The organism is Paenibacillus sp. FSL F4-0236, from assembly GCF_038000135.1.
Lineage (GTDB): Bacteria > Bacillota > Bacilli > Paenibacillales > Paenibacillaceae > Paenibacillus_AQ.
The window spans coordinates 230687-461372 of sequence record NZ_JBBOBK010000001.1 but is presented as its reverse complement, the minus strand read 5'-3'; the positions used below and the strand labels follow the sequence as shown (position 1 = coordinate 461372).

The 230686-nt window shown below is 43.9% G+C and carries 230 protein-coding genes, 1 tRNA gene, 3 pseudogenes, 1 riboswitch and 1 other annotated feature (2 of these 236 cut by a window edge); of the genes and pseudogenes, 54 read left to right on the top strand and 180 right to left on the bottom strand.

The features are described 5' to 3' along the window. On the bottom strand, positions 1-1312 hold the 5' portion of the coding sequence (locus NSQ29_RS02155) for an alpha-glucuronidase family glycosyl hydrolase (RefSeq protein ID WP_341124280.1). 779 nt of this gene lie to the left of the window's left edge; only the first 1312 of its 2091 coding nucleotides appear in the window; it begins with the start codon at positions 1310-1312; the stop codon falls past the left edge of the window. Positions 1313-1437: 125 nt separating this feature from the next. On the opposite strand from NSQ29_RS02155, the gene NSQ29_RS02150 reads away from it, so the two are divergent. The 5 genes from NSQ29_RS02150 (at position 1438) to NSQ29_RS02130 (ending at position 8543) form a co-directional block, all read left to right on the top strand. After that, positions 1438-2322, top strand: coding sequence for an AraC family transcriptional regulator (locus tag NSQ29_RS02150; protein ID WP_341124279.1), 885 nt, complete (start codon positions 1438-1440; stop codon positions 2320-2322). Between the two features lie 262 nt (positions 2323-2584). Further along, the gene (locus NSQ29_RS02145) at positions 2585-3316 is read left to right on the top strand and encodes an ABC transporter ATP-binding protein (RefSeq protein ID WP_042191293.1); all 732 of its coding nucleotides are present in this window, start codon (positions 2585-2587) and stop codon (positions 3314-3316) included. Next, complete coding sequence (locus NSQ29_RS02140) at positions 3313-4368, top strand: ABC transporter permease (RefSeq protein WP_341124278.1); 1056 nt, start codon at positions 3313-3315, stop codon at positions 4366-4368. The genes NSQ29_RS02145 and NSQ29_RS02140 overlap by 4 nt, the downstream gene beginning before the upstream one ends. Before the next feature lie 58 nt (positions 4369-4426). Continuing rightward, positions 4427-5116 carry a TetR/AcrR family transcriptional regulator gene (locus tag NSQ29_RS02135; protein WP_341124277.1) on the top strand — a complete coding sequence of 230 codons (690 nt, stop codon included), beginning with the start codon at positions 4427-4429 and terminating at the stop codon, positions 5114-5116. Between the two features lie 82 nt (positions 5117-5198). Further along, entirely contained in the window at positions 5199-8543 is a 3345-nt protein-coding gene (locus NSQ29_RS02130; RefSeq protein ID WP_341124276.1) for a DEAD/DEAH box helicase, read from the top strand. Positions 8544-8898: 355 nt separating this feature from the next. Here NSQ29_RS02130 and NSQ29_RS02125 read toward each other — a convergent pair. The 3 genes and pseudogenes from NSQ29_RS02125 to NSQ29_RS02115 form a co-directional block, all read right to left on the bottom strand. Further along, positions 8899-9549: pseudogene (locus NSQ29_RS02125) on the bottom strand (exosporium glycoprotein BclB-related protein); the annotation flags it as partial. A 497-nt stretch (positions 9550-10046) separates the two neighbouring features. Beyond that, positions 10047-11735 carry a collagen-like protein gene (locus NSQ29_RS02120; protein ID WP_341124275.1) on the bottom strand — a complete coding sequence of 563 codons (1689 nt, stop codon included), beginning with the start codon at positions 11733-11735 and terminating at the stop codon, positions 10047-10049. Positions 11736-11810: 75 nt separating this feature from the next. Continuing rightward, positions 11811-12182 carry a hypothetical protein gene (locus NSQ29_RS02115; protein ID WP_341124274.1) on the bottom strand — a complete coding sequence of 124 codons (372 nt, stop codon included), beginning with the start codon at positions 12180-12182 and terminating at the stop codon, positions 11811-11813. 564 nt (positions 12183-12746) lie between these two features. Between NSQ29_RS02115 and NSQ29_RS02110 the strand changes: the two genes are divergently transcribed. Further along, the gene (locus NSQ29_RS02110) at positions 12747-14285 is read left to right on the top strand and encodes a class I SAM-dependent methyltransferase (RefSeq protein ID WP_341124273.1); all 1539 of its coding nucleotides are present in this window, start codon (positions 12747-12749) and stop codon (positions 14283-14285) included. A 171-nt stretch (positions 14286-14456) separates the two neighbouring features. On the opposite strand, the gene NSQ29_RS02105 is transcribed toward NSQ29_RS02110, so the two are convergent. From NSQ29_RS02105 to NSQ29_RS02095, 3 genes are read right to left on the bottom strand one after another with little or no spacing between them, the layout of a single operon-like run. After that, complete coding sequence (locus tag NSQ29_RS02105; RefSeq protein WP_341124272.1) at positions 14457-15098, bottom strand: acetyltransferase; 642 nt, start codon at positions 15096-15098, stop codon at positions 14457-14459. Beyond that, positions 15095-16231, bottom strand: a complete 1137-nt coding sequence (locus NSQ29_RS02100; protein ID WP_341124271.1) for a DegT/DnrJ/EryC1/StrS family aminotransferase — start codon at positions 16229-16231, stop codon at positions 15095-15097. The genes NSQ29_RS02105 and NSQ29_RS02100 overlap by 4 nt, the downstream gene beginning before the upstream one ends. Before the next feature lie 48 nt (positions 16232-16279). Then, positions 16280-17140, bottom strand: coding sequence for a glycosyltransferase family 2 protein (locus NSQ29_RS02095; protein ID WP_341124270.1), 861 nt, complete (start codon positions 17138-17140; stop codon positions 16280-16282). 136 nt (positions 17141-17276) lie between these two features. On the opposite strand from NSQ29_RS02095, the gene NSQ29_RS02090 reads away from it, so the two are divergent. Next, entirely contained in the window at positions 17277-18803 is a 1527-nt protein-coding gene (locus NSQ29_RS02090) for a glycosyltransferase (RefSeq protein ID WP_341124269.1), read from the top strand. Positions 18804-19102: 299 nt separating this feature from the next. On the opposite strand, the gene NSQ29_RS02085 is transcribed toward NSQ29_RS02090, so the two are convergent. Together NSQ29_RS02085 and NSQ29_RS02080 are read right to left on the bottom strand one after the other, a co-directional pair. Beyond that, entirely contained in the window at positions 19103-19945 is an 843-nt protein-coding gene (locus NSQ29_RS02085; RefSeq protein ID WP_341124268.1) for a hypothetical protein, read from the bottom strand. A 493-nt stretch (positions 19946-20438) separates the two neighbouring features. Further along, complete coding sequence (locus NSQ29_RS02080; RefSeq protein WP_341124267.1) at positions 20439-20792, bottom strand: hypothetical protein; 354 nt, start codon at positions 20790-20792, stop codon at positions 20439-20441. Between the two features lie 273 nt (positions 20793-21065). After that, positions 21066-21282: a binding site (T-box leader), on the top strand. A gap of 40 nt (positions 21283-21322) precedes the next feature. Here NSQ29_RS02080 and NSQ29_RS02075 point away from each other — a divergent pair. Then, a complete protein-coding gene (locus NSQ29_RS02075; protein ID WP_341124266.1) occupies positions 21323-23188 on the top strand; it encodes an arginine--tRNA ligase in 1866 nt (621 codons plus the stop codon). A gap of 54 nt (positions 23189-23242) precedes the next feature. On the opposite strand, the gene NSQ29_RS02070 is transcribed toward NSQ29_RS02075, so the two are convergent. The 4 genes from NSQ29_RS02070 to NSQ29_RS02055 form a co-directional block, all read right to left on the bottom strand. Then, complete coding sequence (locus tag NSQ29_RS02070; protein ID WP_341124265.1) at positions 23243-26587, bottom strand: GH36-type glycosyl hydrolase domain-containing protein; 3345 nt, start codon at positions 26585-26587, stop codon at positions 23243-23245. A gap of 47 nt (positions 26588-26634) precedes the next feature. Continuing rightward, on the bottom strand, positions 26635-28803 hold the full coding sequence (locus NSQ29_RS02065; RefSeq protein ID WP_341124264.1) for a glycoside hydrolase family 3 N-terminal domain-containing protein: 2169 nt from the start codon (positions 28801-28803) through the stop codon (positions 26635-26637). 44 nt (positions 28804-28847) lie between these two features. Next, positions 28848-29597, bottom strand: a complete 750-nt coding sequence (locus NSQ29_RS02060; protein ID WP_341124263.1) for an alpha/beta hydrolase — start codon at positions 29595-29597, stop codon at positions 28848-28850. Positions 29598-29714: 117 nt separating this feature from the next. Next, positions 29715-30734, bottom strand: a complete 1020-nt coding sequence (locus NSQ29_RS02055) for a LacI family DNA-binding transcriptional regulator (RefSeq protein ID WP_042191311.1) — start codon at positions 30732-30734, stop codon at positions 29715-29717. Positions 30735-31145: 411 nt separating this feature from the next. Here NSQ29_RS02055 and NSQ29_RS02050 point away from each other — a divergent pair, with 411 nt between their 5' ends. After that, positions 31146-32045, top strand: a complete 900-nt coding sequence (locus NSQ29_RS02050; protein ID WP_341124262.1) for a serine hydrolase domain-containing protein — start codon at positions 31146-31148, stop codon at positions 32043-32045. A 626-nt stretch (positions 32046-32671) separates the two neighbouring features. On the opposite strand, the gene NSQ29_RS02045 is transcribed toward NSQ29_RS02050, so the two are convergent. Beyond that, positions 32672-32745, bottom strand: a tRNA-Arg gene (locus tag NSQ29_RS02045). 171 nt (positions 32746-32916) lie between these two features. After that, a complete protein-coding gene (locus NSQ29_RS02040) occupies positions 32917-33273 on the bottom strand; it encodes a hypothetical protein (RefSeq protein WP_341059641.1) in 357 nt (118 codons plus the stop codon). Positions 33274-33418: 145 nt separating this feature from the next. On the opposite strand from NSQ29_RS02040, the gene asnB reads away from it, so the two are divergent. Then, on the top strand, positions 33419-35263 hold the full coding sequence (gene asnB, locus NSQ29_RS02035) for an asparagine synthase (glutamine-hydrolyzing) (protein ID WP_341124261.1): 1845 nt from the start codon (positions 33419-33421) through the stop codon (positions 35261-35263). 63 nt (positions 35264-35326) lie between these two features. On the opposite strand, the gene NSQ29_RS02030 is transcribed toward asnB, so the two are convergent. The 4 genes from NSQ29_RS02030 to NSQ29_RS02015 all read right to left on the bottom strand — a co-directional run bounded on the left by NSQ29_RS02030 (position 35327) and on the right by NSQ29_RS02015 (position 38241). Continuing rightward, positions 35327-36163, bottom strand: a complete 837-nt coding sequence (locus NSQ29_RS02030) for an aldo/keto reductase (protein WP_339243341.1) — start codon at positions 36161-36163, stop codon at positions 35327-35329. A gap of 157 nt (positions 36164-36320) precedes the next feature. Then, positions 36321-36776, bottom strand: coding sequence for a cupin domain-containing protein (locus tag NSQ29_RS02025; RefSeq protein ID WP_341124260.1), 456 nt, complete (start codon positions 36774-36776; stop codon positions 36321-36323). Positions 36777-36877: 101 nt separating this feature from the next. Beyond that, positions 36878-37813: an SPFH domain-containing protein gene (locus tag NSQ29_RS02020; protein WP_042191323.1), complete on the bottom strand. Its 936-nt coding sequence runs from the start codon at positions 37811-37813 to the stop codon at positions 36878-36880. Beyond that, positions 37813-38241, bottom strand: a complete 429-nt coding sequence (locus tag NSQ29_RS02015) for an NfeD family protein (RefSeq protein ID WP_149644740.1) — start codon at positions 38239-38241, stop codon at positions 37813-37815. Before NSQ29_RS02015 ends, NSQ29_RS02020 begins: the two co-directional genes overlap by 1 nt. A 600-nt stretch (positions 38242-38841) precedes the next feature. Between NSQ29_RS02015 and NSQ29_RS02010 the strand changes: the two genes are divergently transcribed. Both NSQ29_RS02010 and NSQ29_RS02005 read left to right on the top strand, forming a co-directional pair. Further along, on the top strand, positions 38842-40776 hold the full coding sequence (locus NSQ29_RS02010; protein WP_341124259.1) for a glycosyl hydrolase family 18 protein: 1935 nt from the start codon (positions 38842-38844) through the stop codon (positions 40774-40776). A 77-nt stretch (positions 40777-40853) separates the two neighbouring features. Then, positions 40854-43046 (top strand): glycosyl hydrolase family 18 protein, encoded by a 2193-nt coding sequence (locus NSQ29_RS02005; protein WP_341124257.1) that lies wholly within the window; start codon positions 40854-40856, stop codon positions 43044-43046. Between the two features lie 118 nt (positions 43047-43164). On the opposite strand, the gene NSQ29_RS02000 is transcribed toward NSQ29_RS02005, so the two are convergent. The 3 genes from NSQ29_RS02000 to NSQ29_RS01990 form a co-directional block, all read right to left on the bottom strand. Further along, positions 43165-43806 (bottom strand): XTP/dITP diphosphatase, encoded by a 642-nt coding sequence (locus tag NSQ29_RS02000; protein WP_076286053.1) that lies wholly within the window; start codon positions 43804-43806, stop codon positions 43165-43167. Position 43807: 1 nt separating this feature from the next. Next, positions 43808-44566, bottom strand: a complete 759-nt coding sequence (gene rph / locus NSQ29_RS01995; RefSeq protein WP_076286052.1) for a ribonuclease PH — start codon at positions 44564-44566, stop codon at positions 43808-43810. A gap of 164 nt (positions 44567-44730) precedes the next feature. After that, a complete protein-coding gene (locus tag NSQ29_RS01990) occupies positions 44731-45855 on the bottom strand; it encodes a GerMN domain-containing protein (RefSeq protein ID WP_339248666.1) in 1125 nt (374 codons plus the stop codon). A gap of 272 nt (positions 45856-46127) precedes the next feature. Between NSQ29_RS01990 and NSQ29_RS01985 the strand changes: the two genes are divergently transcribed. After that, complete coding sequence (locus NSQ29_RS01985; RefSeq protein WP_339798329.1) at positions 46128-46736, top strand: phosphatidylglycerophosphatase A family protein; 609 nt, start codon at positions 46128-46130, stop codon at positions 46734-46736. A gap of 845 nt (positions 46737-47581) precedes the next feature. Here the strand turns inward: NSQ29_RS01985 and NSQ29_RS01980 are convergent. From NSQ29_RS01980 to NSQ29_RS01960, 5 genes are all read right to left on the bottom strand, one after another. After that, positions 47582-48664 carry an MBL fold metallo-hydrolase gene (locus NSQ29_RS01980; protein ID WP_341124256.1) on the bottom strand — a complete coding sequence of 361 codons (1083 nt, stop codon included), beginning with the start codon at positions 48662-48664 and terminating at the stop codon, positions 47582-47584. Positions 48665-48703: 39 nt separating this feature from the next. After that, the gene (locus NSQ29_RS01975; protein WP_341124255.1) at positions 48704-49438 is read right to left on the bottom strand and encodes a class I SAM-dependent methyltransferase; all 735 of its coding nucleotides are present in this window, start codon (positions 49436-49438) and stop codon (positions 48704-48706) included. 154 nt (positions 49439-49592) lie between these two features. Beyond that, positions 49593-51284: a glycoside hydrolase family 13 protein gene (locus NSQ29_RS01970; RefSeq protein WP_042191334.1), complete on the bottom strand. Its 1692-nt coding sequence runs from the start codon at positions 51282-51284 to the stop codon at positions 49593-49595. Between the two features lie 71 nt (positions 51285-51355). Beyond that, the gene (locus NSQ29_RS01965; protein WP_341124254.1) at positions 51356-53005 is read right to left on the bottom strand and encodes a response regulator; all 1650 of its coding nucleotides are present in this window, start codon (positions 53003-53005) and stop codon (positions 51356-51358) included. Continuing rightward, entirely contained in the window at positions 53006-54820 is a 1815-nt protein-coding gene (locus tag NSQ29_RS01960; protein ID WP_076286046.1) for a sensor histidine kinase, read from the bottom strand. It lies immediately after the preceding gene. A 338-nt stretch (positions 54821-55158) separates the two neighbouring features. Here NSQ29_RS01960 and NSQ29_RS01955 point away from each other — a divergent pair, with 338 nt between their 5' ends. The 4 genes from NSQ29_RS01955 to NSQ29_RS01940 all read left to right on the top strand — a co-directional run bounded on the left by NSQ29_RS01955 (position 55159) and on the right by NSQ29_RS01940 (position 59752). Next, a complete protein-coding gene (locus NSQ29_RS01955; protein WP_076286045.1) occupies positions 55159-56523 on the top strand; it encodes an ABC transporter substrate-binding protein in 1365 nt (454 codons plus the stop codon). Between the two features lie 254 nt (positions 56524-56777). Beyond that, positions 56778-57662: a carbohydrate ABC transporter permease gene (locus tag NSQ29_RS01950; protein ID WP_042130723.1), complete on the top strand. Its 885-nt coding sequence runs from the start codon at positions 56778-56780 to the stop codon at positions 57660-57662. A gap of 25 nt (positions 57663-57687) precedes the next feature. Beyond that, the gene (locus tag NSQ29_RS01945; protein WP_081951192.1) at positions 57688-58578 is read left to right on the top strand and encodes a carbohydrate ABC transporter permease; all 891 of its coding nucleotides are present in this window, start codon (positions 57688-57690) and stop codon (positions 58576-58578) included. A gap of 352 nt (positions 58579-58930) precedes the next feature. Then, positions 58931-59752 carry a TerC family protein gene (locus NSQ29_RS01940; protein ID WP_042191342.1) on the top strand — a complete coding sequence of 274 codons (822 nt, stop codon included), beginning with the start codon at positions 58931-58933 and terminating at the stop codon, positions 59750-59752. An 82-nt stretch (positions 59753-59834) separates the two neighbouring features. On the opposite strand, the gene NSQ29_RS01935 is transcribed toward NSQ29_RS01940, so the two are convergent. The 6 genes from NSQ29_RS01935 to NSQ29_RS01910 form a co-directional block, all read right to left on the bottom strand. Next, positions 59835-61496 (bottom strand): response regulator transcription factor, encoded by a 1662-nt coding sequence (locus NSQ29_RS01935; RefSeq protein ID WP_341124253.1) that lies wholly within the window; start codon positions 61494-61496, stop codon positions 59835-59837. Then, complete coding sequence (locus NSQ29_RS01930) at positions 61471-63237, bottom strand: sensor histidine kinase (protein WP_341124252.1); 1767 nt, start codon at positions 63235-63237, stop codon at positions 61471-61473. The genes NSQ29_RS01935 and NSQ29_RS01930 overlap by 26 nt, the downstream gene beginning before the upstream one ends. A gap of 78 nt (positions 63238-63315) precedes the next feature. Further along, positions 63316-64203 (bottom strand): carbohydrate ABC transporter permease, encoded by an 888-nt coding sequence (locus NSQ29_RS01925; RefSeq protein WP_341124251.1) that lies wholly within the window; start codon positions 64201-64203, stop codon positions 63316-63318. A gap of 19 nt (positions 64204-64222) precedes the next feature. After that, positions 64223-65128 carry an ABC transporter permease gene (locus NSQ29_RS01920; RefSeq protein ID WP_341124250.1) on the bottom strand — a complete coding sequence of 302 codons (906 nt, stop codon included), beginning with the start codon at positions 65126-65128 and terminating at the stop codon, positions 64223-64225. Positions 65129-65310: 182 nt separating this feature from the next. Continuing rightward, a complete protein-coding gene (locus NSQ29_RS01915; RefSeq protein WP_341124249.1) occupies positions 65311-66966 on the bottom strand; it encodes an extracellular solute-binding protein in 1656 nt (551 codons plus the stop codon). A gap of 268 nt (positions 66967-67234) precedes the next feature. After that, positions 67235-69604, bottom strand: a complete 2370-nt coding sequence (locus tag NSQ29_RS01910) for a YcdB/YcdC domain-containing protein (protein WP_341124248.1) — start codon at positions 69602-69604, stop codon at positions 67235-67237. Positions 69605-69769: 165 nt separating this feature from the next. Between NSQ29_RS01910 and NSQ29_RS01905 the strand changes: the two genes are divergently transcribed. Beyond that, on the top strand, positions 69770-70723 hold the full coding sequence (locus NSQ29_RS01905; RefSeq protein ID WP_341126717.1) for a serine hydrolase domain-containing protein: 954 nt from the start codon (positions 69770-69772) through the stop codon (positions 70721-70723). A gap of 100 nt (positions 70724-70823) precedes the next feature. Here NSQ29_RS01905 and NSQ29_RS01900 read toward each other — a convergent pair whose 3' ends face one another. From NSQ29_RS01900 to NSQ29_RS01880, 5 genes are all read right to left on the bottom strand, one after another. Further along, complete coding sequence (locus NSQ29_RS01900) at positions 70824-71954, bottom strand: low temperature requirement protein A (protein WP_340972637.1); 1131 nt, start codon at positions 71952-71954, stop codon at positions 70824-70826. A 180-nt stretch (positions 71955-72134) separates the two neighbouring features. Beyond that, positions 72135-72830, bottom strand: a complete 696-nt coding sequence (locus NSQ29_RS01895) for an ABC transporter permease (RefSeq protein WP_231573342.1) — start codon at positions 72828-72830, stop codon at positions 72135-72137. A gap of 50 nt (positions 72831-72880) precedes the next feature. Next, on the bottom strand, positions 72881-73657 hold the full coding sequence (locus tag NSQ29_RS01890) for an ABC transporter ATP-binding protein (protein WP_341124247.1): 777 nt from the start codon (positions 73655-73657) through the stop codon (positions 72881-72883). After that, positions 73638-74630 carry an ABC transporter substrate-binding protein gene (locus NSQ29_RS01885; protein WP_339243355.1) on the bottom strand — a complete coding sequence of 331 codons (993 nt, stop codon included), beginning with the start codon at positions 74628-74630 and terminating at the stop codon, positions 73638-73640. The genes NSQ29_RS01890 and NSQ29_RS01885 overlap by 20 nt, the downstream gene beginning before the upstream one ends. Before the next feature lie 244 nt (positions 74631-74874). Then, positions 74875-76272, bottom strand: coding sequence for an aminotransferase-like domain-containing protein (locus tag NSQ29_RS01880; protein ID WP_339266870.1), 1398 nt, complete (start codon positions 76270-76272; stop codon positions 74875-74877). Between the two features lie 102 nt (positions 76273-76374). On the opposite strand from NSQ29_RS01880, the gene NSQ29_RS01875 reads away from it, so the two are divergent. The 3 genes from NSQ29_RS01875 (at position 76375) to NSQ29_RS01865 (ending at position 77905) form a co-directional block, all read left to right on the top strand. After that, positions 76375-77085 (top strand): AzlC family ABC transporter permease, encoded by a 711-nt coding sequence (locus NSQ29_RS01875; protein ID WP_042191353.1) that lies wholly within the window; start codon positions 76375-76377, stop codon positions 77083-77085. Then, positions 77082-77408, top strand: a complete 327-nt coding sequence (locus NSQ29_RS01870; protein ID WP_042191355.1) for a branched-chain amino acid transporter permease — start codon at positions 77082-77084, stop codon at positions 77406-77408. The genes NSQ29_RS01875 and NSQ29_RS01870 overlap by 4 nt, the downstream gene beginning before the upstream one ends. Before the next feature lie 287 nt (positions 77409-77695). Continuing rightward, complete coding sequence (locus NSQ29_RS01865; protein ID WP_081951193.1) at positions 77696-77905, top strand: hypothetical protein; 210 nt, start codon at positions 77696-77698, stop codon at positions 77903-77905. Between the two features lie 18 nt (positions 77906-77923). Here the strand turns inward: NSQ29_RS01865 and NSQ29_RS01860 are convergent. The 14 genes and pseudogenes from NSQ29_RS01860 to NSQ29_RS01795 form a co-directional block, all read right to left on the bottom strand. Then, positions 77924-78106: pseudogene (locus tag NSQ29_RS01860) on the bottom strand (LuxR C-terminal-related transcriptional regulator); the annotation flags it as partial. Between the two features lie 2 nt (positions 78107-78108). Further along, positions 78109-78822, bottom strand: coding sequence for a GntR family transcriptional regulator (locus NSQ29_RS01855; protein ID WP_341124246.1), 714 nt, complete (start codon positions 78820-78822; stop codon positions 78109-78111). Between the two features lie 8 nt (positions 78823-78830). Further along, a complete protein-coding gene (locus tag NSQ29_RS01850; protein ID WP_341124245.1) occupies positions 78831-79847 on the bottom strand; it encodes a sugar kinase in 1017 nt (338 codons plus the stop codon). Continuing rightward, positions 79840-80592 (bottom strand): 2-dehydro-3-deoxy-phosphogluconate aldolase, encoded by a 753-nt coding sequence (gene dagF / locus NSQ29_RS01845; RefSeq protein WP_339243357.1) that lies wholly within the window; start codon positions 80590-80592, stop codon positions 79840-79842. Before dagF ends, NSQ29_RS01850 begins: the two co-directional genes overlap by 8 nt. A gap of 1 nt (position 80593) precedes the next feature. Continuing rightward, positions 80594-81697 carry a DgaE family pyridoxal phosphate-dependent ammonia lyase gene (locus NSQ29_RS01840; RefSeq protein WP_341124243.1) on the bottom strand — a complete coding sequence of 368 codons (1104 nt, stop codon included), beginning with the start codon at positions 81695-81697 and terminating at the stop codon, positions 80594-80596. Continuing rightward, on the bottom strand, positions 81663-82775 hold the full coding sequence (locus tag NSQ29_RS01835; RefSeq protein ID WP_340972654.1) for an amidohydrolase/deacetylase family metallohydrolase: 1113 nt from the start codon (positions 82773-82775) through the stop codon (positions 81663-81665). Before NSQ29_RS01835 ends, NSQ29_RS01840 begins: the two co-directional genes overlap by 35 nt. A gap of 347 nt (positions 82776-83122) precedes the next feature. Then, positions 83123-83299: a hypothetical protein gene (locus NSQ29_RS01830; protein ID WP_341124242.1), complete on the bottom strand. Its 177-nt coding sequence runs from the start codon at positions 83297-83299 to the stop codon at positions 83123-83125. A gap of 13 nt (positions 83300-83312) precedes the next feature. Beyond that, positions 83313-83786: a YhcH/YjgK/YiaL family protein gene (locus tag NSQ29_RS01825; protein WP_339243360.1), complete on the bottom strand. Its 474-nt coding sequence runs from the start codon at positions 83784-83786 to the stop codon at positions 83313-83315. A gap of 215 nt (positions 83787-84001) precedes the next feature. After that, entirely contained in the window at positions 84002-84856 is an 855-nt protein-coding gene (locus NSQ29_RS01820; protein WP_076300453.1) for a MurR/RpiR family transcriptional regulator, read from the bottom strand. Between the two features lie 23 nt (positions 84857-84879). Then, positions 84880-85752: an ROK family protein gene (locus NSQ29_RS01815; protein WP_076286030.1), complete on the bottom strand. Its 873-nt coding sequence runs from the start codon at positions 85750-85752 to the stop codon at positions 84880-84882. Between the two features lie 23 nt (positions 85753-85775). Beyond that, positions 85776-86465: an N-acetylmannosamine-6-phosphate 2-epimerase gene (locus NSQ29_RS01810; protein WP_042191372.1), complete on the bottom strand. Its 690-nt coding sequence runs from the start codon at positions 86463-86465 to the stop codon at positions 85776-85778. 24 nt (positions 86466-86489) lie between these two features. Further along, positions 86490-87239, bottom strand: a complete 750-nt coding sequence (locus NSQ29_RS01805) for a carbohydrate ABC transporter permease (protein ID WP_341124241.1) — start codon at positions 87237-87239, stop codon at positions 86490-86492. Further along, the gene (locus NSQ29_RS01800) at positions 87220-87624 is read right to left on the bottom strand and encodes a GDSL-type esterase/lipase family protein (protein WP_341124240.1); all 405 of its coding nucleotides are present in this window, start codon (positions 87622-87624) and stop codon (positions 87220-87222) included. Before NSQ29_RS01800 ends, NSQ29_RS01805 begins: the two co-directional genes overlap by 20 nt. A 4-nt stretch (positions 87625-87628) precedes the next feature. Next, on the bottom strand, positions 87629-88408 hold the full coding sequence (locus NSQ29_RS01795) for a dihydrodipicolinate synthase family protein (protein WP_341124239.1): 780 nt from the start codon (positions 88406-88408) through the stop codon (positions 87629-87631). Positions 88409-89062: 654 nt separating this feature from the next. Between NSQ29_RS01795 and NSQ29_RS01790 the strand changes: the two genes are divergently transcribed. Beyond that, a complete protein-coding gene (locus tag NSQ29_RS01790; protein WP_042130754.1) occupies positions 89063-89248 on the top strand; it encodes a hypothetical protein in 186 nt (61 codons plus the stop codon). 180 nt (positions 89249-89428) lie between these two features. Here the strand turns inward: NSQ29_RS01790 and NSQ29_RS01785 are convergent, their stop codons facing one another. The 8 genes from NSQ29_RS01785 to NSQ29_RS01750 form a co-directional block, all read right to left on the bottom strand. Beyond that, the gene (locus NSQ29_RS01785; protein ID WP_341124238.1) at positions 89429-90703 is read right to left on the bottom strand and encodes a Gfo/Idh/MocA family protein; all 1275 of its coding nucleotides are present in this window, start codon (positions 90701-90703) and stop codon (positions 89429-89431) included. Positions 90704-90795: 92 nt separating this feature from the next. Beyond that, positions 90796-92478: a response regulator gene (locus tag NSQ29_RS01780; protein ID WP_341124237.1), complete on the bottom strand. Its 1683-nt coding sequence runs from the start codon at positions 92476-92478 to the stop codon at positions 90796-90798. Positions 92479-92491: 13 nt separating this feature from the next. Then, complete coding sequence (locus tag NSQ29_RS01775; protein WP_341124236.1) at positions 92492-94225, bottom strand: sensor histidine kinase; 1734 nt, start codon at positions 94223-94225, stop codon at positions 92492-92494. Positions 94226-94271: 46 nt separating this feature from the next. After that, a complete protein-coding gene (locus NSQ29_RS01770) occupies positions 94272-95156 on the bottom strand; it encodes a carbohydrate ABC transporter permease (protein WP_042191389.1) in 885 nt (294 codons plus the stop codon). Between the two features lie 34 nt (positions 95157-95190). Beyond that, positions 95191-96096, bottom strand: a complete 906-nt coding sequence (locus NSQ29_RS01765; protein WP_042191391.1) for an ABC transporter permease — start codon at positions 96094-96096, stop codon at positions 95191-95193. An 89-nt stretch (positions 96097-96185) separates the two neighbouring features. Continuing rightward, positions 96186-97850, bottom strand: a complete 1665-nt coding sequence (locus NSQ29_RS01760) for an extracellular solute-binding protein (protein ID WP_042191393.1) — start codon at positions 97848-97850, stop codon at positions 96186-96188. Between the two features lie 294 nt (positions 97851-98144). Further along, positions 98145-99074, bottom strand: a complete 930-nt coding sequence (locus NSQ29_RS01755; protein ID WP_341126716.1) for a phosphotransferase — start codon at positions 99072-99074, stop codon at positions 98145-98147. A gap of 337 nt (positions 99075-99411) precedes the next feature. Beyond that, positions 99412-99921, bottom strand: a complete 510-nt coding sequence (locus NSQ29_RS01750) for a MarR family winged helix-turn-helix transcriptional regulator (protein WP_076300449.1) — start codon at positions 99919-99921, stop codon at positions 99412-99414. 158 nt (positions 99922-100079) lie between these two features. On the opposite strand from NSQ29_RS01750, the gene NSQ29_RS01745 reads away from it, so the two are divergent. After that, on the top strand, positions 100080-102008 hold the full coding sequence (locus NSQ29_RS01745) for an alpha/beta hydrolase family protein (protein ID WP_341124235.1): 1929 nt from the start codon (positions 100080-100082) through the stop codon (positions 102006-102008). 685 nt (positions 102009-102693) lie between these two features. Here the strand turns inward: NSQ29_RS01745 and NSQ29_RS01740 are convergent. Next, positions 102694-102957: a hypothetical protein gene (locus tag NSQ29_RS01740; RefSeq protein WP_179086733.1), complete on the bottom strand. Its 264-nt coding sequence runs from the start codon at positions 102955-102957 to the stop codon at positions 102694-102696. Positions 102958-103151: 194 nt separating this feature from the next. Next, positions 103152-103700, bottom strand: a complete 549-nt coding sequence (locus NSQ29_RS01735; protein ID WP_341124234.1) for a pyridoxamine 5'-phosphate oxidase family protein — start codon at positions 103698-103700, stop codon at positions 103152-103154. 172 nt (positions 103701-103872) lie between these two features. On the opposite strand from NSQ29_RS01735, the gene pdxR reads away from it, so the two are divergent. After that, positions 103873-105303 (top strand): MocR-like pyridoxine biosynthesis transcription factor PdxR, encoded by a 1431-nt coding sequence (gene pdxR / locus NSQ29_RS01730; RefSeq protein ID WP_339266895.1) that lies wholly within the window; start codon positions 103873-103875, stop codon positions 105301-105303. Positions 105304-105490: 187 nt separating this feature from the next. Here pdxR and NSQ29_RS01725 read toward each other — a convergent pair whose 3' ends face one another. The 3 genes and pseudogenes from NSQ29_RS01725 to NSQ29_RS01715 form a co-directional block, all read right to left on the bottom strand. Next, positions 105491-105955, bottom strand: a complete 465-nt coding sequence (locus NSQ29_RS01725) for a hypothetical protein (RefSeq protein WP_042191399.1) — start codon at positions 105953-105955, stop codon at positions 105491-105493. 304 nt (positions 105956-106259) lie between these two features. Beyond that, the gene (locus NSQ29_RS01720; RefSeq protein ID WP_341126715.1) at positions 106260-106568 is read right to left on the bottom strand and encodes an immunity 51 family protein; all 309 of its coding nucleotides are present in this window, start codon (positions 106566-106568) and stop codon (positions 106260-106262) included. A 42-nt stretch (positions 106569-106610) separates the two neighbouring features. Further along, a pseudogene (locus NSQ29_RS01715) lies at positions 106611-107972 on the bottom strand (SMI1/KNR4 family protein); the annotation flags it as partial. Between the two features lie 83 nt (positions 107973-108055). Here NSQ29_RS01715 and NSQ29_RS01710 point away from each other — a divergent pair. Then, positions 108056-108247, top strand: coding sequence for a hypothetical protein (locus NSQ29_RS01710; protein WP_339798372.1), 192 nt, complete (start codon positions 108056-108058; stop codon positions 108245-108247). A 179-nt stretch (positions 108248-108426) separates the two neighbouring features. Here the strand turns inward: NSQ29_RS01710 and NSQ29_RS01705 are convergent, their stop codons facing one another. The 6 genes from NSQ29_RS01705 to NSQ29_RS01680 form a co-directional block, all read right to left on the bottom strand. Then, complete coding sequence (locus tag NSQ29_RS01705) at positions 108427-109821, bottom strand: hypothetical protein (protein ID WP_341124233.1); 1395 nt, start codon at positions 109819-109821, stop codon at positions 108427-108429. Positions 109822-109977: 156 nt separating this feature from the next. Next, positions 109978-110850 carry an AraC family transcriptional regulator gene (locus NSQ29_RS01700; RefSeq protein ID WP_341124232.1) on the bottom strand — a complete coding sequence of 291 codons (873 nt, stop codon included), beginning with the start codon at positions 110848-110850 and terminating at the stop codon, positions 109978-109980. 186 nt (positions 110851-111036) lie between these two features. After that, positions 111037-111417, bottom strand: a complete 381-nt coding sequence (locus NSQ29_RS01695) for a FlxA-like family protein (RefSeq protein WP_076286012.1) — start codon at positions 111415-111417, stop codon at positions 111037-111039. 203 nt (positions 111418-111620) lie between these two features. Further along, on the bottom strand, positions 111621-112331 hold the full coding sequence (locus tag NSQ29_RS01690) for an ABC transporter permease (protein WP_341124231.1): 711 nt from the start codon (positions 112329-112331) through the stop codon (positions 111621-111623). Further along, positions 112328-113173 carry an ABC transporter ATP-binding protein gene (locus NSQ29_RS01685; protein WP_341124230.1) on the bottom strand — a complete coding sequence of 282 codons (846 nt, stop codon included), beginning with the start codon at positions 113171-113173 and terminating at the stop codon, positions 112328-112330. Before NSQ29_RS01685 ends, NSQ29_RS01690 begins: the two co-directional genes overlap by 4 nt. Before the next feature lie 138 nt (positions 113174-113311). Continuing rightward, the gene (locus NSQ29_RS01680) at positions 113312-114247 is read right to left on the bottom strand and encodes a LytTR family transcriptional regulator DNA-binding domain-containing protein (RefSeq protein ID WP_341124229.1); all 936 of its coding nucleotides are present in this window, start codon (positions 114245-114247) and stop codon (positions 113312-113314) included. Between the two features lie 217 nt (positions 114248-114464). Here NSQ29_RS01680 and NSQ29_RS01675 point away from each other — a divergent pair, with 217 nt between their 5' ends. Continuing rightward, positions 114465-115157 (top strand): DUF421 domain-containing protein, encoded by a 693-nt coding sequence (locus tag NSQ29_RS01675; RefSeq protein ID WP_341124228.1) that lies wholly within the window; start codon positions 114465-114467, stop codon positions 115155-115157. 50 nt (positions 115158-115207) lie between these two features. On the opposite strand, the gene NSQ29_RS01670 is transcribed toward NSQ29_RS01675, so the two are convergent. Beyond that, entirely contained in the window at positions 115208-115591 is a 384-nt protein-coding gene (locus tag NSQ29_RS01670) for a collagen-like protein (RefSeq protein ID WP_339266909.1), read from the bottom strand. 237 nt (positions 115592-115828) lie between these two features. Between NSQ29_RS01670 and NSQ29_RS01665 the strand changes: the two genes are divergently transcribed. Next, entirely contained in the window at positions 115829-116551 is a 723-nt protein-coding gene (locus NSQ29_RS01665) for a YheC/YheD family protein (protein ID WP_341124227.1), read from the top strand. A gap of 91 nt (positions 116552-116642) precedes the next feature. On the opposite strand, the gene NSQ29_RS01660 is transcribed toward NSQ29_RS01665, so the two are convergent. The 6 genes from NSQ29_RS01660 to NSQ29_RS01635 form a co-directional block, all read right to left on the bottom strand. Next, complete coding sequence (locus tag NSQ29_RS01660) at positions 116643-116966, bottom strand: hypothetical protein (protein ID WP_076300430.1); 324 nt, start codon at positions 116964-116966, stop codon at positions 116643-116645. Between the two features lie 103 nt (positions 116967-117069). Next, entirely contained in the window at positions 117070-118017 is a 948-nt protein-coding gene (locus NSQ29_RS01655; RefSeq protein ID WP_341124225.1) for a hypothetical protein, read from the bottom strand. Beyond that, the gene (locus tag NSQ29_RS01650) at positions 118014-118571 is read right to left on the bottom strand and encodes an RNA polymerase sigma factor (protein WP_076300428.1); all 558 of its coding nucleotides are present in this window, start codon (positions 118569-118571) and stop codon (positions 118014-118016) included. Before NSQ29_RS01650 ends, NSQ29_RS01655 begins: the two co-directional genes overlap by 4 nt. Positions 118572-118721: 150 nt before the next feature. Beyond that, a complete protein-coding gene (locus NSQ29_RS01645; RefSeq protein ID WP_341124223.1) occupies positions 118722-119366 on the bottom strand; it encodes a hypothetical protein in 645 nt (214 codons plus the stop codon). A gap of 156 nt (positions 119367-119522) precedes the next feature. Next, positions 119523-120521, bottom strand: coding sequence for an NADP-dependent oxidoreductase (locus NSQ29_RS01640; RefSeq protein WP_341124222.1), 999 nt, complete (start codon positions 120519-120521; stop codon positions 119523-119525). Positions 120522-120537: 16 nt separating this feature from the next. Beyond that, complete coding sequence (locus NSQ29_RS01635) at positions 120538-120828, bottom strand: ArsR/SmtB family transcription factor (protein WP_445739183.1); 291 nt, start codon at positions 120826-120828, stop codon at positions 120538-120540. 365 nt (positions 120829-121193) lie between these two features. On the opposite strand from NSQ29_RS01635, the gene NSQ29_RS01630 reads away from it, so the two are divergent. The 3 genes from NSQ29_RS01630 (at position 121194) to NSQ29_RS01620 (ending at position 124209) form a co-directional block, all read left to right on the top strand. After that, on the top strand, positions 121194-122231 hold the full coding sequence (locus NSQ29_RS01630) for a helix-turn-helix domain-containing protein (protein WP_341124221.1): 1038 nt from the start codon (positions 121194-121196) through the stop codon (positions 122229-122231). A gap of 288 nt (positions 122232-122519) precedes the next feature. Then, the gene (locus NSQ29_RS01625) at positions 122520-123053 is read left to right on the top strand and encodes an RNA polymerase sigma factor (protein ID WP_339266920.1); all 534 of its coding nucleotides are present in this window, start codon (positions 122520-122522) and stop codon (positions 123051-123053) included. After that, on the top strand, positions 123040-124209 hold the full coding sequence (locus tag NSQ29_RS01620; RefSeq protein WP_341124220.1) for a DUF4179 domain-containing protein: 1170 nt from the start codon (positions 123040-123042) through the stop codon (positions 124207-124209). The genes NSQ29_RS01625 and NSQ29_RS01620 overlap by 14 nt, the downstream gene beginning before the upstream one ends. Positions 124210-124371: 162 nt before the next feature. Here the strand turns inward: NSQ29_RS01620 and NSQ29_RS01615 are convergent, their stop codons facing one another. The 4 genes from NSQ29_RS01615 to NSQ29_RS01600 form a co-directional block, all read right to left on the bottom strand. After that, positions 124372-126111 carry an ABC transporter ATP-binding protein gene (locus NSQ29_RS01615; protein WP_341124219.1) on the bottom strand — a complete coding sequence of 580 codons (1740 nt, stop codon included), beginning with the start codon at positions 126109-126111 and terminating at the stop codon, positions 124372-124374. Beyond that, positions 126108-127889 (bottom strand): ABC transporter ATP-binding protein, encoded by a 1782-nt coding sequence (locus NSQ29_RS01610; protein ID WP_341126713.1) that lies wholly within the window; start codon positions 127887-127889, stop codon positions 126108-126110. The genes NSQ29_RS01615 and NSQ29_RS01610 overlap by 4 nt, the downstream gene beginning before the upstream one ends. Positions 127890-128060: 171 nt before the next feature. Beyond that, positions 128061-129086, bottom strand: coding sequence for a helix-turn-helix transcriptional regulator (locus NSQ29_RS01605; protein ID WP_341124218.1), 1026 nt, complete (start codon positions 129084-129086; stop codon positions 128061-128063). Positions 129087-129276: 190 nt separating this feature from the next. Then, positions 129277-129660, bottom strand: a complete 384-nt coding sequence (locus NSQ29_RS01600) for a hypothetical protein (RefSeq protein ID WP_341124217.1) — start codon at positions 129658-129660, stop codon at positions 129277-129279. A gap of 234 nt (positions 129661-129894) precedes the next feature. Here NSQ29_RS01600 and NSQ29_RS01595 point away from each other — a divergent pair, with 234 nt between their 5' ends. Continuing rightward, positions 129895-130215, top strand: a complete 321-nt coding sequence (locus NSQ29_RS01595) for a hypothetical protein (RefSeq protein ID WP_042191436.1) — start codon at positions 129895-129897, stop codon at positions 130213-130215. 258 nt (positions 130216-130473) lie between these two features. On the opposite strand, the gene NSQ29_RS01590 is transcribed toward NSQ29_RS01595, so the two are convergent. From NSQ29_RS01590 to NSQ29_RS01555, 8 genes are all read right to left on the bottom strand, one after another. Beyond that, positions 130474-132207: a family 10 glycosylhydrolase gene (locus NSQ29_RS01590; protein WP_341124215.1), complete on the bottom strand. Its 1734-nt coding sequence runs from the start codon at positions 132205-132207 to the stop codon at positions 130474-130476. A gap of 37 nt (positions 132208-132244) precedes the next feature. Beyond that, the gene (locus NSQ29_RS01585) at positions 132245-133891 is read right to left on the bottom strand and encodes an extracellular solute-binding protein (protein WP_339798410.1); all 1647 of its coding nucleotides are present in this window, start codon (positions 133889-133891) and stop codon (positions 132245-132247) included. 34 nt (positions 133892-133925) lie between these two features. Next, on the bottom strand, positions 133926-134816 hold the full coding sequence (locus NSQ29_RS01580) for a carbohydrate ABC transporter permease (RefSeq protein WP_042191442.1): 891 nt from the start codon (positions 134814-134816) through the stop codon (positions 133926-133928). Between the two features lie 95 nt (positions 134817-134911). Then, positions 134912-135838: an ABC transporter permease gene (locus NSQ29_RS01575; RefSeq protein WP_042191444.1), complete on the bottom strand. Its 927-nt coding sequence runs from the start codon at positions 135836-135838 to the stop codon at positions 134912-134914. Between the two features lie 24 nt (positions 135839-135862). Beyond that, positions 135863-137161 (bottom strand): 6-phospho-beta-glucosidase, encoded by a 1299-nt coding sequence (locus NSQ29_RS01570; protein ID WP_341124214.1) that lies wholly within the window; start codon positions 137159-137161, stop codon positions 135863-135865. Further along, positions 137158-138135: an N-acetylglucosamine kinase gene (locus tag NSQ29_RS01565; protein ID WP_341124213.1), complete on the bottom strand. Its 978-nt coding sequence runs from the start codon at positions 138133-138135 to the stop codon at positions 137158-137160. The genes NSQ29_RS01570 and NSQ29_RS01565 overlap by 4 nt, the downstream gene beginning before the upstream one ends. 21 nt (positions 138136-138156) lie before the next feature. Continuing rightward, entirely contained in the window at positions 138157-139146 is a 990-nt protein-coding gene (locus NSQ29_RS01560; RefSeq protein WP_341124212.1) for a LacI family DNA-binding transcriptional regulator, read from the bottom strand. A 317-nt stretch (positions 139147-139463) separates the two neighbouring features. Continuing rightward, a complete protein-coding gene (locus NSQ29_RS01555) occupies positions 139464-139688 on the bottom strand; it encodes a helix-turn-helix domain-containing protein (RefSeq protein WP_019908812.1) in 225 nt (74 codons plus the stop codon). Positions 139689-139948: 260 nt separating this feature from the next. On the opposite strand from NSQ29_RS01555, the gene NSQ29_RS01550 reads away from it, so the two are divergent. Continuing rightward, positions 139949-141250: a hypothetical protein gene (locus tag NSQ29_RS01550; RefSeq protein WP_341124211.1), complete on the top strand. Its 1302-nt coding sequence runs from the start codon at positions 139949-139951 to the stop codon at positions 141248-141250. Between the two features lie 18 nt (positions 141251-141268). Here the strand turns inward: NSQ29_RS01550 and NSQ29_RS01545 are convergent, their stop codons facing one another. The 8 genes from NSQ29_RS01545 to NSQ29_RS01515 all read right to left on the bottom strand — a co-directional run bounded on the left by NSQ29_RS01545 (position 141269) and on the right by NSQ29_RS01515 (position 144445). Then, positions 141269-141493: a helix-turn-helix domain-containing protein gene (locus tag NSQ29_RS01545; protein ID WP_341124210.1), complete on the bottom strand. Its 225-nt coding sequence runs from the start codon at positions 141491-141493 to the stop codon at positions 141269-141271. Between the two features lie 19 nt (positions 141494-141512). Further along, the gene (locus NSQ29_RS01540; RefSeq protein WP_341124209.1) at positions 141513-141998 is read right to left on the bottom strand and encodes an ArpU family phage packaging/lysis transcriptional regulator; all 486 of its coding nucleotides are present in this window, start codon (positions 141996-141998) and stop codon (positions 141513-141515) included. 57 nt (positions 141999-142055) lie between these two features. Further along, entirely contained in the window at positions 142056-142538 is a 483-nt protein-coding gene (locus tag NSQ29_RS01535; RefSeq protein WP_341124208.1) for a hypothetical protein, read from the bottom strand. Between the two features lie 59 nt (positions 142539-142597). After that, the gene (locus NSQ29_RS01530; RefSeq protein WP_341124207.1) at positions 142598-142786 is read right to left on the bottom strand and encodes a hypothetical protein; all 189 of its coding nucleotides are present in this window, start codon (positions 142784-142786) and stop codon (positions 142598-142600) included. A gap of 34 nt (positions 142787-142820) precedes the next feature. Further along, positions 142821-142931 carry a DUF1660 family phage protein gene (locus NSQ29_RS31490; RefSeq protein ID WP_445739151.1) on the bottom strand — a complete coding sequence of 37 codons (111 nt, stop codon included), beginning with the start codon at positions 142929-142931 and terminating at the stop codon, positions 142821-142823. A gap of 103 nt (positions 142932-143034) precedes the next feature. Then, positions 143035-143253: a hypothetical protein gene (locus NSQ29_RS01525; protein WP_341124206.1), complete on the bottom strand. Its 219-nt coding sequence runs from the start codon at positions 143251-143253 to the stop codon at positions 143035-143037. Next, entirely contained in the window at positions 143250-143822 is a 573-nt protein-coding gene (locus tag NSQ29_RS01520; protein ID WP_341124205.1) for a hypothetical protein, read from the bottom strand. Before NSQ29_RS01520 ends, NSQ29_RS01525 begins: the two co-directional genes overlap by 4 nt. Then, positions 143819-144445: a hypothetical protein gene (locus NSQ29_RS01515; protein WP_341124204.1), complete on the bottom strand. Its 627-nt coding sequence runs from the start codon at positions 144443-144445 to the stop codon at positions 143819-143821. The genes NSQ29_RS01520 and NSQ29_RS01515 overlap by 4 nt, the downstream gene beginning before the upstream one ends. A 277-nt stretch (positions 144446-144722) precedes the next feature. Between NSQ29_RS01515 and NSQ29_RS01510 the strand changes: the two genes are divergently transcribed. Next, positions 144723-144890 carry a hypothetical protein gene (locus NSQ29_RS01510; protein WP_341124203.1) on the top strand — a complete coding sequence of 56 codons (168 nt, stop codon included), beginning with the start codon at positions 144723-144725 and terminating at the stop codon, positions 144888-144890. 197 nt (positions 144891-145087) lie between these two features. Here NSQ29_RS01510 and NSQ29_RS01505 read toward each other — a convergent pair whose 3' ends face one another. The 16 genes from NSQ29_RS01505 to NSQ29_RS01430 form a co-directional block, all read right to left on the bottom strand. Further along, entirely contained in the window at positions 145088-145252 is a 165-nt protein-coding gene (locus NSQ29_RS01505; protein WP_341124202.1) for a hypothetical protein, read from the bottom strand. 12 nt (positions 145253-145264) lie between these two features. Continuing rightward, the gene (locus NSQ29_RS01500) at positions 145265-145945 is read right to left on the bottom strand and encodes a hypothetical protein (protein ID WP_341124201.1); all 681 of its coding nucleotides are present in this window, start codon (positions 145943-145945) and stop codon (positions 145265-145267) included. Between the two features lie 4 nt (positions 145946-145949). Next, positions 145950-146141 carry a hypothetical protein gene (locus tag NSQ29_RS01495; RefSeq protein ID WP_341124200.1) on the bottom strand — a complete coding sequence of 64 codons (192 nt, stop codon included), beginning with the start codon at positions 146139-146141 and terminating at the stop codon, positions 145950-145952. 17 nt (positions 146142-146158) lie between these two features. Continuing rightward, a complete protein-coding gene (locus tag NSQ29_RS01490; RefSeq protein WP_341124199.1) occupies positions 146159-146557 on the bottom strand; it encodes a hypothetical protein in 399 nt (132 codons plus the stop codon). After that, complete coding sequence (locus NSQ29_RS01485) at positions 146529-147869, bottom strand: replicative DNA helicase (RefSeq protein WP_341124198.1); 1341 nt, start codon at positions 147867-147869, stop codon at positions 146529-146531. The genes NSQ29_RS01490 and NSQ29_RS01485 overlap by 29 nt, the downstream gene beginning before the upstream one ends. Further along, positions 147859-148227: a replicative helicase loader/inhibitor gene (locus NSQ29_RS01480; protein WP_341124197.1), complete on the bottom strand. Its 369-nt coding sequence runs from the start codon at positions 148225-148227 to the stop codon at positions 147859-147861. Before NSQ29_RS01480 ends, NSQ29_RS01485 begins: the two co-directional genes overlap by 11 nt. Further along, positions 148172-148981, bottom strand: coding sequence for a replication protein (locus NSQ29_RS01475; protein ID WP_341124196.1), 810 nt, complete (start codon positions 148979-148981; stop codon positions 148172-148174). Before NSQ29_RS01475 ends, NSQ29_RS01480 begins: the two co-directional genes overlap by 56 nt. Positions 148982-148995: 14 nt before the next feature. After that, positions 148996-149235: a hypothetical protein gene (locus tag NSQ29_RS01470; protein ID WP_341124195.1), complete on the bottom strand. Its 240-nt coding sequence runs from the start codon at positions 149233-149235 to the stop codon at positions 148996-148998. 1 nt (position 149236) lies between these two features. Then, positions 149237-149989: an MBL fold metallo-hydrolase gene (locus tag NSQ29_RS01465; protein ID WP_341124194.1), complete on the bottom strand. Its 753-nt coding sequence runs from the start codon at positions 149987-149989 to the stop codon at positions 149237-149239. After that, a complete protein-coding gene (locus tag NSQ29_RS01460; RefSeq protein ID WP_341124193.1) occupies positions 149979-150443 on the bottom strand; it encodes a hypothetical protein in 465 nt (154 codons plus the stop codon). Before NSQ29_RS01460 ends, NSQ29_RS01465 begins: the two co-directional genes overlap by 11 nt. Beyond that, complete coding sequence (locus tag NSQ29_RS01455) at positions 150440-150658, bottom strand: hypothetical protein (protein ID WP_341124192.1); 219 nt, start codon at positions 150656-150658, stop codon at positions 150440-150442. Before NSQ29_RS01455 ends, NSQ29_RS01460 begins: the two co-directional genes overlap by 4 nt. Positions 150659-150795: 137 nt before the next feature. Next, entirely contained in the window at positions 150796-151767 is a 972-nt protein-coding gene (locus NSQ29_RS01450) for a recombinase RecT (RefSeq protein WP_341124191.1), read from the bottom strand. Positions 151768-151781: 14 nt separating this feature from the next. Then, positions 151782-153329, bottom strand: a complete 1548-nt coding sequence (locus NSQ29_RS01445; protein ID WP_341124190.1) for an AAA family ATPase — start codon at positions 153327-153329, stop codon at positions 151782-151784. Positions 153330-153713: 384 nt separating this feature from the next. Continuing rightward, a complete protein-coding gene (locus tag NSQ29_RS01440; protein WP_341124189.1) occupies positions 153714-153905 on the bottom strand; it encodes a hypothetical protein in 192 nt (63 codons plus the stop codon). A 15-nt stretch (positions 153906-153920) separates the two neighbouring features. Next, entirely contained in the window at positions 153921-154598 is a 678-nt protein-coding gene (locus NSQ29_RS01435) for an ORF6N domain-containing protein (RefSeq protein ID WP_341124188.1), read from the bottom strand. Positions 154599-154662: 64 nt separating this feature from the next. Further along, on the bottom strand, positions 154663-154893 hold the full coding sequence (locus tag NSQ29_RS01430; protein ID WP_341124187.1) for a helix-turn-helix transcriptional regulator: 231 nt from the start codon (positions 154891-154893) through the stop codon (positions 154663-154665). A 167-nt stretch (positions 154894-155060) separates the two neighbouring features. On the opposite strand from NSQ29_RS01430, the gene NSQ29_RS01425 reads away from it, so the two are divergent. Next, entirely contained in the window at positions 155061-155708 is a 648-nt protein-coding gene (locus tag NSQ29_RS01425; protein ID WP_341124186.1) for a LexA family protein, read from the top strand. 46 nt (positions 155709-155754) lie between these two features. Here NSQ29_RS01425 and NSQ29_RS01420 read toward each other — a convergent pair whose 3' ends face one another. Continuing rightward, positions 155755-156030 (bottom strand): S24 family peptidase, encoded by a 276-nt coding sequence (locus NSQ29_RS01420; RefSeq protein ID WP_341124185.1) that lies wholly within the window; start codon positions 156028-156030, stop codon positions 155755-155757. Between the two features lie 541 nt (positions 156031-156571). Between NSQ29_RS01420 and NSQ29_RS01415 the strand changes: the two genes are divergently transcribed. Beyond that, entirely contained in the window at positions 156572-157627 is a 1056-nt protein-coding gene (locus tag NSQ29_RS01415; RefSeq protein WP_341124184.1) for an MBL fold metallo-hydrolase, read from the top strand. Next, a complete protein-coding gene (locus NSQ29_RS01410) occupies positions 157628-157843 on the top strand; it encodes a DUF3006 domain-containing protein (protein ID WP_341124183.1) in 216 nt (71 codons plus the stop codon). Positions 157844-157972: 129 nt separating this feature from the next. Here the strand turns inward: NSQ29_RS01410 and NSQ29_RS01405 are convergent, their stop codons facing one another. Further along, positions 157973-158218: a YolD-like family protein gene (locus tag NSQ29_RS01405; RefSeq protein WP_341124182.1), complete on the bottom strand. Its 246-nt coding sequence runs from the start codon at positions 158216-158218 to the stop codon at positions 157973-157975. A 10-nt stretch (positions 158219-158228) separates the two neighbouring features. Next, positions 158229-158537 (bottom strand): hypothetical protein, encoded by a 309-nt coding sequence (locus tag NSQ29_RS01400; RefSeq protein WP_341124181.1) that lies wholly within the window; start codon positions 158535-158537, stop codon positions 158229-158231. Between the two features lie 379 nt (positions 158538-158916). On the opposite strand from NSQ29_RS01400, the gene NSQ29_RS01395 reads away from it, so the two are divergent. After that, on the top strand, positions 158917-160233 hold the full coding sequence (locus tag NSQ29_RS01395; RefSeq protein ID WP_341124180.1) for a hypothetical protein: 1317 nt from the start codon (positions 158917-158919) through the stop codon (positions 160231-160233). Positions 160234-160290: 57 nt separating this feature from the next. On the opposite strand, the gene NSQ29_RS01390 is transcribed toward NSQ29_RS01395, so the two are convergent. The 5 genes from NSQ29_RS01390 to NSQ29_RS01370 form a co-directional block, all read right to left on the bottom strand. Next, complete coding sequence (locus NSQ29_RS01390) at positions 160291-160506, bottom strand: hypothetical protein (protein ID WP_341124179.1); 216 nt, start codon at positions 160504-160506, stop codon at positions 160291-160293. Then, a complete protein-coding gene (locus NSQ29_RS01385; protein WP_341124178.1) occupies positions 160503-161336 on the bottom strand; it encodes a hypothetical protein in 834 nt (277 codons plus the stop codon). The genes NSQ29_RS01390 and NSQ29_RS01385 overlap by 4 nt, the downstream gene beginning before the upstream one ends. 142 nt (positions 161337-161478) lie before the next feature. Beyond that, positions 161479-161952, bottom strand: coding sequence for a hypothetical protein (locus NSQ29_RS01380; RefSeq protein ID WP_341124177.1), 474 nt, complete (start codon positions 161950-161952; stop codon positions 161479-161481). A gap of 11 nt (positions 161953-161963) precedes the next feature. Next, positions 161964-162197 carry a hypothetical protein gene (locus tag NSQ29_RS01375; RefSeq protein WP_341124176.1) on the bottom strand — a complete coding sequence of 78 codons (234 nt, stop codon included), beginning with the start codon at positions 162195-162197 and terminating at the stop codon, positions 161964-161966. 58 nt (positions 162198-162255) lie between these two features. Then, positions 162256-162447 carry a hypothetical protein gene (locus tag NSQ29_RS01370; protein ID WP_341126712.1) on the bottom strand — a complete coding sequence of 64 codons (192 nt, stop codon included), beginning with the start codon at positions 162445-162447 and terminating at the stop codon, positions 162256-162258. Between the two features lie 156 nt (positions 162448-162603). On the opposite strand from NSQ29_RS01370, the gene NSQ29_RS01365 reads away from it, so the two are divergent. The 3 genes from NSQ29_RS01365 (at position 162604) to NSQ29_RS01355 (ending at position 165052) form a co-directional block, all read left to right on the top strand. Beyond that, on the top strand, positions 162604-163326 hold the full coding sequence (locus tag NSQ29_RS01365; RefSeq protein ID WP_341124174.1) for a hypothetical protein: 723 nt from the start codon (positions 162604-162606) through the stop codon (positions 163324-163326). 130 nt (positions 163327-163456) lie between these two features. Beyond that, the gene (locus NSQ29_RS01360) at positions 163457-164320 is read left to right on the top strand and encodes an ATP-dependent DNA ligase (RefSeq protein WP_341124173.1); all 864 of its coding nucleotides are present in this window, start codon (positions 163457-163459) and stop codon (positions 164318-164320) included. 402 nt (positions 164321-164722) lie between these two features. Next, complete coding sequence (locus NSQ29_RS01355) at positions 164723-165052, top strand: hypothetical protein (protein WP_341124172.1); 330 nt, start codon at positions 164723-164725, stop codon at positions 165050-165052. Between the two features lie 104 nt (positions 165053-165156). On the opposite strand, the gene NSQ29_RS01350 is transcribed toward NSQ29_RS01355, so the two are convergent. Further along, positions 165157-165375 (bottom strand): hypothetical protein, encoded by a 219-nt coding sequence (locus NSQ29_RS01350; RefSeq protein WP_341124171.1) that lies wholly within the window; start codon positions 165373-165375, stop codon positions 165157-165159. Positions 165376-165381: 6 nt separating this feature from the next. Then, positions 165382-166170 carry a hypothetical protein gene (locus NSQ29_RS01345; RefSeq protein ID WP_341124170.1) on the bottom strand — a complete coding sequence of 263 codons (789 nt, stop codon included), beginning with the start codon at positions 166168-166170 and terminating at the stop codon, positions 165382-165384. A gap of 150 nt (positions 166171-166320) precedes the next feature. Here NSQ29_RS01345 and NSQ29_RS01340 point away from each other — a divergent pair, with 150 nt between their 5' ends. After that, positions 166321-166881 (top strand): DUF2441 domain-containing protein, encoded by a 561-nt coding sequence (locus NSQ29_RS01340; RefSeq protein WP_341124169.1) that lies wholly within the window; start codon positions 166321-166323, stop codon positions 166879-166881. 4 nt (positions 166882-166885) lie between these two features. On the opposite strand, the gene NSQ29_RS01335 is transcribed toward NSQ29_RS01340, so the two are convergent. Next, positions 166886-167065: a hypothetical protein gene (locus NSQ29_RS01335; RefSeq protein ID WP_341124168.1), complete on the bottom strand. Its 180-nt coding sequence runs from the start codon at positions 167063-167065 to the stop codon at positions 166886-166888. A gap of 100 nt (positions 167066-167165) precedes the next feature. Here NSQ29_RS01335 and NSQ29_RS01330 point away from each other — a divergent pair, with 100 nt between their 5' ends. Next, positions 167166-167684 (top strand): stalk domain-containing protein, encoded by a 519-nt coding sequence (locus NSQ29_RS01330; RefSeq protein WP_341124167.1) that lies wholly within the window; start codon positions 167166-167168, stop codon positions 167682-167684. On the opposite strand, the gene NSQ29_RS01325 is transcribed toward NSQ29_RS01330, so the two are convergent. The 28 genes from NSQ29_RS01325 to NSQ29_RS01190 form a co-directional block, all read right to left on the bottom strand. After that, complete coding sequence (locus NSQ29_RS01325; protein ID WP_341124166.1) at positions 167678-168856, bottom strand: hypothetical protein; 1179 nt, start codon at positions 168854-168856, stop codon at positions 167678-167680. The two genes, NSQ29_RS01330 and NSQ29_RS01325, sit on opposite strands and share 7 nt — an antisense overlap. Positions 168857-168868: 12 nt before the next feature. Beyond that, entirely contained in the window at positions 168869-169387 is a 519-nt protein-coding gene (locus NSQ29_RS01320) for a phage distal tail protein (protein ID WP_341124165.1), read from the bottom strand. An 84-nt stretch (positions 169388-169471) separates the two neighbouring features. Next, positions 169472-169750, bottom strand: a complete 279-nt coding sequence (locus NSQ29_RS01315) for a holin (protein WP_341124164.1) — start codon at positions 169748-169750, stop codon at positions 169472-169474. A 3-nt stretch (positions 169751-169753) separates the two neighbouring features. After that, complete coding sequence (locus tag NSQ29_RS01310; RefSeq protein ID WP_341124163.1) at positions 169754-170593, bottom strand: M15 family metallopeptidase; 840 nt, start codon at positions 170591-170593, stop codon at positions 169754-169756. Next, a complete protein-coding gene (locus NSQ29_RS01305; protein WP_341124162.1) occupies positions 170594-170995 on the bottom strand; it encodes a hypothetical protein in 402 nt (133 codons plus the stop codon). A 163-nt stretch (positions 170996-171158) separates the two neighbouring features. Continuing rightward, entirely contained in the window at positions 171159-171668 is a 510-nt protein-coding gene (locus NSQ29_RS01300; RefSeq protein WP_341124161.1) for a hypothetical protein, read from the bottom strand. A gap of 246 nt (positions 171669-171914) precedes the next feature. Further along, positions 171915-172058, bottom strand: coding sequence for a hypothetical protein (locus NSQ29_RS01295; RefSeq protein WP_341124160.1), 144 nt, complete (start codon positions 172056-172058; stop codon positions 171915-171917). A 68-nt stretch (positions 172059-172126) separates the two neighbouring features. Continuing rightward, positions 172127-172702, bottom strand: a complete 576-nt coding sequence (locus tag NSQ29_RS01290; protein ID WP_341124159.1) for a hypothetical protein — start codon at positions 172700-172702, stop codon at positions 172127-172129. Between the two features lie 12 nt (positions 172703-172714). Beyond that, positions 172715-175462, bottom strand: a complete 2748-nt coding sequence (locus NSQ29_RS01285) for a hypothetical protein (RefSeq protein WP_341124158.1) — start codon at positions 175460-175462, stop codon at positions 172715-172717. A 14-nt stretch (positions 175463-175476) separates the two neighbouring features. Further along, positions 175477-175872 carry a phage tail fiber protein gene (locus NSQ29_RS01280; protein ID WP_341124156.1) on the bottom strand — a complete coding sequence of 132 codons (396 nt, stop codon included), beginning with the start codon at positions 175870-175872 and terminating at the stop codon, positions 175477-175479. A gap of 12 nt (positions 175873-175884) precedes the next feature. Beyond that, entirely contained in the window at positions 175885-176478 is a 594-nt protein-coding gene (locus NSQ29_RS01275; protein ID WP_341124155.1) for a phage tail domain-containing protein, read from the bottom strand. After that, positions 176475-180938 carry a phage tail tape measure protein gene (locus tag NSQ29_RS01270; RefSeq protein WP_341124154.1) on the bottom strand — a complete coding sequence of 1488 codons (4464 nt, stop codon included), beginning with the start codon at positions 180936-180938 and terminating at the stop codon, positions 176475-176477. The genes NSQ29_RS01275 and NSQ29_RS01270 overlap by 4 nt, the downstream gene beginning before the upstream one ends. Next, positions 180935-181207, bottom strand: coding sequence for a hypothetical protein (locus NSQ29_RS01265; RefSeq protein ID WP_341124153.1), 273 nt, complete (start codon positions 181205-181207; stop codon positions 180935-180937). The genes NSQ29_RS01270 and NSQ29_RS01265 overlap by 4 nt, the downstream gene beginning before the upstream one ends. Before the next feature lie 23 nt (positions 181208-181230). After that, entirely contained in the window at positions 181231-181578 is a 348-nt protein-coding gene (locus tag NSQ29_RS01260) for a hypothetical protein (protein WP_341124152.1), read from the bottom strand. Between the two features lie 5 nt (positions 181579-181583). Next, complete coding sequence (locus NSQ29_RS01255) at positions 181584-182378, bottom strand: hypothetical protein (protein WP_341124151.1); 795 nt, start codon at positions 182376-182378, stop codon at positions 181584-181586. Positions 182379-182383: 5 nt separating this feature from the next. Continuing rightward, positions 182384-182764 (bottom strand): tail completion protein gp17, encoded by a 381-nt coding sequence (gp17, locus tag NSQ29_RS01250; RefSeq protein WP_341124150.1) that lies wholly within the window; start codon positions 182762-182764, stop codon positions 182384-182386. Beyond that, positions 182764-183189, bottom strand: coding sequence for an HK97-gp10 family putative phage morphogenesis protein (locus NSQ29_RS01245; protein WP_341124149.1), 426 nt, complete (start codon positions 183187-183189; stop codon positions 182764-182766). The genes gp17 and NSQ29_RS01245 overlap by 1 nt, the downstream gene beginning before the upstream one ends. Then, positions 183189-183518: a phage head closure protein gene (locus NSQ29_RS01240; RefSeq protein ID WP_341124148.1), complete on the bottom strand. Its 330-nt coding sequence runs from the start codon at positions 183516-183518 to the stop codon at positions 183189-183191. The genes NSQ29_RS01245 and NSQ29_RS01240 overlap by 1 nt, the downstream gene beginning before the upstream one ends. Next, a complete protein-coding gene (locus NSQ29_RS01235; protein WP_341124147.1) occupies positions 183515-183727 on the bottom strand; it encodes a hypothetical protein in 213 nt (70 codons plus the stop codon). The genes NSQ29_RS01240 and NSQ29_RS01235 overlap by 4 nt, the downstream gene beginning before the upstream one ends. Positions 183728-183733: 6 nt before the next feature. Next, positions 183734-184000, bottom strand: a complete 267-nt coding sequence (locus tag NSQ29_RS01230) for a head-tail connector protein (RefSeq protein WP_341124146.1) — start codon at positions 183998-184000, stop codon at positions 183734-183736. An 18-nt stretch (positions 184001-184018) separates the two neighbouring features. Further along, positions 184019-184243, bottom strand: a complete 225-nt coding sequence (locus tag NSQ29_RS01225; RefSeq protein WP_341124145.1) for a hypothetical protein — start codon at positions 184241-184243, stop codon at positions 184019-184021. Between the two features lie 53 nt (positions 184244-184296). Then, positions 184297-185436, bottom strand: coding sequence for a phage major capsid protein (locus tag NSQ29_RS01220; RefSeq protein ID WP_341124144.1), 1140 nt, complete (start codon positions 185434-185436; stop codon positions 184297-184299). Then, the gene (locus NSQ29_RS01215) at positions 185429-186208 is read right to left on the bottom strand and encodes a head maturation protease, ClpP-related (protein ID WP_341124143.1); all 780 of its coding nucleotides are present in this window, start codon (positions 186206-186208) and stop codon (positions 185429-185431) included. Before NSQ29_RS01215 ends, NSQ29_RS01220 begins: the two co-directional genes overlap by 8 nt. After that, positions 186201-187418, bottom strand: a complete 1218-nt coding sequence (locus NSQ29_RS01210) for a phage portal protein (RefSeq protein WP_341124142.1) — start codon at positions 187416-187418, stop codon at positions 186201-186203. The genes NSQ29_RS01215 and NSQ29_RS01210 overlap by 8 nt, the downstream gene beginning before the upstream one ends. A 9-nt stretch (positions 187419-187427) precedes the next feature. After that, on the bottom strand, positions 187428-189134 hold the full coding sequence (locus NSQ29_RS01205) for a terminase large subunit (RefSeq protein ID WP_445739150.1): 1707 nt from the start codon (positions 189132-189134) through the stop codon (positions 187428-187430). Next, positions 189112-189486, bottom strand: coding sequence for a P27 family phage terminase small subunit (locus NSQ29_RS01200; RefSeq protein ID WP_234529987.1), 375 nt, complete (start codon positions 189484-189486; stop codon positions 189112-189114). The genes NSQ29_RS01205 and NSQ29_RS01200 overlap by 23 nt, the downstream gene beginning before the upstream one ends. A 293-nt stretch (positions 189487-189779) precedes the next feature. Then, positions 189780-190139: an HNH endonuclease gene (locus tag NSQ29_RS01195; RefSeq protein WP_341124141.1), complete on the bottom strand. Its 360-nt coding sequence runs from the start codon at positions 190137-190139 to the stop codon at positions 189780-189782. Between the two features lies 1 nt (position 190140). Further along, positions 190141-190470: a hypothetical protein gene (locus NSQ29_RS01190; protein WP_341124140.1), complete on the bottom strand. Its 330-nt coding sequence runs from the start codon at positions 190468-190470 to the stop codon at positions 190141-190143. Between the two features lie 134 nt (positions 190471-190604). Here NSQ29_RS01190 and NSQ29_RS01185 point away from each other — a divergent pair, with 134 nt between their 5' ends. Beyond that, complete coding sequence (locus tag NSQ29_RS01185; protein WP_341124139.1) at positions 190605-190946, top strand: hypothetical protein; 342 nt, start codon at positions 190605-190607, stop codon at positions 190944-190946. A 50-nt stretch (positions 190947-190996) separates the two neighbouring features. On the opposite strand, the gene NSQ29_RS01180 is transcribed toward NSQ29_RS01185, so the two are convergent. The 5 genes from NSQ29_RS01180 to NSQ29_RS01160 form a co-directional block, all read right to left on the bottom strand. Beyond that, positions 190997-191233: a hypothetical protein gene (locus NSQ29_RS01180; protein ID WP_341124138.1), complete on the bottom strand. Its 237-nt coding sequence runs from the start codon at positions 191231-191233 to the stop codon at positions 190997-190999. Between the two features lie 335 nt (positions 191234-191568). Continuing rightward, positions 191569-191973 (bottom strand): hypothetical protein, encoded by a 405-nt coding sequence (locus tag NSQ29_RS01175; RefSeq protein WP_341124137.1) that lies wholly within the window; start codon positions 191971-191973, stop codon positions 191569-191571. A 155-nt stretch (positions 191974-192128) separates the two neighbouring features. Further along, complete coding sequence (locus NSQ29_RS01170) at positions 192129-192848, bottom strand: hypothetical protein (protein WP_341124136.1); 720 nt, start codon at positions 192846-192848, stop codon at positions 192129-192131. Between the two features lie 347 nt (positions 192849-193195). After that, entirely contained in the window at positions 193196-193420 is a 225-nt protein-coding gene (locus NSQ29_RS01165; protein WP_341124135.1) for a hypothetical protein, read from the bottom strand. A 263-nt stretch (positions 193421-193683) separates the two neighbouring features. Continuing rightward, positions 193684-194817: a site-specific integrase gene (locus NSQ29_RS01160; protein ID WP_341124134.1), complete on the bottom strand. Its 1134-nt coding sequence runs from the start codon at positions 194815-194817 to the stop codon at positions 193684-193686. A gap of 375 nt (positions 194818-195192) precedes the next feature. Between NSQ29_RS01160 and NSQ29_RS01155 the strand changes: the two genes are divergently transcribed. The 8 genes from NSQ29_RS01155 (at position 195193) to nagA (ending at position 204357) form a co-directional block, all read left to right on the top strand. Continuing rightward, the gene (locus NSQ29_RS01155; RefSeq protein WP_179085837.1) at positions 195193-195360 is read left to right on the top strand and encodes a hypothetical protein; all 168 of its coding nucleotides are present in this window, start codon (positions 195193-195195) and stop codon (positions 195358-195360) included. 615 nt (positions 195361-195975) lie between these two features. Further along, positions 195976-196875, top strand: a complete 900-nt coding sequence (efeO, locus tag NSQ29_RS01150; protein WP_341124133.1) for an iron uptake system protein EfeO — start codon at positions 195976-195978, stop codon at positions 196873-196875. A gap of 5 nt (positions 196876-196880) precedes the next feature. After that, positions 196881-198212 (top strand): iron uptake transporter deferrochelatase/peroxidase subunit, encoded by a 1332-nt coding sequence (gene efeB / locus NSQ29_RS01145; RefSeq protein WP_341124132.1) that lies wholly within the window; start codon positions 196881-196883, stop codon positions 198210-198212. A gap of 58 nt (positions 198213-198270) precedes the next feature. Then, a complete protein-coding gene (locus NSQ29_RS01140) occupies positions 198271-200073 on the top strand; it encodes an FTR1 family iron permease (protein WP_341124131.1) in 1803 nt (600 codons plus the stop codon). Positions 200074-200361: 288 nt separating this feature from the next. Next, positions 200362-201339, top strand: a complete 978-nt coding sequence (locus tag NSQ29_RS01135; RefSeq protein WP_341124130.1) for a LacI family DNA-binding transcriptional regulator — start codon at positions 200362-200364, stop codon at positions 201337-201339. Between the two features lie 236 nt (positions 201340-201575). Further along, positions 201576-202454, top strand: a complete 879-nt coding sequence (locus NSQ29_RS01130; protein WP_042191459.1) for a MurR/RpiR family transcriptional regulator — start codon at positions 201576-201578, stop codon at positions 202452-202454. Further along, entirely contained in the window at positions 202454-203182 is a 729-nt protein-coding gene (nagB, locus tag NSQ29_RS01125) for a glucosamine-6-phosphate deaminase (protein WP_042191461.1), read from the top strand. Before NSQ29_RS01130 ends, nagB begins: the two co-directional genes overlap by 1 nt. After that, on the top strand, positions 203170-204357 hold the full coding sequence (nagA, locus tag NSQ29_RS01120) for an N-acetylglucosamine-6-phosphate deacetylase (protein ID WP_341124129.1): 1188 nt from the start codon (positions 203170-203172) through the stop codon (positions 204355-204357). The genes nagB and nagA overlap by 13 nt, the downstream gene beginning before the upstream one ends. Positions 204358-204446: 89 nt before the next feature. Here the strand turns inward: nagA and NSQ29_RS01115 are convergent, their stop codons facing one another. Then, positions 204447-205550, bottom strand: coding sequence for a YhcN/YlaJ family sporulation lipoprotein (locus NSQ29_RS01115; protein WP_341124128.1), 1104 nt, complete (start codon positions 205548-205550; stop codon positions 204447-204449). A gap of 201 nt (positions 205551-205751) precedes the next feature. Here NSQ29_RS01115 and NSQ29_RS01110 point away from each other — a divergent pair, with 201 nt between their 5' ends. Continuing rightward, a complete protein-coding gene (locus NSQ29_RS01110) occupies positions 205752-206822 on the top strand; it encodes a glycosyltransferase family 4 protein (RefSeq protein ID WP_341124127.1) in 1071 nt (356 codons plus the stop codon). A gap of 65 nt (positions 206823-206887) precedes the next feature. On the opposite strand, the gene NSQ29_RS01105 is transcribed toward NSQ29_RS01110, so the two are convergent. The 12 genes from NSQ29_RS01105 to NSQ29_RS01050 form a co-directional block, all read right to left on the bottom strand. After that, positions 206888-207928, bottom strand: coding sequence for a glycosyltransferase family 4 protein (locus tag NSQ29_RS01105; RefSeq protein WP_341124125.1), 1041 nt, complete (start codon positions 207926-207928; stop codon positions 206888-206890). Next, the gene (locus NSQ29_RS01100) at positions 207925-208647 is read right to left on the bottom strand and encodes a glycosyltransferase (protein ID WP_341124123.1); all 723 of its coding nucleotides are present in this window, start codon (positions 208645-208647) and stop codon (positions 207925-207927) included. Before NSQ29_RS01100 ends, NSQ29_RS01105 begins: the two co-directional genes overlap by 4 nt. A gap of 31 nt (positions 208648-208678) precedes the next feature. Beyond that, complete coding sequence (locus NSQ29_RS01095; RefSeq protein ID WP_341124122.1) at positions 208679-209254, bottom strand: class I SAM-dependent methyltransferase; 576 nt, start codon at positions 209252-209254, stop codon at positions 208679-208681. Between the two features lie 7 nt (positions 209255-209261). After that, entirely contained in the window at positions 209262-209978 is a 717-nt protein-coding gene (locus tag NSQ29_RS01090) for a glycosyltransferase (RefSeq protein ID WP_341124121.1), read from the bottom strand. Next, a complete protein-coding gene (locus NSQ29_RS01085; protein WP_341124120.1) occupies positions 209975-210958 on the bottom strand; it encodes an NAD-dependent epimerase/dehydratase family protein in 984 nt (327 codons plus the stop codon). The genes NSQ29_RS01090 and NSQ29_RS01085 overlap by 4 nt, the downstream gene beginning before the upstream one ends. After that, positions 210955-211794 (bottom strand): dTDP-4-dehydrorhamnose reductase family protein, encoded by an 840-nt coding sequence (locus NSQ29_RS01080; RefSeq protein WP_341124119.1) that lies wholly within the window; start codon positions 211792-211794, stop codon positions 210955-210957. Before NSQ29_RS01080 ends, NSQ29_RS01085 begins: the two co-directional genes overlap by 4 nt. Beyond that, positions 211791-212777 (bottom strand): polysaccharide biosynthesis protein, encoded by a 987-nt coding sequence (locus NSQ29_RS01075; protein WP_341124118.1) that lies wholly within the window; start codon positions 212775-212777, stop codon positions 211791-211793. Before NSQ29_RS01075 ends, NSQ29_RS01080 begins: the two co-directional genes overlap by 4 nt. Further along, complete coding sequence (gene wecB, locus NSQ29_RS01070) at positions 212767-213861, bottom strand: non-hydrolyzing UDP-N-acetylglucosamine 2-epimerase (RefSeq protein ID WP_341124117.1); 1095 nt, start codon at positions 213859-213861, stop codon at positions 212767-212769. Before wecB ends, NSQ29_RS01075 begins: the two co-directional genes overlap by 11 nt. 4 nt (positions 213862-213865) lie before the next feature. Next, a complete protein-coding gene (locus tag NSQ29_RS01065; protein ID WP_341124116.1) occupies positions 213866-214165 on the bottom strand; it encodes a hypothetical protein in 300 nt (99 codons plus the stop codon). Then, the gene (locus NSQ29_RS01060) at positions 214143-215606 is read right to left on the bottom strand and encodes a glycosyltransferase family 4 protein (RefSeq protein ID WP_341124115.1); all 1464 of its coding nucleotides are present in this window, start codon (positions 215604-215606) and stop codon (positions 214143-214145) included. The genes NSQ29_RS01065 and NSQ29_RS01060 overlap by 23 nt, the downstream gene beginning before the upstream one ends. Positions 215607-216051: 445 nt before the next feature. After that, on the bottom strand, positions 216052-217167 hold the full coding sequence (locus NSQ29_RS01055; RefSeq protein WP_340974987.1) for a CgeB family protein: 1116 nt from the start codon (positions 217165-217167) through the stop codon (positions 216052-216054). A gap of 51 nt (positions 217168-217218) precedes the next feature. Beyond that, complete coding sequence (locus NSQ29_RS01050) at positions 217219-218235, bottom strand: CgeB family protein (RefSeq protein ID WP_081383023.1); 1017 nt, start codon at positions 218233-218235, stop codon at positions 217219-217221. Between the two features lie 514 nt (positions 218236-218749). Between NSQ29_RS01050 and NSQ29_RS01045 the strand changes: the two genes are divergently transcribed. Next, positions 218750-219511, top strand: coding sequence for an AAA family ATPase (locus NSQ29_RS01045; RefSeq protein WP_076300408.1), 762 nt, complete (start codon positions 218750-218752; stop codon positions 219509-219511). A 147-nt stretch (positions 219512-219658) separates the two neighbouring features. On the opposite strand, the gene wsfD is transcribed toward NSQ29_RS01045, so the two are convergent. The 3 genes from wsfD to NSQ29_RS01030 all read right to left on the bottom strand — a co-directional run bounded on the left by wsfD (position 219659) and on the right by NSQ29_RS01030 (position 224511). Continuing rightward, positions 219659-221074: a glycan biosynthesis hexose transferase WsfD gene (wsfD, locus tag NSQ29_RS01040; protein ID WP_340972708.1), complete on the bottom strand. Its 1416-nt coding sequence runs from the start codon at positions 221072-221074 to the stop codon at positions 219659-219661. 8 nt (positions 221075-221082) lie between these two features. After that, positions 221083-222975 carry an LTA synthase family protein gene (locus NSQ29_RS01035; protein ID WP_341124114.1) on the bottom strand — a complete coding sequence of 631 codons (1893 nt, stop codon included), beginning with the start codon at positions 222973-222975 and terminating at the stop codon, positions 221083-221085. A gap of 198 nt (positions 222976-223173) precedes the next feature. Next, on the bottom strand, positions 223174-224511 hold the full coding sequence (locus tag NSQ29_RS01030; RefSeq protein WP_341124113.1) for a 5'-deoxyadenosine deaminase: 1338 nt from the start codon (positions 224509-224511) through the stop codon (positions 223174-223176). A 67-nt stretch (positions 224512-224578) separates the two neighbouring features. Continuing rightward, a riboswitch (purine riboswitch) is annotated at positions 224579-224677 on the bottom strand. 258 nt (positions 224678-224935) lie between these two features. Between NSQ29_RS01030 and NSQ29_RS01025 the strand changes: the two genes are divergently transcribed. Further along, a complete protein-coding gene (locus NSQ29_RS01025; RefSeq protein ID WP_340972711.1) occupies positions 224936-225415 on the top strand; it encodes a DL-endopeptidase inhibitor IseA family protein in 480 nt (159 codons plus the stop codon). 61 nt (positions 225416-225476) lie between these two features. Here NSQ29_RS01025 and NSQ29_RS01020 read toward each other — a convergent pair whose 3' ends face one another. From NSQ29_RS01020 to NSQ29_RS00995, 6 genes are all read right to left on the bottom strand, one after another. Further along, positions 225477-226004, bottom strand: coding sequence for a GNAT family N-acetyltransferase (locus NSQ29_RS01020; protein ID WP_339243395.1), 528 nt, complete (start codon positions 226002-226004; stop codon positions 225477-225479). Between the two features lie 206 nt (positions 226005-226210). Further along, positions 226211-226627 carry a hypothetical protein gene (locus NSQ29_RS01015; protein WP_339243397.1) on the bottom strand — a complete coding sequence of 139 codons (417 nt, stop codon included), beginning with the start codon at positions 226625-226627 and terminating at the stop codon, positions 226211-226213. A 4-nt stretch (positions 226628-226631) separates the two neighbouring features. Then, a complete protein-coding gene (locus NSQ29_RS01010; RefSeq protein WP_339243398.1) occupies positions 226632-226934 on the bottom strand; it encodes a hypothetical protein in 303 nt (100 codons plus the stop codon). Next, the gene (locus NSQ29_RS01005; protein WP_042191502.1) at positions 226931-227275 is read right to left on the bottom strand and encodes a hypothetical protein; all 345 of its coding nucleotides are present in this window, start codon (positions 227273-227275) and stop codon (positions 226931-226933) included. The genes NSQ29_RS01010 and NSQ29_RS01005 overlap by 4 nt, the downstream gene beginning before the upstream one ends. A 24-nt stretch (positions 227276-227299) precedes the next feature. Beyond that, positions 227300-227587 (bottom strand): hypothetical protein, encoded by a 288-nt coding sequence (locus NSQ29_RS01000; protein WP_042191504.1) that lies wholly within the window; start codon positions 227585-227587, stop codon positions 227300-227302. Positions 227588-227789: 202 nt separating this feature from the next. Next, positions 227790-230686, bottom strand: the 3' portion of a protein-coding gene (locus NSQ29_RS00995) for a glycosyl hydrolase family 8 (RefSeq protein ID WP_340972714.1). Its footprint extends 2263 nt past the window's final position; only the last 2897 of its 5160 coding nucleotides appear in the window; its start codon lies off the right edge, out of view; it ends in the stop codon at positions 227790-227792.

Here is a 230686-nt window from a genome sequence, read left to right as displayed (position 1 = left end):
CCGAATCCGTTGCGTAAGTATTAAAATCAAGAACTTCCTTCCATTGAGGAATGAGGTAGCAGACATGGCGCTGTTGGCCTGTGTATTCCTGTGTAACCTGAAATTCAATCATCATATTCGTATGCTTCATGGCACCGAACAACGGAGACACACCTTCCCGTACTTGAAAATCCATAGGACCATTCTTCACCTGCAAAATAACATTATCCATGAATCGACCATCTAGCGGTTTAAAGTGATCATATGCCGCTCGTGCACGATCGGTGGAGCGATCCCGCCAATCCTGTTTGCAATTGTAAACGAAGCAGCGCCAGATGACGATTCCCCCGAAAGGCAATAAAGCTTCAGCCAGCATGTTCGAACCTTCTGCATGATCACGATCATAAGTGAATGGACCTGGACGATTCTCTGAATCAGCTTTTACGAGGAAACCGCCGAAATCTGGAATCAATTTATAAATTTCTACCGCCTTTGCCTTCCACCATTGGCGTACATCAGAATCTAACGGATCAGCTGTATTCAATCCACCGATTTCGATCGGGCTAGCATAGTTAATACTTAGGAACAGCTTCACCCCGTAGGTACGGAAGATATCGGCAATCCTCGTGATGTCAGGAAGATAGCGCTCCGTAATAAACATCGTTTCAAACCGATGTACATTGACATTGTTTATAGCAATCGCATTGATTCCTATCGAAGCGAGCATTCTCGCATAATCTTGCAATCGATCAAAGTCCTTAGTGATTTCGTTGTCTGAGTAGAATATGGACTTCCCTGCGTAACCACGTTCGATGCTTCCATCGATGTTATCCCATTGATTCATCATGCGGAGCGTATTTACCGGCTGATCCAACATATCCAACGCCTTAATAGATTGACCCGTTCCAAGTAAGCGTAGGAATGCAAATACACCGTACAGTAAACCCACGGGTGTGGAAGCACCAATCGCAATACAGTCCTTCTCCGTGTTTGTTCGAATGGCATATCCTTCTGATCCAATTGCTGTCCTTGTAGCCTCGCTAAAGGTATGCGTAATCAACGGATGATTACTATCAAACGTACCGATTGCAATACAAGCTTGTTTATCTTTTTCCTGAGATTCAGCAATGGTAGCTTCTATATCCAGCATTCCTTGTATGCCACGTGTTAGTTCTTGCACAGCACTTATGATCACTGGATGATCTTGTTTGACTGTCAAAATGTTATAGCACCAAGGAGAATAGCACTCTCTTACTGCACTCGATTGAATATATGGATATTCGAGCCAAGCTTTATACCCTGCGTTATGTAATTCTGTCTTTTGTTCTGCCATAATTCGGTGTCCTCCATTAGTGAGTAAGACTTTTTAATCTAGATGTTGCTAGCTGTGCAATGGTTCTCTTATACTTTTGTAAACGATAGGTTATCCGCATCCCTACTAATAGGAGGAACACGAATGTGACGTACCATGAGCAGCAGGACTTACAACCGTTCCAACTCTATTTTGTATATAAAAGAACAAGTACAAATACAGACGACTATCAAGGTACATTCCATGCTCATCAGGGTGTTGAAATTCTTATTGTTCATGAAGGTAAAGGGACGCTGATTATTGATCAAAATAGCTATGAAATAAAGCCAGGGATGATTTGTATTTTCCAGCCGTATCAACTGCATCATATTCAAATTGAAATTAATGAGGCGGTTCCGTTCGTGCGTTCGATCGTGCATTATGAGCCCAGCATATTTAAAGCTTATTTTGAAAAGTGGCCCATCCTACAAAGCTTTTTCAATCATATTCACAGCGGCAATTCTGCCTCACCTCGATGGTATGAACAGCAGGACCTGCAATCCCTGATAGCTCTTTTGAAGGATCTGGATAAAGCGCTTCCAACTTTGCACAAAAATGATTTCATGGAAGAGGTCTCATTGTTTCTCATCACGTTCCTACGTACTTTAAAGCCGCTTTGGGATACACAGCAGAAGCCGGCCTCCATGGAACAATTGCTTCGTAAACCACATCAGGCAGAACGTATTATGGAATGGCTGCAGTTGCATTACAAGGAACCTTTGCGGCTTGATCAAATGAGCAAGGATCTGCATCTTTCACCCCATCATTTATCCCACTTGTTCAAGGAATGTACAGGCAGCAGTATTTCCGATTATTTAACGGTCAAAAGAATGCAGGAAGCCGTTCATCTTCTGACTTCAAGCAAATACACAGTTGCACACATCGCCGAGGAAGTGGGGATCACAAATTGCTCTCATTTTTGCAAATTGTTCAAAACCCATTTCGGCACAACGCCTAATCAATTTCGGAAGCAATGGCATTTGCATCATTGAGTTGTCGAACATCCCAGCTGGATTCCTTATTAACATCATATCAAGTTGATTCGTGAGCAGGTATTCGCATCTTGTGCAAAAATGCCGCTACTTTGCGATTTAAACCTAATTGTAAGTTAGTTTCAAGTAGCGGAAATCTAGCACTTTACATTTACTGGATTCCGGAGCACAATAATGAGTGAGCGCTCACTCATTATTGTTGTGCAGAGCACTCAGTAACACCAATTTGTATCCCAGACTATTCAGAATCGAGGAGATGAATATGGGTTCGGAAGTTCCAGTCATTTCAGTGAGCCATGTTAGTAAAGCCTTTGGAGACAAACAGGTGCTCGAAGATATTTCACTTCAAGTGGAGCGTGCGGAAACCTTCGGCATATTAGGGCCCTCTGGCTCCGGAAAAACAACGCTAGTAAAGCTGCTTACAGGTATCGATGAGGTGACCTCAGGTGAGGTAAAGGTGCTTGGTGTCACCATGCCTAAGTTATCCATGCTGCAGCAAATTGGATACATGGCTCAATCTGATGCCCTATATACGGAACTCAGCGCAAAAGAAAATCTGGAGTTCTTCGCTGCGCTATATGGACTAAAAGGTGCGGAGCGCGGAAAACGCATCAAAGCTGTTATGGAACTAGTAGATCTTCAGGAGCATCTGCGCAAAAGAGTAGATCAATACTCTGGCGGAATGAAACGCCGCCTATCCCTGGCGATTGCGCTGCTTCATGAGCCTCCGCTACTTCTTCTTGATGAGCCAACAGTTGGTATCGATCCTGTACTCCGACTATCCATCTGGAAAGAACTAAAAGCGCTGAACGAGAAAGGTACCACGATTGTACTCACTACGCATGTCATGGATGAAGCTGAGAAATGTGATCGCCTTGGAATGATCCGTGATGGCAAGCTGCTTGCCGCCGACACACCTGCCGGACTGCTTGAAGCCACTGGCTCAGCTTCTATTGAAGAAGCCTTTCTATATTATGGAGGTGTCCGTTCATGAGAATCCGAGCGATCACCTTACGGATTTTGCGACAATTTATTCATGATAAAAGAACGATGGCCTTAATGTTCATTGCACCGCTTATCGTTCTAAGTTTAATGAGCTTGGTCTTCAACGGGGACGCCTATGAGCCAAAAATCGGAGTATCCGGTGTGCCACTAAATATCTCAGCTGCGTTAAAAGAAGAAAATACCACAATTAAAGAGTATGCCAGCGAAGAGCTAGGGAAAAGTGCTCTAGTAGAAGGAAAGATTGACGCTTTAATCACTTTGGACGGAAACGTTGGGAATTCAGGAGTCATCCCTCAAGTGTTGTTAGAGGGTAGCAATCCTACAGCCAACAAGGCTGTAATTATGACGCTTCAAAAGCTTTCTCAGAAGCTTCTTCCAAGTACAGAGGAACAGCTTCAATTACAGCCCCAGATCAGCTACTTATACGGTTCTGAGAATATGAAGACGATTGACCGCTTCGGTCCGATTATGATTGGTGTATTTGTTTTCTTTTTCGTATTCCTGATTGCCGGTGTTTCTTTCCTGCGAGAGCGGACTACAGGCACCCTTGAACGTTTACTTTCCACTCCTTTAAAAAGATGGGAGATTGTACTCGGGTATGTATGTGGTTTCGGCATTTTCACCGTATTCCAAGCGCTATTGATCTCGTGGTTTTCCATTCAGATTCTTGGCATTATGATGACGGGAAGCTTTGGTTACGTAATGCTGATCACCTTACTCCTGTCAATGACTGCACTGACGCTGGGCACGCTATTATCTGCTTTTGCAGCCAACGAGCTACAGATGATTCAGTTCATCCCGCTTATTATCGTGCCACAAGTTTTCCTCAGCGGACTGTTCCCACTCGACACCCTACCGCTGTGGCTACAGCGCATCGGTTACGCAACCCCAATTTATTATGGATCAGAAGCGCTTATGAACATCATGATCCGTGGCAAAGGATGGAATTCCATCGCTCTGGATGTCTATGTACTGATCGGATTCTCACTAATATTCATGGTGCTGAATGTATTGGCACTGCGCAAACACCGGAAAATGTAGCCTCACTAAGAACTTTCATCGGTTGAACGGAATGAACCAAGTTTGGAGGATAATTGTAATGAAAGAATATGATTCTACGGAACAAAATATAGAAGAGCAGTGGATTGAAGAGCTGCTAAACATAAGTGAAGAGGATAAACTGACACCGAAGCAGATTTCCATTTTGCATGCGGCGATTGAGGTGTTCTCCGAAAAAGGTTACGCTGCTGCTGCGACTAGTGAAATTGCTCAAAAGGCAGGCGTAGCAGAGGGTACGATTTTCCGATATTACAAAACCAAAAAAGATTTACTGCTCTCCATCATTGGTCCCACCATGAGTCGTATGCTCGCTCCTTTTGTACTGCGGAATTTCAACGGCGTACTCGATGTTCCCTATGACAGTTTTGAAGAATTCCTACGATCATTTATCGTCAATCGTCTGGAGTTCGCCCGTAGAAATTTTAAAATGCTAAAGATTCTGATACAGGAGATTCCTTTCCAACCGTTGCTCAGAGAACAGTTCGCAGAAAATATTCTAAGCAAGGTGCTGGAGCGCGTCATCGAAATTGTTGAACACTTCAAGGCAAAAGGTGAAGTCATTGAATTACCCACACCCGCTATTCTACGTTTCACTATTTCATCCATTGGTGGGTATTTGCTTAATCGCCTGCTGCTACAACCGGAGAAGGACTGGAACGATGAGGAAGAGATTAACCTGACGATCCGTTTTATTATGCACGGGATTAGTGGAGTAGCAGCCCCTATTTGATGCGCACGCCCGTTCTGTTATCATAAGGACTATATAATAATCGGACTTTTCAAAGAACAAGTTACGAGAAAGGAATTATGTTATGGGCTTTAGTGTGACAGAACGGGTAATTAAGCTGCTGTGCGGCAAGTCTATTTTTGAAAAAGGATTGGCTTATTACCAGTCTGGAAGCGTAGATATAATAGATATTGAAGAACGTAATGAATCCATCCCAGATCTGCCCCGCTCTCGTTATGAAGCGCTCGTTCAAGGGGGCATTGGCTACGAAGTCATGGTTGTCATCGATATCGACGGTGATGTCACGGCAGAATGTACTTGTCCTGCTTACACGCATGGAGGGCCTTTCTGCAAACATATCGCAGCCGTACTGATCAGCATTGATGCCCTTGAAACTGCTGGAGAACGGCCAGCTCATACTGGAACTTCTAGCCTTTCTACTATTGAAGATACTGGAGTCTTAACACCACGTAATGTTACGGATTCTACGCGAGACATGGGAGGAAGGTCCAGAGACCAGCATCTTGTGAGCAGCCTGCTAGGCATGTTCAGTAACCATAAGCCGCGTCCGAGCGGTACTGGGGCTTTTGTAGATAATAGGATCCCTTTAAATGTCGAGTTCATCTGCAAGCCATTCACTTACAGCTATAGCACTACCATGCTGGGAATAGAAATGAAAATCGGCTCGAAACGACTATATGTCGTTCATAAAATCAGAGGTTTTCTGGAACGTGTACATCGTGGAGAAACCTTCGAATTCTCGAAGCATTTCGTCTATGACCCTGCCATTCACAGCTTTCGGAAGGAAGATAACATCGTTCTTCAGAAGCTAATTGAAATTGTCTTAAATGAAAAAATGTATCTCGATAACGTCACTAACTACTCTCCATATGGTGGCAACCTGGGGGGAGATCGCCAGCTGGCTATCCCTCCTTTTTTCTGGGAGACGCTTCAGCCCGCACTTTCAGAGGTTCCGTCGGTATATCTGCAACAAGAAGAGGTGTTGTACGAAGGCATTCATATGTCTAATGAAGCACCGCCCCTTAGCTTTGCGTTCGAACAAGCCGAAGGCGAAGGCTACCATCTGGATATTCAAGGACTGGAGCAGATCTCAGTTCTGGAAGATTACGGACTCGTGCTGTCTGAAGGTAAGCTGTTGAAGCTAACTGCTCAGGAATGCATGCGCCTATCTGAGATGAAGAAAATACTGGAATTTTCTCGTCGAGATGGCATCGATATTGCCCCCGAACAAATGGAGCCTTTTATGGACAAGGTTATTCCTGGTCTGAAAAAACTGGGAAACGTGCATATCGCCGACTCTATTGCTGATCGAATTGTGCAACACAAGCTTATAGCGAGGCTCTATCTGGACCGTGTGCGAGATCGACTGCTCGCCGGGCTAGAGTTTCAATATGGTGACATTATCATCAATCCTTTGGATGAAAAAGCACATGTTCGCGGTACGGACTTGATTCTTATACGCGACGGTGAAGGAGAGGACCGAATTCTGGAGCTGATGGAGCATGAATCCTTCGCCAAAACCGAAGGCGGGTATATTATGACGGATGAGGACGGTGAGTACGATTTTTTATACCACACGATTTTGTTGCTTGAGCCACTATTAACGGTCTATGCGACCACCGCTGTTAAAGAGAGACTGTTCACGGGAACCACGCCACCCAAGGTAAGCATTAGTTGGAATGAGAAAACCGACTGGCTTGATTTTAAATTCGACATGGGTGGTATTCCAGAATCTGAGATTGTGATGGTCTTAAAATCACTTCAGGATAAACGTAAATACTACCGATTGCCCGAAGGGGCACTGCTACCTCTGGAGAGCGAGGAGCTCCAAGAAATCATCACCTTTATGAACGAGATGGGCATCCGAGAAGGTGAGATTAAAGGTGCGCAATTTTCTTTACCAGTCGTTCGTGGGTTACACTTAACCTCTTCCGATTCTCAAAGTGACTCAGTCAAACTGAGCAGATCCTTTAAAAGATTACTTGCGAATATGCACAATCCTGAGAACCTTGATTTCCCTATACCAGAGAGTCTGGCTCCTGTGCTCCGGGATTATCAGCAGTATGGATTTCAGTGGCTGAAGACGCTAGCCCATTACCGTTTTGGGGGAATTTTAGCGGATGATATGGGGCTTGGCAAAACGCTGCAGAGTATCGCTTTTCTGCTCTCTGAGCTTCCGGATATTCGTCAGAGTGGTCTGCCCGCTCTTATTGTCGCTCCTGCCTCTCTCACCTACAATTGGCATAATGAGCTTAAAAAGTTCACGCCTGAGATTAAGGCTGTTATTGCAGATGGAAGCTTAACGGAACGCAGTCGAATTTTAAAAAATGCAGCGAAGGCGGATGTAATTATCACCTCTTACCCGCTGCTTCGCAGAGATGTTCAGTTGTATGCTAAGAAATCTTTTCACACCCTGATTCTCGATGAAGCGCAAACCATAAAGAACCATACGACGCAGACCGCTCAAGCAGTTATGGCTCTTCAAGCCCGGCATCGTTTTGCACTTACTGGGACTCCTGTGGAGAATGCGCTAGAAGATCTATGGTCCATCTTCGGCACTGTGTTTCCCGGGTTGTTTCCAGGTAAGAAGGCTTTTCACGATTTGCCGAGGGAAACTATCGCTAAACGGGCACGTCCTTTTTTGCTGCGGCGCTTAAAGAGTGATGTGTTAAAAGAATTGCCTGAGAAAATCGAATCACTCCAAGCCTGTGAGCTGTTCCCTGAGCAGAAGAAGTTATATGTCGCTTATCTCGCCCGTTTGAAAAAAGAGGCGCTTAAGCATCTGACCCAGGATAGCTTCGGTAATAATAATCGGATTAAAATCCTTGCTGGTCTCACCCGTCTGCGCCAGCTATGCTGTCACCCGGCTCTATTTGTGGATGGGTATGAAGGAAGCTCTGCCAAGTTCGAGCAGCTGTTTGAAATCATAGAGGAATGCCGCAGTTCGGGTAAACGAATGCTAGTATTCTCCCAGTTCACAGAAATGCTCGGTTTGATTGGACGTGAACTCGGCTATCAAGGTATTCCATATTTTTACCTAGACGGTCAAACGCCTGTGTCTCAGCGCGTAGATTTATGTAATCAATTTAATGAAGGGGAGCGGGATATTTTCCTTATCTCCTTAAAAGCTGGCGGAACCGGACTCAACTTAACAGGAGCAGACACTGTCATTCTATACGATCTATGGTGGAACCCTGCCGTCGAACAGCAAGCTGCAGATCGGGCTCACCGAATCGGACAGAAAAAAGTAGTTCAAGTCATTCGGCTCGTCACCCAAGGTACTGTGGAAGACAAGATGTATGAGCTACAACAGAAGAAAAGGAACTTAATCGATGAAGTGATCCAGCCAGGTCAGGAAGGGTTATCTACCCTTACAGAACAAGACATCCGAGAAATTCTGATGATTTAAATAAACTCCCCAGACTTCTTGAATTTTCACCGCTCTTCGCGTTGGAAATCCGGGGACAACTTCTGCTTCCGATGCGAGCTTTCCTTTATGTGTGGAATAGATGAACACTAAATCCGGGTTTCCTTACGTTTTTTGCTGGTCCTTCTTTTTGCTCATTCGGCGTCATGTCTGTCCAACTCCACCAAATCAACACGATGTTCTCTGTTTTCATCCCAATTGAAGAAAAGCCGAGCATTGAAGAAGGGGAGTCTGTTGGCCTGGATAAACAAGGACAAAAAAATAGGGATATCCTACAGCCTCATGGCTTTCGGAACATCCCTATTTCTATAACTATTTCAATATTAGTTTAATCCGATTATACAATAGTAACTCCAGCACTAGCGTATCCGGCAACGACTGCTGCTACGTCAAGCCCCTCAGTTACAGATGCAGAGAAGACTAACAATAAACGTTGACCAACGGTTACAGGTATACTTAAACCTGTGGTTGAGCCAAAGCTGATAGTTCCTATAGGAGGTAATCCTGTAAGAGAAGGACTCAATGTGACTAAAGCCCCAGGTACTGCTGTAAAGAGATTATTAGGTGCTGATGAACTAAATAGTTGTGCCGTGATTGTTATTGTGCTCCCAATTAAACTAAGCGCGACTGTAGTACTGAAATAGGCTGCCAAAGAGGTAATCGTTCCGGTCCGTGGAACTGAGAATGCAAAGTTCAGCAAGGTTCCAGCCGCACCTGTAAGATCTATCGTACCGCCAGCAACACTAATGTTAGTTGCATTGCTGCCGAATCCTACAATACTTGAAGTATTCAATAGACCTCCCAATACAGTTGTCACAGCTACAGGAAGACCAGACGCATAAGGAATGATTGCACCTGAACCAGTAGCTCCTGTTGCTCCCGTTGCTCCTGCTACTCCGTTTGCTCCGGTGCTTCCTGTTTCTCCGGTTGCTCCTGCTACTCCGTTTGCTCCGGTGCTTCCCGTTTCTCCGGTTGCACCAGTAAATCCTACATATTCACCATATAATTCAGAGTGGACAAGCCGATGAGCAGTTACTAATTGACCTGAGCTGCTTTTTCCCCAAACTGAAACTTCAATAGGATCGTCTATGACAGCAGGTGTTGTGATTAAAAATTCGAATGAATCAAAATTTGCATAATAATCTTTTGTTATCACTCCATTAGATCCAATAGTATGAAGTTCACTAACATATAGCGTTCTTATACCATTCATATAATAGCCTTCAACTAGAATCGACGATATAGGAACATCACTCTGATTCACGAGTTTTAAAGTAACCATCTGAGTTGGTCTCACACCGTCTACCAGATTGTTCTCTATAGGTCCCGTAGATAAATGGCTCATCTTCCCAACTCCTTTATATTAAATGCATAATTCCGGTTAGTCCTCAACAATGTTAGGTTAACAAAACAGAGGACACCGGGGAGCCGCATCGGCAATTGCTGAGTATCCCCTGTTTGTAACTATCAAACCTAGAGAAATAATTAAGTCATTTGATGGACAGACCAAACGATCCCCGCTGTGTTAGCTCCGCCCAAAGTCAGTGGAACAGTCAAGCCATTAGCCACATAGAACAATCCAATAATATCACCTGCTGTTAGTGCAAATTCTCCAGCGAGCGTCACGGTCCCACTTCCCAAGATAGCTCTCAACGTTAATACGAGCGCAACATTCACATCTAGCACAGGAAACAAGCCACTTACCAGATTTGTTGGGTTAGGGGTAGTTCTCTGAACTACAAATGCCGGATTGATCGCACTACCAAGACTTAATGTGATTGTAGCAGTTGTGGAATAGTTGATAGTCGCTTCAATCGAATATCTGCCAGTAGTCGGAATAGTATAACTACCCGTAACTTCGTTAAAAAACGGACTATCATAATAAGGCGGTGTAACAGTCCAGCCTGTTATTTGTGCAGATGTGGAAACTCCCAATGATGATTTAAATGCAGAGAATCCCTCTTGTTCAATATTAGGCCCTGTTGCTCCTGTGGTACCGGTAATACCAGTTACTCCAGTTACTCCAGTCGCTCCAGTCACCCCAGCAACGCCTGTTGCTCCTGTCGCACCTGTTACTCCTGCTCCCGTTACACCCGTTGCACCAGTTGCTCCAGTTGCTCCAGTCACCCCAGCAACGCCCGTTGCTCCTGTCGCACCTGTCACTCCTGTTGCACCAGTCACCCCAGCAACGCCCGTTGCTCCTGTCGCACCTGTTACTCCTGCTCCCGTTACTCCTGTTGCACCAGTCGCTCCAGTCACCCCAGCAACGCCCGTTACTCCTGTTGCACCTGTCACTCCTGCTCCCGTTACACCTGTTGCACCAGTCGCTCCAGTCACCCCAGCAACGCCCGTTACTCCTGTCGCACCTGTCACTCCTGCTCCCGTTGCACCCGTAGCACCAGTCGCTCCAGTCACCCCAGCAACGCCTGTTGCTCCTGTCGCACCTGTCACTCCTGCTCCCGTTCCACCTGTTGCACCTGTTACACCTGTTACACCCGTTGCACCAGTCGCTCCAGTCACCCCAGCAACGCCTGTTGCTCCTGTCGCACCTGTCGCACCTGTTACACCATTTGCACCTGTCGCACCTGTTACACCCGTTGCACCAGTCGCTCCAGTCACCCCAGCAACGCCTGTTGCTCCTGTCGCACCTGTCGCACCTGTTACACCATTTGCACCTGTCGCACCTGTCACTCCTGCTCCTGTTGCTCCAGTCGCTCCATCTCTCCCTGGCGTTCCTTCTGTACCTGTTGCTCCGGTTGGTCCTGTTGACCCGTTTCCTCCTGTTGCACCAGTCGCTCCTGTTGCTCCCGTATATCCAATATATTCTCCATACAATTCTGAGTAGACAAGACGATGAGCAGTCACTAATTGGCCTGTACTACTTTTCCCCCAAACTGAGATTTCAATTGGATCGTCTATCGGATCCGGTGTTATGAATAAGAATTCAAACGAATCAAAATTTGCATAATAATCCCTTGTTATCACTTCTTCAGGTTCTATTAAATGAAGTTCACTAACATAAAGCGTTCTTACACCTTCCATATAGTATCCTTCAATTAGAAGCGACGATATAAGAGTATCACTCTGATTCACAAGTTTAATAGTAACAATCTGAGTTGGTCTTACACCGTCTACCGGATTATTCTCTATAGGTCCCGTAGATAATTGACTCATTTTCGCAACCCCTCATTTTCAACTTTTCTCTTCTATAGGAGAACTGTATAAGATATCAGAAAGTATCGGTTATCGTTAATTAACAGTGGGTATTATCCCTTCCTTCTTCTCCCAAGTTACTATTCGATGAAGATCTACCAATTGCCCAGAAGACTGTTTTCCCCAGACTGAGATTCCTATCTCTGTTTCTATCTCCTCTCCCGTTTCAAACAGAAATTCAAAGGCATTTAAATCAGCAAAAAAAACTCTGGTCAATGCTTGATTAGGCGCAATAACTAGCATTTCATTCACATACATCGTTCTTACAACATCTAATACAAAACCTTGAATTACAAGGTTATAAGGATTGATAGCATCGCGATTTACTATGTTCACTGTTAGGATTTGTGTCTCTCTAACTCCCATAAAAGGACTATTATCTATAGGTCCCGTTTTATATATCGCCATCTTTTTTGTTCCTCCCCTCTATTACAAATTGAAAGTTTAGAACGGCAACATTAGCTCTATGTTTCGAAATGATTAGCTATATACAGCTCTATACAGTAATATTCATAGCTTAAAGCTACGTGTGGACGTTTTTACATAGAATTGTCAGTCTTTTTTATTTAAGAACTCACTACCTATACCCGCAATCTACTAAACTGTTAATTTACATGCTGTGTACATTAGACAAGCAAGCTCAAAATCCACTGTTGTTAGTGTATTGCGATCCTTACAACGTTGCCGGAAGAAAGCAGCGCTGTTAAGTTATACCGACTTTTGCAATCAATTAAAAGATGTGCCTTAAAGCCAACCCAGAACATGTCTTCAGAGTTATTCTTCACTTATATTAATTTTCATGTCACAAAAATCCTCAGACGGAATAGAATAATTAGATAAAATTCTATTGAAGTACATCTTTCCAAAAAACTTCTAAAAAATATGTAGCTCACCTATAAAAAGGTGTACTGCTCAGGTTGGTGAAGCTAAACAGGTTGTTCAACAATTGTCTGGATCATGAGGGGGTAAATAATGATTAATAGGAATAGTTTGTTTCAAAGAATTATGAAAATACAAACTGATTCTTCCTTACATGATTTTGGAGGGGGCAGCCCTCTGAATAAATGTTATGTTATGGCATACTTAATCAAGAAATTCGACCTTAAGAATTATGTGGAGATTGGTGTTTATAAAGGAAGAAGTATCCTTTCTGTATCACAAGCTATTAAAGATAATGCTGGAACTGCTTACGGAATAGACCCTTATGAGCTCAGTGAAGCCATGCAATACGATATTGATGAAAACTTAAGAGATCAAGTAAATAACTTTGTTGAAAAATTGAATTTCGAAGATCTATATATAAATTTCATTTTAAAGCGAGAAGTATTTGGACTTAAAAATGTAATTGAATTAATCAGAAAAACCTCATCCGAAGCTGTTATAGATTTACAACATATCGAAATTGATATGCTCCATATAGATGGCAATCATGAATATAAGCATGTACTTGAGGATCTCACCAATTATGCTCCTCTTATTAAAGACGGGGGATTCATTGTTTTTGATGATATCCATTGGGATTCAGTAAGACAATGCTATGACGATATTAAACAGGATTATATTGTTTTATTCGAAACGATGTACTATGGAATTCTAATGAAAAAAGAAAAAAATCAAAAAAATGTAGACCTTGCAAATTTGACCTCAAAAAAGTTAAAAAATCTTTATACTAAGCTCCGTAATATTGAACAACAAACACAAAAAAAGAAACCTACGGTTAACGTAGGTGTTCTTGCATATAACCATGAAAACTATATTCTACAATGTCTTCAATCTATTGTGACTCAAAAAGGTGACTTTAATTTGAAAATCGTTATCTGTGACGATAAATCGACAGACAAAACAGCCGAGTATATCGAGTCGTTTATTAAAAGCTCTCTGATTCCTAATGGAGTAAGCTTTGTGTTCTTAAAAGGTGAAGAAAATGTGGGAATGGTTAAGAATTTACAACGCCTATTGGAAGCTTGCCGCGGGAGTGACTTTTTAGCATTAATCGATGGTGATGATTATTGGAATGAAGAACATAGGCTGCAAAAGCACATAGACTTATTAGAAAGCCATCCAGAATGTGCACTTTCGTTTGATAGTATTATTTTATATTGGGAAAACCAAGGTGTATTTGGACCTCATCCCTTACAGTACGCAAAAACTAAAGAGATTTATACTACTGCAGATATCATTCAGTCTAATATAATCGGAAACATTTCCTGTTGTTTTTACGATGCGAGCTACCTGAATCAAATTCCAGATGATCTATTTACCTCCTCCTTTGTTGGGGATTGGATATTAAATATAGTCTATTCTCAGTTTGGAGACATCGGTTATATTAATAAACCTATGACGGTTTATAGAAAGCACGATAATGGGATTTGGACTGGAAATAAGACATTTAATCAATTTGAGAAGAAGAAATATCTAATTGAAAGTGTAGATAAATGTAACCAGCTTTTAGATTTTCTTTATGATGAAGAGTTTACTAAAGTGAAAAATCAACTACCAAGATATCTTTAAATATATTAATAAATAGGAGACTCAAACACAACACTTAAAACCAGTGATGAGACCATAGGCATATCTTAAATCTAAGAGATATGCCTATGAAACACATTCGGGTGCACATCACCGGATCGATTGTATCGTGAAGAATTCGTCCGAGAAGATCAAACGCCCCTAAGGTTCAAATTAAGTTGAGTTAAATCTTTTCTTAACGACTGCAGGGACACCAGCAACCAAAGTAAAGTCGGGAACGTCGTCTTTGACAAATGCTCCTCCACCAATCGTAGACCAACAACCAATGCGGCGTTTCTCACGGACCGAAGCTGCGATACCAATATAAGCGCCTTCATCAATGGTTACATTACCGGCTACATTAACACCAGGAGACATAGTTACAAAATCACTAATTATTACATCATGACTGAGACTAACACCTTGGTTAATAATAACATGCTGGCCGATCCTGATATTTCCAGATAAGATAGCCCCTTGAAAGATCATACTTCCTTCTCCGATGATGTTACTTTGAGAGATTCGAACATGGGGATGTATCAAAGCGGATGCAATACGGAATCCTGATTGGATGGTTTCATGAGCGAATCTTTTTTTCAAACTCGTATCGCCCACCCCGGCGCATACTAGCTCTACCTCGTTTTTTAATAGCTCAATATCAACCAAAGTTCCCAGAACGGGAATACCATCGACAATCCGGCCTTTGAACTCAGGTCGTTCGTCTAAAAATCCCATTACCTGAACGTCTAATTGTTCGCATAACCAGTTAATCTCTCTGGCATGACCACCAGATCCCCAAATGACTAGTTTTCTCATCGGTTAGCTTCTCCCAAGCTTCCAAGAAATTTAGTAATTCTTCGAATCGTAACCTCCTCCAGTTCCTCCCACAAGGGTAAGCTGACAATATGTTTCGCGGTATGTTCGGTAACCTTCATGGATGCTCTCGGATAGCCTTGGAATTGCTTATGCTGATGACATGCCGGGGAAAAGTAGGTTCTGGCTTCAATGGAGTTAGAGGCTAACGTTTCGACTACTTCACTGTTACTATGGGACTCCGGACTGAGGATAGAAATAAATTGATGAACAACAGATCCTTGTGATTTATGCATGGACCAGCCTTGTTCAAATAAACCTTCTTTGTCCAGTTCTTGAAGATACATTTTATAAATTGCCTTTCGATTCTCCTGTATGGCGGGGAATTGATCTAGAGTAGCTAAGGCAATAGCTGCGGTGTACTCCGACATCTTACTGTTTAACCCTTGGATAACGGACTCCCTGTTGCTGGAGAAGCCAAAATTCCCTGCTTGACGTATTCGCTTAATAAGATCCTGGTCCATACTGTAGACCAATCCACCTTCTCCAATTCCGAAGGATTTGGTGGCATGAAAGCTGAACACTACTGCTCCTCCGAAGCCTTTGCCAAAATGAGTGGCCTCCTCTAAGGTTTTTGTGCCAAAACTAGAAGCAGCATCAATAACTACTGGAACACCTTGCTGCATTAGCGAATTATATAACGATAAATCTATGGCTGTACCAAATGTGGCATAAGGAATAACAACCGCAACCTCATCTCCAAGCTGTTTGACGGTATGTTCTAATTGCTCCCTATTCATTTGTAAATTGTCCGGTTCAATATCTAGGAAATAAGGTTCAAGTCCACACCATTGTGCGGCAAGGGGGGTGGCAGCAAAAGTGAAGCTTGGCATAATTGCATACTTTCCTTTGGAGCGCTTGGATTGAGAAATTGCTACCATAAGTCCGATCGTAGCATTATGAACGGTCACAGCCGAACCGTTCCCTCCGAACATTTCCGTAATGACACGTTCTTCAAATAGGTTGTTTAAGGGCCCATAATTAGAATAGATTCGGGTTGCCTCAATTTTCTCATAGTAAGTAAGAAATTGTTCTTTTTTTACTAAGTTAGGTCGTAAAAAGGGGATTTCAAACATGCACGGACCCTCCTTCATTTGTAGCAATTAAATCTAAGATAAAAGTTTCTATAACGTTGTTAATATCATTTCAATTCGCTTAATATCACTAGAAAATTGATGATGATCCTTTACACGATTAAGATAAGAATGGAGGGCAGCTTTATATAAATCGTTTGTCTCTAGAAATCCATCATCTCTAGCGGCGATAGTAATATCCAACCATTCAGAGAATACCTTAGGGCCAAGTGTTTGATTATTTTGATTAGGATGTATGCGGAAATAGCTTAGAGCTTCCGGAATATACACTGCTTTTCCTTTGGATAGTAAGTTTAACCAAGAGGCTAAATCATTGAGAAGAGAATACTGTTTTCCTAAATACACTCCAAATGGATCGATAAGATCGGCTTTTTTGAATAATACCGTTGTAGGTTCACCTATTACATTTAAGCAACGACTTAATGCAATATTTGCAAGCTGCTTTCCGTCCATGATCCTTGTTTCTTGATATAACCTATCCGTTGCATAGAGAGGAGGGATAAATACACCTGATTCATTAATCGTTTGTCGGTATGAGGTAACCAGCGTAATGTTCTCAAATTCTCGAAAATAACAGATCATCTTTGCAATTTTTTCTTTATGAAATACATCATCATCCATTAAGTAATTGATATATTCCCCGGATGCCAAGTTATAGCACTTATGCCAATTTTCAAGAAAAAGATTTTTTTCATTTTTGAAATATTTTATTTGAGGAAACGCGTTTAAATAGGGAACTAGCATCTCCTGTACATTATTATTCGAGCTATCATCACAGATGACGATCTCTATATTCGGGTAGGTCTGTTCGAGTACACTATCAATGGCGATTTGAAGCGTATGCGGTCGGTTATAAGCAGGTATTACTACACTCACTAAAGGGTATTTCACTTGAATCCACCTTTCTAATTCGGCAATGTGGATTTTTGTTATTTGCTAACATACACATAAACACTCCCATATATATATTAATGAAGCATCGAAATGATGATAAAAATGTCTTCACAACTAGTAAAGGGGAATGTTCATGTCACTTGATTTCACTCCATTATTGACAGCACATCTTTTTGTAGCTGATACGGTGTTAAAGGATGAACTTGAAAAGTTTGTAGAGAAAATGGAAGAAAGCCATATTACCGTAAATCAGTATGAAGCAGGCCATCCTATACAAGAGACTATTCTCCAAGGACCTCACATCTATATTTCTTTGGGTGAGGATTGGGGCGCGTTTAGTGCTCTTATTGAATTGCCTAAGCATGAAAAAAAACGCTGGTTGCACTTTCATTCACCTAACGAAATTCAGCCTGAACATTTATTTTTCTGCTGGCTCAAAGCTACAAACCCTCTCCCAGAGAATCGGATGATTCCTCCAACTCGTTTTTCATCAGCCACACCCTTAATATCCGTATTTACTGCAGCCTACAGATCCAAAGAGAAAATTGATCGGCCCTATCAATCCTTATTGAAACAGACATATACAAATTGGGAATGGGTAATCGTAGATGATTCCGGTGATGATGATGAAACATATAGACAATATTTACTTCCACTAAATGACTATCGCGTTCGCAGATATCGTCAAGACTCACGTAATGGTTATATCGGGGCAAATAAAAGGTATGCTGCAGGGCTATGCAGAGGAGAAATATTAGTAGAAGTCGATCATGATGATGAGCTGACAGCTGAGTGCCTTGAGAAAATTGTCAGTGCGTTTAAGCAAAATCCAGATTGTGGGTTTGTATATGGGGATTGTGCCGAGGTGTATGCAGGAAGTAACTATGCGCATTGGTACGGTTGGGACTGCGGCTTTGGTTACAGTATTTATTACCGGGTCTGGCTGCATGACATGAACCGATGGCAAAATGCTCAGAAACATACAACTATTAACGGAAAGACCATTTCTCACCTTGTCGGTTTGCCTAATCACCCTCGTGCGTGGACAAGAGATTGCTACCATCTAATCGGAGGACATCGAGATGAATTATTGGTAGCAGATGATTACGACATGCTGGTACGTACGTTTCTTTGTACTAAAATTGTACAGATCCCTGATTTGTTATATATCCAATATCGCAATGAACATGGTAGCAATACCACATTTTTAAGGAATAAACAGATTCAAATTCTGGTTCGGCAATTAATGAGAGCATACTATCAAAGAATTACAATGAGATTAATCGAGCTTGATTTACCGGAAAAAATACCATATAACCGTATATGGGAGACCTCTGTTAATGATCCTGCCCGGAAATCTGCGCATGTGATTCATGAGGATTCTTCCCGTTACTCAATACTGTTTCCAATCCCATACAGTTGTCCTGAAGAGCACACCCAATTAATGAAAACACTCCAAAGGGGTGTTGAAAACAATTTTAGGAACACAGAGATAGTGGTTGTTGGAAGAATTCCGGAGGAAGTTGAAGTCTATGCCTCCAAAGCTCCTACCGGTGCCATTCGATGGTGGCCAATGCAAGAAAAGGATTCACTCGAAACTTGTATACAATATGCCAAATACATTGCTTCGTGTAAGGAAAAGGTGGTTGTATTACCGTAAATCATAAGAATGATGATTAGAATAAATTCAAACCTTTGCGAAGTTTACTGAGTAATTCTCATGGATCTGGCCAAAGGTTTTTTTGTAATTCTATGAAGCAAGCTTACTCAAAGTAATCTAGAGGTCGGGGGGGCTTTCTCTTGCCCACAATCTACTAAAGAAGGCTGCAGTGAACGCAAAAAATGAAGGAGCTAAGCATCTACAAACCGCTTAGCTCCTTCGTCTATTCATATTTCATAAATGTTATGGCACTTAGGTTGTTCCAAAGATGACTTTGGGGACAGCCCCATAAAGTATACCTAACTTGAAGCCCTCAAGAAACTATTATAACACTGTAGGTCCTTACGGTCCTTGATCTCCTTGAGGTCCTTGTACTCCTTGAGGTCCTTGGTCTCCTTGCGGTCCTTGATCTCCTTGATCACCTTGAGGTCCTTGGTCTCCTTGATCTCCTTGATCTCCTTGCGGTCCTTGGTCTCCTTGCGGTCCTTGAACGCCTTGCGGTCCTTGTACTCCTTGCGGTCCTTGTACTCCTTGAGGTCCTTGGTCTCCTTGCGGTCCTTGTACTCCTTGAGGTCCTTGATCTCCTTGCGGCCCTTGATCTCCTTGCGGTCCTTGGTCACCTTGAGGTCCTTGATCACCTTGCGGTCCTTGGTCTCCTTGAGGTCCTTGGTCTCCTTGCGGTCCTTGGTCACCTTGAGGTCCTTGATCTCCTTGAGGTCCTTGAACACCTTGCGGTCCTTGATCTCCTTGAGGTCCTTGAACACCTTGCGGTCCTTGGTCACCTTGAGGTCCTTGATCTCCTTGAGGTCCTTGGTCGCCTTGTGATCCTTGAACACCTTGCGGTCCTTGTACTCCTTGAGGTCCTTGTACTCCTTGAGGTCCTTGATCACCTTGTGGTCCTTGAACACCTTGCGGTCCTTGTACTCCTTGAGGTCCTTGAACACCTTGTGGTCCTTGAACACCTTGAGGTCCTTGGTCACCTTGCGGTCCTTGAACGCCTTGCGGTCCTTGAACGCCTTGCGGTCCTTGAACGCCTTGCGGTCCTTGAACGCCTTGCGGTCCTTGGTCACCTTGCGGTCCTTGAACGCCTTGCGGTCCTTGAACGCCTTGCGGTCCTTGGTCTCCTTGCGGTCCAGTATCACCTTGAGGGCCTGCGATCTCTGTTCCTAAAAGTTCATCAGAGACTAATCGATGGGCAGGCACGAATTCCCCAGCAGCATTTTTACCCCATACAGAAATTTGTGTTTCATTCTCAGCTGGTCCACTTATGGTAAAAACGAACTCTATCGCATCGAAATTAGCGAAATAGTTTCTAGATAATACTACATTAGGTCCTATGGGTACTAATTCTTGTACATATAATATTCTGGTACCATTTAAATGAAAGCCTTCAATAACAACATTAGAAGAATTCACAGGATCGCGATTATCCAATTTTATTAACACTGTTTGAGTGGGCCTAACACCACTAACCGGATCATTTGCAATAGGTCCTGTTGATAATACTGCCATTACGGCACTCCCTCCTTTCTGAAAAATACAGTTAATCAAGGTTTCTTGTTAAACTGCTCTTTTTTATAATATGTTTCAACTATTTATTAAGAATGTGGTTATTACCCTGCATATATGTTGAATTTATGTTTCTAACTGCTCCTCTGCAACAACTCGTTGAACATCGATAATTACACCACTTTCGTTTCTCCCCCAAACTGAAATCTCAGTGCTTATTTCCGCAGAACCGTCTGTGGTGAACACGAATTCATATGCATCAAAGTCTGCTCCAAAATTTCTCGTAATAACTTCATTGGGTGCAATAGATATTTCTTCTAGTACGTAGAGTGTTCTGAAGCTGTTTAATTTGTAACCTTGAATATGAACAGAAGAAAAATTGATAGAATCACGGTTTACGATTTTGATAATGACCGTTTGAATTGTTCTGACACCACTAACAGGATCGTTTGCAATGGGTCCTGTTGATAATACTGCCATTAAGCTATTCCCTCCTTTATTAAGTATTTTTCAAAAACTCAGGTTTACAAATAAAAAATACAAAACTAAAAATTGGGAAAGAGTTAATTCCCATGTATTGTATTAATAATTTGTTTCATTTGATTGTTTGAATACCCAAAAATTTTATATTAATTTAGCTATGACTTGATAGTTTTTGAGACTTCAATCCCTGCAGGAGCTCAAGGAAGTTGGGATTAGCTCTAACACCCTATTGCTTTTTTCGAAATATTCGTTATACTAATAAAAATTATTCAAGCATCGATGAGCGGGAGAGTAGTTAACGTGTTCTAGTCCTCAGCGAGCCGGGTAAGTGCAAGCCGGTACAGATCACCTAATGAAGCGCACCCGTGAGATGGACTTCTGAACCTAAGTAGGAAGTCCCGGCTAAAGACCGTTATCCTGTAAGGTGGCTAAACATCTGTTTAGCAACGAGAGTGGTACCGCGAGCGCTAAAGCCCTCGTCTCTTTTGAGACGAGGGCTTTTTTGTATTTTCAAAGGAGGGTATAAAATGTTAAGTCAAATCATCAAAAACAGCATTGAACAAAGTGTAAAAAAAGTATTCCACACCTTAGAAGTTGCCTACCCAAAAGATGTTGCAATTCTGATCGAACAGCCAGCTAATCTAGAGCATGGTGATTATTCCTGCAATATTGCTATGCAGCTAGCCAAACTCCTGCGTAAATCCCCTCTCGTCATAGCAGAGTTAGTAAAAGCAGAAATCAAATTACAAGAGAGTTACACGGGTCTTTTACAAAAAGTCGAAGTAGCTGCTCCTGGATTTATTAATTTGTATATGAATTGGCAGGTGTGGGCTAAACATTCCTTTGATCTGCCTAACAGCACAAGGGAAAAGGTCATCATCGAGCACACTTCAATCAATCCAAATAAAGCTGCTCATGTAGGTCATCTGAGAAATGCCTGCATCGGCGATGCGCTGGTCAGAATCATGAAAAGAACCGGACATAACGTAGAGGTCCATAACTACGTGGATGATCTGGGCAACCAGCTGGCAGATACAGTCGTTGGTTTATTAAATGTACCCTTGGAAGGGGATCATCAACGTTTCGGTGATTATTGCTGGGATCTATATGCCAAAGTGAACAAAGAATATGCACGGAATCCAGAGATCACTCACAAGCGCACGGATATGCTGCATGCCCTTGAAAAGGGTGATGGTAATGAGGCGTGGCTAGGCAACTTAGTTGCTGAACGTATTGTGAGAGAACATGTATCGGAAATGAAGCGTTTTGGTATTCACTATGACCTGCTGGTGTGGGAGAGTAATATTTTAAAAGAGGGCTTCTGGACAGCCGCATCTGAGCTATTGAAGCAAACGGCAGTTTTTGTACAGGAGACTGAAGGCAAACTTGCGGGCTGCTGGGTGCTAAAGCAAGGGACAGAGGTTAGCAGTGGAGCGAATTCAGAGGATCATCAGATGGATAAGGTGCTTGTGCGTTCGAATGGGATTTTGACGTACACAGCCAAAGACATTGCTTATCATCTCTGGAAATTCGGTCTACTAACCAAAGATTTCACCTACAGTGAATTCTCGTCTGGTTTATGGACCACAGGATTAACTGGAACCCATGAGCCCTATGGACATGCCAACCGTGTTATTAATGTGATCGATTATAGACAGGAATATCCGCAACAAATGGTTAAGCAAGCTTTAGGAGCACTAGGATATAACGAACAGGCTGAGAAGCTCCATCATGTAAGTTATGGCGTTGTTTCTCTTAGTCCGGCCTCTGCTGCTGAGCTAGGGATAGATGTTTCAGAAGGGAAATCTTCTTATGCCATGTCCGGGCGCCAAGGAATCGGTGTTAAGGTGAGCGATTTAGTAAAGCTTATGGAACAGAACATAGAACATTCGCGCTCCGATAAAGAGGGTCTTTCCAGCCACATCATTGCAGCTGCTGCTATTCGTTATTATCTGCTGCGGTTTAACCTGGGAACGGAAATCGTGTTTGATTTCAAACAGGCTACCGAAATATCCGGTAATACCGGGGTTTATCTGATGTACACCTATGCCCGTGCCAGCAGTGTTTTGAGCAAATCTACAATCCCGTTCAGCACAGATAGCTCAGAACTTCAATGCCCCATCGAAATGGAAAAGGCAGAGCTCGCTTTGCTGAGACAGCTTAGCCTCTGGCAGGAGACATTGTATTCTGCCAGCATAGAATTGACGCCGAATATACTCTGCACATACGCGCATACCTTAGCCACACTTTTCAATAACTTCTATTCTATATGTCCGATTTTAAAAGGTGCGGAGGCTACCATCGCGTTCCGCCTCTGGCTCACTTCGAGATTTAAGGACACTTTAGGTGAAGTGCTAGAGGTACTTGGGTTACCGACACCGAGCCGTATGTAGTACAAAAAGGGCAATCTCCACGCTTATCGCGGAGATTGCCCTTTTTTTATTATCTTACTTATAAATGTCTATCACATTTCCAGCTTCTACGCAGAGACGATCAAAGTCCTCACGTTTGATACGGATACCACCACTACGGTAGCGATTAAGCGTACCTTCGGCTTGAACTTCTGTACCGTTAACAGTAATCCGACTGTTATCAGAGCCCGTAAGGTGATAAATAAAGTCTACCTTAGTGCCTGCATATTCAAAGCTAAAGCGCATTCCGTCCAGCGACTCCGGCAGAATTGGATCGACGATTAAATCTCCGCCTTCCGTACGGATCCCCAGTGCATTCGAGATCAACTGGTTCATGTAGATCCCAGGACCGCTTGAATAGATTCTCCAGCCACCTTTAACCGCTACGTCACCATTACGCAGTTTATCGAAATTCTCCTGTGCCTCGTAACGGGTGTTAAATTTACCATCCGAGCTACTGAAATAAGAGTTAGCCTGACGTAGTTCAGCGTTTGGCACCACGTCGCGGATTCCGATCGGATTGATCGCCGCTAGGCCATTCCAGACCTGATCGGTTTTCCCTAGCTTAGCCATAGCTTCTACATAACGGATGTGTGCATGTACATATTGAAGTCCAATTTCCCGACCAAAGTTAGAAGCTTGCTCCGCACGTTTGAAATGGGTGCTTACGCCGCCAACATATTGAGCTGGACGGTTCATCAGACGAACGCCATCTGGACAGAACAGTTTATCCTGGATTACTTCATAGTGGGCTTCGGCTTGTTCTGGTGTAAGCAGCTCACTGATCATACTGCGCGTCATTGGCAGCAGACGGTATTGGATCCCTGTTTCCGTATCACTTGGATGTACCATAAGCTTCACTTGCTCTGGGTCCTCCATATACAAGAAGCCTGGAATTACCTCAGATTGAAGCATATGTGTGTTGAAATCCTCACGGATTCCCTCCACCATCGCTTTCAGCTCTTCCGAACCTGCTGGATCAACTTTATGAATCACTTCTGAGAACTGATTCAATGTCTGATAGGTAAGCGCCACTGTCCAGCTGCTAACCATGTACTGCTTCAGCTGTGGATTAGCCGGTTGGAGTGTATCATCCCAGTCACCATCACCGTAAGAAGACAAATGCGTGTCATGCAGGAAGTGATTCTTAATATAAGCAACTTCCTTCCGTGCATGATCCAGCAGCGTCGCTTTTTCCTCTGTAAAATCAAAGCTATGCTTACGAGTATAAGGCACAGTCGCTTGCAAAATACTGTAGTCTTGCGTTACCGCCAAATAGTCTCCAAGCACTTTGAGTGGCCATACAATAATATCTCCGTGGCTCTCCTCTTGCTGAATCTTCGTATATTTATCAAACATGAACCACTGTGGCCAGTTACCATCATCTTCATATTGATGAGCATACAGGGTCAGCAATATTTCGCGAACCTGATCGTATTTTTGCGTAGCCATGAAGTATTCCACTGGTCCCTGACACACGTCACGGGTTCCCCAAGCAGCGCCGCCGTATTGTTCCAATCCGTGAGGGACTGAATAATGGACGAGCATATTATGTGTATACCACCAAGCTAGAGCATTTACCTTAAACAACTCACCTTCGGACCCATCACCTAACGTCAAGCGGAAGCCATTCATAACCCCGCTGTAGAACTCGCGGTATGCGGAAATCTCCTCTTCGGCTGTACGGCTGCTCGATTGAATCTCCTTACCATCCAGAAGACCTTGAATGTTCAATGTCCATTCACTGCTCTCCGACAGTTCCAGAATAGCTAGCGGCGCATCTGACTGGTCAGCATGAGAGACAAGTCTACCTTCATTTTGAAGAGTGAAATCCGCTCCCTGTACCTGGAATTTATATTGCAGATCAGGATATTCTCCTGCACTTAGTGCACTTCTATCAGCCGAGAAGGTTACGGTTCCCTCTTCTTGTTTGAATTGATATGGAAGCTCGTATTCGTTAACGTTCATAGTGATTTGATTAGTGACTAGATAGCGATAAGCTTTTCCACTTTCCGTACGCACATTCAGGAATATCTCCGGAGAATCTGCAGTAGTGTAGTTCGTAATAATAAAGCATTCGCCATCTGTTCTGTAATACCAACGGGCATAGTTGAAACCAACCTCGAACAATGAAGGCATGGTCAAGAGGCGATATTCGCCATTCCACTGTACATAGATTCTTTGTCCCGAAGCCTTTGGAATGTTAAGTGCATTTCTGGCATTGGTCATGAGCTTGTTGAAATTGGTATTGCCAATAACGATTTGAGAGTTAAATATTCCGTACATATAGGAAGTCGTAGTGATTACCTTATCGTTAAGTCGGGCATTATCCCCACTCATTAGAATATGACCATGAGGACGCTCTACCTTAAGTTCCTTCTCTTTTAATACAACATGCTCATAATTTTCCGTGAAGAAAGACAGAAGCTGGTCTCCCTCTTTTTCCTCTTGATAGCGAACCGGGAACAAGGCTTCGATCTCTTCGCTCGTCAGAGAATTTGCAGCTAGTGGTGCTCCCAGCTCTTTTGTCAAGAAAGAACGCTCGAGCGGTGCTTCAGCTTCTAAAGGCAACTCTTTTACCGTTTCCCAAGCCGCAGCAACATCCTTCGTGAATTCTAACGAGGTAATCGCTTCTGGATGATCTTGCTTGAACAATCCATAAAATACAAACCGGGCTTCCCCACTCAGCTTCACCCGCTCCGATTGCAGCGCAGTATAAGCGAATTCATATTGATAGATTTCATTACTTAATTGCTCACGGCTCAGGCTTTCTGGTTGATTGGTCTCTTTATAAGACAATCCAAAGAATTGGAAACCATCTGTTGAGAAGCTTGCTGCCTTAGTGATTGCACCCTGTTGTAGATATGGAAATTTGCCACCTTGCGGTTGATTCTGTCTGGAACATACTACATATCCCTTTGACTGATCCTCGAATACGGCGTGGTCAATATACTGTGACAGATAGGCTTCATTACTGCGAACAGCACCGATATCGGCAATACCCACATCTTGTCCGTACACGAGATCCACATCTGCATCTTGCCCTTTAAGCTTCACGTCCCAGAACCAAGCGCCTTGAGCCGTCGGAGTAAAAATAACCTGATACTCGATATTTTCCGCAGTACCTTCCCAAACCAAGCGGTTCCCAGCCTTACGTACAGTGCTTGAGGAATGAATGCCCAGCAAAGGAACAGCTTGAATGCTTCCATTACTATGAATGCGTAAATATAGGTTGGATAAGGAGCCATCCACGATATTAGGCAGCAATTGATTGATCATTGTCCGTTCATGGAGAACTTGGAACAAGTCCCCACTGTTTGTAAAAGTGAATGATAAGTCTCCAGCGTTTAAATGGATGTTAGAATTCATATTAGTAGTCATATTCTTGCACTCCTCTATTACGACAGCCTGTGTCGTATATATTCTACTTAAGCTAATGTTAAGCGAAAATCGCGTTCTTTAACCTCTTGGCTATTTGGACCCACAAACAATTTGAATTGTCCCGGATCACTGCTAAAGCTTAAGTCGCTATGATAGTAACGAAGCTGTTCTTCTGTAAGCGTAAAGCTCACTTCCTGGCTTTCTCCCGGGGAGAGGCTGATCTTGGCAAAGTCTTTCAGTTCCTTCATCGGTCTGACAACTTCTCCTGAAATGTCTCGGATATAGAGCTGCACTACCTCTTCTCCTTGTACATCGCCTGTATTAGTCACTGTAACAGTTACTTTAATAGGCTGATCCTTCGTCATTATTTCACCGGAAAGGATCGGTTCACTGTAGCTAAATGTCGTATAACTAAGACCAAAGCCAAATGGCAGGAACGGCTCATTAGGAATGTCCAGATATTGTGAGACATAACGCTTGTCAGCACCCGGTACATGAAGAGGACGTCCTGTATTGAAATGATTGTAATAAACCGGAATTTGCCCAACAGATACAGGGAAAGACATCGTTAATCTTCCTGACGGATTCTCGTCACCATACAGTAGACTGGTAATCGCCGCGCCGCCCTCGCTTCCTGGGAACCAGGCTTCCAGAATAGCATCCGCGTTCTCGATCACACCACTAAGATCCAGCGGGCGTCCGTTAAACAACACCACCACAACAGGCTTACCCAGCGTCTTCATACGTTGCAAAAGCTCACGCTGCGCTTCCGGTAAGCGGATATCTGAACGACTTCCAGCTTCTCCACTCATATCTGAATGTTCTCCAAGCGCCAGCACAATCACATCGGCTTCCAGCGCTGCCGCTTTCGCCTCCAGCCATTGCTCTTCTGTAAAGCTCTCAATCCCGGAGCCTTTTGCAACGGTAACCTTACCTGCAGCTGCACGAGCTTCAAAAGCTGGAGCAAGACGGCTAGCTTCTTCTGTTGAACCCAACCAGGACCATGGTCCAAGAATATCTCCGTTATTAGCAAACGGTCCGATTAGCGCAATCCGCTGCTCTGTCGCAAGCGGCAGAACCTGATCATTCTTCAGTAGAACGCAGGATTTAACCGCTAATTCTCTCGCTGCTGTCCGGTGAGCATCACAGAAAATTACCTCGCGCTCTTTCTCTATATCTGCCCCACGTAACGGATTCTCAAACAAGCCCAGTCTTTGCTTCAATTTCAAAATACGAAGTACGGCTTCATCAATGATACTTTCATCCACTTGCCCATCTGCTACAAGAGCTGGCAGTTGGTGCACATAACACTCTGTCATCATCTCGATATCCACGCTAGCTTTGATAGCTTTAAGTGCTGCTTCAGCCTCATCCTCGGCGACACCATGCGGGATCAGTTCCTTCACCGCGCCCCAATCCGAGATCAACACGCCGTCAAATCCCCATTCCTCACGCAGCAGCTGACGGAGCAGCTTAACGTTTCCGCTTATTGGAATCCCGTCAATCGTGTTGAACGAAGTCATAACCATTTCTGCACCCTCATCCAGTGCTGCACGATAGGCTGGCAGATAATATTCCCGTAGCTGACGTTCTGATAAATCGACCGTATTATAATCCCGTCCGCCTTCGGATAGACCATAGGCTGCAAAGTGCTTAACGCAAGCCGCCAGACGACTTACATCACCCGTCAAGTCATTTCCCTGAAACCCGCGTACAAATGCACGGGCAAACCTACCATTCAAATAAGGATCTTCGCCGGTAGACTCCATCACTCTTCCCCAACGCGGGTCCCGAACAAGGTCCGCCATAGGTGCAAAAGTAACGTGTACACCAGATACTGCCGCTTCTTTAGCAGCAATCTCAGCGCTTAGCTCCGCCCGTTCCATATCCCAAGAGCAACCAATCGCCAGTGGCACCGGAAAAATCGTCTTAAAGCCATGCACGATATCCGCCATCATCAGCAGTGGAATACCCAATCTATTTTTACGTAAATGAGCTTCTTGGACGGCAATGACTTGCTCTGCGCCCGAAAGTCCAAGTACTGAACCACTGTTCTCAATCATGTGATCCGTAATCCCCATGGATGCCATAGGGCCAGTGATTTGCCCTCCTTCTTCCGCTCCTTCATAGAAATTAGCAGCTAGCTGCTGCAATTGTGCTATTTTCTCTTCAAGCGTCATCTGGTTCAACAGGGACGTCAGTTGCTGGTCTTTCATCTCAAATCCTCCATAATATCTCTTTCTGCAATTGCTCATTGCTCTTAGTTGTACAAGAAATCAAAAGTTGTCTTCAGATGCTCCTCCCAGAATCTCCATTCATGTGTTCCCGGAGTCTCAACATATTGAAATGTATAGGGACTCGCTTGCATATGAGAAGCAAATTCCCGGTTCATCTCCACAAATGGATCTTCCGAGCCACAGCAGGTCAAAATTGAAGGCAGCTTACGTTTATCGTCGACCAATTTAGCCGCTAAAGCATACAGATCTTGATCCGGCTTAACTTGTAAGCGTTTTCCGAAAGTGCCTGCCATCTCCCTCGCCATATCCGAAGACATTTGCGGGTCTTTCAATCTTTTCTGAATATCTGTAACGCCTGATAAGGAAACTACTTTGCTGTAACGCTCAGGATAGGTAAGTGCACATTTTAGTGCCCCATATCCGCCCATCGATAGTCCGGCAACATACGTCTTTTGCGGATCATCATCCAGCCTCATCATTCGGCCACAAAGCTCAGGAAGCTCTTGCGTAACATAGCGGAAGTAATCCAGTCCGTACTCCATATCTGTATAATAGCTTCTTCCTACCTGAGGCATTATGACTGTACAGCCATACTTGTTAGCATACTGCTCAATGGTGGTCAGCCTGTACCATGTGCTAGCATTGTCGCCAGCACCATGTAACAGATAGAGCGTTCCTCCGGTGGTATTGCCCGAATCAACGGGAGAGATGATACTGATGGACGTTGTCATTCTTAAGGTAGGAGAACCAGTCTCAACGGTTAGAAGCGCCATATGTCATCTCCTTACGGAACCTTTTTTAAAATATAAGAAATTATATGCTTACGCTATAAATTATCCTTCTATTTCTCGCTCAAACGCTTACCGTCCTTATAAGGACGCCAAAGGCGTTTATGCTTGTTTATTAATCTTCTTACAAGATCCCCGCTTTACCAAAACAGACTCGAATACCACATGTTTGTTCTCCGATTGTCCCGAAATCAGGTCAAACAGAATTTCAACACTGGCTTTCGCCATATCCACCCCAGGTTGGCTAATCGTATCCAGCGATGGGTGATAGTATTCTGCCATCTCTATACCGTCAAATCCGATGATCGAAATATCATTTGGAATCGATAGACCCAAAGACAATAAAGCCTTGGCAGCTCCGATAGCGATGGTATCTGATGCGGCAAATACAGCGGTGATATCTTTTTTCTTATTAAGCAGTCTTTTCGTAGCCGTAAAACCAGAACTTGGACTGTATTCACAATCCTCTACCAAGGAAGCATCATACTCAATCCCATGATCCTCAAGGGCCTTAATATAACCCATAAGACGACGGTTTCCGGTAGTATGCTGAACCAAAGGAAATCTGGCCAAAAAGCAAATGTTCCGGTGTCCGAGTGAAATTAGATAGCTCACAGCTTTATAAGACTCTTGCATATCATCAATGATCACACTAGAGAATACGGCAGGATCAACATCCTTCGTAGTCGTGATGGTAGTCAAAACGAATGGGATCGGCAATTGTTTGAATTTTTCTTCAGAATGGTCATATGTACCACCCATAAAGATTACCCCGTATAAATTCTTTTCCTTCACAAGCTGAAGAGCAGCATTGATCTCATCCACTCCATCTTCAACATGCTGGATCAGAAGCGGGCAGCCGCGCAGATTCACTTGACGCTCTACTTCTTTGATCATGTCTGCAAAAAACGGATTTGCAATCCCCTTAACCATAAGTGCTATCGTATTAGAACGCGTTTTTTTCAGATTGCTTGCATTTCCATTTGGAATGTAATTATGTTCTCTTACAACAGCCATTACTTTAGCTCTGGTTGCATCACTTACGACACCGGAGTTATTAATTACCCTGGAGACCGTGGCGATACCAACGCCTGATAGCCTTGCAATATCCTTGATATTCATAATTCCCCCTGTTTCACCCCTATAATGAGCTCCCCTGCACCTGATGAAATCAGCTTGGTGGAAACGCATGAAATGATGGGAAACGTTTCCCATGACATCATTTTGACTGTTTTCGGATCTAAATCGCTTAATACGTTCATTATGGACAGATATTTTTTAGAAGTCAACCTATGATTTTTGACTAAAAATGATTTGCATCTCAAATTCGTTTTAAATTTTAATTGTTTTGGCGTTAAATAGTAGTCTTTCTGCTTGCATTGACTTTAAAATAAGAATAGAATAGCATCGATTTAGCTATTTAATATCTAGTCAGAGGAAACGTTTCCACATCATTTTCAATCATTTCGACTACCAAACTTCCTAATCCCAGCTTGGAATCTAAGAGAGAGAGGGCTACATTTTATGTTAAACATGACTTTCTTCGAAGCCCAGATCCGCGAACGTGGATTGAATGTGTTCAATGTTCGTGTGCTTCAAAATGGAACGTTAGTGGGAAAAGTGGATCTCGCAGAGGATATTCGGCGCTTGCAGCATTCGGTCAGCAAATCTTTTACATGCATGGCGGTGGGTCTAGCCATCGAAGAAGGAAAACTATCACTAAATACAACACTTAAGGATGTGTTTCCAGATTATGCATTTGCTCATAAAGAGGCCCTTCCTTCCATGCAACCTGGGGAGTTGACCTTGTTCGATTTACTACGTATGAGTACAGGGCATGATTCCCCACCGTTTTGGATTGAAGAAAGATTGGCCTTGAAGGATGTAAATTGGATACAACATTATCTATCGCTACCTTTAGACAGACCCCCGGGGGAACAGTTTACCTACAGCAGCGGGGATACCATTATGATCTCTGCAATGGTTCAGGCCCGTGTCGGACAAACCGTAAAGGATTACCTCATTCCCCGTCTCTTTGCCCCACTAGGCATAGAAAACGTCGATTGGGAAACGACCCCTCAAGGGATCACCCTCGGTTGTGCCGGACTTCAGATCAATACGGAAGAACTAAGCCGATTCGGACAGCTTCTTTTGCAAAAAGGAATGTGGAAGGGACAGCAGCTTATTCCCGCAGCTTGGATTGATTTTGTTACACAAAAGCAGATCGAAAATAACGGAGCTGGTGATTGGGGCCAAGGGTACGGCTGTCAATTCTGGCTGTGCACGCACGATGCATATCGTGCCGATGGTGCTCACGGTCAATTCTGCATTATTGCACCGGATGCACAAGTGGTAATCGCTATTAACAGTATGGAAGATAATATGCAAGCTATTCTAGACACTGTCTGGGAGGAGATCTGGCCGCTTCTTTAGCGGTGGGCATATGCAAGACAGCCTTCTCACGGGAAGGCTCAAGGTGCCGAGAAAGTAGTGGAGGCTACTTTCTCGGCACCTTCTTTTCGTATAATTAGGGAAAAGCTCCCTGTATTTAGCCGATAATTGCTTGAAATGAATGAAAGAGGGAAATCCTCCCTAAAAATCGGGGGAATATCTATATTCGCCAACGAATTAGTTAAATTACAGGGAGGATTTCCCTAATTATTAGTCTATTGAGCAGAAAGCTCTGAATTATAGGGAGATTTTCCCTAATTATCTATCAGAGCTTCAGTTTACTTACTTTGGCGAGGATGCTCTGCACGCAAAAACAGCCTTCCCGAAGGAAGGCTGTTACTTGACCCGAGCGGGATGCAGCCCTTTCGGGCTGACTGCGAAGCTGATCCTATCGATGCTTATGCTCCGACGAACCACCCGGGCTTCTCTTTCCCTGCATGCAAAAACAGCCTTCCCGAAGGAAGGCTGTTACTTGCCCCGAGCGGGATGCAGCCCTTTCGGGCTGACTGCGAAGCTGATCCTATCGATGCTTATGCTCCGACGAACCACCCGGGCTTCTCTTTCCCTGCACGCAAAAACAGCCCTCCCGAAGGAAGGCTGTTACTTGACGTCCCGGAAGGGATTCGAACCCCTGACCGTGCGCTTAGAAGGCGCATGCTCTATCCAGCTGAGCTACCGGGACATATAAGAATTAATGATATGTATTGACGCAACGATATTTATTATACCTTATTCAGCAAAATTTTCAAGATCAAACATTTTGGAAAATAAGTAATCTTAATCCTATTTTAATAATAACAAGGGTATCCTAGCTATTTTCATAGCTTACGGATACCCTCGTATCTACTCCATATTACTCCAGATTCCGAAAATGCTCCTCCAGCTGCTTTTTTAAATCTCCGTATGTCATTAATTCTCTCTGAAACTTGGAACGTTCATCTTCTGGCGTCATAATCATACTGCCTGTAAACGCGCTCGAAGTCACATCTTTAAAAGCATCATGCATATTGTTATCAAACCAATCGGTAGAAGTATCAGCATCATTAGTGAGGATACGGACAATCTCATAGCCTTCTTCGCGCTGATCTTCTACGATATACACCAAGAGCGCAGGATCACTAACAGCACCCGGCAATACACCTACTTCTGCACAAGGCGCACCGTCATACTCCATCATTCTGCGAATTTTGGCATCTTTAATATAATACACCTGTCATCCTTCCCTCCTGGCAAATTCCTCTCTCCCCTAGTGTTCGGATAAGGACATACATTTTATGCCTTCCTTCGGCATATATCTGTATTACTTGGCAAAAAAGTAAGGACAACAATCGCACAAAAAGAGAGGATGAACCATCATGTGCGGAATAACCGGATTTATCCAGTGGCGCGGAGATCTCACGCAGCACTCGCAGTTGCTGGTCAAAATGACTGAAACTTTAGCAAACCGCGGACCCGATGCAGCTGGAACTTGGATTTCAGGTCCTTGCGCATTCGGTCACCGCAGACTTAGCGTTATCGATCCAGAGAACGGCGCGCAGCCTATGATCACCCGCCATGAAGAACAGGTATACGCGATTGTGTACAACGGCGAATTATATAACGCACCCGAGCTCAAACAAGAACTTAAGCAGCGGGGTCATCAATTCCGTACCCAATGTGACACCGAGGTTCTGCTGCATGCCTATATCGAATGGGGACCGGATTGTGCAGAGAAGCTCAATGGGATCTTTGCCTTTGCAGTGTGGGACGGACTTCGGGATCAGGTCTTTTTTGCACGTGACCGCTTAGGTGTGAAGCCTCTGTTCTATAGTAAAGTAGATGACGTCTTAGTTTTCGGATCAGAGCCTAAGGCGCTGCTGCAGCACCCCAAGGTACAGCCGATAGTCGGGCCCGAAGGGCTGGCGGAAATCTTTATTATTGGTCCAGCCCGTACACCTGGACACGGTGTGTATAAAGATATGCAGGAGCTTCGTCCGGGGCATGCCATGATCTATAGTCGTGAAGGTCTGCGTAGTTACGCTTATTGGAAGCTGGAAAGCGCAAAACATACTGACAATGAAGCAGAGACAGCCGCTAAAGTACGTGAACTGCTGCAGGATACGCTCGAACGCCAACTGGTTTCAGATGTTCCTGTCTGCTCGCTTTTATCAGGAGGGCTGGACTCCAGTGCGCTGACAGCACTTGCAGTGGATTACTACAACCGAAACGGCCAGGGACGAGTGGATACGTATTCCGTCGATTATGTCGATAACGACAAGCACTTCAAGAGCCATACTTTTCAGCCCGGAGCAGATGGTCCATGGATTAAGCGAATGGTCGATGAATTAAATACGAACCATCACTATATCTCATTTGATACGCCAGAGCTTGTAGAAGCACTTGATAATGCGCTGTACACACGCGATTTACCTGGGATGACCGATGTGGACTCTTCTTTGTATTTATTTTGCCGTGAGATTAAAAAGAATGCTACTGTAGCCATTTCCGGCGAAGCTGCCGATGAGATTTTTGGCGGATATCCTTGGTTCCATCGGGAGGAGATGCTCTCCTCGGGCACTTTTCCTTGGTCAGTTGCTCCTAAAATGCGTGCAAGTCTATTATCCCCTGAAGTTAATGAATGGATTCGGCCGCTGGAATATTTGGGTGACAGATACAGTGATGCAGTAGCCGAAGTCCCAACATTGGATGGGGAGACAGGTAAACAAGCACAAATGCGTGTAATGTCCTATTTAAACATCACCCGCTTCATGCCTACTTTGCTCGACCGTAAGGACCGAATGAGTATGGGCGCCGGACTAGAGGTACGTGTTCCTTATTGTGATCATCGCCTCGTTCAATATGTCTTTAATATTCCTTGGGAAATCAAGAACCTGAACGGTCGTGAAAAAGGGATTTTACGCAAAGCGCTTGAGGGAATTCTTCCAGATGATGTGCTATATCGTAAAAAAAGTCCTTACCCGAAAACCCACAATCCAGCCTATTTAAACGCAGTACGAACACAAGTATTGAACATTCTAGATGACTCTACTTCGCCAATACTTCCTTTAATCGATGCCGCCAAAATCCGTGAGATCGCCGCTTCCCCAGAATCCTCTACCAATCTGCCTTGGTTCGGTCAGCTCATGTCCGGTCCTCAGCTGTTTGCTTACCTAGCTCAAGTAGATCTCTGGCTGCGTAAATATAACGTCTCCATCCAGTAAGCGACAAGCCAAACAGCAAGTCCCCGTATCGGTGGCTTGCTGTTTGGCTTGTATTCGTAATTTTTAGAAATTAAAATTGTCAGGATCCGGACCGAAACGATGGTCTCTGTTCAAATCTTCGATGGCTTTAACATCCTCATCACTTAACGTGAAGTCAAAGAATCCCGCATTCTCCTTGATTCGATCCGCATGTACCGATTTTGGAATCGTAATTACGCCTTGCTGCAAATCCCAACGAAGTACAATTTGAGCAGGGGTCTTATCATACTTTCCAGCCAGCTCATTAAGAAGGGGGAGATCTAGGTTTCCTTGCATTAGTGGACTCCAAGCTTCAAGCTGGATCCCTTGCTCATTGGCATACTTCAGCAACTCGCGCTGAGTCAATAGCGGATGGAATTCCACCTGGTTCACCACTGGAACCACGCTAGTGTCCTCGATGATATCCTTCAGATGATGAATCTGAAAATTGCTCACGCCGATAGATTTGATGAGACCCTCTTTTTGCAGATGAATTAGAGCTTTCCATGTCTCCCGATACTTTCCTGCCACCGGCCAATGTATGAGATACAAATCTATATAGTCCAGCCCCAGCTTGCGCCGGCTAACTTCGAACGCTTTCAGCGTTGATTCATAGCCTTGATCAGGGTTGCGCACTTTCGTCGTAATAAACAGTTCATCACGGGCCACTCCACATTCACGAATAGCCTGACCTACACCTTCTTCGTTATTGTAACCAGCAGCCGTATCAATACTGCGATATCCAAGCTCCACTGCGGTCTTGACCGCGTGAATAACCTCTTCCCCATCTTTAGTCTGATACACGCCAAGGCCTAGCCACGGCATGGTCACTCCATCATTTAAAGTCGGACCTCCCGAGAACGGTGCATTCAATTCACTCATCGCTTAACCCTCCAAGCTTATTGTTATTTCATTAATCTTACTTAACCTAAATTCACGCTTCAGAAGCAAGCGCTACCACAAAAGTATAGCAGACTGCTTCATCATTCCCAAAATCCTCATAAAAAAACGGAGGCATATATAAAGCCCCCGCTCTTCTTTATTTCTCAATCAGTTTGAAATCATCAAAATGGAATTCAGGAGAAACGATACAGGATACCAGTACTGGTTCTGATCCTAACGGGCGAGCCGCCTGCCATACGCCTGCTGGAACTACGATCTGCGGCTGTTGACCTGCAGCAATATCGAGACCCAGAATAACTTCCTGCACATCCTCAGGCTTATCTCCATTACCTCCGAGACTAAGCACTATTGGACTACCGGAATGCCAGAACCAAACTTCATCGGACAAAACAGTATGCCAATCAGATTGTTCCCCCTCGTGTAGCAAAAAATAAATCGAAGATGCCGAATGGCGCGATCCGGAATAGCTATCCCCAAGCACTTCCTGCGGAATTTCAAATTCGGAGTTCCAAAGTCTTTTGTACCAACCGCCCTCAACATGGGGTTGTAATCCGAGCAGTTCAACTAACGGTGAGATTTCTTTTTGTGTCACGGTAGCTTCTCTCCTTCAAAGTTTGCATGAGCAACAATAGCTTCGTATGCATAGGGTTGTTTTTGCTTTTACTTTAACGGAAGAAGCACGAATTGTAAAATCTATTTACTATCCTTGCTCGCTTTGAATACCTCAGCAATCGCCCCAAGACTTCCCAGCGTTTCAACAGCGCTTGTTGGCAAGAATACTTTATTTGCAGGACCTTTGGCGATTTCAGCCAGAGCCTCGAAGGAGCGATATGCGAGCACATGCTCATCCAGACCTGCTGAGCGAATCAGCTCAATGCGTGATTTTTCTGCTTCAGCCACGGCTTGAATTGCTTTCGCCTCACCATGAGCTTCCAGCTCCTGTGCTTGTCTTGAACCCTCTGCTTGGCGGATACGTGCTTCCTTGTCGCCTTCCGCTTTCAGAATCTTGCTCTGCTTATCCCCTTCAGCACGCAGGATCATATCTTGCTTGGCAGCTTCCGCTTCCAAAACAATCGCCCGTTTGCTCCGCTCTGCTTTCATCTGCTTATCCATTGCTTCTTGAATATCGAGCGGCGGCTTGATATCGATGACTTCCACACGCTCGATTCTTACGCCCCACTTCTCTGTAGCCTCATCAAGCGCCAGACGAATATCAGTTGAGATTTTTTCACGCCCAGACAGCGTTTCATCCAATTCTAGCTTACCAATAATTTGCCGCATAGTTGCCGTTGAAATGTTTCTTACCCCATATACATAATCGGAAATGCCATACGTAGCTTCCTCTGGTCCCACTACCTGATAGAAAATAATCGTGTCAATCTGCACCTGCACGTTATCCTTCGTGATCACCGTTTGCGGAGGCACATTCGCTTGTTGAATCCTTAGATCATGGTAAGTACGCACCTGATCAATCACAGGTATCAGAATGTTCAGACCCGGCGTCAGTAGACGATTGAATTTACCCAGACGTTCCACTACACCTACCCGTTGTTGCGGTACGATTTTGATCGTTAATGCCACAAATACTACGACTACCACTAGAATAATTGAAATAATTGCCCATTCCATTAGTTCATATCCCCCCATCGTTCTACTTCAATAATGGTCGTGCCTCTCTTCACTACTCTGACTACTTCGTCCTTGCCCAAAGACTGGTCAGAGCTCGCGCTCCACGTATCTCCGCCTACCTTCACTTGCCCATAGCGCCCTTGCTCAATCGGCTCAATGACGACTCCTTGCCTGCCTACGATTTCTGTGCCTGTATCCTTGAACCCACGTGAACTGCGAAATTTAGAAACCAGTGGTTTCGAGAATATAGTCAGACCAAGTGCGACCAGTGATCCGAGGATCACCTGAAACAAAATGGCTTCAGGAACAATCATCGACACCACACCTGCGGCCAACGCACCAATACTAAGCCATAGCAGATAAAAAGTAAGCGTCATCATCTCTACAACAAACAGGACACCGGCTGCGATCAACCAAAACACAACCATCGGTGAACCCACCACCTTCCTTATGATACTACTATAACGAAATGAAACAGCGATGCGTTGCGTAATTCCGTAAAAATATTGCAGGCATGTATATAATTTATATTCATAACATCGGAGGTTATGTGTTCTGCATGAGTTTCCTTAAAAAGAGGACATACACCTTTTCTATCAAAGTTCACCTAAACAAGTATCCATGAATTAGAAAAATGTCCCCCTATATTACTGAATTTTATCCCTAGCATAATCGCTCTCTATGCTTGAAAATAAGAAATGCCTTCACCCATAAATAAGAAATTAATCCTAATTATTGAACTCCAAACCCACTCTTCTACTCACCCTACACCCCTTCAACAATGTTACATCTAGAAGTTTATCAAAAAGGAATCCTTAAAACAGCAGTTTAGAAAGCGCTTACGTATTGTGAGAGCTTTATGTGAACCGCTATTTTTTTGCTGCTAAATCTATGAAATGGGTGTCAGTAGAATGAGAGATATGCAAGGGTGAAGGTACAGGTGAATTTCAAATTATGGGAGGTGAAGGTAGGGTTTCTTGCCGAAAAGAATTTCGAACTACACATTGAACCTTGGAGGTATAAAATCAATGATATTCACGAAAAAAAGTTCACGTAAGACCTTTGCGATCGCGATGATCGCCGCGCTTGTTCTTACACTTTTTTCAGCCCTGGGTAGTAGTGCCAAAACGGCCAACGCCGCACAGGATTATAAACTGGTTGGTTATTACGCTTCTTGGGCCGCTTACGGGCGGGCTTACAATGTATCAGATATCGATCCTACCAAAATGAATGTCATTAACTACGCCTTCGCAGATATTTGTTGGAATGGCATTCACGGCAACCCTGACCCTACCGGCCCTAATCCGGTAACATGGAGCTGTCAAAATGAGCAAGCACAGACCATTAACGTTCCGAACGGCACGATTGTTCTGGGTGACCCGTGGATTGACACCGGAAAGAGCTTCGGGGATGACAAATGGGATGACCCCATCAAAGGTAATCTGAAGCAACTATGGAAGCTGAAAGAAAAGAACCCGAACCTGAAAACGTTGATCTCCGTTGGGGGCTGGACCTGGTCGAACCGTTTCTCTGATGTGGCGGCTACAGCCGTAACCCGTGAGGTTTTTGCCAACTCAGCGGTAGACTTCATTCGTAAATATAAAATGGACGGGGTCGATCTCGACTGGGAGTACCCAGTCAGCGGTGGGCTCGCAGGCAACAGTTATCGTCCCGAAGATAAGGAAAACTATGTACTTCTACTGCAAAAAATTCGTGAGAAGCTAAATGCTGCCGGTCAGACCGATGGCAAAACCTACCTGCTGACCATTGCTTCCGGTGCAGGACCGACGTACGTCAATAACAATAATCTTGCAGGTATTGCTTCCATTGTTGACTGGATCAATATTATGACCTATGACTTCAACGGGAGCTGGAATAAGACCACCGGTCACAATGCTCCTTTGTACTATGATCCAGCCGCTTCTGCATCAGGCTTGACCGAACCGCAAAATTTCAACGTCGATAAAGCGGTAACCAGCTATTTAGCCAATGGCGTACCCGCGAACAAGTTAGTGCTTGGTATGGGATTCTATGGCCGTGGTTGGGGAGGTGCTCCTGCCGCAGGAAATGGCCAATATCAATTGTCCGCTGGTATTTCGTCCACGGGTACATGGGAAAAGGGTAGTTATGACTTCTATGACCTCGAAGCTAATTACATTAACAAAAACGGCTATACCCGCTATTGGAATGACATTTCTAAAGTGCCTTATCTCTATAATCCAACGAACCAAACTTATATCAGCTATGACGACGTAGAATCTTTTGGCCATAAGATCAGTTATCTCAAATCAAAAGGCCTAGCGGGTGCCATGTTCTGGGAGACAAGTGGTGACCGGAACAAAACACTGACCAACAAGCTGAACGCCGACCTTGGCGGAGGAGTGATACAGCCGACACCGACACCAACTCCGACACCAACCGCAACAGCAACTCCAACACCAACGGCAACAGTAACTCCAACCGCAACTCCGACTCCTACGGTAACTCCAACGCCGACGGCTACTCCGGGACAATGCGCAGCGGCGTGGAACCAGACTGCCGTATATACTGGCGGCCAGCAAGTTTCTTACAACGGTTCAGTCTATGAAGCTAAATGGTGGACTCAAGGCGATCGTCCCGACCTTAGCGGTGCTGCTGGAGTCTGGAAATTCATCAACGTATGCGGGACAGCAACTCCGACTCCAACGGCAACAGTGGCACCAACCGCAACTCCAACACCAACGGCCACTGTAACACCGACAGCAACAGTAGCACCGACGGCAACTCCAGCGCCAACTGCAACAGTAGCACCGACGGCAACTGTAGCACCGACCCCTGGGAGTTCTAGCTGGATTGTAGGAATCGCTTACAAAACGGGTGACATCGTTAGCTACAACGCCAAAACATATACTTGCCTCCAGCCCCATACTTCACTTCAAGGCTGGGAACCGGCGACCACACCCGCACTCTGGAAGCTGAATTAAGACTCATTATTAACGCGAAAGGATCACCGTTCCTGTCTACTCTCACAGTCATATTATCCCTTTTGGAGGAATGTTAAATGAATATAAGTACACGTAATAGGCGAAGTAAATCCGCACGCTACATTGCGGCCTTAATGAGCGCCATCATTCTGCTTCCGCTTTACACAAGTGCAGGTGGATCGTCGCAAGTAGCCTTAGCAGCAGGGACGACGCCTACTGCTCCAGCTCCGGCTGCAGATCATCCGCGTAAAATTGTAGCTTACTTCCCGGAGTGGGGAGATCAGGAGAACAAAGGATTTTATACTGTCGACAAAATACCGTGGGGCAAAATCACTCACATTAACTATGCGTTCGCCAAGGTAAACCCTCAAACGAACAAGATTGATCTGATGGACCGTACAGCAGCTATCGAAAAAGACTACCCTGACCAATTAACTAATTTGCCGTATAAAGGACATTTTAATCAACTCGTAAAGTATAAGCAGTTATATCCCGATGTCCGCACCCTGATTTCGGTTGGTGGTTGGTCGGGTTCTGGTGGTTTTTATAACATGGCCAATTCGGAAACTGGCCGCGAGACCTTTGCCAACAGTGTTGTAGATTTTCTACGTACCTACCAATTCAACGGTGTGGACATTGATTGGGAGTACCCATCCGGTACTGGTCAATCCGGTAACCCGAATGACTTCGGTGTGGCTGAGCCGCTGCGCACAGTGAATTACAACAACTATGTTCTCCTCATGAAAAAGCTTCGTGAAAAGCTGGATCAGGCAGGCACACAGGACAATCAGAAATATGACCTAACCATTGCCGCAACCGCCTCCTCTTGGATTCTGGGCGGAATGAAGCTAGGGGAAGCCAACCAGTATTTGGACTGGGCGAACCTTATGACCTATGATTTCCACGGCGCTTGGAATGGATATGTTGGGCCGCATTCCGCCCTGTACCCGGATTCTCGTGATACTGAAACAGCTGCGCTGGGCACTCCGGTTCTGAATACCGACTGGGCCGTTCGATACTATTTGGGTACGCTTCCTCCAGAAAAAATCGTCATTGGAGTTCCTTATTACTCACGTGGCTGGAAGAATGTAAATGGAGGCATCAACAACACCGGTCTTTATGGTACAGCTCCTACAACCGGAGGGGGAGCCGACGGCGTATACGGAATCTGGAATGATCCTGCACCAGAGCAGCCGGCTGGCGCAAATCCAATCTGGCATGTGCTGAATCTGCTCAAAGATCCAGCGAACAAACGTTATTTCGATCCTGTTACCAAAACTCCATACTTGTTCAACGCAGACAAGAAGGTCTTTCTTACGTATGAAGATAAGGAGTCACTCGGCTATAAACTGGATTATATCAAGCAAAAAGGCTTGGGAGGGATGATGTTCTGGGAACTGACCGGCGACTACTCTGAAAAGAGTGATGGCACTTACACGTATGGCAACTCGTTGACCGATTTTGCCTATGACCAGCTTAAGACAGCCTCTCTGCCAGGTGGAACTCCGAAGCCACAACTACCTGCTCCTACGAACTTCAGTCTTAGCTTCAGTGGCGCTTACGATCATCCGAATTATACCTACTCCCTGAAAATAACGAATAACACAGGCGCGGATATCTCCGGTGGCTGGAAGCTGGAATTCGATCTACCGACAACAACAACCTTGACCTCTGCATGGGGAGCCGGTACTGTAGAGCAAATCTCTACGGATTGGGACTTTAATCGCTATCGTATTACCGGAACGGCATCCCAAACGATTGCAAACGGAGCCACATTGGAAGTTCCGGGCATGATGAAGCTGAATTTCTCGGGAGGTCCGCAGCGAATTACGCTGAACGGAAGCTCGTCCCAGCAGGAATACGACAAACTGTATGGAGGCATCACTCCAACGCCTACGCCTACACCTACGACAACACCAACTGCGACACCAACGCCTACTCCAACAGCGACACCGACACCAACTGCGACACCAACACCTGTGCCTACCGTAACACCAACACCTACCGCAACGCCGACACCGACTGTAACACCAACGCCGACTGCAACCGCAACACCTACTCCAACGCCGACCGTTGCACCAACACCGACTGCAACCATAGCACCTACGCCAACGCCAAATCCAGGAATATCTGCCTGGGTAGCGGGAGTCGCATACAAAGCGGGTGATAAGGTTAGCTACAACGGGTTAACGTATACATGTCTACAGCCCCACACTTCACTGCTGGGCTGGGAACCGACCGCTACACCCGCACTCTGGAAGCTGAACTAATTCAATAAAAATATAAGCCTAGCCTTACAAATCAAAAGAAGCTTGCAAATCAAGGTACACCCCTTGGATTTGCAAGCTTCTTTATTTCATCTCATATGCGACGCATAGAGGTTTAGGATTAGGAATTCAAGTCATCTGCAGCTGCCAGCTTCTCAGTCAGCGACCTTAGCGCAGTTCCTCGGTGGCTAATCCGCTGCTTCTCTTCGAGCGTTAGCTCGGCCATTGTCTTTTCATATTCCGCCAAGTAAAACAACGGATCGTAGCCGAAGCCTCCACCACCAGCAGGTTCGGATGTGATCCATCCCTCCACTGCACCTTCAGCGGTTAACTCCCGTCCTGAGCTTGGATCGTATAAGGACAATGTACAGACAAACCGAGCTGTACTTAGCAAAGGCTGTCCGGTATCCTCGCCCTGTTTTAGCTTCTCAAGTTCGCTAAGCAGCTTCAGATTGTTCTCTTCATCTCCTGCATTTTCCCCTGCGTAACGTGCAGAGTACACACCCGGTTGGCCATCCAAAGCGTCTACGCAAAGACCCGAATCATCAGCGAGTACCGGGATTCCAAGGGCGTCACCTACGGCTTTGGATTTTTTAAAGGCGTTCTCGGCAAAAGTGGCTCCGTCTTCCACCACATCGGGCAGATCCGGATAGTCGTACATACTTTTCACTGTCAGCCCTAACGGGGCAAAAGCATGCTCGAATTCGCGTACTTTCCCCTTATTCTTCGTCGCAACAATAAGAATACCGCCGTCAGACTTCATGCTACACCTCTTGGCCCGGCTGGCCGGAAGGGATTTTGAGAGCAATCGCTCCAAGCGCTTCTTTCTGCGCAGCAATCAGTTCATAGATTCCCTTCTCACCTAGACCCAGCAAAAGATCCAGCTCTTGACGAGTGAACGGTCTTTCTTCGCCAGTCCCTTGAAGTTCAACAAAGGCACCGCCGCCAGTCATAACTACATTCATATCTACTTTTGCTTTGGAATCTTCTTCATAATTCAAATCGAGCAGCGTTTTATCCCCTACAACACCGACACTGATTGCCCCCAAGAAATCTGTTATAGGAAACACAGGCAACTTGTGCTGAAGTGCAATTTTGTTAATAGCAAATGCCATAGCAACAAAAGCACCTGTAATCGAAGCGGTCCGCGTACCACCATCCGCCTGAATCACATCACAGTCCAGCGTAATACTACGCTCGCCTAACGCATGTAAATTCACTACGGAACGAAGCGCTCGTCCGATCAGCCGTTGAATCTCCATAGTCCGTCCGGTAAGCTTACCACGTGCAGCTTCACGCTGATTACGGGATTGAGTTGCCCGAGGAAGCATCGAATATTCAGCGGTTACCCAGCCTTTTCCTTGCCCTTTAAGAAATGGAGGCACTTTTTCCTCCACAGTAGCCGTACAAATGACTTTGGTATCTCCCATTTCAATGATCACGGAGCCCTCAGCATATTTATTCGTTTGGGTTGTTATTGTCAGCGGCCGTAATTGGTCGTCGTTTCGCCCGTTTGATCTCATCTTTTCTGCCTCCTAAATCGTATAGCTAAAAGTTTAGCGTGAGTCCCATTGCCCCGTCATAAATACCGAGTAGCACAATGCTTGGGACGTAACGTCTTTTTGAGCAACTTTTATTCTACCAAAGAGGAGGCACAAAAGCATCTTTTAAACCTTACAGGGTCATTCTATAACGGGATCTCATTCAAATATTCAGGTGCGGAAACAGGTTTGCTGTAGTCCACATTATCTGTATCCGTAATCGATTCCTTGCCGTTCAAGCGAATTTGTACCAGAGAATCATCCGAATTTTGCGCAACCGTCAGTACGACCGATTCCAGCATTTCAGCGGGTACACCTTTACCATCTGTGAACATGTCATCCGTCAAGGACACGGTAACTACACCGTTCTGCCCAGCATCAACGGAATCAAGTATCGTCCCCTGTGTCATGACCATTTCCAGCCCATTTCCGGATTCAGGACCTGCAATCAATTCGTTCAAAGCAGCAGTCAGCTGTTCTTGTCCGGCGGGTACAAATCGGGTTACAGGTACATAATATTGGATACCGTCAGGAGATGTTGTGGAAAAATAAACAGTAACCGCACTGGAGTTCATCAGAAGTGGACCTTGCTTCGGCAAGTTTATGCCCATTGTGCGGGTTAATGGACGATCCAGCGGAGTTCCTTGAAGCGGCATCTCTGTGAGCTTTTTACCATCTACCCAGAGCTGTACACTTTTAATGTCATCTTGACCGGTCAGCGTCCAAGTGATAGCTTCGAGGATTTTACGTTCCTCTAAAGGATCATAGTTATTGAATTCTTTATTAAATTCCACGACAGCTAAATTCGACTTCTTATCTACCGTAATATTTTGAACTTCCGTTCCAGCTGGAAGAACGCCTAGGAAGCCTTCAGGCACTGATGAGGCATATTCTCCCTTGCTCACTAATGCCATTAACGAGTTTTTGAGTGCGCTGGAATCTTTGCTCTTTGGCAAGCTTAGGGATACAGGAGCGAGTAATCCATTACCATCTTCCAAAAATACAGTTGTGCGATCTCCAGAAGCATTGCCCTGTGAAGTTTTGGTGCTGCCTTTAACCGCTGTCTGTGTATCATCCTGTGTCACAGGACCGAATACACCTGAATCCAACGTAGTATTTCCACTAGTCTGTAACATTTGTGCTTCAACCTCTGGTGGCGGAGCATCAATCGATGCCGATTCTGAACCAAACAGCCCACAGCCGGACAGTGCCAGTGGAACTGCGAGTAAGCATACTGCGGAGATTCCGCGGATTTGTTGCATAGGTTTCATCATTTATTACCCCTTTCAAGGTTAGATATCATTTGTACTGCTATGTATACGAGACCTTTGTCCAAAAAATAACAACAGCTTATCCTAAATTGTTGGAAAAGCCTGTGAACTACTTCTTCATCTCAAGTAGGGCCTGGATTTCAGTTCGCTGAAACTTCCCTCGCTGGACAAATACTTCCAGTAAACGTACAATCTGAGGTAACAACAGTCCTTAACATCATACTAACGTTTGCTGTAATGAAATGACTTACTAAACAACGAGGTGACTGAACATGGCTGATGACAAAATCGAAAAAATTCCGTACAGTCTGAACAGCAAGGCCGTCGCAGATGCGACCAAATTCTGGCTGAACAAGCGTGGAGTAACCCTGGAAGAAATCGCGGAACTCGTTATGTTCCTGCAACAGAAATACTATCCGAATTTAACGATGGATGAATGTATCCATAATGTAGAGATGGTGCTTAGCAAGCGAGAAGTACAAAATGCTGTACTAACAGGCATTCAATTAGATGTACTGGCAGAAGAGGGCAAGCTGTTCTCCCCACTTCAAGATATGATCGAAAATGATGAGGGATTGTACGGCGTAGATGAGATTCTTGCCTTCTCTATCGTGAACGTATACGGCAGTATCGGATTTACCAACTATGGCTATGTGGACAAGCTGAAGCCAGGCGTTCTTCAAAGGCTAAATGACAAAAGTACCGGACAAATCCACACCTATCTCGACGACATCGTTGGAGCCGTGGCGGCGGCAGCCAGTAGCCGAATCGCACACCGTAAGCAAGCGGAGCGCGAAATTGAGCTGGATCTGCCTCACACACCAGAGGATCGCGAAGAGGCCGCTAGGAAACTTGCGGAATATGATGAAACTCCGGAGTGAGTTACGGATGTGTCAAAGTGAGGAGTTTCAGATACATCAAATGAAACGCTGAAAGAAAACGCGATTGTTTCGTAAGCCCCTGCGGGCTGCTGAGACAATCGTTTTTTTGTGGGTAGCTGGCGAGGGGTTCTACGGTGGGGGTTCTACGGTGGTGGTTCTGCGGTGGCGGTTCTGCGGTGGGGGTTCTGCGGTGGGGGTTCTGCGGTGGGGGCTCTACGGTGCCGGTTCTGCGGTGGGGGTTCTACGGTGGCGGTTCTACAGGGCTCGTTGGCTACAGGGAAATCCTCCCTATAAAATAACGATTTTGGCTCAAATCCAGAGATTATACGGAATTCTTCCCTATAATCTCTATGAAAATCTCAATTTATAGCCAAATCAGTAGAATTATAAGGAGAAATTCCCTATAAACAGCTCTAGAATCATTAAACCCAAAATTACAGGGTGAAATTCCCTTTAATAGCTACCAACAGTTAGTTACTCTACCTACATAAGAAGCGTTTCGCACACGTTGTCGGACTCAGCAGACACTATACTCACTAATCACCCTTAATTTGAACACTTTCGGACTCCAGAGACGCTATTCGCTCAAAAATGACCAAAACCACTACTATGCACTAGTAATAACGCCTTTCCGGTCCGATACTAACCTCAAAAGCCCCAAAATCCACGAATAGCGTCACTTGAGTCCGAATACATACGCTAACGCATGAATATGGAAGCGATCGAAGGATGAATAGAGGGACGGAGGGACAAGGTTACTCAAATACAAAAAGAGCAGTCCCCACAATCAGGACTGCTCTTTAACAAGTTATACTTTCCAGTACAATTCGATCTTGCAAGATACGCTAGCTAATATGTTCTCCAACACTTTCAGCTGCGGCGAATAAATAACCGCCGTCTGCCTCCAGCATGACTGCCCGTCCCCGGCGCACTAATTCCGCCAAATGCGCCAGGGTCTCACTCATCGCAAAGCGCATCTGATGAACAGTCGTTACTCGGCTGCGAAACAGAAATTCGCACACCGCGAATCCGCTGAGCGGACCGCTGGTGAGCAGCGCCGCCGCTGTATCCAGCCGCTCCTCATGATGAGCGAGCAGGCTGCTTACCCGGTGCGCGAAACCAGCGAAGGGCTCGCGATGACCCGGGAACGCCATGCTGACCGGGTAGCTGCCCAGTTCCCGCAGCCCCTGAATGAACGTCTGCAGCGGCTGTGGATCGCTGCCTGGCAGCAGGCTGACATTGGGCGAGATCTGCGGGAGCACAGCGTCCCCACAGATCATAAGCCCGCTGCCAGCATGATACAGGCTCACATGCCCCGGTGCATGTCCGCCAGTAACAATGAGCTGCCATTCACGGTCGCCCATCTTGAAGGGCTCCGCCACATTGAAATAAGAAACGGCAGGCTGCGGCTCCACTTGGGAATTAAAGCTTTCCAAGTGGGCTTTAATCCCGTTCGACCACTGCTCCGTCATCCCATGCCGGATGAAATAATCCGGTAAGATCTCATTTATGCCTACATCATTGTCTACGCCATTTCCCGTATCTTCACCTGTATCTTCATCGATGTCATTTCCCAGATCTTCACCAGTGCCCAAGCCCCACATCAACCTTGCCTCCGCATGGGCGCGCTCCGTCATCCACACCCTACAACCACTCTGCGACTGCAGCCAGCCGGCTAATCCGTAATGATCGGGATGGTGATGCGTGACGACGATATCCCGTATATCCATCCACGACAAGTCCAGCTCCTGTAAAATCCCGAGCCAGCAATTCTCTGTATCCGGGCTGCGCGGACCCGGATCGATAATAGTGACTCTGCCATCTTCGTCCGAAAGAATATAGCTGTTCACTTGACGAAGAGGCGAGTCCATGGGTACCGAGACTTGGAGAATGTTCTTGTCCCATGAAGTAAGCTCTGCCTTAGACATGGAGCGTTCACCACCTTTAAATCTTTTTCCGGAAACCATTTAGGGACGTGTTCCACCAAAGATCATCCGCGTGGACCTTTCTGCATCATAAACCTCATCTTCATAGCTGCCATGTACAGCTTCGAGCTGCAAGCCCGCTTTCTCAATCATTTCCTTGAACTCCTCCAGTGAATAAAGCTTCACACGCTCATGATATTGACGAGGCGTAGGGTCATTCTTAGTGGTTAGAATGATGTCCTTCTTCACATAACCATCCTCAATCCGGCGTGACTCATCTATCAAATTCTCTCCGTCCTCAAGCGTAGAATGCGGCACCAGATGACGAATCACATGCGCAGGATTCAAAAAATCAATAACGAACTTGCCACCTGGCTTCAGCAGACGATAAATTTCACGCAGAACCTTTACTTGCTCCTCATCTTTTTCAAAATAACCAAAAGAAGTGAACAGATTAACTACGGCATCGAATCCTCCATCTAGTGGTAAATCACGCATGTCGGAACGGATCCAGGTTACCTCCTCCGCCCCGACTTGAGATCGAGCTTCACGCAGCAAGACCTCCGACAAATCCACTCCGGTAACCTCGTATCCTTCCTTCGCAAGTGCCAGAGAATGACGTCCCATCCCACAACATAAATCCAGCACTTTCGAACCTGGGGGCAGTCTCAGCCAGGCGATCATCTGATCTACTTCTTTACGTGCTCCACCGAAATCCCGGTGCTTATACACGATCAGGTAATCCTCTCCGAAGCTCTTTTCATACCATTCAGTCATGTTGTCTCTCCTCTCCTCCTACAGGCGTCATCCCGCAACTCCACTTCATGTATGCTAATGTATCGCCATTGTACAGTCTTTTGCTGACAAACTCAAAGAAGAGTCATCATCTTGACCTCTTGGGCTTTAATGACAACTCTTATTGAAACTTCCTTTACACACGCTGCTGCAAATATACCCTTGCTTCATAAGGACGAAGCTTGAAAGAACGAATATCCTGATCTTTTGACTCCGGGTAATTACTGATTAATAACTCCAGCTGATCGGGATCGAACCCCGCTGGCCATTCGAATTCAGGCTCTCTATCAAAAAAATTCAAAATAACCAACAATCGTTGATCCTCTAAAGTTCGGGAATACGCATAAATCTCAGTATGCTCTGCAAGCAGTAGCTCATATGATCCGTACACGATCACCTTGTATTTTTTTCTTAACGCTATCAGCTGTTTATAGTAGTTGTAGATAGAATCCGGATCTTTAACCGCATTGCCAGCGTTAATCTCCATATGGTTGGAATTCACTTCAATCCAGGGTGTCCCTGTTGTAAAGCCACCTGCATGTCCATCGTCCCATTGCATGGGGGTACGGGCATTGTCCCGGCTTTTATGATGAATCGCAGACATAATCTGCTCTTCTGGAACACCGTTTTTTCGCTTTTCTTCATAATAATTAAGTGTCTCCACATCCCGGTATTCATCAATGGAATCGAAACAAACATTCGTCATGCCGATTTCTTCTCCTTGATAAATATAAGGTGTGCCTTCCAGCATATGAATAAAGGTCGCAAGCATTTTAGCCGAAGGAATCCGGTAAAAGAGATCGTTCCCGAACCGAGACACCGAACGCGGCTGATCATGGTTACATAAATAGTTCGCATTCCAGCCTCTCTCATGTAAAACTGTCTGCCAGCTACTCATGATCTTTTTCAGTTCAAGTAGACTCCAGGGAACCACATCCCATTTCCCACTACCCGGCGAAGCGGCATCCAGAAACATATGTTCAAACTGAAAAGTCATATTCAGCTCCCGGCGTCCGTCACCTACATAATCCAGCGCCTGCTCTGGTCCGAGTCCCGAAGTCTCTCCTACCGTCATAATATCGTAGAAATATAACACCTTATCGTATAGATTCTGTAGCAAGGTATGCACATCCTCCAGATTGGAGAACATACCGTAGGCCCTTACCGTAGGTGTTCCGTTCGGGTTGTCTGCATCTGGATACCCTTTCGTCTTCACGATATGTGCAATCGCATCAAAACGAAATCCATCCACACCCTTCTTCAGCCACCACTCCACCATTTCATGCAGCTTATCAATGACCACAGGATTCTCCCAGTTCAGATCGGGCTGGTATTTGGAGTAGAGATGTAGATAATATTCATCCGTCCGCGGATCAAGCTCCCATACCGAGCCACTGAAATAAGACTCCCAGTTGTTCGGGGGGCCGCCATTTTTACCTTTTCGCCAAATATAATAGTCCCGTTTAGGATTGTCCTTCGACGACCTGGATTCTACAAACCAAGGATGCTCATGTGACGTGTGGTTCAGAACCAAATCCATCATCAGCTTCATTCCACGTGCGTGCAACTCCCTGAGCAACCGGTCAAAATCATCCATCGTACCGAATTCCTTCATAATGTCACAGTAATCACTGATATCATACCCGTTATCATGGTTAGGTGATTTATAAATAGGACAGACCCAGATCACATCTACACCTAGATCCTGTAAATAATCCAGTCTGGATATAATACCTTGCAAATCTCCGATTCCATCTCCGTTACTGTCCATGAAGCTGATCGGATAAATCTGATACACGACGCTTTCTTTCCACCATTTGGGGTTCATAACTCGGTTACCTCCTATTTAGCTATATGTAGAGTTTAACCACACAGAGCCTAGTAGATAACAAATCCCCCCTACTTCCCTAATCCCTTTTGATATTGTGAAGGTGTAAGTCCAGTCCATTTTTTAAAAGTAGCACTGAAGTGACGCTCTTCACCGTACCCTACCAATTTTGCAACGGCGTACATCTTTAGATTTTGGCGGAGCAGCTTTTTCGCTTCTTCTACCCGGTATTGGTGCAAGTAATCGAGAAAATTCACACCAAGCTCCTGACGGAAAAGTGAGCTTAAATAAGTATTAGAAACATAGGCTTCTTTCGCGACATACTCTAGTGTCAGATTGGTATTGTATTTATTGCGGATGATCTCCATAGCAGTGACTACTGTACGATGGAGTGGACGATGTTTAGAAAAAGCCTCCACCACATTCTGCATGACCTTATTCAAAATCGTAGACAATTCTTCCAACGTCTCTATCTGTGGAGCCTGCTCCATCCAATTGACCAAATGCTGCTTCCATTCGAAGCCAGCGACTTGTTTTTCCTGCGCGAGTCTCTTTAATCGAACTACAAAAGCAGTTGCCCGAATATTCACTTCTTGCTTAAGACATCCCGGATTGCTACGAAAACGATCCAGCCATTTCTCCAGCAGATCGAGTGCGAGCTCATTACTCCCAGCCCCCACCGCCACAAGCATTTCATCCTCCAGCACATTTAATTCAGAATCATCTAAAATCCCGATTTCCTGTGGAGCGCCACCTATTACTCCCGTTCCTTCTGTATAGTAATAGACACCGCCTTTTCCATTCAAAAATCGCGATTCCATCGCCTGAAGGGCTTCTTTATACGACAGATGCGCTTCAGAAATATCCGAACGACAGGAGCCAACGGCAATACTGATTGACAGTTTGAGATATTTCTCCAAATTACTCTGCAGCTTCTCAATCTGCTCTTTCAATTGGAGGGGTGCTCGGTAAGGCTTGCGAGAATCGGTTCCGGCTAATCCGCTGCCAATCCATAGCAAGTTATAGCCATCATGAAAAGTCTCTATTTTTCCTCTATAGATAGGAGACAAGGTCTCACTGATAATATTTAACGCTGCGTAACGTAGAAGTACAAAATCCTGTCCTGTTCCTGTAGCAGAGGGTGGGTCAAAATCAAAGCTGACCAGACCAATTTGTGGTCCTTCAAAGCCAATCGCCATAGATAACTCGCCGATCAGCTCCTGTCGCCGTTCTAGCGGAACCGGGGGATGATAAACCCATTGAGACAGAACCTGGCTTTTGACAAGCGGTGCATTTTTATGCCAAGAACGATCTCTTTTAAGCTGTTCATCCTCCTGATTCCGTTGTCTTTCAATAAGTTCCTTGGCCTTCAGTACCGTCTTCAGAATTTCCTCAGGTCGGCATGGCTTCAGCACATAATCAACAACACCGAGGGAAATCGCTTGCTTCGCATAAGAGAACTCGTTATATCCGGATAAAATAATCGACCGGAAGCCGTAACCTCTACGCCGTGCGACTTCAATCAGCTCGAGACCACCCATTTGTGGCATACGAATATCCGTTAACAAAAGATCGGGCTGTTCATTCTCCATCAAAGCCAGCGCTTCACTTCCGTTCCCCGCCTCACCCATGACCTCAATCTGATGTGACTTCCAATCAATCATATTCACAATGCCCTCACGGATCGTATCTTCGTCTTCAGCAATCAGCAGCTTCATCATTTATGGCCCCTCCACAGTGATATGAATAATAATACGTGTGCCTGCCCCTTCCACACTCTCTAGTTGTAAAGAAGCTCCTGCAAAAAATAAGGCCAGTCGTTCCTGCACATTCATGAGCGCAAATCCTGTGCGTCCAACATTGTCTTCCTCAGGTAAAGAATTTCCCCTTGCTAAACGTTGATGAAGCTCTAGAAGTCTATCTGCCGTGATCCCTGCACCATTATCCTGTACCTCAAGCACAATAGTCTTCTCTATACGGTAAGCTCGAACGGATATCAGCCCGCTTCCAGACAGCGGCTCAATCCCGTGAATCACTGCGTTCTCAGCTAGTGGCTGCAGCAGCAGCTTTGGTACTGTGAAATCCTTGATACTCTCATCCAGAGAAATTTCGAATTCAAAACGCTCCTTAAAGCGATTTTTCTGCAGGAACAAGTAATTGGTCACCAGCTCTACTTCCTGCTCCAAAGTAAACGTATCCCGTCCATCATTTAAGCTCAGTCGGAACACTTGAGAGAGAGAATATACCATATCGGCAATTTCTTTATCTCCCTTCTTCTCGGCTTCCCAACAAATTGTATTTAACGTGTTATATAAAAAGTGCGGCCTAATTTGAGCTTGAAGCGTTTTCAACTCTGCCTCCTGTTGCTTCATTCTTGAGGCGTATACATCATTGATGAGCGATTTAATCCGCTGCACCATTAGATTATAACCATGCCCGAGTAAGCCGATCTCGTCATTTCCTTCAAAAAATACCCGCTGCGTAAAATCACCTGTCTGCAGTCTGCGCATCGAACGGGAAAGCTTCTTCAGTGGTTTCGTGATAGCGGCAGCTGCCAGCCAGGTAACCATTAGGCTAACTACTAAACACAGAACAGCAATCGTCATCGTGACCTGTAAAATCTGACCGAGCTCTTTAACAAGCTGCCGCTTGGAATGAGCCACCACCACATACCAGCCTGTCGTCTCCGACTGCAGATGCGACACAATCCACTGTTTATGATCCGCTGTAGATTCCAGCCTTTTTTTCACAGTCAGCTTAGGGTCGCTGTCCGCAAAATACGGAAGTTCCAGATCTCTTTTGCCAATCCAGCTCGGATTCGAAGCCGTAATAATCAACCCATCCCGATCAATCACGAACATATCTACATCATCTTCAGCATTGTCGAGATATTGGCTCCCAATCTTCCCTGCATCCACACCGATCACAGCGAGTCCTGCCGGCTTTAAGGTGTAAATATTCATGATGATTCTGGAAAGCACAATCTTATGATAATGATCGCCTACAAAAATGCCGTCAGTCGGCCTGGAGAGTCCAAAGGTTGGGCTACCTGCTGCTTTAATAGCTTCTTTATAATACGAGGTTTTGATAAAATCTGAGTACTTCATACCTGTCGTCAATCCTGCCTGATTCGCAGCAAAAGGCTCTGCTCCATTGTTATCGTCTAAAGAATACAGAATCAGCGATTGAATTGAATTGCCTGCAACCATAAGATTGGTAACGGTCTTAAATACAGAATTACGTTCCTTTTGTGCTTCAGACGATGCTAAGAGCCGCTGCACACTTTCATCCAGAAAGAGTGTATTCGAAAAAGATATCATACCCCGTACCATCTCATCGATCTGCTCTGCTGTTTTTTTGGTAAGATGATCCTGCGACTGCTTCATTTTCTCCACCACCTGCTGTGAAGAGATCTGATACGAGTTCCAGCCCATAGCGAATATGGTCACCAGAAGCAGGGGGACGAACCATAACAACAGCTTAAATTGGAGCGGAAGATGGCGATAACGGCTGACTAAGCGAAAGTTTCGATTCATGAGAACCACCTTCTTATATAATAGAAAGATGTGTAAAGCAAGTATAACTGAAATCATTACACCCTGAACCGGCTTTTTACATTCGCTAAAAAATGCCTACATCATTCTTAAATATGAACCATGTTTCTATTAGCCAGAAACTCTTAAGATGAGGATGCAAGCAAAAACGCCTTCGACGTCTCTTATAGACGGTCAGCGTTTATGCGAGAAATATAAGGATAATGTATAGCGTGAAACTTATACATTCTTATATTTCAAGAAGAAACGAGGTTGTCGTCTTCCTTGATGGATAACAATCGTTTCTTCAAAATACATCATTCTAAAAAGGTGGGTTTTTGATGAAAAGTAAAGGAATCAAGCTAATGCTTATGAGTCTAATGCTTCCAGCTCTGCTTGCAGGCTGTGGTGGCGGAAATAACAATGCGAAAGCTACAAACGCTCCTGCAAATGACAAAGCCGAAGCTACTGCCGAGGCCACAGCGAACGCACCAGCCGAAAAAATTACACTGAAGTTCTTCACCGCACTTGCGGATCGGGCAAACGGTTCAGGCAAGGTGGAGCAAGACATTATCGACGCTTATATGAAAGAGCACCCTAACGTCAAGATAGAAGTGGAAGCGCTTCAAGATGAACCTTATAAATCAAAAATCAAAGTATATGCTTCCAGCAATCAGATGCCTGATATCATTCAAGCTTGGGGTCAGCCTTCTTTCCTGAGTCCTCTGCTCGATAATGACTTACTGCTTGAACTGAACAGCGCTGACTTCGAAGGTGATCAGTTTGTTTCTGGTTCCATGGACGGCTTCAGCAAAGATGGCAAACTGTATGGATTGCCACGTAGTGCCGACTATATGGTTATGTTTTATAACAAAAAAATCTTTGCTGACAACGGCATCGAGGTTCCAAAGACTACCGCTGACCTGCTCGCAGCTGTCAAAACATTACGTGCAAACAAGATTAACCCTATCGCTATGAACGGTATGGATGCATGGACACTGCCAATCTGGTATGAGTTTGTTGCTCAACGTCAAAATGGTGATTTTAATAAGATGGATGAAGCTGTTGCTCGTAAAATATCCTTTAATGATCCTAGTCTTGTTGCAGCTGCAACTGAAATGCAAGATTTCGCAAATGCTAAAGGTTTTGCCGACGGCTGGCTGACCGCCGATTACGGTGCAGCGCGTAACTTGTTCGGACAAGGACAAGCCGCTATGTTCTTTATGGGCGCTTGGGAGTCTGGCCTAGCTACAGATGTGAACTTCTCTGAAGAATTCCGCAATAATGTAGGCGCATTCGCCTTCCCTGGTTCAGATAAAGGTAAATCAACGGATGATGCTGCTTGGTACGGTGGTGGATATGCAGTAAGTAAAAACTCCAAGCATCCTGAAGCTGCTGTTGATTTCTTGAAATATTTCTTCGCTCCTGAGAACTGGTCCAAGATGTTATGGCAAGCTGGCGCGGGTACACCTGCGCAAAAATTCGATGAATTCTTGACTGGTAATGAAACTCAACTCCAAAAAGAACTAGTCGATGTCTTCAGCTCGATGACCTCTTCTAGCGGAACTCCGCTACAGGATATTGGTAACGACGAGTTCAAGCAAAAGGTAATGGAAGCTCACCAAAGTTTACTCTCCGGTGCTATGAATACAACGGAATTCGCCAAAGCGCTTGACGCTGCATCTGATAAATTGGCTGGTAAATAAACTCTAATACTACTAAGTACATGAATGACGGCGCTTCTGATTTAACATCATAAATAGTGGCGTACAACCCCCGACTTCCCCCAGAGGTCGGGGGTTTGTTGTTTGAGCATAAGCACCTTCGACATTAGAGAAAATTATCATTCCATAATTTAAAAAATGTGTACAATCATCTGAAATATACGGCATGTTCCAGGGTCTGGCTTCCCGTTACGATGGTAGTAGATAGATTACTCTTTCAAAGGACGGAGATTTCCATGCACAGAGTGTTAAGCGACAAAAAAGCGATATTCCTACTCATCGCACCCGGGCTATTCCTGTTTGCTTTTATGATTTGCATCCCTATCTTCATGAGCGCTTATTACGGCTCTACGGACTGGGGCGGGATCGGCAAGTACAATTTTATCGGCTTTGATAACTATCGCGAAATCCTATTTCATGACAAAGTATTCTGGACTTCGCTGGGCAATGCCCTGTTACTGACCGCTGCCACTGTATTCTTACAGCATCCCTTTGCTATTCTCATAGGGATATTCCTGACCAATTCCGGTAAATACGAAAAAATATTCCGGACGATCTTTTTCATCCCCGCGGTAATTTCTGTTGTAGTTACAGCCAAGCTGTGGAGCGGGATTTTCCATCCCAATTACGGATTGCTCAACAAGTTGCTAAGTGGCGTGGGGCTGGATTCACTCACACATGATTGGCTTGGAGATCCGAAGACAGCGATCTGGTGCATCATCATCGTTGTAATGTGGCAAGGCTTTGGATACGCACTGCTGCTGTATTATTCAGGTCTGCAAGGCATTCCAAGTGATCTAAGCGAAGCCGCAAAGATCGATGGCGCAAACAACTATACCCTCTACACACGCATCATCATCCCGTTGCTTTCGCCTATGATGCGAGTTGCCATTATCATCGCGGTTACAACCTGTCTTAAGCAAATGGAAACCGTGTTCTTAATGACCAACGGTGGCCCGGCTAATAGCACGCAATTCTTAGGAAACTACCTTTACAAAACCGCCTTCTCATCGTCGCTATACGGCTACGGTAATGCCATATCCATCCTATTTATTGTGTTCTGCCTTGTACTGACCGTAATACTCAACAAGGTTCTGAAGAAAGATATCGGAGAGTTTTAGAATCCCTGTAACCGGAGGAAATCATATGAATAATTCATTAGCACCTGCCGCTTCGCCCCTCAATCTGAAGCTTCATAAACAGAAGCGCAGTAAACCTACAACTGGCAAAATCCTAATGATGTTGTTTCTTTGTCTCATTGCTTTGATTCAGTTATTTCCGCTCATCTGGCTGATCGATTACTCCCTGCTAAAGAGTGGTGATTTTTTCGGAAGCTCTTTTCTGAAATGGCCATCCCCCCCGCAATGGGAGAATTATAGAAACGCTTTTACCTATGGGCGTGTACCACGCTATTTTGCCAACAGTCTTATCATTACAGTAATTACCGTTGCGCTGTCCGCACTAGTGTCACTAATGATGGGGTATGCGTTCACCCGTATGAAATGGAAGCTAAGTGGTATCGTGTTGTCACTTATCATGATGGGCATGATTATTCCCATTCACGCGACACTGCTGCCGAACTTTATCCTGTTTAACAAGCTCGGAATGCTGAACAATATGTACACGCTGATTCTGCCTTATTCGGCTATTGTCATCCCAATGAGTGTGCTCATCATGACTGGATTTCTAGAGACTATCCCTCGTGCGATTGAAGAGTCGGCGGTTATCGATGGCTGCGGCATTTACGGTGTGATCTTCCGCATCATCTTCCCTATTACGAAACCCGCACTAGCTACCATCTGTGTACTCAATTTCATCAGCACATGGAATGAATTTATTATGGCGAACACCTTTCTCACCTCGGAGGATCTCAAAACCATTCCATTCTCCATTATGAAATTCGCCGGAGAATATTCGTCCAACTACGGTGCTCAGTTCGCTGTTATGACGATCATTGCGATCCCAACCATCTTGATCTATCTGCTCTTCACAGAACAGATGACAAAAGGAATTACCGCCGGGGCGGTTAAGGGCTAACACAAAAAGGAATAGATAACTCTAGCTTTATTCCTCCAACATTTTATTGACATTAACTTTCAACTCGTATATGATCTCCTTAGGCAAAATCACAACGAATTAAATCAAAAATTTAATATATCCCGTAAAGGGGAGTAGCTGTTAAATAAAGTCGTCAATACGAGAATATGAGGATATTCTCCGGCTTTATTGGCAATTCAACATTGTTAGCGAGACCTTTACCAATCAGGTTAGACCTTTATTCCAAAGGCTAATCTGTTTGGTAAAGGTCTTTTTTATATAAAAATGGTTAAAATGGTAAGGTAAGTATCTTTTAGTAGATATTTGCATAAGAAAAGGGAGGACAACAGTAATGGATTGGGGATTATTATTAGAGTACGGCTGGGTATTACTAGTTCTTGTAGCACTTGAAGGACTACTAGCCGCAGATAACGCACTGGTATTGGCAATTATGGTTAAACACCTTCCTGATGAGGAAAGAAAAAAAGCACTATTCTACGGATTAGCCGGAGCCTTCGTGTTCCGCTTCGGTTCACTATTTGTCATCTCTTACCTGGTTGATATTTGGCAAGTACAAGCCATCGGCGCACTTTATTTACTGTTTATCGCGGGGAACCATATCTTCCGAAAACTATTAATCAAGAAGCCCGTTACGGATGAAGCAGCTGAAAGCGGTACGGACGGCGCAGTCAACAAAAAGAAATCCAGCTTTTGGTTTACTGTCTTTAAAGTAGAAGTTGCTGACATCGCCTTCGCGGTGGATTCCATCCTAGCCGCAGTTGCACTTGCGGTTGCACTACCTGCAAGTGGTCTTCCAAAAATCGGAGGCCTTGACGGTGGACAGTTCCTCGTCATCTTTGCCGGCGGATTTATCGGATTGGTCATTATGCGTTTTGCAGCTTCCTTCTTCGTTAAGCTGCTTCACACCCGTCCAGGTCTTGAAATTGCAGCCTTCTTCATCGTAGGCTGGGTCGGCGTTAAGCTCGCAGTCATTACCTTGGCACACCCTTCACTTGGTGTTCTTTCCGAGGATTTCGCGCATAGTACCATTTGGAAGGTTACCTTCTATGTTGTACTCGTGCTCATCGCTGCAATCGGTTGGTTTATGAGCAGCAAGGTAGAAGAGAACGCTAACGAGAATCCAGTTAAAGAAGTAGATAAACAGCTCCATTAATTGTATTTGAATAGCAAAAACAAATATAACCCGAAAGACGCGCCCTTTCTGTAAAGGTGTTTGTCTTTCGGGTTATTTTCTTTTATCCCCTATTTTGCTCACGATATTCCTGTGGTGTGCAGCCGACGGTTTTTTTGAAGAAGCGAAAGAAGTAGTGCTGATCACTAAACCCAAGCTGAATGGATATCTCGTGCATTTTCAAGGAAGTTCCTAGCAATAGCTCTTTACTAAGCTCCACTTTTTTCTCCAGAATATAATCTGAGATCCCTTTACCTGTAGTTCTTTTATACCAGCGCGACAAATAGGACGGATTAAGTGAGACTTCTTGAGCGATCCGCGTTAGAGACAAATCATCCGCTAGATGAGCTTTAATATATTGGTGGATCATGGACAGGATATTCGACTCATCATGTTTATAGGTGGCGCTTCTGTTCGAAATAATCCATTCAAAGAAGGTATGATAGAATGAAATAACCTCCGACCAATGTGTATTGATATTAAAATATAACATCCTCGACAAATCCGTTCCACTTTGAGCTTCCTCTGTCAAACCTAGCTCTTGTAAGGTCTGCAATAAGGTGTTACTGATGCCTGACAACAATCTTAATTTCAAAAAAGGATCTTCCGGTCCACCTTCACCCGGGATATCCACCCATTTACGAAAAGAACTGCTCCAATCGACATCTCCTTCTAGCAGGCGTTGTTTTAAATAATCGAGTAGCAAGTCTGCTGTCGCATTTCTATTTTGCATCGAAACAGGACTTGGGTTTGCTTCCTTAACGTTAATCTTTAGAAGTTTCTCCATACCCAGTCCAGGGCTATCATAGATAGCTAGTCTTAAACGATTTAAAGTGTAGCTTAGCTCATGCCACAGAACAGCCTGATCACTGGCGATAATGGATACAGATAATTGTAGACATTTGCCGCAAGCTTGCTGGACAGATTCCATTGTTCCATGTACGAAGCGGAGCGTCCTTAACCATAGCTCTTCTTCCTTTAATGAAGATACAATCTCGCTACTCGGCTGAACAAAACAAGCAATCGTTCCCTGATCGAGATCAACGGCCTTAATTTCCACTTTGTCACTGAGCAGTTCCTCTGAAATATTGGCTACGGCATAGCGAATCAAGCTCCGATCTGAAGCTGTCTCATAATTCCTCCACTCTTCCATTCGCAGAATAATAGGGAGTACGAGTCCTTCCGCTTTAAACGGGAGTTGAATCGCATCGAATTCATCCTGTAAGGACTGCCGTTCTATCCTTTCGGTCCGCCTTAGAATATCGTGCAACAATTGCTGCTGCAATTGAGGTAAAGCCCGAGGAAGCTTATCGCGAAGCCACTGGCTTTTGTACAGATAATCCTCTTCAGAGGATATTTGCTCCAAGGTTAGGGCAACAGCGGACCGAATTTTATCCATCCCCTCTGTCTTCAATAAATAGTCCACTACACATGGATTTCTAATCGCCTGATGCGCATAATCAAATTCATCATGACCGGTTAGCAGAATCACTTTACAACGTGGCCAGCGGTCAAGAATTTCCTGAATTAACTCCATCCCATCCATTCCAGGCATACAGATGTCGCTAAGTACAATATCGATTTTCACAGTATTCAGCCAGTCAATAGCATGATCTGCAGAATGAACCTTAATGATCTCCAAATCTTTGAAATCTGCTTTTACAAAAAATTCATATAGTCCATCCAATATAATAGGCTCGTCATCCACTATCAACATTCGTTGCATCGTTATACTCCCCTTCAAGCGGTATGTTAACTTTTACACAAAGCCCGCCTAAACTGCTTCTCTCCGCCTGCAATCCATAAGGGGAACCAAATTTGATCCTCAGCCTTTGATTCACATTTAATAAACCCGTGATTTCTCCCTGGTTGATATTCTGTTCGGAGAACTGGCGCTGTAAAAGTTGTAGCTTATCCTCATTGAGTGTATCCCCGTTATCCTCAATTTTAATGATCAACGTATTATTCGTTTTCTCATAGCTCATTTTTAGCAGACCATTGCTGCTCTTTTGCTTAAGTCCATGCTCAAATACATTTTCGATGATCGGCTGCAATAGAACTCGTGGGATTCTAATATCCCGGCAATCGGGTTCCATCTCATCCACTTCAGCTCTGATCCTAGGACCAAAGCGAATTCTCTGAATGGCTAAATATACTAATGCATGTTCAACTTCTTGCTGCAGTGTGACCTCCTGAGCGAAATCCCGGGTCATATACCGGAAGTATTGTCCTAAATAATCGGAGAACTCTTTGATTAGCTCCACATTCTCCACTTCAGCCATTTGTTTAATACTAAATAAGCTGTTATAGAGAAAGTGCGGAGTAATCTGCGATTGTAAATGCTTAAGCTCTGCTTCTCCTGTTCGAATCCGCTGTACGTAATTCTCGTCTATTAGCGTATTTAAATGCTTAAGCATCTCATTGAAACGCGAGTACAAATACCCAAACTCATCTCTGCGGGAATGGGTAATAAAGATGCCCGTCTGTCCCTGCTCTGCTTTCTTAAACCCTCTGATGAGAATAGACATTGGCCGATGAATCATTCGGTATATCCATAAAGAGAACAGGATAATAATCACTATCGATACAACAAACAACAGCCATAACAGTAACGAGTAGACATGGATCGGCTTCATGAGCACCTTGTTGGAAATACTAGCGGTCAGCCTAAAGTTATTGCTGTGATCATAGAGCGAATAATAAAAAGAGTCATCATAACGATACCGCTGCACACTCACCGTATCCTCACTATTCTGTGGTTTTTCGATCGGGAACAGTCTTGGATTCTGATCAGTCGTTGAGATCACATAATCGTTATTGCCGAAGGCTAATGTAATGTCGCTCCCACCCGAAGCAGCAAATTCTTTCAATCGCAGCTCAAGCTCAGCCGAGGAAAGCTTCACCCCCAGCAAAAAGTTAGGCGGAAGATTGCTATCCAAGTTAAATGGATTACTACGCAATAAATACAGCTCGTCCTTGTATTTAGATAAAGCGCCTTTCAGATTTCCCATAGTGCCTAAAAGACTCCGCCATTCCTCGTTGGTGACATCCCTGATCCCCTCTGTAGTACTGACTCTTTTATTAATTTCAGGCACATAATACACCACATCACTGATGTAAGGACTGGTTTCTTTAATCTGCTTTAACTTCGTATAAATGCTGTTTAGATTGGAGTCTATTTCATACCGGCTCATAATCGGAATACGGGTACTGAAGGTGGACAATGACTCATCCAGAGAATACTCCGTTACTAACCCCGTAATCCTTTGTAGCTCAAATTCAAGATGACTATAGTAAAAATGAAGTTTCGATTCGTTGGCTTGCTCTACTTCAGCTTGCATTTGGTTGGAACTATAGTAGGTAATAGAGATACTTAGTGCGCACAGCGGGAGCATCACGAGTAGAAAGGCTCCGATCAGCTTGATCACAATGGAATTGGGGTTCCACCCGATAGAGAATGGTTTCATTGGAAGTTTATCCCTCTCCTACGTAATAATAATAAAGAAGGAGCCGTGATTGGGCTCCTTCTTATATTTAGATCCAGTTTAACCTTTCACACTTCCTACGACTAGTCCATGCACAAAATATCTTTGCAGGAACGGATAAATCGCTAAAATCGGAATAATCGATAAAAAGATTTGCGAAGCTTGCGTCGTACGATCAGAGATTTGATTCAACAAAGCTGCTTGCTCAAAAGTAATATTCTCGGTCTGGATTGACACTTGCTGAAGTATGGATTGTAGATAGGTTGCGAGCGGATAATGCTCCGGACTTCTCATATAGATCATCCCATCAAACCATGCATTCCAGTGACCGACCAAAGCGAACAATGTTATCGTCGCAATACTTGGCATAGATACTGGCAGATATACACTCCATAAAGTGCGTAAGTGTCCAGCGCCATCCATCCATGCAGCTTCTTCCAGTTCTTTCGGTAATCCTCTGAAGAAATTGAGCATAAGCAAGACATTAAAGATCGGTACCGCTCCCGGTATAATCAGCGACCAAATGCTATCCAGCAGTCCCATTTCTTTTACAATTAAATAGCCAGGAATCAATCCACCGCTGAAGAGCATCGTGAAGACAAAAATCCAGGCATAAACAGTCCGTGAGCGAAAGGATGTCGCCTCTTTGGAGAGCGGATAAGCGACTAGAATAGTGAATAGCAAGTTAACGGATACGCCAAGCACAACACGGAGCAGGCTAGTTCCGAAAGACTGAATGAACTGATTGTTCTGAAGGATATATTTATAGGAAGAAAGCGTGAAATCTACCGGCCAAAAGGTTACTCTTCCGGCATTCACAGCTGCACTTGAGCTGAAGGAAATCGCCAGAATGTTCACGATAGGGAAAAGACAGAGTAACGCAAGCAATGTAAGAAATACGTAATTGCAGCGGAGAAACCAACGGTAAGCTGTTGAAGTATGATGCATTTAGTCCACTCCTTTCTCTCTAAAAAATCCGATATTTAGCAAAACGATACGCCAGATAATAACCCAGCCCGATAAATACGAAGGAAACTACTGATTTAATTAATCCTAGTGCTGTGGATACGGAGTATTGAGCATCCTGTAGACCAATTCGATAAATCATCGTATCCAAAATGTCGCCTGATTCATACACAAGCGGATTGTAAAGGTTAAATACTTGGTCAAATCCCCCATTCAGGACGTTACCGAGACTAAGTGTAAGCATCAGAATCATGATAGGGCGGATGCCTGGGAGTGTAATATGCCAGGTCTGCTTCCATCTGCCAGCGCCATCAATCACAGAAGCTTCATACAGTGATGTATCAATGCTAGTTAAAGCTGCCAAGTATATAATGGTCCCAAATCCAAACTCCTTCCATTGATCTGTGATCACTAGTATGTAAGGGAACCAACTATTATCCGCTAGAAATTGAATAGGCTGCATGCCTAGTGCTTTCAGAAGCATATTGACGATACCGCTGCTTGGAGATAACACATCGACGACAATCCCCCCCAATATAACCCAAGAGAAAAAGTGCGGCATATAAATAATCGTCTGGATGGAACGCTTGAAGCCGTTTACACGAACTTCATTAAGGAGTAGAGCTGCTACAACCGGTACGGTCAGCCCAGCAGTTATTTTCATGACAGAGATAAAAACAGTGTTCCATACGACCTGTCCAAACCCGGGAAGCTCAAACAAATAACGAAAGTTCTCAAGCCCTGTCCAATTCATATTCTTAAACCCGGATATAGGGGAGAAGTTCTGGAAGGCAATCACAAGGCCCGCCATCGGAATATAACTAAAAATAATGATCACAATCAAAGCAGGTAAAATCATTAGATGAAGCGGAATATTACGTAGGAATTGTTTAGTATTAAAATGCATATGCTCTCTCCTCCTTGTATCTCAATTATAGAGCACCCCCAAATTGGCTTAATAGTGTAGCGTATTGACATTGAGTATCTTTTGTTGACCTGATGATCGAAGGGAATGACTACCCTGCAAAAAAAGAACTGCCCTTTTGTCATTGGCATGACTAAGGACAGTCCTGTTCTACATCGGTTCAACTAGTTTCCTTTTATGATATCATTTACTTCTTTCGTAATTTGATCTCCACCGAGCTTTTTCCAGTTCGCTACAAACTTGTCGAACTCATCGATAGGGAGACTTCCGTAGATGATTTTCACAAAGGTCTCTGCACGGAGTTTATCCAAGGTAGCCGCTTTGCTGTTCATCGTTTTAGTTGGTGCATAAATGAATTCGTTCATCAAGACCAGATCATTATCACGATAGTATTTGATAACGGATTGTGAGCTTAGGGGTCCAAAGATGCGCTCCATATGCCATTTATCAAGATCTCCGCCACGGTAGCTTTGAATATCGTCATAGAATAATTTGGCTTCGAGTCCCATACCTGTGGTATCTCCTGATTCAAGAGCCTTTTCAACCTCATCCTGTGCTTTCACGTTTTTATTCGGTGGCAAGTTAGCTACAACTGCGTTTTGGAAGCCCAGACCTGTATCTCCATTCAAATACTTAGCCCGTTCCGTCGTAGCAGATTCCCCGAACATTTTCTCTGCTTGGAAGTTAAGCAGCTTGATCAATGCTTCAGGATGTTCATAACCCTTGCGGACCGCGAATACACCGCCAATGGTAAGATGGTTTTGAGTTTTAGCAGGCTGATCATCAATGGATTGAACCGGATAAGGCACCCAGTTTACATTGGGATCCTTTTTGATCATATCCTTTACTTGGAACGGAGCCCATTGCGGCAAGAATAAGATACCGGATTTACCGGCATTGACATCCTCCATCGCCTTGGCAAAGTCTTTTACGCCAAACTCAGGATCAATAACTCCCTCTTTATACAATCTTTGCAGCTCCGCAAGTCCAGTCTTCACCTCCGGTTGAACCGTACCATTCACAACCTCGCCAGCATCATTTTTGATCCAAGTTTCCAAATATGCATGGTATCCGAGGAGAAATGCGTTTATCGGCAAATCCTTGTTCAAGGAAATTCCGTAAGTATCCTGTTTCCCATTACCATCCGGATCTTTAAACGTAAAGTCTTCTGCTATCTTTATAATATCCTGCATGGATTTAGGATCTTGCAGACCCAGTTTGTCCATCCAGTCTTTTCGAATCCAGATCATATCAGAGGAATCCAAGGAGCCTGGAAAGCTTACCATCGCCATCAGTTTTCCGTCTTTTGTGACCGGCTTCAGTCCAGCTCCATCTTCTTCAGCGTAATATTCTTTCACAAGATCCGAAGCGTATTTATCAAACACCTCGGTTAAATCCTGTATCATGCCTGCCTCATACAGCTGCTCAAATTGGACCATGGACACCTTCAACAAATCAGGCAAGTCACCGCTTGCCAAGGTAACGTTCATTTTATCATTATAGTTGGCATCAGATACAATCCAGTCGTAGGACACCTTAATCCCTAGCTCTTCCTCATAACCTCTCGTCCATATGTTATTCGAATGCGTATCTCCCTGAGCCAATGTCTCTTTACCTGTTTCATTCATCGTGGAACGAAGCTTGATCGGTGGGTCATATTTGGTTAAAGGTCCACCCTCCATCTCTACCTTAGCACTGGTGTTTCCTTCGGCGGCGGAACTAGTATTGTTTCCACTATTATTACTGGAACAACCACTAAAAACTAATGATAGAACAATGGCTGACGCCATTAAAGGCAATCCTTTAAGCTTTCTTGTCATCTATTGAGCCTCCCTTGTTTTCTATATCCTAATTGTAAGAAGAAAGCGTTAACACAGCGAGTGGGAACCATTTACATTCGGTATCTTTTCTTTACCTATTCGAGTACGCATCACAAGCTCCGTTTTTAATCACTCTGATTATCATAATCCTGAGAGATTGTGAGTGTCTATGTATCGGTAATTAATCTCATAAAAAAAACACCAGGCAGCAATCCTCCAATAACTGGAGAATTGCTGCCTGGTTGTCATTTTAACCTTTTATATATTCTTATTGACCAATGATCTGATCAGTCTTACCTTGCAGTTCCACTAGCTTCATAATCACCGTAGCCGCCAGTGCTTTCGTTACCGTCTGCTGCGGATTAAACTTGCCGTTGTCATCCTTTAGGATTCCCAATTTCACTACAAGAGCCACTGCACCCTTATTGTTTATAGATGCACTATCACTGAACTGACTTACCGTTACATCTTTATCAAGATAGGCTGTGAGTTTGTTGTATTTCAAAAAATTAGCCAGCTGAACAGCAAGCTGTTCCCGGGTTAACTTACTATCAATTTGCAGGCTTTGATCCTTGTTGATCCACTTACGATCTGCTGCATAAGTAACAACATCATAATATGAATTCTCAGGCTTCACACCTGCCACAGTTTTCCGTTCATTATTAGCAATATAACTGCTGAAATTCGGATTAGAAGCCTTGACAAGATAGGTTAACCAATCGCCAACTGTTATTTCTTGATCTGGGTTTACTTTACCATCAGCATCCGGAGTAATCACATGATATTTTACTAATTCTGATAAGGGTTGTTCTGCTGCATGACCTTTGATATCCGTTGCAGATATTTGAGCATCTTGCTGACCGAGGTAATCATAGACCGCTACCCATTTTCCAGTGGCTGCATCTAAAACCTGATATAATCCATTAGATTCATCAAAAGTTGTATCATATACCAGCTTCACCTTTGGCGCGGCATAGCTATTATAACTATAGTATCCACCAACCTGAGTATACTTCAGCTTAGTCTGATATTTAGGTTTATAACTTTCGAGCGCTTCCTTCTTGGAAATTGTTGCATCAGGAGATAATGTGATTTCATCGATACCGTTTATCCGATTCCCCATGTAAGAAATCAGTCTGCCGTAAAGATCCAAGCTAACCGTAAGGGTACTGTCACTCACAGGAATGCCTTGATGATATCTAATAAACTGATATCTAAATCCTGATCCGTCTGAAGTAACGTTTGAGTTATCTCCATATTCTACAAGCTTTAGCTTCTGACTCGCCTGAGGATATAGGCTATTTATTATACTAAGTGCTTTAGTCTTAGCTTCGGCCTCACTAAGCTTCTTCCCTCCAGCAGGGGCTGCCTCTTCCTTCTTCTTATCCTGAGCAGCACCATAAGCTTGAACCTGGTACTGTAATATTTCACCGGTCTTTGCATCGATCTCGGCAGAGGATTGTTCTGGAAAGCCAGCCCCAATGTAGCGTTCATTTCCACTAGCCCCACCCCAGTATAACTGCCAGATCTTCCGATCTGTATCCTGATAGTCATTTCTCAAGCTTTGGGAGATCAATTTACGATCTGCTGGAATATATGCAACCTTCTTTACAAGCTGTTCCGCTTCTTTTGAAGTAAGTTCTGTAGTAGAGCTTCTTGCTTGAAAGACATCCTTACTCTTTGCTACATCTGAATACACGACTGCGGTGGATACGGATTCTTTTCCTTCATAATCTATTCTCTTGCCCGTCAATGCATCGATAGGATATAGAGACTGATCCACTGGGCGCCAGCCTAGAATCCAGTTGTTAGGTTTTCCGTTCTTATAAGTAGGAATGTAAAAAAGGCCTACATCAAACTGTTCAGCAAATTGCTTCTGTGCTTGCTCCAAGGTAATCTTCGGCTGTGCAGATGGATACTCAAGTCCTTGAGAAAACTTAGAGAATTGAATTACATTACCGTTGCCATCCACAGCTATGTTAATGTTATCCGATCCAGAAGGAAGACCATTCTTCATGACACTGAAGTAATAGCTGTATTGAACAGGACCGAATAAAGTGTTCGAAAAATAATTATAACCAGCATTCTCATTTAATTGCAGATCACTGCTCTTAACCGATGTGGCTGCCTTAGCCACAAAAGCCTTGGCGATCTCCAGTGCCTGAGGCTGCGATATTTTCGGAGGATAATAGGATTCGTTATTCTCACGTGGGTATGAAATATACGTACTAATGATATCTCCACTAATGGCATCTACCTCACTGCTAAAGCCATATCCCATACTCCCCTCTTGAATCTGCCACTGAATATTCCAGATCATTTGATTTGCTGGAGGGGGGTAGCTTTGATTAGATCCCAGTTGTACATTGTTTACCGTTGCATCTTTTAGGGATGGGAATAATTCTTTTAGCTTCGCAATCGCTTGCTCCTGCGTGAATTTCACTTTTGTAAGATCTGCCTCAGAGTTCGTTGTAGTCACCGGCGCTTGTGTGCTAACCTGTGTTACCGTAGTGTTGCTACTAACAGATGTAGAATCGGCTGCGGCCAAGCCTGGCGGTAACAATAATGCGAGTGCAACTGAAGTGATCAATACCGTTTTAGCTGTCTGATGAACAAAATGAGTATTATTGCTTTTCAAAAAAGATCATCCTCCTCTAACACGTGATTCATAACATTATACAGATAATTACTTATATTTTCCATATTTAATTAACGACAGGAAATTACAAGGTTTATGTAATGCACCCTATATAAGCTATAATGGTAGGCAGCTACAGCTTCAACTCATCTATGAAAGGGGGCCATTCACATTACTGATTGGAACCTTCAGCCGCTTATAGACGGTATTACTGGCCTAGAAATTCGCAGTTGTCTAATCATTCAACATGGAAAACCTATACTGGAGCATTATCGTGAGCCTGAAATCGCTAAAGAGCTAGGTAAAATTAACTCATGCACCAAAAGCGTGCTCGCCGCCTTAGTCAGCATAGCCATAGATAAACAAATCGTTCCGCCACCTGATACACCTATTTCTCTATTTTTCCCTTTATTAAAAGAGGATCAAGATCAACGAAAAAGAGAAATCACTATCAGTCACTTATTAACAATGACAGCAGGCTTTAACTGGACAGAATTTGGGGGGCAAAATTCCTTTCCGACTATGACTAGAACCGCAGACTGGATAAAGTTTGTGCTCGCCCAGCCGCTATCTCATACGCCAGGCACTGAGATGAACTATAACTCCGGCTGCTCCCAGATTTTATCCGCTATCCTGCGTGAATGTTCTGGACAAGACGTTGCAGCATTTGCTGAAGATCAGCTATTTCAGCCGCTTGGCATCGAAAGCTATCGCTGGGACAGTGATCCACAAGGCATACATACTGGTGGGTTTGGCCTTTATATGATGCCTGAGGATATGCTGAAATTTGGTCTCCTTTATTTGCAAGAAGGGCGCTGGAAGGATCAACAGCTCATTCATTCGGGTACTGTTCAGAAGTCCACTCGCCCCTATGTCGCAGCCACGCTACCACAGAAGGGCTTCTACGGATGGCACTGGTGGGTATCATCATTCAATGCAGGTACGGAGCAGCAGCCAAAGGAGATCCCTTATTATTTTGCGCTTGGCTTCATGGGCCAGCATATTATTGTGGTTCCATCCTATGAGCTGGTTGCAGTCATTACTGCGGATAAATACAAGAAAGGCTCACCAGCTAATGTGTTCGGCCGATTTATCGTGCCAGCGCTTCTTGGGCAATAACGACAGGGGGATACCGCACACTCCCATTATGAAAGAAGGAAGCCGGGTTGCAATGACCCGGCTTCCTTCTTCAATTTATTCAGCTTCGATACAACGAAGCTCAAGTCGTTAATTTTGCATACACAGCAAAAAATAACACCATTTCTCCAATGATCAGGTAATTGGGTATAAGGAACAACAAATCTACTGCGAAAAAAACTCCAAGTATACCTAATAATAACGCCAAATGAAATATCCCTAACCGTTGCTGTATACGTCTATATTTATGGAAGACCAGTGAGGTAGAGAAGAAGTAGAGCAGGACCGATCCAAAAATAAAACATACCATAAATGTGTAATTTAATTGTTCTAAAAATAGCAGTTGGATTGAAGCTGCAATCATGCTTAAGGATACATAAATAAATAAATGCCCATAAATTATAGTTTGCCCGGCAGTCTCTATGGTTTTGTCCACTTTCTTTTCAACATTATCAAAGTATTGCCACCACATAGCTATAATTAATAGAAAAGTTAATAATGCAAATAAAATAGATTGCCACGTCCAGTGGCTAGACTGTAAGACTGCAAGTATACTGACCACTGATTCGCCAAGTAGAATGAGGGTAAACAACGAGAAACGTTCTAATAAATGATGAGTGTTTATCGGGCTTTTCACCAAGTATCTCCGACCGATTAATGGAAGCAAAATGTCTATAGTAATTCCCGTATACAAAACTACATAACGTATCCAAGAGTCAAAGAAAAGTGATAAAGCAGAGATCACTAATCCAATCCAAAAACGACTTCCCAGGTAACGGGCAGTGTCCTTTCTATCAGCTGCTTCATTCTTATTTACCGTAAGATATTGAATGGCAGTCATAGCTCTTAAGCCAACATAACCGATTAGAAATGGCATATAGTATTGATCAAAGTTAACCGATAAGCTGGCTGTCATGATTAATACAAAAAATAATTGTAGAATCAGAAATATTCGGTGTGAAAAGATGTCCTGTCCAAACCGATTTACAAAAAGAGATTGTCCCACCCAGGCCCACCAGATCGGAATGAATATTAAGATAAATTTAGATAAATATTCAAGTGGAATTGTACCCGCCTCTACATGCAACAAGACATGACTCGCTTTTGAAACTGCAGCCACAAAAAGCAGATCATAAAATAGCTCCAGCCAGGTAACTTTCTTCTCAGCAAAGGCTGCTGTGCCGTGCTCAAATCCCGATGTGCGCTTATTCATCGTTTTACTCCCTTAGTTTGGATGGGTATATTTAATACAGTTTATCGATTACTTATCCATCTTAACCGAATTGATATACTAATTTGAAGCCCCTTTGTTTCCACTCTAAAATCACACAAAAAAAGCTCCCCCTTGCCTAAAATCGACAAAGGAAAGCTATAGTTATATCTTCAACTATATTTAATTCCGCCACTTCATAAACTTGTAATCAAGATAATCAACAAGTAAAAAGAGGACAAACCCCACCAAGCTGAACAGCATAATTCCCGCATACATCTCCGGATAATCCAGTCTTAACCAAGCATCCATAATGAAGAAGCCCATGCCATGCTCAGTTCCATAAATCTCCGTGAAAAAGAGTACAGATATCGCTGTTCCCAGTGAAATACGAATCGTACTCAGAATGACCGACAGTGCACCTGGCAGTGTCACATGCCAGAATTTCTGCACTGTACTTGCCCCTATACTCGTTAAGACATCATAGGTATTCTCAGGAATAGCCTTCACACCATCCCTAACGGAGATAATAATCTGGAACAAGAGAATCAGCATGATCATTAAGATTTTGGACGTTTCACCAAGTCCGAAGAATAGCATCACAACGGGAAGCAGGGCGATTTTGGGAACAGGATAGGTCAAGTAGACCACAGGGTCAAGCAGCTTATTCCAGGTCAGCGAACGTCCCATCAGAAGACCAATGAGCAGTCCAATGATTAACGCCAGCACTACCCCTGCAAAAATTCTGAACAAGCTATATCCTACATTTAAAGCAATTTCCTGCCCACCTAAGTGAAACATAGCGTTATATACAGCGAATGGACTCGGCAAAATCGAATGATTCATAAGCAAATAGGCAATATACCAAACCACATTCATACAAAAGAACACAAACAACAGTCTTAATATGTGATGAATCCGATTTTTTCTCACCATATCTCCTGCATTACCTTTCTGATTCGCTTAGTCTGCTCAAAGAAATCTACACTGTCCCGCTTATCTTCATGCTTCATCTGAAATACCAATTGATTGTCGATCATTTCCGGAGCTTCTACTTTATTAGACGGCATTACAATAATTTTCTGCCCCAGCAGAATAGCTTCTTCCACATCATGGGTAACAAATAAGGTAGTCGCCGGATGCGCTAACCAGTTATCCAAAAACAGAATCTGTAGTGTTTCCCGCGTAATCGCATCCAGTGCGGAGAAAGGCTCGTCCAGCAGTAAAATAGTGGGCAAAATGGCGAACGCTCTGGCGATTGCCACTCTTTGCTGCTGTCCTCCACTAAGAGAAAGAGGATAACGATCAGCTAAATCAGAGATTCCCATCGATGACAGCCACTGATTAATCTGATTCTCCCGTTCTTGCTTGGATGTGCTCGCAGTATGCGAGATTTTCATCGCGATTTGAATATTATCATGTACAGTCTTCCATGGAAGAAGCCCGTAGTTTTGCGGTACCAGGCCGATCAGAGTTTCTTTATCATGCACGGATTTTTCATTAAAAAGAATTTGCCCCATATAGCTTGGCAGCAAGCCCGCAATCGCCCGTAATAAAGTTGATTTTCCGCTTCCAGAGGGTCCGATGATCGTGTAAATCCCATGCTCCGGTAAAGATAGATCCATCTTTCCTAAGGCCAGTTGACCTGTCTTGTACTCTACTTTAAGACCCTTAATGACGAGTCCCTTATTTCTTGAATTGGACATCAGAAATCACATCTTCAGCCGAGATATTTTTGCTAAGCAAACCTTTTTCCCGTGCCCATGCAAATGCGGCTTCTACTTCTTTCACATCCACTTGATTGGCAGGGACATAATCAGGTACCTTGATCTCATCTTTCAACGTTTCTGGATAACCAACTTCTTTGATCACAAGATCGATATATTCGGATTGATCATGAGATTTCATATACGCTACAGCCTCGTCATAAGCAGCATACATGTTGCGAATCGCATCTGCCTTAGCATCAATAGCGGTTTGTGGGAAAGCCAGTACAAATGGATTCACTCCCGCTGTATGCGTGGAGCTAAGCACGCGCAAGCCTGAAGCTTTACCCATAGTTACAAATGGTTCAGGCAAAATAGCTGCATCCGCCTTATTGTTCTTAAGCAATTCTAAACGGGTAGGGATTTGCGGAACCTCAGTTACCGTAATATCATCTTCCGTTAAACCCGCTTGTTTCAGCATCATCGCCACAGTATATTGTGTGGAAGTGTTTTTGGACAAAATCACGGTTTTGCCTTTCAGATCCTTCACATCTTGGATGGCGTCATTCCCAGTCAATAAATCGAATTCACCAAAAGTTGTGCTAGTGATCTTCACATCCAGCCCGGCTTCATTGTAGATAGAAATTGCAACCAAATCAGCACTGATCCCCTCTAACTTGCCTGCTTGAAAGGCGACATCACGGTCTTTTGCACTCTTGAACGTTTGGATATCTAGGTTCACTCCATGCTTCTTATCAAAACCTTGCTCATGAGCAATTACAAAAGGAATCGCATCAATCGAAGGCAGTAAGCCAAGCGACAAAGTAACAGCTTCTTTTGAGGCCTCTGCTGCGTTACCCTCTGTCGATGCTGTATTCGTGTTATTCTTTGAACCACAACCTACTGCAAGTACAGCGACGACAACGACCATCATCGACAACATCAACATTCTTTTTAATGCTTTTTTCTTCATAAAACTCTCCTACCTCCATTAATCTTTCTATAGTAGACATGCCCCTATTCTTTGCAATCTGCAAAAGAGCATGCAAAAAGCCCTTAAGCTGTTCCAGAACGCTTCAGGTAGTGTAATTTTACATCAGTCATCACAGCTTGTATATTCATAAATTTAAATAGTTATATTTATCACATACTAAGATGCAAAAAATCCGAATCAGCCCACAGAGAATCTCTCTGTAAGCTGAGCTTTCAGACATATCCTAGTCTAAGGACATATGTTGCTTCAGAATCTTCAGTCCAGTGTCCAGCTCATCCAATGAGGATGACGACGATAAGGCTACACGTACATACTTGTCCGGTGTGCTGGCACCACTAAGAAACCAATCGGAATGGAATATTCGAACGCCTTGTTGTAACAGTTCTGACTCCAGTTCAGCGGCTGTACGGTATCCTGATAAGGGAATCCATTTAAAAAAACTTAAGGGGTGCCCTTCTGCTGCTGTTTGTGGAAAATATGTCGAAAATAGCTTGTTCGCAGCTTGGACCAGTTCTTTTTTATATGCGACAATCTCAGCAGCACTACCCGATACAATAAGCTCAGAAATAATCTCGGCATCTAGGGAGGATGTCTTCACATTAATATTGAAAATAGCCCGCTCAATTCTCTCTTTGAATTTCTCTCCAAATACGATATAAGCGATCCTAAGTCCAGAGCAAATAGATTTTGTCGTACTGCTAATATAGATGGTCTGATCAGGAAGCAATGAGTACATCGGTTGTTTGTATTCTTCTAAATGACCTGCCGTTAAGAATGCATGAATATCATCTTCTATGAGCAGCAAGTTATGTTTCTGGATAACGTTAGCAATATCACGCTTCCGCCCATCAGTCATCATAACGGTTGTAGGATTCGTACAAGAAGGCATCAGGAATATACCACGTATATCCAGCAGCTGGCACTGGTTATCCAGCACTTGCGGTAGCATTCCAGAGGCATCGCCTGGAATCGGAACAAGCTGAATACGATACATTCGGGCAAGCTCAATAAAATTAGAATAGGTGAATACATCAACGGCAATCCGTTGTCCAGGTTCGAAGAGAGCAAATAACGTAATGACCAACGCATTCAGTCCACCGGATGCAATTGCGATGTTATTGATATTTGCCTGTATCCCAAATGCTTGCATCCATGATAGGCCTGCCAGTTTATGATGTGGCATTCCTGTAGGATCATTGTAATTTAATAGTTCCTCTATATTGCCTCTATGCATAACCCTTCTTGCGACCTGAGCTACGATCGAGTTACTCTGCTCAAACGAAGCAACAAGCCCCAGATCAATACAGTCATGAGAAATTTTGTCCTTCGATATTGCTATCGAGCGCGTTGCATTCGTTGCCACAAAGGTACCACTTCCTGTAATAGCATAGATGAGTCCTTTAGCTTCGCATAGCTTATAAGCGCGTGTAATTGTTGTGAAATTAACATCTAAAAAATCCGCTAGCTCACGTTGAGGGGGAAGCTTCGTTCCGGGTACCAAAAGACCGCTAGCTATATCTTGTTCAAGCAATGAGGCTATGGAATGATAGATCGGACGCTTCAGAGTATGTCTGTCAGGTCGCCACGACATCGGGTAATTAACAAAAGAATTGATCGGCATATTGTCCTCCCACAAAATTGTAATCCATACAATTATACCGTTGATTGTATGGATTCGCACTGCTACAATGACATGGACATAAGCTAAGGGGTTGTAAGTAACATGCGTAACAATAACAAACTTTATGTAGCATTCCGCACCGCGGCTCCCGCTACCTTTCCCATTCTTGCCGCTTTTTTATTCTTGGGGATCGCCTACGGAATTTACATGAATGTATCAGGGTTTCATGTGATCTATACCTTTCTAATGAGCTCGCTTATTTATGCTGGATCGATGGAATTTCTAACGGTTCACTTGTTATTAGGTGCTTATCATCCATTAAGTGCATTATTGTTTGCTTTAATGGTTAATGCACGACATCTATTTTATGGCATATCTATGCTGGAGAAGTTTAAAGGTACGGGGCTGAAGAAGCTTTATTTGATTTTTGGTCTCTGTGATGAATCATTCACCATCAATTATTCCGCGAAGATCCCTGAAGGAGTGGATCGCGGTTGGTATATGTTCTTCGTCACGCTGCTAAATCATTGCTATTGGGTCGTAGGCGCTTGTATCGGGGGAGTATTCGGATCGATTTTTCACATGAATATGGAAGGTCTCGAATTTGTGATGACTGCACTATTCGTTGTTATCTTTATTGAGCAATGGAAGAGTGGATCGACCCATAGAAGTGCTCTAGTAGGCGTTGTTATCTCCATACTGTGCCTTATCATATTTGGACGTGACAGCTTCATGATCCCCGCAATGATCCTGATTATTGCAGCACTTACGATCACTCGTAAACAACAGGAACCGGTAGGTGAAACCGCATGACGATGTCTACTTTTCAGCAGATCATTACAATTGCCATGGTTGTGCTAGGCACGATGATGACACGTTTTATTCCGTTCATTATTTTCCCACCGGGACGTCCAACCCCAAAGTACATTCAATACCTAGGTAGAGTTCTTCCATCAGCAACGATTGGACTCCTTGTTATTTATAGCCTAAAGAACACTAACGTATTGTCCGGTAATCACGGATTACCGGAGCTAATATCCGTCGCAATCGTCGCGTTGCTTCATCTCTGGCGAAGAAATATGCTATTATCCATAGCATTCGGTACAATCGCTTATATGGTATTGATTCAGATATAAGAAATTTATGTAGGTCTTATCAACCGCACATATAACTACAATTATAACATTCACTTCCATTATATCTCGATCATTCAAGACTACGATAATCCGCAAGAAGCTTGGAGCGGCTACAAAAAACTACACAAGCTTCATCCGACGCGTGAGTTGTATGTATTTCATACGAGCAGAAACGACGTTGAGGTTATAGAAGAATTTTTTTTAGGAGTGCGGCAACCGTCTTTGATACCGATGCATTAGCTGTAATAGGCATCCATATTGATTTTATTAATGGACGAGCAAAACGAATGTATGGGGTTGGGGGGACTAGCGAAATTTGCTATGAGCAGCAGATTCCTGACATACTCATTGAACATATTACTTTGACTGATTTACCAATTCAGCTTGGTTCGATACAAGAGCCTTATGGCTTTGATGGAATTGTTGGTATTGATTTTATGATAAGAGCTAAATGCAAGGTTGATTTTGACACCATGAATATCGATCTTAAACACTAAACCAAGCGATGACATCCATCAGTGGACAGCAATCGCTTGGTTTAGTTTTCCTCTACAACAAAAAACCTCCCCAAGCCTAATCAGCTCGACAACCGCTTGTGAACGGCCTTTAACTTTTAATTTCTGCATTATGTTGGAGATGTGATTGCGCATGGTTTTCTTGCTAATGAATCATTGACCCGCGATATCACGAGTCGTTTTAACTACACCTCATAGTTCACTACATAATTCTGCAGCTCTGTATTGTAAAAGCCTACACTATACTCAGTTACCTTGCCCAGCTCATCATAAGAATAACGAGTTCGCATCAGCAAGGGACACTTCTTATCAAGGAGCAATATCTCCTCTACATCAGGCGGAGGAACGGCAACGGAAAATTCATCACGCAGTTTCTCTAAGGAAACGCTCCGCTCTTCAAGCAGTTCATACAAGGACTGGGCATTTAAGTCCAGTAGATCCAAATCATCCATACCATTTACTAAATAATGCGTGTAATGAACGTATGGAATATCATTGAGACTATATATGCGTTCCAAGCGTATACAACGTTCGCCGAATAAACGAAAGGCTTCGCTTTCGACTTCATTATATACTCGCTCCGCCTTCAGCCATTGCTTCCGAATTTGGTGCCCTTCATCCACTAGAATTTCCGTGAATTTTTTCCACTTGGACAGCTTGGATGATGAGGTATTACGGATCACCTTCGTCCCCTTGCCGCTCCCCTTTTCCAGAAATCCTTCTTGGACGAGCTCCTGAATGGCACCGCGTACAGTGATCTTGCTGACATTGAATTCCTGCTCTAGCTGAGGCTCGGAAGGAATATTCAATCCAATAGGATAGACTCCGTGTAGAATCCGATCCTTTATAATATTTGCAATTTGCATATATAAGGGCTTATCTTTTCGGGACAAACTCAAGAGGTTCACTACCTTTCTACATCGCCTACGGATAGAGTCATAGCTCGAAGTATATCCGCTTCTGAAGCCATGGGAGTGTCGCCCTCGACAGTATGGGCTAACATACTAGCGGCAGCGGCAAACCGTACTGTCTGCTCAGGTGTAAATCCTGTTAGCTCGCCATGCACAATTCCGCTCGTATAGGCATCTCCAGCCCCTATTCTATCATAGACGAGAAATCTCAGCGTATCCGAAAAGAAGAAGCTCTGATTCTTATAAAGAAACCCACGCAGTGAATGTGAGTTGTCGCCATGAATACTGCGATGGGTGCCTGCGATCACCGAGATATCGTAATGCTTCGCAACTGCTGGAATCAGTTCGATCAGCTGCTCTTCACGTTCAGCTTGTTCAGTGCTGATCCCCAAGATAAAGATTGCGTCCTTCTCATTCATCATTACGATATCGGCCAGCTGCAGCATCTCCTCGTAATGCGGCTTCGCTTGTGAATAGCCTTCCGGTCCCCACAAGGACGGACGATAGTTGCAATCAAAGATCACAGTCCCACCCTGCTGCTTGACAGCTCTAGCCAAGGATTTCATATGATGACGTACACTATCGTTCATAGCCAGCGTAATGCCGCAGAAATGGATCACATCCAGACTTCGCGCAATCTCTTCATAATTATAAGTTTTCTCAGGAGCCGTATTGAAGCTACTCTCCAGACGATTGCTGTAAGTTACCTTGCTTGGACGTGCACCAAATCCGTTCTCCAAGAAATACAAGCCCAGATATTCTCCTCCTCGTATAACGAGGCTAGAAGAGATGCCCAGCTTCCGCAAATACGCGGCGGCGGCCTCTCCCAAGGAAGTAGTCGGCAAACGGGAAATCAAATAACCTTCATGCCCGAAGCGTGCCAGTGCAGCGCTGACATTAACCCCGGTACCAGAGAATGAATAGTTTAAGCTGTTTCCCTGGGATAGCAGCTGAACTCCCGGCACCTGCAGACGCATCATCACTTCTCCGAATGCCCCGATTCGTTTAGGCATATTTATCTGTCAGCCTCTTCATAATTCCAAGCAAATCACGCACATCCTGGGTCCGGGTCTGGCCCGATTCTTTATCGATAATGGATGAGTAGACATGCGGAATCACTTGTGGCACCCCTGCTTCAAGCGCAATCTCCAGAATAGCCTCGAAATTGTCCATATCAATTCCACCGGTTGGTTCGAGTGCGAACCCTGCCTCAGCACAGGCCTTAGCGACAGAGCGGTATTCCTCTTCACGGCTTAATCCCTCCATCGGGAAATATTTCAGTGCATTACCACCCATATCCCGAACAAGCGCAATTGCCGATGCTATAGGTACAATCGCCGCTTCACTCTGCGCAGCGCTGAAGACTCCTGTAGAAATATTCACATAACCAGCGTGACCAGAAGGGGCGATCATGCTGTTGATCCAACTGTCTTTCCCACCAAGATTAGCGCGTGTAGCTCCAACCACCGGGAATGCCTGGTTAATATGACTACCCGGATAATGCTTAGCAATCTCGGCCACAATTGCCGCTTGGCGATTATCTCCTGCACCTAGGCCAATGGATACCGCATCTTCAATCTCTTGACCATATTGCTTCATGGCTGTTACGGCTTCTTCTACCGACTTATAATCCTTAGAGAGCACACCGACCAGCACATATCCTTCCGCCGCTTCATAAATCTCTTTAGCATTAGCGATATCTTTAGCGAGTACATTTAATGCGGTGCGGCCCTTATAAAAACGTTGTGAAATCGTCATCTTATTGTCCCCCTATTAATTTATGAATGCTGTCTACAATCACGTGCAGATCATCCCCCAGAAGCGGCCGTGGATCAATATCGAAATATCCCTGCTTCACTCCATAATCGCGGGTATAGATCGCAATTTCGCCTTGCTGCAACCCCTCTACCAATTCTTTCGCCGTAATTCCGGCCTGCTGTGGATCAACCTGAACCCGGCCGCGATAGATGGCACGGCCCGCCTCGTCCTGCACAATGGTTACACGAATTCCCGGAAGTTCATTCAACACCATCAATCCCTGCAAAGACGCTTTCTCGGTGTCACTCTTGTCTTCCTTGACCATGTATTCCTCTAGTGCTTGCAGCAGACCAAAGGAAGTTTCTTTACCAACCTTCATACTGCGTCCTATTCCATACAATTGGACCTTAACCCATTCCACATAATTACGTTTGCCGGCGATAATACCGGATGTAGGCCCTTCAATAGCTTTAGAACCACTATAAATTGCCAGGTCAGAGTATTTCACATATTTACAGAGGTCTTCTTCCGCTGCGGCATCTACGATTAGTGGAATGCCCCTACGGTTTGCGATCTCCCATGCTTCTTCGACGGATAACATATTTTTCTGAACTGCATGGTGGGACTTTACGTACAGAATGGCAGCCGTCTGCTCACAAATGGCATCCTCTATATGCTCGGCACGGCCTTCATTCGCATAACCGACCTCAATTAGTTTCCCACCACCTAGATAGACCATCGTTTCCACAGGAGCTCCGTACTGTACATTATGCCCCTTCAGAATGATGATTTCATTGCGTGGAATGGCTTCTTGGTGCAAACGTTCACTGCGGCGCCGATTGCCTTGGGTCACTAGCGCCGCAACGGACAATGCAATACCGCTGGAGGCTGAGTTAACGATAAGCGCTGCTTCAGCGCCGAGAATTCGTGCCGTGTAATCTCCGGCTTTATCCACCAGATCCGCTATTTCCACATAACTCTGTCCGCCTTGCTTCATAGCCTCCATCACTGTGTCAGACGGAGCCGACACCCCCAGGATACTCATTCTGCCGCTTGCATTGATTACGCGTTTAAGCCCGTATTTCGCATTTAATGAATTCCCCACCTATAACCACTCCTTTTGCATGGATTACTTTATCCGTCATTCTTTCTTCTCCTTCAGAATCCACAAGCACTGCAGACTTATGCTGCAGGGTGAAGAGAGTCAAGTTTGCAGGATCTCCCACCTGAATTCGGCCCAGCTCCGGCCTGCCCAGCCATTCCGCCGCATTGGAAGTAACCGCTGCCACAATCTCATCCAGAGCATAGCCCAAACATAGAAACTTGGAAAGTACATTAGATATGCTAAAGACTGGTCCCTTCATTCGGTTCACTCGATAGATATCCGTGCTAATCGTATTCAGTCCAATACCATTACGTTTAGCAGCCTCAGCTACCTTAAAAGAGAAGCTTGCTGTTCCATGTCCCACATCGAGATGAACTCCCCGTTCAATGGCCTCAGTCAGTACCTGAAGCGGCTGACCATCCGCAGCAAACAAATTATTCTCTTTTCCGTTGAGATAATGGGTCACGATATCCTTACGCTGCAAAAGGGGCATAACCTCTCTGATATCTGGCGGTGCTGAACCGATATGTACCATTAACGGCAACCCCGTCTCCATTGAAAGGCTTCGTGCGATATGCAGTGGTTCAATCCCGCTGGCACCCACAACGCTTTTGCTGATCCTAGCCTTTAATCCCACGATTATCTCCCCGTAGGTTCGGATGGATTGCAGGATCTTCTCCTTATCAATCCATTCCAAGTTGGACAATTCATCAATTCTTAGCAGTCCGATCCGCGAGATATTTAAGAAAGCCAGCACATTCGTCTTAGCCTGAGACGCGTCCAAAGCCAGATCACCTATCCGATCCGCCCCGCAGCTACCGGCATCGACTAGAGTGGTCACCCCTTGCCGGACACCGATCTCATCGATCTCGTCACCATACGGATCAAATTCGCGAAAGGCATGCACATGCATATCGATCCAGCCACTGGATACGTACGCGCCTGAACCTTCCCACTCCTGCCCCCCATGCGCCTCACCTGCCGGGGTGATCTCAGCGATCTTGCCATTTTCGATTACAATGTCGATCTCTTCTCCGCTTACCCGTTTCACCTGACGGAGCACGTATCTTTCATCCATTGTTCTCACCTTTTTCCATATAACATTATAATGTTTAAAATACCACGAATAGCACGTTAAGTAAATATAACGTTATAATGTTTATACGTAAAATTAGACGTGGTTGTAACAAAATTAGAGAAACCTGATTATCGGACGGATTCTTTGTAGAGAGTAATTAGGGAAAATCTCCCTGATTATAGCCGATAATTGCTTTTAATGAATAGAATTAGGGAATTCCTCCCTAAAAATCGTGGTAATATCTATATTCACCAACGAATCAGTTGAATTAGAGGGAGATTTTCCCTAATTATTAGTCAAATAAGCAAAAATCGCAGAATTTTACGGAGATTTTCCCTAATTATCTATCAGAGCTTCCGTTTCACTTCTTCAGTAGTGCTAGAAGTCGATTTGGCTTTTACCAGCCCATAATCTACAGAAGCAAGCTGCAAATGACCGAAACGCAAAGCAGCGATCCTCCAATAAAAAGGAGAATCGCTGCTTTCTTGACTTTTACCGTTCAGAATATCGAATGTGTCTGTCACTCTTGTACAAAATCTATGAACTTAATAACCCTACATGTATCTTAATAACAGCCTTCTTAATCTTCATGCCCGGTTGACCCATACCAGGTCTGTGTACATCATGCGGGAAAAAGACTGCGAACATCCCCGGCTTCAAAGTTAACAAAATTTCATCGGATGACGGAGGATAAAGCGCATAATCTGCTTCGGCATCGTAAGGCTTTGTAGCCTCGATCCCTTCTTGCAGAGGGGACCAACCGATCGTTTCTTCACCTTCAATCAGATAATGCACATCAATATAAGCCTCATGCTTTTCAGCAACCTGTTCCTCTAGCGACTTCGCCTCAAGCGCCATAATCGAAACGTATATCTCGTTACCGCGGATCTCGATTCGCCCGAGATCAGGTTCGTGTTGTAAGATGACTTTCAATTCCTCAATAGCCTCTACAATGACTGAATTCTCGTATCTGCTATGCTCTTCCCAAGATGACAATGAACCTAAGATCATAATGTCTCATTCTCCCCACATCTCAATTATCTTACAGAGGTTGTTCAAAAAGTCCGCTTTTGATCACGAATTAGCCCAAGAAGCTTACTCGACATCGAAAATTGAATTCAGGCGAAACTTCCGGTGCTCACGTAGCTTCCACTACGCTCCGCTCTTCAGTTTCTACCTTCATCCAATCTTCTCGGTGTTGAAAACCATACTTTTTGAACTCGCACTTATAGGAGCTTCTCACTAACTGCTGCAGCTGTTGTTTCTTTATTGATAATGGACTGCTCACTAGTCTTTTTGAAATATTCCACATATAAAATATCCAGCAGATAGAGTTGTGAGATCTTAGCAGATAATGAACCGCCCTGCAGAGGACCCTCATTAGCACCACAAAGTAAGGTAAGATCCGAATACGACGTTAAAGGTGACTTTTCAAATCTCGTAATGGACACCACCTTAGCGCCTCGTTCCTTCGCCTTTCTTGCAACCTCGATACTATCTTTCGTTGAACCGGAGTAAGAAATGATTACAGCTACATCTCGGTTAGACATTAGCGCCGCAGACATCATCTGAAGATGTGAATCCATCAAACACTCCGTTTTGTTTGTAATGCGCATAAATTTAATTTTGGCTTCCATCGCCGTGATTAATGAAGAGCCTACGCCGAAAAATGATACTCGTTCCGCGTTTATCATATAATCAATAGCTTCATTGATCTTCTGTATATCAATTAAATTATAGGTCTCGTTCAGTGCACTTACATTTGTGGTCAGCACTTTGGAAGCCACAGCTTCAGTAGTGTCGTCCATTAGAATTTGATCCGTAAGCTGCGGGATCTCATTCTCTACAGTGATACTATGAGCGAGTGCAATCTTGAACTCTTGATACCCTTTATAACTTAAAGATTTGCAAAATCGAAAAATACTTGATTCACCTACATCGCACGCATCTGCAAGATCAGTAATCGACATATAGACAACACTTCTCGTGTTCTCCAGGACGTAGTCCGCTACCTTCTTCTCCGTATTCGTCAAATTATTGTACTTGGAATGAATAGAAGAAAAAATACTGATTGTTCGCAAATAAGCCCCTCCTTTACAATGATTTAATGTGCGAATAAAGAGGAAGCGCCAAGCAAGCCTGCCTTATTCCCAAGTGAGGCCTTAACAATTCTTACACCCGCAAAACTCTCCATAATTAAAGACTTCGTCCGTTCCTCTACCCTTTGAACTAAATCTTCTTGTTCCATAACACCGCCCCCAATAATTATAGCGGATGGATTGAAAATATGAATAATTGAGGCTAAACCCGCGGACACCTCAGTTACCCATGAATCCAAGATCTGTTTCAGAGCTTCGTCCCCTTTGTGAATTTTATCAAAAAGGACTTTTCCGTCTGTACATTCAGGATCTGCTTGCTGAGCCATCTTGACTAAAGCAGTGGTTGAAGCATACTTCTCATAAAAAGGCAGTCCCTCCACCGCATCTGACAATGGATGTGTCAGGATATGACCAAATTCGGCCGCCACCCCATCTGCTCCTTTATAGATTTGGCGGTTCAATACAATGGCACCACCAATGCCCGTGCCAAACGTCAAGCATAAGAAATTGTTAAAGTTCTGGGCAGCACCATAATAAGCCTCGCCTAATGCTGCTGAATTCACATCGTTCTCTACCATAACAGGTTTATGAAAATGATTAGTTACAATTTCCTTAATCTTCATCCCTGTATAGCTAGGTATATTTTCGTTAGCATAGACTATAATTCCTTCTTCAGCATTGACTTGACCGGCTGTACTTATAGCAATGGCATCAAAATCATCATTTTCTGCAATCTTATCAAGCAATCTTGAGATTACATGCGGCCCTCCCAAGTGGCTCTCAGTTGCATACTCCTTAAAGTTATGAACATTCCCAAGTTTATCGCATATACACATCTTGGTATTGGTACCGCCAATATCTACAGCGAGAATTCTCATCCTTATCTACCCTCTCCGGCAATCTACTGAATAGCGTCTACAAACCTTTTGGTAATCTCCATTGGTCTTGTAATCGCTGAGCCGACTACTGCTGAAAAAACACCTAGATCAAACATTTTCTTCAGTTCTTCAGGAGTGGAAACACCGCCTTCAGCTATCACAGGCACAGAGAAGTTGCTTACGATTTGCTTGACTAGCTCAAAATCTGGAAGTGACCGCTCTTTGGTGTATTCTGTATATCCGCTTAAGGTAGTTCCCACAAGATCAAACCCCAGCTCAACGGCTTTAGCAGCTTCTTCAAATGTAGAGCAATCTGCCATAAACAGTTGATCTTTATAGGTCTCTCTTATGTGAGGAAATAGTTCTGAGATGGTTGATCCATCCGGACGAGTCCGGTCTGTCGCATCCATAGCAATGATATCTACCCCTTCGCGGTAAAGCTCATCTACTTCCTTCAGGGTTGGTGTAATAAACACTTCAGAACCTTCGTATACCCTTTTGATGATCCCAATGATAGGTAGATCCACTGTTTTCTTAATTTCTTGAATATCCGCTACGCTATTTGCCCGAATACCTGAAGCACCACCCAAGTATGCTGCATAAGCCATTCTTCCCATTATAAACGGACTATGCAGCGGTTCTTCGGGTAAGGCTTGACTGGAGACGACTAGTTTATGTTTTATCTTTTTAAGTACATTATTTTCAGTATTCATCAGTAACCCACTCCACATTTTTATTTATTCTTTGACTGCTCCTGCTGTAATTCCATTGGTGAAGAAACGTTGGAATAACATGAACACTAGCAACATCGGAATTGCAGCAATGGTGGCTCCGGCCATTTTATATGCGAAATTAGGATTCAGATCCTGCATTAAGGTTGCAGTACCAACCATTAATGTTTTCATTTTGTTCTCTTGGCCTATAACCAGCTGCCACAAATAATCATTCCAGACTTGCACGAAATTCAGAATAAATAAGGCTCCAATACCAGGTTTAATAATAGGCACCATGATGCGAGTAAAGATTCTCCATTCATTTGCACCATCTATTCTTCCGGCTTCTCTTAAAGCGTTAGGGGTTAAATCGAAGAATCCTTTTAATAGGAAGACTCCAAATGCACCCGCGACGTTCGGCCAAATCATACCGTTATACGAATTCACCATTCCAAATTGCTGTGTAATCCGGAATAAAGGCACGATCATAATTTCCTTAGGAATCATCAAGCTCGATATGAAAATAATGAAGATGATATCTTTACCTTTAAAATTGATCTTTGAGAATGCATAGGCAGCCATAGCGCCTACAATAATAACGATAATCGTAGATACGCCTGAGACATAAATACTATTAAACGTCCATCTTAAAGCCGGTTGGTTCTGAAACACATCCACATAGTTGGAGAATGTGATCGAATTAGGCCACCAGTCTGGAGGCATCTTCACAACATCTGAACTGTTCTTAAGAGAACTAGTGAATAACCAATACAAGCACTTCTGGAGCTTTTCCGGCTGGACCTGCCCCGCTCCCTCTAGCTTTATGAGCGAGCCTAACAATACCTTGTGCGATGTTATAAGAAGTTAGTGCAAATCTTTCTTTCGTATCATTCGTCCCAAGCATGATCACTACCAAATCAAGTGGTGCATGTGACATGAGGCATGGATAGAGATAAGCTATTCCGGCTAACCCTTCAAATAGCGGATCGTCACTAACACTGGTTCTACCAGGAAGCCCTTCTTCTATGACACGATAAGCGTCGCCCAGTTCTGCATGCAGAAGCCCGGTCCAACGTATTTCATCATTAAACCTTTGGTCCGTCTTTGCGTCGTAGCCCCAAGTATTGGAATCACCAAAGCATACGATGGTTCTCTTCATTGCATTAACCACAATATTTTTCGATCGCTTGATCAATCAATTTCATAATATCTGCGATTGGACCAGCATCTTCAGCGGCTACCCCTTCAAGCGGTGCTCTTACACTACCAATGTTTACGCCTCTTAATCTCAGAACCTCTTTAATTTCCGCATACATAGAACCCTTGAGGGAACAAAGCGCGATGATGATATCGTTGATCTCACTTTGAAGTTGTCCTGCTTCCTCAAACTTGCCGGCAAGTACAAATGTATTAGCTTGCAAGAACAGCTCTGGCATAACTGCATAAGTACCACCAATGCCAGCATCAGCTCCCATGATTCTTCCCGCAACATACTGTTCATCCGGTCCATTAAAGACCACTACATCTTTTCCACCCACTCTTTTGAAGCGTTCAATATCCATAGGTGGCATAGAAGAATTCTTAACGCCGATAACTTTTTTATTAGTAAGCAGTTTCTCGAATAAAGCTGGAGTTAGTGTATATCCCGTAGTCTGAGGAATGTTGTAGATAATGAACGGTAGAGGAGTTGCCTCCATAATATCGCTCCAGTATTTAGTTACTGCACTATCAGGTAATTTGAAATATATAGGTGGGATTGCGGATAGTGCATCATATCCTAAGCTCGCCGCATGTTTTGCTAATTCGATACTATCTCTAGTAGAAGGGGCTCCTACATGAGCAATCAGTGTCATTTTACCTTTCAGGTTACTAGCTACATAGCTAAGTACCGCTTTGCGTTCGTCCAGACTCTGGTAGATACATTCTCCAGAACTACCTCCCACATAAACACCTTGAACTCCTTTTCAAATAAGTAATCACATAAGGCATGTGTCCGGGATTCGGAAATATTTCCTTGATCGTCATAGCAAGCATAGAAGGCAGGTATAATTCCGTGGAACTTGTTGAGTGTCATTGATAATCCCCCTTAAGATGTGAACGGTTTCTTTTCTACATATTCAAGATATCACTTAAATTTGGTTCTGTAAATTATTTTCTCTATTTTTTAAAAAATAAAATTTATTTCCACCAGAATAACAATCATACTAAAAAAATAGTTTCATTTAAGTGAACGCCCATAAAATAAGACCTTATTTTCCAATTAAAAATAGAATATCGAACGATATATGCAGCTCTAGTTATTATCAGAGTAACACTATCTACGACCTTAAAGTCATCTGCCGAATTGGTAATTATTAGAAATCTTTTGCGATTCGCAAGGGCAATAGATTATCCTTTTAAATCTAATAAAAGTGTCTCCTACAAGGAGACACTTTTCTCCACAGGAAGCACAAACCCTAATTAACACACAATGTTCACTTAAAAACTGTGTTTTTCACGTGGACACAGCTTTAAAAAACTAATTTCTATGATATAATGAAAGCGTAACCAGAACAATACAAAATATATTGTTTCTTCGCCAAAGGAGGCTGGAGGAAATGCTAGCAGGTCTTAAAGAACTTAAAAATTGGGTAACGGAAAATTGGAATCCAACGATGAATTCAGGTAATGAGGATTATCAAAAAATGGAATATTCTGTGCAACGCCACTTGCACACTCCAAGATCCCCAAAACCACTCACCTATGAAGAAGAAGCTCGTATCAAGACTGTTAAATTCCATTAATCTCACCACCTTTAGATACAGATTGACCCTATAATAGAATCTTGTCCTAAGGCCGCAGATCCGGAAATCATTCCAGTAGAGCGGTCTTTTATTATGCCTTGAGATTATGTACCAAAAAAACCTCCCTCTCCATGACGGCATCCCATCACTTCGAAAGAGGCTTCCTAGCATCATTTGATCTTATACAGACATTTGTCCTTTCTTCTGCAAGTCCGAAAGCTTGACCGCCTGACCTGCGTTCAATCTCGAATGTTCCGACGCGAATGCGATCAAATGACTCTGCAGGGATGCCGTCGCCGAGGTCAAGCCTTGCGATGGATTGCTGTCGAATTGACGCACATTCCGCAGGAATGAGCTTACCATACGGTCATCGCCGCCTCCATGGCCATCGCCTTCCACATTGCAGCCAATCTCAACCTTCTCGCCCGATACATAGCGGTACAGTGTGAAAGATCCTTTGTCCATATCCCCGATGATCTCGCCTTGTGTTCCCATAATTTGAACTCGACGCGTGCCGCTCTGTGTCAGCCCTGACATGATGAACGATGCATTTGCTCCGTTCTCGAACTCCATGTTGACTACCTGGTGATCCACGACATTATTATCGCAGCGATACACGCAGCGACCCCACGGTCCTTCCTTCAGCGCCATCAAGATCCCCTCTTGCGACAAATCATTCGTCATATAGCGTGCCCAAGGGTGTTCCGGGGGCTGAATATATATTTTCATCGCCGAGAAGGCGCATTCCTTCTCAACCTCACAGCCGTTGATACAGCGATCCGCGGAGCCTTCCGGAGCGTTCTCCGCCCTGAAATGCAGTAATGATCCGTACGAGCTCACGCTTGTACACGGTTGATTCATAAGCCATGAGATGAGATCCAGATCATGGCATGATTTGGCCAGGATCATGGGACTCGTCTCCTCCGAATTGCGCCAATTCCCGCGGACATAACTGTGTGTCATATGCATGTAGCCCACATTTTCGGTTAATTGAATCGTACCTATCGTTCCGAGTTCACCGTCTTCGATGCATTTTTTGATCCCAGACCAGAACGGGGAATATCGCAGGACATGGGTTACGACGAGCAATCGCTTATACCGAAGCGAAGCTTGCTCCAATTCGATGCATTCTTCCATGGAAGGCGACATTGGCTTCTCTAGCATGACATGATAGCCTAGCTCCATCGCTTTCATCGCTGGTATATAATGCATCCGATCGAGCGTAGCAATTATCATCACGTCCGCCATTTGACCCTGATCGAATACTTTCTCCCAAGAATCGTAGACATGCTCTGGGGCAATTCTATGAATCTCTGCAAATCGATTTCTACGTTCATCATCCGGCTCAGCTACGGCAACAATCTTTAATTCATTCGGGAACTTCTCCGCGTAGGGCCCATAAATATATCTTCCTCGACTGCCAGCGCCAAGTAATACAGCTGTTAATGTTCTCAAGACTACTCCTCCTCTTGCGCACCTAGTGTACTTCCATTGTAAGGCGGTAGGAACGGAGGCAAAAGAGATCGTTACTGACATTTCATATACATTTATTGACCTTGATTCTGTATATGAGTCCTTGCCATACGGAAATCTTGCGGAGTTGTTTCATTCTGCTTCTTAAAGAAGCGAATAAATGCAAGTGCTGAGTTGTACCCCAGGGCAGCAGCAATTTCATTCACTTTCATCGATGTGTTGAGCAGCATATCCTTGGCGATCAGGTTACGATAGTCGTTCACATATTTAGATAACCCTATTCCAGTGATTTGCTTATAAAGTCGGGACAAATACGATGGATTCAAGCTCACGTAATCGGCCAGCGCATTTAAGGAAATATCAGTGGAAATATGTTCTTCAATATATCGATGCACCTTATTCACGACCTCTGTCGGCAATTGCGTACCCCGCAGCGCATTCCATTCGAAGAAGCAATCCGCCATTTGCGAGAAGTATTGAATCAGCTCCGACCATGATGCGGAATCTCCATAGCGATATAACTTATCCAGATCCATCAGCGTATTGATGTAATCCCGAATTTCCCGATTCTTATGGATATAGAACAGAAAAATAGCTGAAAGCGAATGATACAGTTCGATCTTCCTCTCATTCGGCGACTCCTTATCATTCCAAATGGACGTTAGTTCGGCATACAGCTTGTTGAATTGCTCCCGATGATTATTCTCGAGACAAGACATCAGCAATTGAACACGGGCGTGATAGAAGGCATCGTGGTAGTTCCCACTCAGATCACCGTTCACTTCTCTTTGAATGTCTTTATCGGTCAATATGACCTCATTAAATAATCCATGTCCTTGTACCAGGCCGTATTTGATCGAGTGAAACCGATCAGATATGTTATCCCATGTCGTTGCTTCACTTCCAAGAAGGAAAGAAACCGATAAACTCAGCAATCTCTTGCAATTTCCCTGCACAGTCTCCAGAATTCCGCTCGTATACCGATGAGCTCTGATCCAATCCTGATCCCCATATTCGATAGACGATCCATCCGGGATTTTCGGTTGAATCATCCAGACGATTTTGGATAACTCGAATACAACGGAATAGCATCTGACCTGCGTGGACAAATACTCATCGCAAATGTTCTGTACGGCGTAAGTCAATAACGCTTTATCCGGCGTCGTGAACATTTCTTTCCATGCGTCTACCCTGCCTATGAGCAAGTAAACCGGCAATGTCGCATCAAGCCGGATATCGATTTCTTTGAACGCCTGCTTTAATTGGCTATCCGATACATGCTTGCCTTGAAAGAGCTCCCACACATACTCCTTTTGCAGGGAGGGCAATGCCAGTCTCATTTTGGATTGCGCTCTAGCGATCATCTGTTCTTGGTTATTTTCTTCTTCAATTTTCTCAATCGCCCGTTCTACGGACTGAATAATTTTCTCATCACTTTCGACCTTCAGAATATAATCGAACCCACCGTACGTAATTGCGCTCTTAGCATAATGAAAATCATTGTATCCTGTTAAGAAAATAACTTTGCAGGCCGGCCACTGGGATTTGATTTCCCGAAGCAGCTCAATCCCTTCCAGTCCAGGCATCTTAATGTCGGAAATCACGATATCAATACGATGATGAGACAGTACCTCCAGTGCTTCTTCACCTGAATATGCCTTCATAACCTCGAGTTGTAAATGATCGGTCTCATTGAATAGCTCCAGAAGACCATCGACAATAATGGGAAGGTCATCGACGATTAGCAGTCGGTACATGCTGATTCCTCCTCTAGTTCGCGCTTAGATTGATTCTTACTTGAAGTCCACCAAGAGCAGAACGTGACACTGTAATGCCAAATTCCTCACCGTACCGCAGCTGTATTCTGCGATGCACATTTATGATTCCGGTTGTTTCCTCCATCCGAGTGGTGGATTGACGCAGTCGCTTCTGAAGCTGTTCGATCTCCGCATCGGAGATGCTTCGGCCATTATCTTCGACATAGATGGAGAATACATCACCCACCCGCTCACAATGAACCCATAGCTCACCCTGCTGAATCATATTGCCCAAGGCATGCTTATAAGCATTTTCGATGATCGGCTGCAGAATCAGCCTCGGCACGAAGAGATCGGGAACATCACCTTCGAACTTGACTTGAATACGGTCTCCGTAACATATGGTTTGCATGTCTACATACGTGCGAGAATGATTGACCTCCAGCCCCAGCGGAATATCATCCTCGTCATCACGAGTAATGAACTGAAAATATTGTCCGATGTACAGGCAGAATTGATAAGCCTTTTCCTTCTGATTCTCGGATTTAATTAACCGGCACAATACAAAAAAACAGTTATATAAAAAATGAGGATTAATTTGCGATTGCAATCGTTTCAGTTCGGAACGCTGGTTCCTGATTTGCTGCTCGTAATTTTCCTCGATTAGTGTTTTCAAGGATCGGATCGTATTATTAAAAGCTTGGTACAAATACCCGAACTCATCGGCTCCACGATCGATCACGATCGGTTCCAGCCTATTCTGCTGAACGCGCCGAAAGGAATGCACAAGTTTCATTAATGGCCGATAGATAAATCGTAATAGAAAGTAGGAGAAGAAAACGACAATACCCACAGCTAGCGCGCAAGCCCACCAGAACAATGTTCGATAGATCTCAAGAGAACCCAAAATCGTCTCTTCGGGAATGCACATAATCGAATAGGAATTCCAGAGACTGGAGTATTTATATACCGTAAGAAACCGCTTACCATTATACATAATCGTTTCGTATCCTTCGTCTTTTTGCAATTCCCGCTTATCCGCAGCGAAGGATTTCATTTGTTCCAGCAGTTCCGGATCCATGTCACTCTCGATCTCCCAACCACGTTCCAGATTGAGCAATACGCTCTGTCCACCACGCGAGCTGCCGATTTGAGATAACGTTTCTCTGATTTTGATAGTCGATAATTCAACCGCTACGATATAAATCGGATTTTTAACGGTATTAATGGGGTATTGCATGGAAATAAATAATCGATCGTTCCAGTAAATGAAAGGTTCTTCGTATAATCTCTTGTTTTGCTGCATAGAAGCATATTCCTGCTTATTCATCGAAGTTTCAAATTTATTGCTAAGAATCGTTCGGTCGATAAGAGGGATATACGCCCTTGCTTCTTGAATAAATGGACTTGAGTTCTTCATCAATTCAAGCCGTCTTTGGATATCTAATATTTTTTGCGCACGATCGTAATAACTCATGTAATTGCCTGTAGTTGCAATTTCCATCAAGTCTTTGTCCATCACATAGTTCGGCAAATAACGGCTGATCCGGTCTGCTTCCTTGTCGAGTGAATCCAGATAGAAGCGAGTCGTATTTAGAATAGACTCGGAAATTTCACTCCGAATATTGTCCGAACCCTTCTCATTAATCAACCAGGTAATCGCCATGAGCGGAAACAAGGCTGCCAGAAAGGCAGCCATTATTTTCTGGAATATAGAGGAATCTTTAATCAAGAATCGGATTTTCATCGTTTGTTCTCCTGCAATGCAATGTCATAGTTTTGAGTGCCCTATTTTATTCTTTGACACTCCCCATCACAATTCCTTTAATGAAGAACCGCTGCAAGAACGGATACACGATAAGAATCGGAAATGCTGCTACGAATATTTGAGCTGCCCTGCTCGTACGATCGGACAATTTGATCATTAATTCTGCCCTCTCAGGTTTAATAAAGCGGAAATCCATTTTGATAATGATCGTCTGCAGGAAGGTCTGCAGCGGATAATTCTCGGGATGATTCATGTAAATCATACCATCAAACCAGCTATTCCAATGCCCCACCATAGTGAAAAGACCTGTCGTTGCCAATGCCGGCAACGATAGCGGCACATATATTTTCCATAAGGTAGTAAATTGACCCGCCCCATCGAGCAGCGAAGATTCCTCAAGTTCTTTGGGCAGACTGCGGTAGAAATTCAGCAGCAGAATAACGTTGAACACCGTGACCGCTCCCGGCAGCACCAAAGCCCAGATTGTATCGAGCATCCCAAGGTTCTTCACGGTTAAATAGTTTGGAATAAGCCCGCCACTGAATAAAATCGTGAATACGAAGAACCATGAATAGAAGGTCCGCAGCCGAAATTGGCGAGAATCTTTGGATAATGGATAGGCCGTGATAATCGTCAGGAACATGCTGATTGTCGTTCCCATAAGGACCCGCTGAATCGATACCCAGAATGCGCGTAAATATTCAGGTTTTCCAAATACGTTAGCATAAGCAGCCGTTGTGAATTCAACAGGCCACAGGATGACTTTTCCGGCGGATGCTGCCTGCCCGGAGCTGAACGAGAGCGCCAAAATATGAATAATAGGCATGAGGCATAACAAAGATACGGATGCCAGAAAAATAAAATTACATATCAAAAACAATTTTCTTCCGAATGATCTGTTAGTACGCACGATGTGTCTCCCTTCTGAATTACCGCCGATTGCATTAGAAAATGCGGTAATTCGCTACACGATAGGCTAAGATATAGGACATAGATACGAATATGAAAGAGATGACGGATTTCAGCAGTCCTACGGCCGTAGCGAAACCGAACTGTGCTTGCTCAATCCCCATACGATATACGAAGGTATCGATAATATCCGCGCTTTCATAGACCGGAGGACTATATAGGTTGAAGATTTGATCAAATCCGGCATTCAGTACATTCCCGATACTAAGCGTAAACATGAGAACGATAATAGGAAGCATCCCCGGCAGCGTCACATGTAACGTCTGCTTAAAGCGTCCTGCGCCGTCGATCTCCGCTGCCTCGTACAGTGACGGATTAATACTGGTAAGCGCAGCCAGATAGACAATCGTACCAAATCCGAACTCTTTCCATACATCCGATATGACCATGACATAAGGGAACCATTTATTGTCTCCCAGGAAAAAAACAGGGTCTATACCAAACAAGCCAAGCACTTGATTGAGAATACCGGAAGATGGAGACAATACATCGATTAGAATACCGCTTAACAAGACCCATGATAGAAAATGCGGCAAGTACACGAGCGTCTGGAAGGTCCGTTTGACCCATTCTTTCCGCAGCTCATTCAGAAGTATCGCTATGGTGACCGGAACGATCATACCTGCTACAATTTTCATCACCGCAATGTATACTGTATTGAAGAATATCCGGCCGATATCGGGGTAATCCATCAGTAACTGAAGGTTTTTAAGACCAATAAATGGTGAGCCGAACAACCCTTTATTCGGTACGTATTTCTGAAAGGCCATCATAATGCCGGCCATCGGGATATAACTGAAGATGAGGACCAATACGATCCCAGGAACCAACATCAGGTGAAGCGGCCACTCCCTCTTCCACATACGCGTTAATACATTCATGCCATCCACCTCGCTATAGGACTAAAAATGAAGAACTAGGTTAAAGAAAAGAGAGGTCGTTTGTGTTCAACCCCTCGATTCTCCTGCTATCATTGTTTGTGAGTCGCGTACCATTCATTGACTTCTTTGGTCATTTCGTCGCCGCCAAGCTTTTTCCACTCTTCTACGAATTTATCGAATTCATCCACGGATACTTGATTCATCATAATCTTGAAGTATACTTCATCCCGCTTCTTCTTCAGGATTTCTTGTCGATCTGCCATGGTTGGAGTCGGTGCGCCGTAGAATTTGTTTTGTAGGTACTGTTTATTGTTCTGAATTTCAGGAACAAGTGAATATGCACCTTTTGGACCTGAGATCAGATATTCCCACCACATGTTGATATCGGTACCGTCAACATACTTCATGGCACGCTCGTAACGAGTTTTTTGATCTTTCGTCTCCAAAATGCTCTCGTCTTTGTTCTCGATTGCTTTTGGCAATATTTCACCGTTATTATCCTTTTGTTTACCAACACGAAGCGGGCTTAGAAGCCAGTAGTTGTTGCCTTTCTCCTTCAGGTCTTTACCATACTCATACACTTTCTGTTCTGGCGTCGGATGATTATCCACGACAATCCAATGGTTCAGCAATTTAATAACACCTTCCGGATGCTTCGCTTGCTTGGAGATAACATAATATTCGTCAACACCCAAACCTATCTGTGATAGTGCAGGTTCGCTATCCACCGATGGAATCGGGAATACGCCCCACTCTTGTACGACTTTACCATCCTTTACTGCGCCTTTAGCGAGCTGAGCCGGTACCCAAGACTGGCCGTATACGATACCTGCGTTGTTGTTATAGAGGAGCTCTGCTGCTTTCTCCACATCTTTAACGACGAACTCAGGATCAATTAATCCTTTCTTGAACATTTCCTGCAGCGCCTTAAGTGCATCTTTCACTTGAGGCTGAATGTCACTGTTGACCAAATTGCCATTTCCGTCTTCCATCCAAAGATTTTCATAAGCATGGTAACTATTCAAGAATGCTATTAGTCCTGTAACAGCTGTGGACTGGTTGTTAAATGGATCTTTGCTAATTACAATTCCATACGGTTTCCCAGTGCCGCCTGGATCTTTTGTTTTGAACGCTTCTGCGATCGTCAAGAGATCCGCCATCGTCTTCGGTTCCGGTAGGTTCAATTTCTTCAGCCAGTCCGTACGTACATAGAGGAACTGATACTGGTACGGATTATAAGAACTTGGAATCCCCATGAGTTTACCGTCGAAAGTGGCGGTCTTCAGTTGCATTCCGCCATCCATCGACAAGAATTTCTTCGTCTCATCCGTCGCATTCTTGTCATATACGTCCGTGATATCCATAATCATATCCGCTTCGGTCAGCTCTTTCAGCTGTGTAGCATTAACCTTCATGAAGTCCGGAAGATCATTGGAGGCGATGGACATCTTCACTTTTTCCTTGAATTGAACGTCATCGGCGGACACCCATTTATTCGTGAGCTTCACACCGATATCTTTCTCATACGCATCATAGACCGAGTTCTTCTCAAAGCTTTCGCCCTCATCGAATTTGAGATACTGATCGCTTGCCGAAACTGTTGAAACTTCAATCACTTCATTTTTTTGTTCCACAGGTGTCTCAGGCTGCTTCTCAGGCTGCTTCTCCCCTTCATTTGTGGTTTTGCCGCATGCCGTGATAGTTAAACTTAGGATCAATGCGACGATCAGAAGTATTCTACTTTTTTTCTTCATATTACCCCTCCACATTGTCTCAAAATAGGTCTTGCATCTACTTCATGCTGCTTCTCTTCCTAGTTCTAGTATAGGAAAGGAAAGGACCCCCATCTATATACTAGTCTTTACTTTCGTATACACCTCTTGACTACCGTCAGGCTTGTCCCTAGAACGCACAAGAGAGAGGGAGTCTCCCTAGGTTAGGTTGACTCCCCCTTCGTTGAAACGTTACCGTGTATTAACTCGAATATTCAGCTCCCCACGATATTTGACAAGAGATGACGCGCCGCTTCTTGCTTCATTTCCATTTCTTCATTTTTCGATAAACCTAAGCGCACGTTCTGATTGATATTCAGTTAGACCTTTTGCGAATTGTTGATCGGGAAATCCTCTATGCTGTAGCTTTAAACCCGCTGAAGTTAATGATATATGGTGATGCAATTGATAAAATAACAGCCTATCCGGATCAAGCTTATCGTTCTTAAGATACCGATAGAAATCTCCAAAACGCATCTCCAAAAAACTATGCTCATGCTCAATATCAAAGAACGCTGCTCCTTCGATATCGATCAGAAAGGGCTCCAGCTTATCATTAACCAATACATGGTCAGGACCCAGTTCCCCATGAATAAATCCATACTGCTTTCTAGGCTTAATTCTTGATTCAAGCTCATACAACTTATCGAGCAATTTACTTTGATTAGACCCGATCTTCTCCATATGCTGAGAGGCGTAAGCTAGCTGTACTTTCGTATTTTTCATTTGTAATGAATGACATTGTTCTGTACTGATCTCGTTAGCATTGGCTTTCCCAAAAATCTGCCTTTCGGTGGTATGCATTGTAGTAAGCATATCCCCCAACTGCTGAAACACTTTATCTTGAGCAGCTAACTCGGAAAGTTGGAAAAAGGTTTCTGCCTTACGTCCATCTATATATTCAACAAGCGCATAATCAAATGGGTAACGATCTCTTTCCTTGTTCAGATCATAAAGTGCTGGGGTCTGAATTCCATGTTGTGTTAAATACTTATTGTTTAATTCAAACAAATCACTTCCATAGGACTGTTCATTTATATCTTCATTCGCTTTTTCTTCTTCAAAATAATTCATGGAAAGATCCCACACATACAAAACGCAGGAAAATCCATTACTGCACTCAATCTTGTAGACCACCTTTTGTGCGCCACCATGCATTCGTGAAACACGAGTAACTAAATAACTGGTGCCAAAAATCCGTCCAATATAATCCTGTAAGTCGGTCTGATCGAGATGATAGGTAACGTCCATTAACAACACTCCATTGATTAAGTTTTGCCGGCTTCACAATAGTAAATAAAATCCAGCCCAAAGTATAGACTTTTTCTTTCTGATCAATTATGATGTTGAATAAGGTCTTGAAAAAAATAAGCATACAAAAAGCCTTTGGATTTTATTCCAAAAGGCTTTTTTTTGATGAAATTTCTAGCAGCTTCATAACCAATCTCATCATTCCATACGCAACTGATCAATTTCTTTTTTTCGAACAGCATTAGACCATCGTTTTATATTGAAATTGATTAAATGTTAATAATAACATCTCTTATTCCTCGATAAGAATGAGATTAACCTCTTTCTTTTGCTTTGTTTTTTCAGTTGTAGCACTAGCTGAGATATCTAAAATAGCTTCCATTTTCTCAATATATTGCATAGGGATTTCATCCAGCAGGGAAAATATTTTTTTGAAGCATTTTTCATAAGCGTATTGTACATATTGGCTATACACTTCTTTGCCTATTGTGGAAACCTTAATGATAATGTTTTTCTTATTATCTGATGTATGGTACTTTTCGAGCAGCCCTTTTTCCACCATTTTTTTTACATGTTTTGAAAATGCGCTCTTAGATATTCCCAGCCGTTTTGCAATTTCCAGCATGTTTTGATTTTTATCTTCATTCTCCAATAGATATTCCAGCACTTGAATTTGTGCAGCAGAAAATAAAAAAACAGTATTATAGTTGTACTCTTTTTTATAGGAGTCTGCGTATGAATTTCCATATTTAACAATCTTCTCTACAAATGTTCTATATTTCCCCATCCATTCAACTGCCAAAGAAATCCCTCTTTTCCCGTCAATTTAGCTCATAAAATTATATCAAAAATTGTAATTTTAACATAGCTAGAAAAGCGCTATTGCTTTCAAATAAAAAGTATAGTATAAAAACTATATAGTTTCCAATGGAACCTATATAGTTAAGGGGGAGTATTTATATGGGGAAAAAGATAATAAGAAGATTGCTTGTCGTTTCTATGTTGATGATTTTTGTAAGCGCTTGTTTATCAGGTTTTTTACAAACTTCTTATGGAAAGGTAGAAATTATTGATTTTAAGCTACCAACTGAAAATGGGCAGTGGCTGTCTGGACAAATTTTTAAACCTGAACAATCAAATGAGGAGCACAAGGTTCCTTTAGTTATTACCGAGCATGGTTATCTAAACAATAAACATATGCAAAATTTAAACGCTATTGAATTATCACGCAGAGGGATTGCAGTAATGACATTCGATGCCTACTATCATGGAAAATCAAGCTCGTCGAGCGAGCCAGTCATGAAGGCAGTAGCAGCAAATGGTGAGGGAATGATACCTCTAGTGGAATTTGCCTATAAAAGTCTCGATTACATTGATAATGACATGATCGGTGTTATGGGGCATTCTATGGGTGGAATGTCCACATGGTTGACGTTAATGCACTACGGTTCACAATATTATGCAGCAATTGAAGAAGCGAAGAAGCCCGATTCGGAAGGCGCCGAGACAATAACAGACAGCGAAAAGGAATATGCTAATTCCTTAAACAAGGTCGCAGCAGGGTTGCCGGTGGGAAATATCCGTTTATCTAGTGAAAAGGTATTTAGTCAAATCCACGCTAATATGGGAATTATTTATGGTCAATATGATGAGGGGAATTATGATTTGTCTCAAGGCAATGGCGATCTCTCCAATAATGCTGATGAGGCCTTAGTCGCAGTGAACTCGATTTTTTCAAAAGCTGAGCAGCATTCGAGCTTTAATGTAGCTAAATATTATGGAGATGCAGAAAATCAAACACTGAGAGTAATTTATAATCCAAAGCAAACGCATGAATGGGCACATTTTTCAAAGAAAACTGTTGCATACACAGTAGACTTTTTCAGCCAGGCCTTTGAGATTTCACCACAAATAAAAAATACTAATCAAATATGGATCTGGAAAGAGCTATTTAGCTTTATTGGATTATTAGGTATTTTTCTATTGATTTTCCCAGCATCCTATTACTTGTTGGAAATTCCGTTCTTTAAGCACTTAAAATTAGCAAAAAAACAAAGCAGTTCTATAGCTAATGCATTGCAAACGGAAAAAAGCAAAAAGAAAACTAGAGTTTTTTGGATCAGCTGGTCGCTTAATTGGATTTTTTCTGCTATTGGCGTAATCGTAGCTTTAAATCTAGATAAAGTGATTTTTAAAAGCACGTCCAATTTCATGTCTGTAAAATGGTTTACGCAGCCCATTACAAACTATATCTTGATATGGGCAATGTTTAGCAGCCTTATTGGAGCGGCACTATTTGTATATAAGTACAAATTGGAGAAAAGAAATAACGCTGAGCTTTCTTTGGAACAATTAGGATTAAAAATCGGTTTGAGCAAAGCAGGAAAGACTTTAATTCTTGCCTTATGCATCTACGGAATTTTTTTCGGTATCGTATATGCGGCAGAATATCTTTTTAACGCTGATTTTAAATTTTGGATACTCGGAGTATTTACATTTAATTCAGATAAGTTATTGGTATGGATGAACTATTTGCCGTTCTTCTTTATTTTCTATCTAATAAATGCGCTTTTAATAAATATATTAAGTTTTAGTAATATAAAGTCTGAAAAAGCAAATATGATTGTCGCTGGACTGGGAAACGTGCTAGGTATTATGCTTATTAACGGAATCCAGTATGCTGTATTATTTACGACAGGTAATACATTTTGGCAAGAAACAAGACTTTATCCAATGGTACTGCTTCCGTTTATTTTCTTACTATTTGCAGCTGCAATTATTAGTCGCAGCCTATACAAATTGACAGGGAACGTGTGGCTTGGTGCTATGGTGAATACCTTGATCATCACGATGATCGGAGTTGCCAATACTGCTACATTAGCACTTTAAAGAAAGTTTTGAACATAGAGGGGTTTCTTACAACAGCAAATATGCCACAGATTTAAGTTCCTGTTTCAACTATATTCCCCGTTACTTTAATAGGCTGCCGCGAATGCCGTCAGCCTATTTGTAATTTGCTGACCATAAGTGAGTAGACTGACTTATTACCAAACAACTGCTGGCTCTATGGAATCTCCATCTTTTCCATTGTGGTTCTTACGTGTATTCCCACTCGCTCGTACTGAATATTTCTATTCGCGACAATGATTTTACCGCTACGTTTAGGACTTTTTCCTTTTCTTCTAGGAGTGATAAATAGCACCCAATGAAATGATAGTGATATAGGAGTTGTATTCTTCCTCAGTTATCAATAACTGATAGTCCTAGACGGCCGCTTTTTTATTGAACTGTCATTATCCGTTACTTCAATGATTATAGGGATTATACCTACATTTAATTATTTCTCCTGACATGCCCTGAAACGATTCATATGGGTCACAGAACATTATGACTCTGTAAGGACTGCCAATTTTCTCAATATCTCCCACAGTTACACTGTTATGATCACAGTGGGTTGCAGCTGGTCGAATGAAGCCGCCCTTGCTGGAAGTCCGCGGTCTAGTGTTCCTAGAATCGATACATTATTTTTACACTTTAGTAATCAAATAAATATTGCTCTTCCCATGAATTCATATTAGGCTTCAACAAATTTAATATCCCAATTAATATAGATATCATTTATATCATTTAAATCAGTAATTTTGCTTAGATATCTTTTTAGTTCTTTTGGCTTTAATATTTTTTCGCCATCAACACCGTAGTAAACTAAATAATCTATATAGACGTATAAATTTGAAGTTTTATGATCGAAGTAGAATGCTCTTGGTCTGAGAAATTGAAGTCTGGGAGAAGGTAAGATTAAATCCCCGATCACTATTCTTTCATTTTCTGCTCCCATTCTTGGTAACTCAATTTTATCTATAAGAGTAAAAAACATTTACCGAGCTAATCTGCCCGTTAGTTGAATAAAGGCAGTCGATCACGTTGACTGATCGGCTGCCTTATCGTGTTTATTGAGCTATCGATACTCGTTAGCTTAAGGACTAATCTCTAATTTTATTATTGAATAATGTTAATGGGAATATCTTGTGGTTAAACTTGGCGTTCAGTATCCATGTCCTTTTTATACATTTTTTCCGCTTCAATAGGACTCTCTTTTGCCGTCATATGGCTTGGAATTACCCGATAAACTTGAACCGGACCGCCGAATACAGCTGATCTATACTTCTCCACATGCTGCTTGGACAGGGGGCGATTATAGTAACCTGGTACATACTTATTCATCATTTCCTGAAGTACATGAGTGGCTTCATCCAAATCCGTGATCGGTTCTGCTTGTCCGAATATCATTACGCTCATATAAGCTGTATCCGTTTTCGCAGGTACCGGATCCGTAATGGTTCCGTATTCCTCACATACCGTAAAACACACCTCTGAATTAACACTCATCACCTGATTACGCCTTCCGTCTCCAGCCCCGTGAAAATAGAGTTTCCCTTCTGTCCATACATAATTAAGTGGCACAACATAGGGGCGATTGCCATCAGCCAACCCAAGATAACCCAATCTTGCTTGCTGAAGGAACCTTTCAATCTTCTCTTGATCCAGGCATTCCCTGCTCTTGTAACGAACCGAATTCATATCGATATCTCTCCTTTAACTCTAGCGTGCGGCAACGACCAAATTGCGAATACCAGCGTTGTTACGGTAGTATATCAATGTATGGATTGCATTAAAATATCCAAAAATGACCGTTTAAAGCAATCCATAATTAATATTATTATGATTGGGCTTCTATTTGGAGGTGTGTACGATGATGAAAGTAATTCGTAATGATAAGAGACCGATCTGGCAGCAATTGCTTGATCAAGCAATTCATAATATTACTAGTGGAGTCTGGGCGCCAGGAGAATTACTAATACCTACCCGCGAACTTGCTCACATCGTAGGTGTCTCACGCTCAACTATACAGATCGTCTATGAGGAATTGTTAAGTCGAGGTTATACAGTCACCTCTCGCCGAGGAGGAACGCGAGTTAGTAGATGGAAGCAATTCAATGTGTCAACGAAGGAAATAGAAACAGAGGGTCCCACACCTCCTTCACTCTCCTTGTTAGACTCAGCTGTTGATCATTTACATGACTGGTTCAGAGGTAAAGAACAGCTAGAAGTGGATATTGATTTCAGTCCTCATGAACCCTATTTGGATGAACAATTTCAAAAAAGCTGGCGGCAATCGCTGCTCCACGCATCTGCTGAAATGGATTTATCAAGCTGGGCTTACGGTAATTGCTACGGTTACACACCATTACGTGAGCAAATACAGCGTTATTTATCCCTTGAACGGGGCATACATATCCAAACTAATCAGATTCTGTTGACCTCAGGAGCTCAGCATAGTATCGATTTAATCGCACAGTCGCTTTTAGCTGATGGGGACACAGTTTCAGTAGAAGATCCAGGTTTCCCAGCTGCTTGGATGGCGATGAAATATCGACGAATGAATGTGGTACCTATTCCCGTTGATGAGTATGGTCTAGTGGTGGAGCATATTCACCCTCAATCCAAACTGATCTTTGCCACCCCTTCTCACCAGTGCGCAGTAGGGGTCGTTATGTCGGAGCCCCGTCGGCAACAATTGCTACATAAAGCGATTCAAGAACGGTTTTGGATCATTGAAGACGATTATGATAGTGAATTCCGGTATCGTGGGGAGCCACTGCCAACGTTGTTTAGTCAGGCATCCAATAATACTTTGTATCTCATGAGTTTCTCTAAAATGATTGCTCCTGGCATTCGTATTTCGGCTATTATAGGTTCAGTCGAGGCAATTGCTCAACTAGCGAAGGTACAGGAACTGACTTACCGTCATCTTCCGATTATGGATCAGCTAACACTAACCCATTTCATTAAAAATGGTCATTTTATGCGGCATATGAGAAGAGTCAGAAATGTATATCGAAGAAGACACGAAGTCATGACAAAAGCTATTATGGCTAGTGGTTTAGGGGAGCGTTTTACACTCAGTGGAGTAGAAACAGGATTGCATATGTTACTTGAGGCTGAGGAATCATACGACGAAGAAACTGTGACAAATTTAGCCCTACAACATGGAATACGCGTTTACCCTCTTGGACCCTATTGTCTGGATAGCAAAAGAAAGGGATGGGTATTGGGGTTTGCAAAAGTAGATGAAGCATCAATTGAGCAGGGGATACATCGCCTTGCGGAGATAATTCTGTAAAATCATTTCCGCAGGATTAGATAAATTAAAAGAAAGTATGGACTTAAATTACTTGGTCCGATGGTTACAGTTACCGTGAATCCCTTGGTTACGCCCTCATTTTAAGATACTTGGCTTATGCAGATAGCAAATAAATAAAGCCTCTATCCCGCCACTCGGAATAGAGGCTTGTATTATTCTTACTCCTTTAGTACTCTCCTTTGATTACAAAATACGAGCCACGGATTGTACCGGCTAGTTTAGACTTTTGCCTAGCAAATTTAAACTTCTCTTCTAACTCCTTTGGTATCTCCATCCCCTCAGAAAGCTTAAAACCAACGGCTCGCTTCTTAGGATCATCAACCGTATACATGACATTAACCTCAAGTCCATCTTCATAAAAGACATAAGTGAATTTAATATTTTCCACTTGAAAACGCGATGTTTCTAAAGGTTTTGCCGCAAACTCAATATTACGTTCTTCTTTTAAAATTCGGCTCACATAATCAAGGTTTTCCTGACTTTCGCTAGCTGGGACAACTGTAAATTCATGCTTGTACTTGTTCATAAAATAACGAGCTTCATTCGCACGTAAACCAGCAAGCGCCTCTGCTACAGGTGAAGACTCTACTCCGACCGTAGACACATTTTTAAAATCAACGATATACGTCATTTCCATCTCTCCTTTTCTCTCATTATTCCCTATCAATAGAATACAATAACTAAAATTTTAACTATATTATATCAAAAATAATCCACTTCACATGTTCAAATCTATGCCCGTAACTTTCTAAAAAAGAGCATCTGCTGCAAATCGGCCAAGACTTATAGCCTTCATCCTTGCAGCAAATGCTGACGGTCAGCTAAAAACCGTATCATCCATATATTGGTGCCATCGAAAACAAACTTTGAAACGGATTCCTACCTGACGCATTCTCTCAACCTTCTGTGTGACGAGCCCCTGAATACTGTTGTGATCAATCGAGCTCCGCGCGGGAGAATAGATCCCGGATCAACGTCTCATTTTCACAGGCCTGCTTCAACCGCACCGCGAACTGCTTAATAGCTTCGCTATTCTCCGAATAAGCACAGAACATATCCGCTTCCGGGTCAAAATGAATCGTATCTACCCATTCAGGCATATATTCGTTCACAAACACAGCCGCCAAAGAAGCCCAATCGTACCCGTTACCTTCAAATCCTTCGTCTGCCCGGGCCTCGAACACTTCCGATCGGTAGCCACCCACATTTAGAATGACAGACATGCCTCCACCTTGCTGATCCACGAGTATAAAAGGGGCAACGTCCTCTTCTGCGGATTCTGCTTCCAGCCGTGCAATGACCTCAGAGCGGGCTTGATCCGTGAAGCAAAGCACCCCGTTTTTCTGAACAATCAGCCCTTCCCGTATTCGCCCATCCAGCCAGTCGCTGTTCCAGCCCGGAGCATACCCGCCTTGACCGAACTCGCCGCCAAAAGCGATCATTTCCTCATATACATCCAGATATTGTTGACGGCTCGTATTTGGATAAGAGCTTGTGTACAGCCAGAACTGCACATCGTACATCAGAGTAGAAAGCTCATCCGCATGAAAGGAAAAGTGTCCCTTCTCTTCTACGATTCGGGTACAGACTCTACGGATCTTCTGCTCAAGCTGATCTACCTCAGACACATGGCTGCACAGCTTCGCAAGCAAAGGCGAGAATTGGCCTACGGCTACTTTGCGCAAATCCTCCTCTTTATCTTCTTGAGAGGTGTCGTAGTCCTCATCACTCACCAGACCGCGTATAAATGTCTCGAAGTCTTGGGCCAGGAACGTAATCTCATAATTATCTTCCTGATCCACATGAATTACCTCAGGTTCGCCGTCCCTCCCACAGTTCCGGTAATCCAGCATCACGACATCATGGCCTGCCGAAGGGCAGTCACAAATTACTACGCCGATGTCAGGATACCCCCACTCCTCAATCATGAACGGGCTGCCGAGATCGCCACAGAGTGAATAGCTTTTCTCGCGTCCGATGCCCATAATGCCCGTAATCGCAATATGATCCTCAGCCCATGAGGTCGCATCCTCCGTCGGAAAACAAGTATTATAAGGAACTCCCCCATTGTGCTGCTTCATCAGACTGATATAAGAGGCAGGAAGCTTGTAACCCAGTTCTTCTTCTACAGAAGCAATCAGCTCATCCGTAGGCGGGGCAGAAACATATTCTTTTAGCGCATAATCGCTATCTTTCCAAAATTCGGAGAGGTCCATCCCTTCAAAAGGAGTTGCAGTCGTCCCCGAATCATTATGTTGCTCTCTGATTGCCTGTCTGGCTGCGGCGTGTTGTTCTTTGTGTAGCTTGCGCTGGCTGAATTTCAGAAACATGGCCGTATTCTCATCATTCGGATCGAGGTCATGGGCAATACTCAGCACTCTCACTGCTTCCTCATATCGATTCAAATAGTAGTAGGAATATCCCACACGAAAATGCCACAGATAGTCATTCTGCCCTTGTTCCGCAATCATCGCGAAGTGTTCAAGGGCTTCTTCATAACGTCCCAAATTGTTATACGCTCTTGCCAGACTACTGACTACCTCGTAATCTCTGTCCGCTGGAGGAATCTCCATCAGAGTGTCTACAATCTTCTGGTGTTCATCATCTTCATGCCACTGTGTCAGCTGCGCGGTTAGTTCTTTGTCCATGGTCTACCTCCCAAACGTATAATCAAGTTACTAGAATATAGAGAAATATGGTTTTCCCTATTCTACCAGATGGGATGTAGGTATTGAAAATCGAAATAGGGCAGCTAAACGTAGCCATGACCCCAGCAGGAAACGGTAACTATACCTACCCTGTAAATAACCTGCAACACGGGGATACCATCGAGTACTCCTTTACCTATAATCCGGGGCTAGGGGCCGTCGATTCCCCGACCTTAACGTATATCCATGGGGTAACCCAAGGAACACCGGAGTAAAATGGATAAACCCTAGGCAAAATACATGAACACAAACAGGCGAGGAGGAAGTGCTGGTGCTTCCTTCTCACCTGTTTTGTTGTTTCAGCCATGCTGGTCTCCAAGGTGGAAAATTTGTTGCCATGCGTGATGCGTGACCTCCTTGACGACAAAATTCACCCCTTAGAACGTCATCAAGCCTAACTATTTACACCAAACTCTATCTTCTGATCAATAAATTGCTTGAATCTTGTAAAATACTGCTCTGATGCCTCCCAGCGCCTAAGGTCCAAAAAAGACATGTCCTGTTTGCCATATTGATTGGGCGGCTGATAATGCCGGGAAACATAAGTTCCATGATCCACTGTATAAAAATAATACGCTTCATCAGGAGTCTTGATTTCAATCCGGGCATGCAGGTAGTCTCCGTCCTCGTCCGTATGCGCTTGACGGAAGCTGTAATTTTTTGAGCCGTCCCAGAACCCGTCATCCTCCTCCTCTTCCGAATATAATTCCTGAATCACATCGTGTTGCAAAATGTCTTGCACATATTGGACCTCAATGTTTCGTAAATAAAGCTCAGCCATATTAATACAGGTCAACAACATAGTCCAGCAATCGCTAATCTCCGCTAGCTGTTCCTGAGACTCTTCTGTAATATCCTCCCACTCAGACCCTTCATCTATGGTTCTCCTCAACAAACCGATGGAATGATCATGCTCCAGCCAAATATAATAGTGATGCCGGTGATCTTTCATATAAACGCTGAGATCCCGCTCATCCCCGTCTGCATCAATATGCTCCAGTTGAACTTTGAAAAATACGCCTTGCTCCTGAAAATCAAAAGATGGTTTGTCATCCGTCATTAAAATACACTGAGTCAATTTCAATATATTTTCCTCATTGATCGTGTTATGGGTAAAATATAAATGAACAGGTTTCTTTCTCTTGAGGGGTTCATTTACTTTTTTCAATGCGGAACGCCCTTCTACAATAACATTCACCAGCGTGCAAAAGGAAAATTCCATGTCCTCCTCATCCATATCCAGAAAAACTTCATCAATCAACACCTCATGAATGTCCACCGGAAGCTCCTGAAATACGCCGTCTCCCTCCCATACATTTACTAAGCATGCAATAGATTTCTGCCCGTCTACTTTGATGCTGTACTCGTCATCCTGAACTAAAACCGCAGCGCTAAGATCACCTATAACAATTGTTTCCCCATGATTGTAGGTGCCGCACAATATTTCCTCAACCATCAGATTGCCCGAAACATAGATTTCCTGACCGCCTACAGCTATATTTTTCGCATTCAAATTACCGGTTACCATAAGCCCTATGGCACCATCTGTTTCTTTATTATAGAGATTCTCTACAGTAAAATTCCCATCGATAAAAATGATGATTACCTCTTTTTGTTGCGGGAAAGCCTGCTCCCAATCCAGATTAAGAGAAGGCAGCGTCAAATCCCCTTCATAATAAGCGGCTAGCTGCTCGTCACTGAAATCCTGGTAAAACTTCGCCCACCAAGATCCTTCCGGAAATTTATCTGCTAGTTGACTAATAGGAATGAATCGGAAAAGATTGCTCATACATTATTTTCCTTTCATTTTTAAATTTCCATTATTCTCTCATATGTAAAAATAAGGGTCAATCTCAACTTTACAAACCATCCCCCACAACAAAAAAAGGCCATCCTTCTATGGGATGGCCTGACAAATCAGAAGTACAATAGTAATCACCGTTTATTATTTTTTCAAAACCGGTATCCAAATCTCACTTCTGAAGGTGGGTGAAGATAAATCCTTACTCTCATTCCATAAAATCTCCGGGCCTCTTGCCAACTCATAATTAGCGGTAGGGAACCATTCAGAATAGATGCGTCCCCAGACATTTTGCAATGTATCGGGAAATGGTCCAACGGCTTCGAATACAGCCCATGTTGCTGCAGGAACATCTAGTTTCGTTAAATTTTCGGGGCATTCCTTGGTTGTAGCAACGCCAACATAATGGTCAAGTTCCCCCTTTTCTTCCATTCTCCCCTCAGAAAAATTCATCGATGCTTGAATCAGTCCCTGAGGTTCGACATTCGAGAGCTTTTTGAGCTGGTCGATGTCATCGCTAGTTAAGCTTTTCCACATAGATGCGATTTCCGGATTTACGCCATTAAATTGGATAGGTACCCTTCTCGTAATGCCTACGATACAGAATGACTCTTTTTCAATGATACGATAGTTCATTGCACTTCCCCCTTGAATCGTTAATTGAAAGGTCAAGCGCGGATAGGCTTTTAATGAAGGGCCATGCAACTTTACCGAAGAGGGCGGAATACCGTGCAAGCCTTGGAAAGCTCTAGAAAATGCGTCTGCTGAGCTATATCCATATTTCACCGCCACATCCATAACTCTTAATTCTCCAGCTTGAAGCTCAAATGCCGCAGATGTCAGGCGTCTCCGACGGATGTATTCTGATAGCGTGATGCCTGCAAGAAATGAGAACATTCTAGAAAAATGATATTCGGAACAACAAGCCAACCTCGCCGCTTCCTTCAGGTCTATATCATCAGCAAGATTCTCTTCAATGTATTGTAGAGCCCCGTTCAGATTTGCAAGCAAATCCATTCGAATGACCTCCCTTCACTAACAATATAGCAAGTATCGTCGGCATCCATCCGACATCTCATGCACAGTTTTGCTGGGTACCTAGGAGAAACTTGCCGCTACTTAAGATACGGTTCACCGCGCATTCAAAAAAGAGGTGCGAAAAGCCGGTTCATCACCGGACGCTTTTCGCACCTTCTCTCTTGCCTAAATTAACGCGTCGAAATGGCCCTCCGAGTTCACCGTCGCCGTCCGGGGATCGGTCAGACCGATGCCCTTGAGGCCTCCCTTCCACTCAATCCGCGAGAGGGGGAGGTGATCTTGAAGCGGAGAAGCCGGTACAAAATTTACGGGGGCGCTACTCCCGCTTTTCTGTACGAGTTGGGACTCCAGCAGCCGGATTTGCCGCTGCAGCTGCTCTCGGCGATAAGGAGTCTGCATCTCACTTCCTTGTGCCGCATTCACTTTATCCAGTTCCATCATCAGCCGGTTCCGCTGTTTCTCCAGGGAACTGACATCACTCTGTGTACCGCCGTAGGCCGCAATGGTCTGTACAGAGCTGATGCCTGATACTGTCTGTGCCGCCATGATCTTTCCCTCCCTTTCCTCGGCTCCCAATCCAAATTCAGCCAAATTTGAAAGTTCTAATCATCTTTATTACCCAGCAGGCCCCGTCATGACAACATCACAGCCTCAATTAGAGAATAATCGTCATATAGTCTCAGTCGGCCGCTTGTTTCGACCCTACCAAAGACCCATCGAAGGCTGGCTAAAGTCCCTTCAGAGCACCCTTACTCGTCCTTCAACCGCCGCTGATACAAAATGACAGACACTACTGTTAGCACAACTGTCCATGCCAAGGTAATGAGGAGGGGTTTTAATAAATCTCCCGTCGTAAAGCTTATATTGCTTATTTCTAAGAAATACACAAGTTGAGTGCTTGGTACGTACTCCAGCACTTTGAAGATAGGAAAATCATCCACTAGTAACGTTCCCCATGGTGCCCCAGTGAATACGAACATCACAGGAAGTATAGCTAAGGATGCTTCAAGCACCGTCTTGGAGAATAAACCACATATCGTTCCGAGTGCTGTGTATAGAATAATCGAAAGAATCAATGCTGACACAAACGCCCATATACTAGCTGGCTCATAACCAATTATGTACGTAACAATAGCCAAAACAACAGCAGACATTACAAAGACAAAAGTACTTTTACCGATTAAAACATCCATGGTCGTGGCCGGAGTCATCATTAATGATCTTAAAGTGTTATGCTCCTTTTCTTCCGCAAACAAGCATGCTTGTGCAAAGCAGGCTACTACCACAAACGAAAGATTAAGAACTATAGCGAAAACTCCAGGCACAGACGGGTCTACACGTCGAAAAAGAAGTGCAATGATAATTGGAAAAATCAACATAATGGAGATCGCATAATTGCGAGAAAACTCTTTGTAATCCTTCACAAATATCGCCTGGACACGTTTTAATGAGATACTCATAGTAACTCACTTCCTGTCATTTTAATAAAAATATCACCTAGACTTGGCTCTTTCGTTTCTAACCGGTCAATTAACCCTCGTCTCATCCAATCCGCGATTTGATCAGCCGTTCCCTCATCGATCGGGAGCTCGTAAGCTTCCCCATTGATTAATTCAACACAAACTACGTTCTCCCGGTGCTGTCGTTTAAGATCCTTCGGTGAGCCGATGGTTTGGATTTGTCCCTGATACAGAATCGCTACGCGGTTGCATATCAATTCTGCCTCAGCCATGTCATGCGTAGTTAAAAAAATCGTTGTCCCTTTGTCATTTAAGTAGCGTAAGCCTTTATAAATATGTGCTGAGTTTACCGGATCTAAAGCCGAAGTAGGTTCATCTAGAAATAATAGTTCGGGCTCATGGATAATCGCGCAGGCCAACATGACACGCTGACGCATCCCTTTCGATAAGAGATTGACTTTCTTTTTGCGCTCTCCGCTTAAGTTTACAAACTGCAGCACCTTATCGACCGCAGATCTGGGAAGATCATATAACTTACGATACAGCTCCAAATTTTCCTCAATCGATAACCTCTCATACAGACCACTGTTATCCGTCAAAATGCCGAAGCGCATCTTCTGTGCAGACTGCTGCATCATCTCCGCTGGCTGGTTAAATACATTTGCCTGTCCACTAGTTGGATTTAACTGCGCAGTTAATATCTTGATTAATGTCGTTTTTCCTGAACCGCTCGGCCCGAGGAAACCAAAAATTTCCCCTTTCGGAATTGAAAAGGACACATCTGCCAACGCATCTTTATTTCCAAATCTCTTACGGACACGTTCTACTTGGATAACATCCATTAACACCACTTCCTTAGCGTTGATGCCTTAAGCATATAAAGATTGCATGCTTCCAGCCATCAAAACCCGCCGAAATGTAGCTATTATCGCCTGAATAGTACCACAGAGTGCTTGCTTGGTTCGACATTACCCAGGAAATTAAATGTTCAGAAGTGCTTTTAATTCAGACAATTTTGAACGAGATAACGGAACCACAGCATCTTTACCTGTATTTAACCGCAAGCTGTAGCTATTCTTCGTCCATGTAATAATCTCTCTTACTTTTTGCAGATTAACGATGTAGGACCGATGACACCTAAAAAAACCGAAATTTAACAATCTTTGCTCGAGTTCGGTCAACGTCAAAGCACAGTTATAATTTTCCCCATCCACATGAACAAGGATCGAACCCTCTACACTTTCTATAAAATCGATTTCAGGCGGATTAAATAAAATTACTTTGTCATTTCTTTTGGTTGAGATCTTCTGCAAGGTTATATTGGTCTCGTCTTGTTTTCGTAATTCCTGCTTATCCTCTTCGATGTCCCGAATATCCAATGGATGAAATCCGGACTCGTTCAACCGATAAATGGTATCACAGGAAATAAGGACATCCTCTAAATTCGAAGTTAAAATCAATATCTGCTTTTCTTGCGAAAGATCATCCAGAATCCGTTTGAATTGACGACGATCCTGCTCTTCCAAGTAAAAATAAGGTTCCTCCAGTACAAGTGTAGGCTGATGCGCAAAAAAAACACGTAGCAAGGTCACATACATCCTTTTCGATGAGCTTAGATCCTTGATCCTCACCTTCCGTTCTTCTTTTAGAACAAAATAATCCATTAACAAAGCGGCACGCTCATTCCTCTCCGTTACTTGAATAAGAAAAGTAATTAGCTCTTCCACCGTTAAACGCATATACTCGCTTTGCCCAGCCCGAAATATATAATATTGAGAATGGTCCACTAATTGATTCATTAAAAGCTGCTTTCGCTTCAAGTCCGTTATAATGGCAACCGATTGGTTCAATGTCATATTTAATTCAATCTTCGGTAGTAATAATTCCCCGTCATAATACATTGGTTGAAATTGCATTCCGTCCTCCTGATCAGCGACACAAATTGGATATATAAAACAATTATAAAGTCAGGATACTTTTTTGTCAGTTTCTAACTAAAAACACAACAGCATGTCCTATCTAAACGTTCGTCCAGCCGTTCATGTTCATTCGATTCCTTTCACTTAACAAGTATAAGCGAGGAAAATGGGGGTCACTTTAAGACTATCTGTTATGCAAGAAGGGGCTCAGAATATGACATATGGAGAAATTCTATTTCGTACGGCAACGTCTTTCGTTGCTCTACTAGTTTTGACGCGTCTTCTCGGTAAAAAACAAGTCGGACATCTAACGTTTTTCAATTATGTAACAGGGATCACCTTCGGCTCCACCACTGCGGAAATTATCGTCAACAGACAAATCACGCTGCTGCAAGGAATATCTAGCTTGGTCTTATGGTCGCTCTTGGCGTTCAGCGTTGCATTGATCGGACTGCGCTCTGTCAAAGCACGTGAGATTCTCGACGGCCAACCTACGATTCTCATCAAACAAGGCAAGATTCTGGAAGAAGCATTAGCTAAGCAGCACCTCAACATCGACGATTTAAGCATGTTGCTTCGGAATAAGGATGTCTTCTCACCCGAAGAAGTCGAATTTGCAATTCTGGAACCTGACGGTAAACTTAGCGTGTTGATAAAAGAAGAACTGCTGCCTGCAACAAAAAAAGATATAAAAGTAAACGTTGCACCTATTCACAATATCCCAACTGAGCTTATCGTTGATGGTAAAATCGTAGAAAAGAATCTTAATAAAATAGATGTCTCCATTGTCTGGCTCAACCAACAATTAAAGAAAGCCAACATTCATTCTTTAGATCAAGTATTTTACGCAGAGCTCCAATTGGACGGGAGTCTGTATATCGACAAATACCAGGATACGAATCCATAAAAGACCCCCAAAGAGAACAGCCCCCAGACTGTTCTCTTTCGCTGTCTGCCTTAGAAGCAGGTGAACGAGCGAATCCGATTCAAATCAATACCGAAGTACCCCCAGAAGAGACCGAACCATCTGAACCCTGCAACAGAATTACGCCCGACGAATACCGGGAAGAACCAGAATTGCTCGCCGTTGTTCAGCCAAATGTATGTGTTGCGGAACAAACAGCCTCTGATCGCACCGGGGTCGATGGCAAATGCGGTGGCCGACATTTGCGGTACGAATTGCGGTGGAGGTGCCGTCGGCGCTTGAACGCCTCCCGGTGCAGCTCCTGGAGGTCCCGGAGTCCCAGGAAATCCACCTGGTCCACCCGGTCCTCCTGGTCCTCCTGGTCCACCCGGAAACCCTGGGAATTGGCCGCTTCCCGGCGTTGGAAAAAATCCCATATATGATCGCTCCTTTCAATGAGTAGGCACAATCATCATATGCATTCGCGGAAAGAGTGTTTGGGCGAATGCCAATAAATAATCCGCGCCCAGCCGAAGCTGAACAGTAATGAAATTAAGCCGCCTAAAAGCCTTTTTCACCTGCTTCGGCTCATAAATATGGACGAATATCCACTTATGCTGATTCCTAATTTGACTTAGAATTACCGTAGAAGATTGAAAAAGGCTGTGATTCTAATGTTAATCAAAAGAGACAAATGGTTGCAATATCGCATCCTTCGCAAAGGCTCCTTTCTCGCCGGACGGCTGCCAGAGACACAGTTGCTTAAGAAGAACGCATTAACGAATATGCTGCTTCACTATCAAAGCGTCGTATTGAAACCTCGCAACGGGAGTTACGGAAGGGATATCCTGTTCATTAAACGAAACGGTGCAAACGCCTATCGTATTCATAACGAAAAGAAAGCTTTCACCATGACAGACAGCGATAAGTTATTTAAATTGTTCCATAAAAAAAACAGAGGTCGTGGATATATTGTCCAAAGGCGTCTGCAGCTTGCCCAAATTCAACACAAGCCATTCGACATTCGGATAATGGTTCAACGACAAAAGAGCTCTTCATCCACTTGGAACGTGACAGGCTCATACGCGAAAGTTGCGGCGCAAGGATATCTAGTCACGAATGTGGCTAGCCGCACCATTCCAGTCCTTGAGGCACTCAAATTAGCCCGAATCGGAGATCGGAGCTTGCTTGTCAAAGCGGAACAGATCGCATTATTGGCAGCCACACAACTGGGTGAGCGTTACCCAAAGCTTAGACAAGTCGGGTTCGATATAGGCATCGACAGGAACTGCCGGATTTGGATCATTGAAGGCAATTATCAACCGGACTTACGCCCATTCCGGCTCTTGAAAGATTCCTCAATGCATCGCAGAATATTATGGTATAAGAAACATTAGAACGAAAAAAAAAAGACGACCAGCCTCTTATCTTTGGCCTGTCGTCTTTTCATGTTTGGTGCCTATCCTTGATAATCCCCCGCTTGCAATTTTACTTGCGTCTTTTGTTACTTACAACACGCGTCACTTGGAACTTATTTACCCCTACCTGTATAATGGCAAACTGGCTGTAAGAAGTGCCGGAAGACGTATAAGGTTCCGCTTGAATATTTCCACTCGGCGTTCTAACCGTTGCAGTGATTCTAGTCACCAAACAGACTCCACGGCTAGAAGCTTTCCAAGTCTCATCACGCTGAACATTATAATTGTCATCACTACATAAGATGGATGCATATTCAACTTTTCCAAATGCATTAAACGATGTGGAGTTAAAGATCTGTACGGGGTCATAACCGCCAGCTTTTCTATTTCCCATCCTCAAAACCTCCCTTATTATCGATATTATTCATTAAATGCAATTCCATCGTTTTGGTAAGGTATAAATGTGGACAAGATAAAAAAGTACGTTTATCCGATGGTCACAACCCCTTCTCTTTTACTTCTATTATCTTTTTACTAAACTGATATTTCACTGTAACATTCTCAATAATCTCAGTATTCTGGTAGGCAAGAGAACCTTCAAATACTAATGTATCATTGTCTTTCCACACCAGGTTATCAGCATAGCTATAATTCTCATGATCGGTGCGAATCCATGTATCTAATTCTTTTTGTGCACCATATTTGACTCTTGCAGATTCTATTAACTCTGGACTTGTCATTCCCTCTTCAATATTGCTAATTTGAACGAAATTACTTTTATTAGAGCATGTTACGATCGCAATTAACTTATGATTTGGAGAAGGGATAATTTTTGTAATATACATAGATGGTGCAGAAAAACTTAAATATTCTTTAAGCACATTGTCTTTTATTCTCCAAATGACATTTTGACTTCCATAATCCGAATAATTATTAAACAACGTAAATATCATACTTCCATCTGCTAGCTTAACAATATAAGGGCTCCGATAACTTTTCGACAAAATATCTACGGCAAAAGCAGCCGCATCAGCGATTTTTTGATTCTCATTTTTTATAAATGGCTGAAGTTCTTTTAACGCTTTTACTCTCAACGTGGGATCATTAAAGCTTTCTACCAGCCTATTAATAGCAATATATACATATTCATTATTATCACTTTTTAAAGCATGTAGAAATTTTTCCGCATCATATTGAGTAGCAGGCTCTAACTCCATGTCTTCAGCATTTAAATAACGTATGTAAGGCTCTGAATTTTGATTTTTATAATATTCTGTTGCTAATAAAGCTGAAGCAGTTGAACTATATAGGACAAGACAGGCAACCAAAATAACCCACTTTTTAGAAATTCCTTTTTTCCTTTTCTCTGTTCCATTGTGCCCAGCCGCTTCAATTAAGTTTTCATCAATGAGTCCGATCTCCTTAAATAAATCTTCTTTTTTCATAGGTTAACCCCCTCTTTGTCTAGATGAACTCGAAGTTTATTTCTTGTCCTAAATAATATGGATTTCACTTTACTACTACTCATATTAAATCTCATAGAAAGCTCATCTATTGAATAGGAATACCAGTACCTTCCAATAAATATGTTTCTCGCTTGCTCATCTATGCCATATAAAAATTGATTTATTAAGTTTGCGATCTCACCTTCTTCATACTCTGTTTCTACAGTATCAGGCGAAGCTAGACATTCTTCTAGTTCCGTTAGAATGACTTCAAACTCACGATTACGCTTTTTCGCTGTATTATAACCATACTTATCAAGCGCAATATTACGGGTGATCCTCCCTAAAAATACCGAAAAATTCCTAGGTAGATTGGGCGGTATCGCATTCCATGCCGCTAAGTATGTATCGTTCTCACACTCTTCAACATCCGAGAAATTCGAAATAATGTTTCTTGCAATGACTCTGCAGTAAGCCCCATATTTATTTTTAGTCTCTAAAATGGCTTGCTGTGAACGCTGTAAGTATAGGTGGATTATTCCTTGGTCTTCCATTCGTTTTTCTCCTTTTAAACACTCTTATCTATATAGTAGAGAATTCTTAGGATGGGTTGCACTTATATTAAAATTTACACCCATATATAAAAACAACCCCCTCCTAAACAAGGAAGGGGTCTTTGTAATAGATCTGCCTTTTGGTCATCTCTACAATCCAAAATGTTCTCTAACTAACCTAAATTGTTCTTCCACGCTCATACTTGGTATTCTTTCAACGGTTTTGATCCCCATTTTATTACAAGCAGTCTTAATCTCATTGGAGAACTTAACCATAGATTTGTTACCGTGTTTAATCGCTTCTTCTGGATTTATCGTGTAGGCGTTAATACAATCTAAAATCATCTTATGATCTTCTCTAAAGTAATATAATCTCTCTATCTCTTCGTCGGACGTATAAAAACAAACCATTCTCTCTTTTGGAATAAAAGGTAGTATACGCTCAGGCATTATTCCTAGATCAATTATTATTGGTTTATCATTAGGCATTGTTAACAAATCAATGATAAAGAAGTCCATCATCTCTTCGACGATTTGAAATAGCCATTGACAGTGCTCATCTACAGGTTTATTGAACCACTTATTCCAATCCAAATCAGAATTAGGAAATTGAAGGGCAGGGTATTCAACAGGACTAGTGAATGGTCTGTATTTTAAGACATCATCCCCCAATGTTTGAAAGCCTAGCTCCTCTACAAATTTCTTGGTCATGGTAGTCTTCCCAGCACAAGGCCCCCCATTAAGCCAGTAAACATGTTTTAATTGTTCCTTCAAATAATTATTATTTATCTTCATCCGGTACACCCCATATGATTTGTGTAGTATCTTACTTTAACACGTTGGTTTCGGAGAGGTGGCGGATTCTTATCTTCCTATAACAGTGAAAACACATCGAAATTCTCCTTTCTTGGCACAAGTAGTTATATTCTACGAGTGGGGTAAAATTCCCTATCACTTTATCTTTAATACGATCTTTCCTTTTGCCCTGCCCAATTCAGAATACTCCATCGCCTTCTGAGCTTCTTCGAAAGAGAATATTTGATCAATTACAGGCTTTATTCTCCCTGCTTCTATAAGCTCCGAAATGATCTCCAGTTGTCTGCCGCTAGGTTTCATGAACAAGAAGCTGTATTTGACATTATATTGCTTTTCTAATTTTGTTAGCTTACGAGTAACCAATCGAAAAAGACTCGTTTTTATAAAACCAGACCCATATTCAACTCCGAAGCGTGCATTGGGCAGCCCAGAAACCGATACAATTTGTCCGCCTGGTTTGACTATTTTAAAAGCCTTTTCTAATGTCTCTCCGCCAATCGTATCAAATACTCCATCATAATTTTGTAAGACCTTATCAAATTGTTCTGTTTTATAATTGATTATTTGATCGGCCCCAAGAGATTTGACCAGATTAGCTCCAGCATCGCTAGTAGTTGTAACTACATAAACTCCCATCGCTTTAGCAAGCTGGATAGCAAAGGTCCCAACGCCGCCCGAACCAGCTTGAATCAATACCTTTTGCCCTGCCGATAGCTGTAATATATCATGTAATGCTTGATAGGATGTAAGCCCGACTAATGGGATTGACGCCGCTTCCTCAAAAGAAAGATTTTGTGGCTTTAAGGCTATATCGTCCTCATGTATGGATATATATTCTGCGAAGGTTCCAATTCTATTTTTTCTTGGCCGTCCATATATTGCATCGCCTATTTTGAATTTAGTTACTTTATTTCCTACTTTGGTGACTATACCTGAAAAATCATTTCCTAACACAAGCGGCATATCGTATTTCAACAACATACGAGTTTTGCCATCCCGCACCTTGAAATCGATAGGATTAATACTCGCTGCATGGATTTCTGCCAACACATCATAATCACCTACTGAAGGTGTTGGAATGTCTGCCATTAGAAGAGGACTTTTCCCGTATTTTTCAATGATCATCGCTTTCATTAAGAAACCTCCAATTCTAATAATATTGTTCCATAAATTCATCGAGATGGTTTATAAGATTTTTTAACACTCCTAATTTTGTTCTAACATCCATAAAATAATAATTTTTAGAGCCTTCTTTCCTCACCATTATAATTCCGGCTTCTCTTAAGATTCTTAGATGATGGGAGACAGCAGGTCGTGATAGATGCGTTTTTTCAGTAATCTCACCTACGCGTAACCCGTCCGTACAGGTAGTCTCCATAAGTACAGTAATAATAGATTGTCTTGTCTCATTACCAATAGCTAAAAAGACCTTCTGGCACATCTTGAAATCGTCTTTGATGACTTCGACTTGTTGCTGTTTATTAATGATTCTCACCGCTTTCGTTTCGTTCAATCGTTTAACTTAGTGAACCATTTGCTGACGAGTATGTCATAACAAGATATGCTCCGCAACCTTGAGAAAGAAAATCGAGATCACAAGTAAATTTTTTACATCCCCTCGCCTCCAACCCTCAGAGGAGAATTGTCGATAGATCTCAAATCGCCCTTCTTATAAATTGAACCAACGTCCTACCAAGTTAACCTGATAGGTTAATTCGCTTAACCAAGCGGTCATTGTGGATATTTTATACAAAAAGTTATACTGCAATTGACTAGTCGAAATGATACAAATTGGAGGTTATACAAATGAATGTTGAGATAGGAAAAAAAATAAAGACTCTTCGTTTACAAAAAGAAATGACTCAGGAAGAACTAGCAGCAAAACTGAATCTGTCATCCCAAGCAGTATCTAAGTGGGAAAATAATGTAACCATGCCTGATATTCAAATTCTTCCTGATTTATCCGTGATTTTTGGTGTTACAATTGATGAATTATTTGCATTAACCGATGATACCCATTTAGAACGAATTGGAAATATGATTAGTACTGAACATTTTATATCCGAAGACGATTTTAACTATGCTGAACAATTTTTAAAAGGAAAAATAAATGATGCGCAAAAAAAATCCCCATCCCTCACCTTGCTAGCTCAGTTACACATTCATCGTTCAGATGAGCACCGTGAATTGGCTTCCCATTATGCTAAGGATGCACTGCTATTAGCTCCGGACAGCAAAAGTAATCATAATGCCTTGCGAGATGCGGAGAATGGAATCATTTTTGATTGGAACTTTTCAAATCACCATAAACTCATTGCGTATTATAAGAATTTCGTGCCGAATCACCCGGATTACTGGCAGGCTTATGTTTGGCTTATGAACTACTTAATCGCAGACGGCAGATGTATTGAAGCAAAAGAAATTCTGGAACAATTGAACCAAATCCATCCTGGTCATTTATATCAAAAATATGGAGGGCTGATATGCAAGGAAGAGGGCGACCTTTCTCAGGCGCTGGATCTCTGGGAGCAAATGACTGATTTGTATCCTGAGGATTGGCTTGCATGGTCCTCCAGAGGAGACTGTATGGCTAAACTTTGCAGGTACGACGAAGCCATAGAATACTATTCCAAAGGTTACGAACTACAGCCAAGTCCAAAGTATACAGATGCATTTGAAGCCATTTCTCATATATATATAATAAAAGGGGAATATGATAAGTCTATTGAAAAGCATCACGAAATAATTGAGCTGCTAGAAAGGGACTGGAGAGTCACAGAGGGTAAGACCGTTGATTTTTATAAGAGAGAAATAGAAAATTTAAAGATAATGTTGAATAACTAAACCTAACATTTATAAAAATACCAAATAACATGGACGACTGGCCCTTTCCGCCAAAACGGCGGAGGGGGCTTTTTCTTTCAGTAAGCAACACTGCCCCACCAGATACTACATTATTTTGTGAACCCAGAATGCTTGGAGAATCCCGTGTGTGCTGATTTGCCCAAGCGGTTCAGTCCCTGGATATCTTAGGTTTACTTTCGTTGTAACCTTCTAGCTGCCTACCCGATCTAATATTTAAGTAACGTTACGAACATCCTAAGACTTTTAGTCAAGAAAGCAGGTAAATCTTTGCATATTAATCCTATTGTCGTCAAAGCCAAAGCTGGGGACTCTGAAGCATTCGTGCAGCTGATGCAAGAGATAGAGTTACCTCTGTATAGAACTGCAAGGTCCATCGTCAACAAAGACGAGGATTGTGCAGATGCCCTGCAAGAGACGATGCTTAAAGCCTTTAGGTCCATCCATACACTTAAAGAGCCCGCTTTTTTCAAAACGTGGATCTTCCGGATTCTGATTAATGAATGCAACAAAATGATCAAAAACAACGCAAGAGCCCTCCCTTATGGAGAGCTTCCCGAAGTCCCTTCCATTTCCAAGGATTATGAGAAAATCGAAATATGGGATGCCGTTCAACATCTTGAGGAGAATCTACGGATTGTCATTCACCTTCATTACCTACAGGACATGCCGATCAGTCAAATTTCCGACATTCTCGAAATTTCTACGGTAGCCGTGAAGACCCGGCTGCATCGCGCCCGCAAAAAGCTAAAACATTCATCTCAATTCAATCAAGAAATGGAGTTGCCACATGGTAAACACTAAGTTAGAAGAACAATTAAAAAACTGCCAAAGCCTACTTCCCGATCAGTTATCCGATATTGCCCGCTCCAAGCTGAATGAGACTTACCAAATCATCAGGGAAACCGATAATTCCATTTCCCCCGTTCAGAAAAAGAAAAATGTATCTAAAACTTTTAATAAATGGTTGATTTCCACTGCAGCCGCTGCAATTCTTGGAGTTACAGTCCTTGCTTCCGGCTTTGTATCGCCCGCAATGGCTGATGCACTCAAGCAAATTCCGTTTTTGGGACAAATCTATTCATTATGGGGCGAAAACAACGGAGATCCCGGTGTTCAACAAGCCGAGGATTTCATCACAAACATAAACCAAAGCGTGACCCATGGCGATGTGACTATGAATATTCCAACATTGTTATTTGACGGGACCCGAATTCTTATGAACATAACCACTCCTGGAAACCGTCTGGCTTCGGAGCCCAATTCGCCGCCTTCAGATGCCAATAAAGGGGCAGTGGATAAGTTTGAGGTTCTCTATAAAGGCCAACCTCTGCTCTGGAGTTACGAACACATGGATGCTGAGACTGCTTCCAGCATAATGGTTCAGGTTTTGAACACTTATTATGAGCCGAGCACAACAACACAGACGGTCCAGTTCCCTGATCAGTTTGACTTGACTGTAAATGTAACGTTAAAGGGTTACGATGTCCCGTTCGAATTCGTTCTGCCTGTTACAAAATCAACGCCCGTTACCGTACTAACTTCAGAGGAGACCATGCATCACGATAACATTAACTTGCAGATCAGTAAGGTGGAAATCACCCCAATCACAACGCAGTTATCCATTGAGTACAAAACCAAACCGGGCCAGAGCGTAGAAGAAATGCTCGCTTCTATCCCTTCGAGATATAAGGGGGCTAACGGGGGCGTCATCGCTCTTCAATTTGACATTGTGGATGAACGCGGCGTTCAACTGAAGCCCATCGGTGCTCACCCCTTAAGCGAATCTTATAATGTTCGTTTTGAACCCTTCAAGACTATACCGAGTACCGTAACCATTAAACCGTACTTAGTCGTTTCCGAAGGTCAAGCCCCAGCTGGGACTAAAGGACTGTGGGAAGACAACAATATGGTCAAGGAATATATCCCTGAGCTGGAGACTGTACTTTCGGTGCAATAGTCATTTGTAAAAGGGTCCTTATTTTCTAGGATGAAAAAGGTATGCAAAACTACAAAAGACGAAGCCATAATAGGCTTCGTCTTTATATTTAGATGGCTTCAGGTAGATTCATCCTTTGTGATAGCCATACGTTTGCCCTCCTAAAAGCGTGAATGACGTTTCCTATGACGTGATGCGGAATCCGACGGATTGCTGCTGCAGCTTCCAGAGACGGTCGTACAATCCACCTCGTAATAGTAGAGCTTCATGTCGTCCCTGCTCCACCAGTCGGCCATCTTCCAGCACAATAATGTTGTCTGCACCGCGTATGGTTTTGAGCCGATGCGCGATAACAATAACGGTTCTGCCCGTAATCAGCGCATCAATTCCCTTCTGGATTTCGGCTTCATTCTGCGGGTCAAGCGATGCAGTAGCCTCATCCAGCAATACAATCGGAGCGTTCTTAAGAATCGCACGAGCAATGGAGATCCGCTGCTTCTCCCCTCCGGAAAGCGTACTGCCACCCTCGCCTACCGGCGTGTCATAACCTAGCGGTAATTTCATAATGAAATCATGGCAACGGGCCATTTCTGCTGCTTGTTGAATATCCTGCTGCGACGCGCCCGGCCGCCCAAAGGCAATATTGTTTCCAATGGTATCTTGGAACAGGTACACATCCTGAAACACAACCGACACAGACCCTAGCAAATGTTCTGGATCAATATCTTTAATATTGCGTCCGCCTAGCAGAACACTTCCCTCGTCAGGATCATAGAAACGCGAGATCAAACGCAGCACTGTACTCTTTCCGCTGCCGGAGGGACCCACGATTGCAGTCAATGAACCTTGCGGCATTTCTATGCTTAATTGTTTGAGAACAGGCTCACCTCCATAGCTGAAGGTAACATTGTCAAAGCGAATGGTACTGCTATCGGGAAGTGGAGCTGTAGTCCCTGTCATTACCGGCTGGCGAAGCAGGTCTACGATGCGTTCACCCGCTTGTTCGTTGTACCGGAATTCAGCATAGTTGGCGAGCGCCGTCGTCAGTGGATCATAGATGCGTGTGCCGACAATAAGGAATACCGCCAGCTGCAAAATACCGAGCTCCCCGCCTAACAATAGATGCACACCTACGTATACCATTAAGGTCAGACCCGCACGAAGAAGAGCCATAGCCGTTAGAATGACCGGTCCGAATATCCCTTCAAGCTTCACACTTTCCTTCATCAAAGTTCGAAAAGAGCTATCCAGACGGACAAAGCGTTCTCCCGTCAGGTTGTAGGCTTTCATCACCCGAATACCATTCAAATACTCCTGTAGCCGATTCGCGGCGTTCAATTTCGCTTTCATATGATTCGTCCCTAATCTGCGCCGCAGTCTGCCTGACAGGTACATAATTAGGAGGGCAACCGGCAGTGCCACGAACATGGAAAGCGCCATCCGCCAGTCGAGGAATAGTAAACCCGCAAGTGCAAATATCGGCAGTACAAAAGCCCCTGCAAGCTGTGGCAGCAGATGTGAAATTCCTGTCTCAACCAGCGTGAAATCGCCCATCATCATATTGGCCAAATCACCAGGATCCCGGCGCGTCAGGTAGCCTAGCGGAAGCTTACGCAGATGTTCTGCTAATTCCGCCCGTCCCTGTGCCGCAACATTGTAAGCCCCGCGGTATGCAGTGCGGTAAGCGGGGATCTCGCTCAGGAACATCAGTACCATGACAGCGGCTAGTCCCGCGCAAATCCAACAAAGCCGTTCTATCTGAAGCTCTGCACCCACCGTAATATAAGGAGCAAAAATCAACCGCACCGCCTCAATTACAAGCGCAAACGGAAGCACACTAACTATGTTAGCCAGTAAGGAAAAAAGTACAGGCTTCAGCAGCTGCTGCGGTTTGCCAGCAGTAATATTGTGCAATACCTTCATAGCTGTTCCCCTCCTTTTTCCAAATGCCAATCTCCAGCGTCACTGTAGGCATGCCACATTTGAGTGTAAAGTCCATCGAGATCAATCAAACTATCGTGATCTCCGCGCTCCACGATTTGCCCATCTCGCAGTACCAGAATTTGTGCGGCTTCACGAATAGAGGAGAGTCTGTGAGCAATAACAATAACCGTCTTCCCGCGCATAAGCTCCGTTAGTGCCAGCTGCATGTGATGCTCATTTTCCGGGTCGGCAAAAGCAGTCGCTTCGTCGAGGACAAGTACCGGCGCATTTTTGAGGATGGCCCGGGCTACCGCAATACGCTGCTCTTCACCGCCGGAGAGATAGACACCACCTTCACCGATTAACGTATCGTACCCCTGCGGAAGCCGAGAGATGAACTCGTCGCATTGCGCAGCTCTTGCTGCAGCCTGGACTTCATCCAGCGAGGCTTCCGGTTTGCCGACGGCAATATTTTCATACAAAGTGTCATAGAACAGGAAGGTCTCCTGAAATACAAAGGCAACTGTATTCATCAGTTCATGAATCGCCATATGACGGATATCCACTCCACCGATACGGATCACACCCTCCTGCGGATCCCAGAACCGCGGCACCAAGCTGGCCACCGTCGATTTACCTGAACCTGACGGTCCAACCAGCGCTGTAACCTTCCCTTGTTCTGCCCGGAAAGAGACCTCGCTGAGCGCAGCCGCAGCCCCCTCTTCTTCACTGTAGGAGAAGGTTACGTCCATAAATTCAACGTTGAAAGCTTGCGGTGATAGCGGCTTTGCTATTTCTGGTACAGGCTGCTGTGCCAAAAGACGATCCATCCGCTCTACGCCTTCGCCGATATCCCGAGTGCTCGAAGCCAGCATAAGCAGTTTATAGAGCGGAGATGATACGCCTGGTGCCATAATTAGAAAGAACAGCAGCACAAGCGCAAAGGACATGGAGTCCGGCTGGCCGCTTAGCATAAAAACACCCACCGGTAAAATAAAGGTAAACGAGGAGGCCAGCAATGTTTTGAACAGAACATAACCTGACTGATAACGGTCCGTAAACTCCAGACAATAATCACGGTATCTGGTCATATCACTGTAGAACTTTCGGAAGGAATGCACCGTCTGCCCGAACACCTTCACCGCTGGCATCCCCCGCACATACTGCACCGCCGAAGCATTGATCTGCTCCAAAGAATCATGATACTGCTTCACACTGGTTTTCCCCTTACTGCTCATCATAAGTGCTGACTGCACAACCATTCCTATGAGGATCGGTAGAAGACAGGCAACAGCTAACGGCGGACTCAGCCAGAACATCGCCACAATCATCAGCACCGTAGACGCCAGCGCGCTGACCAAATCTGGGAGCTGATGCGCTACGAAATTTTCCACCTTGTCAACATTCTGTTCCAGCGTCTTCTTCACTGCGCCGGTCGAAGTTCCATTCAGGAATCCGAGCGGCAATCTGCCCAGATGTTCGGTCATTCGCACACGCAGATTATACTGAATACGAAAAGCCGCAATATGCGAACACATAATACCGCAATATGAGGTCACCAACCCTCCAACCAAGCCGCCGAGTGCAATCCATCCCCAGCGGATCATTGCATCACCGTCAACCTGTCCAGGAGATGCTGCATGCCGCAGTAGCTCGGCCAATATGAAATAAACAGACAAAAATGGTACCAGCATTAGCACGGCGCTGACAGATGACAATACGCCAGACAGGATCAGCAGGCCCCGCTTCTCTCCGGCAATCTCCAGCAGTCTCGACATGCCAGTTTTGGTTTTACTCACAGCTGTTCCCCCACTCTTTATAATTACGCACAAAAAAAGTACACTGAGAATGATTCTCTGTGCACTAGTGTATAGGAACGCTCTTCATAGTTGCTACCATTTCCGGGATTATAATCAACCAAATCAGGAGCATCTGTTTTCGATGTGAGCTTACATCCTTGTTCCTAAAGAACGCTGTCTACCACTGATCAGATACTCTCCAGGACGCACACCGAATTTTTTACGAAAGGCTGCTGAGAAATGGCTGACATTCACGTATCCGACTCTGGATGCCGCTTCACTTACCGTCATATTTCCATGTTCTAGCAGCTGCTGTGCCCTTTGCATCCGTTGTTCGATCACATAGGCATGGACAGTATAACCGAACATTTCCTTAAAGCCCTTCTTCAATTTGAACTCATTAAGGCAAATAATGCGAGAGAGCCCTGCTAGCGTCGGTGGATGTAAATAATCACGTTGCAGAATTTCCTTGGCTAGTCGCAGGCTCTCCATATCGTCTCTAGATAGCTTGACCGTGTGGGAAATCCGATCAGCTTCAAATAAAGATTCATTGAGATAGACAGCCATTAGCTCCAGCATTTTCCCCTCCAGATAGAGGTCCCGCATACCATGACTATAGGAACAATCCGCAATTTGAGACAGAATGAGTCGGATAGATGGTGTGATAGCGTTTTTGCCAAAAAACAACCCAGCTCCTCCTCCGGCTTGGAGCCGTGTATCCTCGGTCAGTCCGCTGGTCATCCGCTCAAATTGTGCCGGACTCATATCTATGCTGAGGAATCTGTAGCCCGCTCCGCTATGGTATATACAATTTTCACTTCTTACTCCGCCGTGAAGCAGCACACTTTCTCCTGTATCTATGGCAAAATAGTCCTGCTTCAGCGAGGTCCCCCATTCAATTCCATGTCCCATACAGAATATCAGCTCCGTACGAGGTGTTCTAAACTCGCCCTTCGCTTCAATATCCCGATTAAATTGGAGATCAAAATCCGTCATTTGAAGATAACGCTGAGTAAGCAGGCTCCGGCAGCTACCCTTCCCTAGCTCGACCGGTGGTTTTATCTCAAAGTGGCTTCCGTCCAACTGGTAAGTAATATTAAACCCTTCGCATCTAAGCGTCTTATGGGCATCAATCGTTTCCGCTTCATTCAGACCATCGCTACGCTTCATGCTCATCCCTACTTCCCCTTACTTTGAATTCATTATATATGTATTGAGAATGATTATCAATTGAATGTTCTTTTAGCAAATATGCATAAACAATAAAAAACCTTCCCACCCCTAAAAGTGAAGAAGGCTTAAACGCGTCACTTCTGAAGACATGGCCAGCTATATTTTCAGCTCCATAACCACCTGTGAACGGCCTTTAACGTTTAGTTTTTACATTACATTGGTGGTGGGGGGGAAGGTGAGATGCATCCGATTGTTCACCAATTAAAATTGCTAATCCCTCCAATCGTTCAATTAGCAATGGAATCGCTACTTCAATCCAAAACTCCAGACAAACATGCCCACTGGACATACCACCATGACTGTATTTCTCACAATAGATTTGTTTATCTAAATCACCTAAGCTACTTCCTGTTAATTCCTCAAATGCGTATTTGAATATCTCTGCAAACTCCTCACCTGTACATGGATAATTCACTTCCTGAAAGTACCTCTCTAGCTCATCCCAAAGATATGGATCCCCTCTTAATCCCCACCTTTTTGGTCGCTCATTAAAAATAACTGATACTGTCTTTAGCATCCCCAGCCTCCGCCGCTTTCGAATTGGTCAACTATAACTTAACTCTATGAAACAAGTTAGAATTTCCGATATATCGTACTTACTTAATCTGTGTAAACAGTACTACTGTATCATTTTTAACCGCCAATTGTTCCAAATCCAATTATAATGTTTCTGACTATAATTAGATGATTTCAGACTGGCCAATTACTTAAAACTATTTAAAAATTCGATTAATATAGGGAGAAGATATAAATGATATTTTTTTCAGAAAATTCAAAAATACCAGATAAATATGCAGACTTTTTGAATAAGATTGCAACTTTCTTTGGGGAAGAAGAGAATTTCAAAGGTATAGTAAACGACACTATGGAAATCTTAAGACTGTCGTTTAAGGATGATATTTCCGATGCAGAATTGTTAAAGCGCGCAAGTCTTAATGGTATCATTAATGATCCGGATGTCTTTATGGAAATGATAAGTGACAATCCTGATAAAACCAAAATAAAAACAGTTTATATGGAAGAACTTAATGCTTTGTATTACACGATAAATGACATTTTCAGAACACTATGAGCAAAGAAAGAAGACATTCACCCGTATTTCGGAGATGAATGTCTTCTAACCCAATCTGCATTGCACTGTGTTCTGCCGATTATATTACATCCTCAGATTCCAAAGTCAGCCGGTATCCGTTCTTTCTCACCCTGACAGCAAATCCCCAGGCTTCGGGTGCTTTCCAGGAGGTCTAAATACAAATCAAGCCTCTGATATCTTTGCTTTGCCCATAAAAAATAAAGCGAATGATGATGTATAGTTGTAAATGTATTAGGCTTAATCCGTAACCTTCACATTTCCAAACACGGCCTTATTCCTCGAATCATCCCCCGGATTGCTGAGCGCTATGCCAATATACACCTTGCGATTCATCGGGATCTGAACAGTTCCAACCGTCTGCCAGTTATTCCCGTTCGTCGAAATAGCCCCTTTAAAGGTATTTCCGCTTCTGGTCAGCTTTAGCCATCTTGGAGCCGAGGCAGCCGCAGTATGGTCGACCATATTGCCCGCGGTCTCTGCACGATACTGGAAGGTTGCCCCATTCTCGGGGGTAAGCATCATATCTGCGTGCTTCGAATTATGACCCAGCGACTCCCGAATCATAATGCCGGCCTTGGCCCAGCCGTCCAATCGGCTAGTGGACTGCACTTTAACAATAATCTCCGCATTGCCGCTCACGGATTGGTATATATAATTCAGTTGATCTCCATTTCCCCAAATATCCGTAGAGCTGCTGCTGAGTGTAAATTGCTTATTGGATGAACTGTAGGTAACGTTCCCCGGCATGGAACCGATATTTCGAGCCTTCCATCCTGCTGGTAATTTAGCCGGATAGTCTTGTTCTACCGGAGGCGTCCAGCCTGGCGTCGGCCAGGTTTCACGTTCCTTGATATTGGCCAATTCATCTTCTGGCCAGGCCCCGTAGGCAAAGAACGACAGGCGCTTCACGTCCGGATAATTCTCGCGGATTCCCTTGTAAATCTCCTGATATTGATCATCAGTCCAGTCATTATCCAGTGTGGCAACAATCTCCACGTCACTGCCACTGATCCGGTCGCTCGTATCCTTCAGGATGCCGTAGGAAGTGCTGTATACCCAATCACTATTGAACTCCCAGTCATCAAAGTACGCCATCGGTGCGACAAAGTCGATATCATCTTTAAATTTGGCTACATTCTGTCCAACCTCTGTAAATTCCGGCGGCAAAATATACACACCGAGATGCACATCCGGATTTGAAGATTCGGAAATATCCTCACGGATATCGCCTACATACTGTCCAATTTGTTCAGTTCTCCATTCATTCCACTGCTCACGCTGAGGCGAATCCGTATCGAAGTCAATGCTGAGCGGGGAATACCCGAACTGCGCCTGATACTTCAGGGCCGTGTAATCACTGACGTCCATGTTGTAATTGTCGAAGCGGATCCAGTCTAGCACAACACCGTCAACAGCATAATTCTCGATCACTTCCTGAATGATGGAACGCTCATACTGCTGCACTTCGTGGTGAATCGGATTGACGAAGTATTCGTTGCCGTTAGAACCTGTGAACGGAGTCTGAACCCCGTTAACCAGCGCTTGCATCTGCCATTCATCGTGAGCAAGGAAGGCTTGCTGATCATGGAACTGGGGAATCCAGGCATGAACCTTAATTCGTGCAGCATGGGCTGCTGTAATGACAGCCTGCAGGGCATCGAAATTCTCGTAGCCTTGCGCGATCGGAGCGATATCACTCTGATAAAATACACTTCCAGACGGAACCTCATCATCTTCATCCTGCTTCACGTTCATGCTGATGACATCGACACCGTAGCTTGTGGACAGCTGGATGAAATTATGGACATCCGCCGTATTCTTAAACTGGTTTACGGTCCGTACAATAACTTCCGTTTCAAAAGGGGGATTACTCTCCTCATCGGCCTTAGCCGGCACGGAACCACCTACTATCGAAGAAACCAATACGAAGCTTAACATTGCTATGCATCTCGATCTCAGCGCAAATGCCATAATATCGCCTCCACAAGTATAAGATTTCATAAAAGTCTTATTTCATCGCGTTGATTTTCTTGACATTCTCCTGCCATTTTTCGGTTCTGAACTCAAGCAGCTTATCCAGCCCCGCTTTTTGGGTGTTCTTTTTGGCTGTCTCCAGTGCCGACAATACCTCTTCATCCGACTTCGCCTGAACCATTTGTGCGTAAGCAAGGGTATAAATATCCCCGACATTCTGTGCGATGATGCCAATCTCCGTATCCGGAAGCGGATCGGTATTCACAAATTCCGTAATGTCCAGCGCGGTTTTCCAGGTCACCGTGGACTGCGCCACTGTCTCCCATGATTTCTGGTTCGCGGAAAGCAGCGCCTCTAAGCTCATTTTCGCCGTATCAATAAAGGTCGTATTTCCCGCCCAGTTAAAGTCCTCGAATTTTCTCATCGTTTCGGTACGCTCGTTAGCAGGAGTCGTCTTGTATTTCTCGTTCGGAATTGGTGCTCCGTCTGCGTCCTCCTCATCCCAGTACAAGCCTTTAGGACCGAAGAAAAGCACCTTCTGTCCCTCCGGACCCGTAATCCAGTCAAAGTAAGCGAAGATGGCCTCCGGATCCTTGGCCTTTTTTGTAATGACACTGACGTTCCAACCCAGCGTCTCGAAACCGCTTACAAACACTTGTGTTTTGTCTAGTCCGGCTTTATGAATCGGCCAAATAATTTCATAACCGCTGTCCGGATTGTTCGCAGTCAGTGCACGGTGTCCCTCGGCTCCATACGTAGTGATATTGGATTCGACCATGACCGCTACCCGGCTGGTATTGACCTTTTCTTTGACCGCATCCTGGGTTTGCTGCAGTGCATCCTGCGTAATCAGCCGTTCACGATAGAGCTTATTGATATACAGCACCATCTCCTCGTAAGCGGGATCGTCCAAGATAGATGACAGCTTGTCGCCTTCCGGATATCCCATGAGTGAAATGAACTTACTGGTGGAGTTCTCCTTAAAACCGCCATACATAATTTCCAGACCTGCCCCCTTCTCGCCAACCTCCAGAGGTACAACATCCGGATACTTTTCTTGCACCAAGCGTAAATATTGATACAAATCATCAAAGGTCTCCAGCGCCGGTCTGCCGAGCTCATTATAAATATCTTTATTCACCATCCATCCGCCGTTGCCGAATTGCCCGGATGTATACCAGTTGGGGATTTGATAGATTTTTCCGTCATCTGAACGGAGCAAATTCAGGGTGGATTCCTTCACATATTTCTTGAAGTTCGGATACTTGTCATAGTAATCATCCAGCGCAACAAGTTGCCCTGCCTGCACCAGCCGTTCCACTGAGGATCCCCGGTCAGTAAAAATGACATCCGGTAAATCACCACCGACGATCATCGTGTTGAGTTTTTCTCCGGCCGCACCTCCCGATTGAATCGGTTCAACAGTAACCTTACGGTTCTCTTGAATCCATTTTGTCGCCTCATTATCCCCCCATGGTGATGTAGTAAGCCAGTCGTAATTTCCATAGAAGCTGAAGGTGACGGGCTTAATCCCGCTGCCGTCATCAGTGGTGACCTCAGTATTCAGATTTTTCTCGCTTGTGTTTGGTGAAGTGTTAGAATTCCCCCCTCCGCTACAGGCAGCGAGAAGAAGCACCAGCGAAGTCAGCAGAAGCGATACCCATTTCATACGATTGCCCATTCTTTTCCCTTCTTTCTACATAATATGGAGACTGCTATTCTTTCAATGAACCGATCATTACGCCCTTAACAAAGTACTTTTGGAGAAAAGGGTACGTCAGGATAATCGGAATAGTAGCGATCATCATCGTAGCCATGGTCAGTGACTTCGTAGTAATCGTCCGATTTCGGTTCATATGATCCAGCGCGATGGCATTCGATGAACCAATTTGGGTCATAATGTTGGAGTTCATAACCTGCCGCAGCAGGGTCTGTATAGGAAGCAGTTCGTCCTTCGTAATATAGATCGCTCCCGTAAACCAGTCGTTCCAGTAACCGACCGCAGTAAATAAAGCAATCGTGGCCAGCACCGGGCCGGAGACGGGAATAACGATTCGGAAGAAAATGCCGTAGTTACTGCAACCGTCGATTTTGGCCGATTCCTCCAACCCCTCCGGCAAAGCGTTGAAGAAGGTGCGGATGACAATCATGTTCCAGACGCTGATGATGCCGGGGATAATCAGAACCCAAAAGGTGTCCAGCATACCCAAAGAGCGAACTAGTAAATAACTAGGGATGAGCCCTCCACTGAAGAACATCGTAATCATGAAGAACACCATATATTGTTTTCGAAAAAGCAATGTTTTCTTGGACATTCCGTAAGCTAACAGGGCCGTGAAGAAGACGGACAATGCCGTGCCGCCGAGCGTTCTAAGAATGGTGATCAGAAAAGAATTCAGCAGGCGATGATCCTGAAACACAATATAATAATTTTCCAGGGTAAATGCTCTCGGTAACAAGGTTACACCGCCGAGCGCCGTATCGCTCCCTAGATTAAAGGAAATGACCAGCGCGTTCCAAAATGGGTACAGCATAAGTAGCGCCAGCAGCGTCAAAAGGATATAAATAGTCCGCTGCATGATTTTGTCGCCCAGGCTTAGTCTCATTGTTCACCTCTCCTAAAAGGTTTATGGAGCATTACTTACAGTCGATACATCCCAATAAAACTTGCATCGGAAGCATTCGCTATGAGTAGTAGTACCTACCAGAGACTAACATCTGCCCGGCGCGCGATTTTGTTGGCCATCACCAGCAGAATGACACTGATCACCGCTTTGAAAAGCCCTACCGCTGTCGCATAAGAAAATCTGGCATTTAATATCCCCACACGGTACACATAGGTGTCGATAACATCGGAGTAGGGTCGCAGGATTGGATTGGTTGCCAGCAGCAAAATGTCCTCGAAGCCCGCACTAAGCAGACTGCCGATGGCAAGAATCATAAAGATGATGATAATGGGGGTAATGCTGGGGAGTGTAATCAAGTGAATTTGCTTAAATCGGCTTGCTCCGTCTATGGAAGCGGCTTCATATAAAGTCGGATCAATGCCTGCAATCGCGGCCAGATAGACAATGCTCCCAAATCCGACCTCCTTCCACACATTTACACTTACTAGAATAGACCAGAAGTATTTGGGTAATGCCAGGAAGTTAACTGGCTCCCCTACCAGATTGAATCGCTCCAGCACATAGTTTACCGTTCCGTTGTCAACAGATAACAGCGAAAATACAAAACCGGATACAATAACCCAGGACAGGAAATACGGTAAATAGCTGACGGTCTGGATAACGCGTTTAAAGCCCATATTACCGATCTCATTCAGCATTAGTGCAAGAAGAATCGGTGCTGGAAAAGAGATAATCAATTTAAGCAAGCTAATCACAATGGTATTTCGCATCACATTCCAGAACTCCGGTGCCTCGAAGAACATTCTGAAATGCATAAATCCAACCCAGGGGCTCTTCATAATGCCGCCAAAAATATCGTATTGCTGGAACGCCATAACCACGCCATACATCGGAATGTAGCTAAAAATGAATACAAAGATAATTCCCGGCCAAACCATGGACTGTAAATCCAATTGACTGGTGAATTTCTTCCATCTACTTGGTTTCTCGGCCGTGTTCATCCGTTTTTCCTCCTCTGGACGATTCTAGTGAAACAACGGCAAAAACGCTTTGTTCTTCTCCAGCATTTCATCCAGCAGCTGTTCAGCTACGGTGACCGAAGGCACGAGCGGATGATGAACCATAGCCTGCAGGGCTATATCCCGGTCTCCATGTACAGCCGCCTCGATGGTGAGGCTCTCGTATTGCTTGACCGCGGCCAGCAGGCCTTTGACGGGCTGCGGAATTTTGCGCAGCGGAATCGGCAGCGGACCTTGTTTGGTTACCAAACAGTTCACCTCAATGGAGGCATCGTCCGGCAAGAAGTCAATCATTCCGTTATTCCTTACATTCAACGTCTGGATATCACGGGAATCATTATAAATGGAGCGCATCAGCAGCACTGCCGCCTCCGAGTAATAGGCTCCACCACGCTGCTCCAGCTGCTTTGGCTTCTCCTTTAGCTCTACGTTCCGGTACAGCTCAAACAGCTCTTCCTCCACCTTCTTCACTACCTCAGCGCGCGATCCGGTCGTTGCTGCTGCTTCCTTCTGTTCCGCAAGCATCGCGTCCGTCATGTAGTAATAGCTCAGGTAATAAGAAGGGATGGCTTTCAAAGCATTCAGAAACCGGTGGTCCCAGGAATCAAACGGCACATTACTCGCCTTGTAGTTCTGGGGGTAATCAATGAGCTCCTGTAGCTTGCTTTTACCGTCAATTACGATATCGGATACCCAGTGCAGATGGTTGATGCCGACAAACTCCGCATAGATCTTCTCATTAGGAAGTCCGAAGAACTCAGAGAGCCACTTTTGAAAACCGATCGGCGAGTTGCATAGGCCCACGCTTTTTACCGATGAATATTTGTGAACAGCCTCAGTTACCATACCGGCCGGATTCGTAAAATTCAGCAACCAGGCATCCGGAGCTAGCTCCTCGATGTCCTTGCAAATATCCAGAATAACCGGAATGGTCCGTAGGCCTTTCATCATCCCTCCGGGACCCGTCGTCTCCTGACCGATGACATCATATTGAAGCGGAATTAATTCGTCCCATTTTCTCGCTTCCAGCATACCTACCCGGATTTGAGTGCAGATAAAGTCTGCTCCGGCGATGGCCTCCCTGCGCTCAAGCGTCTGGGTCACGGTAATCGGCAGTCCGGACTCAGCAATCATACGCTTGCTTAATTCCGCAATCGTATGCAGCTTCTCCCTTCCCGCCTCAATATCCACCAGCCATACTTCGCGGACGGGAAGCTCTTTATGATGCATGATGATGCCTTCAATAAGCTCAGGCGTATACGATGAACCCGCTCCGATGACAACGAGCTTCAAAGTCTCCTTCATAATAATAGCCCCTCCTTACCCAGTGATAGACGATCAAGAACCTCCTGATTCACACTCACACCGCTGCTTTCCATTGCCAAAACGACCGCGCCTACAACCGGTTCCCGGGTTAGAGTCCTTAAAGTGCCATTTGGAGCCGAATGCTTCACTCTCTGTTCAATGGCCCGCCGGATGATGCCTGAGCGATCCCCCTTGGTCAATAGGCTGCCTGCAAGTACGATGTCAAAGGAATCCTCCACCATAGCCAAATGGCGGATTGTCGATACCGCTGCCAAACCGAGCTCATCCCCTTGCTTGGTTAGCAGTAGGGTGGCAACCTGGTCTCCTTCATCTGCCGCTTGAAACAGCAGCTCAGCAATCTGGGGAGGCAAGTCTCTGGAATGATCCAGGTAATCCTCCCTTAACTCCGAAACACTGGAATAGCCCAGCAAATGAATTAAGCGTTCGCTTAAGACAGTCTCTTTCTCTCTTCCATCATCCGCCCGAAGAACGCTACGGAATACCTCAATACTTAGATCATAGCCGCCGCCGAAATCACCGAACCGATAGCCAAATCCACCACATTGGTATGTAACGCCTCGCGGATTTTTACCGGCGCAGTTCACTCCCGAGCCGCAGATCAGCACGATTCCATAATTACTCTCTGTACCTGATCGCAAGGCAATCCAGGTATCGCAGGAAATCTCAGTTCGTGGAAGGCCAAGTCTGCGGATGATTGGTCGTAAAATTCGAAAATCGGATTCTCTGTCCGCTCCAGCCAGACCGAACCAGGAATACTCCATCTGATCCTTTGTCAGCCCCGACGCTATAATCGCTCCCGATACAGCCTGTTGCAAACTGTTCTCCGCCTGCTCACGATTGTTTTGATGATTCCCGTTCCCTCCCTTGCCTACACCAATGACCGTTCCCTGTTCATTTGCAATCATTGCATAAGTTTTGCTGCCCCCTGCATCGACTCCCAAAAAGTACTTCACAGTTCGTTTCACTCCTAATATTTAGGTTAACCTTACAGATGCGGTGGATTCACGCACGAGAAGCTGAGGAGCGAGCTTCGTTACAACAGCTGGCATCACCTCCCCATTGATTAATTTCATCAGCAAATCAACACCAATGCTGCCCATTTGCGCCTCAGGCTGTCTGACTGTCGTCAATCGGGGATAAAATTCACCTACGAACTGCTGATCATCAAAGCCAACTACTGAGATATCCTGAGGTACCAGAATCCCCTCCTCACGCAGGGCTTGAACAACACCTAAAGCAATAAAATCGTCTCCTGAAAAAATGGCTGTCGGCAGCTTATCTTCACGGATCCATCTCTTGGCCACCTCATAACCGCTACTTACCGTAAATCCGCAATATTCCGTGCCGAAAGGCGTTAGTCCCGCTTCATCCAGCGCCTGTATATAACCCCGCTTCCGCTCCGCTACACTCAGGAATACCGAAGGGCCACCGATATAAGCGATCTGGGTGTGTCCAAGACCAATCAAGTGCTTGGTAGCTTCATACCCCCCTTGATAGTTATCGACGACGACACTGGGAACATCCTCATGATGGAGCTGGTTATCCAGCAAGACAAACGGAATATTTTTTCTTTTCAGCTCCTCCACATATTCTTTTTCCTCAAGCGGAGATAACAGGATAATCCCGTCAACGCGGTCCTTCTGAAACAGGAAGTTAACGCCTTCATCCTCATTCTCGGCTATCGACAGGGCCAAGAAGTAACCTTGTTCTGCCAGCTTACGGTTCACCACGCGAATCACGCGGTCATAGAAGGAGTCGTTAAAGTTGGTAATCGACATACCGATAACTCCCGTCTTGCCACGCACGAGACTCCGCGCCGCTGAATTGGGCTGATAATTTAATTCCTCCATAGCACTCAGCACTTTCCGCCTATTACCTTCACGTACAGAAGGTGAATTGTTAAGAACTCTGGATACGGTCACTACAGAGAGCCCCGACCTTTTGGCTACATCATGAATGTTCATCTAAGCTTCTATGCCTCCAAGTTCAATAGTTTAAACGTTATAACTTTTAGGGAAATAAAAAAGGACTAACTCTTCTCGCCACAACTACGTCCTGACTGATAATAGAACATTGAATGTCAGTTTCATCTTTATCGAAAGTATCAAAATGATTTCAAAAGTTTAAAGGTTTTAACTTTAAGATGATTTTACAACCATTCCCAATATCCGTCAATCCATAAAATGTAGTCAAATTTAATATTCCGGACACTACAAAAAACCTCCCCACACCCCTAAAGGTGGAGAAGGCTTAAACGCGTCACTTCCGAAGACATGGCCAGCTATATTTTCAGCTCCCCAAGCTTAATCAGCTCGACAACCGCTTGTGAACGGCCTTTAACGTTTAGTTTTTGCATTACATTGGAGATGTGGTTCCGAACTGTTTTTTCGCTGATAAATAATAAACCAGCGATATCACGAGTCGTTTTGTCCTGCACGAGAAGCTCGAAAACTTCGCGCTCACGATGAGTCAACAGAAATTTGCTGTGGTGTTCGTTCCCCTTCAATGGTGTGAACACCGTATTTTTACTGGTATTATCTATTCACTTTTTATACCTTTAAAGCACTCATAATCAGGATTAATTCAGGCCTTGTCACTAGATGAATCCTTCCCTATCTTCTCTAATCCCGTAAGTTACTCTCAAGTTTAACACCAAAAATAGCACCAATTTCTCTCCATTCACGAGAGGGATTTTGTGTTAGAATTTCTAAGATAGACCAGACATGATTATACATAAAAATCGTTACATACTTGGAGGGATTTTACTTGCTACACGATTACTCATTAGATTTAGCAACAGAAAAAATTCACCACCCTAAAACAAAAGAGTATTTTCAAGAAGTAATTAGTTCCTACAATAATCGAAATTACAGATCCGCCATTGTTTCTCTGTACACCGTTGTCATCACTGATCTCATATACAAACTGAAAGATCTGGTTGACCGTGAGGAAGATCCGGGAGCTAGTAGGATACTGGAGGAGGTTGAAGCAGAACGGACTAGCGATAGCCAGTTATCAAAATGGGAGTATACTTTAATAAAAAGAATCTCTGAGAGAACAAAATTATTAGAACTACATGACATAGCGAATATTAGTGCTTTGAAGGATCACAGGAACTTGTGCGCACACCCAAGCATCACACAAGATGATCTCCTTTTTACACCTAACAAGGAGACCACTAGAGCTCACATAAGGAATATGCTCGAAGGTATCTTAACAAAGCATTCGATGTTCACTACTCAAGTTCTTGATAGCATTATCCTCAAGATTCCGGGTATATTTGATCAATGGGTCGGTTTTGGAAACGATACTGAGGGAGCATATGAAAGAGTTATTATAAAACGATATCTTCAGTACTTGAATGATGCTACCGTAAAGAAACTTTTCCGAACTTTATGGAAGTTTACATTTCGCTTAAACAATGAAGAATCTGAACAGAATAGAAACGTAAATGCAGTAACACTCCAGATTCTTCAAAAACAATTCCCCCACCTTGTATATGACGCTATGAACGGAGAAAGAGAGCACTATAGTAATATAGACTGGGAAAATCCATCGTTATTCTACCTGACCCAGTTTTTTCAAAAGGCTCCTAGGCTCTATCATCTCCTAGATGAAGACACACGTAAGATATTTGAAGAACGAGTCTCTAGCAGACTAGGACTATTTATTGGATCTTGGTTTATTACAGCTAACCCTGAAGATCATCTTCAAAAGGTAATTGATAAGATGTCCCACTTAACAACGCCATTTACAAATGATTTTAGAAATATCTCGGAACTTACCCAAGTAGCCGGTATGCCTGGTGAATTTAACAAATTGATAGTTCGTAACTTCTCCAAAAGTAGCAGTTATAGCCAATCATATGATTTATATCGCCAACAGGTGAGACCGGCATTAAAGGATTTTAATGAGGAAGATTATGAGTACTTGTTTTCATTAATGAACGAATCATCACAAATTACTGGTTTGTTTGATCTTTCTACTATTATTGCTGAGATTCAAGAAATTGCTGAGGAAACTATTGGTCATAAACTAGATATTTCAGAATATAGCAAACTAAAATAAAAAAAAGAGCATGGATTTTCATCCGTGCTCTTTATCTACTCCATCAAGCCACTTTATGAAAACATCTCTAGATACCTTAATTAGCCTTCCAATCCTAACTACATGAAACTGACCAGAATTACATAATTCATAGGCTTGATTTCTCCCTATTTTTAAATACCTCTGTATGTCGGACACTTCTAATACCGGGGGGAGTTTTTCCTTTTCCGTGGCATCAATCATTTCATCACCTCGATTTATCATACTGTTGAAAATGGTTGTCTTATGACTTCTTATTCCCTTCAATATTTCTTGATCCCTTCACTTCCTTAACCACCTGTATATTAAGGTTCAATGCGATCTTGTAGAACGCCTTCCACTTTAGTCTGTAATAGGTCGTCTCTCCGATTGGAGGATCAAAAACATGATTGAATACCACATAATCAAAATCACAATCAGTATTAAGGTACCTTTCTGAGATCAATAAACGCTCTCTTCTAGGAAGCTTACCAACCGCCCTTTCAATTCTTTCACAATAAGCCTTGCGAGCTGCCGGTTCATCAACATTATAAATTGCGATGTTTGATGTCTGGTCGCTAGTTGTTCCTGTGAAGCCTTTTGGAGAATCTGACCAGGATGCTGTTGTTTGTGCCTCTCGTTCTTCAATCAACGTAGATTTGAATATTCGGTACTTCTCCAATGCCGCCTCTACTGCAGCCTGCGTTCTCTTTCTATCCAATTCTGGTAGTTCAAACGTAATCTGTGTCACTCAATCACCTCAATCTATAAAGAGAGTTCCCCGACCGAAGCCGGGGAGTGTACCATCTTAGAACGGCAGATCGTCGTCACCTTCAGGTATCGGCGGACCGTTTTCTTCATCCAACTCTTGTTGTTCTTGTTGTTCAGTGTCTTCTTTCTCGCCGTCCAGATCTTCGTCTTCATGCTGTTCTTCCTGATCGTCAGCTTCCTTTTCAACGTCCTCTTTCTGATCGTCTTCTCTTTCTTCGTTCTCGTCTTCCTCTTCAGCCACCGCAGCAGCCTCTTCTATCGTCATCTGACCGGAGTCAACACTAACCGAGCCATCTTTATCAATCGTTCCGCGAACACCTTGATGCGTATGTGTCGGGGTATAATCATCTAGATCAGTTTGCGAGCTGCTGAAGCTTACGAATGCAACACCTGTACTTTTAATGTTCCGCAAGATAGAAACCTGCTCGTCTGTGATGTTACCGTCTATCGTTAAAGTAATTACGTCCTCTTTAGCACCGAATTTAATGTCCTTGATCTTTGTGGTTACGCTGGTTTTCATTTATAATTGCTCCTCTCAAATTTGGGTTTAATGGTGTCACCATATCTTCGGAATGCTCATTAATAATCATCTTCGTCTAACTCTTCAGCCACTCTACGATTTTCTTCTATAAATCGGTCATATATTTCTTTGGTTAAGCCTTTATTTTCAGTTGTAATAGCACAAGGACACGCTTTTTCCCAACACAAATGATAGTACCCACAGCCGTGTTCAGCTTCAATATCATCAAATTTCTCTTGGCTAATCATCCATTTTCCCACCTTCTATTACATCGTCGTTGCGTCAATCCGGTCCCCAAACCTTGTCTTTGCCGCAACGTAGGCAATAGCTGTGCCAAATGCCTCTCTTATTGACGGTCTTATGTCCTAGCAATTTGCAGATGATTTTACGCATGGATGCTTGCCCCTTCCTACGCCGTAAATGACACTACTAAGCGTGATATTTACCGCCTCTGCCCTCTCTCGGGGGTAAATGATTGTCTTATCCTTTACCTGTGTCATGACTGTGCCTCCCTACGCTTGGATTCGCACTGAAAACAATAGTTCTTGAATACGTTACCTTCCTGCTTAAACATATATCCGTTTTTCAATGCACCGTTCATACGGTTATCAAATCCAAGTGGAATGTCACTATCTGCTATAACTTTTTCTTTTTCGCAATCGTCGCAAATCACTATTGTTCGATAGGTCTTTATTTCATCTGTTCTGAAGCTCATGCCTTGTCGCTCCCTTCCTTATTTCCTAAGGCTGCCAATCGACAAATAACAATATCTTCATCTTCGAACCTCTGAAAAAATTCATCCAGCGTACATTCATCAAGCTTGCCGTTTGCTCCAGCAGATGGTTCGGAAGTTATGACCGTCTTTCCATCCATAACTACCGAATAACATTGGAATACTGTGGTGTTATTTTGAAGATAGTTCCAAACCTCTTCTTTGCTTGCCGTGAACATTTCGCAATCAGCTGTGTTAAAAATTCCATATTCTTTGGAATGTTGCTGGGCTATGGTCTGCTGTGCCTCTCTCAAGTCAATTTTTATCTCGTTGATACGTTCGGCCTGTTCTGCTGCGAATTGCTGTTGCCGTTCGGCACTTATCTGAAGACCATTGATAAGCACATTCGCACCAGCCAATTCTTTTGTTTTTTCGATAAGTTGTTGTTGTGACTCTTCTAGAGCAGCCAGCAATAAATTGAATTCCCCTACAGTGATAAGTGCTGCGCAGTCAGGGTGCTTATACTCATGAAGTCGCTTCTTCTCTTCTATCCGTTCTGGTGTCATGCTCATAGCACTTTACCGCCATGTCGTTGTGGACGTGTTGCGTTGTACGCCATCTTTTCATTAATTGCTTGTTCCAGATCAATTGCATACCGACCACATGCATCAAATACCCTAATCACAATATCCGCTAGTTCAGACGGGATGCCACAAGGCTTCCAATATGGGGTGTGTTGTACAAGTGAAACAGCCTTATGTCCCGTATCTTTATCCTTTGCCTCATACCAAGCTTCGACAGGTTTCTTGCCGTTTCTAAAGTCCTCCAGTGCCTCCGAAGCCTCTGAATGAATCAGGGCAATGATTTCCCCGAAGCTCCGATCTTCTTCCCACCAGCCTTTGTCTACAGCATTACAGTGTGCTTCATTGACAAAGTGATTGATTGTTCCAGGTGTGCAATAGACCAACTTCCCTTTAACAAATCCGTTTGCGTAACCCTCACAAAATGCCATGGCTAAAATACAAACTGTTTCAGCATCACCATATTTGTAAATGGTATCTTGCGTAACTCCAAATTCAGCCAACTCATCTACCATTTCCGGTGTAACATCAACTAAAATATAGGCTTCGTCACCGCCATTTTGCTCTACTACTTCAAGACTGTTGAGCACATTTAAAATTGCTTGATTATTCATCGTTTATCTCTCCTTATGGGCTATGTCCTGATTCTTTTTAAATCTCTTAAGCACATTATTTTTTTGAAAGTGCGAACGTACTAGGTCATTATGGATATCTTCGTAGGACCCTAAATTCACGAAAAAATATATTCGCAACTTTTTTAAGAGTTGCCCCGATAGTTAGGAGGAATATCAAAGGCTGAAAAAAATTTAAGCTACCACTTAAAAAAAACGCCTAGATTCTTGTATATTTCTATGAATACAAATTCACTGAAAATCCAAAGGAGGAACGACAATGGTTCATCAAAACCCAAAATACTTCGCTTTATTTGTCAGAGAATTTCCGGATTACCAAAATCTCTATGATTTATGGCAAGAAGCAGTTGAATCGAACGATGTACGGAATCAAGCTCATGTAGCAGAAAAACTACGTAACACCATGCTTGTAAATGGTTGGGGTTAGATATGGTAGCTGAGAAAACTCCAACTGCCCGCCCCCCGCCTAGCTATATCCGAAGGCGGATGCCCTAACGGTACAGGTTCTGGCGGTCCTGACTATCAGATCCAGATGAGCTATAGCCCTACTGGTGCGAACAATACCGTTGTTGCCGAACTTCCCCCGCCAGTGGAGTATTCACTAGTAATCAACAATGATCTCTCTCATCTTGGATACACCGCCTTGATTTTGTGATTGACCTTGCTCATAGGTCTTTTCCGTCTCCGCCGGATCTCAGCAAGAGCACTACTTTTATAAATTGGTGCAGCTCCGTCATCGTTATAGGCAATCTCGTAAAGCTGTCCAAGCGTTGCTTTCTTCCAGTTCACCCCTGCACCTCCCTAAAATAAGAACTGTTGTTCCTTAAAATAGGTGTGACTGTCCGCCGCCGCAGGCTTCCCTAGGCGTTTGTTCGTTTCTGGTTTGTTTGTATTCTTGGGCTTCTTCGGTGGTTTAGCTGCCGGACTGACGATCGACCAAATGACTTCCCTTTGATAAGGTGTATAGAGGTCTAAGTTGCCTCCGTTTTGGACTCGGTACACCGCCTCAGCGATCTTCGCCATAATGTAGGCATCCGTCACGTTGTCACTTTTATGAGAGTAACCGAAGTGTTCAAAAACCCCTGCAGCCACATGAGCTTTCTTCTCGGATCCTTCCAGCCGCCTCTTCTTACCAGCCTCGATTATCCACCCAGTAACCCCAACGTATTTTTTAACCGTGTTTGGCATTAGGAATACCGGCTTTATCTTCCTACGGTGGATCATATATCGCAGTACACCGTGTATCATCCCTGTGGTGATTCCCCTCTGGGTTCCCGGTGCTGCATTCTCCATTACTGCAACATCGTCCGGATGCAGGTGGTTGTATAGGCTGTGCCCGAGGTTAGCCAGTTGCTCCTCAGATATGCCTCCAGGAACCGTCTTTCCCGTTCCTCTCAGATCTTCTTCAACCAAGACATTGCCCACTTCATCCAGTGCCACAAATCCTGTAGTTGTGGCGGGATCCACTCCAACAAATCTCATGCCCTCACTCCCTCCGACTCCAAGGGATCAAAGGAATAATTCCCATGTATTTCACGCGTTCTTGGTAGCCTATTCGCTTAGCATAGTATTTAGCTGTTTCCTGCCTGATCTCTAGTGAATGAACCGCACATACTGGCACAAGAGCCCATGTGAGAGTTCCCACCTCTTTACAGTCTGGCATTTTGCATGATTCCATCTACTAATTTCCTCCCTTCAATCGTCTAACCAAGCGGAGAGATTAACCACAGCCTTTTGCTTCTCATTTTGAGATACTATCGGCTTCACTGGCGGTGTTTCCGGATCAGACGGTGTGTTTATGACTCGTGGTTCTATTGCCGTTATATCAGGCTCAGATTCGCTAGTGATCGGTTCGTGCTCTTGAACTGCCCATCCGAGAGTCTTATAAATGTCCCGTAGGCCAGGAAACAATTGAACAAGCTCACCACGCCGATACTCCAATAACCTTTGCTCCACAAAATCATAGGTCCGCTGAAGCTTGGCCTTTTCCTCCGGATCAATAAGAGGATCCTCCAAGATCACCGCTTTCTCTACTAGCCAGCCAAGTGATTTTTGATACCCTGCCTCATCGGTTATTCTTCCGTTGCTGCTCATGTGCTTTCACCTTCTCCGCCAGCTTGTATTTATCATCAGGCGTTAAATTTACGAATCTACCAATATCCATTAAGAAGGCCATTTCAAAGGTTCCCGTTCCAATATCACGACCTTTGGCAACTATGAATTCTACAATGCCTTTCTTTGGGGTATCTGCGTTGTAATAGTCATCCCGGTAAAGGAAGACCACTACATCAGCGTCAGACTCAATGTTTCCCGACTCTCTCAAATCCGACATCATAGGTCGTTTATCCGGTCGCTCTTCACATTTCCGACCAACTGCTGAAATAGCAACCACACAGACATCAAGTTCCTTAGCGATTCCCTTTAGTTCTTTGGTGATGTACCCAACTTTTTCAGTGTTCTTCGAAAAGTTTTGTTCCGTCTCTATGAACTGGAGGTAATCGATATATACGATGATTTTAGGATGCTTTTTTCGCAGCGCTTTGACCTTTCGGCGGATGTATTCGACTGTAGCCCCATGTTTGTCATCGATGTATAAGCTACGGCCCGTGATGATAGTGATCGCTTTGCTATAGGAATCCCAGTCGTTGTCTGACATCATTCCGGACTTAATCCTTTTACTCTTGATCCCTCCGACAGCAGATACAAGTCGCTCCACAACTTTCAAGGAGCTCATTTCAAGGGAAAACATTACAGCGGTCCATCCATCAGCCGTCACAGCATCAATATCGTTCATGACGTATTGAGTTTTACCAATGCTGGGTCTTGCCCCCCACACCTCTAAATCACCTTTTTGGTGACCTCCGCTAAGCTGGTTGATATCTTCACAGGCCATCCTTGCTCCAGTAATCCCACTGATGCTGGCACGAGAAGCAACTGTATGAGGGTGTCCTTCCAATAAAGAAGACACATGGACAGGACCATCTTCGTCTCCTCCATGTTGCAGCTCTGCAAGCTCAACCATCTTGGCTTGTATGTCTGCTACATCCCCACCACTTGTAGCGATCTGCTTACCAAGCTCCACCAAATCAGCCTGTACCCTATCGACACGTACTGCTTTTTGATAATAGGCAAAGTTCGAGGCATGGGGAGCAGATTCTCTTAGTTTGACGAAATGAGAAATACCACCGATCTGCTGCAAGTTCTTACCCCACTTATTTGCAATCAGCACCATGTCGAAAGGGTTCGAAGCTTCTTTAAAATGCTCCTTCGCATACTGCAGAACAGTGAAAATCTTTCGGTTATGCTCTTCTTCGCTGAAGTCATCTTTGCTTAAATAACAGTCGTCCATTAACTCTGGATCTTTCAGCAGAGCCCCTAGCACAGCACGCTGGGCTTCAAGGTTCATTGGCATTCACCTTTGTTTTGGAAAATAGTTGTTCAAGGTGCTTTGCAACACGTTCAGGCATTGGTTTCACATTTTCTGTTGCGTGATACTCCATCAACTCTAAAGTGGCCAGCTCTTGCTCCTGGCGTTGAATCTCGTAAATGGTCAACGGCTGATGTAAATCCTCACGGATCACATCTGCAATTCGTGGAGCAAAACGTGATGTGGCTATATGATCTCTAAGATTGCGCTGTGCTCTGTCATAAGGAATCTCTTGAAGGAATAAGTGCCAGACCTGAATAACTTCATTACTAATTGCGAACTCAGGAAACGCCGTTTTGATTACCGCCAGTAAGCTGGAGGTCTCCTGATTGTTCATGTGGCATCCCTCCTCCTTGACTGAACTGTTTCAGTAGCTCCATTTCCTCTAGCTTCTTTTGCTCTTTGGTTTTAAAGGTGGGCTTTTTCTGATCCTTTTTGATCCAGACACGAAGAGTCTTATTATGATCCTTCTTGTGCTGGCTGGGTTTCTTATTGCTTTGCCATTCATCCAAAGCTTCTATCGTGTCATCTACTGTTGTTTTGCCGAATTCTTCACAGAGCTTTTTATATTGTTCTTGAGTAAGAAATACATTGTCATGAAATTTGATCTTTTCAGAAGGGATGTCCATATCTTTAATCTCTTCTTTCTTTAAAGTTTTCTTTTTAGTTATCTTGGGTGGAGAACTCTCCCCCACTAATGGGGTACTACTCTCCACCACCGTGGGGTATGATTCTCCACCACAAGGTTTCTTTACTCTTGGTGGAGAATAGTCCCCCACAATCCATTGATCATAATTTTTATTGAAGGATAAAGTTCGTGGCCTTGCTCCATGTCCTTCTTTTACTACTAGTACAACTTTCCACTGGATCAGCTTTGCTAGTTCTACCTTCACACCTTTTATATCAGCCTCAATTGCTTCTGCAATAAAAGAGGCAGCTAATTGGTGTGACTTTCGTTTGAATCCATATGTGTATCGCCATACAATGTCGATTATTGAACGTTGAATGCCATTAAACCGTTGCCTAGCTACTTGCTCCAAAATCTCATGAGCAATACTTGTATAGCCGTTTTCAGTTTGCGGACTTGCCATTTACCTCACCTGCTTTAAGATGGTAATCCGACATCTTGGTTAATGATCTGCAAAAGTGCAATGCGCTGACTAATCAACTTCTGATTGTCTTCCTGTAACTGACCAACCTTCCTAGCGAGTGTGGCTATCTCCTGCCCAGCATGCCCTAGATCTGCGAGCATTTGCTGTTCACGTCGTTTATAGTCATCGAGTTGAAGCGTTGCGATTGTTAACCGGTCCAACAATTTTTTGTTATGTGAAAATATGATAGTCATTTCAAACTACCTCCAAATGATAATGAGTTCCTTCTATATATCCACGCTCCCGAAGTGCTGCTTTTACAGTCGCTTCTGCCAACGCTGGCATATTGTTACTGCTTGATAAGTGAGTAAGATAAATGCGTTCACCTTGCCCTTTAATCAGCTTCTGGAGTGCTGCTGCTGTTTGCTCGTTGCTTAGATGTCCAAGATCACTTAGCACACGATCCTGCACACTGAGCGGATAATTAGATTCTCGCACCATGTCACGATCGTGATTGGACTCGATGATATAAACGCTACCTTCCATCATCTCTAGCATTTCGAAATCTACCTTTCCGGTGTCAAAGACCACACAAGTACGTGGACCATCGTCTGGTTCAATAGCATATCCAACAGGCTCATAGGCATCGTGATGGGTTTTAAATGGGTAGAGGTGCATGCCATCCAACCCAATCATTTCATATCGCCCGAAACGTGTTTCTGCGACCCGCTGAAGTCTTTTGTCTACTCCGTATATGCCTTTCCACTCTCCATCAGTAGCCCATACGGGAATATCGTACTTATTAGCAATTGGTAAGCCTTTTATATGGTCACCATGGGCATGTGTAATGAAGATTGCTGCGATACTATCTGGGCGTATACCAACTTCCAGAAGCCGCTTTTCGATCTTCGTCTTGGCAATGCCTGCGTCTATCAGAATGGTCTTTCCGGATTCCGTCAAAGCGATGCAGTTACCAGCGGATCCGGTAGCGAGGATATTAACTTCCATCAGGTTTAACCCTCCGATCGTTTTCTTCCCGAATGTCGTTGTCAGCAAGCATCATCGCAAAGTTAGCGATATTGGCACAGCGGCGGCGGAATTCCTCGTGAGACCCGCACGACCACAACCGCCGGAAGTTCTTTTCAAGTTCATTTTTGAGGAATAACTGAGTGGCATTCTCCCACCCACCTTTATCCTCATTAGCGCGCAACTGCTCTTCCATTAGTACAGTGAATCTAGCAACTTCCTTTCTGAGTCGAGGAACCCGTACATCAACCTGCTGGGTAAAAAGAGCAACTCCTTCACCAAGGTGGTAAACTCTCACGGAATCACGATCAGCTCCCGATCTCACACCTATTAATGTTTCTGATTCATTGATGTATGCTGCAAGATTAGGTCTTTCTTCAAAAGCCTTAGCTGCTTCATCTACAAAAGCCAGATGTTCCGGATGAATCTGCTTCATATTGCTCGCTCCCTCTTCGTCTTCTCCTGCCATTCCTTATCGAAAGTACAATTCTTTGCTGACCACTCGTAATGTCGCCTCCCGAGTACGAATGATACGAACTTACCTGACGCTTGCTCGTAGTACACTCCGTTCAGAACTTCAACTACTGGAGCGCTGAGATCAATACTGCCGAACAAGTCCATTTGCTCGATACTTTCGTGCTTTACGATCACCGCCGCCTCCTGTCAGCTCTCCATAACAGCGAGGACACACGCGCTTTAGTTTGATATATTCCTCGTGTCCCGGATTGATCTCGCTGCCACAGAACTCACAGTCTGGGCAGCGAACGTGTATTTCTACTTGCTGAACATCATTCCGGGAGATCATCGTCTTGGGCTTGAGCCGCTTGCATTTCAGCAATTTGCAGGTCCATCGTCTTGTTTAACCCAATCAGCTCAGCTAATGTAGGCTTGTCTCCTTTGATTTTTACATTGCTGGAGATATATGCAGCTATATCTTCCGGTTCAGTTATCCCAAGCTGACTAAGTTTCTTCTTCATTTCGTCTCGCGCTTGTTTCAACTTGGCTGCTTCATCAGGCTTATCTCCACCGTTGGATAGCGGCTTCCCTCCAGCAGTAATCACTTCCGGTTCTGAAACATTATTTTCAGTGGCTTCTTCTGTGATATCTCGGCGAGTAAGAGGATCATATGACGGTGCTGCAGTAGCTGCATTCATGGTTTCCATACCTTCTTCCACAACAGCGGCGATATCATATTGAGCCTTAATTGCCCGAATACCGACGTGTTTTTTGAACATATCCGGGTCAATAGTTCCGTCATCAAGCTTCCAAAAGTTCGGGTTTTTCTTGACCCATTTCCCTACCTCAGCAGCGTCCATGAGTACGATGACGTTCTTTTTACCTGATCTTTTAGCAATGGCATAAGCACCAACAGCTTTGCCTCGTGGGAATTTGATCTTGTGCTTAATGGAAGTTATTAAGCCCTCTTCATCTGTTTCTGCCTCAAAGTCATCCGTTTCGTTATCGCAGATAACTTGAGTAAAGACTCCTTCATATCCTTCAGACTCTTGTGCCTTGGCATGATAACCTTCGTAAGATACGCGAATATCAATGGTGTCTCCGTAAGGAATAGCAAATGCATGTTTTAAAGAAGGATCAAGTTTCATGCGGTTCATTTGGTACATGAACAGGTTGAACTGCGGGATAGACAGTTTCTTACAGAGTGTTTCTTTCATTGTCAGGAGCTCAGGCAATCCGAATTCTCCGATGGCTTGAATTTGGGAAAGGTCAACTTTCTGGATCTGCGTATCTGTTTTGCTCATATGTTATTTGCCTCCTATTTGATATCTAATTTTTGATCTTCAACTGCTTTAACAAGAATCAGCTGACCTTTTGGCTGTTTGATGCGAAACACGCTTTCGCTGTCATCCACTGCTAACGGTGCTATGATCTCACCCATCTCACTGAGGACTGCGGCTAATTCAATACCAGCATGAGCACGTTCTGAACGCGAGAGTTTACTGTATGGCTTGTTGTCACGTTCTATCTCGAATTTTGGTTCACGTTCCCCTGTGCTTTTAATCTCCTTAAACAGGCTTATAGTAAGTGTGGTAAACATCCCCTGAACCTTTGCGGCTTGAAGTTCTGCTTCTTTTGCCTCGTATGCCTTGAGAGCCTCAAGGATAAAGATGCTGTCGTTGCGGCTTGCGAGTGTATCAGTTTCCTCAGATCGTGCTTTATCCAGATCGGTTTGTAGTGGTGCGCGAATGCTTTGGGCGTGAATAGCGGTCGCAGTTACGTCTCTTAGCTTTTCAAGAGCGTTGCGCTGCTCAATCAACTCAGATACATCAATCAGCTCTACCGATGCAAGATTTGCCTCAATTGCCTTTCGCTCTGTTACAGCCTGATCGTGTTCGGCACGAAGTGGCGCTTTACGTTCTTCTTTATTGGCTTTGACAGATTCGATAGATTCAAGATCAAGAGCCCGTTTGCATGTGGGGCATTCTTCTGAGATAACTTCACCATGAACTTTCAGATAACGTTCCTTAGCCGCTGCTACCTTCTGTTGTGCTGAGGCAAGAGAACTCTCAAGAACCATGCGTTTACGCTTTGGTTCATCTGCCAGTTCAATCTTTTGTTGTAAGGCTTCTATTTGCACGTACAGTTCGGCATCTTCTGCCTTCACTGCTTCGATATCCGTTGGTGCTTCCGTTAGTTTTAACAGTTGGCCTTCTAGCGCCTCAACTTTGCCTTGGGCCCGCTTATATGCCGTGTCCTTGTCTGCTTTGTTCTTCGTATGGATTTCTTTGAGTTGAGGTCTGATATGTTTCTTGGTCAACTCCTGTAGCTTCGCAGCTTGCGGGTTAAGTGTGATGTCTTTAAACTTCTGTTCAGGAGCCAACCGGCTCATTTCCGCAAATACTTCCTTGGCTGCTGGTGGAGTTGTAAATCTCATCATCAATTCGCGTTGCTTGCTCCAGTGCAGAGTATAAAAGTAAGTCGGATTAAAAAGGGATAAGAACAGATCTCTATCAAACAGGGATTTAACAATTTCTTCGAAATCTCCAGCCTTTGCCGGAACCTCGTTAATGTAGTAAGTAGCCTTGTTTTTCTCAATTCCGCGACCTAGAAGGAACTGATTACCGTCCACTTCCAGCAGCAGCTCTGCCTTAACAATGTCGTATTTGTAGTTTGTCGGTGTAGGATCAAGCTTGCTGCCTAGTACATCCGTGCCGTATAATGTCCATGAAATGAGTTCGAGGATTGATGATTTCCCTTGAGCGTTGTCTCCCGTGATCTCTGTTCTCTCGCCAAAGGTAACGATGAGGTCACGGTGAGCTTTAAAATTGTGAGCTGTTGCCGATATGATTTTGATAAGTGTCATGTACTTTTTCCCTCTCTTTCATCTATTTTTGTGGTCAAAACCCCGATTTTGGCAAAAAAATAATAGACCTTCGAGATTTCACCTAGTTCCAGACCTGCCAATTAAACCTTGTTCACCTCCCTTTACTCCTAGTTGATCTCCTATCTTTCGCAAACCTAGAATCACTAGGGTAGCCTATGTTCACCTTCTGAGCAGGTACATGTCCCTCTAGGTTTTTGTTTGCAGCTTGCGGATCGTATCCTATACTTTGCGGCTTTCCGTATTTACCAAACAGTTCCTTGCGTTCCATAGCGTGAGCCGTACGGCAATGATTGACTGTGATTACATCACCTGTATGACCACAATTTGGATAAGGGCATCTGACAGTGCTGCAAATGATTACTGTCATACGCACACCGCTAGTTGTTCCACAGGTGTTGCCCATAAAGTTAGTACAGCATCACGATGTTTGCGGCGTTCCTTGATAGCAAACTGTTCAGTTTCAACATCACCTCGCCATTGAGCGTCTTTCTGAACACTTAGCCAGTAAGCCATTTCTTGGCGATGAAATCTGAGAGTATCTTTTCTTTCGTTCATATCAACTGTTCCTCCCTACTCTGTACGTCTTATTGGCTTCCAAGCAGAAATGTAATTCAGTACGTTTTGCAGATCCTGCCGGAGAATATCTTTATAACTTGGTACTTCCCAACGATCTTTTATTTCCTTGTGGAGTTGTCGGAACAAATCACTTCGCTCCGATTTATCCGATTCAATGCTGCATACCTTTTTATTAATCCCTTGCTGTAATCGCCGCTGTTGTCCGCTATTTAAGGTGATCTGCTTGTCTACCTTTTGTTCAATTTCATCCACACGACCTACAATAAGTTCTTGGCTCGCCAACAAGTTGTGAGTTGCTTGCATAAGTGCTTTAAGTGGATCCATCGGTTTGTTGATAAGTTGCTTTACTCTGTAGTAATCGTCCACCAAAGCCTCGTATGCTTCCCACGCTTGATCTGTATTAAGTGACTTGGCGTGGAGCCATGCTCCTTTTTCAGTCCAGATATAAATCACAGGAGCAAATTTAAGGTTGTCGTCATTTTGGCGAGAAGCTTTAAAAGTTTTAAGTTCCTCCCCTTTGAGTGCGAAAAAGTGTTTTCCTTCAACGTAACGCGATTCATTACGTTCGAAATTTTTACTGATGATTTTTGTTTCAGTATCAAATGATTCCGCCAGCTGAGCTGTCGTTAATACACGTTGACCATTGTGTTCTATTGGTGTCGGATTGTTCATAAGCTTGTACCATCCTTTCGTTTTATGTGATCTGTGTGTTGCCATTTATGGATTCAGCGGAATGTCACACACCATTACGTGTCTTATTAAGACACTCCGCTTCAAAAAAATTTTCATATGGAATGTTGAACAAGTTGCTAAGTTGTGCGATTTCGTCAGCATAAAATCTACTACGATTATTTTCTTTTCTCGAGTAGGCATTAATTGATATACCTAGCTTCTCAGCTACATCTTTGCTAAGCATTCCACAGTTAACTCGAGCTGCTTTTACACTTAATTTGATTGTCCCTGCCATTTTCTCACCGCCTCTCATTATGTCGTGTCTTATTTTGACACCCTCAGAATAGCACCCCTTATATGCAACGTCAAGCCAATAAATGACACAAAATAATAAATAAGTTGTATAACGTGTCATATTAGGGTTATACTATTTCTACGCCATTATATGAAGGGGAGTTTGAAATGACGGGTTTAAACGACTCAAAAAATTTTTATGTGGCAACAGGAAAAAATATAAAAAAATACCGCGACATGCGAAACTATAGTCTTCAAGTGTTAGCTGAAAAAGTAGGATTGACTAAAAAAACAATCCAAAGATATGAGAATGGCGAGATAAAAATTGATATGAATCGTTTAAAAGATTTGTCTGTTGCTCTTGATGTCACAGTCAATCAGTTAACTGAAGGAGCATATACATATTTGGGTGCAGTGCCAACAGAATCCGAAAATATCAGTTTGCCGATTGTAGGAAAAATTTCTTGTGGTAATGGAGTTATAGCGTACGAATCCATTGAAGGTTATGAAACAACGCCTCGTTCCTGGATCAACGGAGGGGAATATTTTTATCTAAGAGCCAAAGGAAATAGTATGAACGGCGCTCGTATTTACGAAGGAGATTTACTATTAATACGAAGACAAGAAGAAGTTGAAGATGGGGAGATTGCAGCTGTACTTATCGATGATGAGGCTGTGCTAAAGAAAGTATACAGACAAGGAAACACGCTAGTGTTGCAATCAGCTAATTCTGACTACCCACCGATTATCTGTGGCGAGTTAGGCTCCAACATTCGAATAATTGGAAAACTCAAAAAAGTTGTTATTAACTTTTAGTAAACATAGATAGAGAAAAAGCCCGCCTTAAAAAGCGGGCTTTTTCTTATGTGTTTTGATAAAACATTATTATTATTCCAACAACAAGAATTGTATCTCTCATTTCAGTTTCTATTTCAATATTAGAGGCGGTTAAAAGGTACCCATTATCTCGATCATCAATTCTCCTAAAATTCAGTTGTGAAATATCATGTTCATTCGCAATGGCGCAAATATCGCTTGGCAAATATGTCCGTGACTCTCGTATTAATACTGTATCCCCTGAAAAAATACGATCACCACACATATCGTTATCAGTCACACGGTAATAAAATTCACCCATACTTTAACCCGCTCCCATGATGAAATAATATAAATAATTAACTAATTGGAGAACGAAATACCCTTCGTCTAAGGGTATTTCAGACCCAATGCACAAAGATGGACACAGTTCTAACTTGCAAGGCGTATTCTTACGCTCTTAGAATATATTCTAGCTATGAAAAGGATTGATCACCTCCAAAAATAAAATTTTGAATGAGAACGCAAAAAGGCCGCTACAGTTCAAGGGAACAATGGTCACGGAAAATCTCAATGCGGTTACCATAGTAACCGTAAAAAAGATTTTTTTTTAATGTGACCTTTCATTCAACCTTGAACTGTAACGGCCATGACTCGCATGAGAAATACTACCGTCTTCACTTACACACAGTTCTTTGTTGCTTAAATCCTCTTAAGGCGCTTGCCAGAGGTAATTAATAGAATTGCTTTACTGTAAGAGTACTATACCTGATAATGATTTTTGAGTCAAGAAGTGGATAATATGATAGTAATATTTACCTCTCTTTGATAGACTATTTTCAGAACAGCTCTGGGGGAATATTATGAAGAAAAGAATTGCTTTATCAATGATTTTGTCAGTTATTCTAATTTTACTTCCTGTTATCGCTAACGCGCATCCAGGTCGGACTGATGCAAATGGAGGACACTATTGCCGTACCAATTGCGCAAAATGGGGTTTAAAGAACGGAGAATACCACTATCACAATGGTGGAAGTTCAAATTCAAAACCAGCTGCCACTGCTAAACCAGCTGTTAAACCTACCGCAAAACCAACAGCAAATCCTACTGCTACACCAGCTCCAACTTTGCTTTTACCAAAGAAACAAATCGTTGGCACTCTTCAGGTTTACTTTTTCGATGTTGGACAAGGTGATTCTACCTTAATCCGGACTCCGAGTAATCAATATGTCCTCATTGACGGAGGTAATAACAATCAGGGTAAAAATGTAGTAAAGTATCTGAACGCTCTTGGTGTAAAGACACTTGATGCCCTGGTTGCTACTCATCCTGACGCAGATCACATTGGTGGGCTAGATGATGTTCTGAAGGCACTGGATGTGAAGGCCGTGTATGCGCCGAAGGTTTCGCATACCACTGAGACTTACAAAGATTTCTTAACCGCTGTGAAGAATGAGGGACGTACCATCAAAGCAGTGACTAAAGGAGTTACTATTCCTTTGACAGGCGTTGAGGCGAAGTTCCTGGCACCTATTAGAGCTTATGGGGATGACCTTAACGATTGGAGCGCCGTTTTAAAGGTTACACATAAAAACAAGTCCTTCCTCTTTACGGGTGATGCCGAGAAGGCATCAGAGAACGATATGTTAGCCGACGGAATGAATTTAAAAGCTGATGTATTAAAAGTTGGCCATCACGGTTCCAGTAGTTCAACCAACAAAGCATTCCTCGATGCCGTTAAACCACAGTACGCAGTAATAAGCGTAGGTAAAAACAATTATGGGCATCCAGATTCCGGAATACTTACAAGGTTGAAAAATGCGAATACTTCTATTTTACGAACTGATCAAAAAGGAACCATTACTGCAATAAGTGATGGCAATAAAATCACTTTCACATCAACTAAGGGGGTCAAGTAAATGCAGAAAGGAATCATTGATCGCTTTGAGGGTGAGTATGCCGTAATTGAATTTGATGGTAAAACTGAAGATGTCCTTAAATCAGAATTACCTCCAGAGATTAAGGCGGGAGATACCCTCATTTTTGAAGACGGCAAAGTCATAATCGATAGTGAGGCTACATCCTCACGGAAAAAGGAAATCGATAGTTTAATGGATGAGTTATTCGAGGAATAATAGTTATGCCCCGGCGAAAGCTTCCGGGGCATTTTTTTATGTAGTCACATGAATAACATCTTCTATATTAATCCATTCCCAGTCATCGTCACTTGTGCGTAGCTTTAACTGCCGCGATCGTTGATCTACTCACATTACAATACCACGAATCTCCTTATCATCTATTGGATCAAACAACTTTAACGTGATCGGGCTTTGATCCTCCATCGATTGGGCAAGTACCTGCTGAATCTCATCTAATGCCTGAGGAACTAGCTCAGGCTTGCTACGAACCTCTTCATTCCGCGAATCGTCCAGAATCCTCGCTTTATGTTCTGGCATTATCATACGACTGCCCTCCCATAGTTCATTACCTTCAAGTTTCTTTCTAGCCATATAATACCTCCTAGTACATCGTCCAATAATCGGTATTACTGCTTTCCATGCCCCACTGTATCTCCTGTGTCACTGTCTCAACCCTTTTAAATCGTGGGTCAGGCCGTTCCCAACCCTCGATAATGATTACTGTCTCAGGTGGCGTGTTTGGATTCCATTCAATATAATTTTCCTTAACCAATTCTTTCAAAGCTGCCTTAATTGGTACTGGCATACGTCCACTTAGACGTTCCAACTCAGGCAGACTTGGCATATGAGCATGATGATTTGCTGAGTGGGTCATAATCATAAGCAGTTTTCGTGCTGTATCGCTGAGCATATTCAACCCCCAAAATAAGAACATTTGCTTATATAATAATCAGAAAAATGTTCTCAAAACAACAAGTAACTTATTCACCAATTATGATATTAAATTATTTAATCTTATTCGCTCACTTAATTACATATATAGGTATTTTTGTATAGACATAATATATTTAATAAATTAATCTAATTGATGCAAGACTTATCGAACATATTTTGTTGTAATATAGTCTGGAGCAGACTACTAATTGGAACGTGAACAATTCCAATTCCAGCTAAAAAGGAGTGATAATATTAAATTGAAGTGAATTCCTCAGTATTGAAAGTACCTAGAATACATAAAAAAAATTGGGCATCAAGACTATACGATACCAAAAATGAAATGGAGTTATAATATGAAACGTAAAATATCAATAATTTTGTCAACAATGCTCATAATGATTTTAGCTCTACCGTTGAATTCTTCTTTTGCTATTCCAGGAGCAGGGGCAGTTTTAGATGGTCACGGATATCAATTAAATGTAGGTACAAATGAAAAAACCGTGGAATATTATTCGGATTTAGCTTCCGATGGGGATCTGAATACAGGTATAACGTTGGGACCAGCAGGTAGTTCGACAAGTACGCTGTGGATGAATTTTGATCGAAGTTTTAATGTTGACAGTATTAAAATAAAACACAATACAACAACAGTTGGAGATCTTTCTTATCTACAAATCGTTGGTACAGACGAAACTGTTGGAAAGCAAATAGGACATATTGGCAATGGTACTACTCCTTTAAATATAAATTATAAAGCTGATAAAATCTCGATTTCTAATAAATCATCGAAGTCTATTATAATTTATGAAGTTGATTTCTATACGACATCTACACCGATGCCAGTTGTGCTAGAACCGGAGACACCAACACCAACGGCTACTCCAGTGCCTACAGGAACTCCCAACCCAACTGTGACACCGACACCTACCGCTACACCAACTCCTACACCAACCGATATCGTACTCGGTAAATTATTCACACTTGGTAGTGGTATAAATACAGGAAATATAACTACTGATAAACTAACAGACGATAATATGGCTACATTTGGACAAGTTGAAAATTACAAATCATCTACTACAGGATTCTGGATTAAGTTACCTGAAGACTACTATATTTCGAAATTCAAAGTAGAATTTGCAAACGGTGGAAATCAAGCTTTCGGCGCCTATTTTTATGATGAAAATGGCACTGAAATCAAACAATCTCAACGCGTTATAGGAGGAGAAATATTAACTAAACAAGAACTTTCCGTAAACGTAGACAAAGTACGTTATATATTTTTAGGAAAAGCGAATTATGATCTAAAAGTATATGACTTTAAAGTATATGGTTATTTAACAAACCAACCTACGCCTACGCCAACACCTACTGTGACACCGACACCTACTGCCACACCTAAGCCTACAGCGACTCCGGAACAGCCAACAGGCGATCGAGCTATTCTTACCATCACTCTGGTAAATGGAACAGAAAAAGAATACGACCTACCAATTGTAGAAGTAGATGCATTCTTGAAATGGTATGACTCCCGTGATGCCGGCAGAGGCCCAGGTTCATATGCAATTGATAAACACTCATATAACAAAGGACCTTTCAGCAAACGTAATGACTATGTTGTCTTCGATAAAATTCTCATTTTTGAAGTAAGTGAGTATACAACTCAATAAACACTAACAACCCCGCCGACCAATTAAGGTTGACGGGGTATTTTTAATAATACATACTTATGCCAAAACCATCCTAAATTCAAATTCATTTCTCATGTAATAAGCATCAGCAACCTTAACGCTCACTGCACTCCATTTCTGGACTGGACCCTCACAATCAATTACACAGCCAGCCAGATCACCACGACATTCAAGTATATCAACCTGTGACTGCGACAGAGCAGCCGCTAGAAATTCTGCATCCGTCTTCAAGACTTTGTATACATTGCTCATATAACGTAATCCTCTCTGTCTTCCACAGGTTCTTCTAAAACTTTGGGTACTCTTATATAATTAATTGTATACTCAAGTACTTTTTTTCTCTCAATTATTCTAAATTCAGTTGCCTCTTCAGCCGACTCCTTATTGCCTAATAATATATTGTCTTTGTCCGTAGGGTGAAAAACATACCATTTCTTGTCGCTGTTCGCCTCAACAATATAAAACCCTTCACTTATATATTTGTTAAATTTCTTAATAAATTCTTTAAATGTATTTCGAGCACTAAGTAATAAGAACAAATTAACAACGCAATTAACCGCGAAGAAAATAGCCATCATAATCCAGAATTCTGCAGTAATTTTATCATCTGCACTAAAATTGCTGAAACTCGCTACCCCAGCAAAGAAGCTTGGTAATGCTGTAAAGATAGTTGCTGTATGTACTAATAAAAACATTACAGATATGATAATGTTCAGACCACTAGAAAGATGCTTGTCCAGCAGAGATTTCTTCGTGCTAACTATGTATTGAAGCGTCATATACGTAAATGAAGCTACGATAATAATACATGTTACAACAATAAAAGAAATATTGAGTGTGTACAGAAAAAAGGCAAACAAAGTCGCTAAAGTACAACTGATTATCCATTGTACAATGAAGTATGCTAATTTTACAGAAGCTCTTCTTTCTTTGGTAAACAATACTCTTTCTAATCTCGTCGAGGTCAGCGCTGTAATAGGTTGTGCCTTTAAAAGAGGTAGAATAATAGCCCCTAGTATGGCTACTAGTCCACCAGCACCGATAAGTTTATTGCTCAAAAATCCTATAATCTGATCCCACAACTTAACATCTCTCCAATCATCTAATTATTGGAGTAATCATACTTGTTTTGGAACATTATGTATATGATCTCTATATCACTGATAAGGAAAATGTGCCTGAACAAAAAAATCCCGCCGACCAATTATGGTTGACGGGATTTCGTTATTTAAGGTGGTCTTTTAAGATGCTTCCAAGTTCTGTTGTGTATTTGGTTAGCCTTAGGCTGATTTCAGTCCGCATCACATCTCGAGTTAATCCAAAGCGTTCCTGATATCCTCGGCAGAAGATTTTGTAATACGTGATAAAATCATCTTGCTCATCCGCCAGCATTTTGATATTCCGCTGCTTCAGCTCTTTCTGCAGTCGATAGGTATCTTGCATGATCCGTCGCTGTATGGATTCTCCAGCCATCAAAAAGGTACGTTTCAGTATGCTGCTGGAGTGTTCGAGCTCCTTCAGGCTCTTGCCGACCATCGTATCTATGTAGGGAAGCAAAATGAGATCTCGAACCATCGTGCGCTCCTCCGTAGTTATCATGTTATCTCGTTTCTCACGCTGCTGTTCCTCGTACTGCTCAACATGCTCAGTCATGATCATTTTCGTTTTCCAGCGTTCATTTCCCTCAAGCTTGGTCACAGTGACCCCTCCTAATGATAAAGCCAGTAATCAATATTAGTACCACCACTGCCGCTCTCTGCACCTTGTTGTGGCGTTTTTTCGTACGGCACGTTTCGTTCCCAGCCCTCGATAATAATTGTTGTCTCGATAAGCGTAGACGCATCCCAATCTATATAATGCTCCGCAGATAGCACCTTAAACCCCTTGATTATCTCTGCTGGTTGCCGTCCGCTCAATCGTCCCAACTCTTTGATGTTTGGCATCCGCCTGAAGTGATTTCTAAACTGCGATATAATCCGCAGCAGCTTGCGCGAAGTATCATCAAGCATGACGCTTCTCTGCAACCGGTCTCCAGGATAATATGCTATCAGCCAAGAATACCCGCGGTGAGCCGGTAGTCAGGCATGTGGCCCTGATGCGTCCGCCACGGATACCGAGGATCTCGATCTTGCGTTGTGTAATCTTCTCCGACTTGTCCTGGTATATAATTTCAACTATTTGGCCGATACTCATCTTCAAACTGATCGCCTCCGAAAATAAGAACATTTGTTTGTATTATATGCGCTTAATGGATTATTTAGCAATGGAAAATAAAGTTCACATATAGTTAGATAGTAAGTATCTAAAGAATATATTATTGTTTAAGAAATAGAGTAGGAGGAAGTAAATATGTGGGATTATATTCGTGATGACTTTTTGAGTTTTTTCGGGGCTTTATCCTTAACTGGGGGTTTAATTGGAGGTACTCTTTACCTGATAAAAAGATGGATAAATCAACTTTTCTCTAAAAATGCTGCTAAGTACAATGCCCAGCTAAATTCTGAAATTGAGTCATTAAAGCACGAATATCAAAAAAATTATAAAGATTTTGATTTGTATACATCAAAGAAGCATGAAAAATACCCAGAGTTACTTAAGAATATTGAGACAGCATTAGGAGGAATAATGGGTCTTCGTGGAATGGTTAACAGACTCAATTTTAAAAATGTTGACGCTGCAGATATTGAGTTATATTTAACCAAACTTGAATTTACCAATAGTGATAAAAACGAAATATTAGCTCTATGGTCAACGAACAAAGAAGTTGCAATTAGAAAAATAGAGGAAAGAAAAAAGTATATAGATTATTATGAGGCTGAGCAGAAATGGGTGGATGCTAATAATTTTTTCATTTTCAATCAACTCTTTTTTTCTGAAGAAGCGAGTATTGAAACACGGGAGACGCTCAATGTTCTTTTCGAATATTGGAATCATTTAAATCCTTCGTTTGGAATTCCCGAACGCGATGAAAGGGAAAGAATGGAGGAACTTAGAAACGTATTAATACCAGTTCGGCGTGATAAGTTGAAATTAATTTTAAAAAACGAACTAATAAAATCATTTTCTAAGTAATAATAAACTTCTAAATTATAAGATGAGAACTGGGCCCGTCAGGCAAAAGGCCAGCGGGTATTATTATGCCCAATACTTCCCTGCTCTTTCCTCCCCCATTAACATTTATAATTGGGCTAGAGGTGAAACTATGTTTATATCCCCTATGTTATTACAGACGGCTTCAGGGCCATTTTCGCACAACGATTATATATTCGAACCAAAAATAGATGGTCATCGTCTTATTTATTCTCAAGAGTCCGGTAAAATCCGTTTATATACCAGACACGATAATGAATGTACTCAACAGTACCCTGAACTACATTTCCCGTTTGCGGACGATGTTGTTTTGGATGGCGAGGTTGCCTGTGTCGATCCTACAACTGGTGTTTCAGACTTTGAATCTGTTATGAGTCGATTTCAGGCGAGACGAGCAGATAAGATCATAAAACTTACCAAAACGCTCCCCGTGTATTATGCCATCTTTGATATCTTGATGTACAAAGGTCAGGATGTGCGTGGGTTACCCCTGATGAGCCGTAAGGAGATACTGGCGGGATTAACTCTACCGTCTAATAGCTTTGGAGTAGTACCGCACGTGGAAGGTGCTGGAGAGGCTTTATTTGAACAGATCGAAACTCGTGGTATGGAGGGCGTAGTAGGTAAGCGTAAAAACAGCGTATACGAGACTGGCCGCCGCTCTCATGCGTGGCAAAAGGTCATCAATTGGACATATGCGGATGTTTTCATAACCGGATATCGCAAACAGGAATTTGGTTGGCTGGCTGCTGTTCCATCCAGTACATCTGGAAAACTTCGTTCAGCTGGGCTTATAGAACTCGGTGCTTCACCGATCCATAAGCAGGCATTCAGAGGCGTTGCCCAGCAGCTTGTAAAAGGCGAGGATAAGGAGTTTGTACACCTTGAACCAAAATTACGAGCAAAGGTAAGAATGAGGAACTGGACCAAATCTGGCATGCTTCGAAGCCCAGTATTTACGGAGTTTATCGTATAAGCAAAAAAAAATCCGTCTGGCATAAGCCCAGCGGTTTTTTTCATGTATGCTCTGAATTCAAATCGCCCCGGACAAACCTAGCACCAGCTATGCTAAAATCTCCAAATCCCTATAATAGTATTTTTATGTATATTGTATGTCTTAATTATATTAATACCAAATTTAAGATTTTTTGGTTAGACATTCTCTAATTAATGCATTAGTTTTATTTTGTATATTATGAGATATATTCCTACCAAGGTACTGGACATTGAACTTTTCAGGAATTACCGGGAATTTATTTTTAGGATGGAAGCAGATTCGTTAGAATAAAGGCAAGCCACCGAGAATGCTCTTAATGACCTTAGACAGGAGTTCCCTGATTATAAATTTAGCGCTACCTTTGGAGGAGGGATATGAAAAATGGCAATTAGTGTAATAATCAACAACCCTCAAAATGATTTTGAAGATAAGTTTTACATTCAAGTTGCGTATTTATCTTTTTTCAGAAGATGTTGGATACCTGGCATTAATGAACTAGGCTTGAGATGGGTTGAACTTTTTGAGTCAGGCGTTAATGTAACCGAAGAAGATTTGCCTTTCATTCTTGATGAATTAAGTCAATTAAAAAAATGGGTAGCCATCAATTTAAAGGATACTGACAAAGACTATTTCTTTGAAAACTTCGATCCACTTGTGGAAGAATTACCTACTGCATTTCAACGTAAAAATACCACTGTCTTTATTGGATAGTTGGTTCCCATACACGAAATAAAACTACGGTATGCTACAGAAGTCAGTATTATCAGAGTTCATTCTGTAACAACAAAAAACCCGTCAGGCACAAGCCCGGCGGGTTATTTTATTTCTGCTCTGAATTCAAACTGCCCCCGAACAAAATGAGATCCAGCGAGCTTAATAGAGTCTGGCGTATATCCCTCTACGATGCCACCGTAATCCATAAGATGACCTATTGGGTCCGGGTCTTCACGGTACCATACAGATACTTTGACTTGCGACAAGGCTGCAGTTAGAAAATCTGTATCGCTATGTAATATTTTATGTGTAACACTCAATCATGATCACTCATCTGAATGACCTCCGTACTCTGTCATATTGGTTTCATAATCTTTCATCATTTCATCTATAGACCTATAATCACCTGGGAGATAGTATTCAATGGGTAGTTTCTTCATACTCAAGAATACCGTTTCGAAATCATTGAATCCATAACGTGCAAATTGCGTTATCTCCGTCAAACGTTCATCTGGCGGCGCTGAATCAATAGTCATTAAATAGCCTACTGGTGGAAATGCTATTTCACTCATTATGGTTATCCCTGATGAATTTATATTACCAGCTCCCACAACTCCTGTCTGACGACTTCTAGATCCGCTAGTTAAATAAGTAAATAACCGAATGGACGGTTTTATATATTTTTCTTCCGGATTGAGTACAAATCTAACGAGATCAGGATGAGCTTTATGAAATGAATCTCCATTAGTTGAAAAGAACATTGTAATAACTTGCTTGATAATTCTTAAAGGAAAAATGTGAAATGGATAGAGAAAAGCACCCTTGCCGTCACTCTTAGAACTTAAAATAAAAGCTTGATAAGTCCAGTCAATAAAACTGTTTCCGTAATACGCCCCTGTATCATTATTGCATTTTTCACATAATGTGTAGGCGCCAGCTCCTTTCTGTTGAATTCGTCCTTTAATCTCTTCTCCTGGTAAGCTACTAACAAAATTTTCGAAATTCCCTTTTATCACTGGCCTGTCATTAAATGCTCCTTTAGGAGGAACATGTTCAAAGCTCAGTTTTCCATAATTACCACAAATATTACAAACTCCATCGGGCATCTTCGCCATGTTGTTCCCACCCTTAATTTCATTACCGTTTAATAGATTTATGATCGATAAGAGGAGGGTATCATCATTGGGACAATCTGTAAATAATTGAACAGGATAAATCATTCAACATGACGAATTGGTACTAGAAATACATAAGGAGGATGTTACATGATTGCTTATCATATTGATAGATCAAACTTACTCAAAGAAGGAATGTTAATAAATCCGGTACATCCGAGAATTAACCCTGAACTCTTGGCAGAAGTAATGAATAGGCGATTTCCAGAAGGTCTGTCTTTCCACGGTAATCATTATTTTGCCCGTCAAGCAAATAGTTTCATGAATTCAGATGGAAATCTGATTTCCAACAATATCCCATCGGTCAATGCCTATCTAATAGATAACATTTTTGAATATGAGAGGGTGATAAATTTTCCACATCGCCCTTCCAGATTTCAATCCATCTTCTGTTCGGAAACTGTTAGAGAAGCAAGAATATGGGTTGAGTTTTTCCAATTGGGCCCTGAAGCGAAAATATGGGAAGTAGAAATAGAACATGAAAACTACGCTAAGCTCGATGCAAAATGGTTAAAAGGCGACATCAATTCTTTATCCTTCATTAAATTTTCGCATTTTGCACAAAGATATTGGTCGGGAGAGCCTAATCCAGATGAATCTCAATTTGAGTTACTGCTTAAGCTTCCTGTTCTAGTAAAAAGGCAGGTTTAATTTCTTAACGCCCTTTGTTAAAATATTCGATTTCTTTAGGTGTGAAGTGATGTGACAGGTCAACATTCACTTCCCCTAAAGTAAGGTAAACCGCATTGAAATCAGCAGAATCCTCCCAAGCATAAGTAGGCCCTAAATTAAATACCGATTTTTCTTGATGGCTACGAGCAATCTCTTCCCTCACAATCGTCGAATCATTTCTTCATTCATTTCCAATCCCCCTAAAACTATTGGCAGATTATACCGTATAATATGGTAATATGAAATTAAAGGAGCTGAGTATCTTGAAGAAAGCAATCATCGGATTAGTGGCCGGTATGTTAATCGGTTCGGCCGGAATGGCCGCAGCTGCGACCACTCAGACTGTTCAGGCTGCCCTTGCAAAATTTACGTTTTCTGTCGATGGCCAGAAGCAAACAATTAAAAATGATCCACTTGTATATAAAGGCACTACATATCTACCAGTCCGCGAAGTAGCTGAAATGACAGGCTATGGACTGGAGTATGACAACACAAAAAAATCCATTGATCTTAAGTCGAAAGGAGGGAATATAGTGAGCACTCAAACGTGGACGCCTGCACGTGATATAAATCAAGAGTATGGCGTATCAGTTACGATTGATAAAACAACAATTGTTACTTACGGGGATTTGACGGTGGAGTTTCCACTTTCAATGTATGATCAATCCACCAATGATGAACGCGTCATCACAAATACAGAGAAAACCGCTTCACTTATGGTAAGAAACGGCTCTCTTTATTTTGGGGCTGATACTTTGAAAGTATTAGGTATTAGTCAATAATTTCCTCCCCCACGGCTTTGAACGAATAACTGAGTCACTACATTTGCTACGATACGTCCCAAACTATTTGGGGCTATTTTTATTTCATGGAATTGTCCCCGCTGCACTCTTCCGCTACCGTCTTTACTGAGATAAGGAACAATATCGATATCCTCCCCACTCGTTTCGGTAAACGGTACAGGATTCCCGTCCACTTCAATTTCTAAAGCAGTTGGCGTCGGACCTGAATAAATCCCGTATTCAATACCATGTATATGATTTGGAATATTAATTACATGCTGATGATTTGGCAAGTTGATACTGTGGGAGTGATTCGGTAAGTCGATCCCGTGCGAATGGTTTGGCAAATCCACTGTATGGTCATGTCCTGGGATTGTTACCGAGTGATTGTGTCCAGGTATAGTCACATTGTGACGATGGTCAGAAGTTAATATATGAGAATGTCCACCCGAAGGAGAAAAAGATACGGTCCCTCCTCCTTGAGTCATAAGGATGGTCCCTGATGGAATACCGTGGTTATGATCTCCAACAGCATTTACAGCATCAGGCACAGTTATTGCAAACTGCTGCCATGAGTTAGATGTGGTTGCCGACTCTACAGATGTCGATTTTGTCGTAGTCGTGGGAGCCTGTTCAGGGATTGAAGACGTTGATTGAACGCTCGATCCTCCACTCTCAGTTGTTGTCGCCAATCCTCCACCTGATGCTGTAGTTGTTGCCAGAGCACCGCCCGCTGCCGTGGACGTCGTTACGGCTCCGCCGCCCTCTATTGCCTTGCTATAAGCCCGGAAGGCCTCCACCTGAAACGACAACATGACCTTATTGATCCGTGCAGTCTCCTCAGGTACATAGAACTTTAGGATAGCTGGGTGTGTGGGATCTGCTAGCGTAGCAAGCACATGTTCACACTCGTATTTGATGACTGGTCCACTCTGATTCCGATTCATGGTATTTGGAACGATGCGGAATAACTCAACCCGCTCATTATTGTCATATAGCTCTACGAAATAAAACGGCTTACACTCGGCGTTCTTGGGATCGTCTCCCGGTAAGCTGAATGCAGCCGTCCATAACGAGTTAAGTGGCATGCTATATTCGATGTTAAATGCATTCTCTAGCCAAGCCACACGTCTCATCTGGGCATCGTAAATTGTTACTGGTGCTTTAGGCATCTATAGTCCCTCCTATATAAATTTATCCCGGTGTGTAATCCGGATTAATATCTCACGGCCAGTTGCCGGGTCTGTGTAGACAATGTTGTTATTGCCAAGGTTAAGGTCGAAGAAATCTCCATCCATCATGTGCAAAGCGTTCTGGCCGTTTTTGGTAAAAGTAAGGTTTTTGGAATCAATAACTATTCGATCGCCAGGAGCAAATGATCCGGTGAACACTATTTCATCCATGTGGTACCGGCTCCCGTTTGCAGTAAGAGTTCCGATACCATGCATAATCGCTTGGTGTAGTCGTTCACGTATAAACGTAGCCTTCATGCCACCCTCTCCGGTCATTGTGGCGGCAAAACTGATCTCCCGTACAAATGTCGCTTTCAATCCTCCCTCACCATGCAGAGCCGCTGATCCGGTTGCAATAATGTTTGCCCCAGCTTTCAGATTGCCATCACCACGAAGGACGGCACTTCCGAACACGAATACTGAAAACTCACGGTTAAAGGCAATGCGGTTAAATGATCCTCGATTAAACATAGACACGTCTCCTTTCCCTGAAAGTAAAATAAGCCCCTGCGTATACAGGGGCGAGCGCTAAATGAACAGGAATTATTCCATTTTTTATTCCTTGGTGGTGCCGTCCCGTTTACTGAAAGCCAACTCAAACAACCCCGTAGCTGACAACCCAGCCAGACCTCCAGCCCACAACCGAAGCACAAGTTCTAGCTCCGTAAACGGATAGGCAGCAGCCCCCACCAGTAAGCCGATAACCAAACCAATCAGCGGCAATATGTTTTTAGGAACGTTAACTGTATTCTTCACGAACTGTACGCCTGCCAACACAAAAACGGCGATCACCGAGGCGAACGCCAATACATTAGTTAGGTTTTGATTGTCCATTCTTTACTTATCCCCCTTTTGTTGTGCTGCCAGCCCGAGCCGGTAAAGAATTGTTATTAATCGTGCTTCCGAATATGACGCTGATTCTGGTGTATCAATCACTGGTTTTCCGTTAAGTACAGACGGTGTGCATGCAAATGCCTGTAAAGCCTCCTGCGACCATACTGGAGGTTTGGTGTTCGTTAATTCCAGCAATATAGCGCTCATTTCCTTAATCTCCACAGCCTGTTTGAGAGACTGTTCTTTAAGCACATCTTTGCTATTGGAGAGCCCAGCTACTATACCTGACAAAGCCTTTACCTCCGACCGTAATGCAGTCAGTTCTTTCTTTTCTTCTGCTGACAACTCATCCGCCTCCTCAAGTTTAGTAGGCGGTGTCTTCCCCGCCAGTAGATCCTTTACAGTTAAACCAAAGGTCATCTCTAAATGCGGTGGATCATAAATGGACTGAAACTCCGCACCCCAAAAGAAACCCAATTTCTTTGCAATGGCTGCTGCTCTCTTCCAATCGGGATTAACCGTCCAGATGTCCTTACCCTTTTCGTCCAGCAAACAGTAATCGAGAGCTAATCTGTATTGATGCATACTGGTTCCTGGCTTCGCGTTAGTGACCTTCACAGCATTTGGCTGCGCTTTGATATGCGAGTATCCCAAGGCATTCAGTATAGCCTGTGAGCGCCCTTTCCCGTATTCCACAGCTTGTTGATCCTTGGAACGGTACCCGCATACGACATATACTCGAAGGCCTTCCGTCCAACATAGGTCATACCATTCCTGAGCTTTTGCGGCGACAATGGGGCTTAATTCTCCGATCCGTTGAAGACTGGTTTCTTTGTGTCCCAATTACAGTCCCCCCTTGAATAAAAATGCGATGATTGCAAACACCGTACCAGCCAATACATATTTAAGTAGATCAATAAATACTTTTCGCTCAGATTTACTATCTGTTTGCGACTGCTGTAACAATTGGAACATGCGTGCATCCAAAGTATCCCACCGCCGCATAATCTCGTTAAACTGGATTTTCATTTCGATAGTAGATTCCTTTATCTGCTTTACATCTTCTTCGTGCCGGGACTGTTTTTCTTTCAGCAAACGCAACTCCGTGGAAAAGTTAAGATGTTCTGCACCAAAGCGCATAAGCTCATCCTGCATGCCTGTAAGCCTGTTCTCGACATCCTCCAACCGATGCAGCGGCATCACATCATCAGCCCCTCCTCCTTGATTGACTCCCCCGATGGTCATATAACAACTCCCCTCTCTATCTATCGATCAAAATAAATAGCCCCCGGGGATCCGAGGGCAAAATAAAAACGACTCTATGGGTAAAAAAAGATTTTATACAAATTTACTGAAGCAATCCATAGAAAAAGAAAAGCGCCTCCTAATATGGGGCGCTTTTATATAATTATATTTCGTAAGCACCAAAATTAAGATGATATGAAGGAATTGTCGTAAAGTTCGGTGCATCTACAACCACATAAACAGTTGTACCTGGTTTTACTATAAGGTTATAAAAACTCTGTGTCTCCGAAGTATTGGCTTTACCTGTATATAGAATTCCACTTTCCAGCCCGTTATTTGGACTAATTAATACACCTGCTCTTGTAGGGCCATTATCTTTATATCCTCCAACAGTTAAACTAAAACTCTTATAAGTGCTCGTAGTATTAGTCCACTTAAACCAATCTTGATCGGTAGCACTCTGTATAAAGAGATCATAAATTACTGTGCCTACTACCCCACCTGCACCATTAAGAACTAAGCTTATTGCAGTAGCTTGGCTATCCCCTAAACCTACAGCTCGCGAACTAATTTCAGTAGCAGCAGTTTCAGTTTCTTCAGCAAATGCGGAAGCCGATGGAATCAAAATTACGGCTGCAACAAGAAGTACGGATAGATATTTTTTTATTTTCACTATGCTTCCATCCTTCGATTAGATAGTTAATCGGCCGATTACATTTAAATAATATCACCATCTTAAAATTATACATATAGTTCATAAGTTTCCACATTTTTTTAAAAAAACACCACGAATTTTGTCCCTTAATGTAAATCAAAATTGAAAATCGTCTAATTCTGTAATTCGACATCTAGATATACATAAAAATGAAGGAATTTATATCCAGAGTAACACTAGTAAAAAAAATACTACCAGAATTATTTATTCTTCTATTTTCAACGGTGCGCCAGACTCATCGTATCCAAGAGTCTCAAGTCGCGCCTTTACAGCAGCTTTAGAACCAGCAGGAACCTGAGCAATTGTAATATCTCCATAGATAATGAGCGATGCCATAACGATAATCATTTGTATTCCACCTCCTTTCTCAGACTTCAATAGTAGCCATAATAAAAGGCGACTGATGACGTTCACCGTCATTCACCGCCTAATAGCATAGAGTAAATTTCAAAAAGTGCATTTTTGTTCTCTCTATCTTTATCTTCGATTAGCTTTTTTAACGCTTCATTTTCAAGCTTCAGCTTTTCAACTTCCGTCTGCTCCCCGGGCTTGGTCAGTTCGGCAATCTCTTCTGGTGTTAATCCTTCGACCCAAAGGTTATCAGGCTGCGCTGGAGGTGTGTACACTGGCTCAGGACCTTGTTCCTCACCCTCTACCCATTGCTCCCGCCAATCATGCAGCTCATCGGCATAGTCGCTCTGTGCCTCTAGTACAGCGTCCTGATAAGCATTCCATGCGACCAAATCAAAACGAGGATGATACAATCCTGTTGGCAACGGAATGCCTACAAGATAACCGATGATCTCTCGCGGCTGTTCTGGTTCAGGTTCTTCTGGTTCCACTTCTATGATCTCTTCATCTTCTGGCAGCTCCGGTGCTTCTTCCGGCTCCGGTTGGGCATAAAAAGGGACGACCCCAGTAAAGGAATCGTCCTGTATTACGTCCTCTATATACAGGCCATCCAACCCGATTGTAGGTACTGCTTTGCTCATGATATCCCTCCTTTATTCGACTCTGAACGTTGGCAGTCCATCCAGAAAAATGGCATCGCCACCCATACCGCTTAATACGTACACCTCGCCCGTTGGCATAATCTCCAGCCCGCCAAATACACGATTTGCGCCACTTCCTGATAAAACACCAAAGTCTAACTGATCCTTTGGTCTGTACCCTTCCGGTAATCGGAATACGACAAGGTTGGTGTTAACCGTTGACGTGGTGAATTTTAGCGCTCCTGTAAACTCAACAACTCCGTTAACTTTACGATAGGATGGGACTCGCGAACTGAACAGCGCAGTAAATCCGTTAAGTAACGTTGGAGCAATCCATCCTGGCGCGTCCTTCTCTGCTTTCTTCGCGGCTAACGCGCTGACCGCTGAACCTATCTCAGTCACTGCATCTGTTAAATCATGCAACTGTGCCTTCTCAGTGGCAGCGTAGAAGCCCGTAACTACTGGTACAGGAGATTTATCCAATTTAATGTAAGAGACGCTGTAAGGCTGTGATGAATCATAATCCGCTTGCGCAATGTTAAATCTCTCGCCGTATAACGTATCTACTAGTCCGAATGTTATTCTCCGCCACTTCTGGAATAGGCGTGATGACTCGTAAACCGACATAATACTAAAAACTTTGTACTTGAGCTTTGCTGACTCCATGCCTACGATACTAATATTTGACTCATAGTAGCTATTCCAAAGGTATGGTGTTATCCGCTCCCTCGATACATACCCACTACCTACCTCTATAAAGTTATCTCCTTCAAGTAGAGAAAGAGCGCCATCTTCCTGCACTGTTTCAGTTACAGGAGTTGCAAGACGATATAGGAGTTGATATGGCTTAAAGTCAACTGCGGGAGTTGTCGGCAATGTTGAAGTCCAGTTAGCGGTGGCTCCACTCGCCACGCTTGCCCACGCTTTTTCCCCTATTCCATTATAGGGATCTGTGCTATTCCAAACTCGCATTCTCCAACCATTAAAATACGCTTGTATCTCTGATTGTGATGGTGTATAGGAGTCTCCCCAACCGGAGTCAGCAGAGGAAACTACTACATAAACCCTTGAGCTTACTGAGTTTATGGCGTAAGTATCTGCTATATTCACGTTACCATCCCGCGGTAATGAATTTCCATTATATTTAATTGCTATTGCTGCTGTATTTGGAGAAGCACCCGCAGCAATAGCCGCAGGAGCTAAAAGGTTAGCATAAACCCCCTTAGCTCCTGTTGTGCTTGCGTGGTAACCCCATGACAAAAAACCGTCTAGCACCATCTCACGCCATAACCTCGTTACCTCATATCGCCCATTAACCTCACGCAGTATATCCGGTTCGCTGCCATCCATTGGGTTAGCGTGTAACTCTACTCCGCTAAAGGCGATAAGCGAATCTTCGCGTGGTTGGTACTGTGTGGCAGCGCTGCCGATTTCAAACTGAACATTATTATAACGAGTAGTACCAGCCGCTGTATTTCTAAAATACATCTGTACTTGCGTATTACTACCACTGTTGAAGGTTCTGGCAGTGGCAGCGTACGGACCCAAGGCTGAACTCCCCGTTGCATTATAAACTGCGATATTGATATTGGGATCTGCGTCTACACTAAGCGTGTACACTGTGTTTGGTAACACATCCACAAGCGCAGTAGCGAAAGCATTGGCAGCTGTTGACGTTAGCTCAAACGTTCCGGGTCCAGTCCAGTTTATTGCGGTTACGTTGTTTCTCATTACAAACTGTGACCGATCGGGCAGCAGATTCTTCCCATACCGTCTTACCCATAACCCATCTACTCCATTAATACCAGGAGGGACATACGGTAAGAGGCGATCAATAGCTTCGCCTGTGATTGTGGTTCCTATGGCGGCGTAATCTGCTGCAGATACCGCGTATAGGCGAATATCATCCATGTAGATAACTACTTCTCCCGCAACCAATCTACCCAATAACAATCTAAAACCAGATCCTACAAATGTGTTGTTTGCTGGTATTTTCATATAAACATGCTGCCAAGTCCCGACCACATTAGGAACAGTTGCTGAGTACCTATTATTAACCGTTCCAACATCACGAAGGGACATAATCGATAATTCAGAACCCACAATAGTACTAGACTCTATAAAAAACCATGCAGATAGGATATAGGTCTTGCTTGTATCTAGGGGTGTGATGAAGTCCTTAAAAATAGCGCTGTTCTGGCTCGACGTTGATACAGATTTAAACGATGACGCACCTGACCGCTTTTGTGTATTGGATACTGTGACGATAGCCCCTGATTGTGTCCACCCCGTTAAACTCTCTCCACTCCCAGCCCCACCAAGTAAATCTATTAACGTCCTACCCTGTACCTTTAATCCTTGTAGTCTAGCGTTCTTTGTTGCGTTTAGGATTTGTTGACCAGCGGATAGGACGATATCAGTTGTAGAATCGTTGGTTACTCCGGATAGGTCCGTTAGGTTTTTGCGAAATGCTTCGTGATCGTAGGCGGTGTAGTAACGGGCAACTTTCGAACCTATAGCCCAAGCCTTTGAGGTTGTACCATCAAACCCCCGCGTACATCCAGTTAACGTATTCCCCGACTTTCCTGTGTAAAGTATTGTTTCTGAACTCTCATCACTACCGATCGTAAGCACGTTTGGGGCTGCTGGTAGTTTTGTTACATCTACAACTGCTATTGATGTAACGGCCGATGTAATCGCCGCTGACAGTTCAGTCTGCGGACTATTTGATATAGCTGGGTACATTGTTTGTTGTGGCAATATGTCCGCCCTCCTTAATTCAAATCAATAGAAATTTGACCAACTAAAAATTTGAAAATGTCATTCACTAAGATGCTGCGGGGATCACCTAATGGCCCGTAATACAATAGATTGCCGCCTGTTGCCGCGTCCCGAATTCCTATGTGCGTCACTTGCCCCCAAACAGCGGTTGCCACCGGATACGGAATTTCAACACTATTCTTAATTGTCTGAATACCGCCCACAACCGCAGGAGCACCAAAAGTTACAGCCTGCCGTGCGTAAGCCCCACCAGTCACCTCTTGGCCTGTATCCGCAGCCGTGGGGTTACTCATATATAAAGCAGCGTACACAGTTGTTGGACGAGTATAGACTGTGTTTCTAAACACCTGATTCAATAGTGCAATTGCTAAATAATTAGATACGTTCAAATCTTTCGCCTCCTATTCAAGTTGATATTCATTTGTAATTCTGAATTTTGACAAAGTGCTTAGTCCATTATTAGTCAGAACAATCACTGCCTCTGATCGAATATTGCCGTCTGATTGCGTAAGCAGAGTTGTCGGTGATGCAGTAATTGTCCGCTCTGTAAGATGCTCTTGAACCGAATAAGCAAACGGATCGAAGGCAACCAACTCCAGCTCAAACATCCCTATGCTGTTATAGATCAACCTTTCCAGAGAAGCCGATCCGGCATATCGTACCAGGTAGAACTTATCCGGTTCAAAAGCACGTCTCAGTTCCAAAGTTCGGGGACGACCATTAGCATCAGTCAGATGCCTTGCAAGGGCTCTTACCCGTTGCTGCAAACCTGCTGCACTTGGCGTATCGTAATTAGTGCCATCCGCAACAAAAGCACAGGAAAAAGAAAAGACGCGTTCCGTTAGGTCCGCGCCAAAGTCATATTGCCCGTGTTTACCAGCTATTTCTACATTCATATCTCGGGTGCTAGGAAGCAAAGGATCTTTGGTCTCTTCAAGCACTCTAAACCCTAAATCTACGTCCCGAATACCTCCGAGAGTGATACTACTTGTCATGTTAATCCAAGCCCCCTTGTTGCCCGAGTGAGCGAACTCATTTGACGGCGGGATACATTTGTCTCTATCTGCTTGCCGTCCAGATAAATGTTATTGTGCAAGACCATATCCCTGTCACCAAGCAAACCGCCTTGCGTTCCGCTGGAAGCTCTAGCATCATTCGCTAACGGCTGGATCCGACTGTCTATAGCTCCAAGACTTGGCGAGCTTAGATCCATAGCGGCGGCATCTGCCATGTCCTGCGCAGCATCTTCCACAGCAGACATTTGGCGTTCCATCCCTAGAGCCAAGCCCTTTCCAATAAACTCCCCTATCGCAATCATGACACGACTTGGAGATTTGATCTTTAACGTGTCCTTTATGCCATCTGTCGCCGCTTGAGCTGTTGCTGCTGAAGCGTTCGAGATAGCATTTTTTCCGGACTGCATGCCTTTGATAACGCCATTGACGATCTGCAGACCGTACTCCTTAGCTTGAGCTTCAGCCCATTTCTTTTGTGCGGCGGTGCCATTAGCAAGCAGGCTGTTAAGATAGCCAATCTCATTGGACATATCCGGCGATGTGGTTGCCGCTTTGGCTGTTTTACCCACCATAGCGAGGATATCATCCACTGCTGCCTTGATGCTGCTCTTGGTGCTGTTGAGGCCACTAAGCAATGCTTCCCCAAATGATTGCCCTGCGTCCTGCCATCTGGGGTTGTACTCAGTAAGTAGGTCTATTAGCTCTTTGTTATTACTATCTAGCATAAGACGCCTTACTTCAGCTTGCAGAGCTTCCTCAGAGTTCAGCGTTGTGAAATGGGTCTTAGTAGCATCCATTTCCTTGTTAAGCCCGTCAATAGTTGCCTGATTCTTCTTCTCTTCGTTGCTCTTCTTGGTTTCGTATTCTTGCTTTAAGATTTCAGCCTTCTGTTCGGCTTGAGTCTTAATTCGGCTCATTTCGCTCTTGAGATCATCGATTTGCGCTTGTCGTTGCTCAAGCAGATGTTTCCGCTCCCGCTCAGCAAGCATGTCATTGAGTTCTTCTTGTATCTTCGCCCTTGATTCAGCAGTGTCGGCGTCAGCCAATTCCTTTTGTTTATCAGCTAGCTTTTTCTGGTATGCGGCTTCTTCAGCTGCTTTGTCCTCGGCTTTGGTCAAGCCCTCGATGCTGTCAATCTGATCTTGCAAGCCCAGTAACTGTGCCTGAGTCTGAGCGTCAAGCGTCTTGATCATTGCTTGGTACTCAGCGTCATATCCTGCGATAATAGCATCTGATGCCGCCTTGTGCTGGTCAACACGCTTTTGCAAAGCGTCTGTAGCAACCTTCTCCTCTTTCGCGTAACGAGCTTTTAGTGCAGATACAGCAGCAGTATTGAGCGTTTCAATTGATTTGACCTGCTCGTCATACAACTTCTTTGCTTCAGCCGCTGCTTCTTTGGCAAGATCAGTCCGAATCTTATTGACCTGCTTATCAATGGCGATACGCTCAGTGGTACCAACCTTATAGCGCGTTTGAAGCTTCTCCCATGCTGCAAGCTCCTGCTGAAGAGATATCTCATTAGCCTGTTTCTTAGCCTCGATGTATGTCTTGGAGGCTTCAAACTGCTTTTTAGCCTCAGCAGCAGCATCTTTGGAAATCTGTTCATTCGCTTTTTTGATTTCCAGATTGATCGTCTGAATTTGGGAGCTAGTCTTGGCGTACGCAGCCTTAACCTTTTCCAGTGACGCAATATAAGCCGCTTCATCAATCTCACCCATCTTGAATTTATACTGGGCTGTATCTAAGGCGGCGTTGAATGCTTTGTTTGCTTCCGTTGCTGCTTTGGTCGCGGCCGAAGCTGCTGCTTTCTGAGCTTTCGTTGCAGCAGCCGCAGCAGCTTTCTGTGCTTTTTCAGAAGCTTTCTCCGCACCTTTGGCAGCAGCTGCTCCAGCTTCACCAGTCAACTGTTCAATTGCAGCTTTTGCCTTGCCTTTAGAGTTATTTATACCTACGGCTAGTCCCTCGGATATGTTTTCTCCGTAGCCGGTCGTCAGACGGGAAGGCGAATGAATACCAAAGAAATTCTTGATCGAATCACTGATCTTAGAGGCTACTTCTTTGGTTTTATCAACCGCAGCACTCGCCATACTTCCAATACCATTTACGAGTCCCTGCATGATCTGTTTACCGATTTTCGAGAGGTCTATACCTTTGAAGAAAGACATGACCTTTCCCCATATACTCTCAATGGATCCTTGAATCGTGCCGAAGATATTTTTAACGCTACTGAGCATTCCTTGAAAGTTGGTGGTTATGCTATTCCATATACCCTTTGCGACTCCAACGACCGATTGGGATAATGACTCCCAAATAGATGCACCCAGCGTCCGGAGTCTGGTAAAAATCCCAATACCTTCAGTGAACATATTCTTGAAGAAATTAATAACGCCGCTGACCATTTTAGATATAAGACCAGTCGCAGATGACTGTAATCCCTTGAACGCATTTACTATACCTTCGCCCATGCTTTTCATTAAACCGACACCGGACTTTAACAGGTTAGTAAACAGTGTTTTCAGACCACCGAGGAAGTTTAACGTCATCAAGCCCATAACGAAATCAATCGCACCACCGAGCAGCTGCTTAATGCCTTCCCACATCTTGCTCCAGTCTCCTGTAAAGAGCCCTGTAAAGATTTTAATAAGACCCATGATCATGTCTAAAGCGCCGCTGATAATGTTCTTAATGGCTGTCCATACCATGTCGATGATGAACTTGATAGCTGGCATGATAAATTCAATAACTTTCTTTATTCCATTAAATGCGTTTGTCACTGCCTGTAAAATCTGCGTACCGTTCTCTTCCCAGAATTTTTTTATCTTATCAACTTGACCCATGATGAATTCACTAATAACTCCCCATACAGAAAGAGCTACACTTTTTATAGACTCCCATGCAGAATTTATAGCATTTCGCACAGTTTCATTTGTGTTGTAAAGATATGTGAGCCCGGCTACCAAACCCGCGACCCCTGCGACGATGAGCCCGACAGGACCTGTTAGCGCTGCGAACACTGGCATTAGTGCGGATACCGAACTAACAACATGTCCTAAGATAACAAGCAAAGGACCGATTGCAGCAGCAATTCCCGCTATCGTTATAATCATCTTTTGAGATGACGGACTGAGTGAACCAAATTTTTCTGCAACGTTTGTGATTTTATCAATCAATGGTTGCATAGAGTTAACTGCATCTAAAACGACAGGCATAATGGCATCACCAATCGTTATAGCAATATCGTTCAGCTTGTTTTTAAGTATCGTCATTTGACTTGCAAAAGTCTTATATCGTTCAGTGGCTTCATTTGTCAGTGCTGAATTATCATCCCAAGCTTTGTTCGAGACATCAACAGCCCCTGCGAATAATTCACTAGCATTACCTGCACGTAGTAAACTATCACGCAGCCGGATTTCGGAAATACCCATTTCTTCCAGCATATTAATAGCGGAGGTTCCTGCTGAATCTGCATCACCAAGACCGTTAATAAATGCACCAAGAGCGCCTACGGCATCATCTTTGAACGCTTTGCTGAATTGTTCAGAAGTCATCCCTGCAATTTTGCCAAAGTTCTGTAAATCCACTCCGCCATCAACGATGTTACCCATTTGAGTCTGCGTCATGCCTAAAGCATCCGCTAAGGCTTTGAACTCCTTGCCGTTATTGTCTGCTAGTAATTGCAGATCCCGGAGTGACATGCCTGTTGCTTGTGTCAATGCGTCCATCTTATCCATGCCAGAGGCTGCAACCTGCATACGGACCATAACCCTCGAAATTGCCGAACCGCCCATTTCCGCCTCTATACCGACAGATGATAGAGCAGCCGCTAGACCTAAGATATCAGCCTCAGACATACCAACTTGCGATCCCGCACCAGCCAGCCGTAAAGCCATATCCGTGATCTCAGATTCCGTAGTTGCAAAGTTATTACCTAGCGCAACGATTGAGCTGCCCAGTCGGTCGAATTGGTCCTGTGGCATCTTAGTGATGTTCGCCAGTCGTGCCAAGGCACTAGCGGCCTCATCGCTCGTCATATTAGTGGCAACGCCTAAGTCAACCATCGTCTTAGTAAAGCCTAGGATCGAGCTAGTTTTGATACCCAACTGTCCAGCTGCTTCGGCTACTCTAGCTATGTCAGATGCAGACTGCGGCATCTCTTTCGCCATGTTCCTGATTCCATCACGCAATTGAGTGAACTGAGCCTCAGTAGCATCAACCGTCTTCCTCACACCAGCAAAAGCTGATTGAAAATCAGAAGACACTTTGAGTGAAGCACCGCCAACCGCAACGAGGGGAACTGTCACGAGTGACGTCAAAGATTTACCTACATCAGCCATGCCCTTGCCGAACTTATCAACCGACTTCTGTGCTTGTTTCATCGCATCATCCAAGCCAGTGTTGTTCCCCAAGATATTTATGACTAGATTGCCTAGTAAACTCATGATTCCCCTCCTTCCGGCCGCTTGATGCGGCTACCATATTTCTCACGGAATGCCGCTCGATCTGGCGTTTGATTGCCATCACCGCGAACTCTCCGCTCCTTTTTAGGCTGTTCTTTCGCACCAAAAAGGCCGACCCCAATGCGGCCGACCAAGATGTTCGATTTATTCTCTTCATGCTCCATTCCGTAATCGTAGTACATCATGATCTGGGGAAGGGACATGTGATCCAACATATATTCAGGTGTTGCCCAGGAGTACATTGCACCCATTCGCGCAAAAATACGCCCCAGCTCTATAGGCTGGGGCTCCCCTCGTTTTTTCCTGGTTCAGCGCCTGCTCTCTCCTTCAGTGGAGCTAAGACGAATTCGATCAATTGCATTAATTGCTCAAAATCTGTATTGTCAGCAATCCATTCCTCTGTAATTTCGGGGAAAGATGGCTTACAGATGCAAATGATTTGTTTGAGAACGGCAGAAAAGCTATCGTCCCCGCCATTCTTTAGTTTGTCTTGATCTTTTGCGATATCCAGCGTTACTCGGGAAGGAATACGAGATACATCAATCTTTTTCCCGCTCAGAATAACGATGCGTTCAGCAGGAACAACTTTATCCAAATCAAGAATTGCTGGTTGTTTTGACATTATCATTACACTCCCTGTTCATCGTAGATTTCGAAAAGTTGTTCGCCAACAGCGCGGTTCGCATCTAAGGTACCGTTCATGCGGATTGTTGTCATCGCAGGATCCTCAGCATCTGCTTCCGGGAATGTGATATTCAAACCACTTTCTGGTGTCGCTTTGTAAATGGTAATTTGAAATCTTTTCCCTGCGTCATCATAGTTCGTGATTCGCGCCACCCTTGGCTTGAAGGTACCAATCCCTCCAGAAAGAAATCGTTTTGCTGATAGAGGAGTATAGGTATAGTTAACTGTCACGGCATCCCCAGAGGTAATACCGCCACCCTCAACCCTAGCAATGACAGTAAAGCCCGCGCTATCTACGGCTAAGATATAGTCTGTTCCAGCCACCAATGTGGTTGCACCCTTCTTTACTGTAACCGCCGTGACAACTGTCCCAGCTCCATTCTTATTCAAGAGACGCTTCTGCGTTTGTCCAGATAGGGTCACCGCTTCATTGGTTATAGTTTTCGGTGTACCAGCAATGTCCTCAATCTTATCGATACCGCCACGGATTGTAGCCAGAGTAGCAAGATTGATTTCCATCAGATCCCCCTCAATGCCAGCGACGTGATTGCTCATTCCTGTTTTGATTACCCCAGCATTATCACTAGTTACAGTCATTTCATCCCATGTTTCCTCAAAAACGATACTGTTCATCGCTCCGAGGTCAATAAGACTGTTAATGTCAGGCCCAACCTCGAATTTTGCAGAGCCAAACCGGATAGTATTCCCTGCTTGGACTGTCGTCATATTTCTAGCCATATTAGTTATTCCTCCCTGTATATGATTTTGAAGTCTGTTGCTATGTGATAGAGTTTTGTGTCACTCTCGTACATGTCCCTGCTGCCTTCCCATACACCTTGCAACACCCTAACCTCGCCCATGTTCCCTTTGTAACGTTGGAGGGCACTACGGATCTCCTCTGCCAGTTCCTTTGCCTCACCATATTTAGTTGAGAACACAGAAAACTGAAATCGAGGGTAGGCAACAGGAATGTTATGGTGAGCAACTCCCGATATCGCCAGATATGCAATAGCTGGATAAGTTGGTTTCTCAGGTAGCCAGCCGGGGTAGATTCTATTACCGACAGCTGACTGAATCTCTTTAATGGACAGCAAGTAATCTCTCAATTTTGTTTCTATTGCCATTAAGCACCTACTCTCTCAACCACAGCCTTGACGCCCTCTATGAGCAGCTTGCGGACCTTTGCCCTGCTCTTATCCATTGCAGGTCGCATAAACGGACGTGGAGGCTGGTGACTGCTTCCATACTCGTAAAAGGTAACGTAAAAAGGGGCAGACGCGGAGATGTCTCCATTGCGTGCCCCTACAGATACATTTGCGTAATAGTTACCTTTTTTCGATATCCCTATATTCATCTGCAGCGAGAAGCGAGTTTTGCTAGTCTCACCGATTGGAACTCTTGAATCAGCCTCTCGAAATACTATCTCAGCTGCTTTCGATATAAGGTCCCGAATCTCTTTTGTGATCTCAGCATTAGCTCGCTTGAGCTGTCTTATCACTTCATCCGCGCCATCCACCCGTATATTTGACCTTGTGTTCCGGCGTGCCATTATTGACGCTCCTTACACATGAGTTGTAGTTCTTGCATGTTGAACGATGGATGGATGATGTAGAGGATCTCAAACTCAACGCCCTTGTAGTGAACAACCATTGTCCGATCAATCCCTTCACGGTACCTTACTCGGATACGTGTAGTAACATCGGCGGTGACCTGTGCAGCTGCAGCTCGATCTTGCCCTCTAAGGGGTTCTATACCCGCCCATAACTTTGCCACTTCAATCCAATCGTCTGTTGGTTGCCCCCAATCATCTAAATCATCTACACCAGGAGGACGAAAGATGGCCACTCGCTTATCAAGTCGATTGACTAGAACAGTCATGCTTCATCATTTCCCTTGTCATTCTTCTCAGTGGATCGCGAGGCGTTACGGGTAGTACGCTTAGCGGATTTTTCATCATCGTTCGTACCGATAAATCCACGCTTCTGTAAATCAGCAGCCCTTTCAGTTTCCGCTTTGTACTTCGTCCCAACCTCGTAAATATCACCTGAACCCTTATCCCTGAACTTCTTCAATACGGGATATTCCATGCCATATCACCCCGTTTTCAGTTGTAAAATCAAGCTTTCCAGCGAGAAATTGAATTTCTCAATCTTCTCAGCAGGGTCTCTGTGCTCGTAGTTAATAGCGCAGTAGAGCATCACTGCCAACTTATATCTGGCTGTTCCATGCTTGTCCTCTGGAACTCCTGCTTCAGTCAGGTACTCTATAGCTGCGGAAATAAAAAGAGCGAGGGTTGTATCTTCCTCGCTCCCATCTATTCGTAAATATTCCTTCAATTCATCAAGCTGTAGCTCAAGCATAACGGGCTCCTTTCCGCCCTATACGGTCGGCACCCAATCCAGAACGGCAGTGTACACCGTTCCAGCGGCTGTTTTTACTTCGAAATTGTACTGTCCAGCTACATTATCGTCACTGAACCACAACGTCTCTTGGTCATCCGGAGTTAAATTCACTCCATTCTTCTTGATGTAAGTGGCCGCCCCAGCTTTGAGGGAAATCCTTACTCCATCACCATCCAACAGTTCGAACTCGGTATGATTCACACCTTCATGTTCACCCTCTTGGCCTGTTGGCTTGAATGTTGCTGGTGAAGGAGTTAAGACTTTTTTGCAATGCGGAATGCGGACTTCAGTTTGATCTGGTGGTCAATCCATGCGGTCAAAACGAAATCCCAGATACCAGTACGGACGTTTTTATCACGGTCATAAATGATCTCAGGATCATAGTTAAAGTGAGAATACCGGTAATCGCCGACTACTGGATTTTCAGCAAGATCACAGAATTCAACTGGTTTACCCAATACTTGTTCTGGCTGAGCCTGATACAATGTTGCATTACCATTTGCTAAATCTTCAATGATATCCATGTAATCTGCATACCGCATGGTGATTTTGGCATTCTCACGGAAGTCTTCTGGAAGATCAGCAATTGCTGATTTGATGGCTTTGAATAACGTAGTGCCTTCAACTTCTTTAATGACAGAGACCGCTCCGTTTTTCTGGTAGAAACTCATATGTTCTTCTCCCGGTTTCGGAGTTTTCGCATAAGCGACCTTCTTCTCTTTAGCTGCTAAACCAGACTGCAAAGCCCCATCGACTGTCTGTACCAAGTTGGTATCCGTTGCCGCGAGGATAGTTTCCGATACTGGAGCAAACACTTTAAATTTATGGCGGCTGAAACTAACAACATCTCCGGTAGATTTCAACTCTTTAGCCAATTCTGTATCATCAATGAAATCATCATCATCCAATTGGAATTCGATCTTTGGAATTTCAAGATTTCTAACGCTCGTGAACGTAGAAATCTCCCGCAATGGATTTTTCACAAACGGCTCATGAAGCAATTCGGTTGTCATGGTCGAAGGAAGAATCTTTTCTCCGCCCGTACTGTTTTTATCTCCTAGAGCAGCTTTTACATCAGGAGAAACATCATGCCCCTTAACAGTAGCTCTAATTAATGCGGCTTTTGCTGATTGAATTTGATTTTTAGGATCGACGTTGAACGTCGGCTCTTTCGTTTGTAGTGACGCTCTTTGCTGAGCTTCCATCGAATCGTGTTCTTTTTGCAAGATATCAAACCGAGCTTGTAATCCTGTCTCTTTTGTTTCCAATGCCTTAATGTCATCCATCTTTGCTTCTGGCTCTGAAGCCTTAACTAACTTTTCTTGTTTTGCAGCTGCCAGTGCAGCGCCAATTGTCACCAAATCATTTTTAATATCAAACAGTGTTTTAGCCATTAATAATACCTCCCAGGTATGATTGCAAATTTTGTAATTCTAGACTTGCGTTTTTTGCAATTTCGTTGCGTTCAGCTTCGGTGTAACTCTTGTTCTTCGGATCTCTTGGTTCAAGTGACATAGCAGCAGGGACGTTGCGATACTTAGCGAATAGCTCTTCACTAATTGACGCAGCCATCTCATTGGATTCTTCAACAACATCACACAATCCGTGTGCGTATGCCTCGTCAGCAGACAGCCAAGTTTCAGCATCAAGCAAACTCTTTAGAGTGGCTTCGTCAAGCTTGTCTCCTGCTTTTTGTAAATAACTCTGAATCGCGGATTGTCCAATACGGTCCAAATCATCAGCCGCCTTACGCAACTCCGCAGCGTTACCCATGGCAAATGTCCAAGGATTATGGATCATCATCATGCTATTTTTAGGCATTCGAATTTCGTCACCAGCCATTGCTATAACTGAGGCAATTGATGCAGCTAATGCATCCACATGGACGATTACTCGGGCTTTATGACGCATCAGCATGTTGTGGATGGCCACTCCTTCAAATACAGAACCTCCGGGGCTATTGATGTATAGATGAATCTTCTCAACTTCTTCCCCCAACTCATCCAGTTCATTTTTGAACGTTGTGGCAGAAACCTCCCCATATTCTTCCCATGCATACTTCGTGATTTCTCCGTATACAAAAATGTCCGCTGAACTTGGATCGTTCGCAGACATTTTCATCTCCCAAAACTTACTTGGGGTCTTATTTTGTTGTGCTTTACTCATTCTTTGTACTCACCCCCTTTCTTTGCTCAACTGGCGTATCTATTGGATAAAGATCGCCGCTAATATAAAGCTTGTCTCCACCATCTTCTGGTGGCAGCTCTTCCCAAGCACGTGCCTCGTTTGGCTTAAACACGCCTGACCGGATCATCTTGAAGTAGAACTCTCCTCTGGTCGTCATATCTCCACGCAAAAGAGCGCCGACAGTGAACTTGAAGTACAGTCCCTGTTGACGCTGCTGCGCTGTAAGCAGCTTTCTATTAAATTCTTGCTCATATTGACGGACAATAGGCAGTAACGTGTAAGTAACAAATTCAAGACTCATTTGCTCCATGCTACTGTAACTAGCACCATCAGTTTCACCGAGCATAGTCACTGGCATGTTAAGAACAGTGGCGACCCGAGAACGGGTGATCTTCTCGACTTCGAATACCTTGGAGTCGATAAAATTTCTGTTAATCTCCTTGATTTCCACTCCAGGTTCCTGGATGATCACGCCACCATTCTCTTGATAGAACTTTGCGAAATTCGCCCAAATCTCTTTTTTCTTTTCTTCCCCGACATGAGCAGCCAATTTCAGGATGAATGACGCTTTAATTGATGTATCAAGTTGGTCAAGAGTGAACTTCCTGACTGCCCCATCAAAATCAATTGTGTTTCTCAGAACGTCTATCGGGCTTATGCCTTTGTACCCGTTTTGTGTGGTCTGAATATGACTTACATGCACCATGTCCATGTTATGGACGTAGTACGTTCCTTTGTCACCTCTGACCATGTACCACAGTTCATTAGTGTCTTGTTCAACAACAGGATCAACACTTGTCGGATCAAGAACAACTAGTGACTCGACGTTGTAGAATCGGTCATACATCTTAAGAGCATAGCCGTTACCATACACATTTCGATGTGTCTCCAGAAGCCGAATAAAACCAAACGATGTCATGTTTCTGTTTGGAGCATTCGCCACCAAGTCGTTCAAATCAGAATAAACCGGGTCAAACTCTTGATATAGTTTGATAGGTAGCACCGCTAAAGAATTAGATAACCGTGATACTCCCGAAAAAATTGTTTCGTTGTCGGCAAGCTCTCCCCCAGCTTTCCCACGGAAGATTGATAAGCCATTGCGGAACCAATTTGAAAAGTTTTCAGTCCCAGTCGGTGCCTTGTTTCTAACCACGTTCCAAGCCAGCTTCATTCGTTGCCCTAAGTTCATTTTTTATCATCACCCCCTTAACAGATCACTGATTGAAACAAAGGATACTTCACCAGTTGGTGGAGCTACAGCAAGCTGTTTCATTACCTCTACATGGGCATTCAAAAAGGCCGCAAACCCGTCAATTTTACGGTAGCGACCTTGTTTAGTAGGTATTTTATTTCGGTTTCTATCCTCAACCAGTTTGACGTTGTTGATATACCATCTGAATAATCGGTTATTGTTGTAAATGACTTTTCCGTCAATAAACAATTCCTTCAAATCATCCATAGCCGGCCCCAACGTAAGATGCCCTTGCCGCACGACTTCGCATACAAATCCGTAGGCTTTCAAAGACTCAACAAGCCCAAACGCTTTTGCTGGGTCATACATGATCTTTTCAATACCATATTTCTCAGATTGTTCCACAAACCAGTCGAAGATGTACTCTTTTTTTACGTATTCGCCCGGAATAATCGTTAAAAGATCCATTTCTTCGTATTCTTTGTAAGGTAAATCCTCATTAGCTTGCTTCACTTTTTCAGCTGGAATCCATGAATGAGAGATGGTAAACACTTCACCCGTTTCTGCGATCGGGAACTCTAGACAGGCGCTGGTGAAGTCCTCGCTGTCAGATAGGTCGAATGCTCCGATACATCCTTTACCTTCGAATTGCTTCTCGTCCAAATTCTTATTGTTACGCTTCAGAACCTCAAACGAGAGGAATGATTCTGCGTCAGACCTGACGAAAATATTTAATCGTTTGGTAATAAAGTCATTGCGCTCGGCTGGGATATGTTTACGGTCATCCCACTCTTTAAGCATGTCCTCAAGTTTGATGGTCACACCCAAATTAGGGTTCGCCTTGCCCCAGTTATCGGGGTTTTCAATGTCATCCTCTGGATCAAGCTCTGCCATAAAGTAAAAGGCGTGCTCAGCAGAAATTACGCCCTCTAGAACATCTGCAGCCTTGTCATAGTAATCCATCAACGGGCCATCCAACTGATAACCGGCTGTTGTAATGTACAAGATCATCGGTTGTGTACGAGCACCCGTAGAGTTCTTTATGACGTTGATTAGCTTGTACGTTTTGTACTCATGGATCTCATCAAAAGCACCCATGCTGCAGTTCTTACCATCGAGCTTTTTGCTATCAGTTGCTAACGGTAGAATCTTGGACATTGTTTTCCGAAATCGAATCTCATGTAACGTCTCGTCAAAGTGTTTTCTGAGTAACGGGGACGCCTTGATCATAGCCTTACACTCATCGAACATATCTCTAGCTTGTTCTTTGGAGTTTGCCAACTGATAGACCCGAGCACCGTTCTCTCCATCCTTCGAGGCACCATAGAGAGATAGACCAGACACCATTGCCGTTTTACCGTTTTTTCTGCCCATAAAAATAAGCCCCTCGCGGAAGCGACGAAGCCCAGTATCTTTATGCACCCACCCATAGAGTGAGCCGATTATGAAATGTTGCCACGGTTGCAGCTCCAGTCGATCAAAGTCACCCATCGAGGGCTTACAGAACTTTTCGATATATCCTACTGGGCGATATCCCTTTTCCTCATCAAAAACAAACGGAAATTCACGTGTTCCTTGCCTTTTCAGATCATTTAAATGACGTTTACAAGCTTGATAAACCTTTTTCGACGTAATAATAAGGTGCGCTGTGACCGCAGTTGCATATTGTGTGGTTTGAAGTTTAGAAGCTTCAATAGCCAGTAAATTCGTCACCTTTATCGCCACCTTCCGGATCAACTACACCGGAGACCTTTCTGTCTGAGGCGGGGGTCAATTTCAACTCGGCTTGCAGCTTCCGCTGGTGTTCAATAATTTTGATTACCGAGTCCACAGACTTGTTCTGTCTGTACATTTGCTGTGATCCATTGATAAAAAGCTCGACCACACCACGAGCCTTTATGTCCGCCAAATGCTGCTGTTTTAACTGTTCTAGTAAGGCCAAGTTATCTGTAATCATGATGGTACGATCGGAGAGATTATCATCAATCTCTAATTCTCGAATCACGATATCAAATAATTTCTTAGCTGCTCTATCCTTGATCTCCCGTTTTGGTTTGTGTTCCATGACACCCCCCCCTCATATATGAAATGGTCATACGCCGAAAACGAAACTGGGGGCGCGGTCCCCTGTGCCTCTCGTTTTAACTTTGAAGGCAGGGGGGGCTGGTCTTATTTGCCCCATTTTTTCGCCCCATTCATTTTCACATCTAATTATCCATACATTGTCACACCTCCTCAGAGGCTCACAGAGACGTTATAACAATCACACGAACACTTGTTAGAGTTTTACCGGAATACTCCTGTAATACCATCTCTATTAGCTGTGATGACTTATATATCTCTTACAATCTATCAGCATTAGAAAATCTCACTATTTCCTTTTGAAACTATGAACCTCGCCCTTCGGTTCGTTACTGGTGTCTCTACCTTCTCCCCTGCAAGACCATGCTCTTTGTTGTGGCAGCTGTTACAGAGGCTTAATAGATTCTCTAGTACTAAGGCAAGATCAGGGTGCTCACTCAGTGGTTTAATGTGATGGACCATATCAGCAGGAGTAAGTCGCTTACGCTTTATGCAGTGCTGACATAGATAGTTGTCCCTGATAAGCGCCTGCTCTCTGGCAAGCTCCCATGCTGTAGACCTATAGAATGCCTTTGATCCTTTGTCTCGCTTGTAGCGATCATAGTAACGGTTCTGGTCACGCCTGGAGCTAGACACCTTATCCCCCACCCTCAACCTTTGCCTTCACCCTGTCCATTCCTGCCTTAATCTGGGCTTGAATATCTTTGACTTGCTTCAATGTTGCAGCCTGATCAACACTTGGGTTCTGAAGCTTAGCCTGTACACGCCTGATCTTTGCCTGTAGCTCCCTTACTTCCAGATCTGTATAGAAAGCAACGTACTCATGCTTGCAATGTGGACATGCGAAGTACGTCCTCTCTATGGCTCCTGGTAGCCTTGCTGTCTGGAAGTCGTTCACCTCGAACTGTTTATTACAACCTTCGTTACAAATGGCTGGCATAGACTTAATAGACTGTACTGCGCTCACGTGGATCATCCTTCCATTTTTTATTGGGGTGCCTTAAAAATAAAAGTAATTCTAATCAGTTCTCATTTATCAAAAATTCAGAAAGGAATTTGTGATTTCATGTCAAATATATAAGAATAAAGGAGCTGTTATATTTGACCAAATATCATGTTATAGGCACAAAGACATATTCTAAAGATGTTCATTCCAAACTAAGCGATGTTGTCTTTACTGAACAGAAAGACATTATGAACGGCTTGAAGTCATGGACCCAAGAAGTGCCGATTGAACTATTCAGTATTACAGGATCCCATATAAACGCCAAGAGTTTTAATGACAGACATGGAGAGCATTCTCATTACTATCTGCTCAATGAATATGCCCTCAATGCATTGAAACAGTATGATCACCAAGTTGATGTAATTGACGATATTGATTTGATAGATCCAATGAGCGTTGGGTTCTCACTACTAATTAGAAATTCAAGATTTATATAGTAATTTTTAAGCCCGCCTTAATCAGGTGGGCTTTTCAATTTCCCATATACCTAGTTCGCTCTCACCTCTGAGCTTTTGGGGTTTAGACTATGGGCTAATTTGAGTTCCTGAAGTTGATTCTTCATATTCTTCAGATACTCGGTATACTCTTTCGTGCTTTGCTCATGACGTTGGATAGACCTCTCATACCGTTGATTAAACTTTGCTCCTTCTGCTCCATTCCATATGGTTAATGTTATGGCTGCTATAAACACTAGCTGTAATAGAATGTTCGTGCGCTTATTCATCTCCTCATCTCCTTTCATTGAAATACAAAAAGGCCACTCTTTTATGAGCAGCCTTTATACATGTTTTTATGAGGTTGTATATCCATAAGAATATGTGTCTCTTATATATCTTTATATATTACTTTCTTTAATGTTTCTTTTAGTTATCTTAGGGGGAGAACTCTCCCCCACTAATGGTGGAGAATCATACCCCACGGTGGTGGAGAACTCTCCACCAAGGATGTATTTGTCTAGTGGTGGACTATTCTCCACCAAGAGTATTCATAATGTATGTATGATTTGTATAAATACTCATGGTGAAGACATAGAAAAAGCCGGAATGGACAGCCTGCTTATCATGGTGAAAAAGTCGTTTTGATCGCCTCTGCAGCAATTTTTGTAAGAACGTCTTTAAACTGAGTCAATCCCCATGACGCTGTTTTTTCTATCGTAAGTTTCACTTTTTCGCTATTGGATAGATCAGGGCCAATGTCGAGTTTTGTTTCAACGTATTCCAGACCCTCACTCGTCGGAAGAGCGTTTCTATATTCTGCCCGATCAAGTTCAATTCTCGACCCCTTCGTAATGCCTGCCCCATGAATCAGTCCCTCATTTTGCAATTTGATAATTGCAATGTGGAAGACCGACTTTTCCATCTCTAATAATTCATAGGTTATTTTGTTAATGTGCGGTATATCCTTTTGATACTCAGTATAGAACGCTAGCAACACTTTTTGTTTAGAATCGAGTTCTTGACTCATACTCCACCTCCCACAACCATAATTCGTCACATGGAAGATAAACCCTTCTATTCAACTCAAATCGTCAAATAGTTGCTGTTTCCAAAACTCTAACTTACCTATCAACCCGCTTGATTCTGTCGTTATAACACAAAGTCGTATGCTACCAACTTATTTTAAATTTTATATTTATCACTGTATTTTAAATTGAAGAGAAGATGATCAATTACTGCGCGATATACAGTCATAACGAGTAAGGAAAAAGTAAAAATATATAATACCAATAGCAAAGGATCGACAAAATGAATATTCGTAGCACTTTGATCTTTTGTGAATAAGCTTGGAAGAATTATTTCAAGAGCTTTATAAATAATACCCGGAATTGTGAATATCGGTGCTACGTATGCTGAAGCTGTTTTAATTTTATTTAGATGCTCTTCAATTTTTTTCTTATCATCTTCTCTACTAATCTTATTTTTTAATTGGGCTACTTTCCATTTCTTTTTTATACTATGGTTTATCACATTCAAATGGATCACTAAGAAAAAAACTACCTCTTCAAGACAGAACACCAACAAAAATTTGTTAAAAAACAACTGCAAAGGTTCGAAATCTCCCTGAATTAAAAACGCAACACTTCCAGCTATAAAAGTAAATATAATAACCGAAGGCACCGTAAGAACAACAATTATTCCACGTATTTTCTCAGTAGCTAAATCGTCAAAATAAAGAATTGATAAACTTAGAAAATATAATATAAGTGATATCCATATATTTGCCCTTACATCAAAAATAAAGTAGAAACTAAAAAACAAAGATGCAAAAATAAGAAGAGGGAAAAACAAAGGCTTTTCTTTTGCTAACCGTTTAAAACGCTTCAGTACCTGCTGCAACATTGCATAACCCCTTTATATCAAAGTACGCTCAATTCTATCAGAAAAAACCAAATTTCCCATACAAATAATTACAGAAAACATCAATTATTTTATGATTATCCATCATCAGTATAGATGACTATGTTTGCATGAAACATAGCTTTGCTCTGTACCTCCAAAAGGAGCGGCTTCTTATCTATTCGTGAATGATAGAAACAATACACGCTGAGTAATTGCTCAATAACAATAGAAGAGGAGTGGATTCGAACCGTCACTTTCCACCGTTACACTAACCCCACATATATACTCTAATTAACTGAACTAAGAGAACTAAAAAAGCCGCCTGTTGGCGACTTATTAGATTTAATTTATTTAATAAGTTGGTGCAATGCTTCTTCACTTATCAAAGCTCGCACATTGCTTTCGCCTATCACTAACTCAGGTCCTCTGCGTTGTGCAATGGTTATCAATACATTGAGTACATCCACCATTCTGTTCTCGGTCGCAATTGCGTACTCATTAGCTCGATCCTCTATAATACTGTAACTCTCACCAAAGAGGTCCTGTGCCTTATTTATTATTTCGAGGTCCATCTCTCCAACCTCCCATATCATTTTTAAATCAATGATACTACATATACTATAGGAAACAAAAAGAACAGCTATCCCGCAAATGATACCCTTGCGACTCTTTGTAGGCTTTACGCTCTTGGCTACCTACCGCCGTCAATCAGGTACTGGTTTGTGTCGGGTGCTGCTCTTTCTTGATTTCCTATGCTACTAATATAACACGTCTAAAACCTAATGCTCATTCCTAATCCTTTGTTTTTCCTTCTATTATTCTTTACTCTCTGCTGCTACTTTATGGTGGTTAAAACATCTCTTTGGAGTTGATCTAGACTCTCCGCTGCATCTGACTGCATGTTTGGCATCAAATGCCCATATGTGTCCAATGTAAACGATACTGAGGTATGACCCAATCTTTCGGATATGACTTTGATGTGTGTCTTAAGCTGGATCAAGAATGCAACATGAGTATGCCGGAGATCGTAAAAAGCAATATGAGGTGCTTCGTATTTCTTCAATTGACGTTCCCACATACGTTGAATACTCCTCATTGTTGCTGGACCACCAAAAGACGTACAAACTACCAGATCGTTCATTTGATACTCGGAACCAAGTGATAAGCGTTCCTGTAAAATTAGTGATCGGTGCTCTTTTAATGCTTCAATCGTTTCAGTTGATAATGCGATTGATCTAATACTTGAATTAGTTTTTGCTCCCTCTTTGATGCGGCGACGTTTGGTTACTGTCTGCTTTATGGATAGAGTCTTATTTTTAAAATCAATATCAGACCAGCGTAAGCCTAATACCTCCCCAGGTCGCATACCAGTCATTATGGCAAGATATGTTGCAATCCAGTATCGGCTCGTCCCTTTGGTCTTCTCTAGAAAGTCAAAAGCAAATTCAGGAGTCCAAATTGGGCGTATTCTTTTATTCACCTTAGGCTTATCAACAACACTACAAGGGTTATACTCAATAAGCTTTTTCTTAACAGCATCATTCAGACATGTATTAACATTAGAGAACGTTCGCTTAACTGACCACTCACCAAGCCCTTTTTCTTCTATCATGAATGTTATGAAATCCTCTATATGCTGTGCATTCAATTTAGATAAGGGAATGTCACCAAGAGAAGGTTTAATGTAGAGCCTTATATTATTCTCATACATCTCCCTTGTTTCTTCAGATATCTTTCTTTTATTTTTACACCATTCTGAAATGAACTCTCCGAACGGAGTCTTTTGCGGATTAAAGTAAGTTCCATTCTTTAGCCTAGACTTATGCTCAACCTCAGCTGCCTCAGCTTCCTTTTTTGTCTTAAATCCACGTTGCTTCTCCCGATCTCGTTTGCCATTCGTTATAGTTCCCGTATAGAACGAATAATACCAAGGATTCTTTTTAACGTTCTTATCTTTATATACTCCCATGGGTAGCCTCCGATCATTTAAAAACATCATTAACACCAAATTAGCACCAAATCACAAAAAAAGCAAATAATAATCTCTGAAAACCCTTATGTATCAACGTTTTTCATGTTAGGTAGTACACCCTTCAATGGTGTCACCCCTCCTTGCCCTGGGTTTGTTTGGTATAACAAGGTAAAGGGATACAGTCAAAACATATTATGTATTGATGAAGTTAATGGTGCTGTCATAACTACAAAATGGGCTTAACCATCCGAAGCTTATTACACCGCTTTAGTGAGGACATTCACCCGCAAAACTTGAAATCCTCTTGGATAGAATCATCTCCTTACAGGGCAAACTACAACTTGTTGTTTCTTATTAAAAGGAGGTGTAAGTATGAGCAACTCGAAAAATAATCAACCTACTAAGGCAGAGGTACAAACTACGAAATTAAACAAATTGCCACTAGTCGGTAAATTCGAACCGGAATTTTCTGCTGAGGAAGCCGCAGAAGTATTCAAAAATCATCCCACTACGGAACATGAATCCCATAATGAACAATAAACTAAAGACGACACAGAATGGGGCTGTCGAATAAGTAGTTTTTTCCTATAAATGAGACAGCCCGGTTAATTATAAAAACTGTATGCAGCACATAGCAGCGATTCATCCATTATTGGAGAATCGCTGTTTTGTGTTGTTGGTCGTTGACTGCTCGCTTCAACAGTGTATTCATCATCTCCTTCAGAGGGTTACGGACCCAGATGACGTTATTAGTATATTTTTCGCCTTTTGAGCAGAGTTTCGGACCCCTATGCAGCTATTTATAAGAAAGAGATCAATATTTGGTATTTTTTTGGACAATAGCGACTATGAGGTCCGATAGCGATTCAAATCTCGAAAAAAGCTGCGTTTAAGGGCAGCTGTGTCCGATATCTGCTGCATTCGCGCAAAAAATGATCAAATCAAACGAAGTGTTAACTTGCTAATACCCGGATGTAATTAGATATATTTCTACAAACTCAACTCCCAGTCCCGGGAGTTTTTTTGTCTTACAAAATATAACTATGAAATACATCACAATTTTATATTGACAGTAAATGTATACGGACTTATGATAAGTCCAGCATAAATGATAACGATTATCATTCACATATAAAAAAAGGGGTGCTTCATTCAATGAAATTCACATATGCCGTGCCTGCAGGTCTACTTGCAGCCTCCATACTATTTACCGGGTGTGCCAGTAACAACAATAACAGAAATAGCAACACTAGCAATAATAACTCCGCAAATGCTGCTGCTAACAGTACCAAGGCAACAAATACATCTGATACTACTACAGCAACTACTGCCGACTTTACATCAGCGGTTGAACAATATCGTACATATGTCATCAAGCAATGTGATGAATTTGTAAAGCAAACAGAAAATTTCACGAACGCAGTTAAAGAAGCAAAGATTGAGGATGCAAAGGCACTTTATGCACCAGCCCGCATGTATTACGAGCGAATTGAGCCGATTGCAGAAGCACTTGGTGATTTGGATCCGAATATTGATGCCCGTGAGAATGACGTAGATGCTGCTGAATGGCGCGGCTTCCATAAGCTTGAAAAGGCACTCTGGCAGGATAACACAACCAAAGATATGACCGAAGTTGCTGATCAACTATTGAAAGATGCCCAGCTTCTACGTGCAAAAGTAGAGACCGTAGAGATCGATGCCAATCTGCTTGTTACTGGTGCTGTAGAACTGCTTAATGAGGTTTCTTCTTCTAAAGTAACAGGTGAGGAAGAACGTTACTCCCACACAGATCTGTACGATTTCGTCGCTAATGTTGAAGGTGCCCAAAAGATATACGAGCTGTTAAAGCCAGAACTGGCGAAAAAAGATGCTGAGCTGGAAAAAACGATTGGTGAACGTTTTGCAGCCTTGCAAGCTGAGCTTGCTCCTTTCAAATCTGGAGATGGATATGTTTCCTATGAAGAGCTGAAGGAAGAAGATGTGCGTAAGTTGAGTCAGAATTTGGATGCCTTGGCTGAGCCATTGTCCAACATGGGAACTATTCTAGGAGTGTGATCATCATGAATAAGCAAAATAGATCTACCGGTTTACCAGCGAATGCAGAGGGTACTCCTCTCAATGAAGAATCCAAGAGCAATCTTATATTAGATAAAAAACTGAGCCGCCGCGATATGCTGCGGCTTACTGGCGCCACTAGCCTTGGTCTATTATTAGGTGGTGGAGGTGTTGGTGGAATTATGGCTGCTCGCAATGCCGTAGCTGAGCCAACAGTAGCCTCCGATGCTGATTCCATTCCTTTTTACGGGAGTCATCAGGCCGGCATTCTAACCCCTGCGCAAAATTTTATTTACTTCGCAGCCTTTGATCTGACCACAACGAAGCTATCCGATGTAAAAAAGCTAATGCAAGCATGGACAACTGCCGCAGCTTCTCTTACTACTGGCAGCCTCATTGGCGACGTCAATGACAACCCTAATCTCCCACCCTCCGATACAGGTGAAGTGGATGGTTTAAACCCTTCACGCTGTACACTTACCTTTGGTGTCGGCCCTTCTTTTTTTGACAACAGATTCGGTTTATCTTCCAAGCGTCCAACCCTATTAGCCGACCTTCCAGCATTTACGGGAGACAACCTGGATCCTAAGTGGTGTGGTGGAGATATTTGTGTCCAAGCATGTGCTGATGATCTGCAGGTGGCCTTCCATGCCATCCGAAATCTGGCACGTATCGCCCGTGGCACAGCCGTACTCCGCTGGACACAAGAAGGCTTCCAGCGCACAGGTGCAGCCGATCCTAAGGGAACGACGCCTCGTAATCTTCTGGGTTTCAAAGATGGTACGGGTAATCCTGATACTACGAATGAAGCAGAAATGAACGAAGTGGTCTGGAACAGCAGCAGTGACGGTCCTTCATGGATGAGCGGCGGCACTTATATGGCAGTTCGCCGTGTACGTTTTCGAATTGAGGTCTGGGACCGTTCCTCTCTAAGCGATCAAGAAGCCACCTTCGGCCGTTATCGTCATAATGGAGCGCCTATCGGTGCAAAGGATGAATTCGATGATCTGAATCTTAAAGCGGCTGATGCTTCCGGGAAGCCCGTCATCCCGCCGGATTCACACTCTGCCTTAGCGCATGGTGACGGCACAGTCAAAATGCTGCGCCGTTCCTACTCCATTTCCAGCGGATTAGATATCGCAACAGGTCAACTCGATGCAGGATTATTATTCATCAGCTTTCAACGGGATTTAATGAAGCAATTTGTTGCGATCCAGCAGCGCCTCTCGAAAAGTGACCGGCTAAACGAATATATGACGCATACAGGCAGTGCGGTATTTGCCTGCTTCCCAGGTATTCGCCAAGGCGGCTACATCGGGGAAGCCCTTTTAGGCTAAGCCAGCCCTAAGTTTCCAATCGAATGTTCCTGTCCATTATTGAAAGGGGATTATCCCGATGTACTCTCTTAATAAACGGCTGCTATCGAAGGCAGCCGTACTGATTCTGTTTAGCATCATGTGTATACTGATGCTATCTAACCCGGCGGCGAGGGCGGAGGGTGATGGCTCGGTCGACGAGCTGCTGCCGCCTGTCGGCAGCGCGCTCGTCGAAGCCGGCCAGAGCCGCTGGGACGCGGCCGCCGCCGATGTAGAAGCGTTCGCTGCGCTGTGGCGCACCGCGAACGCGAACACGCCGGACCCGGCACTTGCCGGTCCGGCTGCCGCCGTTGACGCCGCGCTTGCAGACGCGGCGGCGGCCCTTGCGGCGGGCGATGGTGCGCCCGCCAAAACGGCACTGTCCACGCTCGCAAGAAGCGTGGACGCGTATGTCACCGCCGCCTCCGGCACGGACGGCGGTGACACTGGAGCCGCCGGCCAGGAGACGGCGGCGAAGCTGTTGCCCGCGGCGGAGCGCACGCGGGATGCGGTGCGCAGCGCCGACTGGAGCGCGGCAGCGGCAGCGTACCGTGACATCGTCAGCGGATGGAAGCCGGCAGAGCGCAACATCCGGGCCGACAATTCCGCCGTCTACAGCTTGCTGGAGACGAAGATCAGCCTGTTGCGCATCGCGCTGCAGGCAGAACCGCTCCGCGAGGAGTCGGCGAAATCAGAAGCAGAAGCCTTATATCAGCTGCTTGCTGATTACAGTGAAGGCAAAGCAATAGATGCTGGGGATACTTCCGGTAAACCAGCATCTATTGAAGGACTGATCAGCCATCTCAACAAAGCTACTTCCAACGCCAAAGCAGGCAACAGCGCAGAAGCAGCTAACATCATGGAGCAATTCATCGTAGATTGGCCCTCTGCTGAAGGACAAGTACAGATCGCATCTCCAGCGGTCTATACCAATATTGAGAACGAAAGTGCAGCAGTCACTGGCTATTTGCTCTCTAATCCACCTAAGCTAGATCAAGCCTTAAAGATCCTGGATAATATGGTCACTGAGCTGACTCCTTTGGCTGGTGAGACAACCTATAATGCTTGGGATGCTGCGCTAATTCTTCTGCGTGAAGGACTGGAGGCGATCCTCGTATTGTCTGCCCTTCTTGCCTACCTGAAACGTGATGGCAACGCAAAAGCACAGAAATGGATTTGGTCTGGTGCAGCTGTAGGACTTGTAGCGAGTATCGGATTAGCCGTTGTACTCACCTATACCATTTCCCGCGCGGCATCTGGTGGAGCACGCGAGATGATTGAAGGCATCACAGGTCTTGTAGCCGTCATTATGATGCTTACCATTGGACGCTGGCTGCATAGTAAATCAAACACCGCAAATTGGAACAACTATGTTGGACGGCAAGTGGATGGAGCATTAGCCAAGGGCAATCTCTGGTCATTGTCCTCCGTAGCAGCGCTTGCGATTTTACGTGAAGGAGCAGAAACCACCATTTTTTATGTAGGGATGGCCCCTTCCATTAAAGTTTCTCAATTGCTGCTAGGGATCGGTAGTGCTCTAGTGATTCTAGGGATTGTGGGTTACGCAATTATTGCCTTAAGTGCGAAATTGCCGATTGCCGCCTTCTTCCGTACAGCTACACTTCTTATTTACTATTTAGTATTCCGCTTTCTTGGAGAGAGCATTCACTCCCTTCAAGTCGCAGGGAAACTACCTGCACATGTACAGGATGGGTTACCTTCTATTAGCTGGCTCGGGATGTATCCAACTTGGGAAACTTTAGTGCCTCAGCTGCTTGTCCTTGCATTTATTGTGTGGGAAATGCTGCGCAATAGAGCACCAAAAGCGTCACAAACTGTATAACTACAAAGAAAAAACGGTTGTCATCTTTTAACGATGACAACCGTTTTTTGTAGATTTTAAATGAAGCCGATCCTAGGACCATTACATTAGAAATGAAACTAGATGACCGGTCCGTCACGCCCGTTAGGTTACGCCGGTTTAGTCCGGTAATCCCTTGCAACTACAGTCTAATTTATGAAATGGATTCCATAGCAAGCTTTTTATTTGCAAAGTAATTTACGGACGATATGATAGAATAAAAAGACTAGACACTACACACAAACACCAAAGGGAGGCTGTTGTTCTCGAATGGCTAATATAAAAGAAATCGCCCGTATGGCTGGTGTTTCCGTGACAACGGTCTCGCGAGTACTCAATAATCATCCTTATGTAAGTGAAGCCAAACGAACCGCTGTCTTAAATACAATTGAAAAATTAAACTACACGCGTAATATGAATGCCGTGCATCTAATTACCGGCCGTACCCATGCTATTGCCGTTATTATTCCTAATATCAACCTTTTTTATTTCTCTGTAATTATTGAAGGCTTGGCTCAAGAAGCGCTGCTAGCGCAATACCGCTTGATTCTGTGCCAGACCGATTATCGTCATGAAGAAGAGCTCAAGGTTCTGGAGATGCTGCGCAACAAAGAAATTGACGGCGTGGTAATTGTATCTACGAGAATGAGCTCAGATGTCATTGAAGAATATACTGCATATGGCCCGATAGTCATCTGCCAAGATAGAGGTGAATGCCGCTTCTCTTCCGTATATATTGAGCATTACTCCGCTTTTCGTTCCGGCCTCCAGTACTTGAGTGACAAGGGGTACCGACAGATCGGATACTGTGAAGGCAGACAGCATGGCAGCAGTAGTTCCATCCGGCAAATTGCATTTAGTGACTTTCTAGCCGCTACAGGTCAGCCTTTTCATGAAGAATGGATGATGTATGACTGTATGAATGAAGAGGACGGTGGACGTGTACTGCACCAACTGCTGAAAATGAAGAACCGGCCTAATGCCCTAATTATTTCAGGCGATCATGTGGCAGCCGGTCTAATCATCGAAGCGTGGAAGAACGGTATCCGTATTCCTGAGGATCTGGCCGTCATCGGATTTGACGACCAGCCGATCGGACGACTTTTAGGTCTAACCACTATAGATAACCAGTTACCCGAAATGGGCGTTACAGCTTTTCGGATCATCTATGATCAGATCCAAAATAATGATAGTCATCCTGTACACCGTAAGCTTGAGTATCGTATTATTGAACGTTCTACGGTATAGCACGTTTCAGGTATTGTTCAAAAACGGTCCACCTCGCTGTCTTCTGTGAGTGGGCCGTTTTTATTTAAATAGAAGAGAGACTAATAATTCTCGCATATTATCCTTATTGTATTCATTTTTACCCCTTGCATCCGGATAGATTTTGTTTTATTCTGAGTATGAAAATAATTTTCTTATTTCAAGAAGTAATTTTAAAAATAATTTTAAAAAGCTACATTAGAAGTCGAGGTGGATTGATGTCCCCAATTTTATATGCACTTGAGCATGAAAAGTCCAAGCTATCTCAAATGGAGCGCAAGCTGGCGGAACGGATCCTGTCATCACCAGGTGAAATCGTTCATATGGGCATCACAGAACTCGCGGAGCAATGCGGTATTAGTCCTGCTACTATCACACGTTTTTGTAAGGTTCTACATTTTAAAGGCTTCCCAGATTTCAAAGTAAAGCTGGCGGCTGAAATTGCTCATAGCGATGCAGCGCCTCAAGATGGCGGTTCTTCTTATCAGGATATCGTTGCAGGTAACCCGCTTTCCGTAATTGTGGAAGCGATGCAAACGAACCACCTGACATCCATTCGGGATACTACTTCACTCCTAGATCTGGAACGATTACAAGCAGCCGTTAATTTATTGTGCCAAGCACGGCGAGTGGATCTTTACGGGATGGCGACTTCCTCCATTGTCGCACAAGATTTCTATCAGAAGCTGATCCGCATTGGCGTGAATTGCACCGCTTTCGCTGATTCCCATATGCAGATTACATCTGCTTCTTCGCTATCTGAAGGCGATGTCGTATTCGCAGTATCGTATTCCGGAGAAACCCCAGAGACCATTGATGCTTTAACTTGTGCCAAAGCCAGCGGAGCAAGCACAATCGCTCTAACCTCTTACGGCAGCAGCACCTTGGCAACTCTGGCTGATATTCCTCTCTTCTCCTCTTCTCTGGAAAAAGGAATGCGCCGAGGAGATATGGCTTCACGTATTGCCCAGCTACACATCATTGATATTTTGTTTACTGGAATGGTCAGCACCCGTTTTGGGGATTTTATTCCTAGACTGGAGCAATCTTATTTGAATGTCCAACATTACCGAAACAAACGAGGAGGTCAATCTTAATGAATATTCTTAAGTTCAATAGTGATGAAGATTTTGTACAAACGGGTGCGAATCTTATCGCCAGCCTGCTTCAAAGCAATCCAAAAGCGGTGCTCGGTCTAGCGACCGGAAGTTCCCCAGTTGGTGTTTATGCCAAATTGGTTGAAATGCACCAAAAAGGACTTGTAAGCTTCTCGAAAGCTACTTCCTTCAATCTTGATGAGTATATCGGATTGCCTGTTGATCACCCGCAGAGCTATCGCAGTTTTATGAATGAGCAATTATTCAATCATATTGATATTGACCCAGGACAGACACATATCCCTAATGGCAATGCAGCAGATATGGAAGCGGAGTGTCTCGCATATGACAAAATGCTGGAAGAGAACGGACCGGTTGACTTGCAGATCCTCGGGATTGGAAGCAACGGTCATATCGGGTTCAATGAACCAGATACCAATCTGAGCAGCAAAACCCATGTCGTTGATTTGCTTGAAGACACACGGGAAGCAAATGCCAGATTCTTCGACTCTTTGGACGATGTACCGCGGCAAGCAATAACCATGGGCATCGGAGGCATTCTCAAAGCTCGCCAGATTCTATTGTTAGTACGCGGTGCTGGCAAAGCTGAAGCCATCCGGAATGCCGTTGAAGGTCCGATTACTACCCAATGCCCTGCATCTTTACTGCAGAGCCATCCGAATGTAATCGTCCTTGTAGATGAAGGAGCAGGAAAATGGCTGAAATAAATAAAGAACCAGGAAAATTACTGTTTGGTAAGGTTCTGACTCCCCAAGGATTAATTGAGCATGGCGTGATTGCCGTATCAGGTGAGCAAATTCATTATGCCGGCGAGGCAGCATGGCTTCCAGAGGCTTACGCGCATTGGCCAGCTGATGGTCAAGAATCAGAAGACCTGCTCATCCCTGGATTTGTAGATGTGCATGTACATGGTGGAGCTGGCCACGACTTTATGTATAGTGATGCTGAATCTTTAAATACCATCACTAAATTTCACAGTTCCCAAGGCACAACTACCATGCTGGCTACGACAATGACTGCCTCTAAGCCAGCCATTGACCAAGTATTTACCGAAATAAACGCATATCGCGCCACTGAGATGCCATACACACAAATCGCGGGCATGCATTTGGAAGGACCGTTCATCAGCCCAAAATGGTCCGGTGCACAAAACCCTGAGCATATTGTTCTTGCCAATATTGAGTGGCTGGAACAATGGGAGAATGATTATCCGGGCATGATCCGGCAAGTCACATTGGCTCCGGAACGTGAAGGTGCACTAGAAGCTATCCTCTGGCTACGTAAGCATGGTATTACCGCTGCTCTCGGTCACACCGATGCTTCCTTTGAAGAGGTTATTGCCGCGGCAGATGCCGGATTAAATCAAGCCGTGCATATGTTTAATGCAATGACACCATTACATCACCGCAAGCCTGGAACTGCTGGTGCTGTAATGTTCGATAAACGCATACGTGCGGAGATCATCGCCGATGGCATACATGTTCATCCTGCAGCGATTTCTCTAGTGGCTAATCTAAAAAAAGATAACAATTTGTTATTAATTACAGATGCCATGTCTGCAACTGGTCTTAGTGATGGCGAATATACAATCGGTGATTTACCTGTGCTGGTTCAAGATGGCATCGCCACACTTAAAGATAACCCTGCCGCTTTGGCGGGTAGTACACTTACCATGATTCGTGGCTTCCGTTATCTCGTACAAGAAGTAGGGCTCACCTTAGAAGAAGCCTCCCGTGCTGCAAGCCTTACTCCGGCGATATCCATTGGAATGGAGCGTTCCATCGGTACCTTGGAAGCCGGAAAACGTGGTGATATCCTGCGTCTTGACGCTGAATTGAATTTGCGAGGCGTATGGATTGGCGGTCGCCCAATTACCATTTAATAAGGTGGTTATATAATAAAAAAGCAACAATTCTCGCCACAAAGGTGAGGACTGTTGCTTTTTTTTGGTTTATAAAATCGAACTATTGATTAATAATTACGTGTTGGGAAAATTCGTTCAACCATCGTTCGGAATTCATCCACAAAACCCTTGATTGGATGACCCGCACGGGCCTCTTCTGCATAAACGTTAACACGCTCAACAAAGTCTGGGTTTGCTGATACATATACATCCTTAATCGTTGCATCATGTTTTTTAACTTCAGCAGCGATTTTCGCTTTAATTTCTTTAGTTACTGTATCTGTTTCTTTCATATTCATAGTGTTATTTGTATTGTTCATGTGAGTCGAATGAGTACTGTTCATGTGAGTCGAATTACTTCTGTAATTCGTTCCATGCGTACTATTGGTGTAGTTTGGAGTGGTACTGCGAATACCCATTCCAGTCCCTAAACCATCTGTCATTCCTGTCCCGGTTCCAGTTGCATTTCTGGTTCCCAGGCCCATTCCGTTACCAATACCCATCCCCATATTGACATCACGTTTCGAACCGTTGCTATTCAGCAGAGGTCCATTATTATAAGTATGGGTTCTTGTCCCAGTCGTTCCAGTACCTGTTCCCAGACTTCCCATTCCGGTTGTTCCATTTCTGTGAGTACCCATGCCAAGTGTTGCAGGTCCAGTGCTTGTTGTACCAGGGACTGTATTCACAGTGCCTCTTAAGGTTCCGTTCGTTCCATTCGTTACGGCCCCTGTATCATTCATTCCATCGCGTCCTATTTTCACTCTTCCTGTACCCGACATTACTCCAGTCGGTCCATAATTGTGAGGAACTGTAGACGATTTGGCTCGATAAGATGTAGTACCTTTGGCTCGAAGACCAGTAGTTGTATCATGTAACGTTACAGCGACATACGCATTTTTACCTGCCAGCATTACGTTCGCAGTGCGAACTTCAGGCATAGCAGCAATACGATCAGCAAGCTCCTGACTGACCTCCATTTTTGTAATATTATGCGTACCCATTGTTCCTCCGCGCACGGAGTTTACACCGATACGTCCGTCATTTACCCCCCGGACACTGTTAGTTTGCACATTAGTCTTTCCTGCCGTGTTCGTCCCACACCCTGTAATACTCACCAAGCCTAGAAGTAATGCGGCTGAGACTGACATGCTGATCTTGGATCGCAACATGAATTCATCCTCCATCTCTATTGTTGTATGTGTGCAGCGTAACAGTCGTTAGCATGACCTTCCGAAGAACAAGCTATCCTGAAAGGATTTGGAACTATGTCTATTTACCGTCACCTGCGAATGCACATCGGCGTATCTTATAAACAGTAAGCCGTATTTCAACGAGTCGGTATTGCTCCGCAAAAGTCAGGAGGCACGTGCATGAAAGTTTTATTCACGTTTTATATACCGAGTGGCGGGGTGGAGACTTTAAATAAGCTGCGGTGCGAGAGTCTCCAGCGTAATGGGATCGAATGTCATGTTTTATATCTAATGCCTGGTTCAGGAAGCCAGAATAAGGCTAACTTTCCGGTCTTCATTTCCTCTATAGATGAGGAGATTAAAGAAGTACTTGAGACACATAACTATGATGCCATTGTTGTTACATCCGATTATTTATTGCTTAAGCGTCTGCGTGAGCTCGGTTATGGCGGTATTTTGATATACGAATCTCAAGGACTTGGAAAACGGAGTCATGCGGAAGATCTAATCAAAGACGCTATTCCTTATTTCCGCTCCTACTGTAACGCTGTCTTAATCCCACCAACGGATCATTTACTGGAGCTGTTTATTGAAATCTGTCCATGGCTGCATCGGTATGTCATTCCCAATATTGTTGATGTTCAGTCCTTTCAGCACATCCCTGCTGAGCCTCCAGCTGATCCGGTCATTGCTTGGGTTGGACGTCTGGAAAGCAACAAAAATTGGCGGGAATATTTGAACATCGCCCATCAAATTCGCCTTCACAAACCAAACCTTCATTTATGGATGTTTCATGATCCTGAATTAGCCGCAGAGGATCAAAAGCAGCTCTTCCAAGAAGAATTGCAGGACTTAGGTCTGAACGACCGTCTGAGCACCTTTACCAATATTCCAAATCATGTGATGCCGATTTATTATTCCTCCATAGCCAATTCTGGTGGGTTTCTGTTATCCACCTCGGTTACAGAGGGATTTGGATATGCTGTTGCGGAAGCCATTTGCTGCACTTGTCCCGTGCTTAGCACGGATTCCGACGGCGTTAGATCTTTTATTGTGCATAATATTTCCGGTAAATTTTATCCTCTTGGCAACATCCAAACGGCCGTCAATGAAGGATTAGAGCTAATGAACAATATGCCACTGCGAAATGCACTCCGCCAGCAAGGAAGAAATTATATGGTTTCACGTTACGGTACGGAAAAATATGCGCAGTCTTTTCGTGAAATGATGAACTCCTTTGCCATCTTCTAACTGCAAAAGAACCTTCAAACCACTTTTTTGTGGATTTGAAGGTTCTTTTATAATTTTGGGACATACTAAGAGGGATTTCTTGATACAATCTCAAATAGCATATTTTGAAATATTCGTGTACTTTTTTCCCAAGTGAAACCCTGTGAAACCTCTTCCCCCTTACGAGCCAATCGTTGGCGTAAAGACGGGTCTCTAATTAAGGTTATAATGTCATCTGCAAGCCGATTCTGAAATCGGTAGGACATTAAGCAGTTATGGCCATGTGTGCAATATTCCTTATTCCCACCGGCGTAAACCGTAACGAGCGCTGCACCACAACGCATAGCCTCGATCCCTGGTAACGAACCTGTATCATACGTGCTAGAACTTACAAAAATGTCGCTCTCACTATAGTGGAAACAGAGTTCTGTATCATTCGCTGGAGTTCTTATTTGGTAACGTTCGTCGTTCACTAGGGCTTGTAGCGTTGTAGATTCCGCTTGTTCTCCGGGAGGAGAAATTATATATATTTCAACCTCTGGATGGTGGGCTTTAACCTTGTTTAATTGCTGAAGTAAATAATCCTGCTCACGGTGAGCTGAGAATCCTCCCTCTGGTTTGCGCATAATCGCGGAAATTACCAGCCTTTTATTACGATCACGGATTTTCATATTTTTAAAAACAGGACCTACCCCGATCGGCACGATTCTCCCTTTAATTCCATGGTTCATCTGGACAATTCCTTGTTGCCAGTGTGATAGAACGAGTAGGTTAGGTGCAATATTATACGATGAAAAAGAACGGCTATTGTCAGGTAAAAAGGTAGGCTCATAACAAAGGGCTAATCGAACATGAATACCTTTCCCCTCTTCACTTGCCCGCTGTGATACCTCGACTGTGGTATAGAAGTTGGAGATAATCACATTTCCTGCAGGAAAATCGCTTGCTGCCAGTTCCCCTTCTTTTGCATAGATCAGTTTGCATTTCATCTCGTATTCTACGACACCATCGCTGGGTAAGAGGATCGTCACTTCATGACCCATCTCTGTCAGACGATTAGCCAGCTCCGTGAGCATACGCTGCGCCCCGCCCCTAGTTAGAGTTAGAACAGGAAATATTAATTTCATTTCCCTCTCTCCTTTTGCAACAAGCGTGATAGAACCCGGCGATGTCTTGCTTGTACCTGCTCAATCTCCTTTTTCTGCTCCTCTTTGTGAATCACTGAGCCCATTTCATTATGAACTCGGTAATCAAGCAGCGGTTCTTCTATATAAGACCATGTATAATACGGCAAAATACGCAGCCATAGATCATAATCTTGTGTGTACAACAATTTCTCATTAAATCTCCCTACTGTGCGGAAGATATCCATATGGAGAAGAACCGTACTTCCATTCACCGGACAGCCTAACATCATCGTCTCAATAAAATGTGCCCTACTGTCAAAAATCATATTTATCGTCTCGGAAATCCGCTCACCCTGCTCGTTTACATAATAATAGGCTGTATAATTAAACAAAGTATCTGTGCTCTTGAGCATTTGTATCTGGTGATTTATTTTATTCGGATGAAATAAATCGTCAGCACTTAACCAGGCAAAATAAGTTCCAGTAGCCACTTCTATCCCTTTGTTTAGCGCGGAGGCGGTTCCTCCATTGCTTTTTCGTATATAAATAATCTTATCCTTGAAGGGTTCAAGCTTCTCCATCCAAAGGGTTGCCCCATCATCAATTAAAATGATCTCTATGTTCGAATAACTTTGTTCCAAGACGCTTTGGATGGCGAGATCCACATATGGACAGTTATAAAAAGGAATGATCACCGACACTTTAGGTTCTTTATTCATGCGCTCACCTCCTTCACCTGAAGCTCGGCCTTTATACTGTTTTGCAAGCCAATAAGGCATCTACCGGGGCATGCCCTTCACCAAACGCCTCAAGAAACGATGGATTTTGAGCATGATGAAAGCCTTTAAGTACAGTTACAGCATACCCCAGCTCCATAAAATCCTCTGGCTCCCATCCGCTCCGGTGCTTTTGATAATGTTCTCCTTGCAAGTGATAGTGGTCCATTCCCTCCTGCGGAAAAAAACCCCGAGGTGTAAACACGACTACACGATTATAGGCGATTCTTTCTGCCATCCGGAGTAATCTCTGTCCTTCCTTCCTTTCAAAGTGTTCTATGGAATCAATGAAAGTGACCGCTGAGAACGTCTTTGGAAGGAATAATTTATCCATATGAGAAGCATCCCCGTGCACTGGAATAATATGAGGTGATTTATATTCACGATGCATTAGGTAAGGTCTGTGAATTTCTAGCCCAAGGACTACTTGAGCTTCATACCGTTCAAGCAGGGTACCGGTGCCGCTGCCGATATCCAGTATACTTTCACAAAATTTCAACTGATCCAATAAGATTGGTAGAAAGTCATTCACTTCAATTTCCCGGTACATAACCTTCTCACCCCCCCATCGAAGAGATCAAGTGCTGGAGCGGACCCTTGTAACGAGCGTTGGTTGCAGCTGCCTCTGCCATAATTACATCGTAATACTTAAGCGTCCCCATCCCTTCATGATTACGGTATGCGGTGAGTGACTGATTCAGCATCACGGGTGCATACCCGTTCAGAATCGCACGGTACCATAAATCATAGTCATGTGTATAGGGAAGTGATTCATCAAAAAGCCCAATCGCTCCAAACACCTCTCGTTTGAACATCACCGTACAACCATTGATAGGGTTCCCTTGTAAGAAGCATCGTAAATATTCGAGATGACTAGGAAATAATAGTGCTGCATTCATTTGGAGTAACTGGGATTGACCGTTAATAAAATTGAAGTTGGTATAGGAGATCAACAAATGGTTCTGCTCCATGAACAGCACCTGATTATTGATTTTGTCTCGATAGAATAAGTCATCTGAGCTGAGCCAGACCACATAGTCTCCGCTTGCATGCAAGATGCCGTGATTTAGTGCAGAGGCGGTTCCTCCGTTACTTTTCCCTAAATAATGAATTCGCGGAAAATACGGTCTAATCAGATCTGTGTTAACGGTCGAGCCGTCATCGACGACGATGATCTCGTAAGGTTCCCAAGACTGTGAAAGCACACTTTGCAAAGCATGCTCTATATAAGGGCAGTTATAAAAAGGAATCACTACCGATACTTTCGGTCTCATAACATCCGTCCTTCCCAGTTCACGCGGCAATAGTCCAAAATATCTGTTAAGGACTGGCTAAACTCAATTCCCGGCTTCCAGCCTAATGAAGATACATTTTCTTCAGGTGTTACAGAGGCATCTGAAGTTATTAGTTTATCCTCCGCCACTCCGTTAACCGGAATAGAGAGAGCAGCTTGTTCTGGTCCCCAGTCCATCGGAATTGGGGCACTGGAGCAGCTTATCAGCTGCTCCGCAATATCCCCAAGCTGCCGCTGTGTCCCTGAATCAATTCGATAAATGGTTCCATTAGTTCCCTCGCGCAATATAAAATCATAAGCTCTTACAGCATCGCGCACATCCAGAAAATCACGTAATGCATAGCGAGAAGAAAGTTTAAAGGGAGGGATTTCTTCCACTGCATGCACTTCACTACGAACAATATGCTGTGCCAATAATGAGCAGAAACCCGTAGAAGGACCAGGACCGATTAGGTTGCAGGGCTCAGCCAGCAGAACGGGCTGTTTAAACAGCGTCCCCCAAGCCAAAGACACCAGCTCTTCTATTGTTTTGCTGAGACTGTATGGGTGTGGTGGCCCTGCCACCACACCCGGTTTGAATTTAAGTCGCGAGCCTACTACAAGAATTCGACTGGTAGGTAGACTTCGCATGGCTTCTAGCAAATATAACGTAGCCATCACATTCGTCTCCATAAAGAGCAAAGGGTTACGCCAAGACTCGGGCACCGAGTTGTTTCCTGCCAAATGAAGGACAGCCTCCGGTGTAGTTTCCTTGATCATCTCAGCTACGGCCTTCCGATTGCTTAAATCACAGTAATAAACCTTCACTCCTTCTGGAAACAAAGCGGAAGCCAGGGCACCCGCTGTCGATAACGGACGCACCACAGCGGTAACCTCAGCGCCTCCTGCCAAGAACAAATGAACAGCATGCCGACCAGTGAATCCGGCCGCCCCGGTAATTAGTAGTTTTTGACCTTTCATGGGGACATCTCTGACTGTTTCATCCAGTCAACCAGTTCTTGCAGCATCAATGGGTACGAAGGCAACGGCAAATCAACATCCGTTCTTGTATTCACTAATGTTCGATCTTGAACATGTTCATCCTCAGGGATGATCTCCACATCCTCTTTATGAAAAGCAGCCTGAATATGCTGAAGGAGCTCATACTTACTTACCGGCTTCGGATGCGCTAAATGGATCAGCCCCGATACCTTAGAATCCAGCAGCGTATCCATCGCCTTAGCTAATTGGAGTGTAGTGACTCCGTTCCACATCACCCGGCGGTATCCTGACACTTGACCATGCTGTGCCAGAAACCAATCCATCAAACCAATACCATCTGGGCGGATTTCTGGACCAATAATCGAAGTCCGGATCGTTAGATGACCAGGTTGCCGCACCTCGCCAAGACTTTTCGAAATCGCATAGGCAGAGGTTCCATCAGGAGCATCTTCTTCTGTGTACCCCCCGCGTGTTCCTTCAAACACGCAGTCGGTACTGATGTGAATAAGTCTCGCATGAACAGCTTCCGCCTTCCGCCACAGGTGATGAGGAAGAAAGCCATTCACATGGTAAGCCCCTATTTTGTCACGTTCTGCGAATTGATTGAGTACCCCCATCGCATTAATGATGCAATGAGGAGAGACGATATCGACCAGCTTCTCTACTCCGGCTATATCGTTCGCATCTACATACAGCCCGCCAAGATCGCTCTTATCCCGGGTTGTATGGAAGACGTGATGCTTGCCCTGGCGGCGAAAATAATCCGCCAGCATATGCCCCGCCATACCGTTTCCACCAAGGATAAGCAGCTTCATTGCAGGAACCCTCCTCGAATCAAGATGCTTTTGATCTCTTCCTGATCCATTAGATTCGTCTCGGAGCTGAAACTATTAAAAGAGACATGAGGATAAGCGCTATAATGTGCCTTTAACTCTGGCATGTTCAGCGTAGGGAGAATCACTAGATATTGTTCATCGTAGACAACGGTTGTTAAGCTTTCGAAATCGCTCATTAGAATCTCGTGTATTTTCTCCCCCGGACGAATTCCGGTCTCGATAATACTTACATCGGGCTCTCCAGAGGCTTCGATTAAGACCTCAGCCAGGTCGATAATCCGGCAAGTAGGCATCGTCATGACAAAGATTTCTCCACCTAAGCTAACCTCAGAAGCTTTAAATAACAATGTAATCGCATCGCGTAGTGTGAAAAAGAAACGGGTCATTTTCATATCGGTAATACGTACCTGTCCCTTGTCCTTGATCTGCTTCATGAACAAATGTACGACGCTGCCGTTCGTTCCGAGCACATTACCTCCACGTACGGTTACAAAACGGGTGTTTGAACCAATTAGATTGGCATAGACGAACAATTTTTCCCCAATCGCTTTGGTCATTCCATAGAAGTTCGACGGGTTCGCAGCCTTATCCGTCGAGATGTAAATGGCTTTCTCAACGCTATTCACAATGGCTGCTTCGATCACATTCTGAGTGCCTACAACATTGGTTTTGAGCGCTTCATAGGGCTGATCTTCACAGACTGGAACATGTTTGAGCGCCGCCAAATGGAAAATATAATCAACGCCACGGCAGGCGGCGATCAGCGCATCCTTGTCGCGGATATCACCAATGATAAAGCTGAGACGTTGATCCTCGAACTCCCGGCTCATCGCCACCTGAGCGGACTCACTGCGGGAGAATACGATGATTTCCTTAGGATTTTGCGGCAGAAGTTGCCTAATCAGCTCATGCCCCCAGGAACCGGTGCCGCCTGTGACCACAATCCGTTTATTATTGAACATGCAGGTTCCCTCCAAGCAAAAATTTAACTACCTTTACCGAAACATCCGGAGTTAAGTAACCTTCCGGAGCCTCCCAATCCCGACGGAGCGCCGTCATCAGCTTGACGCTACGTAGAATACTTTTCTGGTTAACACCTGACACCACGTTACTTCCGCAATCTACCGTTTCGGGACGCTCCGTTGTTCTGCGAATCGTAACGGTTGGCACTTTCATCAAGCAGCATTCCTCCTGTACGGTTCCACTGTCGGTAATGGCACACAAGGCGTGCTGTTCCAAATAAACAAAATCAAAAAATCCGAAGGGCTCATGAAATTCAACGAGAGGGTTCATTGGAAGAGAAAATTGCTCAGTTAGTTTGGAGCGAGTGCGAGGATGAATGCTGCATATTAAACGAATTCCAAAATGCTCAGCCACTGCGTTAAGACCTGACATAATTTGTACAAGGGACTCTGGATCATCTACATTCTCTGCACGATGTGCTGTTACAAGGAAATACTGCCCTGAGGTAAGATTCAGCTGCTCCAGAATGCTGCTAGCCTGAATTTTCGGTTCAAAATGAGTCATGACCTCATGAATCGGATTTCCTGTTAACACAATACGTCTGCTAGGGAAGCCTTCGCTGATTAGATGTCTTTTGCTCTGCTGTGTATATGGCATATTAATGGTCGAAACGGCATCTATGACACGGCGGTTTTTCTCTTCAGGCACTTTTAGGTCATAGCAGCGGTTGCCTGCCTCCATATGCACCACTGGAATACCCATTCGTTCGGCCAAAATCGCGCATAACGCGCTATTCGTATCCCCCAGAAGCAAGACACGGTCTGGCTGTTCTTTCTGTAAAATGCTCTCTAGCCCTCCGAACATGGCGGCAAGCTGGCCGCCGAGTCCTGCTTGCTTATCCTGCAGCACATAATCTGGCGCCCGCAGTCCTAGCTCAGCAAAGAAAATGCCGCTGAGACTGGCGGTGAAGTTCTGGCCTGTATGCACCAGAATGTGCTGCTCAGCATGTTCGTCGAGAAGCGGAATGATAACACTGAGGCGGATGATTTCAGGCCTCGTGCCTAAAATCGTCATGATCTTCATGAGTTCACTCCCCTGCCTGTTTGATGATGGTCTGACTTGGCTCAGTCTGGTGGATTGAGACTGCTAGAAGCGCGGTTTGGGCTTTTAGCAGGATTGGTAGAATAGCAGATTGGGACAATCTGCGGGATTTATACCGCTCATTTGGCGGGTCCGGCTCGAATCGCGGCAATTTGCGGGATTTATACCCCTCTTTTTGCTCAGTTGGCCAAATTGGAGGCAATCTAGAGCGTAAAATGCCTCGCCATTCGCTCAGCTTGCCACCTTCGCGGCAAGCGAGGCACTTACCCTGCGTGCCGCCGCCCACCCCGGCGGGCTCGGCGGCGCTTGCCCCCGGCGGTGCTCCGCCGCCGGGCAGAGCCCTTACGCCGCTTGCGAGCAGCGCGGCGTAAAACCAACGGGCGCCCGCTTCGCCGGCGCGCCCGGGCTTTGCCGCGTCGCTTGCGGGCGACGCGGCTCGGCAGGCCCTTGCTTCGCGGCAAAGCCGGCGACGCAGCGGGCAATTCAGGCAGGACAGCGGGTGGTTCCACCACGCTGTCAGCCTCGCGCACCGGCGGTGCGCTGCAATAGCGGAGGCTCCACATCTCCGCAAGACCCTGCAGGCGGCTCCGATAAGCCGCCGGACCATAAACGGCGTCGACTCGCTCCCGCGCTTGGGCGCCTATGGTTATCGCCAGTCCCGGCTGCGCCAGCATAACGTTGACTCTTTCGGCCAGCGCGGAAATGTCCGACGCGGGCACGAGATTTTCGCCGCAGCCTGCTGAGTGCAGGATTTCCCGCAAGCCCCCGGAGTCGTAAGCGACCACAGGCTTTCCAAAAGCCATTCCTTCCAAAGCGGTCATTCCAAAGCCTTCGCGGATCAGGCTGGGAACAACCAGCACATCCATAGCGCAATAAGCAGATGGAAGGCATTCAGCATAACCAACAAATTTAAATCGGGTATACAGACCCTCGAGCTTTACCTTGCGGACACACCGATCATAGTAGCTTTTGTCACCAGCTGAACCTATGACAACAAATTTCGCACTAGGATGGACCGCGTACACAAGCACAGCCATTTTCACAAAATGTTCCAATCCTTTTTCCTTATTAATAAAGGAAGAAATATAACCGACCAGCTGCTCCTGCGGTTTAATCTTTAGCTCTCGCCGTCGTTCGCCCCGAAGCTTGCTCCAAGCCTCAATCATCATCTCTTTGTCATTCCAAGAAGGGGGAAGCTGAATCACTTTCTCCGCTCTTACTTCCTCTGGAAAGCAAGCTGCTGCCGTTTGTGAAATAGCCAGAATCTCATCACTATTCCGATGAATCAGTTCTACACTAATGGGTGTATATTCATTGTCTGTTATCGTCTCTGATATTTTCCATACCACCGGAATGCCCAGTGACTTGGCAGCCATTGCTGGCAAAGCATGGACACAGGTACTTGTAATAATAAACGCCGGGCGCAGAGAGGTCAGCCAGTCTGTTAACTCGTGGTACTCCCTGCTTTCCTGGAATTTACGAGCATCTGTCTCGAGCCCTGCATAAGGAGTGTACATTCCATATAAAAGAGGAATCGAGAGCAACTGTACACTTATTCCGAAGCTTCGAGCCTGAGCAGTCAGCTTGCCGTCCTGTGGTGCAACGAGAATACAATTAAAGTACGGAGAAAGCTCCTGAGCGAAAAACAACAACAGCTTCTCCGCTCCGGTAATACTGCGTGTATTAGATACATGTGAAAAGAGGACGATTGTAGCTTTATCAGCCATGGCGTTTCGGCGCTCCCTAACGAGGGCCTGGAGCAGCCATTCACCTCCCTAAAAGTTTTACGAAGCGTTGCTCAAGTTTCTTACTCCGTAGTAAAACTCGCTTCGGAAGCATTCGCTTAGTTTTACGAAGCGTTGCTCAAGTTTCTTACTCCGTAGTAAAACTCGCTTCGGAAGCATCCGCTTTGTTTTACGAAGCGTTGCTCAGTCTCTTACTCCGTAGTAAAACTCGCTTCGGAAGCATTCGCTTAGCCCGAGCCTCGCCCTCTCAGCCCATAACCCACCTTTGCCTCCGTTCAGCTATCCAAGCCGCTCCATCAGCTTCTTTTCATCAGGTTGCAGGCGTATGCTGAGGTCCGGTTCTACAGTATATCGAGGAAGAACAGATGCCGGCACGACACCTGTCCCCTGCTAAGCGCACATTTCCATATCCAGTTCAGACCCAAGCCTAGCCGTAGATTACTTGTAGCATCTGGTAAATACGTTTTGCGTAAGTGTGATCCTTGAGCGTCCGTTCAAAAGCACGCAGCGCGATTGCCCGGCGTTCCTCCTCATGGGTTAAGTAATAACGGATCTTATCCATCATTTCCTGAGGACTCGCAAAGGTCACAATTTCTTCATCCGGTTTGTAGAAAGATCCCATATCATCTCTAGCATCTACTAATTGCAACGTGCCCGTTGCTGCAATTTCAAAGGTACGCGGATTAGGAGAAACGGCAGGAATCGAAAGCGTATTGTTATTAACCACTTCATCAATGTGCGAGCGGTGGAGGTTAATGACGATTTTGGAGCCGCTGTAAGCTACTGACGTCTCTTGTGGGGACATCCATTTGCCAATTTCAATACGGTCACCGTAGAGCGGGGCCTCAGGCAGACGATCCCACCAGATTCCGTTAATCACTGTGTTATAGTTCATTAAATCAGGAAGAATCTCACGGAAGAAGTTCACCCGGTTCCAATAGGCGGAGCCAATAAAGCTAACTTCCCGATTCACTGACGAACGTGTTGTAGTAGGACGGTAATGCTCCAGGTGAGCAGCAAAAGGAAGATAATGGACCTCAGGGCAACCAAGTCCCCGATAGAAATCAATACAATTACGTTCAAGTGTGAATACAAAATCGTAGTGAGCCACAATCTTGACCGTAAAGTCAGTGTAATAAGGATCATCAGTAAGCCAAATAGCTGTCCGAATGCCACTAGTGCGTAGAGCATCGATCTGCTCAAGAGGTAAATCCATACCGTCTAGCACCAATACCAGATCCGGTCTTTGCGCTGCAGCCAGCTCTACTAGATTTTGACGCACATCCGTAATTGTGACTTGAGCTGTTAATTTTTGTAGTGCGCAAAGAACCGCATCATCTAAAGGAGAGTAAGGGTAGCCTTTGCCAGAAGCGACATACATGACATGAATATTCCGCACAGGAAATACTTCTTCAGATCGACCATTCAGGATCGCAAGGCGCCCCCGTAAATAGCCCTCATCATACCCCCCCTTAAAACCACTCAGACGACCACGCAGCTTTTCTTCCTCCGGAGGTGTAAGAGGTAATGGGGGGGTAGGCATAATAAATTCATTATTGTTCATAATCCTCGCTCCTTTATCCCGTTATAGATTTCATACACGTGAAGCAATTACATTCAGCAAATGAGGCAAACGCGCAGTGAATGTATGGTTTCGCATGGTAGTCCGTAATCCCCGTAAAGCATAGATTCGCCGCTCTTTTTCATGCTTCAAATAGTACTCAATCTTCTGCTGCAGTTCCTTAGCCGAGCCAAAAGTATCCAGATCATAACCAGGCCGATAATAATTTCCCAAATCCTCACGAACATCCGTAAGCTGCATAGTACCGCAGGCGCTGATCTCATAGGTGCGCGGATTAATGGAGCGTGAAGGAAGGCGGTAGCTATTCCGGTTATCCTGACCCTCTTCCCACGGGCGGTGAATATTAATGACTATTTTTGCGCCACTGTAGTAGTTGGCTGTCTCCTCAGGCGGGATAAAGCCATTGCTGATAAAAGGTGTAAGTTGATCATAGGTTGCGAGGCGTTCCCAGAACCCCCCAGCGATAAGCACTTTTTTTCCCTTAAGATAAGGTGCCAGTTCGTCAAACAGCTCTGTCCGATTACGAAATGCATTACCAATAAATACAATGTCATACTGATATTGCGGGCCGGTACGCCGTGGGTAGAACATCTTTGGATTGACACATAGTGGCAAATAATGAACCGATGACACCCCAAGGGATTGATAAAACTCTACACAACCCAGCTCATGTGTAAATACGTGATCATAATGCTTGCAAATGACTGAAGTGTCCTCTGTAAAATAAGGATCATCCACAAACCAAATGGCGGTTGGGATGCCTAGCTTTCTTATCTCCGAAATCTGTTCTAAATGATTTTCCGGGAATACATGAAGCCCATTCATCACTAGCACTGCCCCAGGCATTTCCCGTGCCGCGGTTTCCAGCATCGTTTCAGGAGTACTTATTACAAGCTCACTTACAAGCTGCTGCAGCGCCTCCGTTACGCCAGTGTCGATCGCCTGAAATCCTTGAGGAACATACATTAACTTAAATGGTCGGCAAGCTTCGACCCCTGGAGTATTCAGACGCTGCACAGCCTCACACATGCCAAGACGATATCCTTCGTGATAACCGTCGCGATATTCTCGCGGATGCTTGTGTTTTTTTCTCTTTCTCGCTTTCACGGCCTTCACCCTGCCCCGTCGTATTCTCAAGACAGTATAACTATATGCGGAGTCAGCACTCGCCTCATGGACATCTGTCTTTACTAGAACTAAATTGGCAGATGTCCCCTGTCTTTTGCCCGGCTTGCCCGAACCTTAGATGATTTCATCCACTCACAGGATGCTGGTATACTATAAGAGGTTGTTCAAAAAGTCCGCTTTTGATCACGAAGTAGCCCAAGAAGCTTACTCGACATCGAATATTGAATTCAGGCGAAACTTCCGGTGCTCACGTAGCTTCCACTACGCTCCGCTCCTCTGTTTCTACCTTCTTTCAATCTTCTCGGTGCTGAAAACCGTACTTTTAGAACACGCACTATAAAGGTCTAGCTTGAGACTTACATCTCGTCATATCTGAGCGGAAATGATTATTTATGGCATTCACAAGGGGGGCACTATGAATAACACCACGTTGTACTTGCGCCATGCAGAACTGCTTCGTGATCAGGTTCCATCATTCCAAGCCTATCCATTTCATCTGCCAGCCGTAAGAACACTGGATCGGCTTATTTTTCAAAAGCCAGTAACCTTTCTTGTCGGGGAGAATGGCACAGGGAAATCTACATTGCTAGAGGGAATTGCTGCTGCGTGGGGCTTTAACCCTGAAGGTGGAACACTTAACTTCTCTTTTAACACTCGTTCCTCACATTCGAGTCTCTATGAGTATTTTAGAATTGCTAGAGGGGTTAGACGTCCAAAGGACGGCTTTTTTCTACGCGCGGAGAGCTATTATAATGTGGCTTCTTACATTGATGAATTAGATGAACAACCGGGTTTCAGCCCACCGATCAAGAACTCCTACGGTGGTAAATCCCTGCACGAGCAGTCTCACGGAGAGTCTTTTTTCGCAGCGTTCGTTCATCGTTTTGGAGGGCGTGGTCTTTATATTCTCGATGAACCTGAAGCCGCTCTATCTCCTCTACGGCAAATGTCTCTGCTGGTGCGTATGCATGAGCTAGTGCAACAGGATTCACAGTTTATTATCGCGACCCATTCTCCCATTCTAATGTCCTATCCGGGAGCTGAGATTTTTCTTCTAGAAGGTGAGGGCATAAGGTCTGTCGCCTTGGAGGAAACAGAGCACTACACCGTGACCAAAGCATTTATGAATGACCGCCAGGGTATGCTGCGTGAGCTATTAGAGGATGAACAAGCATAAACACCTTCGACGTCCCTATAAGGACGGTAAGCGTTTAAGCGAGAAGTATAAGGATAATTTACAACATGGAACATATAAATTCTTATATTTTAATAAAAACAGCAAGTCTCCATAATCGGAAACTTGCTGTTTGATTTGTTCCATAAATTAACGTCTTACAATTCCCACTACCTTGTGTACAACCCATCCGAACATGACTACAACCATCATATCGAAGCACACATTAAACAAGAATAAATGCTTACCAATGTCAGCCCTTCCGTCCCCAAGAATCGGAACCAGGAAGGAGAAAATCCCTATCAGTCCTAATAACATCAGCAGTTCACCAGCAACTCTTCCCCGAACATCCCGACTACGGAAATATTGGAACACCGCCACGGCAAAATACACCAGATAGAATATAGTGAGAAATCCGAGCGTATGCGGAATATGCTTGTTCTTGAATTCGCTCCACCCGCTGTAAGTGTACGATAATGCACCTGCTGGCTTATTTTCACTCTTCTCATAGTTCCCTAGATAATAAGGACGAATCGCCATACTGTTACTAGCAGCATATTCCATATTATCTATTAACCGTCCTGGATGTTTTAAGTAGAAGAACAATACATCCTTATGGGATACCCGGTCGTAGAAATCCGGTACCAGCGAAGGATCATCCTGTTTGATCACTGTATCGGTCTGAAAATAATTCGTGCCCGCAAGTACCTCCAACCGCTCCGGCAATCCGAGATCCTGCAAATCTCCCTTCACATCTGGTGATTCGTTTAATATCCCAAAAAACACAGTCTGATACAGGTTAATATGCTTCAGCTCTTTTGGCGCCGTCACGTACATAACGATGGATACCAGAAATATCGCAATCGAAAAGCGTAAGGCCAGCTTTCTCCATTTTCGCTCACCATCAAGCGTCATAAACCGCAGGAAGATCAATGCAAAGGCAATCCCAATCGGCGCATTCTGAATTTTGGAGGTGACCAGAAACAGTATCGCAATAAAAAATAAGGTTAACCCCTTAGTCGTAGGCTTTTCTTGGCTAGTGAGTCTTAACCCCAGTGCAAAGGTCAACAGCATAAACACCATCGATACCGGTTCTCCAAACAAGGAGTTAAAGTATGCCAAATACCCAATATCATAGAATACAAACAAAAGAGCTGCACCTAGCAGCAGCCCCGTAACATAAGAGCCGCGAGCATTGTACTTCACCAGCAGCCAGGTCGCCACCAGTAAAAGAAGACCGTAAACTGCACCGAGCAATCTAACATCAAAAAAGCTGCCATGGATGAGCCCGCCGATCAACCTCGGTACAAGCACAATCAAAATCTGTGAAGAAGGATAGAAGCCCCTAAACAAATTCTCATACGCAAAACGAGAATGGCTAAAATTAAAAAACTGGTCGGTATACGATGCTGCAGTATCATAGTAGTTCAGACCGATGGTATTCATCATACGCAGGAAATCTCCATTATCAGCAACCCCAATAAAAGGTCCTACGAATAGCAGATAAATAATGAGACCGCAGCCGGCAAGGCTTACGAGATACTCCGGTTTCCAGAACTTTTTCATGATTCCCCCTATCTCTGTGGTAACAGCTTCACATATTCGTCGGACAAATTCATTAGCTTCAATACATACTCATAATCGCTCTGATATTTCGAGAAGTCCGTTACCGGCTTGAGCGTATCCAGCGACACAGCTTCACCATCTGCAAATCCTTTTCCAGGGACATAGAGAATGTCATCATTAAAGAAGGAGCCGGAAGGCAAATAATATCTCATCCCTAACACATTACGATCAATGTTGAGCAGGTCATGACCAAAGGCTGTATAACCTTCTTGTTGTAGTGAAACACCCATTAAATTAGCTATCGTAGGAAGGATATCTAGTTGTCCTCCCGTACGCTCTACTACCTTTCCTTGCTCCATTCCCGGCACACGCACAATGAGTGGAATATTAAAGCGGCTGATCCGGGAATCATATGGAACACCAAGTGCACTTTCCACTTGCTCTGGCGGAACGTCCTGAGGCTGCAGGCCAAAGTGGTCGCCATACATGACCAGAACCGTGTTATCCCACAATCCATTTTCTTTCAAACCTTCTATTAAAGTACCTATGGCATAATCAGTATAGTTTATAGCAGTCAAATAATCACCAAGCATCGTATCCTTCAAATTATCAGGCACAGTGATTTTCTTAAAGGAATCTGGGATTTTGAAAGGATGATGACTGGATGCTGTCACCATCTGTGCGTAGAAGGGAGTTCCCTTCTTCTTCAGCTCTGTCAATTTCTCGACACCCGTAATATACAGTTGTTCATCGGAAGCACCAAACGCATTAAAATGATCATTCGTAAAATAATCTTTGTCATAATAACCATTAAACCCAAGCGCCGGATATAGCTCATTCCGATTCCAAAACCCTACTTTATTCACATGAAAGGTGTATGCCTCATACCCTTTATCTCTTAGCAGTCGTGGTAAGCTTGGCAATTCTCTGTCCCCGAATCCGGTAGACATGGCCAAAGTACCAATCGGATAAATAGACGTATTGCTCATGAATTCAGCGTCAGATGTATTCCCTGGACCAATCTGCTGGTAAACATGAGGAAAATAAAAGCCCTCATCCGCTAACTTATTCATGACTGGCGTCAATTCTTGACCATCCAGGGATTGATGTAGTGGGAAATTCTGAAAAGCTTCTAATTGTAGCACAATTACATTTTTACCCTTTTGTGAGCCAAAATAATCAGGAGTCGTACCCGCTGGCTTGTCACTATATGGATAGGAAGATTGCAGCGCGTCAACCTTCGCAATCGTATCCTTAATATCACCCGTTCCAATGAGATTGTTATCTTCATTAATCTTAATCGCTGCAACGACTTCATAATTTAGAAATCCGGCAGTTTCCGCCTGTACAAGCTCATTTGTAATCCCCCGTGCAGAGTGGACAGAATATGCCGATAAAGAAAAACCTCCAATAATGGATACCAGAATCACCACCACATGCACGAATCCTGTCTTCCGGGAACTAAAGCGTTCACGCAGGTAGGTCTTTCCTTGTTTCCATCTGCGAATCAAACCATAGATAGCGAAGATGACAAAATCCGCAAAGAATAAGTAATCAATACTCTTTATGGTAGATTCTACGCTTGCCTTCACTTGAAATACCTGATTGATTTCAGATAAGGCCAGGTAGGTTGGAACAGAACCAAAGTGATTAAAATATACAGCAGCTGCGAATATCAACAGCGATAAAAAGCCGTTAAATATCCAATAGACGGTTGTTCTCACCCTAGATGGCGTAATCACCGTTAAAATCCCCATAATAAAAAGGACTGGCGCTACATCCGCTGCAATCCATTCCCATGCAATTCTATCAAAGAACAACACTCTCAGAAGCAACAGCTTTAACCATAACAATATAACAACGATAAAAAAATGGGCGCGATCCGGCCCTTGCTTTTTCACTTATAATCCCCTCTTACATGTTCATTTGTTCGAAATATCAAATCTATTCTAGTAATTTGTAAAATATCAGGTTGTTCTAGTATAACAATACTTACTTTTTTTATCAAAATGGTAGAATTATCTTCCACTCAAAAAAAGAGATGCCCCGCTGCCCTTTCGGCATTGGAACATCCCTGTTAACTATGAGTTGATCAATCTTCAGACGATTGAAGTACACTTAAGCAATCTTTTAATAGAACGGTTCGCTTCATTTAACACAACTTCCTTATCTACAGTCTTCAGCAGACCTCTTTCCATCACGATCTCCCCGTCGATAATCGTAGTTTCCACATCTGCCCGGGTAGCAGAATATACAATTCTAGAGATGGGATCAACGTCGTAGGAGGGGAAGGTATGGAAATTGAAGAGATTCAGGAGCACTAGGTCTGCTTTTTTACCCACCTCGATACTACCGATCTTATCTTCCATCCCTACCGCTTTTGCCCCACCTATAGTTGCCATACGAAATACACTGCGGGCATCCATCGTTGTAGGTCCATGTTGAGGCTTCTGAATAATTGCCGCGAGCCGCATTTCATTAAACATATCCAGATTGTTATTGCACGGTGCACCGTCAGCACCCAGACTTAGTGACACATGATCATGGAGCATCCCCGGTGTATCAGCAATTCCGGAGGCTAGTTTCAGATTTGAGCCAGGGCAATGACTTACATGAACTCCACGATCCCGCAATATGCGCCGCTCCTCAGCATCCAGCCATACACAATGCGCCAGTATTAAGCGCTCATTAGCTAATCCTAGATGGTCCAGATAGACGATGTTACGCATCCCGGTCATCGCCTGTACAATCTCAATCTCCCCTAAATTCTCAGAAGCATGGGTGTGCACCTTCACATCATACCTTGCGGAGAGATCTCGTACCTCGGTTAACAAGGGTTCGGTGCAGGATATTACAAAACGCGGAGAGAACGCATATTGAATCCGTCCATTGCCATAGCCATTCCATTTTTCAAGCAAATCCACACTTTCCTGTAAAGAAGAAGCGGTATCCTCCTGCAGTGCTTCAGGCACATCTCCTCCTTTTTGATCCATCATTACTTTACCGGATAAAGCACGTATACCACTTTTAGCAATGGCCTGAAAAGCATAGTCCGTATGGTGAACAGTCTCCATATCAACAATCGTAGTAGTTCCACTGGAAATCAGTTCTCCAATACCGAGCATCGCCGAATAATAAAGGGATTCCTCATCATGCGCCGCCTCTAACGGCCAAATCCGTTTACGCAGCCAGTCCATAAGCTCCAGATCATCTCCCTTCCCACGGAATAACGTCTGGCATAAATGAATATGCGTCTGAATAAAACCGGGAATTAACGTACGGTTCGTGGCATCGATGACCTTTTCGTCTCCCTGCGGGATCAGACCAATGCCGATTTCTACGATGATATCATCCTTAATTCGAACATCCCCGACAATAATTTCCTCCTGTTTGTTCATTGTAATGATCTCAGCATCTTTGATCAGAATGCTCCCCATTGTCCTTATCCCCCTCATTGTTCATTCGTTTGCCGTTTCACGGTGTAACACAAAAAGGCCACAAAAATATGCCGTAGCATATTTTCGTAGCCAGAAATTTACGGTTTCCGGTAGAGACCCTTAAACCAATTATCAAGGATATACGAAAAGAGAAGCTATTCTATTCCAAATTTGAATAAATCAATCATAAGACAAAGACAGGTTTAATGTCAACAAAAGTTATTTAAACTAACGCAAATTTCTTGATTAGATCTATTCACAATTAAAAACAATGATTTTCTCTATTCGTATGTAAAAAAACCTAACTTAAATTATGATTTTCCACACTACTTATCAATGTTTCTTAAGTTCCGCTTTTATACTCGTCCTATCACCCGAACCGATAGCTTCGCTTTTAATAAAGTAATAGCGAGGAGGAGATCAAATGCCAACAATTTCTCAAACCCCAAATGAGTTGCAAGCATTCATCGCCGCTGCTGAAAAAGTATGGTTCGAGGTCTACGATTCTGCCGATTCTCGTAGAGTGATCCGCGTTGATGGCGCCGATTATTATCGTCTGCCGGTTAGATTCAGTACCAGAGCTAAGGTTATTTCGTATTTTCGAAAGTACTGGGGCATTACAATGAGCAACACCATGTTCTGTAATTTAAAAACCGTTTCTAGAAACAACAGGCTTTATGTAATATCGGGAGATACAGGAACCATTGCTTTTATCCCAAGAAGACTCACCGTTACGGGTCGCACATCAACAAGAATACGCCTTACAGCAGTTCTGTCCATTGATGATATGAGCGATGAAGATATCGTTAACGTTCGTTACCTGATCGGCGTATCCGGTAAAAGGCTTCTTATCCTTAACCGGGATCAAAAAAATACCGATACTCGATACCAGACATGCCGTTAAAGGAATAAAGAAAAAAGGTCCAGAGGGTTAACCCTCTGAACCTTTTTTATGTTAAAGATTCCTAACTACGTTCCGGTTTCAGCACCTTCTCGAATACTGGAAAGTTCGCCGTGCGGTTCGGAAAACCCACTTCACCTCTATGGTCATAACCAAGGCGAGGATAGATTTCCAATGCTCTAGTATTCTTCGCATAAGTATCCAGCCGAATACTTGTGTAACCATTACGCGCTGCGTAATCCTCCGCGAAAGCAATTAGTCTGGTCGCAATCCCTTTTCCCTGAATATGTGGATGAACTGCTAAACGATGCATAATCAGATGCGGCCCTTGATTTTGCTTCCACTCGATCTTCTTATATTCCTCAGAAGCATTCTCATCCAGTACAAGAATACCCGCGATAGCTTGATCTTCTTCACATACATATAAGGTACCCTGTGCGATATCCAGTTCGATAATCTCTTTATTCGGATAGCTCTCATCCCACTGGTCGCTTCCAGCGGCCTGCATAACTTGTACACATTTTGAGATCAATTCCATGATCTCTTCGATCTCATCCTGTCTAGCTTTTCTGATCCCATTTCCTTCTTGCATCCTGCTATCCCCTCTTTCTTATCGACATCTGAAAACCTCTGAATAGATTCTCGTTTTAGAAGTCTATCATATTCGAAGACAAATTCCGATAGTAGGATGATTCCAGAGAGGATGCAGTCCCTCTAAGCTGAGGGACACGAAAGATCAGAATAACGCGTCATAGATTAGATCTCCGGGTCCCTTCCTCTTAACTTACCTGCCGCTGCTCAATTAAACTCCAGCTTATGCCCGTCCTCGAAACCCTTGGCGAAACCGGCGTCGAACCCCACGTTGTATGCTTCGGTGTAGCCCTGCTGAAAGGCGTCTGCCGGTGGCGTTTCCGGCGAAACGCCAAGGTCCGGGGGGAGCGGAATGACCTGTGGGGCAGGTGGAGCCTCGATAACCGGCACTACATGAACTGGTGCTTGTATAACCCTTACCTTTCGAACAAGCTTACGGCGGAGCCTTCTTTTCTTACGTACCAAAAGACCTTTCTTCGTCTTTCCATAACGAACGATTTTCCGAGCAAGTCCTCTGCGGGGTTTACGGGCTAGACCTCTACGCACTTTCGTTTTCCGCGAGAGCAACAGTGTGCGTCTGCGGGTTCTGCCTGAACGTAATGTTCTAAGGCTCTTTTTCTTCATGCTTCTATTCCTCCTGTGCTCCATGATCTCTGGAGGTTCCTACGGCGTATGCCTTGCTCAGCCATGGCGCAGCAGGAATTCCCCGTTTCGGTTGATGTAGTGAAATCCCGGACATCATCCGGCACATCGCGCTCTGATACCCACTTAAGATTCTAATATTGTCGCTCAATTTGCGGGCCGTCAGCTCAGATTGCCCCGTCAATTCGGCGATGCTCTCCAAGATGGCCGCCAAAGCAGCCTGACTGCGCGAAATGGAGCGGATCATCTCCAGCTTGACGGCATGTTCAGAGAGACGGCCCCCGCTCATTTGCTGTCTTCTCCAAAACTGAACCCATCACCTGACATGTCTCCAAAACCTTCCCCGCCACCATCATCTTCACCACTGCCCAGCACTGCTTTTAAATTGCTGTAGAGTCCATTCTCCAGTTTAGTCAGTCCTTCGACCATTTCCACGATAACTTCGTGAATGGAGAGGGATTCCTTCAGCTGCTCTTCATGAGATTCGAAAGCTCTAGCGTGGATATGATGTTGTGCCCACTGTTTTACCTTTTCAGCTTCAACCGCCTTAGCTTCCAGAATCATTGCAATGTTCCACTGGATAGTGGCGGTCGACTCCAGCATTTGCAGATAAGCCTTTTCTCTGCTCATCATCCGCCTCCTGCTCCTATAGCGTTACTCTTCTTCTTGGCCGTTCAATTCCTTAATTACTCTGCCTACCCCTTCAGCCATCGCTTCTTCCAGATCTGCAAGTGCATTCAAGTAAGCAATAATATTCTTGTTTACTTGAGTTGAGCTTTCGATCATCCCGCTGATACCGTCAAAACCGGGATCTGCATCTGGCAGATCGTGGACAATTTGCGACATACGGACAGCCACGTGGCGCTCGGCATCTAGTATCCGCGCCATCTGTTCGTGCGTATGGGCCATGTGCTGCAGGACTTTTGTTATTTTATTCTGCACCTTCATGTCTCCTTTGCTCAAACGCCCTGCTACAGCATATGCGGCAGAAGCCGGGACGGTGCCGAGGATATAAAGGCAAGTTACGTCTCTAATCAAGCGGATTGGCGGACTCAGGATACTTTAGAAAATTGCAACAGGCCGTGTAAATGGAAAATAAAAGGCCAACAGCCCGGTCCATTGGAACGGCTGTTGGCCTTTTGGATTAATAATATTTATTGATGATTCTGTAAAAGAGAACCGCCGTTTCGGCGCGGGTTGCAGCTCCCGTTGGATGGAGCAATTTCCCGTCACCAAGGACAATGCCCTCCCTGACCAGTACGGCTGCTGCCTTCACGGCATAATCAGCCACTTTGGAAGCATCCGCAAATTTGCCAAGGTCGGAGATAGAACCGGCCTCTGCTAATTTTCCTGACTTCTGCAATGCTCTTACGATGAATACCATCATATCCTGCCGGGAAATCTCTGCTCCCGGATTGAACCTGTTGCCGCCGACTCCGCTGGCAATGCCCAATTGTTTGGCGATTCCCAGCGCTTCATAATAGTATGCGTCCTGATCGGCATCCGCGAAGCTCACTTCAAAACCAGCCTTTAAATCAAACGCTCTGACCAGAAGCAATATAAAATCCGCTCTTTTCATCTTGGCGCCCGGTTCAAAGAAAGTACTCGACGTTCCCTGAACGATTCCTTTAGCCGCCAGAGCTTCAATAGCCTCTTTGGCCCACAAATGGCTGCCGATATCACTGAAAACAGGTTTCTTGGGCTGCAGTTCCGGTGTTGGTGCCGGTGTTGTCGACGGACCTTCACTTGGCTTCGGAGCTGCCGGCGTTAGCGTTGGAGTCGGGTTACCACCTCCGCCGTTGCCCGAGCTACCGTCCCCGCTGGCCTTTAATGTAGATACGATTCTCACATTGCTTATCTTGGACGTATTTCCTGCTGCATCAACAGCTATAATATAGTATTTGTACTGGGTATCCGCAGATAAACCGCTATCTCTGTATTCTGTTGCCTCCAGGGTCTTGATTTCAACGTCATTGCGGTAAATCCTGTATCCCGTTACTCCCAAATTATCCGTGGAAGGTGTCCATTTTAGATCAATGGCAGAGCTGGATACCGCTTCCGCTCTCTCTATTGTTGGTTCCATGGGAGCCTCAGTATCAACGATGGTTGGCGTCCACCAGTTGCCGGATGCCACAATCATGCTGAGCAGACGCAGATTATTGCCAAAATATAAATCGTCTTCGGTGGAAACAGCCGCATTATAATCCCATAATTTATTCAGCCACTCCTGATTGGATGAATCGATCATGGCGCTGACCATCATCGGTGCGGAGAAGGATGTGTCTGCATAATCATTGATTGCTTCCGTGCCGTCCAGCTTATATCCCGCAAGTATCTTGGCCGGATCATTATCCGCCTTGGCCCGAATCCAGCGGTTCAGCGTGCTGAGCTGCTCTTTAGCCCGGTTATCACCTGTCAGGAGATAATCCGTACTGATCCGCCAGGGAATACGGGAAGAGTTGTAGTTGTAATCCCCGTCATTTTCCGATTCCAGGAAGTATCCATCCGGGGTATCCCATATTTTCTGGCTTACCGGTTTGTATTGCCCATCCGTATCATCCTTGAATACAAAATCCGGCAACAAACCGGCTTTGGGACTGTAATTTTCATACAGACTATTAATGATGTTGTAAGTCTTATCGGTAACACGATCCCAATTGAGGTCTCCGGATACATTTTTAAAATCTTTCAGATGCTGCAGCATAAAATCGGAAGGACGTGTAGCATTGCCGAACATGGAATCATTGTCACTGACCCAATCCGCCAATTTCAATGTCCACTCGGAATGGTTGACATCGCTTTTCATAATAGCGTTGATTACCTTTTTGGCCTGGGACAAGTAGTTAATTTCCCCGCTGCTGCCCCATTGGCTGTCGGCAAGCAGAAGAGCGTAAGCAATATCCATATCGCCGTCGGTTGCCGAATCCACACCATTGATATCAATAATTTCGGTGCCGGTATCCGCTTGCTGCCATGCCATTAAATCGGGATTGATTTCACTTGGATGTGCTCTGAAATAGCGATACATCCCGTCAAAATACTTCTTAGCCTCCGGATCATGACCCGCGAGCAAAGCGGTAATCAGCATTCCGTAGCCATGCGCTTCTGAAACTGTAATCTCGTTATTCTCAAACCAATCTCCGTCGCTATACCACACGTAATACTGGTCTGACTGATATGGATTTTGTTTCAGATATTTTGTTTTCCACTCGTTATATAATCTGCCCACCGTAGCGTCCAGTTGGGCCTGAGTCAAGTGATTCGGCTTAATGGAGCCGGCCACATAAGACGTATGCTGCGGAAATGCCTTATGGACACCCTCTCCAGTGGATGAAGGTTTGGTCTTTACTTGAACGGTATTGCTCGCCAGCGATTCCTTCTCTTGTGCATTATAGGCCTTCACAGTATAACTATAGGCCGTATCCGGAGTTAACCCGGTATCGCCGTAGGATATTTCCTTCGTCGTGCCGACCTTGCTGCCGTTGCGGTATACGTTGTAGCCCGCTGCCTGAATATTGCCGGCCGATGCCGTCCATTTCAAGTTGATTTGGTAAGGAGAAACCGCAGTTCCTTTTAAATCTGAAGGTGCTGAAGGCGGCTCCGACTCGCTTGGACCTTCGATTGTGCTGACTTCGACCGGATCTGAATTGATTCTTGTGCCGACCGCTTTGACAATAAATTCATATTTTTTCGCAGGATTGATATCATCTACCGTGTAGGTGTATTCCGTTTGACCTTCCGCTGCTGGCACATATATACTCCAGTGTGTCTTCAACTTGTCATTCTTCTCATAAATCCGGAATCCTCTTACAGGTTCTGTACTTGCGGAAGGTGCACTCCAGGTCAGAACCGCCTTGCTGCCGTTCAATTTCACCTTCACCGCTTCAACCGGGTCCGGCTTGGTGTCCGTTCGCTTGATCCCATACTTGTCATATGCTTTTAGGCCGTCGCCAACGGTGTCCGGCTGATTCTCATCCGCTACGGCTGCGGTATATGCTGTAAAGGAAAGCACCCGGTCTGTGATGGAAACATCCGTAAACA

Coding starts and splice junctions, on each gene's coding strand:
- NSQ29_RS01165 (WP_341124135.1), bottom strand. CDS start 193,420: ATGGACCTCGAAATAATAAATAAGGCACAGGACCTCTTTGGTGAGAGT.
- NSQ29_RS01610 (WP_341126713.1), bottom strand. CDS start 127,889: ATGTCGAGACTGCTGGAGATTGCCGGAGAGAAGCGGGGCCTGCTGATC.
- NSQ29_RS01420 (WP_341124185.1), bottom strand. CDS start 156,030: ATGGGTGAATTTTATTACCGTGTGACTGATAACGATATGTGTGGTGAT.
- NSQ29_RS01275 (WP_341124155.1), bottom strand. CDS start 176,478: ATGACAAGTAGTATCACTCTCGGAGGTATTCGGGACGTAGATTTAGGG.
- NSQ29_RS01500 (WP_341124201.1), bottom strand. CDS start 145,945: ATGAGATTTGTTGGAGTGGATCCCGCCACAACTACAGGATTTGTGGCA.
- NSQ29_RS01900 (WP_340972637.1), bottom strand. CDS start 71,954: ATGAATAAGCGCACATCGGGATTTGAGCACGGCACAGCAGCCTTTGCT.
- NSQ29_RS01470 (WP_341124195.1), bottom strand. CDS start 149,235: ATGACTATCATATTTTCACATAACAAAAAATTGTTGGACCGGTTAACA.
- NSQ29_RS01960 (WP_076286046.1), bottom strand. CDS start 54,820: ATGAATCGAAACTTTCGCTTAGTCAGCCGTTATCGCCATCTTCCGCTC.
- gp17 (WP_341124150.1), bottom strand. CDS start 182,764: ATGGCAATAGAAACAAAATTGAGAGATTACTTGCTGTCCATTAAAGAG.
- NSQ29_RS01490 (WP_341124199.1), bottom strand. CDS start 146,557: ATGAGCAGCAACGGAAGAATAACCGATGAGGCAGGGTATCAAAAATCA.
- NSQ29_RS01495 (WP_341124200.1), bottom strand. CDS start 146,141: ATGGAATCATGCAAAATGCCAGACTGTAAAGAGGTGGGAACTCTCACA.
- NSQ29_RS01950 (WP_042130723.1), top strand. CDS start 56,778: ATGCACAGAGTGTTAAGCGACAAAAAAGCGATATTCCTACTCATCGCA.
- NSQ29_RS01340 (WP_341124169.1), top strand. CDS start 166,321: ATGATTGCTTATCATATTGATAGATCAAACTTACTCAAAGAAGGAATG.
- NSQ29_RS01575 (WP_042191444.1), bottom strand. CDS start 135,838: ATGAACACGGCCGAGAAACCAAGTAGATGGAAGAAATTCACCAGTCAA.
- NSQ29_RS01920 (WP_341124250.1), bottom strand. CDS start 65,128: ATGCATTTTAATACTAAACAATTCCTACGTAATATTCCGCTTCATCTA.
- NSQ29_RS01410 (WP_341124183.1), top strand. CDS start 157,628: ATGCAGAAAGGAATCATTGATCGCTTTGAGGGTGAGTATGCCGTAATT.
- NSQ29_RS01955 (WP_076286045.1), top strand. CDS start 55,159: ATGAAAAGTAAAGGAATCAAGCTAATGCTTATGAGTCTAATGCTTCCA.
- NSQ29_RS01735 (WP_341124234.1), bottom strand. CDS start 103,700: ATGAATTCGGTTCGTTACAAGAGCAGGGAATGCCTGGATCAAGAGAAG.
- NSQ29_RS01560 (WP_341124212.1), bottom strand. CDS start 139,146: ATGAACATTCATGATGTAGCCAAAAGGTCGGGGCTCTCTGTAGTGACC.
- NSQ29_RS01705 (WP_341124233.1), bottom strand. CDS start 109,821: ATGAGCAATCTTTTCCGATTCATTCCTATTAGTCAACTAGCAGATAAA.
- NSQ29_RS01200 (WP_234529987.1), bottom strand. CDS start 189,486: ATGGAACACAAACCAAAACGGGAGATCAAGGATAGAGCAGCTAAGAAA.
- NSQ29_RS01110 (WP_341124127.1), top strand. CDS start 205,752: ATGAAAGTTTTATTCACGTTTTATATACCGAGTGGCGGGGTGGAGACT.
- NSQ29_RS01870 (WP_042191355.1), top strand. CDS start 77,082: ATGACGATGTCTACTTTTCAGCAGATCATTACAATTGCCATGGTTGTG.
- NSQ29_RS01400 (WP_341124181.1), bottom strand. CDS start 158,537: ATGCTCAGCGATACAGCACGAAAACTGCTTATGATTATGACCCACTCA.
- NSQ29_RS01630 (WP_341124221.1), top strand. CDS start 121,194: ATGAATGTTGAGATAGGAAAAAAAATAAAGACTCTTCGTTTACAAAAA.
- NSQ29_RS01255 (WP_341124151.1), bottom strand. CDS start 182,378: ATGGCTAGAAATATGACGACAGTCCAAGCAGGGAATACTATCCGGTTT.
- NSQ29_RS01590 (WP_341124215.1), bottom strand. CDS start 132,207: ATGGCATTTGCGCTGAGATCGAGATGCATAGCAATGTTAAGCTTCGTA.
- NSQ29_RS01700 (WP_341124232.1), bottom strand. CDS start 110,850: ATGGATTTGCTTGCAAATCTGAACGGGGCTCTACAATACATTGAAGAG.
- NSQ29_RS02070 (WP_341124265.1), bottom strand. CDS start 26,587: ATGACTACTAATATGAATTCTAACATCCATTTAAACGCTGGAGACTTA.
- NSQ29_RS01725 (WP_042191399.1), bottom strand. CDS start 105,955: ATGACGTATATCGTTGATTTTAAAAATGTGTCTACGGTCGGAGTAGAG.
- NSQ29_RS02055 (WP_042191311.1), bottom strand. CDS start 30,734: ATGAATATCAAGGATATTGCAAGGCTATCAGGCGTTGGTATCGCCACG.
- NSQ29_RS02145 (WP_042191293.1), top strand. CDS start 2,585: ATGGGTTCGGAAGTTCCAGTCATTTCAGTGAGCCATGTTAGTAAAGCC.
- NSQ29_RS01135 (WP_341124130.1), top strand. CDS start 200,362: ATGGCTAATATAAAAGAAATCGCCCGTATGGCTGGTGTTTCCGTGACA.
- NSQ29_RS01460 (WP_341124193.1), bottom strand. CDS start 150,443: ATGAAGCAGATTCATCCGGAACATCTGGCTTTTGTAGATGAAGCAGCT.
- NSQ29_RS01295 (WP_341124160.1), bottom strand. CDS start 172,058: ATGATTATCGTTATGGCATCGCTCATTATCTATGGAGATATTACAATT.
- nagA (WP_341124129.1), top strand. CDS start 203,170: ATGGCTGAAATAAATAAAGAACCAGGAAAATTACTGTTTGGTAAGGTT.
- NSQ29_RS01810 (WP_042191372.1), bottom strand. CDS start 86,465: ATGAATACTGAAAATAATGTACTTAAAAAGATAAAACATAAACTAGTC.
- NSQ29_RS01315 (WP_341124164.1), bottom strand. CDS start 169,750: ATGGACAATCAAAACCTAACTAATGTATTGGCGTTCGCCTCGGTGATC.
- NSQ29_RS02090 (WP_341124269.1), top strand. CDS start 17,277: ATGTCACTTGATTTCACTCCATTATTGACAGCACATCTTTTTGTAGCT.
- NSQ29_RS31490 (WP_445739151.1), bottom strand. CDS start 142,931: ATGCGTAAAATCATCTGCAAATTGCTAGGACATAAGACCGTCAATAAG.
- NSQ29_RS01325 (WP_341124166.1), bottom strand. CDS start 168,856: ATGCCTAAAGCACCAGTAACAATTTACGATGCCCAGATGAGACGTGTG.
- NSQ29_RS01235 (WP_341124147.1), bottom strand. CDS start 183,727: ATGGAATATCCCGTATTGAAGAAGTTCAGGGATAAGGGTTCAGGTGAT.
- NSQ29_RS01130 (WP_042191459.1), top strand. CDS start 201,576: ATGTCCCCAATTTTATATGCACTTGAGCATGAAAAGTCCAAGCTATCT.
- NSQ29_RS01090 (WP_341124121.1), bottom strand. CDS start 209,978: ATGAGACCGAAAGTATCGGTAGTGATTCCTTTTTATAACTGCCCTTAT.
- NSQ29_RS01425 (WP_341124186.1), top strand. CDS start 155,061: ATGACGGGTTTAAACGACTCAAAAAATTTTTATGTGGCAACAGGAAAA.
- NSQ29_RS01020 (WP_339243395.1), bottom strand. CDS start 226,004: ATGCAAGAAGGAAATGGGATCAGAAAAGCTAGACAGGATGAGATCGAA.
- NSQ29_RS01675 (WP_341124228.1), top strand. CDS start 114,465: ATGACATATGGAGAAATTCTATTTCGTACGGCAACGTCTTTCGTTGCT.
- NSQ29_RS01480 (WP_341124197.1), bottom strand. CDS start 148,227: ATGAACAATCAGGAGACCTCCAGCTTACTGGCGGTAATCAAAACGGCG.
- NSQ29_RS01865 (WP_081951193.1), top strand. CDS start 77,696: ATGTATGGGGTTGGGGGGACTAGCGAAATTTGCTATGAGCAGCAGATT.
- NSQ29_RS02060 (WP_341124263.1), bottom strand. CDS start 29,597: ATGGCGCTTCTAACCGTTGAGACTGGTTCTCCTACCTTAAGAATGACA.
- dagF (WP_339243357.1), bottom strand. CDS start 80,592: ATGACGATTTCACAACGTTTTTATAAGGGCCGCACCGCATTAAATGTA.
- wecB (WP_341124117.1), bottom strand. CDS start 213,861: ATGAAGATCATGACGATTTTAGGCACGAGGCCTGAAATCATCCGCCTC.
- NSQ29_RS01685 (WP_341124230.1), bottom strand. CDS start 113,173: ATGGATGTTATCCAAGTAGAACGTGTCCGTAAGAGATTTGGAAATAAA.
- NSQ29_RS01765 (WP_042191391.1), bottom strand. CDS start 96,096: ATGAATGTATTAACGCGTATGTGGAAGAGGGAGTGGCCGCTTCACCTG.
- asnB (WP_341124261.1), top strand. CDS start 33,419: ATGTGCGGAATAACCGGATTTATCCAGTGGCGCGGAGATCTCACGCAG.
- NSQ29_RS01260 (WP_341124152.1), bottom strand. CDS start 181,578: ATGTCAAAACAACCAGCAATTCTTGATTTGGATAAAGTTGTTCCTGCT.
- NSQ29_RS01680 (WP_341124229.1), bottom strand. CDS start 114,247: ATGCAATTTCAACCAATGTATTATGACGGGGAATTATTACTACCGAAG.
- NSQ29_RS01100 (WP_341124123.1), bottom strand. CDS start 208,647: ATGAATAAAGAACCTAAAGTGTCGGTGATCATTCCTTTTTATAACTGT.
- NSQ29_RS01545 (WP_341124210.1), bottom strand. CDS start 141,493: ATGATAAATCGAGGTGATGAAATGATTGATGCCACGGAAAAGGAAAAA.
- NSQ29_RS01055 (WP_340974987.1), bottom strand. CDS start 217,167: ATGCCTACCCCCCCATTACCTCTTACACCTCCGGAGGAAGAAAAGCTG.
- NSQ29_RS01690 (WP_341124231.1), bottom strand. CDS start 112,331: ATGAGTATCTCATTAAAACGTGTCCAGGCGATATTTGTGAAGGATTAC.
- NSQ29_RS01230 (WP_341124146.1), bottom strand. CDS start 184,000: ATGCTTGAGCTACAGCTTGATGAATTGAAGGAATATTTACGAATAGAT.
- NSQ29_RS01370 (WP_341126712.1), bottom strand. CDS start 162,447: ATGAGTATCGGCCAAATAGTTGAAATTATATACCAGGACAAGTCGGAG.
- NSQ29_RS01760 (WP_042191393.1), bottom strand. CDS start 97,850: ATGAAGAAAAAAAGTAGAATACTTCTGATCGTCGCATTGATCCTAAGT.
- NSQ29_RS01435 (WP_341124188.1), bottom strand. CDS start 154,598: ATGAACAATCCGACACCAATAGAACACAATGGTCAACGTGTATTAACG.
- NSQ29_RS01605 (WP_341124218.1), bottom strand. CDS start 129,086: ATGAGCATGAAGCGTAGCGATGGTCTGAATGAAGCGGAAACGATTGAT.
- NSQ29_RS01890 (WP_341124247.1), bottom strand. CDS start 73,657: ATGTCCAATTCAAGAAATAAGGGACTCGTCATTAAGGGTCTTAAAGTA.
- NSQ29_RS02140 (WP_341124278.1), top strand. CDS start 3,313: ATGAGAATCCGAGCGATCACCTTACGGATTTTGCGACAATTTATTCAT.
- NSQ29_RS01115 (WP_341124128.1), bottom strand. CDS start 205,550: ATGTTGCGATCCAAGATCAGCATGTCAGTCTCAGCCGCATTACTTCTA.
- NSQ29_RS01745 (WP_341124235.1), top strand. CDS start 100,080: ATGGGGAAAAAGATAATAAGAAGATTGCTTGTCGTTTCTATGTTGATG.
- NSQ29_RS02115 (WP_341124274.1), bottom strand. CDS start 12,182: ATGGCGATATATAAAACGGGACCTATAGATAATAGTCCTTTTATGGGA.
- NSQ29_RS01360 (WP_341124173.1), top strand. CDS start 163,457: ATGTTTATATCCCCTATGTTATTACAGACGGCTTCAGGGCCATTTTCG.
- NSQ29_RS02050 (WP_341124262.1), top strand. CDS start 31,146: ATGACTTTCTTCGAAGCCCAGATCCGCGAACGTGGATTGAATGTGTTC.
- NSQ29_RS01045 (WP_076300408.1), top strand. CDS start 218,750: ATGAATAACACCACGTTGTACTTGCGCCATGCAGAACTGCTTCGTGAT.
- NSQ29_RS01580 (WP_042191442.1), bottom strand. CDS start 134,816: ATGAGACTAAGCCTGGGCGACAAAATCATGCAGCGGACTATTTATATC.
- NSQ29_RS01615 (WP_341124219.1), bottom strand. CDS start 126,111: ATGAAGGTATTGCACAATATTACTGCTGGCAAACCGCAGCAGCTGCTG.
- NSQ29_RS01800 (WP_341124240.1), bottom strand. CDS start 87,624: ATGAAGAGAACCATCGTATGCTTTGGTGATTCCAATACTTGGGGCTAC.
- NSQ29_RS01635 (WP_445739183.1), bottom strand. CDS start 120,828: ATGTGCCAGAAGGTCTTTTTAGCTATTGGTAATGAGACAAGACAATCT.
- NSQ29_RS01095 (WP_341124122.1), bottom strand. CDS start 209,254: ATGTACCGGGAAATTGAAGTGAATGACTTTCTACCAATCTTATTGGAT.
- NSQ29_RS01240 (WP_341124148.1), bottom strand. CDS start 183,518: ATGACTGTTCTAGTCAATCGACTTGATAAGCGAGTGGCCATCTTTCGT.
- NSQ29_RS01270 (WP_341124154.1), bottom strand. CDS start 180,938: ATGAGTTTACTAGGCAATCTAGTCATAAATATCTTGGGGAACAACACT.
- NSQ29_RS02000 (WP_076286053.1), bottom strand. CDS start 43,806: ATGAAGTCTGACGGCGGTATTCTTATTGTTGCGACGAAGAATAAGGGG.
- NSQ29_RS01535 (WP_341124208.1), bottom strand. CDS start 142,538: ATGAAAACCAGCGTAACCACAAAGATCAAGGACATTAAATTCGGTGCT.
- NSQ29_RS01645 (WP_341124223.1), bottom strand. CDS start 119,366: ATGAAGATAAATAATAATTATTTGAAGGAACAATTAAAACATGTTTAC.
- NSQ29_RS01935 (WP_341124253.1), bottom strand. CDS start 61,496: ATGCAACGAATGTTGATAGTGGATGACGAGCCTATTATATTGGATGGA.
- NSQ29_RS01965 (WP_341124254.1), bottom strand. CDS start 53,005: ATGATGAAGCTGCTGATTGCTGAAGACGAAGATACGATCCGTGAGGGC.
- NSQ29_RS01365 (WP_341124174.1), top strand. CDS start 162,604: ATGTGGGATTATATTCGTGATGACTTTTTGAGTTTTTTCGGGGCTTTA.
- NSQ29_RS02080 (WP_341124267.1), bottom strand. CDS start 20,792: ATGGCAGTATTATCAACAGGACCCATTGCAAACGATCCTGTTAGTGGT.
- rph (WP_076286052.1), bottom strand. CDS start 44,566: ATGAGATCAAACGGGCGAAACGACGACCAATTACGGCCGCTGACAATA.
- NSQ29_RS01485 (WP_341124198.1), bottom strand. CDS start 147,869: ATGAACCTTGAAGCCCAGCGTGCTGTGCTAGGGGCTCTGCTGAAAGAT.
- NSQ29_RS01245 (WP_341124149.1), bottom strand. CDS start 183,189: ATGGCACGCCGGAACACAAGGTCAAATATACGGGTGGATGGCGCGGAT.
- NSQ29_RS01105 (WP_341124125.1), bottom strand. CDS start 207,928: ATGAAATTAATATTTCCTGTTCTAACTCTAACTAGGGGCGGGGCGCAG.
- NSQ29_RS02100 (WP_341124271.1), bottom strand. CDS start 16,231: ATGTTTGAAATCCCCTTTTTACGACCTAACTTAGTAAAAAAAGAACAA.
- NSQ29_RS01975 (WP_341124255.1), bottom strand. CDS start 49,438: ATGACTGAATGGTATGAAAAGAGCTTCGGAGAGGATTACCTGATCGTG.
- NSQ29_RS01005 (WP_042191502.1), bottom strand. CDS start 227,275: ATGAGCAGAGAAAAGGCTTATCTGCAAATGCTGGAGTCGACCGCCACT.
- NSQ29_RS01050 (WP_081383023.1), bottom strand. CDS start 218,235: ATGTGTGAGGCTGTGCAGCGTCTGAATACTCCAGGGGTCGAAGCTTGC.
- NSQ29_RS01650 (WP_076300428.1), bottom strand. CDS start 118,571: ATGGAAGACCAAGGAATAATCCACCTATACTTACAGCGTTCACAGCAA.
- NSQ29_RS01015 (WP_339243397.1), bottom strand. CDS start 226,627: ATGAAGAAAAAGAGCCTTAGAACATTACGTTCAGGCAGAACCCGCAGA.
- efeB (WP_341124132.1), top strand. CDS start 196,881: ATGAATAAGCAAAATAGATCTACCGGTTTACCAGCGAATGCAGAGGGT.
- NSQ29_RS01620 (WP_341124220.1), top strand. CDS start 123,040: ATGGTAAACACTAAGTTAGAAGAACAATTAAAAAACTGCCAAAGCCTA.
- NSQ29_RS01355 (WP_341124172.1), top strand. CDS start 164,723: ATGGCAATTAGTGTAATAATCAACAACCCTCAAAATGATTTTGAAGAT.
- NSQ29_RS01665 (WP_341124227.1), top strand. CDS start 115,829: ATGTTAATCAAAAGAGACAAATGGTTGCAATATCGCATCCTTCGCAAA.
- NSQ29_RS01875 (WP_042191353.1), top strand. CDS start 76,375: ATGCGTAACAATAACAAACTTTATGTAGCATTCCGCACCGCGGCTCCC.
- NSQ29_RS01515 (WP_341124204.1), bottom strand. CDS start 144,445: ATGAATAATCAAGCAATTTTAAATGTGCTCAACAGTCTTGAAGTAGTA.
- NSQ29_RS01215 (WP_341124143.1), bottom strand. CDS start 186,208: ATGAGTAAAGCACAACAAAATAAGACCCCAAGTAAGTTTTGGGAGATG.
- NSQ29_RS01790 (WP_042130754.1), top strand. CDS start 89,063: ATGCTAGCAGGTCTTAAAGAACTTAAAAATTGGGTAACGGAAAATTGG.
- NSQ29_RS01850 (WP_341124245.1), bottom strand. CDS start 79,847: ATGCCTAAACGAATCGGGGCATTCGGAGAAGTGATGATGCGTCTGCAG.
- NSQ29_RS01990 (WP_339248666.1), bottom strand. CDS start 45,855: ATGAAACCTATGCAACAAATCCGCGGAATCTCCGCAGTATGCTTACTC.
- NSQ29_RS01075 (WP_341124118.1), bottom strand. CDS start 212,777: ATGTTCAATAATAAACGGATTGTGGTCACAGGCGGCACCGGTTCCTGG.
- NSQ29_RS01440 (WP_341124189.1), bottom strand. CDS start 153,905: ATGAACGAAAGAAAAGATACTCTCAGATTTCATCGCCAAGAAATGGCT.
- NSQ29_RS01640 (WP_341124222.1), bottom strand. CDS start 120,521: ATGAAAGCGATGATCATTGAAAAATACGGGAAAAGTCCTCTTCTAATG.
- NSQ29_RS01210 (WP_341124142.1), bottom strand. CDS start 187,418: ATGAACTTAGGGCAACGAATGAAGCTGGCTTGGAACGTGGTTAGAAAC.
- NSQ29_RS01945 (WP_081951192.1), top strand. CDS start 57,688: ATGAATAATTCATTAGCACCTGCCGCTTCGCCCCTCAATCTGAAGCTT.
- NSQ29_RS01530 (WP_341124207.1), bottom strand. CDS start 142,786: ATGATTAGCCAAGAGAAATTTGATGATATTGAAGCTGAACACGGCTGT.
- NSQ29_RS01345 (WP_341124170.1), bottom strand. CDS start 166,170: ATGGCGAAGATGCCCGATGGAGTTTGTAATATTTGTGGTAATTATGGA.
- NSQ29_RS01290 (WP_341124159.1), bottom strand. CDS start 172,702: ATGAGCAAAGCAGTACCTACAATCGGGTTGGATGGCCTGTATATAGAG.
- NSQ29_RS02130 (WP_341124276.1), top strand. CDS start 5,199: ATGGGCTTTAGTGTGACAGAACGGGTAATTAAGCTGCTGTGCGGCAAG.
- NSQ29_RS01980 (WP_341124256.1), bottom strand. CDS start 48,664: ATGTCTAAGGCAGAGCTTACTTCATGGGACAAGAACATTCTCCAAGTC.
- NSQ29_RS01985 (WP_339798329.1), top strand. CDS start 46,128: ATGGCTGATGACAAAATCGAAAAAATTCCGTACAGTCTGAACAGCAAG.
- NSQ29_RS02010 (WP_341124259.1), top strand. CDS start 38,842: ATGATATTCACGAAAAAAAGTTCACGTAAGACCTTTGCGATCGCGATG.
- NSQ29_RS02015 (WP_149644740.1), bottom strand. CDS start 38,241: ATGGTTGTGTTTTGGTTGATCGCAGCCGGTGTCCTGTTTGTTGTAGAG.
- NSQ29_RS01825 (WP_339243360.1), bottom strand. CDS start 83,786: ATGATCTTAGGTTCATTGTCATCTTGGGAAGAGCATAGCAGATACGAG.
- NSQ29_RS01445 (WP_341124190.1), bottom strand. CDS start 153,329: ATGACACTTATCAAAATCATATCGGCAACAGCTCACAATTTTAAAGCT.
- NSQ29_RS01405 (WP_341124182.1), bottom strand. CDS start 158,218: ATGGCTAGAAAGAAACTTGAAGGTAATGAACTATGGGAGGGCAGTCGT.
- NSQ29_RS01570 (WP_341124214.1), bottom strand. CDS start 137,161: ATGAAGGAGACTTTGAAGCTCGTTGTCATCGGAGCGGGTTCATCGTAT.
- NSQ29_RS01740 (WP_179086733.1), bottom strand. CDS start 102,957: ATGGGAGCAGAAAATGAAAGAATAGTGATCGGGGATTTAATCTTACCT.
- NSQ29_RS01925 (WP_341124251.1), bottom strand. CDS start 64,203: ATGCATCATACTTCAACAGCTTACCGTTGGTTTCTCCGCTGCAATTAC.
- NSQ29_RS01220 (WP_341124144.1), bottom strand. CDS start 185,436: ATGGCTAAAACACTGTTTGATATTAAAAATGATTTGGTGACAATTGGC.
- NSQ29_RS01395 (WP_341124180.1), top strand. CDS start 158,917: ATGAAACGTAAAATATCAATAATTTTGTCAACAATGCTCATAATGATT.
- NSQ29_RS02030 (WP_339243341.1), bottom strand. CDS start 36,163: ATGAGTGAATTGAATGCACCGTTCTCGGGAGGTCCGACTTTAAATGAT.
- NSQ29_RS01155 (WP_179085837.1), top strand. CDS start 195,193: ATGAGCAACTCGAAAAATAATCAACCTACTAAGGCAGAGGTACAAACT.
- NSQ29_RS01520 (WP_341124205.1), bottom strand. CDS start 143,822: ATGAGCATGACACCAGAACGGATAGAAGAGAAGAAGCGACTTCATGAG.
- nagB (WP_042191461.1), top strand. CDS start 202,454: ATGAATATTCTTAAGTTCAATAGTGATGAAGATTTTGTACAAACGGGT.
- NSQ29_RS01375 (WP_341124176.1), bottom strand. CDS start 162,197: ATGCCAAACATCAAAGAGTTGGGACGATTGAGCGGACGGCAACCAGCA.
- NSQ29_RS01655 (WP_341124225.1), bottom strand. CDS start 118,017: ATGAAAAAAGAAGATTTATTTAAGGAGATCGGACTCATTGATGAAAAC.
- NSQ29_RS01970 (WP_042191334.1), bottom strand. CDS start 51,284: ATGAACCCCAAATGGTGGAAAGAAAGCGTCGTGTATCAGATTTATCCG.
- NSQ29_RS01780 (WP_341124237.1), bottom strand. CDS start 92,478: ATGTACCGACTGCTAATCGTCGATGACCTTCCCATTATTGTCGATGGT.
- NSQ29_RS01885 (WP_339243355.1), bottom strand. CDS start 74,630: ATGAAGAAAAAAGCATTAAAAAGAATGTTGATGTTGTCGATGATGGTC.
- NSQ29_RS01320 (WP_341124165.1), bottom strand. CDS start 169,387: ATGTTTAATCGAGGATCATTTAACCGCATTGCCTTTAACCGTGAGTTT.
- NSQ29_RS02110 (WP_341124273.1), top strand. CDS start 12,747: ATGATTAATAGGAATAGTTTGTTTCAAAGAATTATGAAAATACAAACT.
- NSQ29_RS02065 (WP_341124264.1), bottom strand. CDS start 28,803: ATGAAAGACCAGCAACTGACGTCCCTGTTGAACCAGATGACGCTTGAA.
- NSQ29_RS01305 (WP_341124162.1), bottom strand. CDS start 170,995: ATGACCATCGGGGGAGTCAATCAAGGAGGAGGGGCTGATGATGTGATG.
- NSQ29_RS01895 (WP_231573342.1), bottom strand. CDS start 72,830: ATGAATGTGGTTTGGTATATTGCCTATTTGCTTATGAATCATTCGATT.
- NSQ29_RS01180 (WP_341124138.1), bottom strand. CDS start 191,233: ATGAATAAGCGCACGAACATTCTATTACAGCTAGTGTTTATAGCAGCC.
- NSQ29_RS01695 (WP_076286012.1), bottom strand. CDS start 111,417: ATGGCGGCACAGACAGTATCAGGCATCAGCTCTGTACAGACCATTGCG.
- NSQ29_RS01085 (WP_341124120.1), bottom strand. CDS start 210,958: ATGAAAGGTCAAAAACTACTAATTACCGGGGCGGCCGGATTCACTGGT.
- NSQ29_RS02120 (WP_341124275.1), bottom strand. CDS start 11,735: ATGAGTCAATTATCTACGGGACCTATAGAGAATAATCCGGTAGACGGT.
- NSQ29_RS01170 (WP_341124136.1), bottom strand. CDS start 192,848: ATGTTGCAGCAGGTACTGAAGCGTTTTAAACGGTTAGCAAAAGAAAAG.
- NSQ29_RS02005 (WP_341124257.1), top strand. CDS start 40,854: ATGAATATAAGTACACGTAATAGGCGAAGTAAATCCGCACGCTACATT.
- NSQ29_RS01025 (WP_340972711.1), top strand. CDS start 224,936: ATGCCAACAATTTCTCAAACCCCAAATGAGTTGCAAGCATTCATCGCC.
- NSQ29_RS01010 (WP_339243398.1), bottom strand. CDS start 226,934: ATGAGCGGGGGCCGTCTCTCTGAACATGCCGTCAAGCTGGAGATGATC.
- NSQ29_RS01600 (WP_341124217.1), bottom strand. CDS start 129,660: ATGCTAAAGACAGTATCAGTTATTTTTAATGAGCGACCAAAAAGGTGG.
- NSQ29_RS02075 (WP_341124266.1), top strand. CDS start 21,323: ATGTTAAGTCAAATCATCAAAAACAGCATTGAACAAAGTGTAAAAAAA.
- NSQ29_RS01835 (WP_340972654.1), bottom strand. CDS start 82,775: ATGGATGAAAGATACGTGCTCCGTCAGGTGAAACGGGTAAGCGGAGAA.
- NSQ29_RS01160 (WP_341124134.1), bottom strand. CDS start 194,817: ATGGGAGTATATAAAGATAAGAACGTTAAAAAGAATCCTTGGTATTAT.
- NSQ29_RS02020 (WP_042191323.1), bottom strand. CDS start 37,813: ATGGAATGGGCAATTATTTCAATTATTCTAGTGGTAGTCGTAGTATTT.
- NSQ29_RS01940 (WP_042191342.1), top strand. CDS start 58,931: ATGGATTGGGGATTATTATTAGAGTACGGCTGGGTATTACTAGTTCTT.
- NSQ29_RS01175 (WP_341124137.1), bottom strand. CDS start 191,973: ATGAGTCAAGAACTCGATTCTAAACAAAAAGTGTTGCTAGCGTTCTAT.
- NSQ29_RS01450 (WP_341124191.1), bottom strand. CDS start 151,767: ATGAGCAAAACAGATACGCAGATCCAGAAAGTTGACCTTTCCCAAATT.
- NSQ29_RS01775 (WP_341124236.1), bottom strand. CDS start 94,225: ATGAAAATCCGATTCTTGATTAAAGATTCCTCTATATTCCAGAAAATA.
- NSQ29_RS01415 (WP_341124184.1), top strand. CDS start 156,572: ATGAAGAAAAGAATTGCTTTATCAATGATTTTGTCAGTTATTCTAATT.
- NSQ29_RS02135 (WP_341124277.1), top strand. CDS start 4,427: ATGAAAGAATATGATTCTACGGAACAAAATATAGAAGAGCAGTGGATT.
- NSQ29_RS01815 (WP_076286030.1), bottom strand. CDS start 85,752: ATGAGAATTCTCGCTGTAGATATTGGCGGTACCAATACCAAGATGTGT.
- NSQ29_RS01030 (WP_341124113.1), bottom strand. CDS start 224,511: ATGGGGAGCATTCTGATCAAAGATGCTGAGATCATTACAATGAACAAA.
- efeO (WP_341124133.1), top strand. CDS start 195,976: ATGAAATTCACATATGCCGTGCCTGCAGGTCTACTTGCAGCCTCCATA.
- NSQ29_RS01930 (WP_341124252.1), bottom strand. CDS start 63,237: ATGAAACCATTCTCTATCGGGTGGAACCCCAATTCCATTGTGATCAAG.
- NSQ29_RS01585 (WP_339798410.1), bottom strand. CDS start 133,891: ATGGGCAATCGTATGAAATGGGTATCGCTTCTGCTGACTTCGCTGGTG.
- wsfD (WP_340972708.1), bottom strand. CDS start 221,074: ATGAAAAAGTTCTGGAAACCGGAGTATCTCGTAAGCCTTGCCGGCTGC.
- NSQ29_RS01595 (WP_042191436.1), top strand. CDS start 129,895: ATGATATTTTTTTCAGAAAATTCAAAAATACCAGATAAATATGCAGAC.
- pdxR (WP_339266895.1), top strand. CDS start 103,873: ATGATGAAAGTAATTCGTAATGATAAGAGACCGATCTGGCAGCAATTG.
- NSQ29_RS01670 (WP_339266909.1), bottom strand. CDS start 115,591: ATGGGATTTTTTCCAACGCCGGGAAGCGGCCAATTCCCAGGGTTTCCG.
- NSQ29_RS01465 (WP_341124194.1), bottom strand. CDS start 149,989: ATGGAAGTTAATATCCTCGCTACCGGATCCGCTGGTAACTGCATCGCT.
- NSQ29_RS01060 (WP_341124115.1), bottom strand. CDS start 215,606: ATGGCTGATAAAGCTACAATCGTCCTCTTTTCACATGTATCTAATACA.
- NSQ29_RS01140 (WP_341124131.1), top strand. CDS start 198,271: ATGTACTCTCTTAATAAACGGCTGCTATCGAAGGCAGCCGTACTGATT.
- NSQ29_RS01475 (WP_341124196.1), bottom strand. CDS start 148,981: ATGGCAAGTCCGCAAACTGAAAACGGCTATACAAGTATTGCTCATGAG.
- NSQ29_RS01080 (WP_341124119.1), bottom strand. CDS start 211,794: ATGAAGCTGCTTATCCTTGGTGGAAACGGTATGGCGGGGCATATGCTG.
- NSQ29_RS01880 (WP_339266870.1), bottom strand. CDS start 76,272: ATGCCGATCAATTCTTTTGTTAATTACCCGATGTCGTGGCGACCTGAC.
- NSQ29_RS01660 (WP_076300430.1), bottom strand. CDS start 116,966: ATGGGAAATAGAAAAGCTGGCGGTTATGACCCCGTACAGATCTTTAAC.
- NSQ29_RS01525 (WP_341124206.1), bottom strand. CDS start 143,253: ATGAGCTTCAGAACAGATGAAATAAAGACCTATCGAACAATAGTGATT.
- NSQ29_RS01265 (WP_341124153.1), bottom strand. CDS start 181,207: ATGGGTGCAATGTACTCCTGGGCAACACCTGAATATATGTTGGATCAC.
- NSQ29_RS01510 (WP_341124203.1), top strand. CDS start 144,723: ATGGTTCATCAAAACCCAAAATACTTCGCTTTATTTGTCAGAGAATTT.
- NSQ29_RS01390 (WP_341124179.1), bottom strand. CDS start 160,506: ATGAGCAATGTATACAAAGTCTTGAAGACGGATGCAGAATTTCTAGCG.
- NSQ29_RS02105 (WP_341124272.1), bottom strand. CDS start 15,098: ATGAGAAAACTAGTCATTTGGGGATCTGGTGGTCATGCCAGAGAGATT.
- NSQ29_RS01430 (WP_341124187.1), bottom strand. CDS start 154,893: ATGGCAGGGACAATCAAATTAAGTGTAAAAGCAGCTCGAGTTAACTGT.
- NSQ29_RS01915 (WP_341124249.1), bottom strand. CDS start 66,966: ATGACAAGAAAGCTTAAAGGATTGCCTTTAATGGCGTCAGCCATTGTT.